Source organism: Streptomyces aurantiogriseus (genome assembly GCF_014649375.1).
Lineage (GTDB): Bacteria > Actinomycetota > Actinomycetes > Streptomycetales > Streptomycetaceae > Streptomyces > Streptomyces aurantiogriseus.
The window spans coordinates 1-230,686 of record NZ_BMSX01000016.1; the positions used below are offsets into that span (position 1 = coordinate 1).

General features: G+C 72.2%; 188 protein-coding genes and 6 pseudogenes (1 of these 194 cut by a window edge). 97 read left to right on the forward strand and 97 right to left on the reverse strand.

Going from position 1 to position 230,686, the window contains the following annotated elements; translation table 11 throughout:
- Together IE263_RS29835 and IE263_RS29840 are read left to right on the forward strand one after the other, a co-directional pair.
- Positions 1–3,567: RHS repeat-associated core domain-containing protein (locus IE263_RS29835; protein WP_189940944.1), on the forward strand; the 3,567-nt coding region annotated here is incomplete at its 5' end.
- Positions 3,568–3,580: 13 nt separating this feature from the next.
- Positions 3,581–4,333: a hypothetical protein gene (locus tag IE263_RS29840; RefSeq protein ID WP_189940945.1), complete on the forward strand. Its 753-nt coding sequence runs from the start codon at positions 3,581–3,583 to the stop codon at positions 4,331–4,333.
- 490 nt (positions 4,334–4,823) lie between these two features.
- Here IE263_RS29840 and IE263_RS29845 read toward each other — a convergent pair whose 3' ends face one another.
- A complete protein-coding gene (locus IE263_RS29845; RefSeq protein ID WP_189940946.1) occupies positions 4,824–5,501 on the reverse strand; it encodes a uracil-DNA glycosylase in 678 nt (225 codons plus the stop codon).
- Positions 5,502–5,768: 267 nt separating this feature from the next.
- Between IE263_RS29845 and IE263_RS29850 the strand changes: the two are divergent.
- From IE263_RS29850 to IE263_RS29860, 3 genes and pseudogenes are all read left to right on the forward strand, one after another.
- A pseudogene (locus IE263_RS29850) lies at positions 5,769–5,888 on the forward strand (uracil-DNA glycosylase); the annotation flags it as partial.
- Complete coding sequence (locus IE263_RS29855) at positions 5,885–6,877, forward strand: N-acetylglucosamine kinase (protein WP_189940947.1); 993 nt, start codon at positions 5,885–5,887, stop codon at positions 6,875–6,877. The pseudogene IE263_RS29850 and the gene IE263_RS29855, both read left to right, overlap by 4 nt.
- 158 nt (positions 6,878–7,035) lie before the next feature.
- On the forward strand, positions 7,036–7,959 hold the full coding sequence (locus IE263_RS29860; protein WP_189940948.1) for a sirohydrochlorin chelatase: 924 nt from the start codon (positions 7,036–7,038) through the stop codon (positions 7,957–7,959).
- Between the two features lie 313 nt (positions 7,960–8,272).
- Here IE263_RS29860 and IE263_RS29865 read toward each other — a convergent pair whose 3' ends face one another.
- From IE263_RS29865 to IE263_RS29885, 5 genes are all read right to left on the reverse strand, one after another.
- Positions 8,273–9,313, reverse strand: coding sequence for a lactonase family protein (locus IE263_RS29865; protein ID WP_189940949.1), 1,041 nt, complete (start codon positions 9,311–9,313; stop codon positions 8,273–8,275).
- Between the two features lie 210 nt (positions 9,314–9,523).
- Entirely contained in the window at positions 9,524–11,035 is a 1,512-nt protein-coding gene (locus IE263_RS29870; protein WP_189940950.1) for an FUSC family protein, read from the reverse strand.
- 226 nt (positions 11,036–11,261) lie between these two features.
- Positions 11,262–11,714, reverse strand: coding sequence for a YbhB/YbcL family Raf kinase inhibitor-like protein (locus IE263_RS29875; protein ID WP_189940951.1), 453 nt, complete (start codon positions 11,712–11,714; stop codon positions 11,262–11,264).
- A 65-nt stretch (positions 11,715–11,779) separates the two neighbouring features.
- Positions 11,780–12,433 carry a phosphoribosyltransferase gene (locus IE263_RS29880; protein ID WP_189940952.1) on the reverse strand — a complete coding sequence of 218 codons (654 nt, stop codon included), beginning with the start codon at positions 12,431–12,433 and terminating at the stop codon, positions 11,780–11,782.
- A gap of 64 nt (positions 12,434–12,497) precedes the next feature.
- On the reverse strand, positions 12,498–13,157 hold the full coding sequence (locus tag IE263_RS29885) for a dienelactone hydrolase family protein (RefSeq protein WP_189940953.1): 660 nt from the start codon (positions 13,155–13,157) through the stop codon (positions 12,498–12,500).
- 124 nt (positions 13,158–13,281) lie between these two features.
- Here IE263_RS29885 and IE263_RS29890 point away from each other — a divergent pair, with 124 nt between their 5' ends.
- The gene (locus IE263_RS29890) at positions 13,282–13,737 is read left to right on the forward strand and encodes an archease (protein ID WP_189940954.1); all 456 of its coding nucleotides are present in this window, start codon (positions 13,282–13,284) and stop codon (positions 13,735–13,737) included.
- A gap of 47 nt (positions 13,738–13,784) precedes the next feature.
- Here the strand turns inward: IE263_RS29890 and IE263_RS29895 are convergent, their stop codons facing one another.
- The gene (locus IE263_RS29895) at positions 13,785–15,197 is read right to left on the reverse strand and encodes an RtcB family protein (RefSeq protein ID WP_189940955.1); all 1,413 of its coding nucleotides are present in this window, start codon (positions 15,195–15,197) and stop codon (positions 13,785–13,787) included.
- A gap of 89 nt (positions 15,198–15,286) precedes the next feature.
- Here IE263_RS29895 and IE263_RS29900 point away from each other — a divergent pair, with 89 nt between their 5' ends.
- From IE263_RS29900 to IE263_RS29915, 4 genes are all read left to right on the forward strand, one after another.
- On the forward strand, positions 15,287–16,423 hold the full coding sequence (locus tag IE263_RS29900; RefSeq protein ID WP_189940956.1) for a CapA family protein: 1,137 nt from the start codon (positions 15,287–15,289) through the stop codon (positions 16,421–16,423).
- On the forward strand, positions 16,420–17,034 hold the full coding sequence (locus IE263_RS29905; protein WP_189940957.1) for an MBL fold metallo-hydrolase: 615 nt from the start codon (positions 16,420–16,422) through the stop codon (positions 17,032–17,034). The genes IE263_RS29900 and IE263_RS29905 overlap by 4 nt, the downstream gene beginning before the upstream one ends.
- 128 nt (positions 17,035–17,162) lie before the next feature.
- Complete coding sequence (locus IE263_RS29910) at positions 17,163–17,639, forward strand: Lrp/AsnC family transcriptional regulator (protein WP_189940958.1); 477 nt, start codon at positions 17,163–17,165, stop codon at positions 17,637–17,639.
- Positions 17,640–17,798: 159 nt separating this feature from the next.
- A complete protein-coding gene (locus IE263_RS29915; protein ID WP_189940959.1) occupies positions 17,799–20,603 on the forward strand; it encodes a beta-L-arabinofuranosidase domain-containing protein in 2,805 nt (934 codons plus the stop codon).
- A 53-nt stretch (positions 20,604–20,656) separates the two neighbouring features.
- Here IE263_RS29915 and IE263_RS29920 read toward each other — a convergent pair whose 3' ends face one another.
- Positions 20,657–21,436: a LysR family substrate-binding domain-containing protein gene (locus tag IE263_RS29920; protein ID WP_189940960.1), complete on the reverse strand. Its 780-nt coding sequence runs from the start codon at positions 21,434–21,436 to the stop codon at positions 20,657–20,659.
- Between the two features lie 58 nt (positions 21,437–21,494).
- Here IE263_RS29920 and IE263_RS29925 point away from each other — a divergent pair, with 58 nt between their 5' ends.
- The 4 genes from IE263_RS29925 to IE263_RS29940 all read left to right on the forward strand — a co-directional run bounded on the left by IE263_RS29925 (position 21,495) and on the right by IE263_RS29940 (position 23,877).
- A complete protein-coding gene (locus IE263_RS29925; RefSeq protein ID WP_189940961.1) occupies positions 21,495–21,896 on the forward strand; it encodes a DUF5997 family protein in 402 nt (133 codons plus the stop codon).
- Positions 21,897–22,300: 404 nt separating this feature from the next.
- Positions 22,301–22,441, forward strand: coding sequence for a hypothetical protein (locus IE263_RS29930; RefSeq protein ID WP_189941157.1), 141 nt, complete (start codon positions 22,301–22,303; stop codon positions 22,439–22,441).
- A 37-nt stretch (positions 22,442–22,478) separates the two neighbouring features.
- Positions 22,479–23,117 (forward strand): DUF7019 family protein, encoded by a 639-nt coding sequence (locus tag IE263_RS29935; protein ID WP_189940962.1) that lies wholly within the window; start codon positions 22,479–22,481, stop codon positions 23,115–23,117.
- Between the two features lie 37 nt (positions 23,118–23,154).
- Positions 23,155–23,877 (forward strand): hypothetical protein, encoded by a 723-nt coding sequence (locus IE263_RS29940; RefSeq protein ID WP_189940963.1) that lies wholly within the window; start codon positions 23,155–23,157, stop codon positions 23,875–23,877.
- A 3-nt stretch (positions 23,878–23,880) separates the two neighbouring features.
- Here the strand turns inward: IE263_RS29940 and IE263_RS29945 are convergent, their stop codons facing one another.
- From IE263_RS29945 to IE263_RS29970, 6 genes are all read right to left on the reverse strand, one after another.
- Entirely contained in the window at positions 23,881–25,119 is a 1,239-nt protein-coding gene (locus IE263_RS29945; protein WP_229911238.1) for a protein kinase domain-containing protein, read from the reverse strand.
- Positions 25,116–28,385: a protein kinase gene (locus tag IE263_RS29950; RefSeq protein ID WP_189940964.1), complete on the reverse strand. Its 3,270-nt coding sequence runs from the start codon at positions 28,383–28,385 to the stop codon at positions 25,116–25,118. Before IE263_RS29950 ends, IE263_RS29945 begins: the two co-directional genes overlap by 4 nt.
- Positions 28,382–28,969: an SMI1/KNR4 family protein gene (locus IE263_RS29955; protein WP_189940965.1), complete on the reverse strand. Its 588-nt coding sequence runs from the start codon at positions 28,967–28,969 to the stop codon at positions 28,382–28,384. Before IE263_RS29955 ends, IE263_RS29950 begins: the two co-directional genes overlap by 4 nt.
- Before the next feature lie 49 nt (positions 28,970–29,018).
- Positions 29,019–30,626 carry an ISL3 family transposase gene (locus IE263_RS29960; RefSeq protein ID WP_229911239.1) on the reverse strand — a complete coding sequence of 536 codons (1,608 nt, stop codon included), beginning with the start codon at positions 30,624–30,626 and terminating at the stop codon, positions 29,019–29,021.
- Between the two features lie 85 nt (positions 30,627–30,711).
- Entirely contained in the window at positions 30,712–31,092 is a 381-nt protein-coding gene (locus IE263_RS29965; RefSeq protein ID WP_189940966.1) for a protein kinase domain-containing protein, read from the reverse strand.
- A gap of 409 nt (positions 31,093–31,501) precedes the next feature.
- Positions 31,502–32,308 carry an EamA family transporter gene (locus IE263_RS29970; protein ID WP_373312123.1) on the reverse strand — a complete coding sequence of 269 codons (807 nt, stop codon included), beginning with the start codon at positions 32,306–32,308 and terminating at the stop codon, positions 31,502–31,504.
- A gap of 185 nt (positions 32,309–32,493) precedes the next feature.
- Between IE263_RS29970 and IE263_RS29975 the strand changes: the two genes are divergently transcribed.
- Both IE263_RS29975 and IE263_RS29980 read left to right on the forward strand, forming a co-directional pair.
- Positions 32,494–33,360 carry a LysR family transcriptional regulator gene (locus tag IE263_RS29975; protein ID WP_189940967.1) on the forward strand — a complete coding sequence of 289 codons (867 nt, stop codon included), beginning with the start codon at positions 32,494–32,496 and terminating at the stop codon, positions 33,358–33,360.
- Between the two features lie 90 nt (positions 33,361–33,450).
- Positions 33,451–33,840: a cold-shock protein gene (locus tag IE263_RS29980; protein ID WP_189940968.1), complete on the forward strand. Its 390-nt coding sequence runs from the start codon at positions 33,451–33,453 to the stop codon at positions 33,838–33,840.
- Positions 33,841–33,960: 120 nt separating this feature from the next.
- Here the strand turns inward: IE263_RS29980 and IE263_RS29985 are convergent, their stop codons facing one another.
- Positions 33,961–35,322 carry an alpha/beta fold hydrolase gene (locus IE263_RS29985; RefSeq protein ID WP_189940969.1) on the reverse strand — a complete coding sequence of 454 codons (1,362 nt, stop codon included), beginning with the start codon at positions 35,320–35,322 and terminating at the stop codon, positions 33,961–33,963.
- A 213-nt stretch (positions 35,323–35,535) separates the two neighbouring features.
- On the opposite strand from IE263_RS29985, the gene IE263_RS29990 reads away from it, so the two are divergent.
- The 8 genes from IE263_RS29990 (at position 35,536) to IE263_RS30025 (ending at position 49,977) form a co-directional block, all read left to right on the forward strand.
- The gene (locus IE263_RS29990) at positions 35,536–36,099 is read left to right on the forward strand and encodes an MBL fold metallo-hydrolase (RefSeq protein WP_189940970.1); all 564 of its coding nucleotides are present in this window, start codon (positions 35,536–35,538) and stop codon (positions 36,097–36,099) included.
- A 65-nt stretch (positions 36,100–36,164) separates the two neighbouring features.
- The gene (locus tag IE263_RS29995; protein WP_229911241.1) at positions 36,165–36,662 is read left to right on the forward strand and encodes a TetR-type transcription factor C-terminal domain-containing protein; all 498 of its coding nucleotides are present in this window, start codon (positions 36,165–36,167) and stop codon (positions 36,660–36,662) included.
- A 185-nt stretch (positions 36,663–36,847) separates the two neighbouring features.
- Positions 36,848–37,702, forward strand: coding sequence for a DUF4132 domain-containing protein (locus IE263_RS30000; RefSeq protein WP_189940972.1), 855 nt, complete (start codon positions 36,848–36,850; stop codon positions 37,700–37,702).
- The gene (locus IE263_RS30005) at positions 37,699–42,780 is read left to right on the forward strand and encodes a hypothetical protein (RefSeq protein WP_189940973.1); all 5,082 of its coding nucleotides are present in this window, start codon (positions 37,699–37,701) and stop codon (positions 42,778–42,780) included. The genes IE263_RS30000 and IE263_RS30005 overlap by 4 nt, the downstream gene beginning before the upstream one ends.
- A 35-nt stretch (positions 42,781–42,815) precedes the next feature.
- Positions 42,816–43,985, forward strand: a complete 1,170-nt coding sequence (locus IE263_RS30010) for an ATP-binding protein (RefSeq protein ID WP_189940974.1) — start codon at positions 42,816–42,818, stop codon at positions 43,983–43,985.
- A gap of 47 nt (positions 43,986–44,032) precedes the next feature.
- Positions 44,033–47,548, forward strand: a complete 3,516-nt coding sequence (locus IE263_RS30015) for a vWA domain-containing protein (RefSeq protein WP_189941143.1) — start codon at positions 44,033–44,035, stop codon at positions 47,546–47,548.
- The gene (locus tag IE263_RS30020; protein ID WP_189940975.1) at positions 47,545–49,305 is read left to right on the forward strand and encodes a hypothetical protein; all 1,761 of its coding nucleotides are present in this window, start codon (positions 47,545–47,547) and stop codon (positions 49,303–49,305) included. Before IE263_RS30015 ends, IE263_RS30020 begins: the two co-directional genes overlap by 4 nt.
- Before the next feature lie 114 nt (positions 49,306–49,419).
- A complete protein-coding gene (locus IE263_RS30025) occupies positions 49,420–49,977 on the forward strand; it encodes a DinB family protein (RefSeq protein WP_189940976.1) in 558 nt (185 codons plus the stop codon).
- 126 nt (positions 49,978–50,103) lie between these two features.
- On the opposite strand, the gene IE263_RS30030 is transcribed toward IE263_RS30025, so the two are convergent.
- A complete protein-coding gene (locus tag IE263_RS30030) occupies positions 50,104–50,694 on the reverse strand; it encodes a PadR family transcriptional regulator (protein WP_189940977.1) in 591 nt (196 codons plus the stop codon).
- A 200-nt stretch (positions 50,695–50,894) separates the two neighbouring features.
- Between IE263_RS30030 and IE263_RS30035 the strand changes: the two genes are divergently transcribed.
- The 3 genes from IE263_RS30035 to IE263_RS30045 are packed head-to-tail and all read left to right on the forward strand — an operon-like array spanning position 50,895 to position 54,868.
- Positions 50,895–52,304 (forward strand): hypothetical protein, encoded by a 1,410-nt coding sequence (locus IE263_RS30035; protein WP_189940978.1) that lies wholly within the window; start codon positions 50,895–50,897, stop codon positions 52,302–52,304.
- Between the two features lie 60 nt (positions 52,305–52,364).
- A complete protein-coding gene (locus tag IE263_RS30040) occupies positions 52,365–53,627 on the forward strand; it encodes an AAA family ATPase (RefSeq protein ID WP_189940979.1) in 1,263 nt (420 codons plus the stop codon).
- The gene (locus tag IE263_RS30045; protein WP_189940980.1) at positions 53,624–54,868 is read left to right on the forward strand and encodes a vWA domain-containing protein; all 1,245 of its coding nucleotides are present in this window, start codon (positions 53,624–53,626) and stop codon (positions 54,866–54,868) included. The genes IE263_RS30040 and IE263_RS30045 overlap by 4 nt, the downstream gene beginning before the upstream one ends.
- Before the next feature lie 740 nt (positions 54,869–55,608).
- On the opposite strand, the gene IE263_RS30050 is transcribed toward IE263_RS30045, so the two are convergent.
- Positions 55,609–56,829, reverse strand: coding sequence for an acyl-CoA dehydrogenase family protein (locus tag IE263_RS30050; protein ID WP_189940981.1), 1,221 nt, complete (start codon positions 56,827–56,829; stop codon positions 55,609–55,611).
- A 115-nt stretch (positions 56,830–56,944) separates the two neighbouring features.
- Between IE263_RS30050 and IE263_RS30055 the strand changes: the two genes are divergently transcribed.
- From IE263_RS30055 to IE263_RS30085, 7 genes are all read left to right on the forward strand, one after another.
- Complete coding sequence (locus IE263_RS30055) at positions 56,945–57,781, forward strand: enoyl-CoA hydratase/isomerase family protein (RefSeq protein WP_189940982.1); 837 nt, start codon at positions 56,945–56,947, stop codon at positions 57,779–57,781.
- Positions 57,782–57,873: 92 nt separating this feature from the next.
- Positions 57,874–58,506, forward strand: coding sequence for a hypothetical protein (locus tag IE263_RS30060; protein WP_229911242.1), 633 nt, complete (start codon positions 57,874–57,876; stop codon positions 58,504–58,506).
- Positions 58,503–61,103, forward strand: coding sequence for a putative PEP-binding protein (locus tag IE263_RS30065; protein ID WP_189940983.1), 2,601 nt, complete (start codon positions 58,503–58,505; stop codon positions 61,101–61,103). Before IE263_RS30060 ends, IE263_RS30065 begins: the two co-directional genes overlap by 4 nt.
- On the forward strand, positions 61,100–62,218 hold the full coding sequence (locus tag IE263_RS30070; protein WP_189940984.1) for an acyl-CoA dehydrogenase family protein: 1,119 nt from the start codon (positions 61,100–61,102) through the stop codon (positions 62,216–62,218). The genes IE263_RS30065 and IE263_RS30070 overlap by 4 nt, the downstream gene beginning before the upstream one ends.
- A gap of 18 nt (positions 62,219–62,236) precedes the next feature.
- Positions 62,237–62,659: a Zn-ribbon domain-containing OB-fold protein gene (locus tag IE263_RS30075; RefSeq protein WP_189940985.1), complete on the forward strand. Its 423-nt coding sequence runs from the start codon at positions 62,237–62,239 to the stop codon at positions 62,657–62,659.
- Complete coding sequence (locus tag IE263_RS30080; RefSeq protein WP_189940986.1) at positions 62,656–63,810, forward strand: thiolase family protein; 1,155 nt, start codon at positions 62,656–62,658, stop codon at positions 63,808–63,810. The genes IE263_RS30075 and IE263_RS30080 overlap by 4 nt, the downstream gene beginning before the upstream one ends.
- Positions 63,811–63,842: 32 nt before the next feature.
- On the forward strand, positions 63,843–64,547 hold the full coding sequence (locus IE263_RS30085; protein WP_189940987.1) for an SDR family NAD(P)-dependent oxidoreductase: 705 nt from the start codon (positions 63,843–63,845) through the stop codon (positions 64,545–64,547).
- A gap of 58 nt (positions 64,548–64,605) precedes the next feature.
- Here the strand turns inward: IE263_RS30085 and IE263_RS30090 are convergent, their stop codons facing one another.
- Complete coding sequence (locus tag IE263_RS30090; RefSeq protein ID WP_189940988.1) at positions 64,606–65,262, reverse strand: TetR/AcrR family transcriptional regulator; 657 nt, start codon at positions 65,260–65,262, stop codon at positions 64,606–64,608.
- A gap of 141 nt (positions 65,263–65,403) precedes the next feature.
- Between IE263_RS30090 and IE263_RS30095 the strand changes: the two genes are divergently transcribed.
- Positions 65,404–66,012, forward strand: a complete 609-nt coding sequence (locus IE263_RS30095) for a TetR/AcrR family transcriptional regulator (protein ID WP_189940989.1) — start codon at positions 65,404–65,406, stop codon at positions 66,010–66,012.
- Between the two features lie 17 nt (positions 66,013–66,029).
- On the opposite strand, the gene IE263_RS30100 is transcribed toward IE263_RS30095, so the two are convergent.
- The 4 genes from IE263_RS30100 to IE263_RS30115 all read right to left on the reverse strand — a co-directional run bounded on the left by IE263_RS30100 (position 66,030) and on the right by IE263_RS30115 (position 70,045).
- Positions 66,030–67,454: a dihydrolipoamide acetyltransferase family protein gene (locus tag IE263_RS30100; protein WP_189940990.1), complete on the reverse strand. Its 1,425-nt coding sequence runs from the start codon at positions 67,452–67,454 to the stop codon at positions 66,030–66,032.
- A gap of 4 nt (positions 67,455–67,458) precedes the next feature.
- A complete protein-coding gene (locus IE263_RS30105) occupies positions 67,459–68,484 on the reverse strand; it encodes an alpha-ketoacid dehydrogenase subunit beta (RefSeq protein WP_189940991.1) in 1,026 nt (341 codons plus the stop codon).
- A 14-nt stretch (positions 68,485–68,498) separates the two neighbouring features.
- Positions 68,499–69,491: a thiamine pyrophosphate-dependent dehydrogenase E1 component subunit alpha gene (locus IE263_RS30110; RefSeq protein ID WP_189940992.1), complete on the reverse strand. Its 993-nt coding sequence runs from the start codon at positions 69,489–69,491 to the stop codon at positions 68,499–68,501.
- Positions 69,492–69,589: 98 nt separating this feature from the next.
- Positions 69,590–70,045, reverse strand: a complete 456-nt coding sequence (locus IE263_RS30115; RefSeq protein WP_229911243.1) for a VOC family protein — start codon at positions 70,043–70,045, stop codon at positions 69,590–69,592.
- Between the two features lie 154 nt (positions 70,046–70,199).
- Here IE263_RS30115 and IE263_RS30120 point away from each other — a divergent pair, with 154 nt between their 5' ends.
- The 4 genes from IE263_RS30120 (at position 70,200) to IE263_RS30135 (ending at position 74,447) form a co-directional block, all read left to right on the forward strand.
- The gene (locus tag IE263_RS30120) at positions 70,200–71,474 is read left to right on the forward strand and encodes an aromatic ring-hydroxylating oxygenase subunit alpha (RefSeq protein ID WP_189940994.1); all 1,275 of its coding nucleotides are present in this window, start codon (positions 70,200–70,202) and stop codon (positions 71,472–71,474) included.
- 29 nt (positions 71,475–71,503) lie between these two features.
- A complete protein-coding gene (locus IE263_RS30125; protein ID WP_189940995.1) occupies positions 71,504–72,295 on the forward strand; it encodes an SDR family NAD(P)-dependent oxidoreductase in 792 nt (263 codons plus the stop codon).
- A 32-nt stretch (positions 72,296–72,327) separates the two neighbouring features.
- Positions 72,328–74,064, forward strand: coding sequence for a PEP-utilizing enzyme (locus IE263_RS30130; protein ID WP_189940996.1), 1,737 nt, complete (start codon positions 72,328–72,330; stop codon positions 74,062–74,064).
- 68 nt (positions 74,065–74,132) lie between these two features.
- Entirely contained in the window at positions 74,133–74,447 is a 315-nt protein-coding gene (locus IE263_RS30135; RefSeq protein ID WP_189940997.1) for a putative quinol monooxygenase, read from the forward strand.
- Positions 74,448–74,463: 16 nt separating this feature from the next.
- Here IE263_RS30135 and IE263_RS30140 read toward each other — a convergent pair whose 3' ends face one another.
- The 4 genes from IE263_RS30140 to IE263_RS30155 are packed head-to-tail and all read right to left on the reverse strand — an operon-like array spanning position 74,464 to position 77,445.
- A complete protein-coding gene (locus tag IE263_RS30140) occupies positions 74,464–75,495 on the reverse strand; it encodes an NADP-dependent oxidoreductase (RefSeq protein ID WP_189940998.1) in 1,032 nt (343 codons plus the stop codon).
- A 4-nt stretch (positions 75,496–75,499) separates the two neighbouring features.
- Entirely contained in the window at positions 75,500–75,715 is a 216-nt protein-coding gene (locus IE263_RS30145) for a transposase (RefSeq protein WP_189940999.1), read from the reverse strand.
- Positions 75,716–75,721: 6 nt separating this feature from the next.
- Complete coding sequence (locus IE263_RS30150; RefSeq protein ID WP_229911244.1) at positions 75,722–76,042, reverse strand: 2Fe-2S iron-sulfur cluster-binding protein; 321 nt, start codon at positions 76,040–76,042, stop codon at positions 75,722–75,724.
- The gene (locus IE263_RS30155; RefSeq protein WP_189941000.1) at positions 76,039–77,445 is read right to left on the reverse strand and encodes an aromatic ring-hydroxylating oxygenase subunit alpha; all 1,407 of its coding nucleotides are present in this window, start codon (positions 77,443–77,445) and stop codon (positions 76,039–76,041) included. The genes IE263_RS30150 and IE263_RS30155 overlap by 4 nt, the downstream gene beginning before the upstream one ends.
- A 379-nt stretch (positions 77,446–77,824) precedes the next feature.
- Here IE263_RS30155 and IE263_RS30160 point away from each other — a divergent pair, with 379 nt between their 5' ends.
- The 4 genes from IE263_RS30160 to IE263_RS30175 are packed head-to-tail and all read left to right on the forward strand — an operon-like array spanning position 77,825 to position 82,657.
- On the forward strand, positions 77,825–78,967 hold the full coding sequence (locus IE263_RS30160) for a sugar ABC transporter substrate-binding protein (RefSeq protein ID WP_189941001.1): 1,143 nt from the start codon (positions 77,825–77,827) through the stop codon (positions 78,965–78,967).
- Positions 78,964–80,484 (forward strand): sugar ABC transporter ATP-binding protein, encoded by a 1,521-nt coding sequence (locus IE263_RS30165; protein WP_189941002.1) that lies wholly within the window; start codon positions 78,964–78,966, stop codon positions 80,482–80,484. The genes IE263_RS30160 and IE263_RS30165 overlap by 4 nt, the downstream gene beginning before the upstream one ends.
- A complete protein-coding gene (locus IE263_RS30170; protein ID WP_189941003.1) occupies positions 80,481–81,617 on the forward strand; it encodes an ABC transporter permease in 1,137 nt (378 codons plus the stop codon). Before IE263_RS30165 ends, IE263_RS30170 begins: the two co-directional genes overlap by 4 nt.
- Positions 81,614–82,657, forward strand: coding sequence for an NAD(P)-dependent alcohol dehydrogenase (locus tag IE263_RS30175; protein WP_189941004.1), 1,044 nt, complete (start codon positions 81,614–81,616; stop codon positions 82,655–82,657). Before IE263_RS30170 ends, IE263_RS30175 begins: the two co-directional genes overlap by 4 nt.
- Before the next feature lie 77 nt (positions 82,658–82,734).
- Here the strand turns inward: IE263_RS30175 and IE263_RS30180 are convergent, their stop codons facing one another.
- The 3 genes from IE263_RS30180 to IE263_RS30190 form a co-directional block, all read right to left on the reverse strand.
- Positions 82,735–83,634 carry a ThuA domain-containing protein gene (locus IE263_RS30180; protein WP_189941005.1) on the reverse strand — a complete coding sequence of 300 codons (900 nt, stop codon included), beginning with the start codon at positions 83,632–83,634 and terminating at the stop codon, positions 82,735–82,737.
- Positions 83,635–83,637: 3 nt separating this feature from the next.
- On the reverse strand, positions 83,638–84,405 hold the full coding sequence (locus IE263_RS30185; RefSeq protein ID WP_189941006.1) for an SDR family NAD(P)-dependent oxidoreductase: 768 nt from the start codon (positions 84,403–84,405) through the stop codon (positions 83,638–83,640).
- 114 nt (positions 84,406–84,519) lie between these two features.
- The gene (locus IE263_RS30190) at positions 84,520–85,758 is read right to left on the reverse strand and encodes an acyl-CoA dehydrogenase family protein (RefSeq protein WP_189941007.1); all 1,239 of its coding nucleotides are present in this window, start codon (positions 85,756–85,758) and stop codon (positions 84,520–84,522) included.
- Between the two features lie 204 nt (positions 85,759–85,962).
- Between IE263_RS30190 and IE263_RS30195 the strand changes: the two genes are divergently transcribed.
- The 8 genes and pseudogenes from IE263_RS30195 (at position 85,963) to IE263_RS30225 (ending at position 95,488) form a co-directional block, all read left to right on the forward strand.
- A complete protein-coding gene (locus IE263_RS30195) occupies positions 85,963–87,501 on the forward strand; it encodes an AMP-binding protein (RefSeq protein WP_189941008.1) in 1,539 nt (512 codons plus the stop codon).
- Between the two features lie 30 nt (positions 87,502–87,531).
- Positions 87,532–88,140, forward strand: a complete 609-nt coding sequence (locus tag IE263_RS30200) for a histidine phosphatase family protein (protein ID WP_189941009.1) — start codon at positions 87,532–87,534, stop codon at positions 88,138–88,140.
- A gap of 30 nt (positions 88,141–88,170) precedes the next feature.
- Positions 88,171–89,367 carry an acetyl-CoA C-acyltransferase gene (locus tag IE263_RS30205; RefSeq protein WP_189941010.1) on the forward strand — a complete coding sequence of 399 codons (1,197 nt, stop codon included), beginning with the start codon at positions 88,171–88,173 and terminating at the stop codon, positions 89,365–89,367.
- 19 nt (positions 89,368–89,386) lie between these two features.
- Positions 89,387–90,346 carry a PDR/VanB family oxidoreductase gene (locus IE263_RS30210; protein WP_189941011.1) on the forward strand — a complete coding sequence of 320 codons (960 nt, stop codon included), beginning with the start codon at positions 89,387–89,389 and terminating at the stop codon, positions 90,344–90,346.
- 70 nt (positions 90,347–90,416) lie between these two features.
- Entirely contained in the window at positions 90,417–91,154 is a 738-nt protein-coding gene (locus IE263_RS30215; protein ID WP_229911245.1) for an ABC transporter permease subunit, read from the forward strand.
- Positions 91,155–91,253: 99 nt separating this feature from the next.
- Positions 91,254–91,742 (forward strand): annotated as a pseudogene (locus tag IE263_RS48865) (GtrA domain-containing protein); the annotation flags it as partial.
- 181 nt (positions 91,743–91,923) lie between these two features.
- A complete protein-coding gene (locus tag IE263_RS30220) occupies positions 91,924–92,145 on the forward strand; it encodes a hypothetical protein (protein WP_189941012.1) in 222 nt (73 codons plus the stop codon).
- Between the two features lie 766 nt (positions 92,146–92,911).
- Positions 92,912–95,488 carry a SpoIIE family protein phosphatase gene (locus IE263_RS30225; RefSeq protein WP_229911246.1) on the forward strand — a complete coding sequence of 859 codons (2,577 nt, stop codon included), beginning with the start codon at positions 92,912–92,914 and terminating at the stop codon, positions 95,486–95,488.
- A gap of 10 nt (positions 95,489–95,498) precedes the next feature.
- Here the strand turns inward: IE263_RS30225 and IE263_RS30230 are convergent, their stop codons facing one another.
- The 5 genes from IE263_RS30230 to IE263_RS30250 all read right to left on the reverse strand — a co-directional run bounded on the left by IE263_RS30230 (position 95,499) and on the right by IE263_RS30250 (position 102,859).
- Positions 95,499–96,662, reverse strand: coding sequence for a substrate-binding domain-containing protein (locus IE263_RS30230; protein ID WP_189941013.1), 1,164 nt, complete (start codon positions 96,660–96,662; stop codon positions 95,499–95,501).
- Between the two features lie 70 nt (positions 96,663–96,732).
- On the reverse strand, positions 96,733–97,833 hold the full coding sequence (locus tag IE263_RS30235) for an ABC transporter permease (RefSeq protein ID WP_189941014.1): 1,101 nt from the start codon (positions 97,831–97,833) through the stop codon (positions 96,733–96,735).
- Complete coding sequence (locus IE263_RS30240; RefSeq protein ID WP_373312125.1) at positions 97,830–99,374, reverse strand: sugar ABC transporter ATP-binding protein; 1,545 nt, start codon at positions 99,372–99,374, stop codon at positions 97,830–97,832. Before IE263_RS30240 ends, IE263_RS30235 begins: the two co-directional genes overlap by 4 nt.
- Before the next feature lie 90 nt (positions 99,375–99,464).
- Positions 99,465–102,326, reverse strand: a complete 2,862-nt coding sequence (locus IE263_RS30245) for a SpoIIE family protein phosphatase (RefSeq protein WP_189941016.1) — start codon at positions 102,324–102,326, stop codon at positions 99,465–99,467.
- Between the two features lie 110 nt (positions 102,327–102,436).
- The gene (locus IE263_RS30250) at positions 102,437–102,859 is read right to left on the reverse strand and encodes a secondary thiamine-phosphate synthase enzyme YjbQ (RefSeq protein WP_189941017.1); all 423 of its coding nucleotides are present in this window, start codon (positions 102,857–102,859) and stop codon (positions 102,437–102,439) included.
- Between the two features lie 145 nt (positions 102,860–103,004).
- Here IE263_RS30250 and IE263_RS30255 point away from each other — a divergent pair, with 145 nt between their 5' ends.
- Positions 103,005–104,090: an NAD(P)-binding domain-containing protein gene (locus tag IE263_RS30255; protein WP_189941018.1), complete on the forward strand. Its 1,086-nt coding sequence runs from the start codon at positions 103,005–103,007 to the stop codon at positions 104,088–104,090.
- A gap of 12 nt (positions 104,091–104,102) precedes the next feature.
- Here the strand turns inward: IE263_RS30255 and mltG are convergent, their stop codons facing one another.
- Together mltG and IE263_RS30265 are read right to left on the reverse strand one after the other, a co-directional pair.
- On the reverse strand, positions 104,103–104,960 hold the full coding sequence (gene mltG, locus IE263_RS30260; RefSeq protein ID WP_189941019.1) for an endolytic transglycosylase MltG: 858 nt from the start codon (positions 104,958–104,960) through the stop codon (positions 104,103–104,105).
- 53 nt (positions 104,961–105,013) lie between these two features.
- Positions 105,014–106,825, reverse strand: a complete 1,812-nt coding sequence (locus tag IE263_RS30265) for an ABC transporter ATP-binding protein (protein ID WP_189941020.1) — start codon at positions 106,823–106,825, stop codon at positions 105,014–105,016.
- A 93-nt stretch (positions 106,826–106,918) separates the two neighbouring features.
- Here IE263_RS30265 and IE263_RS30270 point away from each other — a divergent pair, with 93 nt between their 5' ends.
- Positions 106,919–107,368 (forward strand): MarR family winged helix-turn-helix transcriptional regulator, encoded by a 450-nt coding sequence (locus IE263_RS30270; RefSeq protein ID WP_189941021.1) that lies wholly within the window; start codon positions 106,919–106,921, stop codon positions 107,366–107,368.
- 86 nt (positions 107,369–107,454) lie between these two features.
- Here the strand turns inward: IE263_RS30270 and IE263_RS30275 are convergent, their stop codons facing one another.
- Both IE263_RS30275 and IE263_RS30280 read right to left on the reverse strand, forming a co-directional pair.
- Positions 107,455–108,891, reverse strand: coding sequence for a cation:dicarboxylate symporter family transporter (locus IE263_RS30275; protein WP_189941022.1), 1,437 nt, complete (start codon positions 108,889–108,891; stop codon positions 107,455–107,457).
- A 194-nt stretch (positions 108,892–109,085) separates the two neighbouring features.
- Positions 109,086–110,735 carry a peptide-N4-asparagine amidase gene (locus IE263_RS30280; RefSeq protein ID WP_189941023.1) on the reverse strand — a complete coding sequence of 550 codons (1,650 nt, stop codon included), beginning with the start codon at positions 110,733–110,735 and terminating at the stop codon, positions 109,086–109,088.
- A gap of 245 nt (positions 110,736–110,980) precedes the next feature.
- Between IE263_RS30280 and IE263_RS30285 the strand changes: the two genes are divergently transcribed.
- The 4 genes from IE263_RS30285 to IE263_RS30300 all read left to right on the forward strand — a co-directional run bounded on the left by IE263_RS30285 (position 110,981) and on the right by IE263_RS30300 (position 116,010).
- Positions 110,981–112,783, forward strand: a complete 1,803-nt coding sequence (locus IE263_RS30285) for an ABC transporter transmembrane domain-containing protein (protein WP_189941024.1) — start codon at positions 110,981–110,983, stop codon at positions 112,781–112,783.
- On the forward strand, positions 112,780–114,597 hold the full coding sequence (locus IE263_RS30290) for an ABC transporter ATP-binding protein (RefSeq protein WP_189941025.1): 1,818 nt from the start codon (positions 112,780–112,782) through the stop codon (positions 114,595–114,597). The genes IE263_RS30285 and IE263_RS30290 overlap by 4 nt, the downstream gene beginning before the upstream one ends.
- A 636-nt stretch (positions 114,598–115,233) precedes the next feature.
- A complete protein-coding gene (locus IE263_RS30295) occupies positions 115,234–115,704 on the forward strand; it encodes a DUF5709 domain-containing protein (protein ID WP_189941026.1) in 471 nt (156 codons plus the stop codon).
- A 51-nt stretch (positions 115,705–115,755) separates the two neighbouring features.
- Entirely contained in the window at positions 115,756–116,010 is a 255-nt protein-coding gene (locus tag IE263_RS30300; protein ID WP_189941027.1) for a type B 50S ribosomal protein L31, read from the forward strand.
- A gap of 26 nt (positions 116,011–116,036) precedes the next feature.
- On the opposite strand, the gene IE263_RS30305 is transcribed toward IE263_RS30300, so the two are convergent.
- On the reverse strand, positions 116,037–116,831 hold the full coding sequence (locus IE263_RS30305) for a metal-dependent hydrolase (protein ID WP_189941028.1): 795 nt from the start codon (positions 116,829–116,831) through the stop codon (positions 116,037–116,039).
- 145 nt (positions 116,832–116,976) lie between these two features.
- Here IE263_RS30305 and IE263_RS30310 point away from each other — a divergent pair, with 145 nt between their 5' ends.
- On the forward strand, positions 116,977–119,490 hold the full coding sequence (locus tag IE263_RS30310; RefSeq protein ID WP_189941029.1) for a DEAD/DEAH box helicase: 2,514 nt from the start codon (positions 116,977–116,979) through the stop codon (positions 119,488–119,490).
- A gap of 43 nt (positions 119,491–119,533) precedes the next feature.
- Entirely contained in the window at positions 119,534–120,400 is an 867-nt protein-coding gene (locus tag IE263_RS30315; protein ID WP_189941030.1) for an acyl-CoA thioesterase, read from the forward strand.
- 10 nt (positions 120,401–120,410) lie between these two features.
- Here IE263_RS30315 and IE263_RS30320 read toward each other — a convergent pair whose 3' ends face one another.
- A complete protein-coding gene (locus IE263_RS30320; RefSeq protein WP_189941031.1) occupies positions 120,411–121,331 on the reverse strand; it encodes a DUF6397 family protein in 921 nt (306 codons plus the stop codon).
- 127 nt (positions 121,332–121,458) lie between these two features.
- Positions 121,459–121,872, reverse strand: a complete 414-nt coding sequence (locus tag IE263_RS30325) for a roadblock/LC7 domain-containing protein (protein ID WP_189941032.1) — start codon at positions 121,870–121,872, stop codon at positions 121,459–121,461.
- A 104-nt stretch (positions 121,873–121,976) separates the two neighbouring features.
- Between IE263_RS30325 and IE263_RS30330 the strand changes: the two genes are divergently transcribed.
- The gene (locus IE263_RS30330) at positions 121,977–122,405 is read left to right on the forward strand and encodes a PPOX class F420-dependent oxidoreductase (RefSeq protein ID WP_189941033.1); all 429 of its coding nucleotides are present in this window, start codon (positions 121,977–121,979) and stop codon (positions 122,403–122,405) included.
- Positions 122,406–122,424: 19 nt separating this feature from the next.
- Here the strand turns inward: IE263_RS30330 and IE263_RS30335 are convergent, their stop codons facing one another.
- The 5 genes from IE263_RS30335 to IE263_RS30355 all read right to left on the reverse strand — a co-directional run bounded on the left by IE263_RS30335 (position 122,425) and on the right by IE263_RS30355 (position 127,341).
- Complete coding sequence (locus tag IE263_RS30335) at positions 122,425–123,033, reverse strand: GTP-binding protein (RefSeq protein ID WP_189941034.1); 609 nt, start codon at positions 123,031–123,033, stop codon at positions 122,425–122,427.
- 75 nt (positions 123,034–123,108) lie between these two features.
- Positions 123,109–123,519, reverse strand: a complete 411-nt coding sequence (locus tag IE263_RS30340; RefSeq protein WP_189941035.1) for a DUF742 domain-containing protein — start codon at positions 123,517–123,519, stop codon at positions 123,109–123,111.
- A 22-nt stretch (positions 123,520–123,541) separates the two neighbouring features.
- Complete coding sequence (locus IE263_RS30345) at positions 123,542–123,979, reverse strand: roadblock/LC7 domain-containing protein (RefSeq protein ID WP_189941036.1); 438 nt, start codon at positions 123,977–123,979, stop codon at positions 123,542–123,544.
- A complete protein-coding gene (locus IE263_RS30350) occupies positions 123,976–126,498 on the reverse strand; it encodes a sensor histidine kinase (protein WP_189941037.1) in 2,523 nt (840 codons plus the stop codon). The genes IE263_RS30345 and IE263_RS30350 overlap by 4 nt, the downstream gene beginning before the upstream one ends.
- A 48-nt stretch (positions 126,499–126,546) precedes the next feature.
- Positions 126,547–127,341, reverse strand: coding sequence for an MHYT domain-containing protein (locus tag IE263_RS30355; protein ID WP_189941038.1), 795 nt, complete (start codon positions 127,339–127,341; stop codon positions 126,547–126,549).
- 152 nt (positions 127,342–127,493) lie between these two features.
- Between IE263_RS30355 and IE263_RS30360 the strand changes: the two genes are divergently transcribed.
- Positions 127,494–128,093, forward strand: coding sequence for a class I SAM-dependent methyltransferase (locus IE263_RS30360; protein WP_189941039.1), 600 nt, complete (start codon positions 127,494–127,496; stop codon positions 128,091–128,093).
- 3 nt (positions 128,094–128,096) lie between these two features.
- On the opposite strand, the gene IE263_RS30365 is transcribed toward IE263_RS30360, so the two are convergent.
- Positions 128,097–128,855, reverse strand: coding sequence for an alpha/beta fold hydrolase (locus IE263_RS30365; RefSeq protein WP_189941040.1), 759 nt, complete (start codon positions 128,853–128,855; stop codon positions 128,097–128,099).
- Positions 128,856–128,976: 121 nt separating this feature from the next.
- On the opposite strand from IE263_RS30365, the gene IE263_RS30370 reads away from it, so the two are divergent.
- Positions 128,977–129,501 (forward strand): PadR family transcriptional regulator, encoded by a 525-nt coding sequence (locus tag IE263_RS30370; RefSeq protein WP_189941041.1) that lies wholly within the window; start codon positions 128,977–128,979, stop codon positions 129,499–129,501.
- On the opposite strand, the gene IE263_RS30375 is transcribed toward IE263_RS30370, so the two are convergent.
- Positions 129,487–130,383: an oxygenase MpaB family protein gene (locus IE263_RS30375; protein WP_189941042.1), complete on the reverse strand. Its 897-nt coding sequence runs from the start codon at positions 130,381–130,383 to the stop codon at positions 129,487–129,489. The two genes, IE263_RS30370 and IE263_RS30375, sit on opposite strands and share 15 nt — an antisense overlap.
- Positions 130,384–130,483: 100 nt before the next feature.
- Here IE263_RS30375 and IE263_RS30380 point away from each other — a divergent pair, with 100 nt between their 5' ends.
- Together IE263_RS30380 and IE263_RS30385 are read left to right on the forward strand one after the other, a co-directional pair.
- Positions 130,484–130,813, forward strand: a complete 330-nt coding sequence (locus tag IE263_RS30380; protein WP_189941043.1) for a hypothetical protein — start codon at positions 130,484–130,486, stop codon at positions 130,811–130,813.
- A 137-nt stretch (positions 130,814–130,950) separates the two neighbouring features.
- The gene (locus tag IE263_RS30385) at positions 130,951–131,787 is read left to right on the forward strand and encodes a hypothetical protein (RefSeq protein WP_189941044.1); all 837 of its coding nucleotides are present in this window, start codon (positions 130,951–130,953) and stop codon (positions 131,785–131,787) included.
- Between the two features lie 55 nt (positions 131,788–131,842).
- On the opposite strand, the gene IE263_RS30390 is transcribed toward IE263_RS30385, so the two are convergent.
- On the reverse strand, positions 131,843–132,025 hold the full coding sequence (locus tag IE263_RS30390; protein ID WP_020137233.1) for a tail-anchor membrane protein: 183 nt from the start codon (positions 132,023–132,025) through the stop codon (positions 131,843–131,845).
- Positions 132,026–132,265: 240 nt separating this feature from the next.
- Between IE263_RS30390 and IE263_RS30395 the strand changes: the two genes are divergently transcribed.
- The 3 genes from IE263_RS30395 (at position 132,266) to IE263_RS30405 (ending at position 137,890) form a co-directional block, all read left to right on the forward strand.
- Complete coding sequence (locus tag IE263_RS30395; protein WP_189941147.1) at positions 132,266–135,133, forward strand: SCO1167/SCO6262 family helicase; 2,868 nt, start codon at positions 132,266–132,268, stop codon at positions 135,131–135,133.
- On the forward strand, positions 135,130–136,425 hold the full coding sequence (locus tag IE263_RS30400) for an SWF or SNF family helicase (RefSeq protein WP_189941045.1): 1,296 nt from the start codon (positions 135,130–135,132) through the stop codon (positions 136,423–136,425). Before IE263_RS30395 ends, IE263_RS30400 begins: the two co-directional genes overlap by 4 nt.
- A 121-nt stretch (positions 136,426–136,546) precedes the next feature.
- Positions 136,547–137,890, forward strand: a complete 1,344-nt coding sequence (locus IE263_RS30405) for an esterase-like activity of phytase family protein (RefSeq protein ID WP_189941046.1) — start codon at positions 136,547–136,549, stop codon at positions 137,888–137,890.
- Positions 137,891–137,990: 100 nt separating this feature from the next.
- Here IE263_RS30405 and IE263_RS30410 read toward each other — a convergent pair whose 3' ends face one another.
- Together IE263_RS30410 and xylA are read right to left on the reverse strand one after the other, a co-directional pair.
- Entirely contained in the window at positions 137,991–138,437 is a 447-nt protein-coding gene (locus tag IE263_RS30410) for a hypothetical protein (RefSeq protein ID WP_189941047.1), read from the reverse strand.
- A gap of 212 nt (positions 138,438–138,649) precedes the next feature.
- Positions 138,650–139,816, reverse strand: a complete 1,167-nt coding sequence (gene xylA / locus IE263_RS30415) for a xylose isomerase (protein WP_189941048.1) — start codon at positions 139,814–139,816, stop codon at positions 138,650–138,652.
- Positions 139,817–139,943: 127 nt separating this feature from the next.
- Between xylA and xylB the strand changes: the two genes are divergently transcribed.
- The 6 genes and pseudogenes from xylB (at position 139,944) to exaC (ending at position 147,210) form a co-directional block, all read left to right on the forward strand.
- Positions 139,944–141,389, forward strand: a complete 1,446-nt coding sequence (gene xylB, locus IE263_RS30420; protein WP_189941049.1) for a xylulokinase — start codon at positions 139,944–139,946, stop codon at positions 141,387–141,389.
- Positions 141,390–141,411: 22 nt separating this feature from the next.
- Positions 141,412–142,620, forward strand: coding sequence for an ROK family transcriptional regulator (locus tag IE263_RS30425; protein WP_189941050.1), 1,209 nt, complete (start codon positions 141,412–141,414; stop codon positions 142,618–142,620).
- A 782-nt stretch (positions 142,621–143,402) separates the two neighbouring features.
- A pseudogene (locus IE263_RS30430) lies at positions 143,403–143,570 on the forward strand (acetamidase/formamidase family protein); the annotation flags it as partial.
- A 56-nt stretch (positions 143,571–143,626) separates the two neighbouring features.
- Entirely contained in the window at positions 143,627–144,226 is a 600-nt protein-coding gene (locus IE263_RS30435) for an N-acetylmuramoyl-L-alanine amidase (protein WP_189941051.1), read from the forward strand.
- Positions 144,227–144,305: 79 nt separating this feature from the next.
- Entirely contained in the window at positions 144,306–145,589 is a 1,284-nt protein-coding gene (locus IE263_RS30440; protein ID WP_189941148.1) for a GAF domain-containing protein, read from the forward strand.
- A gap of 97 nt (positions 145,590–145,686) precedes the next feature.
- The gene (gene exaC / locus IE263_RS30445; RefSeq protein ID WP_189941052.1) at positions 145,687–147,210 is read left to right on the forward strand and encodes an acetaldehyde dehydrogenase ExaC; all 1,524 of its coding nucleotides are present in this window, start codon (positions 145,687–145,689) and stop codon (positions 147,208–147,210) included.
- 171 nt (positions 147,211–147,381) lie between these two features.
- On the opposite strand, the pseudogene IE263_RS30450 reads toward exaC, so the two are convergent.
- From IE263_RS30450 to IE263_RS30460, 3 genes and pseudogenes are all read right to left on the reverse strand, one after another.
- Positions 147,382–147,864: pseudogene (locus tag IE263_RS30450) on the reverse strand (transposase); the annotation flags it as partial.
- Between the two features lie 547 nt (positions 147,865–148,411).
- Positions 148,412–149,782 carry an RICIN domain-containing protein gene (locus IE263_RS30455; RefSeq protein ID WP_373312116.1) on the reverse strand — a complete coding sequence of 457 codons (1,371 nt, stop codon included), beginning with the start codon at positions 149,780–149,782 and terminating at the stop codon, positions 148,412–148,414.
- A 31-nt stretch (positions 149,783–149,813) separates the two neighbouring features.
- Positions 149,814–151,244, reverse strand: a complete 1,431-nt coding sequence (locus IE263_RS30460; RefSeq protein ID WP_189941053.1) for an endo-1,4-beta-xylanase — start codon at positions 151,242–151,244, stop codon at positions 149,814–149,816.
- Positions 151,245–152,142: 898 nt separating this feature from the next.
- Between IE263_RS30460 and IE263_RS30465 the strand changes: the two genes are divergently transcribed.
- A complete protein-coding gene (locus IE263_RS30465; protein ID WP_189941054.1) occupies positions 152,143–153,609 on the forward strand; it encodes a non-reducing end alpha-L-arabinofuranosidase family hydrolase in 1,467 nt (488 codons plus the stop codon).
- Between the two features lie 72 nt (positions 153,610–153,681).
- On the opposite strand, the gene IE263_RS30470 is transcribed toward IE263_RS30465, so the two are convergent.
- Entirely contained in the window at positions 153,682–154,161 is a 480-nt protein-coding gene (locus tag IE263_RS30470; protein WP_373312127.1) for an FCD domain-containing protein, read from the reverse strand.
- A gap of 294 nt (positions 154,162–154,455) precedes the next feature.
- Between IE263_RS30470 and IE263_RS30475 the strand changes: the two genes are divergently transcribed.
- On the forward strand, positions 154,456–155,676 hold the full coding sequence (locus IE263_RS30475) for a metallophosphoesterase (protein ID WP_189941055.1): 1,221 nt from the start codon (positions 154,456–154,458) through the stop codon (positions 155,674–155,676).
- A 597-nt stretch (positions 155,677–156,273) separates the two neighbouring features.
- Here IE263_RS30475 and IE263_RS30480 read toward each other — a convergent pair.
- From IE263_RS30480 to IE263_RS48880, 3 genes are read right to left on the reverse strand one after another with little or no spacing between them, the layout of a single operon-like run.
- Complete coding sequence (locus IE263_RS30480) at positions 156,274–156,654, reverse strand: nuclear transport factor 2 family protein (RefSeq protein ID WP_189941056.1); 381 nt, start codon at positions 156,652–156,654, stop codon at positions 156,274–156,276.
- Positions 156,651–156,842, reverse strand: coding sequence for a hypothetical protein (locus IE263_RS48875; RefSeq protein ID WP_229911248.1), 192 nt, complete (start codon positions 156,840–156,842; stop codon positions 156,651–156,653). Before IE263_RS48875 ends, IE263_RS30480 begins: the two co-directional genes overlap by 4 nt.
- Positions 156,839–157,162 carry a hypothetical protein gene (locus IE263_RS48880; protein ID WP_229911249.1) on the reverse strand — a complete coding sequence of 108 codons (324 nt, stop codon included), beginning with the start codon at positions 157,160–157,162 and terminating at the stop codon, positions 156,839–156,841. The genes IE263_RS48875 and IE263_RS48880 overlap by 4 nt, the downstream gene beginning before the upstream one ends.
- A 127-nt stretch (positions 157,163–157,289) precedes the next feature.
- On the opposite strand from IE263_RS48880, the pseudogene IE263_RS30490 reads away from it, so the two are divergent.
- A pseudogene (locus IE263_RS30490) lies at positions 157,290–157,507 on the forward strand (endonuclease/exonuclease/phosphatase family protein); the annotation flags it as partial.
- A gap of 93 nt (positions 157,508–157,600) precedes the next feature.
- Here the strand turns inward: IE263_RS30490 and IE263_RS30495 are convergent.
- The 6 genes from IE263_RS30495 to IE263_RS30520 all read right to left on the reverse strand — a co-directional run bounded on the left by IE263_RS30495 (position 157,601) and on the right by IE263_RS30520 (position 164,287).
- Positions 157,601–158,767 (reverse strand): NAD(P)/FAD-dependent oxidoreductase, encoded by a 1,167-nt coding sequence (locus tag IE263_RS30495; protein WP_189941057.1) that lies wholly within the window; start codon positions 158,765–158,767, stop codon positions 157,601–157,603.
- Between the two features lie 36 nt (positions 158,768–158,803).
- Positions 158,804–159,517 carry a GntR family transcriptional regulator gene (locus IE263_RS30500; protein WP_189941058.1) on the reverse strand — a complete coding sequence of 238 codons (714 nt, stop codon included), beginning with the start codon at positions 159,515–159,517 and terminating at the stop codon, positions 158,804–158,806.
- A 298-nt stretch (positions 159,518–159,815) separates the two neighbouring features.
- Positions 159,816–160,700, reverse strand: a complete 885-nt coding sequence (locus tag IE263_RS30505; RefSeq protein WP_189941059.1) for an oxygenase MpaB family protein — start codon at positions 160,698–160,700, stop codon at positions 159,816–159,818.
- Positions 160,701–160,795: 95 nt separating this feature from the next.
- Positions 160,796–162,352, reverse strand: a complete 1,557-nt coding sequence (locus IE263_RS30510; RefSeq protein WP_189941060.1) for an FAD-dependent oxidoreductase — start codon at positions 162,350–162,352, stop codon at positions 160,796–160,798.
- Complete coding sequence (locus tag IE263_RS30515; RefSeq protein ID WP_189941061.1) at positions 162,349–163,068, reverse strand: class I SAM-dependent methyltransferase; 720 nt, start codon at positions 163,066–163,068, stop codon at positions 162,349–162,351. The genes IE263_RS30510 and IE263_RS30515 overlap by 4 nt, the downstream gene beginning before the upstream one ends.
- A gap of 31 nt (positions 163,069–163,099) precedes the next feature.
- A complete protein-coding gene (locus IE263_RS30520; RefSeq protein ID WP_189941062.1) occupies positions 163,100–164,287 on the reverse strand; it encodes a lycopene cyclase family protein in 1,188 nt (395 codons plus the stop codon).
- 220 nt (positions 164,288–164,507) lie between these two features.
- On the opposite strand from IE263_RS30520, the gene IE263_RS30525 reads away from it, so the two are divergent.
- The 5 genes from IE263_RS30525 to polX all read left to right on the forward strand — a co-directional run bounded on the left by IE263_RS30525 (position 164,508) and on the right by polX (position 171,635).
- Positions 164,508–165,839 (forward strand): polyprenyl synthetase family protein, encoded by a 1,332-nt coding sequence (locus IE263_RS30525; protein ID WP_189941063.1) that lies wholly within the window; start codon positions 164,508–164,510, stop codon positions 165,837–165,839.
- Positions 165,836–167,356: a phytoene desaturase family protein gene (crtI, locus tag IE263_RS30530; protein ID WP_189941064.1), complete on the forward strand. Its 1,521-nt coding sequence runs from the start codon at positions 165,836–165,838 to the stop codon at positions 167,354–167,356. The genes IE263_RS30525 and crtI overlap by 4 nt, the downstream gene beginning before the upstream one ends.
- Entirely contained in the window at positions 167,353–168,429 is a 1,077-nt protein-coding gene (locus IE263_RS30535) for a phytoene/squalene synthase family protein (protein ID WP_189941065.1), read from the forward strand. The genes crtI and IE263_RS30535 overlap by 4 nt, the downstream gene beginning before the upstream one ends.
- A complete protein-coding gene (locus IE263_RS30540) occupies positions 168,426–169,436 on the forward strand; it encodes a Rieske (2Fe-2S) protein (protein ID WP_189941066.1) in 1,011 nt (336 codons plus the stop codon). The genes IE263_RS30535 and IE263_RS30540 overlap by 4 nt, the downstream gene beginning before the upstream one ends.
- A gap of 471 nt (positions 169,437–169,907) precedes the next feature.
- Entirely contained in the window at positions 169,908–171,635 is a 1,728-nt protein-coding gene (gene polX / locus IE263_RS30545) for a DNA polymerase/3'-5' exonuclease PolX (RefSeq protein ID WP_189941067.1), read from the forward strand.
- A 180-nt stretch (positions 171,636–171,815) separates the two neighbouring features.
- Here polX and IE263_RS30550 read toward each other — a convergent pair whose 3' ends face one another.
- Complete coding sequence (locus IE263_RS30550; RefSeq protein WP_373312119.1) at positions 171,816–171,986, reverse strand: hypothetical protein; 171 nt, start codon at positions 171,984–171,986, stop codon at positions 171,816–171,818.
- A 352-nt stretch (positions 171,987–172,338) separates the two neighbouring features.
- Here IE263_RS30550 and IE263_RS30555 point away from each other — a divergent pair, with 352 nt between their 5' ends.
- The gene (locus IE263_RS30555) at positions 172,339–174,993 is read left to right on the forward strand and encodes an AfsR/SARP family transcriptional regulator (protein WP_189941068.1); all 2,655 of its coding nucleotides are present in this window, start codon (positions 172,339–172,341) and stop codon (positions 174,991–174,993) included.
- A gap of 106 nt (positions 174,994–175,099) precedes the next feature.
- On the opposite strand, the gene IE263_RS30560 is transcribed toward IE263_RS30555, so the two are convergent.
- From IE263_RS30560 to IE263_RS30620, 13 genes are all read right to left on the reverse strand, one after another.
- On the reverse strand, positions 175,100–176,428 hold the full coding sequence (locus tag IE263_RS30560; RefSeq protein WP_189941158.1) for an NADase-type glycan-binding domain-containing protein: 1,329 nt from the start codon (positions 176,426–176,428) through the stop codon (positions 175,100–175,102).
- Entirely contained in the window at positions 176,425–176,982 is a 558-nt protein-coding gene (locus IE263_RS30565; protein WP_189941069.1) for a phage tail protein, read from the reverse strand. The genes IE263_RS30560 and IE263_RS30565 overlap by 4 nt, the downstream gene beginning before the upstream one ends.
- Positions 176,983–178,929, reverse strand: a complete 1,947-nt coding sequence (locus IE263_RS30570; protein WP_189941070.1) for a putative baseplate assembly protein — start codon at positions 178,927–178,929, stop codon at positions 176,983–176,985.
- Positions 178,926–179,339 (reverse strand): GPW/gp25 family protein, encoded by a 414-nt coding sequence (locus tag IE263_RS30575; RefSeq protein WP_103553588.1) that lies wholly within the window; start codon positions 179,337–179,339, stop codon positions 178,926–178,928. The genes IE263_RS30570 and IE263_RS30575 overlap by 4 nt, the downstream gene beginning before the upstream one ends.
- Before the next feature lie 7 nt (positions 179,340–179,346).
- A complete protein-coding gene (locus IE263_RS30580; protein ID WP_189941071.1) occupies positions 179,347–179,628 on the reverse strand; it encodes a PAAR domain-containing protein in 282 nt (93 codons plus the stop codon).
- Between the two features lie 132 nt (positions 179,629–179,760).
- Positions 179,761–181,632 (reverse strand): VgrG-related protein, encoded by a 1,872-nt coding sequence (locus tag IE263_RS30585; RefSeq protein WP_189941072.1) that lies wholly within the window; start codon positions 181,630–181,632, stop codon positions 179,761–179,763.
- Positions 181,632–182,459 (reverse strand): CIS tube protein, encoded by an 828-nt coding sequence (locus tag IE263_RS30590; RefSeq protein ID WP_189941073.1) that lies wholly within the window; start codon positions 182,457–182,459, stop codon positions 181,632–181,634. Before IE263_RS30590 ends, IE263_RS30585 begins: the two co-directional genes overlap by 1 nt.
- Entirely contained in the window at positions 182,456–182,893 is a 438-nt protein-coding gene (locus tag IE263_RS30595; RefSeq protein WP_189941074.1) for a phage tail protein, read from the reverse strand. Before IE263_RS30595 ends, IE263_RS30590 begins: the two co-directional genes overlap by 4 nt.
- A gap of 37 nt (positions 182,894–182,930) precedes the next feature.
- A complete protein-coding gene (locus IE263_RS30600) occupies positions 182,931–186,017 on the reverse strand; it encodes a hypothetical protein (protein ID WP_189941075.1) in 3,087 nt (1,028 codons plus the stop codon).
- 12 nt (positions 186,018–186,029) lie between these two features.
- Positions 186,030–186,173, reverse strand: coding sequence for a DUF6760 family protein (locus IE263_RS30605; RefSeq protein ID WP_099935404.1), 144 nt, complete (start codon positions 186,171–186,173; stop codon positions 186,030–186,032).
- Entirely contained in the window at positions 186,170–186,583 is a 414-nt protein-coding gene (locus IE263_RS30610; RefSeq protein WP_229911263.1) for a hypothetical protein, read from the reverse strand. The genes IE263_RS30605 and IE263_RS30610 overlap by 4 nt, the downstream gene beginning before the upstream one ends.
- Before the next feature lie 71 nt (positions 186,584–186,654).
- Entirely contained in the window at positions 186,655–187,098 is a 444-nt protein-coding gene (locus IE263_RS30615; protein ID WP_189941077.1) for a phage tail protein, read from the reverse strand.
- 110 nt (positions 187,099–187,208) lie between these two features.
- Positions 187,209–188,783, reverse strand: a complete 1,575-nt coding sequence (locus IE263_RS30620; protein ID WP_189941078.1) for a phage tail sheath family protein — start codon at positions 188,781–188,783, stop codon at positions 187,209–187,211.
- Positions 188,784–189,166: 383 nt separating this feature from the next.
- Here IE263_RS30620 and IE263_RS30625 point away from each other — a divergent pair, with 383 nt between their 5' ends.
- On the forward strand, positions 189,167–192,595 hold the full coding sequence (locus IE263_RS30625; protein ID WP_189941079.1) for a phage tail protein: 3,429 nt from the start codon (positions 189,167–189,169) through the stop codon (positions 192,593–192,595).
- A gap of 2 nt (positions 192,596–192,597) precedes the next feature.
- Positions 192,598–193,239 (forward strand): hypothetical protein, encoded by a 642-nt coding sequence (locus IE263_RS30630; protein WP_189941080.1) that lies wholly within the window; start codon positions 192,598–192,600, stop codon positions 193,237–193,239.
- Between the two features lie 331 nt (positions 193,240–193,570).
- On the opposite strand, the gene IE263_RS30635 is transcribed toward IE263_RS30630, so the two are convergent.
- The 5 genes from IE263_RS30635 to IE263_RS30655 all read right to left on the reverse strand — a co-directional run bounded on the left by IE263_RS30635 (position 193,571) and on the right by IE263_RS30655 (position 201,239).
- The gene (locus tag IE263_RS30635; protein ID WP_189941081.1) at positions 193,571–194,287 is read right to left on the reverse strand and encodes a hypothetical protein; all 717 of its coding nucleotides are present in this window, start codon (positions 194,285–194,287) and stop codon (positions 193,571–193,573) included.
- A gap of 25 nt (positions 194,288–194,312) precedes the next feature.
- Positions 194,313–196,373, reverse strand: a complete 2,061-nt coding sequence (locus IE263_RS30640; RefSeq protein ID WP_189941150.1) for an ATP-binding protein — start codon at positions 196,371–196,373, stop codon at positions 194,313–194,315.
- Between the two features lie 274 nt (positions 196,374–196,647).
- Complete coding sequence (locus IE263_RS30645) at positions 196,648–197,328, reverse strand: Pvc16 family protein (protein ID WP_189941082.1); 681 nt, start codon at positions 197,326–197,328, stop codon at positions 196,648–196,650.
- Positions 197,329–197,347: 19 nt separating this feature from the next.
- Complete coding sequence (locus IE263_RS30650) at positions 197,348–200,470, reverse strand: HYR domain-containing protein (protein ID WP_189941083.1); 3,123 nt, start codon at positions 200,468–200,470, stop codon at positions 197,348–197,350.
- A gap of 145 nt (positions 200,471–200,615) precedes the next feature.
- The gene (locus IE263_RS30655; RefSeq protein WP_229911250.1) at positions 200,616–201,239 is read right to left on the reverse strand and encodes a helix-turn-helix transcriptional regulator; all 624 of its coding nucleotides are present in this window, start codon (positions 201,237–201,239) and stop codon (positions 200,616–200,618) included.
- Between the two features lie 160 nt (positions 201,240–201,399).
- On the opposite strand from IE263_RS30655, the gene IE263_RS30660 reads away from it, so the two are divergent.
- Positions 201,400–202,791, forward strand: coding sequence for a COG1470 family protein (locus IE263_RS30660; protein WP_189941085.1), 1,392 nt, complete (start codon positions 201,400–201,402; stop codon positions 202,789–202,791).
- 118 nt (positions 202,792–202,909) lie between these two features.
- On the opposite strand, the gene IE263_RS30665 is transcribed toward IE263_RS30660, so the two are convergent.
- Both IE263_RS30665 and IE263_RS30670 read right to left on the reverse strand, forming a co-directional pair.
- A complete protein-coding gene (locus IE263_RS30665; RefSeq protein ID WP_189941086.1) occupies positions 202,910–203,680 on the reverse strand; it encodes an eCIS core domain-containing protein in 771 nt (256 codons plus the stop codon).
- 403 nt (positions 203,681–204,083) lie between these two features.
- Positions 204,084–207,269: an RICIN domain-containing protein gene (locus tag IE263_RS30670; RefSeq protein ID WP_189941087.1), complete on the reverse strand. Its 3,186-nt coding sequence runs from the start codon at positions 207,267–207,269 to the stop codon at positions 204,084–204,086.
- Between the two features lie 248 nt (positions 207,270–207,517).
- Here IE263_RS30670 and IE263_RS30675 point away from each other — a divergent pair, with 248 nt between their 5' ends.
- From IE263_RS30675 to IE263_RS48890, 4 genes and pseudogenes are all read left to right on the forward strand, one after another.
- Positions 207,518–208,519, forward strand: a complete 1,002-nt coding sequence (locus IE263_RS30675; protein ID WP_189941088.1) for a pectate lyase family protein — start codon at positions 207,518–207,520, stop codon at positions 208,517–208,519.
- 171 nt (positions 208,520–208,690) lie between these two features.
- Positions 208,691–209,287, forward strand: coding sequence for a hypothetical protein (locus IE263_RS30680; protein WP_189941151.1), 597 nt, complete (start codon positions 208,691–208,693; stop codon positions 209,285–209,287).
- 356 nt (positions 209,288–209,643) lie between these two features.
- A pseudogene (locus tag IE263_RS48885) lies at positions 209,644–209,913 on the forward strand (family 43 glycosylhydrolase); the annotation flags it as partial.
- Positions 209,914–210,001: 88 nt separating this feature from the next.
- Positions 210,002–210,292: a beta-xylosidase family glycoside hydrolase gene (locus IE263_RS48890; protein ID WP_229911251.1), complete on the forward strand. Its 291-nt coding sequence runs from the start codon at positions 210,002–210,004 to the stop codon at positions 210,290–210,292.
- A 57-nt stretch (positions 210,293–210,349) separates the two neighbouring features.
- On the opposite strand, the gene IE263_RS30690 is transcribed toward IE263_RS48890, so the two are convergent.
- The gene (locus tag IE263_RS30690) at positions 210,350–211,420 is read right to left on the reverse strand and encodes a LacI family DNA-binding transcriptional regulator (RefSeq protein WP_189941089.1); all 1,071 of its coding nucleotides are present in this window, start codon (positions 211,418–211,420) and stop codon (positions 210,350–210,352) included.
- Between the two features lie 209 nt (positions 211,421–211,629).
- On the opposite strand from IE263_RS30690, the gene IE263_RS30695 reads away from it, so the two are divergent.
- The gene (locus IE263_RS30695) at positions 211,630–212,817 is read left to right on the forward strand and encodes a rhamnogalacturonan endolyase family protein (RefSeq protein ID WP_229911252.1); all 1,188 of its coding nucleotides are present in this window, start codon (positions 211,630–211,632) and stop codon (positions 212,815–212,817) included.
- Positions 212,818–212,921: 104 nt separating this feature from the next.
- Positions 212,922–213,509: a PaaI family thioesterase gene (locus tag IE263_RS30700; protein WP_229911253.1), complete on the forward strand. Its 588-nt coding sequence runs from the start codon at positions 212,922–212,924 to the stop codon at positions 213,507–213,509.
- 70 nt (positions 213,510–213,579) lie between these two features.
- Here IE263_RS30700 and IE263_RS30705 read toward each other — a convergent pair whose 3' ends face one another.
- Positions 213,580–213,966, reverse strand: coding sequence for a winged helix-turn-helix transcriptional regulator (locus tag IE263_RS30705; protein WP_229911254.1), 387 nt, complete (start codon positions 213,964–213,966; stop codon positions 213,580–213,582).
- 131 nt (positions 213,967–214,097) lie between these two features.
- Between IE263_RS30705 and IE263_RS30710 the strand changes: the two genes are divergently transcribed.
- Positions 214,098–214,751: an FMN-dependent NADH-azoreductase gene (locus IE263_RS30710; RefSeq protein ID WP_189941090.1), complete on the forward strand. Its 654-nt coding sequence runs from the start codon at positions 214,098–214,100 to the stop codon at positions 214,749–214,751.
- Positions 214,752–214,858: 107 nt separating this feature from the next.
- Here IE263_RS30710 and IE263_RS30715 read toward each other — a convergent pair whose 3' ends face one another.
- From IE263_RS30715 to IE263_RS30725, 3 genes are all read right to left on the reverse strand, one after another.
- Positions 214,859–215,485, reverse strand: coding sequence for an NAD(P)-dependent oxidoreductase (locus IE263_RS30715; RefSeq protein ID WP_189941091.1), 627 nt, complete (start codon positions 215,483–215,485; stop codon positions 214,859–214,861).
- A 320-nt stretch (positions 215,486–215,805) separates the two neighbouring features.
- Positions 215,806–216,387 carry a TetR/AcrR family transcriptional regulator gene (locus IE263_RS30720; protein WP_189941092.1) on the reverse strand — a complete coding sequence of 194 codons (582 nt, stop codon included), beginning with the start codon at positions 216,385–216,387 and terminating at the stop codon, positions 215,806–215,808.
- Between the two features lie 177 nt (positions 216,388–216,564).
- The gene (locus IE263_RS30725) at positions 216,565–217,287 is read right to left on the reverse strand and encodes a DUF664 domain-containing protein (RefSeq protein WP_229911255.1); all 723 of its coding nucleotides are present in this window, start codon (positions 217,285–217,287) and stop codon (positions 216,565–216,567) included.
- Between the two features lie 191 nt (positions 217,288–217,478).
- Here IE263_RS30725 and IE263_RS30730 point away from each other — a divergent pair, with 191 nt between their 5' ends.
- Entirely contained in the window at positions 217,479–219,653 is a 2,175-nt protein-coding gene (locus tag IE263_RS30730) for an FG-GAP-like repeat-containing protein (protein ID WP_189941094.1), read from the forward strand.
- A 48-nt stretch (positions 219,654–219,701) separates the two neighbouring features.
- Here IE263_RS30730 and IE263_RS30735 read toward each other — a convergent pair whose 3' ends face one another.
- On the reverse strand, positions 219,702–219,914 hold the full coding sequence (locus IE263_RS30735; protein WP_189941095.1) for a hypothetical protein: 213 nt from the start codon (positions 219,912–219,914) through the stop codon (positions 219,702–219,704).
- 438 nt (positions 219,915–220,352) lie between these two features.
- The gene (locus tag IE263_RS30740) at positions 220,353–220,703 is read right to left on the reverse strand and encodes a hypothetical protein (RefSeq protein ID WP_189941096.1); all 351 of its coding nucleotides are present in this window, start codon (positions 220,701–220,703) and stop codon (positions 220,353–220,355) included.
- A 257-nt stretch (positions 220,704–220,960) separates the two neighbouring features.
- Here IE263_RS30740 and ligA point away from each other — a divergent pair, with 257 nt between their 5' ends.
- Entirely contained in the window at positions 220,961–223,048 is a 2,088-nt protein-coding gene (gene ligA, locus IE263_RS30745) for an NAD-dependent DNA ligase LigA (protein WP_229911256.1), read from the forward strand.
- 17 nt (positions 223,049–223,065) lie between these two features.
- On the forward strand, positions 223,066–223,203 hold the full coding sequence (locus IE263_RS30750; protein WP_189941098.1) for a hypothetical protein: 138 nt from the start codon (positions 223,066–223,068) through the stop codon (positions 223,201–223,203).
- 54 nt (positions 223,204–223,257) lie between these two features.
- Here IE263_RS30750 and IE263_RS30755 read toward each other — a convergent pair whose 3' ends face one another.
- Positions 223,258–223,437, reverse strand: coding sequence for a hypothetical protein (locus IE263_RS30755; RefSeq protein ID WP_189941159.1), 180 nt, complete (start codon positions 223,435–223,437; stop codon positions 223,258–223,260).
- Between IE263_RS30755 and IE263_RS48895 the strand changes: the two genes are divergently transcribed.
- Positions 223,407–225,566, forward strand: a complete 2,160-nt coding sequence (locus IE263_RS48895; RefSeq protein ID WP_444545103.1) for a serine/threonine protein kinase — start codon at positions 223,407–223,409, stop codon at positions 225,564–225,566. The two genes, IE263_RS30755 and IE263_RS48895, sit on opposite strands and share 31 nt — an antisense overlap.
- A 70-nt stretch (positions 225,567–225,636) precedes the next feature.
- Here IE263_RS48895 and IE263_RS30765 read toward each other — a convergent pair whose 3' ends face one another.
- Genes IE263_RS30765 through IE263_RS30775 form a run of 3 tightly spaced genes read right to left on the reverse strand, consistent with a single transcriptional unit; the run spans position 225,637 to position 228,270 of the window.
- Positions 225,637–226,167, reverse strand: a complete 531-nt coding sequence (locus tag IE263_RS30765; RefSeq protein WP_189941099.1) for a cupin domain-containing protein — start codon at positions 226,165–226,167, stop codon at positions 225,637–225,639.
- A gap of 10 nt (positions 226,168–226,177) precedes the next feature.
- Positions 226,178–227,269, reverse strand: coding sequence for a phosphotransferase family protein (locus tag IE263_RS30770; protein WP_189941100.1), 1,092 nt, complete (start codon positions 227,267–227,269; stop codon positions 226,178–226,180).
- Entirely contained in the window at positions 227,266–228,270 is a 1,005-nt protein-coding gene (locus IE263_RS30775; protein WP_189941101.1) for a C-terminal binding protein, read from the reverse strand. Before IE263_RS30775 ends, IE263_RS30770 begins: the two co-directional genes overlap by 4 nt.
- Positions 228,271–229,092: 822 nt before the next feature.
- Between IE263_RS30775 and IE263_RS30780 the strand changes: the two genes are divergently transcribed.
- Positions 229,093–230,277, forward strand: a complete 1,185-nt coding sequence (locus tag IE263_RS30780; RefSeq protein WP_229911258.1) for an MFS transporter — start codon at positions 229,093–229,095, stop codon at positions 230,275–230,277.
- A gap of 168 nt (positions 230,278–230,445) precedes the next feature.
- Here the strand turns inward: IE263_RS30780 and IE263_RS30785 are convergent, their stop codons facing one another.
- A protein-coding gene (locus tag IE263_RS30785; RefSeq protein ID WP_229911259.1) for a fumarylacetoacetate hydrolase family protein crosses the window boundary here: on the reverse strand, positions 230,446–230,686 show its final stretch. It continues 584 nt past the right edge of the window; the window shows 241 of its 825 coding nt (coding positions 585–825); the start codon falls outside the window, past its right edge — the gene reads right to left on this strand; its stop codon occupies positions 230,446–230,448.

The window sequence follows — 230,686 nt, forward strand, 5'->3', positions numbered from 1 at the left end:
ACCCACAACCGACCGGACGGAGAGCGCACCACCGACGGCACGGACCCGGTGGACCTCGCTTCGGGCCGGATGTTCCTGCCCCAGACCGACCTCGCGGTTCCGGGCATCCTGCCGCTGGTGTTCACCCGCCGCACCGAGTCCGGCTGCACGGCCGGCCGCTTCCTGGGGCCCGCCTGGACCTCCACCGCCGACGAGCGGCTGGAGATCGACGCCATCGGCGTCATCCACGTCACCGCCGACGGCCTCCTGATCACCTACCCGCATCCGGTCCCCGGCGACCACACCCGCCCGCAGACGGGCACCTCCCGCGCCCTCCTGGCCCGGGACGGACACGGCGACTACACCGTCACCGACCCCGACACCGGCCTGACCCGCCACTTCACCGCCCCGCCCGGCACCGAACCGGGCGACGACGGAACCGCCTGGCTGACGTCCCTCACCGAACGCAACGGGCACACCATCACCGTCGACCGCGGAGAGGACGGCCTGCCACTGGCCCTGACCCACTCGGCGGGCCACCAGGTGAAGCTGACCACCACCGACGGCCTGATCACCGCCCTCTCCCTGACCGGCGCCGGCGAGAACGGCACCGACCTGCCCCTGATGCGCTACGGCTACGAGGACGGCAACCTCACCACCGTCACCCAACCCTCCGGCGCCACCACCACCTTCCTCTACGACGACCGCCACCGCGTCATCGCCTGGACCGACTCCAACGCAAGCCGCTACGACTACGTCTACGACGACCACGACCGCGTCATCGCCGAAGGCGGCCAAGCCGGCCACATCCAGATCACCCTCACCTACACGGAACCCGACCCCGAAACCGGCCACCGCACCACCACCCTCACCACCGCCGACGGCCGGGTCACCCGTCATCTGATCGGCCCGGGCTGCCAGGTCCTGGCCACCACGGACGCGCTCGGCCACACCACCCGGTTCCGCTACGACCCGAGCGGCAACCTGCTGACCCGCACCGACCCGCTCGGCGCCACCACCGCCTACACCTACGACGAGGAGGGCCGACTGGTCTCGGCCGTCCGTCCGGACGGCTCCGAACTGCACATCGTGCGCGGCCACTTCGGGCTGCCGGTAGAGGTCGTGGGACCGGACGGCGCCCGCACGGTCTACACGTACGACGAGCGCGGCAACCGCACGGCGCTCACCGATCCGGCCGGGAACACGACCCGTTGCACCTACGACGACGCCAGCCGACTCACCTCGGTCACCGACGCCCTCGGGGACACGACCCATGTGGTGTGCGACGCGGCGGGGCTGATCGTGGCGGTGACCAACCCGTCCGGCGCCACCACCCGCACGGATCGGGACGGGCTCGGCCGCCCGGTCCGCGTCACCGACCCGACGGGCGGGGCCACCCGGCTCGAATGGAACGCGGACGGCCGGCTCGCCCGCCGCACGGGCCCCGACGGCGCCACCGAGTCATGGACCTACGACGGCGAAGGCAACTGCCTCACCCACACCGACGCGGCGGGCGGGGTCTCGCGCTACGAATACACCCACTTCGACCTCCCGCTCGCCAGTACGCGGCCCGACGGCGGCCGCTACGAGTTCGAGCACGACAACGACCTGCGCCTCACCCGGGTCACCAACCCGCAGGGCCTGACCTGGACCTACGAGTACGACGCGGTCGGCAACATCGTGTCCGAGACAGACTTCGACGGGCGCACCCTGACCTACCGCATGGATGCGGCGGGCAGGCTCACCGAGCGGGTCGACGCGCTCGGCGGGACCATCTCCTTCGAGCGCGACCGGCTCGGCCAGGTGCTCCGCAAGAACGTCGACGGCCGGGTGACGGCCTACGCGTACGACCGGGCGGGCCGTCTCCTGGAGGCGGTCGGACCGGAGAGCGAGCTCCGCTACCAGTACGACCGCCACGGGCAGGTCAAGACGGAGCTGGTGGACGGCCGCCCGCTCGTCTACTCCTACGACGGCCTGGGGCGGCGCGTCCGCCGGACCACGCCCACCGGCCATGTCACGTCCTACGCCTACGACTCCGATGGGCTTCCCGCGCGGCTGACCACGGGTGGCCGGCGGGTCGACTTCAGCCACGATGCCGCCGGCCGCGAGCTGGCTCGCGCCTTCGGGGACGCGATCACCATGACGTCGGCCTGGGACGAGGCCGGACGACTCGCCGCGCAGCACATCACCGCCGGAGCCCGGGCCGTCAACAGCCGTGCCTACGCCTACCGCGCCGACGGACATCTGCTCTCCGTCGCGGACCGGCTGTCGGGCACCCGCACCTTCGACCTGGACCCGATGGGCCGGGTCACCGCCGTCCGCGCCCCGGGCTGGACGGAGCGGTACGCGTACGACGACGCGGGCAACCAGACCTCGGCGTCCTGGCCGGACGGGCACCCGGGCAGCGAGGCCACCGGACCGCGCGCCTACAGCGGCACCGGCATCACCCGCGCCGGAGGCGTCCGCTTCGAGCACGACGCCCTCGGCCGGGTCACCGTGCGGCAGAAGACCCGCCTGTCTCGCAAGCCCGACACCTGGCGCTACGAGTGGGACACGGAGAACCGCCTCACCTCCGTCACCACCCCCGACGGGACCCGGTGGCGGTACCGCTACGACCCGCTGGGGCGCCGCACCGCGAAGCAGCGCCTCGCGGCCGACGGCGAGAGCGTGGTCGAGGAGGTCCGTTTCACCTGGGACGGCCTCACCCTGTGCGAGCAGACCAGCCACCGGCCGGACGTCCCGCACACGGTCGCCCTCACCTGGGACCACCGGGACGTCGTCCCACTGGCCCAGACGGAGCGCATCCTCACGGCCGACAGCCGGCAGGAGGAGATCGACCGGCGGTTCTTCGCCATCGCCACCGACCTGGTCGGCACGCCGACCGAACTGATCGACGAGATGGGCGACATCGCCTGGCGCACCCGGAGCACGCTCTGGGGCACCACCGCCTGGGCCCGGGACAGCAGCGCCTACACCCCGCTGCGCTTCCCCGGCCAGTACTACGACCCCGAGACCGGCCTCCACTACAACTGCTTCCGCCACTACGACCCCGAGACCGGCCGCTACACCTCCCCGGACCCGCTGGGCCTCGCTCCCGCGCCGAATCCCGTCGGCTACGTGGACAACCCGTACACGGGGTGCGACCCGCTGGGGCTGATGCCGAAGTACACGAAGGAGGAGAAAGCCAGGCAGCGAAGCATCAAGACCGCGGACGGGGTCATCGAGAGGGCGCAGGACGGCACGTTTCGGAAGCACCCCAAGTACCACGGGGACGAGATGCACGGCTTCACTGACGAACGGGTCCTGGAGATCCTGAAGAACCCGGACGCGGTGTATCAGTCGACGGGCACGGCCGGAAAGCTCATGTTCCGGCAGGGAGAGGACGTCGTCGTGACCCATGGGCCCGGTTCCGAAGCCGGACAGGCCATCACGGCGTACGGACCGTCGGGTATCAAGGGTGACTCCGGAGCAACGGCGCTGGGCGGCAAGCCCACCGATCCCGGTGCGCCGGTTACCCACGAAGACATCGTGGAGGGAAGGATTCCGAGCAAGGACGGATTCATGCCCCCCGCCGTACAGATCAAATGAGGCGGCACCGACCATGAGACTGACCCTCGACAACGACTGGCGCGCGACGGTGACGGACGATCCGCTGCCCATCACCCCTCGCTTCGCGGGGACCTTCGTGACCGTCGCGCCCTACGCGGACGCGAAGGAACGTGTGCGGTTCCTCGCGGACACCTTCGGCAGCCAGGAGTGGCTGTGGGACACTCCGGACACGCTCGGGTTCGACCGGGTCAGCCGGGAGCTGGTCGGGGCCGAGTTCCAGCTGCCCCATGAGTCCGCCTCCGCCGAGGACTGCGCCCGCCTCCCCTCCGTGCCCCCCGTCCTCCCGGGCGGGCTGCGCGCGGACGAGGAGCGGGACTGCCGCCTCGAGGTGACCTCGGTGCTGTGCCGTGCGCCTGGGGACGCCGTACTGACCTGTCTGCGCGACCTCGACGTCCTCGACGAATTGCTGGAGGCCCGCATCGGCATCGCCCCGGACGTGGCGCTCCTGGTCCAGCACGGCACCGTCGTCGGCTGGAGCCTCACCGATCCGGCGCGCTATCTGACCACCGCCTTCGCCGCCCCCGACCCCGCCCCACCGTCCCCGGCCACCCGCGAGCTGCTCAGCGCCTGCCTGGACCTGATCACTGATCCGCTGCTCGACGAGGTGCAGGACCGCGAGCCGGCTGCCCTGGCCCAGCTCCGGGAGGTCCACCAGGCCCTGCGCGCCCAGCGCGAGGACCGCCACCGCGCCGACGCCCTGCTCTCGGTCATCGGCAACCTGGTGGAGGACTATGCGGACCGGTGACGGTCAGCCGAGGCAGCTGAGCCGCACCTGTCGCTCCGGGGGTAGCGGCCACACACTCCCTGTGCGAGGTCGTCGGCCATGGCGGGCGCGGTGGGCCTTTCCCTCGTGCTCTCCTCCGTCACCGGCGTCCTGTCCGCGGTGCTCTCCGCTGTGCTGACAGTGCAGGACCCGCTCGGAGGTCTCACCCGGCACTTCGCCCCGCCGCGGCGCGGGACGGGGGGGTGTGGTGGCTGCTCGGCGTCGAGGACCACAACGAAACAGCGGCACCGGTGAGCGTGACGAGCACGTCCCGATCACCGTCACCCACGGACCGCTGGGCGGTCCACGGCGGCCGCCGCGACAGTCCATGGGTGCCCCATGAGGCCCCGCAGACATCACTCCGTCGCACCCCCGCCCAATCCTGACGCTTCATCAGGTGCGGGGGCACTCGCCGGAAACCAGTCGTGTGCCGCCGCCATGCCGCTCCGCACGCTGTCGCGCGCACCCTGGCCTACGGCAGTCGCCAGTCCACCGGCTGCGCGCCCTGCCGCAGCAACAGGTCGTTGGCCCGGCTGAAGGGGCGGGATCCGAAGAACCCGCGGTCCGCCGACATCGGCGAGGGATGAGCAGACTCGATCGCCGGAAGATCCCCGAGCAGCGGCCGCAGATTGCGGGCGTCACGCCCCCACAGGATCGACACAAGCGGTTTACCGCGCGCAGCCAACGCCCGGATCGCCTGCTCGGTGACTTCCTCCCATCCCTTGCCCCGGTGCGCGCCCGGCTTGCGGGGCGCCGTCGTCAGCGCCCTGTTGAGCAGCAGCACTCCCTGCTCGGTCCATGGCGTCAGATCGCCGTTCGACGGCCTGGGCAGTCCCAGGTCCGTGTGGAGTTCTCGGAAGATGTTCTCCAGGCTGCCCGGCAACGAACGCACCTCGGGCGCCACCGCGAAACTCAGCCCGATCGCCATACCCGGCGTGGGGTAGGGATCCTGGCCGACAATCAAGACGCGAACGTCATCGAAGGGCTGCTGGAAGGCCCGCAGGACATTCGCCCCAGCCGGCAGGTAGGTCCGGCCCGCGGCTATTTCGGCCCGGAGGAAATCCCCCATGGCGGCAATGCGTTCGGCCGCAGGTTCGAGAGCCTTCGCCCAGCCCGCTTCAACAAGTTCATGCAAGGGTCGTGGTGCCACGGCGCGTCACTCTACTGGCACACACAGGAGCCCTGCATACGCAGGGAAGCCTCCGCACAGGAGCCGTTGCTCAGGCGCTAGTCTTCCTCCTCGTCGAGGTCCGCGAGCCGGTCGAGCAGATCGCGCAGCCGGTCACCGGGAAGAAGGGGGAGCTTGTTGCGTCCAGTGTTCAAGCCACTCCGCCATAGCCATCATGCCTGGTCAGCCCCTCGTCCCCGATCCACAGATCCCGGAACTCCCGCAGTGCTGGTGCTCAACAGGGCGCTGTCGGCGCACCCCTCGCCCATGTCGGCGGACCGGGGCTTCTTCGGTTCACGTCCCTTCAGCCGGGCCAACGACCTGCTGATCCGGCAGGGCGGCCAACCCGTGGACTGGCGCCTGCCGTGACCGCACCCGCCGGTCCGGAGCCCTCCCCCGGCATCCTCGCCGTGGACTCGGGCGGCTCCGGGCTGCGGGTCGCCCTCGGCACCGTCGAACGGGGCGCGCTGGGCCGGCGGTCGTCGACGGTGCCCGTCCGTACCGGTGCGCGGGGCATCGACCCCGGGCATCTGATGGACCAACTGGTGCCCATGGTCCGGGCGTTGGCGACCGAGACCGGCGTCACCCGTCCCACGTCCGCGGTCGTCGGCGCCGCCGGTCTCGGCACTCTGGGCGACGCTCTGCGCGCCGACCTCCCGGGCGCCCTGGCACGGGAGTTCGGCGTCCGCGCCACCGCCCTCGCCGCCGACGCGGTCACCGCATATACCGGCGCGCTCGGATCGAGGCCGGGTGCCGTGGTCGTCGCCGGCACCGGCCTGATCGCGATCGGCACGGACCTGAGAGCCTGGCGCCGGGCCGACGGCTGGGGCCATCTGCTGGGCGACTGCGGTGGCGGCGCCTGGATCGGACGCGCCGGCCTGGAAGCCGCCCTGCGCGCCCACGACGGACGGCCCGGCGGCTCCACCCCGCTCCTGACCTGCGCCGAGGAGCAGTTCGGCCCGCTGCCGGGCCTCCCCGCCCGGCTCTACCCACGCCCCGACCGCCCGGCCGTCCTCGCCTCGTTCGCACCCCGGGTGGCCGCGTGCGCGGCGAGCGACCCGGTCGCCGCCGGCATCCTGCGGGCCGCGGCCCGGCACATGGCCGACTCGGCCACCGCCGTCTGCCCGGCCGACGGAGAGCCCCAAGTCGCCGTCACCGGGGGCCTGTTCAAGATCGGCAAGCCCCTCCTCGTACCCTTGGAGGAGGAGTTGGCGCGGCGGCTGCCGTACGCGCGACGGGTCGCGGCCGACGGCGATCCGCTGGACGGCGCGGTCCGGCTCGCCACCGACCTGGCAAAGGACGTACTCACCCTGCCGGGTGACGAGATGATGCTGTACGTGGTGAAGGGCGCGCCATGACACAAAAGGGGGATTGACCCCCTTGAGGGCAAGTCGCCCGGAAAACACGCTGATCACTTCTGATCCGTACGTAACTCATCAGACAAAAGCGGACGGATACCGCTCACCTGCACCCTCCCCGAACAGAGGAGCCCAGGAAGCCAGTAACATGCGGCGCCATGAGCTCCCCCACTGGGCCCGCGTCCGGCCTGCCTGTACGAATGCCGCGCCCCCGCCAGCCCGGGCGGCACCGCCGACCCGAGCCCCTGGCGGCTCCCGAGGGCGCGCCCGCGCTCGTCCTCGCGGTGCCCGGCACGCCGAGTGCCGCCACCCGCGGCCTCGCCGAGGAGATCGTGAGCATCGCCCGCTCCGAGCTCCCCGGCCTCGACGCGCGCATCGGATACCTCGACGGGGACGACACCGAATACCCCACCCTCCAGTCCGTGCTGACGTACGCCGCCGACGAGCGCACCGCTCGCTACGAGCAGGCCCGCGCCGCCGGGATGGACGTCAGGGAGCCCGACGGCCCCGTCGGCGTCATCGTGCCGCTGCTGGCCGGTCCGGACAGCGCGCTGCTGCGCCAGGTCCGCCAGGCCCTCATGGACAGCCGGGTCGCCGCCGAGCTGACCGACGTCCTCGGCCCGCACCCGCTGCTCGCCGAGGCGCTGCACGTGCGCCTGTCCGAGGCGGGCCTGGCCCGCGCGGACCGCGCCCGCCTGTTCACCGTGGCCACGGCCGCGGACGGCATCATCCTGGCCTCCGTGGGCGGCGAGGAGGCCGTGCAGGCCGCCGGGATCACCGGCATGCTGCTCGCCGCGCGCCTCGCCGTGCCGGTGATGGCCGCGGCCCTCGACCAGGAGGGTTCCATCGCCTCCGTCGCCGAGCAGCTGCGCACCTCCGGCTCCCAGCAGCTGGCGCTGGCGCCGTACCTCATCGGCCCGGAGATCGACGCCACGCTGATCGAGGAGGCGGCCAAGGAGGCGGGCTGCGCCGCCGCCGAGGCCCTCGGCCCGTACCCGGCCATCGGCAAGCTCGCCCTGGCCAAGTACACGACGGCCCTGGGCATCGCCCCGCAGCAGCCGCAGGGCGCGCCGGTCCGCTAGCCGTACGACGCGCGTACGAGCCTGCGACGTCGCACAAGGGCCCGATCCGGTCGAGGAGCGGGCCCTTCGACGTGGGGGCCGGGGCGGACTCCACGGTCGGCCCGTGGGGGTGCCGATCGGCCCTGTGCGTGCGGCGGGCCGATCAGTCCCGTGCGTGCGGAGGCCGTTCAGCCGGTGCCGAGCCCCGCACCCCATCGCATCGCACTGCACCGCACCTCACCGATCCGCACCGCACCCCATCGCATCGCACTGCACCGCACCGCACCGCACCGCACCGCACCGATCCACATCGCACCGCACCTAGCCGCATCGCTCAGCCGAGCACCACGCATGACGCTGCCGCCACCTCGATGGAGCCGGCGCGTGTGGGCAGCCCGGTGGAGCGGTCGAGGGTGAACCAGGTCACGTCTCCCGAGCGCTCGTTCGCGACGTACAGGAAACCGGCGGACTCGGCGAGCGCGCGTGGCCAGCGTCCGGCGCAGGAGACCGTGCCGATCAGCCGCAGCGCTTCTCCCTCGCCCTCCACGGCGAAAACGGACAGCACGTCCTCGCCGCGGGTGGCCGTCCACACGAACCGTCCGTCGGGCGAGACGACGATGCCCGAGGGGTAGGCGTCCCCGGCGGGTGCTCCGGGCAGCAGCGGGACCTCGCCCAGCGGCTTCAGCGAGCCGCCCGGGGCGTCCCAGCGGCACACCGTGACGGTCGGCGTGAGCTCGTTGGCGACGTACGCGTACGAGCCGCCGGGGTGGAAGGCCAGGTGGCGCGGGCCGGAGCCGGGGCGCAGGGCGAACTCCCGGTGCAGGACGGGACTGCCGTCGCGCAGGTCGCACACCCGCACCGAGTCCGTCCCGAGGTCCACGCTGACCGCCCAGCGTCCGGTCGGGTCGGGCTGCACCTGGTGGGCGTGCGGCCCCTGCTGGCGCCGGATGTGCGGTCCGGAGCCGGAGTGCCGCAGCACGCCGGAGGCGGCCGCGGCCAGGCTGCCGTCCGCCCGGAGGGGGACCGCGGTGACGCTGCCGGATCCGTAGTTGGCGGTCAGGACGTGACCGTCGAACACACTGAGGTGCGTGGGCCCGCTGCCGTCGACCGGCACGGGTGCTCCCACCTGCTCGGGGACGTCCCCGGCCACGCTGTACGCCGCCACCGCGCCCTCGGCGGTCTCGCTCACCGCGTACAGCGTGTCCCCCGTCGGCGACAGGGCCAGGTACGCGGGGTCGGGGACGCCGTTCACGCTGCTCAGCACGGTCAGGGCGCCGGTGGCCGGATCCACTGCCGCCGCCACGATCCCGGGTCCGCCGGCCGCTGTGAACGACCCGATGAACGCCCGCTTGCGCCGTCTGCCGACGTCTGCCACCGCTGTCCCCTCTCGTGTCGCCGCTGTCCGGGGTGACGGTAGCAGTCGATCACGAGCGGTCTAGACCAAGGCTCGCCCCGTTGTTCCCCGTTGTGACGGGCCCACGGCGAGGTGAGCGGAGGCGGGACACGGTCCACGACACCGCCGGTCCGGGCGTGGCGCCGAACGCCCCGCCGCGTGGCACACCTCAAGGGCGCCGGCCGTGGGGGTTCAAGCTCCGATCGGCACCCGGTGGGACCCGCGCAGGGGGACGGCGAGTTCGAGCAGCGCCTGCTCGAGCGCGTGCAGATGGGCCAGGACCGGTTCGGCTTCCCCGAGCTGCGGCGTGGGGGCGGCGTCGTCCTGGAGGCGCTGTCCGCCCGTCGGAGCGGCGGTGAGTGCCTCGACGGCTGCCTCCACGCGCCAGCAGGCGGTGGCGAGCCGGGCGTCGTGGGAGGCCTCGGGGTCCGCGGCGACGGAGGCCAGCCCGCGCACCTCTCGCGCGCAGGCGTCGAGCAGCGCGAGCACCTGCCGGGCCCGGCTCTTGCGGGCCCGCATCGGGCTGAGCGGATGCACCAGCGGCGCCAGCGACAACCGGACGCGGGCCAGGATCTGCTCCAGTTCGGCCACGCGCAGGGCCGGGTCCGCCGTCGGTGAGCCCGCGAGCCTGGCGGCGGCCTCGGCGGTGCAGGCGTGCACGCAGCGCAGCGCGCGCTCCACCCAGGCGTCGGTGACGGAGTGCGTGGTCACCGGCAGCACCAGCAGCACCGCCAGCACGGCGCCCAGCGCCCCGACGGCCGTCTCGCCCACCCGCAGGGCGAGCATCGCCGGGTCGAGGACACCGAGCAGCCCGTACAGCATGCTCGCCATGACCGTGACGGCCAGCATCATCCAGGTGTACGAGACGGCGGCGGTGTAGAAGATCCCGAAGACGCTGAGCGCGACGATCACGACGGTGGCCACCGGTTCCCCGTGCAGGGGGACGGCCACGACCAGGCCGAGCACGATGCCGAGGACGGTCCCGAGGAACCGTCGGAACCCCCGTACGAGGGTCTCTCCGCGGGAGGTCGTGTTCACGAACACCCACCATGTGGCGCCCACGGCCCAGTACCACCGCTCGTCGGACAGCGCCTGCCCGACGGCGAGGGCGAATCCGGCCCCCACCGTCGCCTGCACCGCCTGCCGGGTCGTGATCCGCGCGAGTCCCGGACCACCGGCCGGCGCGGCGACGGCCACCGGCGCCGGCAGCCGTCGCTCGTAGCACCACAGCCCGAACCGCACCACCGAGGACGCGACCAGCGACAACAGCACCGCCTGGTAGAGCTCCGGCAGCTGGCCGGGGACGGTCTGGAGGAACTGCGCGGCGAAGAAGGTCATGAACGCGAACACCCCGAGCGAGTGTCCTCGCGGCCCCCACCGCCGTGCGTACACCCCGGCCCCCACGACGGCGAGGAACACGAGGTCACGGGCGACGGGCAGATCGTGCAGCACGGCCGCGAGCGCGAGCACCGGCAGCCCGACGACCGGGAGGAGCGCCGTCGTCACGGCCTGGCCGCGCACCGTCGGGTCGGTCACGGTGAACAGGGCGAGCAGCGCGGCCAGACCGCCCGTGACGGCCGCCACGAGCGAATGCCCGGCCAGCCCGCACAGCACGACGGCGAGCCAAATCCCCAGCACCGCCCGGGAGGCGAACCGCAGCCGCACACGCCCTGGATCCGGCGCCACGAACGCCCTCTTCAGCAAATTGCCCCGCCCCTTCCGCACCCTGGTGCGCCATGACATGAGAAAGGCGCCGCGGAGTCCGCAGCGCCATCGACGCGACCATTTGAGCAGGTGAACGGCTGTTGGTTCAACAGAGGCTGAGAGTACTGGGCCAATGGTCCAGCCGGGCCTTGCGTCCGCCGGCCATCGAGTGGCCAACGGACCACTCCGACGCGCGTGCGCGCCCCCGGCCCCCGGTCAGCACTGGTCAGCGCTGGTACAGGCCCACGAGGGTGCCGCTGGCGAGCTCTCGCTTCTCGACCGCCTCGTGTACATGGGCGGCGTCCGGGGCGTCGGGGAGGACGCACGGCTCCGACAGGGCGTACAGCCGGAAGAAGTAGCGGTGCGCCTCGTCGCCCGGAGGAGGATGCGGTCCGCCCCAGCCCCGTTCGCCGTAGCCGTTGACGAGTTCGGTGCCGCCGGGCGGACACTGTCCCGCCTCGACGCCGTCGCTGCCGGGGTCGATGCCGACCACGATCCAGTGCACGAAGGTGCCCGAGGGGGCGTCGGGGTCTTCGCACAGCAGCATCAGCTCGGCCGTGTCGTCCGGCGTGCCGTTCCAGGCGAGCGGAGGGGAGACGTTCTCGCCCTCGTACGCATAACGGCGGGCGATGAACGAGTGATCGTTGAATGCGCTGCTGCTGAGGTCGATGCCAGCCATGTGCCCCGGAGTACCCCCGCCCGGGCCGGACATGCGGGACCCGGGCGGGACATTGCCTGGTGTGCTCAGGTGGACCGTTCGGCAGCCGTGTGCAGGGCTTCCAGCACGTCGTCGTCGGTCAGCTGCTCGAAGTCCTCGTACCAGAGGCCGACGGCCATGAAGGACACCGGCGTGTGCAGACAGATCACCTCGTCGGCCTCTGCGTGCAGCAGGGCCACCGCCTCCGGTGCACCGACCGGCACGGCCAGGACGACCCGCCGGGGCGCCCGGAGCCGTACGGTGCGCAGCGCGGCGCGGGCCGTGGCCCCGGTCGCCAGCCCGTCGTCGACGACGATCGCGGTCCGGCCGCGCAGGTCGGGGGCGGGGCGGCCCTGCCGGTAGATCCGCTCGCGGCGGCGGAGTTCCGCGCGTTCCCGCTCGACCACCGGGGCGAGTTCACTCCTGGCGAGGCCCAGCCTGACGAGGGCGTCCTCGTCGAAGAGCGCGTCGTCGCCGGCGATCGCTCCGACACCGAGTTCCTGCTGGAACGGGGCGCCGATCTTCCGTACGACGAGCACGTCGAGCGGCGCGTCCAGCACCTGGGCGACCTCCGCGGCCACGGCGACGCCGCCCCGGGGCAGGGCGAGGACGACGGGGTCGGGCAGGGCGCCCTTCTCCTGCTGGGTCCGCAGCACCTCGGCCAGTTTCCGTCCGGCCTGTCTGCGATCACGGAACTGCATGACGGCTGCCACTCCTCACGGCTGCTTCACTTCTGGCGTGTTCACTCCTGGCGCATGGACTTCTTCACTGCTGGCGCATGGACTTCAGGCAGGTGTCGCACCACTCCTTCGCCGCCTCGGCCACCTCCTCCAGTGCGCCGGGCTCCGCGAACAGGTGGGTGGCACCCGGCACCACACGGAGGGAGTGCGGGCCCCGCAGCCGGCGGGCCGCCTCCTGATTGAGCCGCAGCACCTCCGGATCCCGGCCGCCGACGACGAGCAGCACCGGCGCCCGCACGCGATCCAGGGCGGCGTCCGCCAGGTCGGGCCGCCCTCCCCGGGACACCACGGTCAGGACCTGGTCCGGCCGCTCCGCGGCGGCCACCAGAGCCGCTGCCGCTCCGGTGCTGGCGCCGAACAGGACGACGGGAAGCTCCCTGATGTCGGGCTGTGCCGCCGCCCAGTCGATCACGGCGACCACCCGGCGGCCCAGCAGCGGTATGTCGAATCGGTGTGCGGCCGTCTCCGCGTCCTCGCGGTCCTCGCTCTCGGTGAGCAGATCGATCAGCACGGTGCCCAGTCCGGCGGTGCGCAGTTCGGCGGCGACCATGCGATTGCGCGGGCTGTGCCGGGAGCTGCCGCTGCCGTGGGCGAACAGGACCACCGCCCGGGCGGACGCCGGGGCGACGAGTTCACCCGTCAGCACCCCGCCGTCGACCGGCACCCGGACCAACTGGGAGATCATCGCCATCACCGTCCGGCGTCGCTCTGCTCGACGAGTCCGTCTCCGTATTGCCTGCCGTGACCCGGGTACCCGTATCCGCGAAGCACCTCTCGGCGGACGCAACACCTCTCGATGGGCGAGGAACATGGTCGGCGACACGGACGACGACAGGCTGGCGCGGCGGCAGGGCTCGAGCGGCCACCGGACGGTGCCGCACACCGCCGACATCCGCATCGACGCCTGGGGCACGAGCCGCGAGCGCTGTCTGGTGGAGGCGGCGATGGGGATGGTGGAGTGCTTCGCCGACGTCACGGCGGTGCGGCCGACCGCCGTCGAGCGGCTCCAGCTGGACGAGGCCAGCGACGACGACCTCCTGACCGCGCTGCTGGACGAGGTCGTCTACCGACTGGAGGTGCACGGCCAGGTGCCCGTCGACGTGGAGGCGGAATCCACGGACGCCGGTATGGACGTGCGCCTCGCGGTCGCCACGCTGGCGGACGTGGAGATCATCGGGGCCGTTCCGAAGGCCGTCGCCTGGCACGAGCTGCACATGGGGCCGGATCCGTACGGCTGGTCGTGCGCGGTGACCGTCGACGTGTGAACGATGTGACCGACCGGTGAGCTCAGCCCTGTGACCGACCGGTGAGCTCAGCCCTTCAGCACGCCCAGCGGCACCAGCCGGGCCACCGTGCGGCACAGCCCCGCGCTCTCGCTCGCCGCCACCACCTCGCCCACGTCCTTGTACGCCTCCGGGGTTTCCTCGGACAGGCCGCGCAAGGACCGCGGACGCACCGCGATGCCGCCCGCCTCCAGCCGGGCCCGCAGCTCCGTCCCGGTGACCGCGCGGGCCGCCTGGTGACGGCTCATCACCCGGCCCGCTCCGTGGCAGGTGGAGAAGAACGCGTCGCCGCCGGGAACTCCGGTGAGCACGTACGAGGCCGTTCCCATGGTGCCGGGGATCAGCACCGGCTGCCCGAACTCCCGCAGGTCCTCGGGAAGGTCGGGGTGGCCGGGCGGGAAGGCGCGGGTCGCGCCCTTGCGGTGCACACACAGCCGGCGGCGCCTGCCGGCCACCGTGTGGGTCTCGGCCTTGGCGAGGTTGTGGGACACGTCGTACACCAGGGAGAGGCGGGTTCCGGCGGCACTGCGGAAGACCCGGCGGGCCGCGTCGGAGAGCAACTGGCGGTTCGCGCGGCCGTAGTTGGCGGCCGCGGCCATCGCTCCGAGGTACGCCCGCCCCTCCGGCGAGTGGACGGGGGTGCAGGCGAGCTGCCGGTCGGGCACGGTGATGCCGTACCGGGTCATCGCACGGTCCATCGCCCGGACGTGATCGGTGCAGATCTGGTGGCCGAGCCCGCGTGAACCGCAGTGGATCATCACGCACACCTGGCCGGCCGCGATCCCGAACGCGGCGGCGACCGTCTCGTCGTACACCTCGGCGACCTGCTGCACCTCCAGGAAGTGGTTGGCGGATCCCAGGCTGCCGACCTGCCCGGAGCCGCGCTCCCGGGCCCGCTCGCTCACCCGGGTCACATCGGCGTCGGCGACCGCCCCGCCGTCCTCGCACCGCATGAGGTCGCGCTCCTCGCCGTAACCCTGTTCCACGGCGTACCGGGAGCCGCCCTGGAGGATCCGCTCCAGCTGTCCGGGGCCGGTGAGGTGCCAGACCCCGCCGGGTCCGGCTCCGCGCGGGATCGCCCGGTCCAGGCCGTCCATGACCGCGGGCAGCGCCGGCTCCAGCGCCCGGCGGTCGGTGTCGGCGGCCAGCAGCCGCACGCCGCAGGAGATGTCGAAGCCGACCCCGCCGGGCGAGACGACGCCACCGTGGTCCACGTCGGTCGCCGCCACTCCGCCGATGGGGAAGCCGTAGCCCCAGTGGATGTCCGGCATGGCGTACGAGGCGGCGACGATGCCCGGCAGCGTGGCCACGTTGACGACCTGCTTCAGTGATTCCTCGGCATCGGCGAGCAGGGCCCGGGAGGCGAACACCACGCCGGGCACCCGCATCCCTCCCCGCGGTTCGATGCGGAAGCGGTAGGGACGCTCCTCGACCAGCTCCATCGCGACCTCCGACGGCTCGCATCCGCCCTTGCGGGGTACCCGTCCCGACTGCCTCCATGTCCCTCCTGGGGGAGGGTTACCGTGGGGGCATGGGCGGCGGCGTGGTGACGCTGTTCCTGTGCGGCGATGTGATGCTCGGGCGCGGCGTCGACCAGATCCTTGCGCATCCCGGCAGCCCGGAGCTGCGGGAGGGCTACGTCGAGGACGCCCGTTCCTATGTGCGGCTGGCGGAGTCGGTCAACGGGCCGATCCCCGCCCCCGTCGATCCCTCCTGGCCGTGGGGCGAGGCGTTGCGGTTGCTGGAGGAGGCCGCCCCGGACGTCCGGATCGTGAACCTGGAGACGTCCGTCACGCGCAGCAATGCCTTCGCGCCCGACAAGGGGATCCACTACCGGATGCACCCGGCCAACCTGCCCGCCCTCACGGTGGCCCGGCCCGACGTCTGTGTCCTGGCCAACAACCACGTGCTGGACTTCGGCCGCCCGGGCCTGGAGGAGACGCTCGACTCACTGGCCCGCGCGGGTCTGCGGACGGCGGGGGCGGGACGGAGCCCCGCCGAGGCCTACGCGCCCGCCGCGGTGCCCGTCCCGGCCGGCGGCCGGGTGCTCGTGTTCGCCCTCGGGGCGCGATCCGGTGGCATACCGCCGGAGTGGACGGCGACGCCCAGCACGGCCGGTGTCGCCTACCTTCCCGAGCTGTCGGCGGACACGGCCGCCGCCGTGGTCCGTCATGTGCGGCGGGAGAAGCGCCCGGGCGACCTCGCGGTCGTGTCCGTGCACTGGGGTTCCAACTGGGGCTACCTCGCCCCCCGCGATCAGATCCGCTTCGCCCGCGCCCTGGTGGACGGCGGCGTCGACGTCGTCCACGGCCACTCCTCGCACCATCCCCGCCGTCTCGAGGTGTACCGCGAGCGGCTCGTCCTGCACGGCTGCGGCGACTTCATCGACGACTACGAGGGGATCTCCGGCTACGAGGAGTACCGCGACGACCTCCGGATCGCCTACCTCGTCACGGTGGCGGCGGACACGGGCCGACTGGCCGGTCTGCGCATGCTGCCCCTCAGGGCCCGGCGCATGCGGCTGGAGCCCGCGCCGGACGCGGACCGCGCCTGGCTGCGCACCACTCTCGACCGGATCAGCGACGGCGTCCGCATCACCATCGAGGTGGACGGCACCCTCGCTCTGGCGCACCCCGCCACCGCACACCGGACGCGGAGCGGCCCGTGACCCGGTGGCTGCGGCTGACGCTGCTCGGCGTGGGGGCGATGAACTCGCCGCGGTTCGCGCCCGCCGGTCTGCTGCTGCGCTGCGCCGGTCACCGCGTGGCCTTCGACGGCGGCCCCGGGGCCGAACCCCCGCCCGGGCGGCTCGACGCCTGGCTGGTCACCGACGAGCAGGCCGAGCTGGGGTCGGCGCTGCGCCGGAGCGCGGCCGGGCGTGACGTCGGGATACGGGCCGGTGATCTGGAGCTGGGGGAGGTGCGGGTGGGCTGTCGTCCGGTGGCGCACACCTCGCATCCCGCGTACGGCTACCGCATCGAGGCGGGCGCACGCGTGGTCGTCTGGGCACCGGAGTTCTGGGAGTTTCCCGCGTGGGCGGCGGGGGCGGACCTGATGTTCGCCGAGGCCGCCGGCTGGGACCGGCCGATACGGTTCCGGGGCGGCGTCGGCGGCCACGCGAGCGTCCGCGCCATCGCGGAGGAGGCCGTCCGGCACGGTGTGGAGCGACTGATCTACGCGCACATCGGACGGCCCGGCCTGCGGGCCCTCGACGCGGGGCTGCGGCCGGCGGTGGGTGAGTGGGGCGTCGAGGGACGCACCTACTCGTTGCGCTGCTGACGGCCGCGGGGACGCCCATGGAGTCGATGCCCGGGCCCACGGACGGCCAGGAGTGCGCCCCGCCGGTCCATGGGTACAGTCGGCGACGATCACGCACACCAGGGGACGACACGAGGAGGCCGGGCACCATGGCCGTCGACGAGCTCGACACCCGCATCCTGCGTCTGCTGCTGGAGCAGCCGCGCACAAGCGTGCGGGAGTACGCCCGCATCCTCGGCGTCGCCCGCGGCACCCTCCAGGCCCGCCTCGACCGGCTGGAGCGCGACGGCGTGATCACCGGCACGGGCCCGGACCTCTCCCCCGCCGCGCTCGGCCACCCGGTGCTCGCGTTCGTGCACATCGAGGTCACCCAGGGCCACCTCGACGACGTGGGCGACGCGCTGGCCGCCGTACCGGAGATCGTCGAGGCGTTCTCGATCACCGGTGGCGGCGATCTCCTCACCCGGGTCGTGGCGCGCGACAACGCCCATCTGGAGGACGTGATCCAGAAGCTGATCAGTCTCCCCGGTGTGGTCCGCACCCGCACCGAGGTCGCCCTGCGCGAGCGTGTGCCGTACCGCCTGCTGCCGTTGGTGGAGTCGATCGGGCGCACAGCCGGAACCTGAGCGGCCCGTCCGACGGACGCTCAGCTGTCAATCCCGTCAGCACCGTTGACGCCCTCCCGTCACCCCTCTACCGTCTGGTCGATCATCCGCACACTGTCCGTGATTTCGAACAGTACGGAACGCCACGTGGACCCGCATGTGAACCCGGAGGAGCAGCACATGGCACCGCCCCTCAGCAGACGGACCCTTCTCCAGAGCGCGATACTCGCCGCCGCCGTCCCCGGGATCGGCGGCGGGGTGGTCGCCGCGGCCTCGGCGGTCACGCTCCCGCCCCCGGCCGCCTGGACGCTTCGGCCCTTCCCCCTCGACACCGTCAAGCTGGGCTCCGGCATCTTCGCCGGCAAGCGCCAGCTGATGCTCGACCATGCCCGTGGTTACGACGTGAACCGGCTGCTCCAGGTCTTCCGCGCCAACGCCGGCCTCGCCACCGGCGGCGCCGTCGCCCCCGGCGGCTGGGAGGGCTTGGACGGCGAGGCCAACGGCAACCTCCGCGGCCACTACACCGGTCACTTCCTGACCATGCTGTCGCAGGCGTACGCGAGCACCGGAGAGCAAGCGTACGCCGACAAGATCCGGACCATGGTCGGTGCCCTGACCGAGGTGCGCGAGGCCCTGCGCAGCGACCCGCGTATGCTCGCCGTCACCGGGAAGTGGGGCGGCGCGCACGAGAACGTCCGGGGCTCGTACCAGTACGTCGACCTCCCGGCCGCCGTACTCGGCGGGGCGGCGGCGATCACCCTGTCGGTCTGGGTGAAGCCCACCCACAACGCCAACTGGCAGCGCGCCTTCGACTTCGGCAACAACACCACCCGGTACATGTACCTGGCCACCCGCAACGCGAACGGTGTGCCCCGGTTCGCCATCACCACCAACGGGCCGGGCGGGGAGCAGGCGCTCAACGGCACGGCCGCGCTGCCGCTGAACCAGTGGAGCCACCTGGCGGTGACCATCTCGGGCAGCACGGGCACCCTCTACGTCAACGGCACCGCCGTCGCCCAGAACACCTCGATGACGCTCAACCCGTCCGTCCTGGGCACCCTGACGAACAACTGGCTGGGCCGCTCCAACTTCTCCGGCGACCCGGTGTTCGCGGGCGCCTTCGACGAGTTCAACGTCTGGTCACGGGCCCTGACCGCGGCCGAGATCACCTCACTGCAGACCAACGAGGCCAAGAACTCCTCCGCGGGGCTCGGCAACCTCGCGTCGTACTACTTCTTCGCCACCACCGGCGGCACCTTCGCCGACGCCTCCGGCCGCGGGCTCACCGCCACCCTGCGCCGCACCTGGGGCGGGCCGAGCCACCCCGGGTTCCTGGCCGCCTACCCGGAGACGCAGTTCATCGAACTGGAGTCGATGACCAGCGGTGACTACACGAGGGTGTGGGCGCCGTATTACACCGCGCACAAGATCCTCAAGGGCCTGCTGGACGCCCACCTCGCCACGGACGACGCCCGGGCGCTCGACCTCGCGTCCGGCATGTGCGACTGGATGTACTCCCGGCTGTCCAAGCTGCCCGACGCCACCCTGCAGCGGATGTGGGGCATCTTCTCCAGTGGCGAGTTCGGCGGCATCGTCGAGACGATCGTCGATCTGCACTCGATCACCGGCAAGGCCGAACACCTCGCGCTGGCCAAGCTGTTCGACCTCGACAAGCTCATCGACGCCTGCACCGCGAACACCGACATCCTCGACGGCCTGCACGCCAACCAGCACATCCCGATCTTCACCGGTTACGTCCGGCTGTACGACGCGACGGGCGAGAGCCGCTACCTCACCGCCGCCAAGAACTTCTGGGGCATGGTCATCCCGCAGCGCATGTACGGCATCGGCGGTACGAGCACGGCGGAGTTCTGGAAGGCCCGCGGGGTCATCGCCGGCACCATCAGCGACACCAACGCCGAGACCTGCTGCGCGTACAACCTGCTCAAGCTGAGCCGGATGCTGTTCTTCCACGACCAGGATCCGAAGTACATGGACTACTACGAGCGGGGTCTGTACAACCAGGTCCTCGGTTCCAAGCAGGACAAGGCCGACGCGGAGAAGCCGCTCGTCACGTACTTCATCGGCCTGAAGCCCGGGCACGTGCGCGACTACACCCCCAAGCAGGGCACGACCTGCTGCGAGGGCACCGGCATGGAGAGCGCCACCAAGTACCAGGACTCGGTGTACTTCAAGAAGGCGGACAACTCCGCCCTGTACGTCAACCTGTACAGCCCCTCCACGCTGACCTGGTCCGAGAAGGGCGTCACCGTCACGCAGACCACGGACTACCCGAGGGAACAGGGCACCACGCTCACCTTCAGCGGGAGCAGGGCCGCCTTCGAGCTGAAGCTGCGCGTGCCGTCGTGGGCGGCCGGCGGCTTCAAGGTGACCGTCAACGGCAGTGCGGTCAGCGGCACTCCGGCCGCGGGCAGTTACTTCACCGTGTCCCGGACCTGGCAGAGCGGCGACACGGTGCGCGTCACCATCCCCTTCCGGCTGCGGGTCGAGAAGGCCCTCGACGACCCGTCCCTGCAGACCCTGTTCTACGGCCCCGTCAACCTGGTCGGCCGCAGCACGAGCACCAGCTACCTCCCGGTCGGCCTGTACGCCAACGCGGCGCTCTCCGGCGACCTGCTGCCCACGCTGACGCCCGTGTCCGGCAAGCCCCTCCACTACACGCTGGGCGGCACCGAGTTCGCCCCCTTCTTCGAGGGCACCGAGGATCCGACCCACGCCTACGTGCAGCGTGCCGAGCCCAGGGTCGTCTTCGGGAACACCGACTCAGGTGTCGTCAACCCGGCCAGGTCCGACGGCACGACCCTCTTGGACGAGATCTGGGCCGCGGCGCCGTTCGCGGACAAGAGCGCGCTGGTGACCCGGGTGCGCAGCGTGGTGAACGCCTGGGTGGCCGCCGGGCTGCTGGGGCAGGCGGACGGGGAGAAGGTGGTGAGCACGGCGCAGGGCGCGACGTTCGTGCCGTAGACGTTCGTACCGTAGACGTTCGTACCGTAGACGTTCGTACTGTGGCCGGAGGTCTACGACCGGCGGCGCGGCTTGCCCGTGCCCCGCCTGGCGCCACCGCCCTTGGCGCCACCGCTCTTGGGACCGTCGGTCCGGCCCCGGGCGGCGCCGCCGGTCGTCCTGCCCGCCGCCGGCTTGCGGGGCTCCCGCTTCCTGTCGGCCTTCGGCTGGGGCTGCTGCTGGGTGCGGCCCCGCGTGCTGTTGACGGTGCGGCCGCGGACGATGCCGATGAAGTCCTCGACCAGGTCGGTGGTCGCGTCCTCGGGCCAGGACAGGGCGACGCCGGACTGGGGGGCGTCCACGACCGTGCGGTAGGTGAGGTCCCGGCGGTGGTGCAGCCGGGCCAGCGACTGCGGCACGACCAGGACGCCGATGTTCGCCGCGACCAGTTCGATCGCGTCCGCCGTCGTCGCGGGGCGTTCGAAGGCGGGCTCGCCGGGCGGCTGCTCCCAGCCGAGGACGTCGTCGAGGGGGTGGATGACCACCTCGTCGGCGAGATCGTCCAGGGTGATCTCCTCGGCGGCGGTGATCAGATGGTCCTTCGGGACCACGACGACGGTCGTCTCCGTGTAGAGGGGGATCGCGCTGAAGACCGTACGGTCGACCGGGAGCCGTACGAAGCCCGCGTCGGCGGCGCGGTCGCGCAGGACGTCGGAGGCCTCGGCGGCGGTCACCTGGAGGAGGGTGAGGGGGACGTCGGGCAGGCGCTCCTCCCAGATCCGCACCCACTTGGCGGGCGTCACTCCGGGGACGTACGCGAGCCGGAACGAGGGGGAATCCGCCGAGTCGGTCATCCCGCCAGGTTACCGGCTGTGGTCGGAGGTCTCGTTCCCGGCCGATAGTCTGGACGGCATGAAGTCGCACCAGAGCACCCAGACGATGAAGCCCGCGACCGCGGCGAAGAAGCTGGGTGTGTACCTCCCCGCCACCCCCGCCGAGTTCCAGGAGGGTGTCGTCTCGCGCGCCGAGCTGAACGAGCTCCAGGCGAACCCGCCCGCGTGGCTGCGCGAGCTGCGGCAGAACGGCCCGCACCCCCGTCCGGTGGTCGCCGCGAAGCTCGGGGTGTCCATCGCGGGCCTGGCACGGGGCGGTGTCACGGAGGCGCTGACCACCGAGCAGATCGAGGCCCTCAAGGACGAGCAGCCCGAGTGGCTGGAGAAGGAGCGCGCCACCCAGGCGGAGGTCCGCAAGGAGGCGGCCCGCATCAAGAAGCAGCACGCCGAGCGGGCGGAGAAGGCCGAGCGCGCTCAGTGACCTGAGTCGGAGATCGTCGGCGGTAAGCGGCGACTTTGTCGAGGATCTCGTCGGCGGTCTCCGTCCAGATGAAGCGCCTTGGGTTGTGGTTCCAGTCGGCGAGCCAGGACAGGTCAAGTACCTCGCCACCCCTCTTTCCGTCTGGCCGAACGAGGACACTGTGCGGAGCATCCCTGGCGTCGACTGGTATGCGCTTGTCGTCTACGAAGCGTTCGCCGTGACGGGCGTCCTGGTTCCCGTCCGACCTGACAAGGATGTTCGGGGAGGCGGTCTTCGACCGGGCGCTGGCTGGCTCGCAGTGGTTGCGCAAGCGCCTGGCAGAGGGTGAGAACGGACGGCCGAGGCGGGCAGCCGAGTGGGGTAAGGCTGCGCTGGCGTGGGCGGACCTCCCTATGTGCTGAGCCGTGACCGAGAGCGGCGCGGCCGCCGAGACCCTGGAGCGGGACCCGGCGCAGGCGCTGGGGTCGGCGGCCCCGTCGGTGGTCGTACTCCCGGCCGTACTGCGGATGTTCGCGCCGACGCATCGGGACCCGGAATGGGGGTAGCCTGCTCGCGCGAGCCGTCGCGCCGGAGGGAGCGGGTGTGTCCGTCCGCTATTACCTGTACGTCAGTGACGCCAAGGTCGACATGATGCTGGCGCAGATCGATCCGGCGTACGCGCGCAAGCGCGTCACCGAGTTCAGCGTCGGCCTGACGATGGCGGGCGCGAAGCGCACCGTCGAGGCCACCGGCCCCGACCGCATCACGCGTCTGGAGCGCGTGCTGCGTCACCTGGAGGACCACGCCGACCTCGGCACCGTGGACGAGCCGGGGCAGTATGTGCACGGTGTGCTGCCCATGCAGTGGAGCGTGATCGGCGACGGAGACACGGTCTACTTCGGCGGCCGCACCGAACGGACCGTCGTCGGGCTGGGCGGATCGGCGGGCCATGTGCTGGGCACCGTCGCGGGCGAGCCGCCGCCGCAGACCCGGCTGAGCGCCTCCGTGCCGCCCGTCCTGCTCGACCGGCTCGCCGCGCCGGCCCAGCGGGACGGCATCGGCGACCCCGACGCTCTGGCCACGGTCATGCAGGCCAACGGAGTGCTGCGCGGTCCCGCGCAGACCGTGGAGTTCGTGGCCAAGCGGATGCTGTACGGGCCCTGCCCGTATCCGGAGTTGCAGCGCGGCGGCGACACGGCGGTGCTGCTCGGCAGCCCCCTGTACGTCGCGCTCGTGGACTGAACGGCAACTGCATCGGACCCAATGGGGGGTGGGCGCCGTGCGGCGCACCGGTCAGAGCACGGCCGCGCTGGTCCAGGCGGTGTCCGACGTCATCCTGAAACTGGGCCTGCACCCGCTGATGTTGCACCTCGACGCGACCGGTGCGCGGATCACGGCGGCCATGGGCAGGGAGGCCCTCGTGACCCGCAGCCGTGGCCCGTACAGCCCGGACAATCTGCCGCCCGAAGCCGTCAGCACGATCGAGCAGGTGGCGCTGCGCTGGATGCTGCAACCGGAGCGCCCCCAGTTCACGATCGAGGGCGGCGGCCGGTGGCCCGCCCTGCTGATGACGCTGCCCGACAGCCGCGTCCACGTGTGCTACGTCGTGCCGGAGGACGCCCCGCCGGTCTACCAGCCCGATCCGAACAACGCCACGCTGAGCGGCGACATCCTGTCGATGCTCCGCTACCTGGCCGGCTCCCTCCGTCTGGCCGCCGCAACACTGCGCCGCGAACCCCCCGTGTCCTTGACGCTCGACTACCCGGACGACCCGAGGTATGAGGAGTACATCGCCCGACGCACGGGGGACGACGTCGACCTGATCCCGCCCGTCCTCGCCGCCTTCGAACTCGACCGCAGCCGCTGCTCCCGCAAGCAGCGGGCCGCCCACGACGACGCGCTGCGCACACTCGCCTACGACGACCAGCCTGTGGAACCGCTGGGCCGCACCGGCTTCACCACCCGGATCGGCTGGGCCCGCCTCCAGGACAGCGGCACCTGAGAGCTACCCCACCTCTCGCAGCGTCGCCGCCAGCTCCTCCGCCGAGCGGACCGCGATCCTCGGGGTGTCGACCAGCGCCTCGTCGACGACCCGCGCCACCCGGGGCGGGACCGACGGATCGCGGTCCCGGATCGGTACCACCGGCTCGCGCAGCACGATCGCCACGGGGTCCCGGTCCGGCGGGAAGTCGCGCGGTGTCGCCCCGGTCAGCAGCCAGTACAGACAGGCCGCTGTCGCCCACACGTCCACCTCGGGGCCGGCGTACTTGAAGTCGATCAGCTGCGCACGGGGTGTGAACGGGAGCGTGCCGCCCATCGCGCCTGTCCTGGTGTGCCCGGAGAGTCCGGCGAGCTCGAACGCCTTGGCCAGCCCGAAGTCCGCGAGTCTGACCGGCTGCCGCCCGTCGGCTCCCGGCGCGGCGAGCAGGATGTTGGCGGGCTTCACATCGCGGTGCACCAGGCCGCGGGCCGCGACGGTCGTGCCGTCCGCCCGCCGCATCGCGGGCAGCGGCGCCCGGTGGGCGTGGCCGAGCGCGGACAGCACCTGGTGCACGACCGGCAGCGCCTCGCCGGGCGGCACGCGGCCGTCGTGCAGGGCGGCCAGCCGTTCGAGGGTGCCACCGGGGCAGTACTCGTAGGCGAAGAAGAACCGGTCGTGCCGGTCGCCGCTGTCACGGACCTGGACGATGTTCGGGTGGCGCAGGGCCCGGATGCCGTCCAGCTCCCGGCGGAAGGCGAAGCGTGCGCTCTCGTCGACCGTTCCCCTGACCAGGATCTGCTTCAGCGCGACGAGTTCACCGCTCTCCCGGTGCCGGGCCAGGTGGACGACACTCTGGGAGCCCCGGCCGAGCTCGCGGAGGATGTCGTAACCGTCGTGGTCGTCGTCGCCGTCCTGTCGGTCGTGGTCGTCGTCCCGCCTCTGGGCCCGTTCCCCGGATGCCGTGATCCGCAGCCGCACGTCCCCGATGCGGATCTCATCCCCGGGGGAGACCTGGTACTCGGTGAGGCGGCCCAGCCGGCTGCCGTTGACGTAGGTGCCGTAGCTGCTGCCCAGGTCGCGCAGGAGGACGCGGGGCGGGTCGATGTCCAGGCGGCAATGACGTCGGGAGACACTGCGGTGCCGGCCGTCGATGCGGATGGCGCACCCGTCCGAACGCCCCACCTCGCAGGTGGCCCGCTCGCGGTAGACGTACGACGTCTCCTCCCTGCCCGCGATCACGAGGACGGTCACCTGCGCGGTCACCGGGCCTCCGCGGTGCCGTCGTCCGCCGTGAAGTCGTAGTCCCAGTCCAGCTCCCACAGGCGGATCGCGGGGCGCCGGTCGGTCGTCACCGCGTTGCGGCCGTCGGCGGTGAAGGCGACCGACATGATGTCCGTGGGGTGCGGTTCCAGCGTGTGCACGCAGGTTCCCGTTCGGACGTCCCACAGGCGCGGCGTATCGTCTTCGATGTTGGTCGACAGCACGTACCGGCCGTCGGGACTCAGGTCGAACATTCCGCTGAACACCGGCAGTTCGCAGAGCGTGCGGCCGGTGTCGGTCTCCCAGACCTCGACCGTGCCCATCCCGCAGGTCGCGGCGATGCGGGCGTCCGCGCTCAGGGCCAGGGTTTCGTGGTAATACGTCGGTCTCGCGCACACCCGCCGCCTGGTCCGTACGTCCCACACCGACACATCCCGTCCGGTGTTGACGAAGAGGCGGCGGCCGTCCGCCGCGAACCTCAGGGCGACAGGGGTGTCGTCGACGGGGAAGTGGAGCAGCGGGGCTCCGGTGGCCGTCCGCCACAGCCTGCCCGTGCGGTCCTCACCGCCGGCCGACGCGACGTACTTCCCGTCGTCGCTCAGCCGCACCTCCTGCACCCACCCGTCGTGCCCCAGCATCGTACGGAGCAGGGAGGGCGCTCTGGACCCCCGCCCCAGGTCCCACAGGCACAGCGCGCCGTCGTCGGTCCCGACCAGTGCCCGCTGCCCGGCGCGGTCGACGGAGACGCATTTGACCAGGCCGCAGTCCCCGTACAGCTCCCCACGCCGGCTGCCGGACGCCAGGTCCCAGACGTGGGCGGTCCCGTCCCAGTCGGCGCTCACGGCGAGGCGTCCCTCGTCGGCGAGCAGGACCGTGTGGGGCTTGCCCGCCCGCTCGGGGAAGCGGTGCAGTGCCTGCCCCGTCTGCAGGTTCCACACCCGTACGAATCCGTCGATGCCGCCGGTGACCATCAGTTCTCCGTCGGGGCTCAACGCGAGGGTGACGCGCTGGGTGAAGGTGAAGGTGCCGCCGCGCATGTCGTAGCGGCGCCACAGGCCCAGCAGCCCGGTCCGTCGGGCCCTGGCCCGGCGGCCCAACTCGGACCACATCCTCCGTAGGTCGGGATGACGTTCGTAGCCCGGCACGGCTCGGGCGACCCGCACCTGTGCGGCGGCCTGGGCCGTCCTGCCCTGCTCGGCCAGTTCCTCCGCCCGCTCGACCAGGCGCCGCACCCGTGACTCGGCGTCGTCGAGGGCGGTCGCACGGCGTGGCCGGGCGTAGCTCCAACCGGCGCGGAAGCCGGGCTGCGGCAGGTGGTAGACCTGAACGCCGGAGTATTCCTCGCCCAGAACCGCGATACGGCCGTCCCCGCTGAGCGCCATGCGCCGCGGCCGCACGTGCATGAGGTCTTCGGGCTTCTCGGGGTCCGCCTGCCGGGTGCTGATCGTGCTCAGGCACCGGCCCGAATCCGTCTCCCACACCCTCAGCGGCCGGTGGACGCCTTCCTTGGGCGCCGAGACGGCGATTCGGGCGTCTGCGCTCACCGCGACCATCAGGTGGGAGTCGAACTCGCTGGGAACGGTGCGGTGAGTCCGGTCGTTCCGCGTCTCCCAGATGTGCATCTCGTGCAACAGGCTGTTCGCGAGCAGGGCGTAGGTGCCGTCCGGGCTCAGCGCCACCACGTCGATGCCGGTGAGGTGCCCGTCCCTGGATCTCACCAACTGGTGCCGGGGGCGGCCCCGGCCGACGTCCCAGACGACGACGCTCGCGCCGCGCGAAGTGGCGGTCACGACGAGACCGGTGTCCGCGGTGACCGCGGCGGCGTGGACGGCGGCGGGCTCGTAGCGGACCCCCGGCTCCATCCGTCCGGTGAACGGGTTTCCCTTCGCGTACGCCGTGGGCGGATGGGTGAGGTCCCGCAGCAGCCGTCCGGTGCGCGCGTCCCACACCAGGATCCGCCCGTCCTCGCAGGCCACCACCGCGGTGCCCGAGTCGTTCAGCGCGAGCGCGGTGACGGCCGACGGAGGAGCGGTGAGGACGCGCGGCAGGTCGCGGCGGACCAGGTCCCAGACCTCGACGGGCTCCCGGCCGCGTGCGACCAGCGCGGTGGTGCCGTCCGCGGAGACGGCCGTGCCGGTGACGGGAGCCGCGGTGGGGGTCAGTTCGTACCGCAGGCGCTGCCGGGCGGGCGCCCACACCAGCACTCGCCCCTCACTGTCCCCGGTGACCGCCACCTCCCCTTCGGCGTCCACGGCGACGGCGGTCACCGCAGCGCGGTGACCCGTCAGCCGGGCCGGTTCGGGCTGCCGAACCCGGCGCGCCAACTCAGCGCGTGCGGACCGGACTTCGGGGAGATCGGGCGCCGAGGCCAACAGCTCGCGGGCCGTGTCGTCGGCGCCGCGCTCCACGTGGACGAGCCCGAGCAGATGGTCCTCCTGCCAGCGCTCGCCCTCCAGACGGCGGGCCGTCTCCAGCTCCGCCACGACCTGCTCGTCGGAGAGCACGCCGTGCCGCCAGCGGTACACGGCCCAGTTGTAGACAGTGGACGGATGGTGCGGGTCGATGTCCATGGCCCTGCTCCACAACTGCTCCGCCTCGTCCGCGCGGTCCAGGTCGAGCAGCGACAGCGCCTGGTTGGACAGACCGTCGGCGAGCAGCCGCGCGCCCTGCGGCGGCCTACGGGGATACGGCGTGCCCACGACGTCCGCGTAGACGTCCGCCACCGCGGCGGCCACCTCGTCGAGCCGTTGCGGACGCTTCGCCGGGTCGGTCTCGAAGCACCGCCACAGCAACTCCGCCAGCGCCGGCGGCATCGGGCACGCCTGCGGCAGCCGGCCCTCCAGGAAGGCGGCGAACAGCTCCGGCGCCAGCTGCCCGTGCCGCCAGTGCCTGTCGCCGGCGAACATCTCCAGCACACACAGTGCCCATGACCAGACATCGGTCGCGCGGGTGAGCCCGATCCGCGCACCGACCGCCGCGTGCGCCTGCTCCGGGGAGCAGTACTCGGGCGTCAGCCCTCCGTAACTCGCCCCGGGCGCACCGAGGTCGAGCGCGCGGGCGATCCCGAAGTCGGTGACCTTGGCCGTCCAGCCGTCGTCGACGTCGACCATGACGTTGGCGGCTTTGACGTCCTGGTGGATCAGGCCCTCCTGGTGCGCGTGGTGAATGCCCCAGGCCATCTGCACCGCCAGGTCCAGGAGGCGGGCACAGGGACCGTCACCGCCGCTGTCGCCGTCGGGGTTCTGGCTCAGGTTCTGTGGAGTGGTCACGGCGAGTGAGCGAGCCGCTGCCGAATCGGATGCGCTCGGAGCTGGGATGAAGTGAGCGCCAGAGCCCGGTTGTCCTGTCCGGCAGCCATGTGGTCGAGCCATCGTTCATACCAGGCGAGAAAGTCCGGGGCTGAGGAGACGTTCGGGCCCCAGAAGCCGTCTGCGTTGCCGATGAGCATGCGCCCGGTGAGAGGGCCGGTTATGCCTATGAGGACGAGATCGTTGCAGCCGCGTTCGATGACGTGCAGGAACAGGTCACCACGGCGGGTGGGGCGATAGGCCCGGCTGAATCCTCTTGAGCCCGTGCTGGCGTCTCTGGAGTTCATCGTGAAGAGCGTGCAGTCCTCCAACGGGATCAGTCCGTAGTACGGAGACGCACCACTGCCACCCATGTTGGTGAGGAAGTCTCGGTAGGGCTGCGGGAGTTCCACGTCATGCTCGGCCTGAAAGGCATCTGCCTGACCTTTGGTGAGGCGGGGGCCGAGACGAAATTCGTGCCGCTCCTCCCCAAAGGAGTGGCTTCGGTTGGGCGCGTAGGGGATGCGTGCCAGCTTGCGTCGCAACCGCGGGATGCGGGAGTCCATGCGAGCTCTTCTCTCGTGTCGCCCGCAATCTATCGCACGGCACCAGAGCTCATCCTGCGAGCAGGACTCGCTTCCTCAGCAGCTGGAAGCCGGCCCGGCCGAACATCTGGCGCTTGAGCATCTTGATCCGGTTGACGTGCCCTTCGACGACGCCAGAACTCCACGGCAGAGTGAGGCCGGCGATGACGGCGTCGCGGTCGCGGTCGATGCCCGCGGCGAGGGTGTGGAGGCTGGGCAGGTCGTCCTGCCGGACGGCGTCGAGCCAGTCGGGCAGGCGCTCGCCCTGGCGCTCGGTGAGCATGGTCGCGAAGGAGCGGACGTGCCCGGTGAGGGCGTCGAGTTCGGAGCAGTGCGTCCGGACAGCCTTGAGCTGGAGTTGCTCGGTCTCGGTGAGGGTGTCCGGACGGCGGAGGATCCATCCGGCGACGGTCCGGGGCGAGGGCGGCCGGGCGGTCACCGGCTGCGGTGAGGTGCGCTTGTCGTGCAGGTAGGCGCGAACGCGCTGGTAGCTGCCCTTGTAGCCGAGTGGCACGATCTCCTCCCACAGCTTCCAGGCCTTGGTGCAGCCCTCGCTCCAGCGGTCGTCCAGATATGGCTTGTAGTCGTCGAGGACGGAGGGCCGGTTCTGCCACTGACCGGTGAACAGCTCTTCCGGCGTCGCGGCGTCGGCGAACTGCTTGACGGTGCGATAGGTCATCCCGAGCTGCCGCTGGACCGAGCGCCGGCTGTGTCCCGCCATCAGCAGTGCGTGGACGGCGGCATGCCGGGCCCGGGTCCGGTCGGCGAATCGGTGCCCGCGCGGCCAAGGAGAACCGGACGAGTCCGCAGCCAGAACAGCCTTGGGTTCAGGTCCGGATTCGGGGACCGTGGGGACCAGAGCGCGGAGGCAGCGACGGTGCTGGGCGACGCTCCGCTCGGTGGCCTCGCTGAGGTTGTGCCAGAGATGCCACCGGTCCGCGACCTGGATGGCCTGCGGTGCACCGGCGGTGGCGCCCTCGGCGAAGAACGGCGCCCGGTCCCTGCACACGACCTCGACGCCGGGCCGATCGGCGAGCCAGGCCGCCAGGCTCGATGCCTCCCGGTCGGGCAGCAGGTCGACAGGGCGGCGGGTTTCGACGTCGACGAGAACGGTGCCGTAGTAGCGGCCCTTGCGGGTGGCGTACTCGTCAACGCCGACCACACGCGGGGCGGGCACTTCCGGCTCGGGAAGGGCGTCGACCAGGCGCAGGACGGTGCTCCGGCTGACGCAGACCCCGAGCGCGGAGCTCAGGCGGGCGCCGGCACGGCCCGCCAGGGCGAGACCGACCGCAGCCAGCGTCGCGCGCAGCCGCTCGGTCCGCTGACCGTGCCGACGGGTCAGGCCGGGTATCTGCTCGACGAAGGTGCGGCGGGTGCACCCCGAGTTCCCGCAGGCGAACCGGCGGACCCTCAGCTGAAGAACAACGCTTCGTCCGGCGCTGGGCACATCAGCGGGAAACCGCAGGTACGAACCATGAACCCGGTTCGACCAGACCCCGCACGCCGGGCAAGCGGCACCGTTCGCAGTGCATTCCGCGTCGACCCGCACTATCGCGATGCTCACGTCCACCGACAGCACCGCAACGTCCGCGATCGACGGGAACAACAGCTCCTTCAACCGGAGCACGATCTCTTCCACGGCCCCGAACTGTCATCCCCACCGCCTTGACCACGGCTCATTTTCGGGCGACTTCACCTACTGCCCGGAGAAGCTCAGCCGTCACTCAGGGTGGCCGCGTCACAGAACCTGAGCCAGAACCGCCGTCGGTGTACAGCCGTCCGTCCCGTACGAGGTCGGCCAGCGAGCCGCCGTCGACCCACTCGGCGAACACGCACGGGTGGTCGTCCACACGGCGGACGTAGACGCAGTTGACGACGTTCGGATGGGGTCCGAGGCCGACCCAGGTCCCCGCCTCTCGCTCGAACCGGGCGCGCCGGTCGACCGTGTCCGTCCGCTCGGGCTTGGGCACCTTGACCGCGAGATCAACGTTCCAGTCGCGGTGCAGGACCCGGTACACCAGACCCATGCCGCCGCTCTCGATGACGTCGAGCACCTCGTACAGGCCGAGAAGCAGTGCCCCCCGCCGCCAGCCCACCTGCCTCATGGGACCAACGTGACGTGAGGAGGGGCTTCGGCGCAATCAGTGGAACCAGAACAGGATCGTGTCGAGAGTCATCCCGAGTTTGCGCGCGTCGTGCCACTCCTCCCCTCGTACAGCATCAGCTCGGCGAACTGACGGGCCGTCTCCCGGTATTCGGGGGCGAGAAGGTGTGGTCCGGCCTCGAGGACGCCGGCGAGCGCGGTCGCGGGGCAGGCGGGCTCGCTGACCTCGCCACGAAGCCGCGTCTGTCCACGGCGTCGAGGCGGCCGGTGACGGAGGCCAGGTCGAGGTCCTGGGCGAACGCGTAGTGGGCGGCGCTGCCGCCGCGGCGGCAAGCTGACGGCCGCGGACAGCTCCCGCCCCGGGCCCCGCACGAACACGCCATTGAGACCCTGGCCCTGACCCTGCCGTCTCACCCGCGCCGCGGCGTGAGGATGCTCAGGGCGTTGGCCAGGACGACGGCGGCGATCGCCGTCCAGTCGACCAGGCCGAGGCCCTGCCCGAGCCCGATCCAGCCGACCAGCGCGGCGAGCACCGGGTTGACGCTCATGAACAGGCCGAACGCCGCCGGGGGCACGTGCCGCAGGGTGAACAGGTCGGCGAGGTAGGGCACGGCAGAGGCCAGGACACCGGCGGCGACGGCGTAGCCGAGGGCCGGTGCTGTCGGCGGACTCCGGAGCACGAGGACGACGCCGACCGGCAGGAACAGCAGGGCGGAGACGGCGGCCGCGGCCGCCGACCCCTGTGCACCGGGCACGCGCCGCCCGACGGTCCGGTTGAGCAGGATGTACGACGCCCAGCAGGCCGCGGCCAGCAGACCGAGACCCATCCCGACGTAGTCGGTGGAGGGCTGCGGGCGCATCAGCGTCACCGCGCCCGCCGCGGCGATCACCGCACAACAGGCGTCGACACGGCGGCGCGCGGCGGCCAGGGCGATGGTCAGCGGGCCGAGGAACTCCAGGGTCACCGCGAGCCCGAGGCCGATGCGGTCGATCGCGGTGTACAGGGACAGGTTCATCGTCCCGAACACCAGCGCCAGCAGCAGGATCGGCCCCCACTGGTGCCGGGTGAGCGCCCGTAGACGGGGGCGGCCGACGGCCAGCAGGACGAGCGCGGCGACGTACTGGCGTACCGCCACGACCCCCGTCGGGCCGAGCACGGGGAAGGCGAGGGTGCCGATCGCGGCGCCGGTCTGGTTGGACAGACCGCTGCCGACCATGGTGGCCACCCCGGCGAGCCGCCGCGGGGCGGGCGACGCCGAGGACGCGGGCGATGCCGAGGACGCGGACGGGACCGAGGCGGAGGGCGCTCCTGCGGCTGGGGATACGGCGGGCATGGTGGGATCGTCCTGCGAACCCGCCGTTGCGCAAAATGCATGCGCCGCGCGATCTATACGATGACGTCATGGATGGCCGGACGGATGTGGAGCTGCGGCAGCTGCGCTGTCTTGTGGCGATCCTCGACGAGGGCGGTTTCACCGATGCGGCGGCGGTGCTCGGCGTCTCCCAGGCAGCCGTCTCCCGTACCCTCGCCTCACTCGAACGTGCCCTGGGCGTCAGGCTGTTGAGACGCACCTCGCGGGTGGTGACGCCGACCGCGACCGGGTTGCGCGTGGCGGCGCACGCGCGGCGGGTCCTCGGCGAGGTGGACTCGCTGGTGCGGGAGGTCGCCTCGGGCCACACCCGGCTGCGGATCGGCTACGCCTGGTCGGCGCTCGGCCGTCACACCCTCGCCTTCCAGCGTCAGTGGGCGGCACAGCACTCGGAGACGGATCTCCAGCTGGTGCGCGTCAACTCACCCAGCGCGGGACTGGCGGAGGGCGCCTGCGACATGGCGGTCGTCCGCAGGCCGTTGGACGACCGGCGGTTCGACTCGGCCCTCGTGGGTCTGGAGCGGCGGCTGTGCGCCCTGGCCGCCGATGATCCGCTGGCCCGGCGCCGCTCGGTGCGGCTCGCCGACCTCAGCGGACGGACGCTGCTGATCGACCGGCGGACCGGCACCACCACCCCGGAGCTGTGGCCGCCGGACGCGCGGCCGGCCACGGAGGAGACCCATGACGTCGACGACTGGCTCACCGTGATCGCCACCGGCCGCGGTGTCGGCATGACCGCCGAGGCGACCGCCTACCAGTACCCGCGGCCGGGGGTCGTCTACCGGCCGGTCCGCGACGCCGAACCGGTCGCCGTCCGGCTGGTGTGGTGGCGCGACGATCCGCATCCGGCGACCCAGGCGGTGATGGAGCTGCTCACAGGGCTGTACCGTGCACAGTGAGTCCCCCGGGAGTCGCCCGGGGGCCGTCGGGATGACTACGATCCGGTCAGGTTCACCGACGTGGGTGTTTCGAGGTTGCTGGGGGTTGGGATGGTTGCTGGTCGTGTGGTGCGCTTCGACAGCCAGCGTGGTTACGGGTTCATCGCGCCCGACGACGGCGGCGAGGACGTCTTCCTGCATGTGAACGACATGCTGATGCCCGAGTCGCAGGTGCGGCGGGGTGTCGTCGTGGAGTTCGAGATCGAGGACGGCGAGCGCGGCCCGAAGGCGTCCGGGGTGCGGCTCGCGCGGGGCGCGGACGGCAAGCCGCTGGCGGCCGACGACGACGTCCTGTGCGACGTGCTCAGCACGGAGGAGTTCACCCGGGACGTCACCGAGGCCCTGCTGACGGCGGCGCCCTCGCTGACCGCCGAGCAGATCCTCCAGGTCCGCTCCGGGCTGGCGCAGTTCGCGAAGAACCACGGCTGGGTCGAGGGCTGACGGGAGCGGCCGGGGCGCACCGTGTCCGAAGGAGGCGGTGCGCCCCGGCCGTCCGCAGGTTCTCGTCCCGTACGACGGACGTGGACGAGGCACTGATGCCCGGGCAGCGTTCCCGGCCGGTCAGCGGCCGACCGTGAGGGGAGCCGGGCGGTAGGGCACATAGGCCGCCCCGTCGAGACCGAGGCCGGTCGCCGCCTGCTGAAGGGCGGCCGGGGACGCGACCCCGTCCCAGCGGCCCGTCTCCACCCGGTGTTCGAGCGCGTGCAGCGCGGCGACGGTCTCCGCAGTGGTGAAGGTGCAGTGGCCCACCCGTTCCACGTACGCCTGGCGCAGCAGCGCGCCGTCGCCGGCCGCGCGCACCCGGTCACCGAAGCGGCGCTCCTGCTCGACCGGCACCAGGTTGTCGGCGACGGTGTGCACGTTCAGCAGGGGTACGGCGAGCCCCTGACCGGCGGACGAGGTGCGCTGGGCGGTGCGGACGGCGGCCGGGTCGGCGGTGATCGTGGCGCCCGCGGTGAGCTTGGCGAGGTCGGCACGGAGATCCAGACCGGCCGCCCGGTACAGGGCGTGGACCTGCGGGGCGTGGCGGGAGCCCGCCAGCAGGCGGGCGTAGTCGACACCCCGGTTCCAGGAGTTGTTGCCGCCGACCGACTGCTCGACCTGGTAGCGGCCGAACTCGACGAACCCGAGGATGCCCTGCGCGAACCACGCGTACTGCTGCTCCTGTTGCTCCGCCCAGTCGGTCGGCGCGGGCGCGGTCTCGCCGGGGGCCCAGGCGGGCAGGTTGAGGAAGGCGGCGGCCAGAGCGATGCGGGCGCGGCCCTCGGGGGTGGCCTGGGCGGCGGTGACGGCCGCGGTGAGCCGGTCGGCGGTGGCGGCGGCCTCGGCGGCGGTGTCGAAGCGGACGAGTTCCGGCTGCTCCTGCCCCTCGGGGAGGAGCAGCCGGGCGATGGTGTACTCCGCGTCGAGCTGGTAGTTGTCCAGGTCGGTGGCTCCCGCGACCAGGCCGCACAGGCCGAGGGCGCCGTCGATGCGGCCGGCGCCGTCGCGGGCGAGCTGGGCGTTGACGAGTCCGCCCATCGACTGGCCGACGCCGAGGACGCGCCGGGGCTCGCCGATCCGGGCGGTGACCGCGTCGATCGTCGCGAACTGGTCGCGCTCCGCGCTCTCCAGGGCCCACCAGGAGCCGTTCGGGTCGTAGGAGGATCCGGCCAACGCGTAGCCCTGGGCGAGGAGTTCGGTGCGGACGGCCGCCGAGGGGGCGTTCTGGGCGACGGTGGGGCCGAAGCCGTGGCTGTAGACCAGCAGGGTGCCGTTCCAGTCGCCGGGGACGTCGGCGATCCAGGTGGCGCCGTCGGCGAGGGTGCCGGTGAGACGGGTCGTGGCCTCTGTGTCCGCCTGTGCGGCGGGGGCCGTGAGGGTGAGGGACACGGCCAGCGCCAGGGCGGCGAGAACGGTCCGGGGGCGAGTGCGGGCGCGCATGTCGGCGGCTCCTGTCAGTGGGGAAGGTGGAGCGGGAAACGTACGGATCCTGTGCGCTGACGGCAGGGAATCTAGGGCGGATTTCTGACCGCCGTCAATGCAGTGCGCAACATCAGCACCTCGGCAAGGGCGGATTCCGGAACGCCGCAGGGCGATTCGAGGAACGCCGACTCAGCCCTGTCCACCGCCTCCTGCAGGCGTTACCGTGCCGGGATGACAGCGACCTTCCGCATGCTGACCACCGGTTACGTCGGCCCCCGCACCGCAAGCACGGTCAGTCTCGTCCGCGACGGCGACACAGTGGTCGTCGTCGATCCGGGCATGGTCGCCGACCGTGCGCTGATCCTGGATCCGCTGGCCGAGGAGGGCGTGTCGCCGCAGCGGGTCACCGACGTGGTCTTCAGCCACCACCACCCCGACCACACGCTCAACGCCGCGCTGTTCCCCACGGCCCGCTTCCATGACCACTGGGCGATCTACCAGAACGACGTGTGGACGGACCGCCCCGCCGACGGCTTCGCGATATCGCCGTCGATTCGCCTGGCCGCCACCCCCGGGCACACCGCCGAGGACATCAGCACGCTCGTCGACACCGCCGACGGGCTGGTCGTCTTCACCCACCTGTGGTGGAGCGCGGACGGGCCCGCGGAGGACCCGTACGCCACCGACCCGGAGGCCCTGCACGCCTCGCGCGCCAAGGTGCTCGCCCTCTCCCCCGCGCTGATCGTCCCCGGCCATGGCGCCGCCTTCGAGCCGGACGGGGCCACCCCGGCCTGATGCCTGGCCGCCCTGCGCCGCGAAGTGCCGGCCGAGGAAGGCCGCAGACCAGGCTGTGTCCTTCAATGCACCGTTCGGTCCAGCAAACCAGGGCGACGACGTCCCCTGCGCCGCTTCCCCCGGGGTGGGCCGAGGCTTCCCTGAGCGGACACGGGTGTGCCGGCCCCACACGTCGTCACATCAGAGTCACATCAGGGGAGAAAGCCATACTGGTCTCCGGTCTGCTCGCGGAAGCCGCTGAGCAGGGCGCCTTCCGCGCGGTGGAACCGCGGCCGGCCACCTTGCAGTTCCTGAACCTGCACCACCACACCTACCAGTGGGTCGAGCCGGACGGCCGCTGGGAACCCGCGTTCCTGTCGCGCGAGTACTGCGCAACCCTGTTCCGCGGGTTCGGCGCGTCGGACAGCGCAGTGCCGGACGTGGAGGAGCGGGTGGCCGCGTTCAAGCGGAACCGGCCCGAGCTGCCGCCGGCCCCGAGGCCCCGTGGGAGGCGGCCCGGGCCGCCTGAGGCGGGCCCCCGGTGTGCCCCGCGGGATGTCCGTCGGACGCGTCGCGGTCCGTGACCGGAACACCCCTCACGGCGGACGGCGGGCGGACCACTCGGCGAGGCCCAGTACACGGCGGTGACCTGGGGCTTCGCCCTGCCTGACCCCGTGTCACCGCCCGCTCGGCGCCCGCCCCGGCCTCGTTGTCAGTGGCCTGTTCTAGAGTTCCCGTCACTTGATCACTGCGGGTGCGGGAGGCACACATGGGGTGGGTGTCGGCCGGCGACTACGAAGTCGCCCTCGACGACGGCAAGGTGGTGTGCCGCAACGCGGCCGGGCGGCGGTTGAAGTCCGTGCCGCCCAAGATCGCAGACGATCCGGTCGTGATCGGTCTGCGGCAGCTCGTCGAGTGGCTCGAGCGGCACGAACTCCGGTGCGTGGCCGATGTGGAGCGGTGGATGGTGCGCTCGCTGCCGGTGCCGTTCGCGGTCCTCGCGCGCGTGTGGCCCGACCCGGCCTGGCAGGCGGCCCTGCGCGACCTCGTCGTCACCGGAGCCGACGGCGAGGTGGCCGGATTCCTGCGGGACGCCGACCCCGAGCGCGGCCTCGGCCTCGTCGACCTCGACGGCGACACTGTCCGCATCTCCCCCGACCTCGTCCGCCTGCCGCACCCCGTGCTCCTCGACGACCTGGAGGAACTGCGGGAGTTCGCCGTCGAACTCGGCGTCGAGCAGCGCGCCCAGCAGCTCTTCCGCGAGGTGTGGCAGCGGCCCGCCGCGCTCGACGCCGAGGCCACCTCCGTCGAGGACTACGCGGGCGGCGTCTTCAAGGAACTGCGCTTCCTGCACGGCCGGGCCGCCCAGCTCGGCTACCGCGTGCGCGGCGGACACGCCGTCTGCTCCGTCCTGGAGAACGGCCGCGGCGTCGAGGCCCGCGTGTGGGTCGGCGACTACGACGGCTACGAGGAGACGGAGACCGGCCCCCTGGTCTTCACCGACCCCGCCGGCCGGGTGCTGAAGCTCGGTCAGGTCGGGCCGGTGGCCTGGTCGGAGGGCATGCGCATGGCGGCCGCGCTGTACGCCGGGCGCGACATCGAGGACGAGGAGCAGGCGGCATGACGACGTACGACGAGACCACCGCGGCCGCTCTGCTCGACGCGGGCGCCGTCCTCCCGCCGGGCAGCACGGACCGGGAGGACGCCGACGTCCTCACCGTCCGCACCTACACCCACCCCGCCCTGGACGAGCGGAAGATCGTGCGGCTGGTGCCGGCCACCCTCGGTGAGGCGGAGGACCTCGCCCTGGACTTCCTCGGGCTGGTCCGGGAGCCGGAGACCCCCGAGGTCGGGCAGGTACGCAAGGAGACCCTCGGCTTCCCCGCCTGGGCGCTGGTCAACGACCCGGCGAACGGACACCACGCGCTGGCGCTGGTCAAGGACGTCGAGCGGCTCGCGCGGCAGGCCAAGTCCCGCCCCGGCACCGCCAAGGAGGGCTTCGAGGCGCTCGGCGAACGGCTCGGCCGGGCCGTGCCGCACTTCCTGCCGACCTTCTACGAGCAGGCCGCCCGCGTCTTCCTCCAGCACGAGAACACCACGTACGCCGCCGCCTTCTTCGGCAAGGCCCGCGAAGCCGAGCGGGTGCACGCGCTGGCCGTGGACGAGGAGCGGCAGCGGGCCGTCTTCCTGGAGTTCGCCTTTGCCGGAGCTCTGACGGTCAAGGCGCTCAAGGAGCACGTGAAGGCTCTCGCGGCACGGCTCGACCCGGCCGACGCCTGGGCGCAGTTCCGGCAGTTGACCGTGGAGCGCTGCGCCGCCGGCATGCCGCCGTACGCCTCGCTGCCGCAGGACGCGCGCGGGCTGATCAAGGCCGCCGGGCTGAACCGGGTCACCGAGGAGTGCGCCCTGGTCGCGGACCTGCTCGCCTCACCGGCGGCGGTCCGGGCGCCGGCGTCCTTCTGGAACACCTACCGGGCGACGCTCGTCGTCCTGGCCGAGCAGCAGCCCGCCGTACGGGCACGGCTGCTGGAGATCATGCCGGCCGGACTGGGCCGGACCACCGAGGACGACGAGTTCTGGCTGGCGCTGCTCGCGGAGACGGGCGCCGACCTGCTGCTGACCGGGGAGTCCGAGGCGGCGGACGGCGTCGACGCGGCGGACTGGCTCAGCCGTTGGGCCCTGCACCGCAAGCACGGCGGCTCGGTCAGCGGCCGCTCGCCGGCCACGCTCGCGCTCGTCGAGCGGATGGCACCGCGGCTGCGCGCCCAGGGCCGCCCCGTGGACCTCTTCACGGGCCGCTGGCACGCCGGCGCAGACCTCGACCTGCTCGACCTGTGTGTGGCGGAGGGCGTGCCGCTGACGCTGCCCGGCGCCGACCAGGACGTCTTCCTCCCTCTGAACCGCTGGCTGACCGAGACCCTGCCCGGCCGGCGCGACCTGACGGCCACCGCGGCGGACCCGCGCTGCCGGGGCCTGTTGTACGTGTCCGTCGGCACCCTCAGCGGCCATCGTCCCGACGCGACCCTGCTGGAGGGCCTGGCCGGACACCCGGTGCTCGCCGACGTGCTGCGCGAGTGGCTGGAGAACTCGGCCGCCGAGCTGACCGCCGCGGCCGGCCTGCCCGCCGCGCGTGCGGCGCTGGACCGGCTGCGTCCGTTCCGTACGGTCGCCGCCCGGGTCAGCCCGGCCGCCGTCGCCGAGGTCGCCGCGCACGAGGTCGCGCCGCTGCTCGGGCGCACCCTGCGCGCCGGCATCCCGGACGAGCTGGGCTGGCCCGCTCTCGACGAGGCGCTGCCGCGGCTCGACGCCGAGACCCGGCAGGGCCGCGACGACACCCTGATCGTGGAGGAGGCCTGGCCCGCGCTGATCCTCTTCCGCCGGCACAAGGCGATCGTCGTCGGCCCGCAGGAGATCCTGCTGGAGCACGAACTGCGCCTGCCCGTGGAGCTGGACCGCTGGCAGCGTCCGTCGTTCCGTTACGCGGACGGCGAGCTGCTGGTGATGTGGCGGCAGGACAGCAAGCAGTTCGGTTACTGGTCGGCCCGCCCGACCGAGGTGTTCCCGCTCGGCGGTGAGCGGCTCGCCCACTGGTACGGCGGCGGCGACGCGGGCGAGACCTCGATCCCGCTGCCCGGCGGCGGCCGGGCCACCGGCGGGCGCGCGCTGCACGCCGGCGACACGGTCCTGCCGGCCGGGCGCCGCATCCTCGGGGACGGCACCTCGTACTGGCGTCAGGGCAGGCAGGGCCTGCAGCAGGTGTGGCTGGAGTACGACCCGGCCACCGGCACGCACGGGCGTGCCTCGCTGCCCGCGTTCCTGCGCTCCGGCATCCGCGAGGACGCGACCCTGCTCCAGCAGCACTGTGCGGTGCTGCCCCTCCAACCCGGTCTGGAGCACAGCCCGTTCGGCACGGACGGCACCGTGCTCGGGCGCTGGGTGCGCAGGGAGGGCGAGGGCGCCGAGGCCCGCACGACCGCCGGTACGCCGGACGGCCGGACGGTCTCCGTGCCGACGGCCCCCGGCCGGGTGCCGGGCGTGCCGGTGGGTGCGCTGCGCCTGCCCGGCGGCGCCGAGCCCGTCGTCGTCGCCCTGCACCGGCAGGTCGCCCTGTACGCGGGTGACGGCACCTCCGGTGCCGTGGAGTTGGGCCGGGTGACGCCGCTCGAGCGGGGTGGTGAGTTCGCCGCCGGGACGCGGCTCGTGCCGCCGGTCGACTTCTGGCACGCGTTGCGGCCACGTGACGAGAGCGCGTCGGCGATCCTGCGGGCGCTGAGCGACGAGCAGGCCGGTGAGCTGCTGCGCACGGGGGCTCAGGCGCTGGCGGAGCGGGCGGCGTTGGTGGCGGCGGCCGGTGCTTCGGCCGCGGCAGCCTCCGGCGGAAGGCCGACCGGTGCTTCCACTGGGGCGGCGGTCGGCAGGCCGGCCGGTGCTTCGGCTGCGGCTGCCGACGACAAGCCCGTCGTCCCGACCGCCGACGAGGTGCTTCGGGAGGCCGTCTCCCGTTCCCTGCCCGCGCTGACCGAGCCGCACCTGCTCACCGGTGTCGCCTCTCTCGTGCGTGCGGTGCTGCGGCTCGCGGAGTCGACCGCCGCGTTCGTGGCGCCTCCGGTGGAGCGGCCGCGGGTGGACCGGCGACGTGCCGAGGGCATGTTCTCCGACTACAGCCCCGAGTACGGCGACGACCAGACGCTGCGCGAGGCGACCGCCGACCTCGCCGACCAGCAGGGGTGGTGGGGCGGCGACCAGCGCTGGAGCGCCCTGCGGCAGATCCGTGCCGTGAACCACGTGCTGTCCGGCAAGCCGGCCGACGGCAAGCCGCTGCCCGAGCGCTCCCGGCTCACCGCCACCGCGGACGGCTGGCAGAGCGACGACTTCACCATCCCGGGCATCGGCCTGGTCTGGCTGTCCGTCCTGGACGCGCTGCGCCCGCTCGCCTACCGCGCCGCCTCGCCCGCCCTCACCGAGACGCACCGCGAGGCGCTGCTTCTGCTGTTCGAGGCGGTCACGGACGGGCCGCTGGCCGCTCCCGGCGGCGCGCTGCGCGAGGTCCTGCTGAGCGAGCCGCACGACAAGCAGGAGCGGGTCGGTCAGGTGCTGCGCCGCCAGGGCCGTACCGTCGTCGTCCTCGGCTGCCAGAACGTCGACCGCCAGGCCGGACGGGTGAACTGGCTGGCCCTGGACCACGATCCGGCCGGCGTGTTCGGCGCGGTCGCGCACTTCACCCTGGAGAAGGAGACCGCGCACCCGCCGGTCTTCCCCGCCGACGCGCTCGCCGCCCTGACCCGGCTGGTCCGGGACAAGGGCGCCGCGCCCTGGCAGGCGGAGGCACCCGAGACCCTCGCCGCCGCGACCGGGGGCGGGCTGGGGCCCGTGCAGGCGGCGCTGCTCCTCGCCGGGAAGCCGGCACAGCTCACCGACGAAGTGGTCGCCGCGACCGGGCTGAAGCCGCGTCAGAAGGACCTCGGCGACGGTCTGCTGGCCTCGCTCGGGGCCGGCAACCGGGCGGCGCTCATCGGCGCGCTGCTGCCCGAGAACCTCGGCGACCTGTGGACGTCCGGCCCGGACACGGGCGCGGCGGGCCGGGTGTGGGCCGAGCGGTTCGACGGGGTCGTCCGCCTGCCTGAGGACCTCGCCGGGGAGCTCTCCCTCGCGGGCCTGCCCACCGGCTCCGCCGAGGAGGTCCTCAACCCGGCGCGCACACCGTGGATCAGCCGCACCACGGTCCTGCGCCGGGACAAGGACGGCGATCTGGTCCCGGAGGACCCTCGGGCCCTGCCCGGCCGCTGGGACCTGTCGCGCGCCGTGGCCGCCCTGGCCGGGCTCGCCTACTCCCTGCCCTACGGGCACCCGCTGCGCGCCGCCCTGCCCGAGGGGCTCGCCGCGCTGCGCCGCCGCATCGCCGACCCGGGGCTGCTGCTCGACCTGGACGTCTCCTGGGCGGAGAAGGGCGGGGCGACCGCGACCCAGCTGCGCAAGGCGTACGGGCTGCCCGCCACCGGAGGCGCGGACGCGGACGGCCTGACACGGCTGGGCGAGGCGCTGGTCCTGCGCCCCTGGTACCAGGACCAGGAGGCCGTGCTGGTGCGCCCGGCCGGGCTCACCGGGCCGGACGACGCCGTGTTCGGCCTCGTCGAAGGGCTGGTCGGAGCCGGGCGCGGCAGCGGTCTGGGGGCGCTGCGGACGATCCTCGACGACGAACTCGCCCGCGCGCTCGCCGCCGGGACGGGTCCCGAAGAGCCCGCCGGGTACGCCCAGGACCCGGCCACCGGCGTGCCGGAGCTGGTCGCCGAGGTCGCCGGGACCCACGGCCTGGGCGAGGACGCGGCGGCGCTGTACCTCCAGCTGCTGGCCCTGCCCGACCCCACGGACCGCAACTGCGCCCGCTGGACCGGCTGGAAGCCCGCCCGTATGAAGAAGGCCCGCGCCGAACTCGCCGCCACCGACCTGGTCGTGGAGGCCAAGCGGCCGCGCGCCGGACGCACGCTGTTCCTGCCGTGCGGCTGGCACGACTTCAAGGCGCCCGCGCTGCCGGTGGAGGTCTGGAAGGAGGGCCTCTACCCGGTCCGCGACCACTCCCGCGCGGTGCCGCTGGTGCCGGTGCCGGAACTGTTCACGCGCGCGTGGGACCGCGTCCGCGCCGGTGACGCCCCGGCCTACGAGGAGCTCACCACCCGCGCCACCCGCAAGGGCCGCCGCCGATGACCACCGTCCCGCCGCACCTGGAAGAACCCGCATCCATGACCACCACCCTCTCCCCCGCCCCGGCCCGTCAGATCGTCCCGCCCGAGGACCGGCACGCCGTCGAACTGGCCTTCCTCGCCGCGTACGACGACGGACCGCGTCCACCGGCCTGGCGGCTCACCCCGCGCGCGGTCGTCACGTTCGTCATGGGCAGCGACGGCCGCGCGCTGAAGCTGCCCGACGGCGCCGAGGTGCCGGACGGGGTGCCGCGCCGCCTGGTGATCGAGGGCAAGTTCGTCGGCGACCGGGCGCTGGTCGAGCGGTGTGTGGTGACCCTCGCGGGCGAGCGCGGTCTGCTGCTCGTCGGCGAGCCCGGCACCGCCAAGTCCATGCTGTCCGAGCTGCTGTCGGCCGCCGTGTGCGGCACCAGCGGCCTGGTCGTGCAGGGCACGGCGGGCACGACGGAGGACCAGCTCAAGTACGGCTGGAACTACGCCCTGTTGCTGGCGCAGGGCCCCAGCCGGCAGGCGCTGGTGCCCTCGCCGGTGCTGACCGCCATGCGCCGGGGCGCCATCGCCCGGGTCGAGGAGGTCACCCGCTGTCTGCCCGAGGTGCAGGACTCCCTGGTGTCGTTGCTCTCCGAGCGGCGCATCGCCGTCCCCGAGCTGGCGGGCACCGAGGACGCCCTGGCGCACGCGGCGCCCGGCTTCAACCTCATCGCCACCGCCAACCTGCGCGACAAGGGCGTCTCCGAGATGTCCGCGGCTCTCAAGCGCCGCTTCAACTTCGAGACGGTCGGCCCGATTCCGGACCTCGACGCGGAGACCGCGCTGGTGCGCAGTCAGGCGCGGGCGTCCGTGGAGCGGGCTGGGGCGCCGTTCCAGGTGGACGACGCCGTGCTGGAGGCCCTGGTCACCGCCTTCCGTGACCTGCGCGAGGGCCGGTCGGCGGAGGGCTGGGAGGTCGAGCGGCCGTCCACGGTGATGAGCACCGCGGAGGCGGTGTCCGTCGCGGGCGCGCTCGCCCTCGCGGCGGCGTACTTCCCGGGGGACCGTGATGTGCTCGGTCTGCTGCCGGGGCATCTGCTCGGCGTGGTCCGCAAGGACGACCCCGCCGACGCGGCCCGGCTGCGCGGCTACTGGGACGGTCCCGTGCGGCGCCGCGCCGAACAGGGTTCCGCCACCTGGCGCACCCTGTGGGACCTGCGTACGGTCCTGGAGGGCTGACGGCCGTGTCCCTCTCCCCCAGCGCCGGCCCGGGTACGCCCGACGCCCTGGACGGGCCCGGCACCTTCGCCTCCCCCGACGAGGCCCTCGCGGCCCTCACCGACCCAGCCGCGCCCTGTCTCATCGGCGTACGGCACCACGCGCCCTCGCTGGCCGCCGCCGTGCCCGTGCTGCTGGACGAGGCGAAGCCGGACGTGCTGCTCGTCGAGTTGCCGGCCGAGATGCAGGAGTGGCTGCCCTGGCTCGGGCACGAGGAGACGCGGGCCCCGGTGGCGCTCGCCGCCGCGCCCGGGGACGGGAGCGGCGGCGCGGGGCCCGCGTTCTATCCGTTCGCCGACTTCTCGCCCGAACTGGCCGCCGTGCGCTGGGCCGACCGGCGGGGCGTGCCGGTGATCGCCTGCGACCTGCCGCTCGCGGACCGGGCGTGGGGAGAGGGACGGCGCGTCTCGGCGGAGGGTGGGGGCGGCCCCGGCCTCGCCGCCGCTCTGCGGGCCGGGCTGACGGGCCGCCCCGGGGACGACCTGTGGGACCGGCTCGTCGAGGCCACCGCCCCGGGCTCCCCGCCCGAGGCACTGCGCCGGGCGGCCCTGCTCACCGGATGGGCGCTGCGGAAGGACGCGGCCGCGTCCGGTGGGGTGCCCGAACTGGATCTGCGGCGCGAGCAGTGGATGCGGGCGCGACTCGCGGAGGCCACCGCACAGGGAGAACGAGCCGCCGTGGTGGTGGGCGCCTTCCACGCCCCGGCGTTGGTGGGGCGGCACACGAAGGAGGAGGCCGAAGCCGCCACCGAAGCGAGCCGTCCCGCGTGGACGACCTCGCTGATCCCCTACACCTACGCCCTCCTGGACGAGCGGTCCGGCTACCCGGCCGGCATCCGGGACCCGGAGTGGCAGGAGATGGTGCTGCGCGCGGCCGGCGATCCGGCGGCGCTGGAGGAGGCGTTGACGCGGGCGGCCGTACGGATCTGCGCCGAACTGCGAGGCCTCGGTCACCCCTCGGGGCCCGCCGACGCGCGCGAGATCAGCCGGCTCGCCTCGGACCTCGCGCGGCTGCGCGGGCTGCCCGCGGCGGGCCGGGGTGAGCTGGTCGAAGCCGTGCAGACGGTGCTCACGCAGGGCGAGCCGTACGGGCGGGGGCGGGCCGTGGCGCGGGCGATGGAGCGGGTGCTCGTGGGCACGCGCACCGGGCGCCCCGCCCCGGACGCGCCGCGCAGCGGTCTCGCCCCGGCCGTGGAGGCCGAGGTGGCGGAACTGGGCCTGCCCGGCCCCGCGGCGAACGGCCCCGGCACCGTCCGTGACCTGCGGCTGGACCCGCTGCGGTCCGACCTCGACCGGCGCCGCGAGCTGCTGCTGCGCCGGCTGACGGTGTGCGGGGTGCCGTACGCCGAGGCGAAGGAGGTCGTCGGCGCGGGCGGCGCCGAGTCCCTCACCTCCCGCTGGGAGGTGCGCTGGACGCCCGCCACGGCGGCGATGCTGACCGCGGCCGGCGTCCGTGGGGTCACCGCCGCCCAGGCCGCCGAGGGCGTGCTGCGCGAACGGCGGCGCACACAGCGCGACGAGGGCGGGCCGACGGCCGCCCAGTGCCTGGAGGGGCTCGCCCAGGCGGCGGAGTGCGGACTGCCCACGCTCGCGGACGAGCGGCTCGACGAGGTCGCCGAGGTGCTGCCGCTGTCAGGTACGCTCCCGGAACTCCTCACCGGTCTGGCCCTGTTGGACCGGCTGCGCGCCGGTCACATCCCCGGGCTCGGCGCCGACGAGGACCGTACGGCCCGGGCGGCCGCCGTGGCCGAGCTGCTCACCTCGGCGGCGGTACGGCAGGTGGACGGCCTGACCGGATCCGAGGACCCGGCCGACGCCCACGCCCTGCTCGAACTCGCCCACCGTGCCGATCTGTTGGGTGGTATCCGGCTCGCCGACGCCCTGGCCCGGCTGGCCGCCGACGGTTCCCCGTTGATGCGGGGTGCCGCCGGGGCCGTGCGCGTCCTGCTCGGGCAGGAGGACGCGCGGGTCTTCGGCGACCGGGTGGCCTCCTGGGTCGACGGGGCCACGGACCCCGGCTCCCGTGCCGCGCTCACCGACCGGCTCAGCGGGCTGCTGACGGCCGCGGGCCCGCTGCTGGAAGCGGCGGCGCCCGCGCTGGAGCCCCTGCTCAACCGGGTCTCGGAGCTGCCGGACGGGGACTTCCTCGACCGGCTCCCGGCGCTGCGGGGCGGCTTCGACACACTGAGCCCCGCCGCCCGCGACCGCCTTCTCGCGGCCGTAGAGGAGCGTCTCGACACCGCGCGCGTCGCCGACACCGACGGCGTCGACCCGGCCGCCCTCGCCGCCTGGACCCGGGCGGACCTCGCGGCCCGGGAGACGCTGCGGTCGCTGGGGCTGCTGCCCGCGCCGGGTGGCGCCGAGCCGGACGTCACCGCGGCGGTCGCCGCCCCTCGGGCCGCTGAGCACCTCCTGGCCCCCGCCGACCGCTGGCGCCTCGTCCTGGGCCGCCGTACGGACCAACTCCCCTCGTCGGCGGCCCCGTTGGCGACCGCGTTGGACGAGCTGTACGGCAGCGGACGCGGGGAGGGCAGCCGAGGGGATCTGACGGGTGGTGGAGCCGGCGGCGCCGGCGGTGGCCGGGAGGCGCCGTATCCCGGGGTGCGGGAGTGGTCGGAGGAACTGGCCGCGCTGTTCGGGCCGGGCATCCGGGAGGAGGTGCTGGCGGCGGCCGCCGCCTCGGGCCGCAAGGACGTCCTCAGCGAGTTGGACGCGGACAGCGTGCGGCCCTCCGTCGACCTGCTGCGCACGGTCCTGCAGCACGCCGGCGGGCTCCCCGAGGCCCGGCTGGCCGCACTGCGCCCGCTCGTCCGGCGGCTGGTGGACGCGCTGACCCGGCAGTTGGCCACCCGGTTGCGGCCCGCCCTGCACGGCACGGCCCTGCCGCGCCCCAGCCGGCGCCCCGGGGGTGGCCTCGACCTGCCGCGCACCCTGCGGGCCAACCTGGCGACCGCGCGCCGCGGCCCGGACGGCACGGTCCAGGTCATCCCCGAGCGCCCGGTCTTCCGTACGCGTGCGCGGCGGGCCGCCGACTGGCGGCTGATCCTGGTGACGGACGTGTCGGGGTCCATGGAGGCGTCCACGGTGTGGGCCGCGCTGACCGCCTCCGTGCTGGCCGGCGTGCCGACGCTGTCGACACACTTCCTGGCGTTCTCCACGGAGGTCATCGACCTCACCGGGCATGTCGAGGACCCGCTGTCGCTGCTGCTGGAGGTCAGTGTCGGCGGCGGCACCCACATCGCGGCGGGGCTGCGGCACGCGCGCGAGCTGGTCACGGTCCCCTCGCGCACCCTCGTCGTGGTCGTCAGCGACTTCGAGGAGGGCTATCCGCTCGGCGGGCTGCTCGCCGAGGTCCGCGCGCTCGTCGGCGCGGGCTGCCACGTCCTGGGCTGCGCGAGCCTCGACGACACGGGCCGGCCCCGCTACTCCACGGGCGTCGCGGGTCAGCTCGTCGCCGCGGGCATGCCCGTCGCCGCCCTCAGTCCGCTCGAACTCGCCCGCTGGGTAGGGGAGAAGATCGCATGAGCCCGGACCTGCCTCCGGATCACAGGGACCCGGGCCTGCCTCCGGTCGCCCCGTCCGTCACCGCCGCACTCGTCGGGGCGCTGTCGCCCCGGCTCCGCAAGCGGCTGGACGCGGGCATCACCAAGCTCGCCGCCCGTCCGGTCGTCCGCGAGGGCGACATCGTACGGATCGCCGTCGACGACGACACCGACCTCGAACTGCACGCGCCCGGCGGGACGGTGACCAGCGCCGACGCGATCCGCTGCGGGTGTCTGCTGGCCCCCGACTGTCTGCACCGCGCGGCCGCGGCCTCGGCCGCGCCGGTGGCCGAGGACACCCCGGTCGCGGACACAGCCGTGCCGGCGGAGGTGCGGGAGGAAGCGGAGGTCGAGACCGCGTCCCCCGATCAACGCGCCGCCGCCCGGGCCGTGTTCGACGCGGCGTCCGCCGTGCTCGAAGCGGGCACGGACGGAGCCGGCGCCGTGCTGCAGGCGGAGCTGCTGCGCGCCGCGCACACCGCACGCCTCGCGGGCCTGCCCCGGGCCTCCGCCGCCGCGGTCTCCGTGGTCACCGGGGTCCGCGCGGCCCGCTCCGCCGACCCCGCGTACCGCCTCGCCGACCTGGCGGGTGCCGTGCGGGACGTCCTGGGCGTCGCCCACCGTCTGCCCCGGGCCACCGGCCCGGACCTGGTCGGCCTGCGGGGCACGGCACGGCAGCCGTACCGCCCGGACGGCTCCCTGCGCCTGTACGGGCTCTTCTCCGAGCCCGTCCTCACGGCGACCGGGTACGCGGGCGCGGTGACCTGGACCGCCGACGCCGACGGCCGCCTCCACACCGTCTCCGACGTGGCGCCGGGCGGCCCCTCCCGCGCGACGGGCGCCGCCGACCGGGCCGTACGGATCGGCGACACCGCCCTGACGCACCGTGAACTGTCCCGCGCGGGCCTCGCGGTGTCCGGTGCGACCGTCTCCCCGACGGGGCGGCTCGGCGCCGGGGCGGGGGTGCGGGCGGTCCGCGCGTCCGGTGCGTCCTGGCGCGGCGAGCCGCTGGACCGGCTGTGGGCGGTACCCGTCGCCGAGCAGGTGACCCGGGCCCTCGACGGCGGCCACGACCTGCTGTTCCTCGACGTGACCCTCACGGGGGCGGTCCGGGAGACGACCGGCGACTGTCTGCTGGCCGACTGCGCCGGCGTCCCCCTCCGGCTGGTCACGGCCCACGACGATCCCGCCCTCCCCTTCCGCGACAACCTCCGCCTGCTGTCCGCCGCCCGGGGCAGCCGGCTGCGGGTCATCGCCCGCCTCGTGCCCGGCCCGCTCCCCCGCGCCCTGCTCCTGGCCGCCGAGCACCCCACGGACCCCACGGCCCGGGTGGACCTGGGCCTGGACCGCCTCCAGCGCGCGGACCTGCCCGCGTCGACGGGCCCGCTTCCGGGTGCGGTCGCTCCCGCCGTGGACGAGGCCCCACTGCATCTGCTGCGCCGCCGCGTCCACCAGGCGGTGTCCGGTGGCCGCCGCGTACTCGCCTTTCCCGGCGGCGGGTCGGGCGACGGCGCCCGCCTGCGCCGACTCGGCCTCGGCACGGCGGGCGACCTCCTCGACGAGCTGCACGCGGCCGCCGCGGACCGCTCCCGCGACGCCTTCGGCCGTCTGCTCCCGGCGGACATGGACCGTTTCGCGCGGGCCTGGCTGGCCGCCGCCGTCTACACCGACGCGGTGGAGCGGGGGCTGTGCGCGGGGGCGTGGGGAGCGAGCAGCGAGGCGATACCCGCGCTGACGTGAAGCCTCTTACCCGCCCTCGCCTCTTTAGGTCAGGATCTGACCTCTTGCGCTCCTAACGTGGTGCTCGACCGCGGGAAACCGGCGGAACACCACTCACGGAACTCGGAGAACACCATGAGCGAGACGACGTCCCCCCAGGAATCCACCACCGTCGCCCCGGCCGCCACCGGTGAGCGCGCCGACCTGCTGGAGGCGCTGGCCAAGCAGCGGTACTTCCTGCGCTTCACCACCCGCGACCTCACCGATGAGCAGGTCGGGCAGCGGACCACCGCCAGCGCGTTGTGTCTCGGCGGCCTGATCAAACACGTCACGTCGGTCGAACGGAACTGGGTGGACTTCATCCTGGAGGGCCCGTCGGCGATGGGTGACTTCACCAAGATGACCGAGGCCGACTGGGCCGAGCGGGCCGACGAGTTCCGTATGCTGCCGGGCGAGACGCTGGCCGGCGTGCTGAAGGAGTACGCGGAGGTGGCCGGCCGTACCGACGAACTGGTCGCCACGCTGCCCGACCTGGACGCGGCCCACCCGCTGCCGGCGGCCCCCTGGTTCGAGCCCGGCGCGTGGTGGTCGGCCCGCCGGGTCTTGCTGCACATCGTCGCCGAGACCGCCCAGCACGCCGGTCACGCCGACATCATCCGCGAGTCCCTGGACGGGGCGAAGAGCATGGGGTGACGGCGTCTCGTCGCACGAGGCGGAGGACGCAGACGCGCCCCTGCCAGACGTCCAGGGCGACGAGCAGACCCGGGTCGGTCGGCTCGTCGCCCTCGCGGTCCTACATCCGAACGGTTGCGGTGCGGGTCAGCCGTCCGCGAAGCCGGCGAGCGCCGCGGCGCGTTGGGCGAGCCGCCGCAGGACGGCGTCGCCCCACTGGAGGTTCGCCCGCTCGAGGGCCATGCCGCCCAGCAGGGTGAGGTAGGGGCCGACGCGTTCGGCCGTGGCCAGGTACGTGTCCTCGGTGCGCCCGGCCAGCAGCCGTTCCTGGAGGCGCTGGTAGCGGGCCAGCTTGGCGGCGGACCGTGCCATGCGTTCTTCGACGGCTGCCCGCACTTCCTCGATGCCGCGGGCGTCGGCGATGTCGACGCACTGGAGCTTGACCATCAGTTCGTCCCTGATGGCGAGCGGTTTCGCGGGGGCGTCGGTGACATGGTCACGCAGGACGTCCAGCCCGGCCTCGGTGAGCGAGAAGAGCCGCTTGTTGGGCCGGCGCTCCTGCTGCACGACCCGGGCGGAGACGAGGCCCTCGCTCTCCATGCGGTCCAGTTCCCGGTAGATCTGCTGCGGGGTGGCCATCCAGAAGTTGGCGACGGAGGCCTCAAAGCCCTTCGCGAGGTCGTACCCGGACGCCTCGCCCTCCAGGAGAGCGGCCATCACCGCGTTGCGCAGAGCCATTGGGCGAATCTAACACTTATCGACACTTTGTTGACTACTCAATGGCGTGACGGTCGGGTCGGGCCCCCGCGACGACCAGGAGGCCGATCCGTTCCAGCTGAAAACCGCTGGCAGACCAGTGTGAAGATCGCTACGATCCCCGCGATGACTACTCACTCTGTTGGCAGATTGGGGGTCCTCTCCGCGCAAGGTGAGTGCTGATGCCCACTCACACCGCGAACGGGGATTCCCGCCTTTCCTTCTGGTCGCGCGTACGCGAGTTCGCCGTACCGCCCTCCATGATCGAGACTGCGACCGCCCGCCGCCTCACCGGAGACTGGGCCGGGGCATGTGCCGCCGCAGGTATCGATGTCGATCTCCATCTGCGTGCCGTCGCGCAGACCCATGGCCGCGAGTCGGCCTCCCGAATCCGGGCCGATCTCCGTCATCTGGCGCCTGACCTGTTGCGCTGGCATCTGCCGAGGATCGCTCCTGACGGGCTGCTGCGCCCCGGGCTGACGATCACGCTGGCCCGGTACGAGGCCGCGGGGCGGGGCGACGGCCGTCCCCTCCACCTGGTGCTCCGGACTCCGCCGGCGTGGGCGGACGCCGGTCAGCGGATCAGCCTCGCGTTGTGGGACGGCTCCGTCGACGGGGCCGTCGCCCGGGGGCACCCGCATCCCCGTCCCAACCGGCGGTTCCGCCTCGACCTGCACCGCCATCTGTGGGACGCGCGCAGGTCCGGCGAGTTGCGGATCCGGTCCGGGGCCGATCAGCCGGCCGGCCGGCCCGTGTCGGATCCGGACCTTCTCGCGATGGTTCCGCAGGGACTCAGCTGTGCCGTCGACCGGTGGGCGGCCGAGGCGGGGATTCTGCTCGACGCAGGACGGTGGCCCACCCGTTCCGTCGTCGTGCGGTTCGCGGGCCGGCATCGGCTGGTACTGGATCTGGTCCCGGACGCGGACGGGACCGGACCACCCGCCCTGCGGATCGCGGCGGCCTCGACGCAGGGCGGCGCCTCCGGGCTGCCGGTGTTGCCCGACGCGGCGACCTGGACGCTTCCCGACCTGGAACTGCTCCGCGCCGGTGCGATCGAGGCCGACCGGCTGCATCCCCTGGTCGCCTCGGCACTCGTACCCGGGTACGCGCCGTCCGCCGGTCCCCCTCGGACTCCGCACGGGGCGGGACGACCGCGCCTCGTGGAGTGCCGGGGGGCTCAGCACCGGATCGGCCTGGTCGACGGGGTACTGGCCCCGCTGGACCACGACCCGGCCGAGATCCGGCGGGAGGAACTGCTGGCCGCACTGACCGGCACTCCGCTTCCGTGCCTGCAGGCGATCGACGAGGCCCACCGTCATCCGGACTGCCTCAGCGGCGTCCGCGAACGACTGGACCATGGCGACGTCGCCGGCGCGCTGGCCGTCGTCGAGGGCCTCCTGGGCCCCGACGCACTGCTGCGCGACGGCGCCCTGCGCGACGAACTGGAAGCGGCCGCACGGCGGCGGATCACCTACGGCCTGTACCGGGCAGGCCTGTCCGGTCCCGGCCCCGACCGCACCTTCATGGACATGAAAAGCCGGCGCCGCACCCGTGACGACCGCTCACGCCCGCGCCACGCGACCCTCCACTGACCCGGGGACTCCGTCCCCCGCTCCCCCCTTCGCCTTCTCACGGACCTCAGGTGATCACCCATGCCCACGTACGCTCCGTCCCGTGCCACCGACGCCCCCGCCCACCCGGCTCACGCCTCCCAACTCCATGTCGCCGGCGAGCTGTTGAGCCTGCTGCGCGACGCCACCACCGAACCGCGTCCCGACCCCCAGCTGGAGGCCCTGACGCTGGCCGTGGCCGCCGACCTGCCCGTGCTGCTGTGGGGTGAGCCGGGCATCGGCAAAACCGCGGCCCTGACCCAGCTCGCCGCGGCCCTGGACCTTCCGCTGACCACGGTCATCGCCAGCGTGCACGAGCCGTCCGACTTCTCGGGACTGCCCATCGTCGGGGACGATCCCGCACAGCAGGGTGTCCCGATGGCCCCGCCGGACTGGGCCGTGCGACTCGTACGGGCCGGACGGGGGCTGTTGTTCCTGGACGAGCTGTCCACCGCGCCGCCGGCCGTGCAGGCCGCTCTGCTCCGGCTCGTCCTGGAACGGCGGATCGGCTCCCTGCAACTGCCGCCCGGAGTACGGATCGTGGCCGCCGCCAATCCGCGGTCCTCGGCGGCCGACGGCTGGGAGCTGAGCCCGCCGCTGGCCAACCGGTTCGTCCATCTTCAGTGGACCCACGACCACGAGGTCGTCGTACGCGGCCTCGGGGGAACCTGGCCCCGGGCCACCCTGCCGCGGCTCGACCCCGAGAAGCTGGCGGAGGCCGTGGACTTCGCCCGGCGCGCGGTGTGCGGGCTGCTCGCCGCCCGGCCCGGGCTCGTGCACCGGCTGCCCAACAGCGAGGCCCGCCGGGGCGGGCCCTGGCCGTCGCCGCGAAGCTGGGAGATGACACTGTGCCTGATCGCCTTCGCGACCGCGGCCGGCTCCTCCCGCGAAGTGCTGTCGTTGCTGGTCCGGGGCACCGTGGGCGACGGTCCCGGGCTGGAGCTGCTGGCCGGTCTGGACCGGATGGACCTGCCGGACCCCGAGGTGCTGCTCGCCGATCCGGCGGGTGCCGACCTGCCCGAGCGGGGTGATCTGCGCCAGGCGGTGCTCGACGGCGTGGTGGAGGCGGTCCGCAAGCGCCCGGACCGGTCCCGCTGGGACGCGGCGTGGGCGCTGCTGGTCCGGGCGGTGGAGACGGGAGCCCCGGACCTGGTGGTCGTTCCCGCGAACACCCTCGCGTCGCTGCGCCAGGAGGACTGGGACGTGCCGGCGGCGATCGAGCGGCTCGCCGGAGTGGTGTCGCTGTCCCGGCGGGCGGACCACGCGGCGGCCCGGTCCGCGGTCGTCACGAAGGCCGGCCGATGACCGTGGACGCACCGGGGACGCTGGACCTCGGCAAACTCCTCGCCGCCCGCCTCCACGCGGCCCGGGTCCGGCCCTACCTGGCGACGGCGCTGTTCGCCCTGCACCCCGTGGAGTCGAGGGCCGTTCCGACGATGGCCGTCGACCGGCACTGGCGGTGCTACGTCTCGCCGGCGTTCGTGGACCGGACACCGGTCGAGGAACTGGCCGGCGTGTGGGTGCACGAAGTGTCGCACCTGCTGCGCGACCATCACGGACGCAGTGACCGGGTCGCGCGGGAGCGCGGGCTGACCGGCCCGGGGGAACGTCTGCGGATGAACATCGCCGCGGACCTCGAGATCAACGACGACGTGTTCGGTGAGGGGCTGGTACGGCCCGAAGGTGCCGTCCAGCCGGCGTCCCTGGGGCTGGACGCAGGGGGCCTCATGGAGGACTATCTGCGCCAGTTCCGGCTCGGGCAGCACACGCAGGACCTCTCCTGGCTGGACTGCGGCAGCGGCGCCGACGGAGGGGAACGGGAGTGGGACCTCGGACCGGACGGCGCGCACGGTCTGAGCGAGCAGGAACGCGACGCGGTCCGGTTCCGGGTGGCGCAGGGCATCAACGCCCGGCCGGGGAGCAGCCCGAAAGGCTGGCGGCGGTGGGCGGAGGAGGCGTTCCATCCGCCGCAGCCGTGGCGGGAGTTGCTGGGGGCGGCCGTCCGCTCGGCCGCCTCCGGCCCCGGCGCGGGCGAGGACTACAGCTACGGCCGGCCGGCCCGGCGCTCGGCCGGAGTGCCCGGTGCCGTGCTGCCGAGTCTTCGGCGCAGACCGCCCCGGGTCTGCGTGGTCATCGACACGTCCGGCTCGGTCAGTGACGCCGAACTGGGCAGCGCGCTCCTCGAGGTCGCCGCGATCTCCCGTGCCGTGGGCGGCCGGCGCGACCTGGTGACCGTGCTGCCGTGCGACGCGGCGGCCCGGATCGTGCACCCGCTGTGCCGGGGTGAGGGGATCCCGCTGATGGGCGGTGGGGGCACGGATCTGCGTACGGGCTTCGCCAGGGCGCTGCGCACGCGACCCCGTCCGGACGTCGTCGTGGTCCTCACCGACGGACACACGCCCTGGCCGGACACCCGGCCGGCGTGCCGGACGGTCGTGGGTCTGTTCCCTGGGCGGAGTACGGGCGGGGCGTGGCGCGAGGACGATCCCGACTACGTACCGGACCGGCCGCCCGCCTGGGCCCGCGTGGTGGACATCGGCAGCTGAGGCGGGCGCCGGGGTCGGCTCCCGCTGCTCGGTGGGTTTCCCCCGCCGACGGGTTCCAGGTCCGGCGCCTGCCCGGCGGATCAGGCCGCAGGAGTGTGACGGCGCCTCATGAGCCCAGGTGAGCGGGGCGAACAGGGCTGCCCCCGCGTGATGTTGTGCGCGCGTGGGCAAGCGCCCGGCTGCAAGCGGCAACGTGCCCGGCCCGCCCGGCGAGAAGCCCAGCCCGCCCGGCGCGGCCCTCGCCGCCGCCCTGCCCAGCGGCCCGGCCCGCTCGACGAAAAGCCCGGTGCCCGCTCGACGAGGAGCCCAGCCTGCCCGGCGCGGAGCCCGGCGCCGCCCGGCAAGGAACCCGGCGCCCGCCCGGCGCGAAGCCCGGTGCTCGCTCAGCGAGGAGCCCAGCCTGCCCGGCACGACCCTCCCCGCCGCCCGCCCAACGGCCCGGCCCGCCCGGCGCGAAGCCCGGTGCCCGCCCGGCAAGGCGCCCAGCCTGCCCGGCACGACGCTCCCCGCCGCCCGCCCAACGGCCCGGCCCGCCCGGCGAGAAGCCCGGTGCCCGCCCGGCAAGGAACCCGGCGCCCACCCGGCGCGGAGCCCGGTGCTCGCTCAGCAAGAAGCCCGGCCTGCCCGGCGCGGCCCTCCCCGCCGCCCGCCCAGTGGTCCGGCCACGTGCGCCGCGGTGCGGCCGGCCCGCACGCGCCACCTGCTCCATGTTCCACGCCCGTTCTCGCTTGCCGCCGCCGTCACGAGCCGGCGGCGGTGACCGTGTGCGCCTGCCGGTGGGGCCGCAGGGCGCGGCGCGCGATGGCGAAGCGGTGGGTCTCCGAGGGGCCGTCGTAGATGCGGAAGGGCCTGACTTCCCTCAGCAGACGGGCCAGTGGGGCGTCGGCGGCCGAGACACCGAGTGCTCCGCAGATCTGCACCGCCCGGTCGACCACCCGGTTCACCGCCTCCGCCACGAAGGTCTTGGACACCGAGGTGAGCTGCGAGGCGGCGGCGGAGCCGGTGTCCAACTCCCAAGCCGTACGCAGGATCAGGGCGCGGCTCGCCTCGATGTCGATCTCGGAGTCGGCCAGCATCTGCTGCACCATGCCGAGGTCCCCCAGGACGGAGCCGAACGCCGTCCGGCTGCCCGCCCTCTCCAGGGCGACGTCCTGGGCGCGGCGGGCGGCTCCCAGCCAGCGCATGCAGTGCGTCATCCGGGCGGGACCGAGCCGGACCTGGGCGCCGTCGAAGCCGTGGTCCACCGCGCCGAGCACCTGGTCCTCCCCCACCACGCACTCCTCGAAGAGGATCTCGCTGTGCCCGGCGAAGAGCGATTCGTCCAGGGTCTCGATGTTGCGGACGATGCGCATGCCGGGAGTGCCGGCGTCGACGAGGAACATGGTGGCGCCGCCCGGGTCGCCGGGGCCGCCGGAGGTGCGGGCCATGACGATGGCGAAGCCGGCTCCGTCGGCCCCGGTGATGAACCACTTGTGCCCGTCGATGCGCCACCCGCCGGGGACCCGGGTCGCGGTGGTCCGCAGGGAGCGGGGATCGGCGCCGGCTCCCGGGGCCGGTTCGGTCATGGCGAAGCAGGACCGCGTCTCGCCGGCGGCGAGCGGACGCAGGTAGCGCTCCTTCTGCTCCTCGGTGGCCACCTTCGCCAGCAGGTGCATGTTGCCCTCGTCCGGGGCCGCGCAGTTCAGCGCGAGCGGCCCGAGCAGCGAGTGGCCCGCGGCCTCGAACACCACCGCCTGCCCGCGCAGATCGAGTCCGTGCCCGCCCCACCGCGTCGGCACGTGCGGGGCGAACACTCCCGCCTCACGGGCACCTTTCTGCAGGGTCTCCCGCAGGGCCTCGGGGGCGTCGTGCAGGGACCCGCCGCACTCGCGCTCCGCCGGGATCACCACCTCGCGTACGAACTCGGTGGTGGCCGCGGCGAGTCGGGCGACGGACGGATCGACATCGAACTGGATGGGCACAGGACCTCCCGCCGACGGGCGGACGGGCATCGGCGCCCGTCGCGTCCTAGAAACTGTACAGCGTCTTCAGTATCTTGCCCCGGGTGAGATTCGGCGACGGCGGAAGAGGCCCCCTATGAGCACGCCACCGGTCCAGGTCGTCCGTCATCCCGACGGAGTGGTCGAGGTGAGGCTGGACGACCCCGGACGGGGCAACGCCCTGGACCTCGCCGCGGCCGAGGCCCTGCGGGACACGACCGCCCGGGTGGCCGCCGATCCGGGCGGCGCGGTGCTGCTGCGGGCGACGGGTGGCGCCTTCTGCGTGGGCGGTGACCTGCGCGCCTTCGCCGGTCGGGGTGCGGAGACGGGGTCGTACGTGCACGCCGTGGCCGGTGCCGCACACGCCGCGGTGCTGGCGCTGTACGGCCTGCCGGTGCCGGTGGTGACCGCCGTGCGCGGTGCGGCGGCGGGCGGCGGCATCGGTCTCGCCCTGGTCGGCGATCTGGTTCTCGCGGCCCGGTCGGCGCGCTTCCGACTGGCGTACACGGCGGTCGGGCTCACCCCGGACTGCGGGGCCTCGTGGCTGCTGCCGCGACTGGTGGGGCCACGGCTCGCGGCGGACCTGATCCTGACCAACCGGGTCCTGACCGGCGAGGACGCCGAACGGTGCGGTCTGATCACCCGATGCGTGGACGACGAGGACCTCGACGAGGCGGCGCACCGGACCGCCGCCGAGCTGGCGGCCGGCGCCGGGGACGCGCTGCGGGCCGCGAAGCGCCTGCTGCGCGGCGGTGACCGCGGTGACTCCGGGGACGATCTGCGCCGTCATCTCGCCGAAGAGGCACAGCTCATCGCCTCCTTGGCGGACGGACCCGAGGCACAGGACCGCATGCGGTCGTTCCTGACCGCCCGGGGGCGTGCGGAGCCGGGCGGCGGGCGCTCCGGCGCCAGGGCACCGGAAAGTGTTTCTTGAATCCCTCTTCACTAACGACCTCGCCGGAGCGTAACCTCCGGGCAACACGAACCGAGGAACCGGCACCACAGGGCCGGGGAAAAGGTGTGGCGATGCGATCTGTTGCCGTGGACGGGACCGACGCTCTCGACGAGTCCCTCACCGAAGCCGTGGTGGACCTCGTTCTGCGTGGCATGTGGCGCGGTCGGCCCGAGTCCGAGTACCGCCCCCTGGTGGACGCCGGGCTGGCGATGGTGAAGGGCCCGATGGTGTTGCCGACCGAGCGCGCCAAGGAGACCGGCGCCCGGATCCTGCGGGTGGGCGCGGGGACCGGACAGGAGCAGCAGATCACCGCGGCGTACCGGGCGTTCCTGCCGGTCAACCGGAGGCTCCGCGAGGTGTGCACGGCCTGGCAGTGCCGGCCCGACGGCACCCCCAACGACCACTCCGACCTGGCCTACGACGCGCAGGTGCGCGAGGCGCTGGAGGACGTGCACGAGGCGATCCAGCCCGTGCTGCGCAGGCTGGAGCGGGCGCTGGCGGGCAGCGGGCAGTACCTGACGGCCCTGGAGGAGGCCCTCGACCGGTTCGACGACGGCGGGACGGAGTGGCTGGCCTCGCCGCTGTGCGACTCGTACCACACCGTGTGGATGCGGCTGCACCAGGAACTGCTGCTCGTTCTGGGCGTCAGCCGGGCACAGGACGAGGCCCTCGAGGAGGAGCTGCTCGCGGGGGACCGGGGGTGAGCGTCACCGACCGCGGGGCGGGCCCGCTCGCCCGGGCCGACGCTGCCGTGCACCCCGCACCGCCCGAGACCCCCGGCCGGGTCCTGGTGCCCTACGGGCAGGGGCGGATCCGGGGACTGGACGCCGGCGAGCTGGGCGCACACGGAGCGGCGATGGACCGGCTGGTGGCCCTCGGACTGCCGGTGGTCCCCGGCCTCACCGTGCCCGCCGGCGCCTCCGCGTCGCTGTGCGAACCCGGCACGGCCCGGGCCGCCGTAGAGCTTGTCGAGCAGGTGTCGGGGCGGCGCGTCGGCGACGCGGGACGCCCTCTGCTGCTGCGCCTGTCGGCCGGCGCGCCGACCGAGATCGCCGGCCTGCCGCCCGACCTGGCCTGTCTCGGCGTCACCCCCGACAACGCCGAAGCCCTGTGCGCCGTCATAGGCCGCGAGGAGGCCCTGTACGAGGCGTGGGCCGCCTCCGTGCGGATGATCGCCGAGTACGCCCTGGACGTGCCCGGCGCGCCACTCGACGACGCCCTTCTCGACACGCCCGCGCCACGGGCACGGGTCGAGGCACTGCTGGCCCTGGTCGCGCGGCACGGCTCGCAGCCCTTCCCCGACGACCCCGCGCAGCAGCTCGCGCTGGCCGCCCGCGCGCTCCTCGCGCGGTGGGACACCCCGCGCGCGCGGCGATCCCGGCGGGCGCAGCGACTCCCCGCGGATCTGGCGCTCGCGCTGTACGTGCAGGCGCTGCGCATCGGCCCGGCGGACCACTCGGGCTACGGCACGGCCGTCAGCCGCCATCCCGAGACCGGCCGCTTCTCCCCGCAGGGCTCCTTCTTCCGGGGCGTACGCCGCAGCGCCCCACCCCCGCACACCGGGGAACCGCTGGACCGGCTCGCCGGCGGAACGGCGCTGCTGGAGCACTCCCTGCTCACTCTCGAACGTCATCTGCACGCGCCGGTGTCGGTCGACTTCGAGGTGCGCGACGACGAGATCGCCCTGCTCGCCGCCTCGGCGCAGCAACGGCCGCCGCTGCGGGCCTCGGTGTGCCTCGCCGCCGACCTGGCCCGCGAGGGCGCCCTCGGCCGGGAGGAGGCCGTACTGCGGATCACGCCCGCGCAGGTGCAGGAGCTGCTGCACCCCCAGTTCCGGCTGACCGGCACGGAGGAGCTCCTGGTGCGGGGGCTGCCGGCGTCCCCGGGGGCGGCGGCCGGCGTGATCGCCCTGTCCAGTGAACGCGCCCTCGAGCTGGGCGCCGACGGCACGCAGGTCGTGCTCGTGGCCCATGAGACGACCCCGGCCGACGTCCCCGGGATGCTGGCCTCCGCCGCCGTGCTGACCGGCAGCGGCGGCATCGCCTCGCACGCCGCGGTGGTGGCGCGGGGCGCCGGCAGACCCGCGGTGTGCGGCGCCGACGGGCTGCGCGTGGACCGGGCCGTCGGGACGGTGCGGATCGGCGGGCGAGTGCTGCGCGAGGGCGATGCGGTCTCGCTGGACGGCCGCTCCGGCGCCGTCTACGCGGGGGCGCTGCCGGTCAGTGTCGCCGGACCGCCGCCCGACCTGTCCACCCTGCTGGAGTGGGCGGACGAGACGCGCCGGCTGGCCGTGCGGGTCAACGCCGACACCGCGGCCGAGGTGGACACCGCCGTCGCCCTGGGGGCGGAGGGTGTCGGGCTGTGCCGTACCGAGCACCAGTTTCTCGGCGAGCGGCTGCCGCTGATCCGCCGGGTGATCCTGGCCGCCGACCCGGCGGCTCGCGACGAGGCGCTGGTCGCGCTGGAGCGGGCCCAGCACGAGGACTTCAGGGCCCTGCTGACGGCGGTCGGGAACCGTCCGGTGACCGTGCGCCTGCTGGACGCCCCGCTGCACGAGTTCCTGCCCGCTCCCGGACAGGCCCTGGACGCCGCCGAGGAGCAGCGGGCCGCCGCGCTGCGTGAGGCGAACCCGATGCTCGGGCTGCGCGGGGTCCGGCTGGCGCTGCTGCACGAGCGGCTCTATCCGGCGCAGGCCGAGGCGCTCTTCGCCGCCTGGGTGGACGTGGCCGCCACCGGGGTCCGGCCGGCGCTGGAGGTGATGGTCCCGCTGATCAGCCTCCCGGAGGAGCTGGCCGCCGCTGCCGCCTACGTGCGGGAGGCCGCCGACGCGGTCGCCGCCCGCACCGGGGTCCGGGTGCCGTACCGGCTCGGCACGATGGTCGAGACGCCGCGGGCCGCGCTGCTGGCCGGCGAGCTCGCCGAGCACGCCGAGTTCTTCTCCTTCGGCACCAACGACCTCACTCAGCTCACCTACGGCTTCTCCCGGGACGACGTCGAGCGGCAGGTGCTCGCCTCCTATCAGGAGCGCGGGTTCCTGACGGCCAGCCCGTTCGCCCGGCTCGACCCGCACGGGGTGGGCGCCCTGATCGCCCTGGCCGTGGAGCGGGCGCGGAGCGTGCGTCCCGGCATCAAGCTGGGCGTGTGCGGCGAGCACGGCGGGGACCCGGAGTCGATCGCGTTCTGCGACGGCCTCGGTCTCGACTACGTCTCCTGTTCCGCACACCGCGTGCCGGTGGCCCGGATGGCGGCCGCGCACAGCGTCCTGGGCCGGCGGCACGAGGAGAGCGGGAGCGCACGATGACGAGCACCGTGAGCGAGGGCACCGCCCTGTCGGACGCCGAGCTGGAGGACCTGCGGGAGACCGTACGGTCGGTGTGCGCGGACGCCGACGGCACCGCCGCGGTGCGCCGGCTGCCCGAGGACTCCCCCGGCATCGACGCCGCGTTGTGGGACACGCTCGGCCGGCAGGTAGGGCTCGCGGCCCTTGGCCTGCCCGAGTCGGCCGGAGGCATGGGCGGCCTCGCCGAGATCGCCGTGGTGTGCGAGGAGCTGGGCCGGACTCTGGCGCCGGTGCCGCTGCTGTCCTCCACCGTGCTGGCCGGACAGGTGCTGGCCCGCTGCGGTACGGCCGACAAGGCGCTGGCGGAACTCGCCGAGGGCACCGTGCACGCACTGGCGGTGGCGGCGCCCGACGGGACGTGGCGGCCGGAGAACGTGCCGGTGGCCGTCTCCTGGCAGGGCGGTGTGCCGCTGCTGCACGGCACCGCTCCCTTCGTCCTGGACGGCGCCGACGCCGACGCGCTGGTGGTGGCCGCGACCGGGGCCGACGGCGTGGACCTCTTCCTCGCCGACCCGCACGGGCCGGGCGTCACCGTGCGCCGGGTGCCCACCCTGGACCTCAGCCGAGGCCAGGCGGTGGTCACCTTCTCCGGTGCCCGCGCCCGGGCCCTGACCGCCGGGGGCGAGGGGGCGGAGGTCGTCTCCCGCGCCCTGGACATGGCCCTGGTCGCCCTGGCCGCCGAGCAACTCGGCGGTGCGCAGGCCGCGTTGGACATGACGGTGGCCCATGTGCGGGACCGTACCCAGTTCGGCCGGGCGATCGGCGGTTTCCAGGCGGTCAAGCACACCTGCGCCGACATGCTGCTCCAGGTCGAGGCCGCGCGGTCGGCGGTGGTGCGGGCGGTCCGCGCGGCCGGCTCGCCCGAGGCACTGGCCGAGGCGGCGGCGGTGGCGCAGGCGTGGTGCGGCGAGGCGTTCGTGTCCGTCGCCGCCGAGTGCGTGCACCTGCACGGCGGCATGGGCTTCACCTGGGAGCACGACGCCCACCTGTACTTCCGGCGCGCCCAGTCCGACGCCGTCCTGCTGGGCGGCGCGGCACACCACCGGGAACGGCTGGCCGGCCTGCTGGGCTGGTGACGTGGAAGGCGGGACGGCATGAGGACCACCAGACTCATCGACGAGAGCCTGTTCGACAGCGTGGATCCGCCGCGGCTCGCGGGCGCGCGCTGCTCCCGCTGCGGCACCGTCGTCTTCCCCCGACAGGCCTCGTGCCCCCGGTGTCCGGCCGGGCTCATGTCCGCCCACGCGCTGCCGGTGCGGGGCCGGATCTGGTCGTGGACCCTCCAGGCGTTCCCGCCGAAGCCGCCGTACCGGCCGCCGGCCGGGGGCTACCAGCCGTACCACGTGGGCTATGTGGACCTCGGTGAGGTGCTGGTCGAGGCACGGCTGGCGGTGCCTCGCGCGGAGATCTGGATCGGGCTGCCGGTCCGGCTCACCACGCTGCCGGCGTACCACGACGAGGACGGAACCGAGGTCCTGACCTTCGCCTTCCGCCCGGACGGGGAGGCCGGCCGATGAGCCGTGCGGACGACGTCTACGTGGTCGGATGCGGTATGCATCCCTTCGGTCGCGACGAGAGCGTCACCGGGATGGACATGGCCGAGCGGGCGGTGCGCGAGGCGCTGGCCGACGCCGGTGTCGCCTGGGAGGACATCGGCTACGCGGCCGGCGGCTCCGACGTGTCCGGCAAGCCCGACACGCTGGTGGGCCGGCTGGGCCTGACCGGCGTGCCGTTCGTCAACGTGCAGAACGGCTGCGCGACCGGCGCCTCGACCGTGCTGACGGTGGCCAACGCGCTGCGCGCCGGCGAGGCCTCCCTGGGGCTGGCGGTGGGGTTCGACAAGCACGAGCGGGGCGCGTTCCACGTCTCCGCGGCCCGTTACGGCCTCGGTGACTGGTACGCCGAGACCGGCATGATGCTCACGACCCAGTTCTTCGCCCTCAAGACGCAGCGGTATCTGCACGACCACGGGATCCCCGAGCGGGCGCTGGCGACGGTCGCCGAGCGGGCCTTCCGCAACGGCTCCCAGCACCCCCTGGCCTGGCGGCGCAAGCCGCTGACCGAGCAGGAGATCCTGGACTCCCCCGTCGTCAGTCCCCCGCTCACCCAGTACATGTTCTGCTCACCGGGGCAGGGCGCGGCGGCGCTGGTGCTGGCGCGCGGCGACCGTGCCTTCGACCTGTGTGAACGCCCGGTGCGGCTGGCGTCGGTGGCGTTCCGTACGCGGCGGTTCGGTTCGTTCGAGGTGTTCGCGCCCTGGCTGCCGCCCGGGCCGCACCGCAGCCCGAGCACCGACGCCGCTGAGGCGGCCTTCCGCGCGGCCGGTGTCCGGCCCACGGACGTCCAGGTCGCCCAGTTGCAGGACACGGACAGCGGTTCGGAACTGATCCACCTGGCGGAGACCGGGCTGTGCGGCCACGGCGAGCAGGAGGACCTGCTGGTGGCCGGAGACACGGATCCCACGGGCCGGATACCGGTCAACACCGACGGCGGCTGCCTGGCCGGCGGCGAGCCCGTCGGCGCGTCCGGGCTGCGCCAGTTCCACGAGGTCGTACGGCAGTTGCAGGGCCGGGCGCCGGGCGCGCAGGTGCCGGGCTGCCCCCGCGTGGGCTTCACCCATGTGTACGGAGCGCCGGGGATCAGCGCCTGCTCGGTACTGACGGTGTGAGCAGAGGCGGTTCTCAGAGAAGGCGGTACAGCATGGGGCACGGCGACAGGACCGCGCTGGTCACCGGCGGGGCTCGTGGGATCGGGGCGGAGATCTGCCGGCAACTGGCCGACCGGGGGCTGAAGGTCCTGGTGGCGGCCCGCAAGCGGGAGGCGGCCGAGGAGGTCTGCGGCCGGATCGGTCCGGCGGCGGTGCCGCTGGCGCTGGACGTGTCCTCCGCCGTGAGCGTCGCCGAGGCGGTGAACGAGGCCGTGGGGCGTTTCGGCGCGATCGACGTCCTCGTCAACAACGCCGGGGTCAGTCTGGACGCGTCACGAACGGCCCTGAACCTCGACGAGGAAGCCCTGCACGCCACGCTGGAGACCAATCTGCTGGGCGCCTGGCGGCTGGCCGGGGCCGTCGTCCCCGGCATGGTGCGGGCCGGCTACGGACGGGTCGTCAACGTCACCAGCTCGTACGGCTCGCTGGCGCTGATGGACTCCGGCCGGCATCCGACGTACCGGGTCTCCAAGACCGCCCTCAACGCCCTGACCCGTATGCTCGCCGCCGAAGTCGCCGGCACGGGTGTCCTGGTCAACGCCGCCGACCCCGGCTGGACCCGCAGCGGCATGGGCGGACCGTCCGCACCGCGCGGGCCGGAGGAGGGCGCGGACACGCCGGTCTGGCTGGCGACGCTTCCCGAGGGCGACGGGACGACGGGCGGACTGTTCGCCGACCGCAGGCCGCTGCCCTGGTGAGCCGCCTCGGACAGGCGGCCCGGTGAGACGCCTCGGGCAGGTGACCTGGTGAGCCGCCTCAGGCGGAGGAGTCGGCGGGCTTCTGGTCGGTGGCGACGATGCGCAGGGCCAGCGCCCTGACCGCTTCCAGGACGGACCGCGAGGGCAGCTGGGACAGCGGTCCGCCCTCCGCCCGCAGCGCGGTGACGAGCATGGTCGTACTGATCAGCGTGCGGACCGCGAGCGCCTGTGCCGCGTGCCGGGACTTGGCCGCCCGGGGGCTGCGGGTGGTGCCCTCGGGCAGATAGTCGTACCCGCGCTGGACGTGCCGCTGCTCGAACTCGTCCCGCAGCACCTTGATGTTGCCGTTCGCCGAGGCCACCTGAACCTGGTAGAGGCGGGCCTCGTCCGGGTTCGTCTCCACCCAGTCCCAGACGGCGTCGATGACCCGCAGCAGGCCCTCCGCGTCACCCGGCTCGGACTCCGGCCGGGCCGCCTCCACGACGGCGTTCAGCTGGTCGAAGACCCGTCGCATGGCGAGTTCGAGCAGCTCCTCCTTGCCGTCGAAGTGGTAGTAGACGGCCGTGGGCACCACCTGGGCCTCGTCCGCGATGTCCTGGATGCTGGTCTCCGCGAACCCGTTGCGGCCGAACACCCGCACGGCGGCGGTGATGATGTGCTGCCGCCGCGAGGGTCGGTGAGCGGGCTGCTTGCCGTTCTTCGTCGTGGCCATCATGCTCCCTGGCGGCTTCCGTGAACCCGCGTGCGTGGGCCCTGTGTACTGACCATGCTATCTAGTAACTCCTGCGGACCGACGGCGTCATTCCCTGCTGCCCGGGGAGCTCTGGATGACCCGGGTCCCGGCATACTTGACACCATGACGACATCCGGAACCCGCGCCGCTCACCGCCCGTCGCGCCGGCAGTGGGTGATCGAGGCAGCCACGGAACTGTTCGCCACCCAGCCCCCGGACGAGGTGACGGTGGCCGACATCGCCGCCCGTGCGGAGATGACCTCGGCAGCGGTCTACTACCACTTCTCCTCCAAGGACCAGGTCCTGGCGGAAGGGATGCGGGTGTTCGCGACCGCGCTGCGCGAGCAGGTGCAGGCGCTCACGGAGGCCCACCGGCCCGGCGCGGACGTCGGACCGGCGGTCACCGCGCTGCTGGCCTGGCTCGGCGAGCACCGGTCGGCCGCCACCGTGTTCTTCGTGACCTCGGCCGGCATGAGCCAGGAGGCGGAGGCACTGCGCCAGGAGAGCCGTACGGAGCTGCTGGCCGAGCTGGTGCGGCTCATCCACAAGGCCCGTGAGGACGTCTCCGACGCGGAGGCCGCCGTGATCGGGCTGGGCCTGCTGGCGCTGTTGGAGACCGCGGCGATCTCGCAGGTCCGGGGCGACGACGTGTACCGCTCGCTGGGGCACCGCTCCTTCGTCCGCGAGGTCGGCCGGCTCGCCGGGCGGATCGCCGACCCGGCGGCCGGATAGGCCCACGGCCGCCGGAGTCAGACCAGCAGCCGGAGGGGCTTGCGCAGCAACTCCCCGACCGTGCGCAGGTACTCGGCGGCGGGCGCCCCGTCGACGGCACGGTGGTCGAAGGTGAGGCTCAGGGTGAGCACCCGGGTGCGCCGCGGCCGGTCGTCCTCCCACTCGACGCCGTCCCTGAGCCTGCCCACCCCGAGGATGGCGACGTTTCCGGGGTTGATGACGGGCGTGAAGAAGTCGACCCCGTATCCGCCCAGCGAGGTGACGGTGAAGGTGGCCCCTTCCAGCTGGGCCGGGGAGATCCGCCCCTCCCGCGCGGCCTGGGCCAGAGCCCTCGACCGGCGGGCGAGCTCGGGCAGCGGCAGCGCCGCCGCGTCCTCGAGCACGGGGACCATCAGGCCGCCCGGGACGGCCACCGCGAACCCCAGGTGGATGCCGTCGAGCAGATGGATGCCGTCCTCCCGCACCGTCGCGTTGAGCAGCGGGTGCTCGCGCAGGGCCAGCGCGGCGGCCTTCAGCAGGAAGTCATTGAGGCTGGGCACCGGCAGGTCGCCGTCGGCCCACTCCTCCTTGAGCCGGTCCCGCAGGGACACCACGGCGTCCATCCGCACCTCGTAGCCGTGCGTCAGCTGCGCCATCTCCTGGAGGCTGGCGTGCATCCTGCGGGCGATGGTGCCGCGCATCCCGGTGAGTGGGAGGACGTCGCCCGGTTGGGGTACGGCCCCGGGGCTGAGAGGTGGGGGCGGGGGCGTCACCGTGTCGAGGTCGGACCTGCGGATGCGGCCGCCGGGGCCGCTGCCGTTCACCCCGGAGAGGTCGATGCCCCGTTCCTTGGCCAGCTTGCGGACCAGCGGAGAGACGGGGAGGCCGGGCGGGACCGGCGTGACGGGACCGGTGGGGTCGGCGGGGAGGGCGGCGAGGAACTCCTCGACGTCCTCGGAGACGATCCGGCCGCCGGGCCCGGTGCCGCGTACGGCGATGAGGTCGACGCCTGCGTCGGCAGCCACCCGGCGGGCGTTCGGGGAGGCCAGGAGCCGGCCCCCGTGACCGACGGCGGCGCCGCCGTTGCGGGAGGACTGCGCGGAGCCGTCGCCGACGTCGCGGGACGGCGCGGCGGAAGCTCCACTCCCGTCGACTGCCGCCGCGTCACCGAGAGGGGACCCGGACCCGGCGGGCATCGGCGTACCCCCCGGGTCCGGTGGCTGCTCGCCTTCGGCCAGCAGCCAGCCGATGAGGGCTCCGGCGGGGACGGTGGTCCCGGCCGGGACCACGGGGTGGAACAGTCCCCCGGCCTCCGCCTCGACATCGACGTCGACCTTGTCGGTGGCCAGCCGCAGCAGGGCGTCGCCCTCCGCGACGGCGGCGCCGACGGGCACGAGCCATTCGTCGATCGTGCCTTCCTGCATGGTGAGGCCGATCTTCGGCAGCAGAACCTCGACCGCCACGTCGTCACGACCTTTCGAGGAGACGGCGGCACCCCTCGGCGATGCGGGCGCGGTCGGGCACGTACGCCTTCTCCAGCACCGGCGAGAAGGGCACCGGGGAGAAGGGGGCGCCGATGCGCAGGACCGGCGCGTCCAGGTGGTCGAAGGCCTCGTCCTGGATGTGCGCGGCGATCTCCGCGCCGAGCCCGCCGAAGGTGACGGCCTCGTGCACCACGAGCACCCGGTTGGTGCGGCGGACGGAGGCGACGAGGGTCTCGGTGTCCAGGGGCTGCACCGTGCGGGGGTCGATCACCTCGATCTCCACGCCCTCGCCCGCCAGTTCGTCGGCGGCGGCGAGCGCCTCGCCCACCATGCGGCCCAGGGCGACGACGGTGACGTCGGAGCCGTGCCGCGCGGTGTGGGCCCGGCCGAGCGGGATGCCGTAGATCTCCTCGGGGACCTCACTGGTGCTCCCGAGGAGGACCTTGTTGAGCATCACGACGACCGGGTTGTCGTCCCGGATGGCCGAGACGGTCAGGCCCTTGGCGGTGTACGCGTCGCAGGGCATCACGACCTTGAGGCCGGGGACGTGCGCGAGCCAGGCCTCCAGGCTCTGGCTGTGCTGGGCGGCGGCGCCGAGGCCCGCGCCGGAGGCGGTGGTGATGGTGAGCGGCACGGACACGGCGCCGCCGAACATGTACTTCATCTTGGCGGCCTGGTTGACGATCTGGTCCAGGCAGACGCCGATGAAGTCCATGAACATCAGGTCGACGACGGGGCGCAGGCCCCGTGCGGCGGCGCCGACGCCGAGACCGACGAGCGCGGCCTCCGAGATCGGGGTGTCGATCATGCGGCGGGGGCCGAACTCGTCGAGCAGGTTGTCGAACATGCGGAAGACGCCGCCGTATCCGGCCACGTCCTCGCCGGCGACGAAGACGTTCTCGTCCTCGCGCATGGCCTGGGCGAGTCCTTCGTTGAAGGCCTTGACGTAGGTGAGCTTGCGGGCCGTGCGGTCCGGGGCGGCGGCCGGCGCTTCGGTGACGCTGGTCATGGGGGTCATGGCGGTCATCCCGAGTAGACGTTGAGCAGCAGGTCGGCGGGGTCGGGCAGCGGGCTCGCCTCGGCGTACGCGATGGCGTCGGCGATGTCGTCACGGGTGCGCTGCCACACGTCGTCCAGCTCCGCGCGGGTGACGGTGCCGTCGGCGACGGCCCGGGTCTCGATGAGGTCGATGGGGTCGCGGGCCTTCCACTCGGCGACCTCCTCGTCGGAGCGGTAGGGGTGACGCAGTCCCTTGACGCCCTGGTGGTCGTAGTAGCGGTAGGTCTTGGCCTCGATGAACATGGGGCCCTTGCCGGCCCGGGCGCGCTCGACGGCGTCGACGGCGGCGCGGTGGACGGCGACCGCGTCCATGCCGTCGACGATCACGCTGGGCATGCCGTAGGCGGCCGCCCGGTCGGCCACGTCGGTGAGCAGCATGTGCCGGGACTGTGGCGTGAATTCGGCGTAGCCGTTGTTCTCACAGACGAAGACGACGGGCAGGCCCAGGACGGCGGCCATGTTGGCGGCCTCGTGGAAGGAGCCGATGTTGGTGGCGCCGTCGCCGAAGAAGGTGACGGCGACGCTGTCCTCGCCCTTGTAGCGGGCGGCGAAGGCGGCGCCGACGGCGATCGGGATACCCGCGCCGACGATGCCGTTGGCGCCGAGCATGCCGAGGGTGACGTCGTTGATGTGCATGCTTCCGCCGCGGCCGAGGCAGGCGCCGGTGACCCGGCCGTACAGCTCGGCGTACATCTCGCGGAAGCCCACGCCCTTGGCCACGGCGTGGCCGTGGCCGCGGTGGGTGGAGGTGATCTGGTCGTCGTCGCGCAGGGCCGCCATCACGCCGGCGGCCACGGCTTCCTGGCCGACGTAGAGGTGCAGGAAGCCGGGCAGTTTGCCGGCCTCCATGAGCTTCCCGGCCTCGGTCTCGAAGAGCCGGATGCGCACCATGCGTGCGTGCAGATCCCTGATGACCCGCGCGGATTCCTTTGCCGCCGTTGAGGCTCGTTCAGCCATCGTCCGCCCCTTCGCCCGAGGGAGGTTGCCCAGCAGTCGGACTTTCTAGTGCCGGTCTACAGTAACCAGCAGCAGGGGCACCTTACTGAACAGCGTCTCTAATTACTATGCCCTGGACCCGGGTCCTCGCCCCGCGCGTCCACCAGCTCCACCGCATTGCCCTCCGGATCCGCCCAGAAGCTGATCCGCCGGCCCCGCACCCGAACGACGACCGGATCCGACAGGGGCCGGGCACCCGCGGCCGCCAGCGCCGACACCACCGGCTCCACGTCGTCGAGATGAAAGGTGAGGTACGACAGCCCCAGCCGCCCGGTGAGCGAGACCACCGGGGGAGCCGACACCGGGGCCGACCGGGGACGGATCAGCTTGACGCACCCCCCGGACGGCACCTGCAGCCAGACGACCTCCAGCTCACCGCCCAGCCCGGCCGGGCCGCCGACGGACCCCGGGACGCACGAGCGGTGGACGGCGTGGCAACCGAGCACCTCGCAGTAGAAGCGCTCCATCAGCGCCAAGTCCCGTACCACCGCACCCGCCTCGAACGGCCGGGTCATGACCATCGCACCCACCCCCACTGGACGCCGAGTGGCGACTTCGGCAGTTTCTATTGACAGACAACACTAAGTCCTGTTGCAGTTTCGGACACAGCCCAGCTGTCGCATCCGAAGCCCTTCACCGGCTCGCGGCTGGGGGGATTGTGAGGACATCGTGGTCCAGACCAGTTCGCCGGAGATTCAGCAGACGGACGCCGGGCGCGAGCCGCCCTCGGCCCCCGAGTACTCCTCGTGGATCAGCCGGGACCGGTCCACCGACGCCGCGTCCGTGACGATGCGCCGGGAGGCCGCCGAACTCGTCGAACGCGTGGTGGCGCACTACCGCGACAACACGACGCACGAGGCGGACGGCCAGTGGACGGAACCCGTCGCCCACTACCTCGACGCCGACCGCTGGCAGCGCGAGACGGACACGGTCCACCGCAGCGTCCCGCTGCCGCTCGCCATGTCCTGCGAGCTTCCGGGGCCGAACACCTACAAGGCCATCGACGTGCTCGGCACCCCGGTGCTGATCACCCGGGACCGCCAGGGCGCCGTCCACGCGATGATCAACGCCTGCCGGCACCGGGGAGCCAAGCTCCTCGAACCCGGCTGCGGGGTGTCGAAGCGGCTGACCTGCCCGTACCACTCCTGGTCGTACGACCTCGCCGGCGAGCTGCGGGGCGTGTACGCCGAGAAGACCTTCGGCGAGGTGCCGCGGGAGGGCCGCGGCCTGGTGAGGCTCCCGGCCGGGGAGCGCGCCGGCATCGTCTTCGTCTCCCTGGACCCGGCGGCCGAGCACGACCTGGACGCCTGGCTGGGCGACCTGCAGCCGCTGCTGGAGGGGCTGCGGCTGGCGGAGTGCCACCACTACTCCACCGGCGAGCTGACCAGCCCCAACTGGAAGGTCACCCTCGACGGGTATCTGGAGACGTACCACTTCGCCTCGCTGCACCCGAAGACGGTGTTCGAGACGAACCTCTCCAACATGATGGCCCACGACACCTGGGGCCCCCACCAGCGCATCGCACCGGCCCTGCGGCCCATCGCGCAGGCGGTCGAACTGCCCCCGGACCAGCGGGACCCCGGAGACTGCGTGGGTCCCATCTACTGGCTCTTCCCCGGCCTCGCGATCGCCGGCGGCTGGCGCCAGAAGATCGCCGTCTCCCTGGTGCTCCCCCGGACGGCGACCGAGTCGGTGACCCAGCAGATCATCCTGCTGCGGGAACCGGCGGTCACCGAGGAGGAGCGCCAGGCCGCCGACCGGTTCGGCGAGTGGTTCCACGAGGTGGTCCGCGACGAGGACTACGCGACCACCTACGGAGTCCAGCAGGGTCTCGCGGCCCTGAGCGGGACCGACTTCGTCTTCGGACGCAACGAGCCCGGACTCCAGCACTTCCACCGCACCATCCACCAGTACCTGGACAGAGCCGCCGGCGCCGCCAGGTGACGAACCAACAACACTCGCGGGAGAACACCATGGTGGCTACGGGCAGCCTCGACGGACGTGTCGCGGTGATCACGGGCAGCACGCGCAGCATCGGCCGCGCCATCGCCGAACAGTTCCTGGCTCACGGCGCCACGGTCGTCGTCAGCGGTCGTTCCGAGGTGAAGGGCAAGCAGGCCCTGGAGGAGATGGACGCCGGGGACCGGGCCGTCTTCCACCCCTGCGACGCCAACAGCCAGGAGGACATCGAGGGCCTGGCCGACTTCGCCGCCGAGCGCTTCGGCCGGCTCGACATCTGGGTCAACAACGTCGGCGGCACCTCGGGCTTCGCCCCGATCCACGAACTCAGCGACGAGGCCTGGCACGACGCGCTGAACCTGAACCTCAACGCCTACTTCTACGGCACGCGCCGGGCGATCCCGAAGATGCTGACGGGCGGCTGGGGCCGGATCATCAACATCTCCTCCGTCGAGGGCAAGCAGGCCAACAAGCCCGCGATCAGCCACTACATCACCAACAAGCACGCCATCCACGGCCTGACCAAGGCGACCGCCTTCGAGTACGGCACCCAGGGCATCACCTGCAACGCCATCTGCCCCGGCGCCGTCGACACCGACCTCATGCGGGCCGCGGGACCGGCCGCGGCGGAGGCCGAGGGCATCTCGTACGAGGAGTGGCTGGGCCGCTTCGCCGAGCACGCCGCCACCAAGAAGATCACCACCGTGGAGCAGGTCGCGGCTGTCGCCTCGCTGCTGGCGAGCGAGGCGGGCGCGGGCATCACGGGCACGCTGATCAGCGTCGACGGCGGAACGGCACAGTGGTAGGCACCGGGACGGACGGCGGGAGACCTCGGGCGATGAAGAGCTGGATCACGGACTGGCAGCGCAGTGAGCGCCTGCCGCACTACACCCGGGCCAACGCGGGCGAGACCCTGCCGGAGCCCGCGAGCCCTCTGGGCTGGACCCTGGTCTGGGGGCGCGGTCTGCAGGGCTGGCGCCGCGGTTTCGTCGGGTTCGGCATCTACCGCGAGGAGGAGGTGGCCGGTCCCCGCCCGCCGTTCGTCGGGATGTTCGGCGGCCATTTCTACCTCAATCTGTCCCACATGCGGCTGTTCGGCATCCGGATGGGCCAGACGGCGGACCAGATCGACGCGGCCTTCGTCGGCCGGCGCTCCGACACCCCGGTGTACGTGGCCCACCCGGACGACCAGGACGAGGAGCTGACGGCCAAGGCGGGCGGGACGCTTCAGCGGATGCTCGGGCAGACCACCTTTCCCGAGGCCGACGCCGACCGGGAGCGGCTGCGCGGTGTGCGCCGGGCGCGCCCCGATCTGACGCGGTTGTCCGAGGCCGAACTGGTCGCGCACGCCCGCTCGTTGCTGGACGACGTGGAGACGACCTTCCAGCGGCACGTCGAGTCCTCGCTGCCCGCGTCCGTCGGACCGGCGATCCTCGGTCCGCTGTGCGCGAGCGTGGACCGCCCCGGCGCCCTGCTCGACCTCATCGGCGGTCTCGGCGACGTCGACTCGGCCTCCCCCTCGACCGGGCTGTGGACGCTGTCCCGCCAGGTGGCGGCCTCGGCCGAGCTGACCGCCCTGTTCGACCAGGGGCCGGCCGCGGTGGAGCGGGCGCTCGACGGGGCGAGCGGGGACGTGAAGGCGTTCCGCGACTCCTTCGAGGAGTTCCTCGCGGAGTCCGGGGACCGCGGGCCCAACGAGTGGGACATCCACGCGCTGTCCTGGGAGGCGGCACCGGTCCAGGCGCTGGCCCTCGTCGACCGCATCCGGCACAGCTCCGACGACGACTCCCCGGCCGCCCGCCGACAGCGGCTGACCGAGCGGCGCGAGCGGACCGCTCAGGAGATCCGGGCCGTGCTGCCCGAGGACGCGCAGCCGATGTTCGACGCCGGTATGCACGCCGCCCAGGTGTGGATCCCGGCCCGCGAGCGCACCAAGGCGAACTGTGTGACCGTCGTCAACGAGATCCGGATGGCGGTGCGCGAGCTCGGCCGCCGCGGGGTCGAGGCGGGCCGCTTGGCCCGGCCCGAGGACGTGATGATGCTGCTGGACACCGAACTCGACGACTATGTCGCCGACCCGGAGCCCTTCGCCCCCGTCATCGCGCGGCGGCTCGAGGAGTACGCCGGTCTGCACGAGCTGGAACCGCCGTTCTTCATCGCGGACGACACACGGACCGAGATCGACACCTGGCCGCGCCGCGTCGAGGAGCGGACCGAGGCGGCGGTCGAGGGCGATGTGCTCAGCGGGGTGGGCGGCAGTCGCGGCACGTACACCGGACGGGTGCGCGTCGTCACCGACCCGGCCTCGTGCGAGGCGCTGGAGCCGGGCGAGGTGCTGGTCGCGCCCATCACGGACGCGGCCTGGACCCCGCTGTTCCTGGTCGCCGGAGCGGCCGTGGTGGACGTGGGCGCGCTCAACAGCCACGCCGTCGTGGTCTGCCGGGAGCTGGGCATCCCCGCCGTCATCTCCGTCGAGGGCGGAACACGGCGGCTGCGGGACGGCATGGTGGTCACGGTGGACGGCGACAAGGGCACGGTCACCGTGGACGGCGTCCCGGCGGCCGTCGGCATCTGAAACACCGCGGGCCCGTCGCACCCCTGCCCACGCGACGGGCCCGCGGGCATGACCGCGAAGGGATCACCATGGCAGAGCAGGTCATCGTCTCCGGCTGGATGGACTACGAGCCCGGCGACCGCGACACGATGCTGGGCCACCTCGTCGAGCTGGGCCTCCGTACGCGTACGGAGGAGCCTGGCTGCCTGGACTACGCGATGACGGCGGACCCAGCCGACGAGCGGCGCATCCGGGTGTATGAGCGGTGGGCCTCCCAGGAAGCCCTCGACGAGCACTTCGGCACCCCGCACATCAAGGACTTCCGGGCGGCCTCGGCCGGGCTGACGCGGGTCGGGGTCTCCCTGGAGGCCCACACGGTCGCCGTGTCCCGCTCCATGCGCTGAGGTCGCGCGCCCCGGTTCAGCCGGGGTCGCTCAGCCGGACCAGCATCTTGCCCACGTTGCCGCCGCCCAGCAGGGACAGCAGCGCCCCAGCGGCGTTGTCCAGGCCGTCCACGACCGTCTCACGCGCGGTGATCCGGCCTTCACCCAGCCAGCCGGCGACCCGCCGCTCGAACTCCGGGCGCAGGTCCTCGTGGTCGCGGACGATGAAGCCGCGCAGGGTCAGCCGCTTGAGGACCGCCTGGATCAGCTGGTTGATGTCGGCGGACCGCCGCTCCCCGCCGAACTGCGACATCATGCCGCACAGGGCGACCCGGCCGCCGGTCCGCAACGCGTGCAGGGCGGCGGCCAGTTGCTCACCGCCGACGTTGTCGAAGTACACGTCCAGGCCGTCGGGCGCCAGCCGGGCCAGCGCCTCGCGCACCGGCTCGGCGCGATAGTCCGCGGCTGCGTCGTAGCCGAACTCCTTCACCAGCAGGGCGCACTTGTCCGGCCCTCCGGCGGTCCCCACGACACGCTCGGCGCCCAGCAGGCGCGCGAACTGTCCGGCGGCTGTTCCCACGGCGCCGGCGGCCGCCGACACGAAGACCGTGTCGCCGGGGCGCAGCTCGGCGATCCTGGTCAGACCGACGTAGGCGGTGAAACCGGTCTGGCCGAGGAGCCCCAACCAGGTGGACAGGGGGGCCGATCGGGGGTCGATACGCCCCGCGCCGTCGGTGTCGGCCGCGTCCAGCACGGCCCACTCCCGCCAGCCGAGTTGATGGCGTACGTACGTGCCCGGTGGCATGGAGGCACAGCGGCTCTCCTTCACGACACCCAGTGCGCGGCCGTCGAGGGGCGAGCCGGGAGTGAAGTTGTGCGTGTAGTGCTTCTCGGTGCTCTCCAGCCGTCCGCGCATGGAGGGGTCGACGCTCATGTAGAGGTTGCGGACGAGCAACTGCCCCTCGCCGAGGGGCGGCAGGGGGCGTTCCTCGACGGCGAAGTCGGCGGGGACCGGTTCTCCGTCGGGCCTGCGCACCAGACAGACCACCCGGGTGGTACGGGGCGCCACCGGGTCACTCCTCCGGCTGACGGGCGGTGCGCCGCCGGGCGAGGCGGCCGACCCAGCCGGCCATCTGGAGGTCCGCGTGGCGCAGTTCGCCCGACTGCCATCGGGCCTGGAAGTCGAAGATGCCCCGCGCCCCGGTCTTCGGGTCGGTCACCTCGACCAGACCGTCCTCGGTGAGCCGGTACACATGCCCGGTCAGCGGGTGGATCACTTGCTTGGGCATGGGCCCTCACTCCTGCACTCGGCGGCGCACGCCGCGCTTGGTCACGGTCACCGGGCCCTCGACCCGGAGTCGGCAGGCGAGCCGGGTCAGGCCGTCCACCGGCCTGCGCAGGGCCTCGATGCCCTCGCGTTCCAGCGGGTCCATGGGGGAACAGTTCTCGGCACCCTCCTCGACCTGGACGAAGCAGGTGCGGCAGGTGCCCTTGCCGCCGCAGACGGTCGGCCAGCGATAGCCGAGCCGCCCGGCGGCACCGAACAGGTCCTCGCCGTCGCGGACGTCGATCTCCGCGCCGGAGGGCCTGACCGCCACCCGGTGGGTCACGGTCACCGGTTCATCCACCGGTCGAGCGTCTGGTTGAAGTGACGGATGCGGCTCTCCTGGTAGTTGGCCAGGGTGATGCCCGGCTTGCGCATCGTCTTCAGCCCCTGCTGGACATAGGGCAGGTTCTCGCAGTCCTGGTCGAAGACCGGTCCGAGCACGCCGAGTTCGGGGATGTCCGCGAAGAGCATGTCGTCCGGCACCCAGCGGATCTTCGCGGGAGGCGGCATCTCGCCGGGCTTCTTGGGGGCGGACATGAAGATGATCTCGGCGGTGCAGGAGTCGGGGTCGAGGCCGTGGGGCCGGAAGCGGTAGATGATGTTGGACTTTGCGCCGCCCCAGGGGTTGAAGTTGGGGAAGAGCAAGTAGTTGATGGCGTCCAGCAGTTCGGTGTCCGGGGTCTGCGAGAAGTCCAGGTGCGAGGTGGCCGCCAGCTGCGCGCGCATGCGTTCGGCGAGGACCTGGCGGGCGGTGCCGCCGGGTGGGATGGCGGGCAGTTCGTCCCCCTCCTGCCTCACCAGGTCACGGCCCTGGGCGGCCGAGTAGAACGCGCGCGAGTCGTAGAAGGTCTCCAGGACGTCCTCCTCCGTGACGGAGTCCGCCACATGGGGGCTGGGGGCGCCCTGGATGTTGATCATGCGGTTCCAGTTCGGCTGGTCCGCCATGACGTCGTACTGGGAGTTGGCGTCGGCGAGCCACGGCAGCATCTGCGGGTGGGTGGCGATCACATGGAAGGACTCGATGAACGCGTCCTGCGCGATCTTCCAGTTGCAGGGCAGCACCTTGGCGATGTGCAGCGACTTGTAGCGGTTCTCCAGCGGCCAGATGTAGTAGTCGTCGAAGCTGCCGCGGTAGCTGTCGAAGGACTCGGCGTACGGGTCCATGGAGACGAAGACGAAGCCCCGCCAGGTGGCCACCCTGGCTTCGGGCAGCGCGAACTTCTCCGGGGTGACATGGGGGAAGTCCCAGGCGCACGGCGGGGTCTGCAGGGTGCCGTCGAGGTTCCAGGCGAAGCCGTGGAACGGGCAGCGGAACTCGCCGACGTTGCCGCCGCTGGTGCGCAGTTTGCGTCCGCGGTGCAGGCACGCGTTGACGAAGGCGCGGATCTCGTCCGGGGCCGTCCGCACGATGATCAGTGAGTCGACGCCGATCTCGTAGATCTCGTGGTCGCCGACCTCCGGGATCTCGCTCTCCAGACAGGCGAACTGCCACACGCGGCGCCAGACCTGTTCCATCTCGCGCTCGGCCCACTCACGGGAGGTGAAGCGTGCGGTGTCGATGTCCTCGCTGCCGAGGTAGTCGTTCCTCTCGAACCTCAGGGCAGGGGGCACGGGGCGGCTGTCCCGGTCGAGGTAGTCCTGGACGCTGGGCCCGGGGCAGCGTGCCGTGCCCGACTCCGACGTTTCGTCCATCTTCACTCCTCCGGCAGAAACTTTAGAGCGAGTGTAGTTACCGGCGGCAGGCAGGAGCAACACTCGCGACGCCAGACAGGACCGCATTGCCCGAGGTCACCAGGAACAAGCACGCGTGGCCTTGAATTTGTTGGAGCTTCCCCCTCCCCAAGCCTGCCGGAGCGTGTCACACTCCGACGCACTTGAGGCTGTAGTGCCTCAAAAGTTTCTCGCCCCGGGGCGGAGTCCGACCGTTCCGGCCACAGCGCCGCGCGATCACCGATCGGCCCGGCGGCGCGTGCCGTACCCCACGACGGCGATGGACGCATCCCTCGATCCCAGAGGTGCCGCCCGGCCCGGTCGGCACCGGATCCGCTTCACTGCACGGGAGTACTCGACGATGAGTTCCACACCCGGTCGCGCGGTCCGCCGCGCCGTCACTGCTGTCGCCTCCGTCACCGCCCTGCTCTCGCTGGCCGCGTGCGGCACCGGCTCGCCGGAGGCCGCCGACGCGTCGCCGGCGGCGGCGAACGACTCCCCCGGCCTGACGGCGGCGCGGGCCGCCGCCCTGAAGTACGCGGAGCGCCCGACCGGCATCCCCGTCACCGAGCCGGTGGGCAAGGACATCCCCCAGGGCAAGACCATCGACTTCATCCTCTGCGGCGTCCAGTCCTGCAAGGACCTCGCCGACTTCTTCACGGCCGGCGCCAGGGAACTCGGCTGGACGGTCAAGCAGATCCCCACGCAGGGCACGCCGGAGTCCGTCCAGGCCGCCTACGAGCAAGCCGTGCGCGACAAGCCGGACGCCGTCGTCGGCTCCGGCTTCCCGCGCGCCGTCTACGCAAAGCAGCTGGCGCAGCTGAAGGCGGCCGGCATCCCCGTCATCCAGTCGAACGCCGACGACGTGGTGGGCGACGGCATCTCCCTGCTGAAGAACGGACCGAAGGACGTCGGCATCCAGGGCGAGATGATCGCCTCGTGGGTGGTGTCGGCCGGCGACGGAAAGGCCGACGCGGTCTACTTCGATCTGCCGGCCTACACGATCCTCAAGCCCGTCAAGGAGTCCTTCGCGGCCAAGTACAAGGAGTGGTGCGCGGGTTGTGGGCTGGACACCGTCGAGGTGCCGATCACCGCGGTCGGCAAGGACATGCCGGACCGAGTGGTGTCGTACCTCAGGTCGCACCCGAAGGTGACCCACGTCGTCTTCTCCCTGGGCCTGCTCAACGTGGGCGTCCCGGCCGCGCTCAAGACCGCCGGCATCACCGGCAAGCACATCGTCGTCAACGTCGGTGACGCGCAGAACTACCAGTACATCGAGGGCGGCCTCACGCAGGGCGCGATGGCGCTGAACTCCCATGAGCTGGCCTGGCTCCAGGTCGACGCGCTCGCCCGGCACTTCACCGGCCAGTCGATGGAGGTGGACCAGCGGGCGGTGCTGCCCAACGTGCTGGTCACCAAGGACAACCTGCCCTCCGCCGACGGCGACTTCCCGCTCGTCGAGGACTACGAGGCGCAGTTCAAGGCGCTGTGGGGCCTGAGTTGACCCGGCCGGTGCTGCGGGTCTCCGGGTTGTCCAAGAGGTTCGGCGGGACCCAGGCGCTGCGGGACGTCGATCTGGAGGTCGCGCCGGGTGAGATCCACGCGCTGATCGGGCCCAACGGTTCCGGCAAGTCCACGCTCATCAAGATCCTCGCCGGGTACCACCACGCCGACCCCGGGGCGGTCGCCGAACTGGACGGGGAGCCGTTCGACCTGGGCCAGGTCACCGCCTCACGGCACGACCGGCTCCGCTTCGTCCATCAGGAACTGGGGCTGGTGGGCGAGTTGAGCGCCACGGACAACCTCGCGCTCAGCCGTGGCTTCGCCCGTACCGCCTTCGGAAACATCCGCTGGCCGGAGATGGAGCGGCGGACGACCGCCCTGGTGGAGCGGTTCGGTCTCGGCATCGACGTGCGCCGACCGCTGTCCGGTGCCTCGCCCGTGCAGCGGGCTGTGGTGGCCATCGCCGCCGCGTTGCAGGGCTGGGAGGGCCGCCACGGGGTCCTGGTCCTCGACGAGCCGACCGCCGTGCTGCCGCCCGGCGAGGTGTCCCGCCTCTTCGACATCGTGCGGGAGATCCGCGACGCCGGCGCCGGAGTCCTGTACGTCTCCCACCGCATGGACGAGATCTTCGCGCTCGCGGACCGGGTGACGGTGATCCGCGGGGGACGGCGGATCGCCACCCGTCCGGTCGCCGGACTGACCCCGCGCTCGCTCGCGGAGCTGATGGCGGGCGAGGAGGTCGAGAGCGACCACCGGCCGCGGGCGTCCGCGCCGGGTTCCGCCGAAGCCGTCCTGGAGGTGCGCGACCTGTGGGCGGGCCCGCTGCGCGGAGTCGGCTTCGCTCTCGCCCGGGGTGAACGGCTGGGCATCACCGGCCTGGTCGGCTCCGGCCACGAGATCGTGCCGTACGCCGTGTGCGGGGCCCGCACCGGGCCGGTGCGCGGCAGGCTGCGGCTGCCGGAACGCTCCGCACGGTGGGTCGATGTGCGCGACGCCGGCCGGCTGGGCCTCCCCCTGGTCCCCGCGGACCGGGCGGGCGAGGGGGTGATCGGCGACTTCTCGGTCGGCGAGAACCTCACCCTCCCCCTGCTGGAGCGGTTGCGCACCCGTGCCGGACGGCTGCGCCGACGCCGGGAGTCCGCACTCGCCGAGGAGTGGATCGAGCGGGTCGGGGTGCGCACGGCCGGGCCCGGGGCCCGCATCACCAAACTCAGCGGAGGCAACCAGCAGAAGGTCGTCATGGCCCGTTGTCTGGCCCAGCGGCCTGAGGTGCTGGCGTTGTGCGAGCCCACGGCGGGCGTCGACATCGCCACCCGGCTCCAGCTCTACGACCTGATCGGACGTCAGGCCGACGAGGGCATGGGCGTCATCGTCTCCTCGTCCGACACCCAGGACCTGCTCGCGCTGTGCACGCGCGTCCTGGTGGTGCGGGACGGCCGGATCGCACGGGAGATCAGCGGCGGGGAGATCACCGAGCCCGCGCTCGTCCACGCCATGGAAGGGACTTCAGTGACATGACATCCACCCCGACCCGAGCCGCGGAACTCCGGCCGGCCGCACCGGACGGACGCGTGCCGTCCGCGCTGAGCACGTGGGGCGGGCGGACGGCGGCCGCCCTGTCGTTCCGCAACGTCGGCGCCGTGTACGTGTGGCTGGTCATCGTCGTGCTGTTCTCCGTCTGGGCGCCGGAGACGTTCCCGACCACCACCACGGTCCGGCAGGTGCTGAACGGCAACGCCGTGGCCGGCCTGGTGGCGCTCAGCGTCGTACCCCCGCTGGCCGCACGCGTCTTCGACCTCTCGGTCGCCTACACCATGTCGCTCACCAGTGTGCTGACCGCCCGCTTCCTGGTCTCCGCGGGCCTCGGTCCCGGCACCGCGATCGCCCTGGCGATGACCGCCGCGCTGCTGATCGGCGTGGTCAACGGAGTCGTGGTCGTGGTGCTGCGCGTCGACTCGTTCATCGCCACCCTGGCCACCGGTGCGCTGATCCAGTCCCTGATCACCATGGTCACCAACGACAGCTCCATCACCGGCGTGCAGCTGCTGGCCGAGCCGTTCGCGCACATCGCCCAGCTCGACGCGGGCGGCATCACCCTGCCCGTGCTGTACCTGCTGCTCGCCACGGTGGCCATCTGGTTCCTGCTCGAACACACCGCCACCGGACGCCGGTTGTACGCGACCGGCTTCAACGCCGACGCGGCACGTCTGCAGGGAGTGCGCACCGACCGGCTGCGCTTCCTGACCCTGGTGGCCTCCGCGCTGCTGTCCGGTTTCGCCGGGATCGTGTTCGCGTCCGCGGTGGGCTCCGGATCGCCGACCGCCGGCACGCCGTATCTGCTGTCCGCCTACGCGGCGGCCTTCGTCGGGGCGACGCAGCTGCGCGCGGGCCGTTTCAACGCCTGGGGGACGGTGCTCGCGGTCCTGCTGCTCGGCACCGGCGTCACCGGGCTGGGTCTCGCCACCAGCGCACCGTGGGCCGCGAGCCTCTTCACCGGTGCGGTCCTCATCGTCGCGCTGGTCCTCACGGGTGGCCGGATCGCCCTCCCCGCTGTCCTGCGCCGCCGCAGGGGGAACCCCTCGGACAACGCTTCCGAGGCCCCCGTGGAGGGCGGCACCGCGCCCGCTACCGACAAGGAGTTCCGAGGATGAAGGCTGTGCAGTACCGACGGGTGGGACACGCCCCCGAGGTCGTCGAGGTTCCCGTGCCCGACCCGGGCCCGGGCCAGGTGCTGGTGAAGGTGACGGCGGCGGGGCTGTGCCACTCCGACCTGGCGGTCATGGGCTGGCCCGAGGAGCAGTTCCCCTACTCGCTGCCGATGACACTCGGCCACGAGGGCGTCGGCACCGTCGCGGCGGTGGGCAGCGGGGTCAAGGGGCTCGCGGATGGCGACGGGGTGGCGGTCTACGGCCCCTGGGGCTGCGGGCGCTGCCACAAGTGCGCCGAGGGCAAGGAGAACTGCTGTCCGCACGCCGCCGGGCTCGGCATCCTGCCGCCGGGGCTCGGCTCACCCGGTGCCCTGGCCGAGTACATGCTGGTGGACTCGCCCCGCCACCTGGTGCCGCTGAACGGGCTCGACCCGGTGCAGGCCGCGCCGCTCACCGACGCCGGGCTGACTCCGTATCACGCGATCCGCAAGTCCCTGCCGAAGCTGGTGCCCGGCAGCACGGCGGTGGTGATCGGCGTCGGCGGTCTGGGCCATCTCGCCGTGCAGCTGCTGCGCGCGCTGACCCCGGCGAGGGTGGTCGCCCTCGACGTGAACAAGGAGAAGCTGGAGCTGGCCCAGACCGTCGGCGCCCACGAGACGCTTCTCTCCGACGGCGAGGCGTCCGGGGTGGTACGGGAACTCACCGGCGGGACGGGGGCGGAGGTGGTTCTGGACTTCGTGGGAGCCGAGGCGACCCTCGCGGTGGCCTCCGCGTCGGTGGCCGTGGAGGGCGATGTGACCGTCGTCGGCCTCGGTGGGGGCACGCTGGCCGTCGGCTTCGGCGGCGGGCTGCCGTTCGAGGTGTCGGCCTCCTTCCCCTACTGGGGCAGCCGCACGGAGCTCATGGAGGTCCTCGAACTCGCACGGCAGGGCCTCGTCTCCTCCCACGTCGAGACCTTCACACTGGAACAGACCCCGGAGGCCTACGAGCGTCTGCACGCCGGGGAGATCAACGGCCGCGCGGTAGTGCTGCCGCACGGCTGAGCGGGGGGCGGGTCTCCGTCCCGTCCCTGGGGGCTCCGCCCCCAGACCCCCGCTTCGGCCCTGAACGGGCCTCGTCCTCAAACGCCGGACGGGCTGGAATCGGGTGACCCCTCATCCCACCGAGTCGGGTGGTGGGTGGGCATAGGCCGGGGGTCCGGGGGCGGAGCCCCCGGGGACGGGACGGGTGGGGGCGGCGGGGGCGACATCCCTCTCGCCCCCACCACCCGCTCCACGCAACGCCCGAGCACCGTCAGGAACTCCGGCGTCTCCCAGGGCCCCCGGTCCACGCGTCCCGTGTCGTCCGCCCCCAGGTCCTGCACGTCGTAACGGCCCCTGCAGTGCCCCAGGGTGAAGTAGCACACCTCACCGAGCCCGTGCCGCTTGAGATAGAGCACGGGGCGCGGTGCGCCGTCGGCCGCCGCCGTGTCGCCCTCGGCGAACCCCCGGCACGGCCCCGTGTACTCGGCGTGCAGCAGCACCTCCAGCTCCCCGTGCAGCTCGCAGACGTACAGCTCGTCGATGACCGTGAACGGCTCGATTCCCGCGACCAGCGGATGGTCCGGCCGGGTCACCCGCACCTCGTACGGCTCGATCGGCGGGTGGGCCAGGAACTGGCTGCCGAGCACCTCCGCCAGGTCACCGAGAAGCCGCGGGGTGGTGAACAGCCGCGGCCCGCCCCTGGCCGGCGGCTCGATCACCGCGTTGGTGCCGTGCAGGGCGAGCCAGCGCCCGCCGCGCTCGACGAACCGGGACAGCGCGGCCCGTTGCGCCGGGCGGGGCCGGACGTCGCAGGTGTAGGTGACCAGCAGGTCAGCCGTCTCCAGCGCGGGGAGACAGTCGTAGTCCTGGTGGACCGTGGTGCGCACCCGCGGATGCTCGCCGAGCAGCTCCAGCAGCCGCAGCCTCGCGAAGTCGACGTCGTGCCACCTGCCACCGCAGACGAGTACGGCGTCCAGGCGGCCGGCCGGGCCCGCCACGGCTCAGTACTGGACGCGGGTGAGCAGCCCGCCGTCCACCACGAGGTTGACGCCGACGCAGAAGGCGCCGGTCCGGGGCCCGAGCAGGAAGGCCACCGCCGCGGCCACGTCCTCGGCGGTGCCGTAGCGGCCGATCGGCAGCTTGGCGAGGACTTCCTCGTACACCTCCGGGCGGCTCGTGCGGATGGTCTCCCAGGCGCCGCCGGGGAAGTCGATCGGGCCGGGCGAGACGGTGTTGACGCGGATGCCCTTCGGGGCGAGGGCGTGCGCGAGGGCGGAGGCGTGCTGGACGACAGCCGCCTTCATCGCCGAGTAGGAGTTGGCGCCGGCCGGGCGGGCGGTGTCGGAGGCGTTGGTGGTGCCGATGGCCACGACGGCGGCCCGTTCGGAGGCCTCCAGATGGGGCAGGGCCGCCTCGACGAGTCCCGCGAAGGGGATCAGGTCGCCGCGCAGGCTGGCCTCCCAGGACTCGGGGCCCTTGACATTGCCCGCCGACACGTTGGACACCAGCAGGTCCAGGCCGCCGAGTTCGGCGGCCGCCCGCTCCACGAAGCCCGCCAGCGCGGCGGGGTCGGTGACGTCGACGGGCTCGGCGAACACCGTCGCCCCCTCGCCGCGCAGTTCGGCGGCGGCCTTGGCGAGCGCCTCCTCGCCCCGGGCGCACAGGGCGAGGGCGCAGCCCTCCGCCGCCAGGGTGCCCGCGATCGCCCGGCCGATGCCTCGGCTCGCCCCTGTCACCAGCGCCTTGGCGCCGGTCAGTCCCAGATCCATCGATGTCACTCCCTTGTGTCAGCCTGTGCGTGCCGGAACGTCTTTGCCGAAGCGACCTCAGCCACCCCCAATAAAGAGCGACCTCAGCCACCCCCAAAAAAGAGGGCGGCTGCCTCAGTTGCCGGAGAGCTGCGAGAACGGCACCCGGTCCACCCGTGGCTCGGGCGGCAGCTTCAGTACGCGCTCGCCGATGAGGTTGCGCTGGATCTGGTCGGTGCCTCCGGCCAGCCGGTAGCCGGGGGCGCCGAGGAGGTGCTGCGTCCAGGCGTAGGTGCCCGGTTCCCCGGTGTCGGCGCTGATCCGGGCGCCCAGCAGCTCGGCGGCGACCTGTCCCGTGCGGGTGAGCAGGTCGGAGGCCATGAGCTTGGTCAGCGACGCCTCCGGGCCCGGTCGGCCGCCGGCCGCGCTCGTGCGGGCGACACGGTCCACGGTCGCCGCGCGCAACTCCGTACGGACGTACAGGTCGGCGAGGCGCTGGCGGACCAGCGGGTCCCCGGTGCGGCCGAGGGAGCGGGCGAGGGCGAGGACGTCCGCGAAGGTGCCGCCCTTGCGCCGGTTGCCGCTGCCGGAGGCGGTCCGTTCGAAGGCGAGGGTGGTGGTGGCGACCTCCCAGCCCTGGCCCGGGCGCCCGATCCGGAGCCGGTCGGGGATGCGTACGCCGCTGAGGAACACCTCGTTGAAAGAGGCGCCGCCGCTCATCTGGCGGATGGGGCGGACCTCCACGCCCGGGGCGTCCATCGGGACCAGGAAGGCGGTGATGCCCGCCTGTTTGACGACGTCCGGGTCGGTGCGGGCGAGCAGCAGGCCGTAGTCGGCGAACCGGGCGCCCGAGGTCCACACCTTCTGACCGTCGATCACCCAGTGCTCGCCGTCCTGCCGGGCCCGGGTGCGCAGGGCGGCGAGGTCGGATCCGGCGCCGGGTTCGCTGAAGAGCTGGCAGGCCAGCAGGTCCGTGCGCAGGAACGGCCGGGCGTAGTTTGCGCGCTGTTCGACCGTCCCGAACAGGGAGACCGCCATCCCGACCAGCCGCACGGTGACGCTGATCAGCTCGGTGGACGGCGGTACCTCGAAGGCGGACTCCTCCTCGGCGTAGGCCGCCGCGTGGGCGGCGGTCAGGCCCGCGCCGCCCACGTCCTCGGGGAGCGTCAGCGCCTGGTACCCGGCGTCGAAGCGGGCCCGTTGGTGGGCACGGCAGCGTTCCAGCAGCGCACGCTCCTCGTCCTCGGGGAGGTTGTGGAAGACGGCGAGGTCGGCGGGCTCACCGGTGGACTCCGGCTGTCGCGCCGGCTCGAGCACGGTGGCCAGCCACTGCCGGACCTGCGCGCGCCATGTGTCCAGATCGGGCTGGGACATGGCTCCTCCTCAAGGCAGTTACCAGACGACGGTTTGAGTAACCATGGGCGGGAAGCACGGGAAGCGCGCACCACTACCCCTGTTTCTTGCGGGGATGTCTCCCACTGCCGACAGAGTGTTCCGCACTTTCTTGATAAACGCTACAGTCTCCGCATCGACTCTCCCCTGCATCAGGAGAGGACCGACTGAGCCGCCGGAGGAGCCATGTCGCTGCTGCCACTCGACCGTCGCGCCCAGGAGACACCCCACGAGCCAGCCCTGGTGGACGACCAGGACGTGCTGAGCTGGTCCGCGCTCGCCGACCGGGTGGCGCGGGCGGCCGCACGGCTGCTGGAGTTCGCGCCCGGCCCCGACGACCGGGTCGCCGTCCTCGGCGACAACGCGATCCCCACCCTGGTGGCCCATCTGGCCGGGCTGCGCGCCGGAGTGGGGACCGTGGCGACCTCCCGGCACCTGACGGCGGGCGAACTGGTCGACCAGATCATCGACGCGGGCGCGACCGGGATCATCACCGGACCCGTCGGCGCGGGGGTCGCCCTCGACGCGGCCCGCGAACTGGGCCTGCCGGTCGTGATGCACGGAACCCCGCCGCTCGGGCACGCCTTCGACTGGGACCTGTGGCTGGCCGCCGCGCCGGCCGGGCGGGCCCTCCCCGGGGACCGGCCCGCCCGGCCGCCCCTCGTCTACACCTCGGGAACCACCGGCCGGGCGCGCGGCACCGAGGTGCGCTGGGTGAGCGGCCCGGTCGCCGGCAGCTCCGCCTACCTCACCGCGATGGCCGCCCGGCCCGGCTTCCCGCCGGGGCCGCACCTGGTCTGCGGCCCGCTGCAGCACAACGCGCCGCTGACCTCCCTGCGGCACCTGGTGGCCGGTCAGCAGGTGGTGGTCCTCGGCAGATACGAGCCGGAGACGTTCCTGAGCCGCGTCGCCCGGTGGAGGGTCACCTCCACGGTGATGGTGCCCACCCACTTCCAACGACTGCTCGCCCTCCCGGAGGAGGTGCGCGCCCGGTACGACGTCTCCAGCCTCCGCCAGGTCTCCCACACGGGGTCCGCGTGCCCGCCGGAGGTGAAGCGGGCCATGATCGACTGGTTCGGCCCGGTGCTGACCGAGTCGTACGGCGCCAGCGAGGCGGGCACCGTGGCCCGCATCGGCAGCGCGGAGTGGCTGGCACATCCGGGCTCGGTGGGGCGTGTGCAGCCCCCGTTCGAGGTCCTGGTGACCGATGACGACGGGCGGCCGCTCCCGCTGGGCGAACGCGGACTGCTGGCGTTCCGGGCGCCCGAGGACCGAGGCGTGCGCTATCACGCGGACCCGGACAAGACGAAGGCCGCCTATCTCTCGCCGGGCGTCTTCACCCTCGGCGACATCGGCTACGTCGACGCGGACGGCTACATCTTCATCACCGACCGGGCCGCGGACGTCGTGGTCTCCGGCGGGGTCAATCTGTACCCGGCGGAGAGCGAGGCGGTGTTGCGCGGGCACCCGATCGTCGCGGAGGTCGCGGTCATCGGCGTGCCCGACCCCGACTTCGGCGAGGCGCTGCGGGCCCTGGTCGTGGCCGCCGGGGACGAGCCGTCGGCGCAGGAGCTGGACCGGTACTGCCGCGACCGGCTGGCCGCCTACAAGTGCCCCAAGTCGTACGAGTTCGTCCCGGAGCTCGTGCGCAACGCCATGGGCAAGCTCGACAAACGCGCGATGCGGCGCCCCTACTGGCGCTCCGAGCGGACCATCGCCGGCTGAGCCGGGCCCACGCACCAGGTAAGGATCCCCATGACCGAACTCCTCCTCATCCGGCACGGCCTCCCCCTGGCGGGCGTGTTCGACCCAGGGCTGTCGCCGGAGGGCACCGCCCAGGCCGAACGCCTCGCCGCCTGGCTCGTGCACGAGGACGTCGACGCCCTGTACACCAGCCCGTTCCGGCGGGCGCGGGAGACGGTGGCGCCGCTGGAACGGCTCACCGGCATGACCGCGACCGTGCTGGACGACCTGCGCGAGTGGGACACCGACGTCTCGCATCCCTACACACCACCGGAGCAGATCGGCGCCGACGATCCGCGGGCGGCGGCGCTCGCCGAGGGGCGGTACGAGGACTTCGTGCCCGATCTGGACCGGGACGCCTTCCGGGCACGTGCCGTTCGGGCCATGGACACGATCCTCGACGCCCATGCCGGCGGCGGGCGGGTCGCGGCCGTGTGCCACGGCGGCATCACCAACACCTTTCTGGCGACGGTGCTCGGCCTGCCCACGATGTTCTGGTTCCATCCCGGCTACACCTCGGTCAGCCGGGTGCGGCGCATGCCGGGCGGCCGGATCGTCCTGCACTCGGTGAACGAGACGGCCCACATGATCGCCGACCGTGCCGTCGACCCGGTCGCCTGAACCCGCTCCACTCCCCAGGAGGTCCCGGCCATGCCCGGATCCGTCATCGTCGCCGGAGCCAGAACACCCATCGGCAAACTGATGGGAGCTCTGAGCACCGTGTCCGCCGTCGACCTCGGCGCCCATGCCATCGGTGCGGCCCTGTCCGCCGCGCGTCTGGACCCGGCCGCCGTGGAAGCCGTGGTCATGGGCCATGTCGTCCAGGCGGGGGCCGGTCCCAATGCGGCCCGGCAGGCCGCGATCCGCGCCGGCATTCCGTTCGGCGTCCCCGCGAGCACCGTCAACAAGCTCTGCCTGTCCGGTCTGCACGCCATCGCCCTGGCCGACCTCATGATCGCCTCCGGGCGCCACGAGGTCGTCGTCGCGGGCGGCATGGAGTCCATGTCGGGCGCCCCGCACCTGCTGCGCGAAGCACGGTTCGGCCGGCCGTACGGTGCGACCGCCGTCGAGGACGCCCTCGACCGCGACGCCCTCGTCTGCGCCTTCGACGGCATCTCCATGGGCGCGGCCACCGAGCGCTACCAGCGGCCGTACGCCCTGACCCGCGAGGAACAGGACGAGTACGGCGCGCTCTCGCACCGACGGGCCTCCCGCGCCCAGGAGTCCGGCGTGCTCGCCGAGGAGATCGCCCCGGTCACGGTGGCCGGACGCCGGGAGGAGACGGTGGTGGACAGGGACGAGGGCGTACGGCCCGGAAGCACGGCGGAGAGTCTGGGACGCCTGCGCCCGGCCTTCTCCGGTGAAGGCGGGGGCACCATCACCGCGGGCAACTCCTCCCAGCTGTCCGACGGCGCCGCGGCCGTCGTCGTGATGAGCGCGGAGCGCGCCCGGCGGGAGGATCTGACCCCGCTCGCCGAGATCGGCGCGTACGGCACGGTCGCGGGCCCCGACCCGTCCCTGCTCGTCCAGCCGGCCGGCGCGATCCGTGACGCCCTGTCCCGGGACGGCCGCCTGAAGGCCGCCGACCTGGACCTGTTCGAGATCAACGAGGCGTTCGCCGGAGTGGCCCTGGCCTCCGTACGGGACCTGGACATCCCCCTGGAGAAGGTGAACGTCAACGGCGGCGCGATCGCGCTGGGCCACCCCGTCGGCATGACCGGTGCCCGTCTGGTACTGACCCTCGCGGCGGAACTGCGCCGCCGCGGAGGCGGCAGCGGAGCGGCCGCCCTGTGCGGGGGCGGCGGCCAGGGCGACGCGCTGTTGCTGCATGTACCGCCGCAGGCCTGAGACCGGGAGCCGATCCACCATGACCGACCAGCTGCCCACGGACGGGACGACCCTCGTCGTCGCGACCCGCACCCCCGCCGCCGACGGTGTCGTCTCCCTCACCCTGCGCCGTCCCGACGGCGGGACGCTCCCCTCCTGGACGCCGGGCGCCCATGTCGACGTACTCCTGGACGACGGCCTGATCCGTCAGTACTCGCTGTGCGGGAACCCCGCCGAACGGGACATCTGGCAGATCGCCGTGCTCCGCGCGCCGCAGAGCCGCGGCGGCTCCGCGTACGTCCACGACCGCCTGCGCGAAGGCACCACCGTGCGGGTCCGCGGACCGCGCAACAACTTTCCCCTGCGGCCCGCCGCACGCCACCTGTTCATCGCCGGCGGCGTCGGTATCACGCCCATCCTCCCCATGGTCGAGGCCGCCGACGCCGCGGGGGCCGACTGGAGCCTGCTGTACGGCGGCCGCACCCGCACCTCCATGGCGTTCCTGGACCGTCTCGCACCGCACGGGGACCGCGTGCTCCTGCGCCCGCAGGACGAGTACGGCCTGCTGGACCTGCCCGCCTTCCTCGGCGCCCCCGAGGAAGGCGCCCTGGTGCACGCCTGCGGACCCGAACCCCTGCTGCGAGCGGTGCAGGAGCGGTGCGCGGACTGGCCGCCCGGCACCCTTGGCGTCGAGCGGTTCGCCCCGGTGGAGACCGCGGGGGCCGACCCGGGCGAGGCCTTCGAGGTGGTGCTCGCCCGCGCCGGGCTCACCGTCACCGTGCCGCCGGACCGCTCGGTGCTCGAAGCCGTGGAGGAGGCCGGCGTCGCGGTGGACTTCTCCTGCCGGGAAGGCACATGCGGCACCTGCGAGACCGACGTCCTCGACGGCAGGCCCGACCACCGCGACTCCCTGCTCACCGAGGACGAGCGGGCCGCCGGCGACACCATGCTCATCTGCGTCTCCCGCTCGTGCGGACCCCGCCTGGTCCTCGACCTGTGACGGCGAGCAGCGGTCAGCCGGACGGTGCCACCAGGCCTGCCTCGTAGGCGAGGATCACTGGTCGGAGCAGGTGGCGCCGGACCGGGCGGCCTTCGTCCGCGACGGGATTCCGCTGCAGGAGGCGTTCACCACGAACGCAGCCCTGATCATGGCCCTCGCCCTCGGTGCCATCGGCGCCCTCGTGATCGTCGGGGAGTACGGCGCGGGCACCATCCGGACGACGTTCGCGGCGGTCCCGGCCCGCCACTCGGTGATGGCGGCCAAGGCGGTCGTCGTCGCCGTGGTCACCACCGCCTTCGGCGCGGTCGCGGGCATCTCGTTCACGCTGACGCAGGCCATCCTCGATCGTCGGGGCGTCGGCGTCCCGATCGGCGACCCGGGCACCTGGCGCGTCGGGGTGGCCTCCGCCCTCCTCGCGCCGGTGTGCGCGCTCACCGGACTCGCGCTGGGCACCGTCCTACGGCACACCGCCGCGACGATGGTCATCTCAGCGGTGGTCATCCTCGTCGTGCCTCTGGTACTCACCGACAACCGCCACTGGTCGGCGGTCGTCGGACACACCCTGCCCTACGCGCGTGGCTGCGACTCGTCGACGTCCCCTACTCCCCGGTCGCCTTCCCATGGACCACCGCCGGAGCCCGGACCGTCCACGCGGTGTGGGCGTGTGTCGCGACCTCGCTCGCCGTCGCCGGCGTCCACCGGCGCCACCAGTAACCCCACCCTCATGGTGGAGCCAGCCCTACCTCCGGTTCGGTGGCCCGCTCCCTCGTTCCCGCGAGCGGACCACGGCATCGTTCAACCCAGCTGATCCGAAGCCTCGTTGAGGGCGGGATGAAACCCGACTGAAGCCGGGCCGGGATCCACTGAGTCCGCCAGAGGTCCGAGCCCCGCCCGGAGGGAAACCGCGATGGAGTCGCCGTCCACGTCGAAGCCGCAGCCGACGCGCGAGACGCGCAGCAAGGACGGCGCGACGCGGGCGGAGACCGCCGGTCCGACTCCGTCCACGCCGGGCCCTGTCGCCTCGTTCGTCCGGTTCGTGGTCTGCGGCGGCGGAGTCGGACTCCTGGCAGGCGCCGCCGTACCACTCCTGGCCACCCTGATGCCCTGGGCTCTGGCGAACGCGGTCGTCACCGTCGTCTCCACCCTCCTGTGCACCGAACTCCACGCCCTCGTCACCTTCGGCACCGGCCGCCGCCCCGGCCTGCGCGAGCACCTGCAGTCCGCCGGCTCGGCCACGGCCGCCTACGTGGTGACCTGCGCCGCGATGGCCGTCCTCCACACAGTCCGGTCGTCCCCCGACCTGTTCACGGAACAGGTCGTCTACCTCGGCGCCTCCGCTCTGGCGGGCACGGGCCGGTTCCTGATACTCCGTCTGTTCGTCTTCGCGGTCGGCGGACGGAACATGACCGGGCCGGGCCCGGACAGCACGGCCGCGACGCGGGGGACGTCGATCGTCGGCGAGACCGAGCACGAGCCCGACGAGCTTGCCACCGCCGGCGGTTGGGCGGACCGGCGGATCGTGAACGCCCTCCGGCAAGATGCGTGTCGACTGCCCGCGTCCCTCCTACAGTGCGGGTATGGAGATCAGATGCTCGCAATGCCAGGGCTTCGACCTGGAACCGGGGTTCGTCGAGGACGCCGGCGAGAACTCCCGGGGATACGCGCGGTGGATCCCCGGGCCCTTGCAGCGAGGGGTCCTGGGGGGAGCCAAGCGCTGGGGCCGGCCCCGCTTCCAGATAGACGCCCACCGCTGCCGCGCCTGCGGCCACTTGGAACTCTTCGCTCCGCATGAGGTGTGACGCGAGGGACGACAACGGAACCTGGCGACTCCCGTGCGTCGGCGGTCTGCTCGGCGAGCGCCGCGACCGCGCGGGAGACGCCGATGCCGTAGGAGCCCATGGTGACGCGGACCGGCTTGCCGTTCTGGCCGAGGACGTCGAGCCCTGTCGGCCCGAGCGCATCTTCACTAGAAGCGTCCCTCCCCTCTCACGCGTCCTGATCTACGGTGCCGTCATTCACCGAGGTCACGATCCTCGACGACTACTCGGTCGACCCTGACCTCGCAGAACCCGGCGATCTCGACGGCGCCGGACACCGGACCGCCGTACGTGCGGCCTGGAAGACGTTTCGTCGCCGCGGAGCCGGCCGGAGCCAGCCGGCTCCGGCAGTGCACGCCTCTCGGCCTGGTGGCATCCCCGTGCGGATCGGGTGAGCCGGCGATGACCATGAGACCGATCTGCGCGGGCGACCAGCCCGCCACGGTGGCGGATGATCCGCTGCCCCGGCCCTACGGGGCAAGGGAAGAAATCCGTCAGGAGAAGCAAGAGATGCCCGATCCGATCCCCGCGGCCGGGAGCCTCAGCCAGGCGATCGACGGCGCCGGCAGCCGGCAGGTCGACGAAGCGGCCCGGTCCCACCCATGGCGCCGTCATGAACGGCGGACTTCGAGCGGCAGTCGCCCGGCGCGTTCGGCAGCCGGCAGCGGCGGTGGCCGGACCATCGGCCCGCCCCCTGCCACCCACCCGCGATGAGCCGCAAACCGCCCTAAAATGGAGAAAATTCTCCATGGTGATCGAGGCCAAAGTGTCGGCCAGCGGAGTGGCATCGAACTCGTACCCCTTCGGCGCCGCGAGTGTCGGCGAAGCGGCCGAGCGCGACGACGCACTGGTCAGTGCCGTCATCAGCGCCGTGGAGACGACCGGAGCCCATGCCGCAAGCGTGTTCCTGCTCTCCGGCGACCATCGCGCTCTCGTGCTGGCCGCGGTGTGCGGGTCGCCGCCCTCCCTGGTCGGCGGATGGCAGCGGATCCCGGTGCACAGCCGTATCCCGGTGGCGGAGGCGTACCGCTCCGGGCGCACCGTCCACCTGGCCGATGCGCAGGAGACCATGCGGCGCTTCCCCCAGCTCTCGGTCGCCGTGCCCTACCCGTTCGGCTCTGCCTCCGTGCCCGTGAGAGCAGGCGCGCGGACCTTCGGGGCGATGGCCGTGCTGTGGGCACCGAGGCCTGACGGGTCAGGGCTGTCGAGGACGCAGCGCCGGCAACTGCGCTCCGCGGCGGACCGTCTGGGCACCGCCCTTGCCGGCCTGAGCGCCCGCCGGACGCTCGGAGAGTACGGCGAGCGAACGACTCCGGTGGTGGTCACGGTGCCGTCCGCTCCGGTGACGCGGGTGGGCCTGTTCGACTGGGACCTCGCCACCGGAGCCCTGACGGCCGACGACGAGCTGTGCGCGATCTTCGAGATTCCGCCCAGCGAGTTCGACGGACGGGCGGCCACCCTGGCGGCCCGGATCGAGCCGGCGGACCTGCCGGGCTTCCGGTCCGCCGCCCGTGCCGCGGTCGAGGAAGGCCATGTGCTCGCGCACTGTCTGCGCCTCCGGGACGGCGTCGGGGGGCACCACACGGTCGAGCTGTGGGGCCGGGTTCCCGAGAACCCGGGCGACCGGCAGGCGTCGTCCCATCTGGTCGGCGCCGTACTCGACGCGGGGAGCGGCATGGCCGCCGTGGCGGCGATCGAGCGACTCGCGGACGGCTTCTTCGCACTCGCTCCGGACGGACGCGTCACCTACGCCAACCACAGCCTGGAGAATCTGCTGCGGGCCCGCCAGGACGAACTGCTCGGACGGCGCCCCTGGGACGTCCTCCCCTGGCTGGCCGATCCCGTCTACGAGGACCGCTACCGGGCCGCCGTGGTCTCCCAGCAACCGGTCTCCTTCCTGGTCCGCCGACCGCCCGACGAGTGGCTCGTCTTCTCGCTCCACCCCGGCACGCAGGGCATGACCGGCTGGGCGGCGCTCGTGCGGCAGCCGGTGCCGGCCGGCACCGGACCCGGGGCGCCCGTGGCGCAGGAGGGGCCGCCCGTCTCCCTGTCGCCGCCACCCGCGGCCCCGCGTCTGGGGGTCCTCTACCGCGTGCTCCAGGTGAGCAGCGCCCTCACCGGGGCGGTCACCGCGCACGAGGTGTGCGATGTCGTCGCCGAGCAGCTGCTGCCCGCTTTCGGTGGCCAGCGGCTGGCGATCGGCGTGGTGGAGGAGCGGTGCCTGCACCTGTTCGCACAGCGCGGCTACTCGAAGCGTTTTCTCGCCCGGTTCGCAGGCACCCCGCTGCATGCCCGGCTGCCCGTGACCGACGCGCTGGCCGCCGGCGCCCCGCTGTTCGTCGAGTCACCGCGGCAGTTGCTGGAGATGTACCCCGGGATCCCGGTCGGCAGGTCCAGCTCGTGGGCGTTCCTGCCGTTGATCGCCGCCAACCGCCCGGTCGGCGCCTGCATGCTCGGCTTCGACGACGTCCATCGGTTCCCCGACGAGGAGCGCGGACTCCTCACCGCGCTGGGCGGTCTGATCGCCCAGGCCCTCGAGCGCGCCAGGCTCTACGACGCGGAATTCGCCCTCGCCCGCGGCCTCCAGGACGCGCTGCTGCCGCGCCGGCTGCCCACGCTGCCGGACCTCCGCGTCACCGGACGCTATCTTCCGGGCACCCGGGGCATGGAGATCGGCGGCGACTGGTACGACGTCATCCCCACCGGCGACGAGGTCTCGCTGATCGTCGGGGACGTCGAGGGGCACAACGTGGCCGCCGCAGCCGCCATGGGCCAGCTGCGGAGCGCGATGCGGGCCTTCGTCGCCGCGGGTCACCGGCCGAGCGCCGTCGTCGCCGGCACCAACCGGCTCCATCTGGACCTCGACCCCACGTTGCTCGCCAGCTGCTGCTACGCCTGCTTCCACCGCCGTTCCGGGGTGGTGCGCATCGTCCGCGCGGGCCACTGCCCGCCGCTGTTGCGTCTGCCCGACGGGCAGACCAAGACCCTGGACGCGCCCGGTGGCCCGGTGCTGGGCGTCGAGGCAGCGGCCGACTATCCGGAGTTCGCGCTGCGTCTCGAGCCCGGCTCGATCCTGGCCCTGTACACGGACGGGCTGGTCGAGAGGCGCGGCTCGGACATCGCTTCCGGAATCGAGCGGCTCCGGGCCTCCCTGGCCCGCAGGGGCGGGGGTCGTCTGGAGAATCTGGCCGACGGGCTGCTACAGGATGCCCGCGAGTCCGCCGACCGCGCGGACGACATCGCGCTCCTGCTCAGCGAGTACGCCCCGCCGCCGCGCACAGCCGCGCGGACCGACCGCCGGGCGGATCACGCCGACCAGGCCTGAGACGCCGCGGTCACTTGCCCCAGATCTTCCGGTACGCCTCCCGGTAGCCGGACGGATCCCACGTCGTGACACCGTCGCTGTTGTCGGCCGTGGCGATGTGGACCGGGGCCGTGTACCCGCTGGCGGGGCGGCCGGAGAAGGCGCGGTTGAACTCGTCGACGATCTGCCAGCCCTGCAGGGACAGCGGCTCGGGCACGGTGGCGGCCTGGTACTGCCTGCTGTTGATGCGCTGGAAGGCGGAGGGGTCGCCGTCGCCGGCGCCGATGTTGAAGGGCGGGCCCGAGCCTTTCTCGCCGGCCGCGCGGAAGGCGGGGGCGGCGTCGGCGAAGTACAGGTCGTTGATGGCGACGGAGTGGGTCCACCTGCTCCGGAACCGGGAGAGGAGCGAGGAGATCTCCCGCGGGGTGCGGCTGCTCGCGTCCGGGATCGGGATGTTCTCGTACGCGAGCAGCTTCACGCCCGGGCAGGTGGCGAGCTCCTTCCTGATCAGCTCGGACTTGTTCCTGGCGAAGGGGATCGAGGCGTCGGTGATGAGCACGACCCCGGCCCGGCCGTTGGAGTGCGAGATGATCCACTGCGCGCTGATGCGGGCCACGTCCTCGACGCGGGTGGTGACGTTGGTGAAGAGCTCGGGCCGTCGGCTGGGGCCGGGAGCGGCGACCGCGTGCCAGCCGACGAGCGGGATGCCTGCCGCGTTGGCCCGCGAGACCTGGCGCGAGGTCGAGTTGGGGTCGAACCCGCCGATGACGATGCCCGCGGGCTTGAGGGCCACGGCCTCGCTCATCGCCGCCTGGATGCCGGCGGGCGTTCCTCCGCCGTCGATCACCCGGACGTTCCAGCCGATGACCCGCGCGGCCTGCCGCACCCCGTTCGCGGCGCCCGCGACTCCGGGATTGGTCATGGTCTGGGCGACGTAGACGATGGTCCTGCCGGACACCGCGGCGGGGCCGCTGGTCGGTCCGCCCCAGGGCAGGTCGGTTTCCTCCGCCTGTGTGACGGCGGCCTGGGCCCTGGCATGGACGGCGGGGCAGCCGCTCGGGCCTGTGGCCGACTCCCCCGGGTCGCCCGCCGAGCCGCGTTCGCAGCCGACAAGGACGGTTGCCGTTGCCAGCAGGGCGCAGGAGCCGAGCCGAACCGTGGAGACGCCGGGCGTGGCCCTGCGGTTGCCGTGCACGGGAACTCCTTGCGGGGGGGGAGGGCGGGAGGAAGTGGCCGGGGCACGGAGGGGGTGCCCGTGGCGTGCGTCAGGAAGGGGTGCCTGCTGCACCCCCGTCCTGCGTCGGGGAGGACGGGGGCCCGGGCGGAGCGGCGGACGCGGGCGCGTCGCGGGCCGCGACGGCGCCGCTGCGCAGCCGGCGGCGGGCGGCGTATCCGGCCAGCCCGACGGCGATGAGCAGGGTGCCCCCGTAGAACAGCGGGACCGTCCAGAAGTCGGCGCCCAGCTGGCCGATGCCGGTGAGGCCGACGGCGAGGACCGCGACGGCCACGATGGTGCCGATGGCGTTGGGCCGGCCGGGTTTGATCGCCGTGGAGCCGAGGAGTGCGCCGACGAAGGCGGGCAGCAGGTAGTCGAGGCCGACGCTCGGATTGCCGATCTGCTGCTGGGCCGCGAGCAGCACCCCGGCGAAGCCGACGATCAGCCCCGACGCGGCGAACGCGTACACGGTGCAGGTGCGGGTCGGGATGCCGACGAGGTCGGCGGCACGCGGGTTCGAGCCGACGACGTAGAGGTACCGGCCGAGCGGCAGCCGCTCCAGCGCCAGCCAGAGAACGGCCGTGAGGGCGAGCACGTAGAAGGCGGGGACCGGGAGGCCGAGGAACGTGGAGTCGTAGAGGTCCGTGAAGGCGGCCGGAAGGCCCTGCGGGCCGGGGACGATCCGGCCGCCGTCGGTGATCCAGCCGGTCACGGCGTACATCATGCTGCCGGTCCCGAGGGTGGCGATGAAGGAGTCGATCCGGCCGAACACGACGATGACACCGTTGAGAACGCCCACGAGCGCCCCTCCGACGATCACCGCGAGGCAGGCGTGCGGCCAGGGCCATCCGTCGTTGACGACGAGCTGCATCACCGTGACGTGTGCCAGGCCTAGGCCGTAGCCGAGGGAGAGGTCGAAGGCGCCGGTCACGATGGGGACCATGGCGGCGAGCGCGAGGACGGCCGGGATCGACTGGTTGGACAGGATGGAGTCGACGGTGTCCAGCGTGGGGAAGGTGCGCGGCAGGGCGAGGGAGAAGATCAGGACGAGCAGGGCCGTGAGGCCGAGCAGGCCGTAGGCGCCGACGAGGTGTCCGCCCGGTCGGTGCGGTCGTCTCCGGGGTGCGGAGGGGGAGGGCGGGGCGGTCATGGGCTCGTCCCGGTTCCGGCAGGGGGCATGGCCGAAGCCTCCCGGGTCAGCCCGGCCACCGTTAGGGCCGCACCGCTCAGCTCGGCCCTCACGGATCCGCGGACGAAGACCAGGGCGCGCCGGCACACACCCGCGACCTCCTCGAAGTCGCTGGAGATGAGCAGGACCGCGAGACCTGCCGCCAGCGCCTCATCGAGCAGGCGGTGGATCGCGGCTTTGGCGCCCACGTCCACGCTCGCGGTCGGCTCCTCGAGGATCAGCAGGCGCAGGCCGACCCGGAGCCACCGGCCGATCATGGCTTTCTGCTGGTTGCCGCCGGACAGGGCGGCGATGGGGGCCTCGCTGTCGCGGGGGCGCACCGAGAACCGTTCGATCAGGGTGGCGGCCTCGGCGCGTTCGCGGCGGGGGCTGATCCAGCGCAGCGCCGGCCGGCCTCCCGCGCGGGGATTGGCCAGGAGGTTCTCCCGTACGGTCAGCTCGGCGAGGCAGCCCTCCCCCAGTCGGTCGCCGGGCACCAGGCCGACCCCGAGTCCGACGGCGTCGGCGACCGTGCGAGGGCGGTACGGCCGGCCGCCGAGGAGGGCCCGCCCGTGGAGGGGCCGGGAGCCGGCGAGGGCCCGGCCCAGTTCGGTGTGCCCGGCACCCGTGAGGCCGACCAGGCCCAGGACCTCCCCGGCCCTGAGCTCCAGGCTGACCGGGCCCGAGCCGGTGGTCCGTACGCCGTCCAGGGTCAGTACGACCGACCCGTCGGCCGGAGCCGCGGCGGGGCGGTGGCCAGGCAGTTCCTCGCCGACGATGTCGTGCACCAGAGCAGCGGGGCTGCGGGCCGCCAGCGGGCCGTGGCTGACGAGGCGGCCGTCACGCAGTACGGCGAAGGTGTCGGCGACCTCGTACACCTCGTCCAGGCGGTGGCTGACGTAGAGGATGCCGTGCCCGCGGTCGCGCAGGTCGTGCAGAACGCGGAACAGCCGGGCGCAGTCCGCGGCCGGAAGGCGGGCGGTCGGCTCGTCGAGGACGATGAGCCGCGCGCGTGCCGCCAGGGCTCTGGCGATCGCGACGAGCGATCGCTCGGCCGGGGCGAGCCGGGCGATCGGCGCGTCGGGGTCGAGGTGTCCGGCGACGATCCGCAGGGCGTCCTCGCAGCGCTCGCGGGTCCGCCGCCAGGAGATCAGTCCGGCGCGGCGCGGATACCCGGTGCTCAGGGCGATGTTCTCGGCGACCGTCATCCACTCCACGAGACCGAGGTCCTGGTGGATGAAGGACATGCCGCGGGAGGCGGCATGACTCCCGAGCGGGTGCCCGCCCACCGTGATCTGCCCCGCGTCGGCGTGGTGGACGCCGGCGAGCACCTTGATGAGGGTGGACTTCCCGGCACCGTTGGGCCCGAGGAGGGCGAGGACGCTGCCGGCGTGGACGTCGAGGTCTACCCCGGCCAGCGCGAGGGTCCCGCCGAACCGCTTGCCGAGCCCGCGGATGCGGACCAGGGGTTCCGCCTCGAAGGGCGCGGCCGCCTTCGCAGACGTGTCGGGAGCGTCGTGCACGGACATCTCCGGGGGTTGGCCTGGCGAGTTCTCCCCGACGTTCAAGGGGGGACACTGGCGGGATCAATCATGTCTTATCAGACATTGCCCTCATATGTCGTCGAGCCCGCATTCGGCCCAGATGACCTTCCCCTCCGGGAGGTAGCGCGCACCCCAGGTCTGCGCCAGCTGCGCGACGAGGAACAGGCCACGTCCGCCCTCGTCGGTGCTGGCCGCGCGGCGCAGGTGCGGGGCGGTGTTGCTGGTGTCGGAGACCTCGCAGATCAGGGTGCGGTGGTGCAGCAGCCGTACCCGGATGGGCCCGGCACCGTGGCGGATGGCGTTGGTCACCAGCTCGCTCAGTATCAGTTCCGCGGTGAACGCGGCCTCGTCGAGTCCCCAGTCGGCCAGTCGCCGCACGGCGGACGCACGGACGTCACCGACGAGGGCCGGGTCGGCGGGCAGGTCCCAGGTGGCGATCCGACCCGGGTCCAGGGCATGGGTGCGGGCGACGAGCAGGGCGATGTCGTCGTACGGGTGGGCGGGCGCCACGGTGTCCAGGATCGCCTGACAGGTCTCCTCGGGAGTGCGCTCCGCGTGGGCCAGGGCCCCGCGCAGGTCTTCGAGGACCACGTCGACGTCGCGATGCCGGTCCTCGATGAGTCCGTCGGTGTAGAGGACCAGCTGACTGCCCTCCGGGAGGTCGATCTCGGCGGCGTCGAAGGGCAGCCCCCCGAGGCCGAGCGGGGGTCCGGTCGGCAGGTCGGGGTACGACACGGTGCCGTCGGGGCGCACCAGCGCGGGCGGAGGGTGGCCGGCGCGGGCCATGACGCACCGCTGCGCCGTCGGGTCGTAGATCACGTAGAGGCAGGTCGCGCCGATGATGCCGGCACCCTCGCCGTCGGGGTCCTCCCGGTCCAGGCGCCCGACGAGGTTGTCGAGGTGGATGAGGACTTCGTCCGGGGGGAAGTCGAGTTCGGCGAAGCTCCGAGCGGCGGTGCGCAGCCGGCCCATGGTGGCGGCGGAGAGCATGCCGTGGCCGACGACGTCGCCGACGATGAGGCCGACACGGGCGCCGGACAGGGGGATGACGTCGTACCAGTCTCCGCCCACGTCGTTCTCGGCGGGCAGGTAGCGATGGGCGACCTCGACGGCGTCCTGATCGGGCAGACCGTGCGGGAGCAGCCTGCGCTGCAGGGCCAGAACCATCGCGCGTTCGTGCGTGTAGCGCCGGGCGTTGTCGATGGACAGGGCGGCGCGGGCGGCGAGTTCCTGGGCCAGCGAACGGTCGTCGTCCCCGAAGGGGGCGGGATCCTGAGCGCGGTAGAAGCTGGCGACGCCCAGGACGACACCGCGGGCGAGCAAGGGGACCGCGATGAGGGAGTGGACGTGCGTCAGCAGCTGTTCGGTGTGTTCGGGGTCCTGGGCGAGCCAGCCGGCGGCGGTCTTCAGGTCCGGTTCCAGCACTGCCTGTCCACTGGTCAGACAGCGCAGCTGGGGCGCGGTCGGGCCGAAGTCGGGCCGCTTGCCGACCGGGGTGAAGGGAAGGTCTGCGCGCATGCCGTGGACCACCGCGCGGCGCAGGTCGCCGAGGGGGTCGGCGGACTCCTCGCCACGCAGTACGGCCTCGGGCAGGTCGACGGTGACGAAGTCGGCCAGTCGCGGGACCGCCGTCTCGGCGAGTTCTTCGGCGGTGCGGCGCACGTCCAGGCCGGTGCCGATGCGGGTGCTGGCCTCGGACAGCAGCTCCAGGCGGCGGCGCGCGGCAAGGGCGTAGGTCCCCACCTGCGGCTCCCCCACCAGCACGAGCCCTCGGACCGAGGGCGGCGGTTCGGGGTGCTCGTCCGTCGTGCCGCCGGCGCCGTCGACATGAACGCCCTGGCCGCCCGCGGCGACCTGGCCCGGCGCGGCTCCGGAAAGGTGCCCGGACGGCAGGCTGAAGGAGAGTCGTGCGGGCCCCGAAACGGCGGAGACGACCGCGGGCGCGGCGGAAACGCCCCGCAGCTCGTCGACCCGGCGCGGGACGGCCCCCAGGGGCTCTCCTGGTGAGAGGCCGGGGACGACGGCCTCGATGGCGATGCCCTCCACACCGGAGGCAGTCGTCATCGGACGGCTCACGAGCGTCACCCGCCTGCCGTCGGGCAGGGGCACATCGACGGCGGCCCGCTGCGCGCGGGAGATGAGCTCGGCGGCCTTCTCCATGAGGATCGCCCGGTCACGGGAGCGCAGCTCAAGGGCGAGTTCGTCCACGGCGATGCCACGGGGGAGGCCGACGGCGGTTTCGGCTCCGGCGGCCAGGTACGCCCGCAGCAGAGCGCGCTCACGCGCGGAACTCTGCCCCAGCAGCCGCCGTTCCATGGCCTGGGCCGCCTTGCGTATCACGGTGCCCAGCGCCGGGGTCTCGGCGCTGCGCGGATAGCCGAAGCACAGGACGCCCTCGATGCGCCCGCTGAGCGGGTCGCGGACGGGCAGCGCGACACAGGCGTTTCCCTGGCCGCGCTCCGCGAAGTGCTCGGCACCGTAGACCCGGATGAGTTGCCGCTCCGCCAGGGCGAGACCGATGCCGTTGGTACCGGCGAACTGCTCGGCGAACACGAAGCCCGGGACTGCCTGGATCGCCGGGAGACTTCTGGCCAGCGACTTCTTGCCGAAACGGCGCAGCAGGACCGTCCCGCTCGCATCGGCGACGGAGATATTGATGTCGCTGCCGGAGAACGTGGACTGCAGCCGGTCGAGCACCGGCACGGCCGCGCGGACGATCCGGCCGTCGCGATCGAAGTCCTCCCGGTAGGGAAGGTCGGACTGGTCGGGCGAGAGGCCCAGGGACCGGCTGCGCTGCCACGAGTCGAAGATCGACGCTCGCACGCCCCCCTCGACCGGCTCGCCCTGCAGAAATCGCTCACGCATACGGGCGGGCCCCGTGCCGCCTGTCGCACGCCCCGCCGGCATCGGCTCACTGCCCGACCGAACCACTCTTCGCCTCACTCGCGCTGCAATAATCCGCTCTTCAGGAGAAACCTGACATTGACGAGGATACGGACATCGCAGGCACTAGTCACGGCGCGTGCGGCCGGTGGCGGCTCTCAGCCGAGGAACGACAGGCGGACCTGACGGTCGGGATTGTCGACGTTGGTGTCGACCAGGCACACCGACTGCCAGGTCCCCAACTCCAGCCTGCCGCTCACGACCGGCAGGGTCGCGTGGGGTGGGACGAAGGCCGGGAGGACGTGGTCGCGGCCGTGGCCGGGGCTGCCGTGGCGGTGCTGCCAGCGATCGTCGGCGGGCAGGAGGGTGTGCAGGGCGGCGAGGAGGTCGTCGTCGCTGCCGGCGCCGGTCTCGATGATGGCGATACCGGCCGTGGCGTGCGGGACGAAGACGTTCAGCAGGCCGTCACGGCCGGCGGCCGTCTCCCGGAGGAAGGACTCGCAGTCACGGGTGAGGTCGACGACCTTCTCCTGTGCGCCGGAGGCGATGTGCAGTACTCGGGTGGTGAACGCATCTGACATGCCCCCATCCTGACCCACACGCCGGATTCCACACCTCAACGACCACCGGGCCCGTGAGGGCAGGTCCGCGGCCGTGGCACGGGGGCGGCTCGGGGCGCGGACGGGCCGGGGGAAGATCCATGACCTCGGCGGTGTTGGCAGCAGCGTGAACACCATGCGTGAGGTCGAGGTGGTCGTCGTAGGCGCCGGCCAGGCGGGTCTGGCCGGCGCCTATCACCTGCGGCGCACCGGTTTCGAGCCGGAGCGCGACTTCGTGGTGCTCGACCACTCCCCCGGCCCGGGCGGCGCCTGGCAGTTCCGGTGGCCCTCGCTGACGTACGGCAAGGTGCACGGGATGCATGCGCTTCCCGGCATGGAGCTGACGGACGCGGACCCGGGCCGGCCGTCGTCCGAGGTCATCGCCGAGTACTTCGACCGGTACGAGCGCACCTTCGACCTGCGGGTACGGCGGCCGGTGGATGTGCGGGCCGTGCGCGAGGGGGACGCCGGGCGGCTGCTCATCGAGACCTCGGACGGTACGTGGGCGACGAGGGCCCTGATCAACGCCACCGGCACCTGGGACCGGCCGTTCTGGCCGCGCCACCCCGGCCAGGAGACCTTCCTCGGACGGCAGTTGCACACCGCGCAGTACCCGGGCCCCGAGGCGTTCGCCGGGCAGCGGGTGGTCGTGGTGGGCGGCGGCGCCTCGGGTACGCAGCATCTGCTGGAACTGGCCCCGTACGCGGCCGCCACCACCTGGGTGACGCGGCGCCCACCCGTCTTCCGCGAGGGTCCCTTCGACGAGAACGCGGGGCGCGCCGCGGTCGCCCTCGTGGAGGAGCGCGTCCGGCAGGGGCTGCCGCCGAAGAGCGTCGTCTCCGTGACGGGACTGCCCCTGAACGACGCGATCCGGCAGGGGCTGGCGGACGGGGTGCTCGACCGGCTGCCCATGTTCGACCGGATCACCCCGGACGGGGTGGAGTGGCAGGACGGGCGGCACGTGGCCGCCGACGTCATCCTGTGGGCGACCGGCTTCCGCGCCGCCATCGACCATCTCGCGCCGCTGCGGCTGCGCGAGCCGGGCGGCGGGATCCGGGTCGAGGGCACCCACGCGGTCGCCGACCCCCGCGTCCACCTCGTGGGCTACGGCCCGTCCGCGAGCACCATCGGCGCCAACCGGGCGGGGCGCGCGGCCGTACGGGACATCAGGCGGCTGCTCGCCGAACGCTCCGAGGCGCCGGTCGCCGCCTGACGTCCCCTCGGGTCACCGGGGCTTCGACGGGCTCTGCGAGGCCTGCGTGCGCTGCCGGTTCTTGTTGAACTCGGCGACATTGCGCTGGTGTTCCTCGTAGTTCGCCGTGAAGCGTGTGTCGCCCGGCTTGACCGTCACGAAGTACAGCCAGTCGCCCGGGGGCGGGTTGATCGCGGCGCGCATCGCCTCCTCACCCGGGCTGTCGATCGGCGTCGGGGGCAGGCCCATGCGCTGGTAGGAGTTGTAGGGGCTTTCGATACGGGTGTCCTCCAGCGTCGTCTTCACCGTGAAGCGGTTCAGCGCGTAGTTGATGGTGGAGTCCATCTGCAGCGGCATGCCGCGCTCCAGCCGGTTGAAGACGACCCGGGCCACCTTGCCCATGTCCGCCTTGGTGGCGGACTCGGCCTGGACGATGCTGGCGATGGTCACCGCCTGGTAGACGTTCATCGCATTGCGCTGGGCGCCGGCGGCGATCGGTGCCCCGTTGAACTTCTTGTTGGCGGTGTCGACCATCTGTGCCAGCAGGGCCTGGGGCGTCGGCTTCTTGCCCAGCGGATACGTCGCCGGGAAGAGGTAGCCCTCCGGGTTGCCCTCGGCGTCGTTCGGCAGCTTCAGATGGGCTTTCGGCAGCGCTTTCCTGGTGGTGCCGGCGGGCAGGGCGAGGACCTTGTCGACGGCCGCGTAGATCTGGCTCGCGCGCCAGCCCTCCGGGATGACCAGGGACGTCGGCTTCTTCTCCTCGTGCCTGTCCACGCTCAGCAGCGGCACCGCCACGGCGGTGCCGGCCACGACGGCGCCGGTCGCGATGAGAGCGAGACGGCCCCGGCGCGTCAGTCGAATCGTGCTCCGTGGCGGAGTGTTCATCTGCATGCGGGCACGGTAACCCGCATATCCTTACAAATCCGGCATGACTTGGCATACCGTCATCTTGTCGGCTCCAGTCGGGCGTCCCGCCGCACGAGGGCCGCGTACCGCCCGTCCTGCGTCAACAGCTCCTCGTGGGCGCCCCGTTCGGCCACCCGGCCGGCGTCCAGGACCACGATCTGGTCGGCACTCCGAATGGTGGACAGCCGGTGGGCGATGGTGAGCGTGGTGCGGTTGGCCGAGAGTGCGTCGATGGCCTCCTGTACGGCGTGCTCCGTGCGGGTGTCCAGGGCGCTGGTCGCCTCGTCGAGGATGAGCACCGGCGGATCGCGCAGGATGGTCCGGGCGATGGCCAGGCGCTGCTTCTCACCGCCGGAGAAACGGTGGCCGCGCTCACCGACGATCGTGTCGTACCCGTCGGGCAGGGACGCGATGTGGTCGTGGATCTGGGCCGCCCGGGCCGCCGCGTACAGCTCCTCGTCGGTGGCGTCCGGCTTGGCGAAGCGGAGGTTCTCGGCGACCGAGGCGTGGAAGAGGTACGTCTCCTGCGAGACGACGCCGACCGCGCGCGCGAGGGTGTCGAAGTCGAGGTCGCGCACGTCGACGCCGTCGAGTGTGACCCGGCCGCCCGTCACGTCGTACAGCCGCGGCACCAGGTAGCCCAGCGTGGACTTGCCGGCGCCGGTCGGGCCGACGATCGCGAGGCTGCCGCCGGCCGGGACGGTGACGTCGATGCCGTCGAGGACCGGCCCGGCCGTCTCGTCGTCGCTGTCGTAGCGGAACTCCACGTCCTCGAAGCGGACCTCGCCCTTGACCTGGTCGAGGTGGACCGGGTTCTCACGCTCGGTGATGTCGACGGGGAGGTCGAGGTACTCGAAGATGCGCTGGAAGAGCGCGAGGGAGGTCTGGATCTGGACGCCGGTCGACAGGAGGCTGACCGCCGGGCGGAACAGGCCCTGCTGGAGTGAGACGAAGGCGACGATGGTGCCGAGGGAGACGTCGGGGCCGCCGAGCTGGAGGGCCATGCCCGCGGTCCAGTAGATGAAGGCCGGCATGGCGGACATGACGATCCCGATCACGGCCATGCGCCAGCGACCGGCCATGTTCGACCGCACCTCGAGGTCGACCAGGCGCTCGGACTCGTCGGCGAAGGAGCGGGTGAGGGAGTCGGCGCGGCCCATGGTGCGGCCGAGCAGGATGCCGCTGACCGACAGGGACTCGGTGACCGTGGCGGCCATCGTGGCCATCTGCTTCTGGCGCTGGGTGGTGATCTTCCGGCGTTCGTTGCCGACGCGGCGGCTGATCCACACGAAGACCGGCAGCAGGAGCAGCGAGACGACGGTCAGACGCCAGTCGAGGGCGATCATCGCGACGATCGTGGCGACCACGCTGGTGAAGTTGGAGACCAGGGAGGTGGCGGTGGAGGTCACGGTCGCCTGCATGCCGCCGATGTCGTTGGCGATGCGGGACTGGACCTCGCCGGTACGCGTGCGCGTGAAGAACGCGAGTGACATGCGCTGGAGGCGGCCGTAGACCGCCGTGCGCAGGTCGTGCATGACGCGCTGGCCGACCGTCGTGGAGATCAGGGTCTGCAGCACGCCGAAGACGCCGGCGAGGACGGCGCTGAGGATCATGCCGAGGGCCAGCAGGCTCAGCAGGCCTGTACGCCCTTCGGGGATGGCGACGTCGAGGGTCTCCTTCAGCAGGAACGGCGTGGCGACCGAGACCAGCGAGGAGGCGGCGACGAGCAGACCGACGACCGCGAGACGGCCTCGGTAGGGTCGGAAGAGCTTCAGGATGCGGCGCACCTGCCGAGGTTTCTCCTCGGCGTCGGCGGGTGGGGTCCAGGGGTCTGGCTGATCGGGGTGCATGGGCTCCTACGGGAGGTGAGTGAGAGGGACTGACGGAGCGTAGCTCATTGTTACCTATACTCACAATGAACGGCATCCTGATATTGTTCCCGCATGAACACCCCCGATCCCGACGGCCTGCTCGCCGAGCAGCTGCTGCGGTTCACCCGCCGGGTGCACCGCATCCAGAAGCGCCATCTGGAGCTGTCGGACCTGGGCATCACGCCGGCCCAGTCCCGTCTGTTGCGCACCCTCGCCCATTTCAGCGCGCCGCCGCGCATGGCGGACCTCGCCGAGCGTCTGGAGGTCGTGCCGCGGGCGGTGACCACGCTGGTCGACGGGCTGGAGGCGAGCGGCAAGGTGCGCCGGGTCCCGGATCCGACCAATCGCCGGGTGATCCGGATAGAGCTGACGGACGAGGGCCGTGAGACGCTCCGCGAGCTGCGCCGTGCGCGCCGGTCGGCGGCGCGGGAGATTCTGGCTCCCCTGACCGACGTGGAGCGGGCGGTGCTCGGGGAGTTGCTGGACACGCTGGTCGACGGGACTGCGGCTCAGCGGTGCTGAGCCGCCCCTGACCCGGAACGCGCGAAGGGCCGCGGCGGTCGCTCCGTGGTGCTGGAGCGACCGCCGCGGCCCGTGTGTCCGGTCCGTCAGCCGACCTCGGGGGCGGGCTCCTTGGCCGTCGGCTGCGCCGGGACGCCCGCACTCGACGCCTTCTCCGAAGCGTCCGGGGCGTCGGGGGCCGCCTTGCCGGCGGGCGTTGCGGGCCCCTCCTCCCCCTCGTCCGGAAGGGACGCGATCTCCCCGTCCAGCACCTTCTTGGCCCGCTCCAGGTCCAGCGCACCCTCCCAGCGGGAGACGGCGAAGACCGCCACGCAGTTGCCGAGGAGGTTGGTGACGACGCGCATCGAGTCCATGATGCGGTCCACGCCCAGCAGCAGGGCGACGGCGCCGGCCGGGATGGCCCCGAGGGACGAGGCGGTCGCGGACAGGGCGAGGAAGGCCGAACCGGGGATGCCCGCCATGCCCTTGCTGGTCAGCATGAGCACCAGGATCACGGTGACCTGCTGGCCCAGGCTGAGGTCCACGCCGACGGCCTGGGCGATGAACAGCGTGCCGATGGACAGGTAGAGCGAGGCGCCATCGAGGTTGAAGGAGTACCCCGTCGGCAGCACCAGGCCCACGGCGTCGTCGCGGGCGCCGGCCTTGCGCAGCTTCTGCATCACGCGCGGCAGGACGGACTCGGTGGAGGCGGTGCCGAGCGCCAGGAGCATCTCCTCACGGATGTAGCGCAGGAACTTCCAGAGGCTGAGCCCGGTGACCACCCTGAGGGCGACGGTGAGCAGCACGATGAAGAGCGCCGCGGCCGCGTAGCACAGGATGATCAGCTTGGCGTAGGTCTTCATCACGCCGAGCCCGTACTGGCCGACCAGGACAGCCATCGCGCCGAACACAGCGATCGGGGCCAGCCGCATGACGAAGCCGACGACCGCGAAGATGATCTCCTGGGCCTGCTCGATGGCGGGGAGCACCTGCGGCACCTTGGTGTGCCCGAGATGCAGCAGCGCCGCACCCACCAGACAGGCGAGCAGGAGCACTTGGAGCAGGGCGTTCTCGGCGAAGGCGCCGATGAAACTGGTGGGGAGCGCGTTCAGGACGAACTCGGTCGTCGAGGGCAGCGAACCGCCGCCCGTCTTCTCGTCGATCGCCGAGGCGTCGAGCGTGGACGGGTCGACGTTCATCCCCGACCCCGGCTGCACCACGTTGGCGGCGACCAGACCGATGAGCAGGGCGGCCGTGGACGCGACCTCGAACCAGATCAGGGCCTTGAGCCCGATCCGGCCGAACGCCTTCAGGTCGCCGGCCTTGGCGATGCCGACGACGACCACGCAGAACACGAGGGGCGAGATCACCGTCTTGATGAGCCGGGTGAAGCCGTCACCGAGCGGCTTGAGATCCGTGGCCACGTCGGGCCACAGCTTCCCGACGACGATGCCGAGCACGAGCGCGACGGCGACCTGCGCGAAGAGAGAGGTACGCAGTATGCGTGCGACGCGTCGCGGCAGGGACGGTACGGACTGCGGCACAAGCACTCCTAGAGGGGACGCGGAGTCACAGAAGCCGGCGGAGACTTCTGCGATACGGAAAGCGGCTTCCGTGGCGATCACTCTGGAGGGTGAGTCGCTCGAGCGGAAGGCATCTGTGTTGCGTGTACGTAAAACGCGCCACGAGTGACGCATCGCACACCACCGGTCTCCGCGTTGACCGCGCCCCCTCCGGATCAGCAGCCGCTGCGGTCCTCGGTGAGCACGCCCTGCACGGTCGTCAACTCCCGGTCGTGGCAACCCGAGGAGCCGTGGAGCCGGTAGCGCTCGCTCGTCGTGCCGACCGCGTGGCGTTGGTCGCGGGGCACGTTCACGGTGAACGTGGCGTCACCCGTGTAGGTGTCGTCGAGCCGCGACCACGCCGTGCGTCGGCCGTTCCGGGTCGTCACGGCGTCGGCCCGGTCGCCGAGGGTCAGGACCGTGCGCAGCCGGTCGCCGGCGCCGAGCGTGGTCGTGCCGTTCATCGTGTATGTCCGGTGGGTGCGCGTCGTGCGCGCCGACCCGCGGCCGTCCACGGTGACCGTCTCGTCGTCCCTCCACGTGGCGTCGAGGCCGTCCACGGTCTCGCCGTCGGTCCAGCGGTGCGCGAAGGTGGCGGCCAGGGTGCGGGTGATGGTGGTCGTCACCCGGCCGTGGGAGGTGTCGACGTAACCGGCGACGGTCAGGCGGTGGCCGCCCTCGGCGTCCACACGGTGCTCCGCACCGGGCGTGTAGGTGGTGGAGTCGGTGAAGCCGCCCGCCTCCCGCCGGACGACCTTCCCGCCCACGACGGCCTTCTTCTCGTCCTGCCACACCAGCACGTTGACCGGTGTGCTCCAGCCGCTCCGCCCCTCGGGCACGCCGACGACGGACACCTCGACGCGGTGCGGGCGGCCGTCGTTGAGGAGCCCGGCGAAGGGGGTCAGGTCGTATTCGACCGGCTTGATGTCGAAGGCACGGGGGCCCGGAATCACGTACCAGAGGAAGGGGTTGGACCAGCCGCCGGTCCACACGTGCGGGAAGGGGGTGGCGATTCCGGCCAGTTGTCCGTCGATCGCGATCTGCACCTCGCGGTAGGGGCCGTCGTCCGCGTGGCAGGAGTAGGGCGCCTCGGCGGGCACCGTCAGGTACCAGTACTCCTCGCAGCCGCCGCCGGAGCCGGTGGCGTACACCTCGGCGACGATGCGTTCGCTGTTGCGGGGCGTGGTGAGGGTGGCACCGTCGGCGAGGGTGAGGACGCGGTCGGGGGTCGCGGCCGGGCGTCCCGTGAAGAAGGTGAGCGTCACCTTGACGTCGATGACGCCCGTGTACGTGTCGTCGACGACGTTCCCGATCAGCATCTCGACGTCGTGCGCGCCGCGGAGGGTGTCGCTGTAGCGCGTGACGTCCTTCTCGACGGACCACTCGATCCCGTCGGGCGACGGCTCGGGGGTGGAGGTGCGGAAGATCTCGACACCGCCCACGTGCAGATAGCCCAGACGGTCGAACTGCCGCCCCTTGACCTTGCCGTCGAGCCGCAGCACCACCTTGCTCCAGTGGTCGCCACAGCCCTGGGGAGGGGTGTACGTCCCCCGGTAGGGCGTGAAGTCACGGAACTGCGCCTCGGCGACGACGACTTGGCAGGATCTGGTGGCCGGCTTGATCACGGGCGGGGCGGCGGTGAGGGGGTCGTGCCAGTCGGTGCCGAACTCGGCGGGGACGTCCGCCGGTCGGGAGGGGGTGTCCCCTGTCCCGACGGAGGCGTCGGTCGCGGGGGCGGGTGCGGCATGGGCGGGTGCGGTGCCGAGGAGTGCGCTCGCCAGGAGGATCACTCCGGTGAGCATGGACATGATGATCCGGCTTCTCATGGCCGGTGTTCTACGGGGAGTTGAGCCCTCCCCGCAATGACGCCTCCCTCGGGAGGGCTGGTCGGAATCAGGGTGTCCGGGCCGCGTCGGGCGGCAGCCGGATCCATGAGCCGCCGTGGAAAACCGGTTGATTTTGACCACCCTCCGACGCGACCCTTTCACGGTTTGTTGCCGCCGCTCCTCCCCGCGGACTCCCCATGGTCCGCTCCTCCATCCCCCCACCTGACACGAGCCACTGGGACGTCATGCAGATCCAAGACCTTCCGTATTCCGACCCGGGTGTGCCCGACGCGCGCTCGGGGCCCCGCTTCCTGTGGTGGCTCGGCCGCAACCAGCTGGGCGGCCAGCTCAGATCACTGGCCTGGGGACTGCTGCACTTCGTGGGCGTCTCCGCGCAGCCCTTCTGCGTCGGGTTCGCCATCGAGGCTGTCGTCGACCGCTCCGGTTCGCGGCTCGCCCTCGCCGGCGGGCTGATGGCCCTGTGCTGCGCGGCCATCGCCATCGGGGACACCTTCCTGCACCGCGCGGCCGTCACCAACTGGATCACCGCGGCCGCCCGCGTCCAGCAGCTCCTCGCCCGCAAGGCCTCGCAGTTGGGCTCCGCGCTGAGCCGACGGGTCGCCGCCGGTGAGGTCGTCGCCGTCTCCACGGGAGACGTCGAGAAGATCGGCTGGTTCGTGGAGGCCGTCTCCCGCTTCACCGCCGCCGCCCTCACGGTCGTGCTGGTCTGCGTCGGCCTGGTCGTCTACCAGCCGGCCCTCGGTGTGGTGGTCGCGGTGGGCCTGCCCGTCCTCGCGGTCGCGGTGCTGCCTCTGCTGCCCCGCGCGACCCGGCGCGCCGACTTCCAGCGCGAGAAGGCCGGCCGCGCCACCGAACTGGCCTCGGACACCGTGGCCGGCCTGCGGGTGCTGCGCGGCATCGGCGGCGAGGAACTCTTCCTCGACCGCTACCGCCGCGCCTCCCAGGAGGTCCGGCACGCGGCCGTGCGCAGCGCCCGCATGTGGTCCCTGATCAGCGCCATCCAGGTGCTGCTGCCGGGTCTGCTGCTGATCGCGGTCGTGTTCTACGGCATCCATCTGGCCCGCGAGAGCCGGATCTCCGTCGGCGAACTCGTCACCGTCTACAGCTCCGTCATGGTCCTGACGTATCCCCTCCGGCACTTCGAGGAGATCGCGATGGCCTACTCCTTCTCCCGTCCGTCGGCGAAACGCGCCGCCGGGGTGCTGTCGCTGGAACGGGCCACGAACGCCGGCGGATCCCGCCCGGCGGACCTCCCTTCCGGGGATCTGTACGACCCGGCCACCGGACTGCTCGCCCCGGCCTCCCGCCTCACCGCCGTGGTGTGCGGCGACCCGGACACGGCCGGGCGGCTGGCGGAACGTCTGGGCGGACACTCCTCGGAGGACGGTCCCGCAGTACTGCTCGGCGGGGTCCCGCTGGACGAACTCCCACTGGACTGCGCGCGCACCGCCGTCCTCGTCCAGGACAAGGATCCGGTACTGCTGTCCGGTTCCCTGCGCGAGCTGCTCGACGTGCCCGCCTCGGGCGCCGTCGACGCGGCGGCTGCACTGACGGCCGCCCAGTGCGGGGACGTCCTCGAGGCCCTCGTCCAGGGCTCGCTGGACGCCGACGACCCGATGGACACCCGCATCACCGAACGAGGCCGCTCCCTGTCCGGCGGCCAGCGCCAGCGGCTGGCCCTGGCCCGGTCGCTGCTCACGGACCCGGAGGTCCTCGTCCTGGACGAACCCACCTCCGCCGTCGACTCCCACACCGAGGCACGGATCGCCGAGGGGCTGCGGGAGCTGCGGACGGGGCGCACGACGGTGGTGTTCACCTCGTCCCCGCTGCTCCTGGACCGGGCGGACCGGGTCGTCCTCGTGCACGAGGGCCGGGCGGCGGCGGTCGGCGTGCACCGCGAGCTGCTGCACACCGAGCCGCGGTACCGCGCCGTGGTGACCCGGGAGACCGACGAAGAGGCCGCCCTGAGCGGTGTGCTGACGAAACTGCACGACACCGAGCTGCAAGAGATCGAGGAGACCGCATGATCGGCGTGGCGCCACCGGCGTACGACCCGGCGGCACCGACGACGGCGAACACGCTGCCCGTCGGCTCCCCCGCGACCGTACGCGCCTACGTGGCCGAACTGTTGCGCAGGCACCGCCGCGCCTTCCTGCTGCTCGTCGCCGTCAACACGGTCGCGACCGTCGCCTCGATGGTGGGACCGTGGCTCCTGGGTGACGTCGTGGAAGGGCTGTCGGACGGTGCACGCGAGCTCCATCTGGAGCTCATCGCCACCCTGTTCGTGCTCGCCCTGGTCGTCCAGGCCGCCTTCGTCCGCCAGGTGCGGCTGCGCGGCGCGATGCTCGGCGAGCGGATGCTGGCCGACCTGCGCGAGGACTTCCTCGTCCGTTCGGTCCGGCTGCCGCCGGGTGTGCTGGAGCGGGCCGGGACGGGCGACCTGCTGTCCCGCATCACCACGGACATCGACCGGCTGGCCAACGCCATGCGCGAGGCCGTGCCCCAGCTGACGATCGGTGTGATGTGGGCCGCGCTGCTGCTCGGCGGACTCGTCGTCACAGCTCCGCCCCTGGCAGCGGCCGTGCTGGTCGCGGTGCCGCTGCTGGTGGCCGGCTGCCGCTGGTACTTCAAGCGGGCGCCGTCCGGCTACCGCTCCGAGGCCGCCGGGTACGCCGCCGTGGCCGCCGCTCTCGCCGAGACCGTGGACGCCGGGCGCACCGTGGAGGCCCACCGCCTCGGCGACCGCCGGGTCGAGCTGTCGGAGCTGCGGATCAAGCAGTGGACGGCCTGGGAGCGGTACACGCTCTGGCTGCGGTCGGTGCTCTTCCCGGTCATCAACGTCGTGCACGTCACCGTTCTCGGCTCGGTCCTCATGCTCGGCGGGGTGTTCGTCCTGCAGGGCTGGATCGGCGTCGGCCAGCTCACGACAGGCGCCCTCCTCGCCCAGATGCTGGTCGACCCGGTGAACCTGATCCTGCGCTGGTACGACGAGCTGCAGGTGGCGCAGGTGTCGCTGGCCCGTCTCGTCGGGGTGCGCGACATCGAGCCGGACGCCGGGGATCCCGCGCTGGAGCCGGACGGGCGCGACGTGCTCGCCGACCGGGTCCGCTTCGGCTACCGCGAGGGTGTCGACGTGCTGCGCAAGGTGTCCCTGGAGGTCGCCCCCGGCACCCGGCTGGCCCTGGTCGGCCCCTCGGGCGCGGGCAAGTCCACACTGGGCCGCCTCCTCGCCGGCATCTACGCGCCCCGGGACGGCCGGATCACGCTCGGCGACGCCGAACTGTCCCGGATGACCGCCGAACGCGTCCGCTCGCACGTGGCCCTGGTCAACCAGGAGCACCACGTCTTCGTCGGCTCGCTGCGCGACAACCTCCGGCTCGCCCTCCCCCACTCCCGGCTCCACCCCGGCGAGGGGACCCCGGAGGGCGCCGGGGACGCCGCGCTGTGGGCCGCGCTGGCCGCCGTCGACGCGGACGACTGGGCGCGGGCACTGGACGACGGTCTCGACACCGAGGTCGGCTCGGGCGGGGTCGTGCTCACCCCGGCCCAGGCCCAGCAGATCGCTCTGGCCCGCCTGGTGCTGGCCGACCCGCACACCCTGGTGCTCGACGAGGCGACCTCGCTGCTCGACCCGCGCGCCGCCCGCCACCTGGAACGGTCGCTGGCCCGTGTCCTGGACGGCCGCACCGTCGTCGCCATCGCCCACCGTCTGCACACCGCCCACGACGCCGACGTCATCGCCGTCGTCGAGAACGGCCGTATCAGCGAGCTGGGCAGCCATGCGGAGCTGGTCGCGGCGGACGGGGCCTACGCGGCGCTCTGGCGGTCCTGGCACGGGTGAGAGACGTGGTTGAGCGGCCACCGGGGCACGTGATGGGGGTGCCGCTGGTTCGGGGGCTGCCGCAGGCACCGGTGCCGGAGCTGCCTTCGGCGCTGGTGCCGGGCCTGCCCCAGCGATCGGCGCCGGACCTGCCGCACGGACCGGTGCCGGACCTGCCGCACGGACCGGTGCCGGGGTCGCCCCCGGCGCTGGTGCCGGGCCCGCTCCGGCGGAACGGCGGTGGGCCGACGCGGCGACGGAGCCGTGAGCGTGGAGCCGGCCTCGGGGCTCGGCCACCTCGGCGGGACGACGGCTCTGATCGGATGGACAACGGCCCGGACCGGTGGAACGGCGGCCGGGGCCGATGGAACGACGGCCCGGGCCGCCTGCGGGCACGGTCCCGCATACGCACGGACAGCTGCCGCACATCCCAGGTCGGAGCCTCCGTGTCCCGCCTCCGGCGCCCGCGTCCGGCCGTCCCTTCCCCTTTGCCGTTGCGCGGGCCCGAACCGGGGTGGAACGCTGGAGAGCGGCACCCGCACTGAAAGCGGCCGGGCCGCTCCGTCCGGAGCACGCCGCCTTCGGCCGGTGTCCCGTGCGGCGGTGTCCCACCGCCGACCGCGGTGAGTACGGGCCCGTCATTCCCTGGAGGTACCCGTGAACAGCGCCGATGGATGGGGGGACGACGTCTACCAGCCCGACGCATCCGAGGTCCAGGACGACGCGGGACTGCTCGACGCGGAGGACACGCTCGAGAACGACGGCGTCGGCGACCCCCTGGACCGGGGCTGGTCGCCTCCGGAGAGGCCGTGGGCCGTGGAGCACACCGGTGTGACAGCCGCGGAGCGCCAACAGGGCGAGACCCTCGACCAGCGGCTCGCGGAGGAGGTGCCGGACCTCTCCCCGCCCGACGGCGACGGCCTGGGTGACTGCGACGGCACCGACGGGGAACTCCTGGACAACGAGGTCGGCGCTGTCCGCTCCGGCCGGCTCGTGGCGCCGGACGAGGGAGCCCACGAGGACGAGGAGAGCGCCCTGGTCGCCACCGATGTCGGCATCGACGGCGCGGCCGCCTCCGCCGAGGAGGCCGCGATGCACGTCGTCGACGAGGACTCCCTGCCCGGCTGACATGGCCGCCCCCGGTCCGTCGCCCTGGGCCCCATCGCTCGAGGAGCACGTATGCAGCAGGACAAGCACCCCGACTACCACCCGGTCGTCTTCCGTGACCGCGCCGCCGGTTACGCCTTCCTGACCCGGTCCACCGCGACGAGCGACCAGACGATCGAGTGGGACGACGGCGAGACCTACCCGGTCGTCGACGTGGAGATCTCCTCCGAGAGCCACCCGTTCTACACCGGCAAGGCGCGCACGGTGGACACGGAGGGCCGTATCGCCCGCTTCGAGCGGCGCTACGGCGAGGGCACGGCGACCTGAGCCGGCAGCGTGTCCCTGGGCGTTGCTCAGATGACGTTGAGCGCGGCCGCGCCGCCCACTCCGCCGAGCACCATGAACACCGGCATCAGCACCCTCAGCTCGACCCAGCTGCCCGCCCGGAACCGCATCGCCTTGGGCGGACCCACCGGATACCAGCGCTTGCGCCCGATCGGGATGGGCCACAGGATCGGGCAGCCCGAAACGGTCAGCGCGTCCCCGATGTCGTGCACCAGGGCGCCCAGCAGGATCGGCAGCCCGAGCCACAGGTACTCCTGACCGGGCTCGGTGAACAGCCAGTCCGCGCCGTTGCCGGGCTTGTCCAGGACCCCGGCCAGGATCCACGCGCTGGTCGCCGCCAGCAGCCACACCAGCACGTCGCTGCTGGAACCGCGCGCCGCCCGCCACAGCAGACCCTCGATCGCCAGCACCATGTGCACGAAGAGGATCGCCAGCACCGCCCAGCGGCCACCGGTGATCGCCAGCACCGAGGTGCCCGCACCGATCATGACCGCCCACAGCCAGGTGTGCGTCAGCGTGCGGTGACCGCCGGAGCGACGCGGGTCGCCCTGCTTCTTCGTGGCCTTGTAGACGGCGTAGGAGAGCTTGTCCACGATCTCGCACAGCCAGCGTGAGATGGGACCGAAGGCTCGGGAGATCGTCGCGGCCTTGTGGTCGAGATCGGGAGCGAGCGCGGCGCCGGCACAGATCAACGCACCGCACAGCAGGACCGGCCAGGGCATCGAGTGCCCGGCCGCGGCGGCTGCCGCACCGACGCCGAGCCAGGCGGCAGCGCCCGACAGTGAGTGTGCTGGTCCCATCATGGCCGTTGCCCGCCCCATTCCATGTGTGCCGCTGTCCAGTTGACCGGGTGCAATGACGCTCCGTCGCCGAGACAGCGTAGCGGCCGTGATCTTCGGTCCGGCATCCGATTCCCCGCTCGGGCACCGGGGCAGGCAAGATGGGGGCGTGACCCTCATCGATCAGTTGCCGCCGACCGCAGATCCCGACGCCCTGTACGACGCCTTCGAGTCCTGGGCCCAGGAGCGCGGTCTCACGCTCTACCCGCATCAGGAGGAAGCGCTGATCGAGGCGGTCTCCGGCGCGAACGTGATCGTGTCGACGCCCACCGGCTCCGGCAAGAGCATGATCGCGGCGGGTGCGCACTTCGCCGCGCTCGCCCGGGACGAGGTCACCTTCTACACCGCCCCGATCAAGGCGCTGGTGTCGGAGAAATTCTTCGAGCTGTGCAAGATCTTCGGCACGGAGAACGTCGGCATGCTGACCGGCGACGCGTCCGTCAACGCCGACGCCCCGGTCATCTGCTGCACCGCCGAGGTGCTCGCCTCGATCGCGCTGCGCGACGGCAGGGCCGCGGACGTCGGCCAGGTCGTCATGGACGAGTTCCACTTCTACGCGGAGGGCGACCGCGGCTGGGCCTGGCAGATCCCCCTCCTGGAGTTGCCCCAGGCGCAGTTCGTGCTGATGTCGGCCACGCTCGGCGACGTCTCCTTCTTCGAGAAGGACCTCACCCGCCGCACCGGCCGCCCCACCGCGGTGGTCCGCTCGGCGACCCGGCCCGTACCGCTGTCCTACGAGTACCGGTACACGCCGCTCACGGAGACGCTCACCGACCTGCTGGAGACGAAGCAGGCTCCCGTCTACATCGTGCACTTCACGCAGGCGCAGGCGGTGGAGCGGGCCCAGGCGCTGATGAGCATCAACATGTGCTCGCGCGAGGAGAAGGAGCAGATCGCGGAGCTGATCGGCAACTTCCGCTTCACCACGAAGTTCGGCCGCAACCTCTCGCGTTACGTGCGACACGGCATCGGCGTGCACCACGCCGGCATGCTGCCCAAGTACCGGCGCCTGGTGGAGAAGCTCGCCCAGGCCGGTCTGCTGAAGGTGATCTGCGGTACCGACACCCTCGGCGTCGGTGTCAACGTGCCCATCCGGACCGTGCTGTTCACGGCGCTGACGAAGTACGACGGCAACCGTGTGCGCACCCTCCGGGCGCGTGAGTTCCACCAGATCGCGGGACGGGCCGGGCGGGCCGGCTTCGACACGGCGGGCTTCGTGGTCGCGCAGGCGCCCGAGCACGTCATCGAGAACGAGAAGGCGCTCGCCAAGGCGGGCGACGATCCGAAGAAGCGCCGCAAGGTGGTGCGCAAGAAGGCGCCGGAGGGCTTCGTCGGCTGGACGGAGAACACGTTCGAGAAGCTGATCGAGTCGGAACCGGAGCCGCTGACGTCCCGGTTCCGGGTGACGCACACCATGCTGCTGTCGGTGATCGCCCGGCCCGGCAACGCCTTCGAGGCGATGCGCCATCTGCTGGAGGACAACCACGAGCCGCGCCGGCAGCAGCTGCGGCACATCCGGCGCGCGATCGCGATCTACCGCTCGCTGCTGGACGGCGGGATCGTCGAGAAGCTCGACGAACCGGACGCCACGGGCCGCATCGTCCGCCTCACCGTCGACCTGCAACAGGACTTCGCGCTGAACCAGCCGCTGTCCACCTTCGCGCTGGCCGCGTTCGAGCTGCTGGACCCGGAATCGCCGTCCTACGCGCTCGACATGGTCTCCGTCGTGGAGTCCACGCTCGACGACCCGCGCCAGATCCTGGCCGCCCAGCAGAACAAGGCGCGCGGCGAGGCGGTCGCCGCGATGAAGGCGGACGGCGTCGAGTACGAGGAGCGCATGGAGCGCCTCCAGGACATCACCTACCCGAAGCCGCTCGAGGAGCTGCTCTTCCACGCGTACAACACGTACCGCAAGAGCCATCCGTGGGTCGGAGACCATCCGCTGTCGCCGAAGTCGGTGATCCGCGACATGTACGAGCGGGCGATGTCCTTCACCGAGCTGGTGTCCCACTACGAGCTGGCCCGCACCGAGGGCATTGTGCTGCGCTACCTGGCCAGCGCCTACAAGGCCCTCGACCACACCGTCCCGGACGACCTCAAGTCCGAGGACCTGCAGGATCTGATCGAGTGGCTGGGCGAGATGGTGCGCCAGGTCGACTCCAGCCTGCTGGACGAGTGGGAGCAGCTGGCCAACCCGGAGGAGATGACCGCCGAGGAGGCCCAGGAGAAGGCCGACGAGGTCAAGCCGGTCACCACCAACGCGCGGGCCTTCCGGGTCCTCGTCCGCAACGCGATGTTCCGCCGCGTCGAGCTCGCCGCCCTCGACCAGGTCGACGAGCTCGGCGAGATGGACGCCGAGTCCGGCTGGGACGCCGACGCGTGGGGCGAGGCGATGGACAAGTACTGGGACGAGTACGACGACCTGGGCACCGGTCCGGACGCCCGCGGCCCCAAGCTGCTCGTCATCCAGGAGGAGCCGCAGAACGGGCTGTGGCGTGTCCGCCAGATCTTCGACGACCCGAACGACGATCACGACTGGGGCATCAGCGCGGAGGTCGACCTCGCGGCGTCGGACGCCGAGGGCCGCGCGGTCGTCCGGGTCACCGACGTCGGCCAGCTGTGAGCACCGAATCAGGCAGAGAAGCAGGCACAGGAGAAGCGCACCGATGACGAATCCGGCCGAGAGGCTCGTCGACCTGCTCGACCTGGAGCAGATCGAGGTCAACATCTTCCGGGGCCGCAGCCCGCAGGAGTCCCTGCAGCGGGTCTTCGGGGGCCAGGTGGCGGGCCAGGCGCTGGTCGCAGCCGGCCGGACCACGGAGGGCGACCGGCCCGTGCACTCGCTGCACGCGTACTTCCTGCGCCCGGGCAGGCCGGGCGTGCCGATCGTGTACCAGGTCGAACGGGTGCGGGACGGGCGGTCGTTCACGACCCGCCGGGTCACCGCCGTGCAGCAGGGGCGCACGATCTTCAATCTCACCGCCTCCTTTCACAAGCCTGAGGAAGGTCCCTTCGAGCACCAGTTGCCGCCGGCCCGCGAGGTCCCGGACCCGGAGTCGCTGCCGACGGTCGCGGAGGAGGTCCGGACGCATCTGGGCGCGCTGCCCGAGCAGTTGGAGCGGATGGCGCGTCGTCAGCCCTTCGACATCCGCTACGTGGACCGGTTGCGCTGGAGCGCCGAGGAGGTCAAGGACGCCGAGCCGCGCAGCGCGGTGTGGATGCGCGCGGTCGGGCCGCTCGGCGACGACCCGCTCGTGCACACCTGCGCACTGACGTACGCCAGCGACATGACCCTCCTGGACGCCGTCCGCCTCCCCGTCGAACCGCTGTGGGGTCCGCGGAACTTCGACATGGCGTCGCTGGACCACGCCATGTGGTTCCACCGGCCGTTCCGCGCGGACGAGTGGTTCTTGTACGACCAGGAGTCGCCGATCGCGACGGGCGGACGCGGTCTCGCTCGCGGGCGGATCTACGACGCGCAGGGCCGCCTGCTGGTGTCGGTCGTCCAGGAGGGACTGTTCCGGCCGCTGTAGGCCCGGGGTGTCACGCGCTTCTGCGGCGCAGCCAGCCCAGCAGGCCGCTCCTGGCTCGCCCGGGGCGCTCGTGGCCGCCGGACCGCTCGGGTTCCGCCGCCGGGCGCGGCGGGGCCGACTCCGGCCTCGGCTCCGGCTCCCGCTTCGGCGAGGGGCGGGGTGCGGGGTGGTGGGTGCGGGCCTCCTCCAGGGCCTGTGCCAGGTCGGAGCGTAGCCAGTCGATCTCGTCGGGGTCGTCCGCCGTCGTGATCTTCTCGACGAGGTGCGCGGCCGGTGTCCCCGGGGCTCCGTGGGCCGGTGGTCCCGGTCGGAAGCGGTTCAGGTGGGAGCGTTCGTAAGGGTCCTTGACGATCTCCGCGACCTGGACGGGGTCGAGCAGCGCGGCCAGGGCCCCCGCGCGTTGCCACGGGCCGTCGGCCTGCCGCAGCAGAAAGCCGAGGTGGCGTCCGCGCCAGTTGCGGGGCCGCAGGTCGAGGCCGGCGGCCAACTGCTCCCTCATGTCCTCGGGCGTCCGGCCCGTCAGCAGGGGTGCGTTGTCCTTGTCGTCCGCGAACTGCCGCAGCTCGTCGGTGAGATAGAGCCAGACGACGGCCCTGTACCGGTTGAGATAGAACTTCACGGGCACCACGAGCCCCAGCCGCGCCAGCCGCGTGAAACGGGTCGGCGGCACCTCCATGACGGCCGCGCCCTCGCTGGTGCCCACGGCTTCGACGCTGTTGCGCAGTGCTTCAGGGAAGCCGGGCGCCGCTCGCAGTCGGTCGAGCTCGGCGCGGGCCACCCGGCGGCCCCCTCCTCCTTCGTCGGGCACTGTCCTGATGCGCCCCAGGTTCACGGCGAGGTCGAACTCGCTGCGCTTCAGACCGAGCTCCCTCGCCGCGCGGCTGAACGTGCAGGAAAGTGCGTGCCGTTGAGTGGTGGTGTTGCCTGACATGGTCGGTCTCCCCCGTGGAGTGAAGTGCCCGCGCCGTCCGCGGTGGGCCTCGGAAAAACCGTAGCCGGATTCGCGGTTCTCGTGGCCAGCCTGTGGATAACTCCACGGGGGACGACGAAGGTGCAGGTCAGAGGTCTGTCAGTGAGGCTCGCTCGGGGTGGCGGGCGTCCACCGCGAGGTGCTCGCCGACCCGGTTGACGAGCAGCGCCATCTCGTAGGCGATCTGGCCCATGTCGGCCTCCGCGCCGCTGAGGACGCACAGGCAGCTGCCGGTGCCGGCCGCGGTGACGAACAGCACCGCGTCGTCGAACTCGACCATCGTCTGGCGTACCTGACCCGCGCCGAAGTGGCGTCCGGATCCCTTGGCGAGGCTGTGCAGTCCGGACGAGACGGCTGCGAGGTGCTCGGCGTCCTCCCGGCGCAGTCCCGTGCTCGCGCCGGCCACCAGCCCGTCGTTGGACAGGACCAGTGCGTGCCGCACGTGGTCGACCCGCTCGGTCAGGTCGTCCAGCAGCCACCCCAGCCCTTGCTTCTGCGCCATGATCCGTCTCCCCGTGTGACGTTCCCCGTGTCATGCCCGCCCGGCCGACGGGCCTGTCCGTCAGCCTTCCCCACCACCGGCCGCCGAGCAAGGAGGATGGAGGCATGGCACAGAAGATGACCGATGAGGAATGGCGGGCGTTCGTCTCGCACGGCACCCGCACCGCAAAGCTGTCGACGGTCCGGACGGACGGACGTCCGCACGTGGCACCGATCTGGTTCCTGCTCGACGGCGACGACGTGGTCTTCAACACGGGCAAGGACACCGTGAAGGGCCGCAATCTGGCCCGGGACGGCCGGGTCGCCCTCTGTGTGGACGACGACCGACCACCGTTCGACTACGTCGTGTTGCAGGGGCGCGCCGTGATCTCGGAGGACCTCGACGAGGTACGGCACTGGGCGACCCGGATAGGAGCGCGGTACATGGGCGAGGAACGCGCCGAGGAGTTCGGCGTCCGCAACGGGGTTCCGGGCGAACTGCTCGTGCGTGTCAGGATCGACAGGGTTCTCGCGGAGAAGGCCGTGGCGGACTGACGAACCGGCCGCTTTCTCCTCAGCTCACGGAGTCGAGCAGCCGGGCGGTGTGCATCCGCCCGGCGTACTCGACGAGCCGGATCAGCACCTCCTTCCCCGAGTCGCGGTCACGGGCGTCGCACAGGACGACGGGGGTGCCCTGGTCGAGGTCGAGAGCGCGCGAGACCTCGTGGGCTCCGTAAGCCCGCGCTCCCGTGAAGCAGTTGACGGCCACCACGAACGGGATGTGCCGGTGCTCGAAGTAGTCCACCGCGGGGAAGCAGTCCTCCAGGCGCCTGGTGTCGGCGAGGACGACGGCGCCCAGGGCTCCCTGGGACAGTTCGTCCCACAGGAACCAGAATCGGTCCTGGCCCGGGGTGCCGAACAGGTACAGGGAGAGGCCGGAGCGGATGGTGATCCGGCCGAAGTCCATGGCGACCGTGGTCGTGACCTTCTGGTCCACGCCGTCGGTGTCGTCCACCGACTGGCCCGCCTCGCTCAGCAGTTCCTCGGTGCGCAGCGGCTTGATCTCGCTGACCGCGCCCACCAGGGTCGTCTTGCCCACGCCGAAACCGCCGGCGACCAGAATCTTCAACGCCAGCGGGGCCGTGTCGCCGCCGCCCGTGACGTCGGAGTGCTCGGGGACCATGGATCACTTCTCTCGGGAGGGTCGACAAGGGTGCGGAGCGGGTCCGTACGCTTTCGGACGGGTGTGAACGTTCATCTACAGCGCGCGCAACCCTTCGATGACCTCACGCAGAATGCGTTCGTCGGGCAGCTGCGCGGGCGGCACGGGACGGCTCATGGTGACGCAGCCGAGTTCCAGCAGGTCACCGAGGAGCACCCGGACCACGCCCACGGGCAGGTCGGAGCCCGCCGCGAGTTCCGCGACGGACTGGGTCTCCGTGCGGCACAGGCCGATGAGGGTGCGGTGTTCCGGCCCGAGCCCCACGCCGTCGGCGCCGGGCGCACCCGGGTCCAGGGTGACCAGGGCGATCAGGTCGAAGTGGACCCCGGTGGGCCCGGGTCTCGTGCGTCCGCCCGTCATGGCGTACGGGCGGACGAGGGGCCCGGCCTCGTTGTCGTACCACTGGCTGCCCGGTTCGCGCGGGGCGCCGGTCATCTCCTCGGTCATCTGCGCGGGTCGCCCCCTCGCCTCATCCGGCGGCGGGCCGCCGCGCGGAGGCGCGCGGCGGCGCGTAGAGGTGCTCTCCGACGCGCTTGACCAGCCGGGCCATCTCATAGCCGACCAGGCCGATGTCGGCGGTCACGGCGGTGAGGACGGCGAGGCAGGAGCCGTCGCCCGCGGCGGCCACGAACAGGAAGCCGTCGTCCATCTCCACCATGGTCTGGCGTACACCGCCGACGCCGAAGTGCCGGCCCGCGCCCTTGGCGAGGCTGTGGAAGCCGGAGGCGACAGCGGCGAGGTGTTCGGCGTCCTCGCGGCTGAGGTCGGTGGAGGCGCCGACGGCGAGGCCGTCGTTGGACAGCACCACGGCGTGCCGTACCTCGCTCACGCGCATCACCAAGTCGTCCAGCAGCCAGTCGAGTTCGCCGGACCGCTGGGCCGGCCTTGTGCTCGGGTCCTGGATCATGCGGGGTCTCCTTCGCTGCTGTCGCTGCCCGGTGCGGGGTTCGCGGTGGCACCGCGGCCGGGTTGCCTGCCACCGCCGCGCACCCAGCCGTCCCGGTACGCGGCCATCCGGTCCCGTACGAGTTCGGGGGTGCGCCCGTCGTCGCCGCGCGGGCCGGGCGCCTGGGCCGGCTCCTCGGGAAGCGGACGGCGCAGCTGGGGGGCGAGGTTCGCCTGCCGTACCCGGCGTGGCAGGTCGTCCGATCCGTCGGAGTCGTCCAGTGGGCGGTGCAGGCGCAAGGTCGTGACTCCGGGGGGTGGGGTGTCGGCGGCGGACGGCTCGGCGGCGGCCCGGCCGGGAGCGACGAGCGCCGGCCGGTCGGCGGTCGAGGCCACGGCCTCCTGGTGGTGGTCGGCGGCGGGCACGCGCGCGTACTCGCGTTCCGCGGGCGCCTCTTCCGCTTCCGCCACCTCTCGAGCGGAACGTTCCGGCGTGCCGCTGTGCAGCAGGACGGTGGGCAGCAGGACGACCGCCGTGGTGCCGCCGTAGGGCGAGGTGCGCAGGTGGACCTTGACGCCGTGGCGTGCGGCGAGCCTGCTGACCACGAACAGGCCGAGCCGGTCGCTGTCGAAGAGGTCGAGGGCCTCGGACTGCTCGATCCGCCGGTTGGCCTCGGCAAGGGTCTCCTTGCCCATGCCCAGGCCCCGGTCCTCGACCTCGACGGCGTAGCCGTTGCCGACGGGCTCGCCGGTGATGCGCACGCGCGTGTGCGGAGGCGAGAACTGGGCGGCGTTCTCGACGAGTTCGGCGAGCAGGTGGGTGAGGTCGGCGACGGCGGAGCCGATGACGGAGGCCTCCGGGAGCTGCCGTACCTCCACGCGCGCGTAGTCCTCGACTTCGGAGACGGCGGCGCGGACCACGTTGGTCAGGGAGACCGGCATGCGCCAGGCCCGGCCGGGGGCGGCGCCGGAGAGGATGATCAGGCTCTCCGCGTGGCGTCGCATGCGAGTGGTGAGATGGTCGAGCCGGAAGAGGTCGCTCAGCTCGTTCGGGTCGTCGGAGCGGCGCTCCATGCTGTCCAGGAGACTGAGCTGGCGGTGGACCAGAACCTGACTGCGCCGGGCGAGGTTGACGAACACGCCGGAGATGCCACTGGCGAGCTCGGCACGCTCCACCGCGGCGCGCAGGGCGGCCCGGTGCACGGTGCCGAGGGCCTCGGCGACCTGGCCGGTCTCGTCCTCGGCGCGCGGTCCGGGCGGGGCCTCTGCCCGGATGTCGATCTCCTCTCCGGCCCGGAGTTTCCGCATGGCCTCGGGGAGTTTGCGCCGGGCGATCTCCAGGGCACCGTTGCGCAGGCTCACCAGCTCGACGACGAGTCCGCGGCCGATGCGGACGGAGATGACGAGCGAGGCGGCGACGGCGGCGAGGCCCAGGAGCACCGCGGCGCCGGCGGGGGTGAGCAGACCGCGGGTGAACGGGTCGGCGCGGTCGGCGACTCCGCGCGCCGCGTCCGCCTCGATGGTCCGCATGCCGTTCTGCACGCGCGCGTGTGCCGTGCCCCAGGTCGCTTCCGGCGCGGCGGCGAGGACCTTCGCACCGGGTCCGTCGGCGAGCACCTTGTCCTCGACGGCGTCCACGACAGCGTAGGCGCTGCCCGCGGCCAGGCTCCGCCAGGCGATGCGTTCGGGGCCGCGGAGGTCCGCCACGGCCGACTCGGTGAGGGTGCGGCGCGTGTCGACGGCGCCGGTGAACAGCCGCAGGCGCTCTCCGTCGAGGTGGCCCGCCAGACGTGCGCTGTCGAGCACGACGTCCTCCTGGGCCAGCGCCTCGCCCGCGCGGGAGAACTCGAGCAGCACGCGCGCGTCGGAGCCGAGTTCCGCGTCCTGGATGCCGGACAGAGCCCCGCCGACGGAGAAGGCGGCCGAGATCGTCCTCGTGTACCGGCTGTACGTCTCCTCCCAGCCGGCGCTGCCGTCGAGCACCGCGGTCCGCAGGGAGCGCAGTTCCTCGGCGCCGGTGACGAACGCCTCGAGGCGCTGGGCGACTCCGGCGGGCAGCTCCTGGGCGTCGGCGACGGTGCTGTCGTCGCCGAGCCGGAGCCCGGCCACGGCGCGGTCCGTGCGCTCGCCGAGCTCCTTGAGGTCGCCGTTCTGCGCGGCGGCCGGGTCGGTGGCGTGGCGCACGGCGGCCGCCCGCTCGGTCTGGAGCGCCGCCACCGCGGCCGCGACGGGGGTGCGGACCTCGGAGTCCACGCGCTGCAACTGCCGCAGCCGGGAGACGTCCTGGGCGGTGCTGACGGTGGCGTACGCCCACAGGGCCAGCAGGGAGACGACCGGCACCATCAGCAGACAGACGATCTTGGCGCGCACGGTGCGCGGCCGGATCCGCCGGCGTCCCACGCGCGTGGGTGGCGCGTCCGTCACTGTGCCCGACGGCTCGTCCGGCCCCTCGTCGGCGGGCGGTCCGGCGTGGGCGCGACGCCCGCGCACGGGGGGCGGCGTCTCGGCGCCGTCCGTGGGGGTCCTCCGGGGTGTACGCATGGCCTCCTCGCTCAAAAGGGGGTTCGGGGGTTGTGCCGTCCGGTCCCGTCACACGGTGCGGGCCTGTTGACGGCCGGCGACGCTCTCCAGCGGCTGCTGCGCGGAGGCGGACGCCTCGCGCTCCCCCGTCGTGGGAGACAGTGCGACGAAGGCCGAGGTCAGGAAGAGATAGGACCCGAGGCCGACGGCGAGGGGGAAGATGAACTGCATCGCCGTGGCCCCGGGCAGGACCTCGCCGGACGGCGTGACACGCACGTCCACCGCGAACATCGCGGTGTAGTGCATGCTGCTCACCGCCGCGCCCATGACGAGCGAGGCGAGGGTGACCGCGACCGGCGACTTGATGTTGAGCGCCGCCCAGAGGGCCGCGGTCGCCGCGACGACGGCGATCAGGACGGAGAGTCCGACGAGCATCGGGTCGTAAGTCACGTCGCCGTGCAGCCGGACCGCGGCCATGCCCAGGTAGTGCATGCTCGCCACGCCGAGGCCGGTGGTGAGACCGCCGATCAGCAACGCGCGCGTGCGGTCGCGGCCGTAGCCGACGGCGAAGACGCCGGCGCAGACGACGACCATGGCGACGAGGAGGCTGAGCACGGTCAGGGGGACGTCGTAGCGGATGTCGGTGCCGCTGACGCCGAAGCCGAGCATGGCCACGAAGTGCATGGTCCAGATGCCGGTACCGATCGCGGAGGCCGCCGTGACGAGCCAGTTGCGGCGCGAGCGCCCGGTGGCGCCCAGCGCACGGACGGTGCAGCGCAGCCCGAGGGCGGCGCCGATGCAGGCCATCACGTACGACAGCACGGGGGTCAGCCAGCCGAAGGTGGCGTGGTCCAGGTGTCCCATGGCTCCGGGACGCTAGTGGGGGCACGGGAGCACAAAGGGGGCGCATTTCGAAAGGTGCCGCAATATGACGCGGAAATGCGCCGGAGCGATCGCCTCACGCTCGAACGTGTGCACCGCGACGTCCTCCGTGCCGGTGAGGGATCATGCGGCACATGAGCGATGACCACACACACGTCCAGGAGTTCTTCACCGCGCGCGCGGCGGACTGGGACAGCCGGTTCCCCGACGACGGTCCCGCCTACGCGGCGGCGGTCGCCGAGCTCGGTCTGCGCGAGGGCGACCGCGTGCTGGACGCGGGCTGCGGCACCGGTCGGGCCCTGACGCCCCTGCGTGGGGCCGTGGGACCCTCGGGAGTGGTCCTCGGTGCCGATCTGACCCCGGCCATGCTCGAGGCCGCCGTACGGGCGGGACGGGACCGCGACGGACAGCTGCTGCTCACCGACGTGGCCGCGCTGCCCCTGCGCTCAGGGTCACTCGACGCCGTGTTCGGGGCCGGGCTCATCTCCCACCTGCCCGACCCGGCGGAGAACCTGCGCGAGCTGGCCCGCGTCGTGCGCCCCGGCGGCACGCTCGCGCTGTTCCACCCGATCGGCAGGGCGGCGCTCGCGGCACGTCAGGGCCGCCGGATCACCCCCGACGACCTGCGTGCGGAGCCGAACCTCCGTCCACTGCTGGCCGGTTCCGGATGGCGTCTGACGTCGTACGCCGACGAGGACGCCCGTTTCCTGGCCCTGGCCGTCCGCGAGGACTGACGTTCACACCCCTCCGGCGACCGCGGTCACAAAGGCGTCGGGGTTGTCGAACATGACGTTGTGGCCGGCGGCCGGCACGGTCACCACGCGCACGCCCGCCGCCTCCAGGGCGCCCGCTCCCACCAGTTCTCCGCTGCGCTCGCCCTGAAGGTAGACGCGCTCGACCGAGTCGAGGGCGGTCAGGATCTCGCGCATCACGGGGACGGAGCCCTGTCGCAGCCCGACGGCACTGCGGTGCAGGGCACGCGGGTCGGCCAGCCGCATGGTCGCCGCCCACAGGGGTCCGATCGCGTCCAGCACGCGCGCGCGGCCGCCGTCGACGAACTCGTCCTCGGTGTAGGCGGCGATTCCGCTGCTGCCCGCGGTCGGCGGCGGGAAGGCGTCGAGGTTGGCCTCCGTGAGGACGAGCCGGGAGACCAGGTCGGGCCGGCGGTGGGCGAGGACGATGGCCACGGAGCCGCCCATGCTGTGGGCGATCAGCTCGGCGCCCGTCACGCCCGCCGTGTCCAAGGCGACCGCCAGGGCGTCCGCATGCTCCTCCAGCGTGTAGCCGAAGTCCTCGGGCCGGTCGCTGATGCCGTGCCCGGGAAGGTCGACAAACAGACTGCGCCTGCCGGCGAGTTCGGGATGTGCTGCCACGTGCGCGTGGTAGACCGCCGAGGTCGCCCCCAGCCCGTGCACGTACACGCGCGCGGGCTGCGCGCCCGGTGTCTCCGTCCAGCGGATCCAGCCTTCCCCACCACCGAACTCGGCTTGTCGCATCACTGTCTCCTGAGGGCATCACGGTCGATTCGAGCACCTCGAAGATACCTCGTCACCGATGTATGGCGACAACGAGATATGCCATGCCCGGTGTACCACGACTGTGCGGCAGAATGCAGGCATGCTGGAGCTCGCCATCCTCGGCTTCCTGTACGACGCCCCGCTGCACGGCTACGAACTGCGCAAACGCATCACGGCACTCACGGCACACGTACGGCCCGTGGCCGAGAGCACCCTGTATCCGGCGATCAAGCGGCTGGAGAAGTCGGGCCTCCTGGTGCGCGCCACCGAGCCCGGCGCCGTGGCGGCCCCGCGGCACGTCCTGAGCCTCACCGACCAGGGCAGGCGCGAACTGCGCCGGCGGCTGGCCGAGCCCGACCAGCGGGACATCACCGACGAGAACCGCTGGTTCACGGTGCTCGCCTTCCTCCGGCACCTGGACGACGCCGCGGCTCAGGCGGTCGTACTGCGCCGTCGGCTGGCCTTCCTGGAGGAGCCGGCGAGCTTCTTCTACGAAGGCGACCGGCCGGTGCGCGCCGAGGAACTGGACGACCCGTTCCGGCGGGGCGTGCTCACCATCGCGCGAGCAACGTCGCGGGCCGAGGTCGGCTGGCTGCGGGAGACGCTGGACTCACTGGGTGGTTGATCCGCCGACATGCCGCACGGGGCAGCCCCTTACGCCGGGCATCGGGCGGGTGCCCAGGTCCTCCAGCCGGTAGCCGTTCGGGTAGCCCTTGATCTGCCAGTTCTGCCGTGCGAAGTGCGGTGCGCGGCGCGGGGGCAGCAGCCGGACGGCACGTCCACGCGCGCGTACCGCTGTGCGGACCAGGGCGCGGGTGACGGGGGCCGGCGGGGTGTAGCGGAAGGCCTTCAGGAGCGGTTCGTCGAGCAGGGCGAGGGTGGCGGTGCGCAGCACCGGGGCGAGCGGCCGCGGGTACCAGGAGGCCATCAGGTCGAGCGTGGCGTCCGAGACCCGCCGGGCGCCCTCGTCCCAGGCGAAGTGGCTCTCCTCGTAGGCGTCGAGGCAGGCTTCGAACTCCTCGTAGGAGCCGGGGATGTCCTTGATGCCCATGCGCTGTCCGAGGGTGCGGTAGTGGACGGTGGAGGCGACGATCTCATGGCGGGAGAGCCTGCGCCATCCGTAGGAGTCGATCCAGCGCTTGGGCATGACGACGAAGGTGCAGAGCACGTACCTCATGTCGTCGCTGCCGATGTCGTAGCTGCGATGCATCTGGTTGATGCGACGGACGGCCGTACGGCCCTCTTCGCTGTCGAAGCCGTGCTCGACGACAGCGTCGAGGAGCAGCGAGGTGTCGTCGTAGCGCTTCTGCGTGCGGTCCGTGAGCTCCGCCGTCCGCGCGAGCAGTCTGCCGATGCTCGGCACCGCGTAGGTGCGGTACAAGGCCAGTTCCAGGGCGCGAGTGAAGTCCCAGGGGAACTCGTACGCCGCGGTGAGCCGGTAGATCGCGGAGGCGTCCTCGTAGGGGTCCATCCGCCGGATCTGTTCGAGCCGTTCGAAGCGCTTCACCGCACCGTCCCCCTTCTGCCGCCGGAACTGTAACTCTACGTTGAGTAGCAGGAGATGAACGCTCAGCTCGGGGGAATCACGCAGGGGGAAGGTGGTCGGCATGTTCGACGGGGTCCGCAAGGCATGGGGGAGATTTCTCGACGGCACGCGCGCGGGGTCACATCCGGGTGGAGGCCAGGCCATGGGCGGGCAGCAGCCCACCGGCACAAAACGCACACACAATCTGTTCGAGGCGGCCGCCGCCTATGTCTCGGCCTGCGCGGAGGACGACCAGGACCGGATCGACGAGGCGGCGGGCTGGGTGTCGCCGGAGGCGCTGTCCTTCGGGGTCAACGAGCTGGCCTGCCGCGCGGTCATCGCGCTCGCGCGGGAGCGCGACGAGTCGCCGCGGACGGTGGCCCGGGCGCTCCTCGGGCTGCCCACCGCGTGAGCGCGGTCGGCGAGCCGGGGGCGATTCGCCCCTGTCCGGTCGGAAACTGCAGCTCCGGGTGTGTCGGGGAGTCGTGACAAGCGCCTTCCCACCGCACTAGGGTGCGCGCCGGTGGACGAACCGATGGGGAGGCTGGAATGGCCGGGACGGACGAGGACGCCGTCGCCGCCGCGGACGATGCGCTCTATGTGCTCACGGCGGTGCTGCTGACGCCGGCGAAGTTCCCGAGTGTGCTGGGCGACGACTATCCGGAGGCCTGCGCGGCGCTCGGCCTCGCGCCACTCGCCGACGGATACGGCCTGGTGCTGGGCCAGGACAGTGTTGGCGCGCGGTGGACGGTCGTCATCGACGACGTGTCGCTGGTGGCCGTCGCCATCGCGTCGTGGGACTGCGGCATGGAGTACGAGCTGTCGCCCGACGAGCGGACGGTGGTGGCCGCCCTGCCCGGCTGGCCCCTGGAGGTCGCCGTCGCGGCTCCCGGCGTACCCGCCCCGCACGACCCAGCCCCGGAGATCGCGGACGGGCCCGCCCTGTGCCCGCCGGACACGAGCGTCTGGGGCCCCGCGCAGCGACGGCTGGGGGCCGACGAGATCGCGCTCCAGTGGGCCCTGTGGCGCGATCAGATCGACGACGCCGAGTTCACGCCACCGCCGGCCACGTCGGGGGCCGATGGCGCGGACGAGGCGGAGAAGGATGCGCCGAAGGGGCACACGGGCATCCGACGGGTCCTCGCGGAGGCGCGCGCCTACGTGGACTCCCCGCCTCCCCTGGGCCGTGTGCGCTCGTCGTTCGCATCCGGCGACGCACGCACCCTGCGCGCCGACGGTCCCGGCTGGTCGCTGGTGGCCAGAACCGACGACATCGCGTTCGTCCTGCTCGACGACGAGCCCGGCGAGGTGCTGCCGGTCGGCCGGGGACCCGAACTGCCGGGCCTCCTGGAGGCGCTGGACAAGATGGCGGTGCGGCCGAGCTGAGCCCTGATCGGCCGGACGGGCCGGACGACGGGGACCGCGTCGCGGTCCCCGCTCCTCAGCGCCCGAGCTCCTTGCGGGTGACGCGGCGCAGCCTGCGCCGCTGCGAGGGGTCCAGCGTGAGGTACGCCGCCGCCGGGACTCCCAGTACGATCAGCAGGGCCGCCCACCAGGGCAGCCAGATCAGCAGAAGGAGCCCGACGGCCACACCTCCTGCGGCGATCTTCGCGTTCTTCGACATATGCGACGCCTCCTTCGCGGCCAGTGCCGCTCTCTGTTCTGAAAACGGGTCCGCGCGGCGCGCGGTTCCACCCGCGTCCCTGAGAGGTCCCTGACCTACATCCCTTAGATGCCCCTGAGAGGCACTCGCTCCCCGTCCACGGAGGGCCCCACGGCAATCCGGAAATCGGGTGCGCGTTCGACGTCGAAGTGTTGTACCCTCTGCGACCGACCTCGGTAGTCAAATTTGAGGAGTAGTCTCATCTCTGCGCAGAGGGTTTCCGCGGAAACACCGTCCGAGATCTCCGAACTGGCCCGGTGCCCTGCCGTGTTCGTGCCCGGCACCCCCGCGCGTACCGGCAGCGTCGCCTTCTGGCGACACGACGGTGACGCTCCTCCCGCCGTGGCTTCCGGGTCCGTCGAAGAGGTGTGCTTGGTCCGGCCCGCCGTGGCCGGTGTGGAGCTCGTGCGCCTGCCTGCCGTCCTGCTTCCGGTGCGTGAAGCCCTGCCCGTCCTCGCACGCGCGCGTGCCGTCCCCGACGGGCACCGCGCCGTCGCGTTCTGGGGCGCGGCGGCCCTGACCGCGCTGGGGTTCGTGGCGCGTGGCCTGCTGCTGCCCGGTCTGACCGTGGACGACCAGGACGCCTGGCGCGTGGGTCCGCTGGCTCCCGACGACATGGACCGCGTGCGCCGGCTGGCCGCCGCGATGCCTCCCGAGGCGCACGCCATGCCGGTGGACCACAGCCCGCCGCTGCGGCTGCCCGATCCGGAGCGGCTGCTGCGCGCCTTCCTGGACGCGGTCGCGGACGCGCTGCCCCGTTCCCCCGCCGCGCCGCTCCTGACGGGCGGGCCGGCGTACGCGGCACAGCAGCCCCTGCATGTGCCGGAGCTGCGCGCGTGGGCCGCCGATGTCGCCGCGGGACATGACGCCGGCGTACGGATCTCGCTGCGGATCGAGGTGTCGGGGCTCTCCGCCTCGGCGCCCGAGGAAGCGGCGGCGAGGTTCCGGGCCGTGCCGCAGGTGCACAGCGTGAGTGATCCCGCGCTGGTCGCGGACGCCGCCGACGTATGGCAGGACACCGGGCCCGCCGGGCAGGCGTTCGGCCCGCGCGCGCGGATGGACGCGTTGCTCGCGCTGCGCCGTGCGGCCCGCGCCTGGCCCGCGCTCACGCCCTTGCTGGCGGCGGCCGTTCCCGACGCAGTCGACCTGCTCGACGAGGAGGTCACCGAGCTTCTCGGGGAGGGCGGGCGAGCGCTGGCGAGCGCGGGGGTCGAGGTGCACTGGCCGAGAGAGCTGGCCCGGAACCTGACCGCCCGCGCGGTGGTGGGACCACCGGAGGACGGAACGGGACCCCACCGGGCCGACGCGGACACGCCGTCGTTCCTGTCCGCCGACGCGCTGCTGTCCTTCACCTGGTGGTTCGCGCTGGGCGACCAGCAGCTCACCCGCGAGGAGCTGGACCGTCTCGCCGAGGCGGGCCGCCCGCTCGTGCGGCTGCGCGACCAGTGGGTCCTGATCGACCCGGCAGAACTGCGTCGTGCGCGGGCGCAGCAGGATCGCAAGGTGACGCCGATCGACGCGCTCGGCGCGGCCCTGACGGGCTCCACCGAGGACGGCCGCCGGATCGAGGTACGGCCCACAGGGTGGCTGGCGGCTCTGCGGGAGCGGCTGACGCACCCTGAGGAGCTGGAGCCGGTGGCGCAGCCCGCCGGGCTCGACGCGACGCTGCGCGACTACCAGCGTCGCGGCCTCGACTGGCTGGCCCGCACCACGTCCCTGGGGCTCGGGTGCTGCCTCGCCGACGACATGGGCCTCGGCAAGACCGTCACGCTGATCGCCCTGCACCTGCACCGCCAGACGGACCCCGCGGTCGCCGGTCCGACCCTGGTGGTCTGTCCGACGTCCCTGATGGGCAACTGGCAGCGGGAGATCGAGAAGTTCGCTCCCGGCACGCCGGTGCGCCGCTTCCACGGCCCGCGACGCGACCTGGACGCACTGGCCGACGGAGAGTTCGTGCTCACCACCTACGGCACCCTGCGCATGGATGCGAGCCGGCTCGGTGAGGTGCCGTGGGGGCTGGTCGTGTCCGACGAGGCACAGCACGTGAAGAACCCGTACTCGGAGACGGCACGGGCCCTGCGCACGATCGGTGCACGCGCGCGCGTGGCGCTCACGGGTACCCCCGTGGAGAACAACCTGTCGGAGCTGTGGGCGATCCTGGACTGGACGACGCCGGGACTGCTGGGCCGGCTGGGCACCTTCCGCACCCGGTACGCGCGAGCCGTCGAGGGCGGTGGGGACCCGGCCGCGGCGGAGCGGCTGGCCCGGCTCGTGGGGCCGTTCCTGCTGCGCCGCCGCAAGTCGGACCCGGGCATCGCCCCCGAGCTGCCGCCCAAGACCGAGACGGATCGCCCGGTGTCCCTCACCAAGGAGCAGGCGGGCCTGTACGAGGCGGTGGTGCGCGAGACGCTCGCGGCGATCGCCGAGGCCGACGACATGGCGCGGCGTGGACTGGTCGTGAAGCTCCTGACCGGCCTCAAGCAGATCTGCAACCATCCGGCGCAGTACCTCAAGGAGGAGCGGCCGAGGACCGCCGGACGGTCGGGGAAGCTGGAGCTCCTGGACGAACTGCTCGACACGCTCCTCTCCGAAGGGGCGAGCGTCCTGGTGTTCACGCAGTACGTGCGTATGGCGCGGGTCCTCGAACGGCACCTGGCCGCGCGGGGCGTGCCGACACAGTTCCTGCACGGCGGGACACCCGTCCCCGAGCGTGAGGCGATGGTCCGGCGTTTCCAGGACGGTGAGGTCCCGGTGTTCCTGCTGTCGCTGAAGGCGGCCGGCACCGGCCTCAACCTCACGCGCGCGGAGCACGTCGTGCACTACGACCGCTGGTGGAACCCGGCCGTCGAGGCGCAGGCGACCGACCGGGCGTACCGCATCGGCCAGACCCGGCCCGTGCAGGTGCACCGGTTGATCGCCGAGGGGACGATCGAGGACCGCATCGCGGACATGCTGCGCCGCAAGCAGGACCTCGCCGACTCCGTCCTGGGGTCCGGCGAGGCCGGCTTCACGGAACTGACGGACGCCGAGCTGGCCGAGCTCGTGGAACTGCGAGGGGGCGCGCGATGAATCGGTACGACAGCGACACGGAACGTACGTTCGCGGCGATGCCGCCCGCGCGCGGGAGGGGTTTCGCGCAGACCTGGTGGGGCCGGGCGTGGCTGGCGGCCCTGGAGGACGGGGCACTGGACGCGGAGCAGGTGCGGACGGGCCGCCGGCTCGCGCGCGCGGGAGGCGTGGGTGCGGTGTCGGTGCGGCCGGGGCGCATCACGGCCGTCGTCCAGGATCGCGACCGCACACCGCACCGGGCCGACGTGCTGCTCGACGTCCTGACGGACGATCAGTGGGACCGGTTCCTCGACCTGACCGTGGAACGGGCCGGGCATGTCGCCGCGTTGCTCGACCGCGACATGCCGCCGCATCTGGTCGAGGACGCGGAGACGGCCGGGATCGACCTGCTGCCGGGCCTGGGCGACCTGGAGGCGGAGTGTGACTGCGGCGCCTGGGACCACTGCGGTCACACGGCGGCGCTCTGCTACCAGGTCGCGCGGCTGCTCGACCAGGACCCGTTCGTCCTGTTCCTCCTTCGAGGGTGCCCCGAGCAGGCCCTGCTGGACGACCTCCAGGCCCGCAGCACCGCCGCACCGGCCGAGACGGCGCCTCTCCGTCCGGAGGGCGTGGACGCGGCGGAGGCGTATCTGGCCGGGCACGTCCTGCCTCCGCTGCCGGCCGCCCCGGATCTCCCGCAAGGGCCGGGTGTGCCGCCCTCGTTGGACGCCGACGCCCCGCCCCCGGTCGGGGTGGATCCGGCGGCCCTGGAGCTCCTCGCCGCGCGGACGGCCGCGGAAGCCTACGTCCTGCTCGCTCAAGCACTTCGGGAAGGAGCGGAACAGCGTCCGTCGGCCGCCCGGTTGACAGCCGCCCAGGACGCCGTACGCCTGGCAGCGGGCCGTCTCGGAGACCGTGGGACTCCGCAGCCCGTGGCCGACCGGCTCGCCGCCGGATCGGGGCGCAGCCGGGAGCAGTTGGCGCTGGCCGTACGGGCCTGGTGGCTGGGCGGTGCGGCCGCTCTGGCGGTGCTCGAGGAGGAGTGGTCCGTCGAGGGCGAGACGCTCGCACGCGCGCGTGCCGCCCTGGAGTCGGCGTGGGACGAGGGCGAGCGGCCCGTGCTGCGGGCCAGGGGCAACCGGTGGACGGTCGTCGGGGCGGCCGGCCAGCTGCGGCTGGGGCAGGACGGCCGCTGGTGGCCCTACCTCAAGGAGCGCGGCCGTTGGGTGCCGGCAGGGGACGCGGCGCAGGATCCGGCGACGGCCCTGGCCTCGGTCCGCCCCGACGGCGAGGAAGCGCTTTCCCAACACTGAGCCGGGCGCGGGGACGGTCCGTCGGACGGCCGACGCCCCACGTTCACCGGCACGTCGCACGGTGTTCGGTGCGTGACCCAACTCTGGCCGCTGTCATCGAACTTGCTCCTCAGGAGGCCTGATGTCCCCGCATGCCACCGGCCGGCGCCGCGTCCACCGTTCCGTCGCTGCGGGCGTACCGCTCGCGGTGCTGGCCGCTCTCGCCACCTCGGGACCGGCCGCCGCGCACACGCCGTCCGGGGAGGCGTACGTCACCCGGACGGCGACGCTCGGCGACATCCCGCTCGGGGCGTTCAGCAACGCGCTGCTGCCGGGCACGGTGTCCGACGACCGGGGTGTGGACCTCGGTGGCATCGGCAGCGACCTCTATCCCGCCGGCCGCAAGGGGGAGTTCTGGACGGTCACCGACCGTGGGCCCAACGGCCAGATCAAGGTGGACGGCACCAAGCGCCGCACGTTCCCCGTGCCCGGCTTCGACCCGGCGATCGTCCGGATCCGGGTCACCGGAAACACCGTGAAGGTGCTGCAGGCGATCCCCCTCACCACGTCGTCCGGGAAGCCCGTGACCGGCCTGTCGAACCAGGCGGGACGCGACGAGGCGCCGTACTCCTACGACGCGAGGACACCGCTGCCGTACAACCCGGACGGGCTGGACACCGAGGGCATCGTGCGGGCCGCGGACGGGAGTTTCTGGCTCGCCGACGAGTACGGGCCCTCGCTGGTGCACGTCTCCGCGCGCGGGAAGGTCCTGACGCGGTATGTGCCCAAGGGGCTGAACCTCGAGGGCGCGGACTACCCGGTCGTGGAAGCGCTGCCCCAGGTCCTGCTGCACCGGAAGATCAACCGCGGCTTCGAGGGACTCGCCCAACTGCCGGGCGGGGACCTCGTGCTGGCGGTGCAGAGCCCGCTGTCGCTGCCGGACACGGACGCGGGCGAGGCCTCTCGTACCGTGCGTCTGCTGCGCTTCTCACCGAAGAAGAAGGCGGTCACCGCCGAGTACGCATACCGCTTCGACCCCGTGAACGTGGTCGACCCGAGCGAGGACGACACCTCCGAGCTCAAGATCTCCTCGGTGGTCGCCGTGGGCGGTGACCGGCTGCTGATCGAGGAGCGCACGGACAAGGCCGCCCGGCTGCATCTGGTACGGCTGGACCCCCGCGCGAACATCCTGGGCAGCCGCTGGGACGACGAGGCGACGTCGCCGTCGCTCGAGCAGCTCGCCGACCCCACGGCCTCGGGGGTCCCGGTGCTGCCCAAGCGGCTGGTCGTCGACCTGGGCACGGTCGCCGGGGTGCCCGGGAAGATCGAGGGCGTCGCGCGCGTGGACCGGGACACGCTCGCGCTGATCAACGACAACGACTTCGGGATGACGGACGGCACCGAGGCGTTCGACGCACAGGGCCGACTGGTCGACAGCGGCATCGAGACGACCGTGGTCTACGTGCGCCTGCCCGGGGGCGTGTGACGCGGGCGGCGACGTACGGAGTCGTCGAGCGGCACGCGCGCGTGCGCGGAGCACACCGTCACGCGCGCGTGCCGTACGACACCCGGCCACGGCAGTCCGGCTAGGGCAGCAGCTCGTCCAGGGACGGCAGGAGCGACTCCAGGTCGCTCGGCACCTCGGTCGGCAGCTCGCTGGGGAACTGGGACGGCAGTTCGCTCGGAAAACCGCTGGGCAGCTCGACCGGAAGGCTGACGGACGGGGCGGGCGAGGAGCTGCCCGCGGGCGGCCCGTCGTCCGGTGAGTCGTCGCTCCCGGAGGCCATGAGGACCACCACGACGACGGCTGCGGCGGCGACCAGCAGCGCGAGTACGGCGAAGAGGGGGTTCCTGCGCCTGCGGGGACCGCCGGGCGGGTCCGGGGGCGAAGAGGGCGGCGGAAACGGCGGCCGGCCGCCCCCTCCCCCGCCATGGTCCGGGCCGAAGCCCGAGGGAGGCGGTCCGAAGCCGCCCGGGGGCGGCGTGTCACCCGGCGGGCCGGGCGGTTGAGGCGGTACGGGCGGCATGGCCATACCGTCCAGCGTCGTCGGGCACCGGCCGGGACGCGAGCCCCGCACGGAACTTGATACGGCCTCATGCCATGGACCGCATGATTCCGGCGTATTCCGTGCGGAGATCCATGAAATGCGCGTACGACGGCACGCGCGTGCGTGCTCAGCGGCACGCGTGTGTGCGTGCTCAGCGGCGCGCGTGAGTGTGCGGGCACACCCACGCGCGCGTCCGCTCAGCCCCGAGCGCCGAGCAGGTGGTCCATGGCCAGCTGGTCCAGACGCTCGAACGCCATGCCACGAGCGGCGGCCGCCTCGGCGTCGAAGTCCTCGAAGGCGGAGCGGTCGGCCAGCAGGGCCTGCAGACCGTCGGCGGCGGTCGGCTGGGCCAGCTGGTCCAGACGGGCGTCGCGCAGCGCCTGCTGGACCTCGGGGTCGTCGCGGAAGGCGGCGGCCCGCTCCTTGAGGATCAGGTAGTTGCGCATGCAGCCCGCGGCCGACGCCCACACACCGTCCAGGTCCTCGGTGCGCGGCGGCTTGAAGTCGAAGTGGCGCGGACCGGCGTAGCCGGCGCTCTCGAGCAGGTCGACCAGCCAGAACGCGGAGCGCAGGTCGCCGGCCCCGAAGCGCAGGTCCTGGTCGTACTTGATGCCCGACTGGCCGTTGAGGTCGATGTGGAAGAGCTTGCCCGCCCACAGTGCCTGGGCGATGCCGTGCGGGAAGTTCAGGCCCGCCATCTGCTCGTGGCCGACCTCAGGGTTGACGCCGTACAGCTCCGGGCGCTCCAGGCGCTCGATGAACGCCAGCGCGTGGCCGACGGTCGGCAGGAGGATGTCGCCGCGCGGCTCGTTCGGCTTGGGCTCGATGGCGAAGCGCAGGTCGTAGCCCTGGGAGGTGACGTACTCGCCGAGGAGGTCGAAGGCCTCCTTCATGCGGTCCAGGGCGACACGCACGTCCTTGGCGGCACCGGACTCCGCACCCTCACGGCCGCCCCAGGCGACGTAGATCTTCGCGCCGAGCTCGACGGCCAGGTCGATGTTGCGGATCGTCTTGCGCAGGGCGTAGCGGCGCACGTCGCGGTCGTTCGCGGTGAACGCGCCGTCCTTGAAGACCGGGTGCGTGAAGAGGTTGGTGGTGGCCATCGGCACGGTCATACCGGTGGCGTCCAGCGCCTGACGGAAGCGCTTGATGTGCGCCTCGCGCTCGGTGTCGGAGGACCCGAACGGGATCAGGTCGTCGTCGTGGAAGGTCACGCCGTACGCGCCCAGCTCGGACAGGCGCTGCACTGTCTCCACGGGGTCCAGGGCGCGCCGCGTGGCGTCGCCGAAGGGGTCCCGTCCCTGCCAGCCGACGGTCCACAAACCGAAGGTGAACCTGTCCTCGGGGGTGGGCTGGTAGCTCATGCCGCGGCTCCTTGCTTGAAGACTGTCTCGCTGACTATTTCGTCATGGCCGTTTACAAATTAGTATGCGGACGCATCTCTGGGAAGACAGATCCCGCAGAGCCGCGGAAAAACTTAGGGAGAGCCCGATGTCAGCAGCCGAGGGTCCGCTCGTCGTCGGCGTGGACACGTCCACCCAGTCCACCAAGGTGCTGGTCGTCGACGCGGCCACCGGCCAGGTCGTCGCGAGCGGCCAGGCGCCGCACACCGTGTCCTCCGGGGCCGGCCGGGAGAGCGACCCGCGCCAGTGGTGGGACGCCCTGTGCGAGGCGCTGCGCCAGTGCGGTGACGCGGCGCACGAGGCCGCCGCGGTGTCGATCGGCGGGCAGCAGCACGGGCTCGTGACGCTGGACGAACACGGCGAGCCGGTGCGCCCGGCGCTGCTGTGGAACGACGTGCGCTCGGCCCCGCAGGCGCGTCGGCTGACCGAGGAGCTGGGCGGCGCGAAGTTCTGGGCGGAGCGCACCGGATCCGTCCCGGCCGCATCCTTCACGGTCACGAAGTGGGCCTGGCTGGCCGAGCACGAGCCGGAGGCCCTGCGCGCGACGAAGGCCGTCCGTCTCCCCCACGACTACCTCACCGAGCGCCTCACCGGCGAGGGCACGACCGACCGCGGCGACGCCTCCGGCACCGGCTGGTGGGCGTCCGGGACGGAAGGCTACGACGCGGAGATCCTCGCCCACGTGGGCCTCGATCCCGCGCTGCTGCCGCGCGTGGTGCGGCCCGGCGAGGTGGCGGGCACCGTGCGCGACAGCCATGACCTGCCGTTCTCCAAGGGTACGCTGGTCGCCCCGGGCACCGGCGACAACGCGGCGGCCGCGCTGGGCCTGGGGCTGCGTCCCGGCACCCCCGTACTGAGCCTCGGCACCTCGGGCACGGTGTACGCGGTGTCGACGCGGCGGCCGGCCGACCCGACCGGCACGGTGGCCGGCTTCGCCGACGCCCACGGCGACTGGCTGCCGCTGGCCTGCACCCTGAACTGCACACTCGCCGTCGACCGCGTCGCGGCCCTGCTGAACCTGGACCGCGAGGCCGTCGAGCCCGCCGCGGAGCTCACGCTCCTGCCCTACCTGGACGGCGAGCGCACCCCGAACCTGCCGAACGCCTCCGGCCTCCTGCACGGCCTGCGCCACGACACCACCGCCGGCCAGCTCCTTCAGGCCGCCTACGACGGCGCCGTCCACTCCCTCCTCGGCGCGCTGGACCTCGTCCTCGACGAGGACGCGGACCGCTCGGCCCCGCTGCTGCTGATCGGCGGCGGTGCGCGAGGCACGGCCTGGCAGCAGACCGTGCGCCGGCTGTCCGGGCGGCCGGTGCAGATCCCCGAGGCCAAGGAACTCGTCGCGCTGGGCGCCGCGGCGCAGGCGGCCGGGCTGCTGACCGGGGAGGATCCGGCCGCCGTCGCCCGGCGCTGGAACACCACGCGGGGCCCGGTGCTCGACGCCGTCGAGCGGGACGAGGCGACCCTGGCCCGAATCGCCGGGGTACTCTCCGACGCGGCCCCGCTGCTGGAGCGGAGCACGGACACCCACTGAACATCGACGAATCGACGGAGGCATGACCGCACCGCCGCACGAGGCTCGCCCGACCGGCCCCGCACGCGCGCTGCCCGACACCCAGCAGGGCATGCGCCGCCGCAACCTGGCCCGGGTGATGCACGCCGTCAGAGCCGAGGGTCCGCTCTCGCGGGCGGCGGTCGCCTCGCGCATCGGCCTGACCCGCGCGGCGGTGTCGACCCTCGTCGACGAACTCATACGCACCGGCCTGCTGGAGGAGCTCGGCCCGGAGCGGCCCGGCCGGGTGGGGCGGCCCGGCTCCGCGCTCGCCGTCAGCGGACGCGGGCCGGCCGGGATCGGCGCCGAGATCGGCGTCGACCACCTCGCGGTCTGCGCCGTCGACCTGCGCGGCGAGGTGCGGGCGCGTGCCGTACGGCACGGCACGAACCGGGGCCGCTCCCCCGAACCGGTGATCGAGGAGCTCACCCGGCTGCTGCGCGAGGTCGTCACCGAGGCGGAGCGCGAGGGGCTGTGGCCGGCCGGGCTAGCCGTGGCCGTCCCCGGCCTGGTGGCCCGCGACGCCCACACCGTCGTTCGCGCCCCGAACCTCGACTGGCACGACGTCGACCTCGGCGCGCTGCTGCCGGGCGAGTTCGCGCTGACCGTGGACAACGAGGCCAACTTCGGCGGCCTGGCCGAACTCTGGCTCGGCGCCGACACCCCGCGGGACTTCCTGCATGTCTCCGCCGAGATCGGCATCGGCGCCGCGCTGGTCGTGGACGGCAGCCTGCTGCGCGGCACCCGCGGCTTCGCGGGCGAACTGGGTCATGTGCCGGTGCATCCCGACGGCCCGGAGTGCGTGTGCGGCGGGCGGGGCTGCCTGGAGCAGTACGCCGGCGAGGAGGCGGTGCTGCGCGCGGCCGGCCTGGAGCTGGGCGAGGACCGCGTCGGCCTGCTGGCGGGACGCGCCGCGGACGGCGACGAGGACGTACGGCGGGCCCTGCGCGGGGCGGGAACCGCGCTCGGCATCGCCCTGACCGGGGCGCTCAATCTGCTGGACCCCGAGGGCGTCGTACTCGGCGGCGCCCTGGCCGGGCTCGCACCCTGGCTGCTGCCGTCGCTGGAGGCCGAGCTCGCCCGGCGCACCGCGGGTCCGCCCTGCCCCGTGTCCGTCTCGCGCCTGGGCCCCGAGGGGCCGTTGCTCGGCGCGGCGCACTCCGTGGTGCGGGCCGTGCTGGATGATCCGGCGGCGGTGGCGGGGCGGGGCTGACCCCCGTCGGCAGCGGTGGCTGACCGGGGCTGAGCCCTCTCGTCGGCGGGTGAGTACGGCCCCTGTCGTGTACGTGAGGTTGAGCCCTGTCGTCGGCAGACGGGACTGAGCCTGTCTCCGGTGGGCGGGGCTGTGCCCCTGCCCCTGTCATCAGCACGCCGCAGTGAGCCCTGACGCCAACAGGAAGGCTTCGGCATCCCGTCGGCATGCGGGAATGAGCCTGTCGCCGACGGAAGGAGCTGAGCCCCTGCCACCGCACGCCCGAGTGAGACCTCTCGCCGGCGGAAAGGCGTCAGCCCCTCCCGTCGGCATGCGGGGGGTGCCAGTAGCCCGCAAGCGAAGCTGAACCCCTGCCACCCGCACGCCCGAGTGAGACCTGTCGCCGGCGGGCGGTCCCTGGACCCTTCGCCGGCATGCGGCACCGAGCAGGGATGCCCTGTCCTCGGCGGCCGTGCCCGAAGACCTGCCGTCGGTGAGGCAGTCGAGAACGGCCCACGGCTCGGGCCGGAGACCTCGTCGAGACCGGAACTCCCCGTTCGGGTGAGGGAGTTGTCCACAAATCGGCGGTCGTCCACCGAATCCCGGCATGCGCTGCTGCCCAACCGGCAGGCCCCCTAACGTGATCCACGCGGAGCGCAACCTGCGACACCGTCCCGAACGCGTCACCACCACCGTCGCACCCGCCTCGACGCCCCCCGCGTCCCCGACCATCCCATCCTCCGAACGGAGCTGTGCAGCCATGACCGAGCCCGGGATCCTGACCGTGCGGCCCCAACCGGCCGAACGCGTACAAGTTCGCAACCCAGGCCATCGAGTCGGCGTTGGCCAATGTGTGCGACACCAAGAACACGCGCGCGGCCAAGATCCACAAGGAATGGCTGCCGGCCCGCGAGACACACCGCGGACTGCACGCGCGGCTGCGCGAGACGGCCGCGGCGTTGCGGAACTGACGCGCGCCGAGCCACCACGGACGTCCACCCGCCCGACCCCTGAAAGGCACCTCCCCGTGGAACGACCCAGATCCCTGCCCGACCGGCGACGGATCCTGAAGGGCGCCGCCCTCGCCGTCGTCCCGTACGCCGCACTCCCCGACCCTCGGGCGGGCGCCCACACCCGGCCCGTCGACCACCCGCTCGCCGAGTGGCAGCCCGCGACCCCCGGCAACTACACGGCGTCGAACCGCCCCACCGACCACGCCGTCGACCGGATCGTCATCCACGTCACGCAGACCACCTACTCCAAGGCCCTGTCCATCTTCCAGAACCCGAAGAAGAAGGTGTCCGCGCACTACGTCGTGCGCTCCGCCGACGGTCATGTGGCGCAGTGCGTCCGCGAGACCGACGTCGCCTGGCACGCGGGGAACTGGGACTACAACACGCGCAGCATCGGCATCGAGCACGAAGGGTGGGTGGACCGGCCGGCCTACTTCACCGACGCCCTCTACGAAGAGTCCGCCCGGCTCACGGCGGCGGTCTGCGACCGGTACGACATCCCCAGAAACCGGGCGCACGTCATCGGCCACCACGAGGTACCGGGCACCGACCACACCGATCCCGGCCCGAACTGGGACTGGACCCGTTACATGAGACTCGTCAACTCCGTCTGACCGAATGCCCGAAACTGTTGTCGCCGCGCACCCCCGGAGTGACGATGTCCCCAGCAGCATCGCCTTCCGGGAGGCCGAGTTGACCGATCCCTGGGTGGCCCTGGAGCCGGGGGCCGACCCTGTCGAGCGTGTACGGATACTGCGGCGGGCGCACGAGACGTTCACCGAGGCCGGCACGGTGCCGCGTCCGGTGCGGGCCGTGGTGGCCGATTCGTGGCGGCGTTCGGCGCGGGCCGGCGTCGGACCCGACGGCACCGCGAGCGTGGAGCTGACGGACGGTGATCTCGGTGCCTACCGGGCCGAGCATCCGCTGGCGCGGGTGATGCCTCTGTTCCGCGAACTGATGGGCACGTTCGCCGCCGACGGGGAGCACCTCCTCGCGGTGTGCGACGCGCACGGCAGCCTGCTGTGGGTCGAGGGCCACCCGGCGACGCGGCGGAAGGCGGGGCGGATGAACTTCGTGCCGGGTGCGCGGTGGGCGGAGAGCGCGGTCGGGACGAACGCGCCGGGCACGGCGGTCGCCGTGGACCGGCCGGTGCAGGTCTTCGCGGCCGAGCACTTCATCCGGCGGGTGCAACCGTGGACGTGCGCGGCGGCCCCGGTGCACGATCCGCGGACCGGACGGGTGCTGGGTGCCGTGGACATCACCGGCGGGGACGGGCTGGCCCATCCGCACAGTCTGGGCTTCGTCCAGGCGGTCGCACGCGCCGCCGAGTCCCACCTGGCCCTGCTGGCCCCCGAACCGCCGGAGACCGCGACTTGGGAGCTGGCCGCGCTGGGCCGGGACGAGGCGCACCTGACCAGCGGTGGCCGCAGGATCAGACTCAGCCGCCGGCACAGTGAGATCCTGGTCCTGCTGGCCCGCCACCCGGAGGGCCTCACCGGCGACGAGTTGCTGTGCGCGCTGTACGAGGACGAGTCGGTGACGCCGGTGACGCTACGGGCCGAACTCGCCCGGCTGCGCGGGATCCTGGGTCCCGGGCTGCTGGCCTCACGTCCGTACCGGCTCACCGTTCCCGTCGAGTCGGACGTCGCCGTCGTCGAACGGCGGCTGGCGGCCGGCACGGTCACGGCGGCCGTGACGGCGTACGCCGGACCGCTGCTGCCGGCGTCGCAGGCACCGGCCGTGGTGCGGCTCAGGCACCGCCTCGCCGACGGGCTGCGCGCCGCGCTGGTCGCCCGGCGCGACCCCGATCTGCTGGCGAACTGGGCGCACGCCCCGTGGGGCGAGGAAGACCTCGAGGTGTGGCGGGCGCTGGCGGCGGCACGTCCGACGGCCGCGGTCCGGGCCCGGCTGGCCGCTCTGGAGTCGGAGCTGACGGCAGCGGCCGGGTGGACCCGCCCCCGGCCCGCTCCCCGGTGAACGGAATCGACGCAACGTACCTGCAACGTCCCGGTCCCTAGCCTCCCGCGGAGAGCTGTCCAACGGCGGGCAGCACTGCTGAGGGAGGCAGGCCACCATGACCCGTTACGCGGCGCCCGGAACCGAGGGCGCGATCGTCTCCTACCAGGCGCGCTACGACCACTTCATCGGCGGCGAGTACGTGCCCCCGGCCCGCGGGCAGTACTTCGAGAACCCGTCCCCGGTGAACGGGCAGCCGTTCACCGAGGTGGCGCGTGGCACGGCGGAGGACGTGGAGCGGGCGCTGGACGCGGCGCACGCGGCCGCGCCGGGCTGGGGGCGGATGTCGGCGACCGAGCGCTCCGACATCCTGTTGAAGATCGCCGACCGCATGGAGGCGAACCTGGAGCCGCTGGCGGTGGCGGAGAGCTGGGAGAACGGCAAGCCGGTCCGCGAGACGCTGGCGGCGGACATCCCCCTGGCCATCGACCACTTCCGCTACTTCGCCGGAGCGGTCCGCGGGCAGGAGGGCTCGCTCAGCGAACTCGACGAGGACACGGTGGCGTACCACTTCCACGAGCCGCTCGGCGTCGTCGCGCAGATCATCCCGTGGAACTTCCCGATCCTGATGGCGACATGGAAGCTCGCGCCGGCCCTCGCCGCGGGCAACGCCGTCGTCATCAAGCCGGCCGAGCAGACCCCGGCTTCGCTGCACTACTGGATGAGCCTGGTCGCGGACCTGCTGCCGCCGGGCGTGGTGAACATCGTGAACGGTTTCGGCGAGGAGGCGGGCAAGCCGCTCGCGTCCAGCCCGCGGGTGGCGAAGGTCGCGTTCACGGGTGAGACGTCCACGGGCCGGCTGATCATGCAGTACGCGGCGGAGAACCTGAAGCCGGTCACGCTGGAGCTGGGCGGGAAGTCGCCGAACATCTTCTTCGACGACGTGTGGGAGAAGGACGACGACCTGCGCGACAAGGCCCTGGAGGGCTTCACGATGTTCGCGCTGAACCAGGGCGAGGTGTGCACCTGCCCGTCCCGCGGTCTGATCCAGCGCGGCAACTACTCCGACTTCATGGCGGCGGCGATCGCCCGCACCGAGCTGATCAAGCCGGGGCACCCCCTCGACACCGACACGATGATCGGCGCCCAGGCCTCCGGCGACCAGCTCGCCAAGATCCTCTCCTACATCGACATCGGCCGGCAGGAGGGCGCCAAGGTCCTCACGGGCGGCGAACGCGCCGAATACGAAGGCGAGTTGAAGGGCGGTTACTACGTCCAGCCGACCGTCTTCGAGGGCGACAACCGCATGCGGATCTTCCAGGAGGAGATCTTCGGCCCGGTCGTCTCGGTGGCCTCGTTCGACGACTTCGACGACGCCGTGAAGATCGCCAACGACACGTCGTACGGCCTGGGAGCCGGCGTGTGGACGCGGGACATCAACACGGCGTACCGGGCGGGCCGGGCGATCCAGGCGGGCCGTGTCTGGACGAACTGCTACCACGCCTATCCGGCGCACGCGGCGTTCGGCGGCTACAAGCAGTCCGGGATCGGCCGCGAGACGCACAAGATGATGCTGGAGCACTACCAGCAGACGAAGAACCTGCTGGTGAGCTACTCGCCGAAGAAGCTGGGCTTCTTCTAGACATCGGAATAGGGCGCCTGACCAGGCAAGATGCTCGTCAGGTGTCCTTCCCGACGCGCAGCTGAGCCGGAAGTTGAAATGCGCTCTCCCTCCCGATATCTCCCACCGGTACCCGGCTCTGACCAGCAGTTCCGGGGCATTTCCGGGCCAAGGTCCCGCTAATGGCTCCTTTCAGAAAGCCGGGACCTTGCGGGCGAGGGTCATGCAGTGGGCGAGCTGGAGGAAGGTGTCGTGCATGTCGTCCCGGGTCTCCCAGCGGGTCCGCCATCGCCTGGCTCCATGGAGCCAGGCGATGGCGGACTCAGCAACCCACCGGACGCGCCCCAGGCCCAAGAGGCGGTTGTCCGCGCCGGGCGATTTTCGGGGCGATGCCCCGCTCGCGCAGACGGCGGCGGTAGCTGTCGTGGTCATACCCGCGGTCGGCATACAGTGCGCGGGGCTTGCGCCGGGGCCGCCCCCGCTTGCCCCGTACCGGTGGCAGGCCGTCGACCAGCGGCAGCAGGTGGGTGACATCGTCACGGTGCCCGCGGTCAGCGACACCCTCAGCGGGGTGCCGTGCGCGTCGGTCAGCACGTGATGCTTCGAGCCCGGCCGCGTATCGCCGCCTCCGCCGAAGCCGAGCGTCTGCGGACCGGCCGTCGGGTTGGAGCCGCCCATGCTGCTGGTCGGCGGTGAGTTCCCCGCTGCCGAGACCGCCGCTCCCGCCCGGGGCACTTCCCGAGCCGCCACCGGGCATGCCGTTCGCTCGCCCCGTGGGCATACCGGAAGGCATCCCGGAAGGCATCCCGCCGGACGAGGGCTCGCGGTGGAACTGCGCCATGGCGACTCCGCGGCCCTTCAGGGCCTCATGGAGGTACGCCGACTTCTCGAACCGGTCGCCACCGCACTGGCGACAATCACGTTCCATGATCAATCCGACACCTTGCGCCACTGTTCGGGCTCCAAATAAACCCGCCCCGGGCCAACCACGGGGCCAAACGGTGCCCTTGTGGAAGTAATACCGAGGGATGTGTCCGGCGCAGTCACAGGTCGACGCTCAGCCTGCGCGCCTCCCGGCGCGGGCCTTCGCGTTCTTCGGTGAGGACGGTGGGGCCAGTGGTGCCGTTTCGGTGTGACCGGCGACACAGCAAACCCGCGGCCGTGGGGACGTCGACGGAGTGGAGCCAGGATGATCCTGGCTCCACTCCGTGGTGCGGGCATGTCACTGGAACTGTGCGAAGAACCTCCAGATCTCTGCTTTGGTCCAGGTGGCGACGCCGCTTTCGCCGGAGGAGCCGTCGACCGGACCGGGTATGTGGCCTCCGTCGAACGCGGCCCATTGAACCGGGTATCCGGCACGGCAGCCCGAATAGGTGGTGGTGATGTGCGTTCGGCTGCCCGGCGCGGGCTCGCGCGGGCTCTGGGGGGTGCAGCCGTTGTTGCTGACGAATCTGTCGCGCAGGGACCGTCCTTGCCCGATGTTGAGGACGGAGTCGCTGATGCCGTGGATTCCGAAGTAGGCGATGGGCTGGTTGCCGCCGCTGCACCCGCTGATCTGAGCGCCGGAGATGACCGCGACGGCCCTGAAGACGTTCGCCCGGCTGCATGCGAGTGCGTAGCTCATACCGCCGCCCCAGCTGAATCCCGTGGCGAAGCGCTGTGCCGGGTTCACACAGAGGCCGCCCTCGATTCGCCGGATCATGTCGTCGACGAAGGTGATGTCCTCACCGCCCGAATTGGCCCAGCCGTTGCCGAGGCCCTGGGGGGCGACGAGGATCGCGCTGTTGTTCGACTGTTCCTGTTGGCCGTAGTAGGACCAGGCGCTCCCGCTCGTGCCGCCCGAGGCGACGTCGCCGGCGGTGCCGCCCCGCCAGTGGAACGCGAAGATCAGCCGGTAGGGGTGGCTGTTGTCGTAGTTGGCGGGAACCCTGAGGATGAAGCTGCGGCTCTTGCCGCCGCTCTGAATCGTGTGCGTACCGCTCGCCAGAGTCGGGGCGCTGCCGCATCCGCCGCCGCCACCGGACGACAGCTTGATCATCTGCCATTGCTGGTTGGCGCCGCCCCAGTCGGTGTACTGGACGACGTTGCCGCCGTCGGCGGTGGAGGCGCCCTGCACCTCCACTGCCTTGCCGCTGTTGCGGTTGATCAGCCGGACGTGGCCCGCATCGGAGTCGGCCAGGCGGAACTGCTGGTTGGCTCCGTTGTGGTCGGCCCACTGCTGGATCGCGGCACCGTCTGCGGTCGAGGCGCCGGCCACGTCGAGAACCTTGCCCGAATGCCGGGCCTTGAGGCGGTAGAAGCCGCCGCCGGAGTCCACGAACTGCCACTGCTGGTTGGCTCCGTCGGTGCGCGTCCACTGGCTGACCCGCGCGCCGTCGGCGGTGGACGTGCCAGAGATGTCCAGCGCCTTGCCGCTGTTGCGATTGACCAGGACGTACCAGGCATTGGTGTCCACCGTCGCCGCCTCGGCGGGCGCCGGATTCACCGCGGTGAGCATGCCGATCGCGAGGGTCGCCGCCACCACGGCGGCGACCCGGGACCACCAGCGATGTCTGCGTGGAGGGGCGGGGGAAGCCGCACCGTAGGTCTTCATCGACTCACCCTTTCGTCTGCGGCAGGTCCCATCAGGTGCGGGTCCAGCGTTGGTTGCTGCCGTTCGAGCAGGAGTAGAGCTGGATCAGGGTGCCGTTGGCGGTGCCGCCTGCGACGGCGTCGAGGCAGAGGCCGGACTGGACACCGACGATGGATCCGTCGGAGTTGAGGCGCCATTTCTGGTTGTCACCGCCCCAGCAGCTGTAGATCTGGACTTTGGTGCCGTTGCCGGTGCCGGCGGCGTCCAGGCACTTGTTGCCGTAGACCCTGAGCTCGCCGGCGGCGGTGTACGTCCACTGCTGGTTGGTGCCGCTGTGGCAGTCCCACAGGTTGAGCTGGGTGCCGTCGGTGGTACTGGTGCCGGGCACGTCCAGACAGCGGCCTGAACCGACACCCTTGATCGGTCCGGAATCAGAAGGGGGCGTAGGGGAGCCGCCGTTGAGTGCGTTGAGGACGGCGGTGTAGGCGGGCTTCTTGCTGCCGTTGCCGTTGAACAGCAGTGGCGTGTCCCCCGGTCGCCAGGAGTCGGTGTCGCGCACTCCCCAGACGGTGATGCCGAGGCAGCGCGGGACGGCCAGGCAGTCGTTGGTCACGTTGGCGTAGGTCGTGGCCGAGGCGCCCTGGATGTCGAGTTCGGTGATGGCCACGTCGACGCCGAGGGCGGCGAAGTTCTGCAGGGTGGTGCGGAAGTTGCTGTTGTAGGGGCTGCCGCTGTTGAAGTGCGACTGGAAGCCGACGCAGTCGATCGGCACGCCGCGCTGCTTGAAGTCTCGGACCATGGCGTACATGGCCTGGGTTTTGGCCCAGGTCCAGTTCTCGACGTTGTAGTCGTTGTAGCAGAGCTTGGCGGCCGGGTCGGCGGCGCGCGCGGTGCGGAAGGCGACCTCGATCCAGTCGTTGCCGGTGCGTTGCAGGTTGGAGTCGCGCCGGGCTCCCGAACTGCCGTCGGCGAAGGCCTCGTTCACGACGTCCCACTGGGCGATCTTGCCCTTGTAGTGGGCCATCACGCCCTTGATGTGGTCGATCATGGCCTGGCGCAGCGTGCTGCCGCTGAGGCTCTGCATCCAGCCGGGCTGCTGGGAGTGCCAGGCCAGGGTGTGGCCACGCACCTGCTTGCCGTTCTGCACCGCCCAGTTGTAGACGCGGTCACCGGCGGTGAAGTTGAACTGGCCCCGCTGCGGTTCGGTGGCGTCGATCTTCATCTCGTTCTCGGCCGTCACCGAGTTGAACTCACGGCCCGCGATCGTCGTGTACGCCGAGTCGCCCAGCCTGCCCGAGGCGATGGCGGTGCCGAAGTAGCGGCCACTCTGCGCCGCCGCGGCGCCGAGCGTGTTCTCGGCGGCGTGTGCGGTCGGCGGCGCGACCAGTGTGGCGACCGCACCGAGGACGCCGACGACCAGCGCCAACAGCAGGCCGCGGATCTTCCGGCGGATAACGGGTCTGGGAAGGGCATACGAGCCCATGACTGTGCCTCCAAGGTAGAAATCACGGAAGGACTGAAGCGCAGGGGAATGCGTCGTCCGCTCCCACTCGGCAGACGGACAGGGCGGGCCGGAACCCGGTCAGCACGGAATCACCGGACACCGCGGCCATGGGAACGGGACGATCTCGACCGGCACGGACGGCACCCGGTCGGCCGTCGAGTGACGTACGACGGGCGGCGGCGGTGTTTCGACACAGGCATGGGGGCACTCCAACGCGGCTCAGCCGGAGGACCGCCACGCGGCGTCGCGCACCTCTCCAACTGCGCGAAGAGCCAGGATGCGCTGTGCGAACCTCACCGGAACGAAACGGGGTGGCGCAGGTGCTTTGGTGCGCGGATCTGTCGTACAGCTGTGCGTGGATCTGCCGTGCAGCACAGATTGCTCAGGACCGACGTGGTTCGCTATCTCGAACTATGGCCGGTTCTCAGACAGGGAGATTGAGGTATTGACGATGGATCGTCAATACTCCCGCACGAAGAAGTTTCGATTTCTCTTCCGAAACATTCGGAAACCCGGCGAGCCGGACGGTGAACCCCGGCGCCGCCATCGGCGGATCTCGTAGGGCCGGGGCCGGGACGAGTGCACGGACGCTGCTTACTCGGCTTCTCTCCTCCGCGCGGACACCTTGGACCAGCGAGCTGTATCCGCAGACTCCGGAGTGGTTCCGGTCGACGCGGCAGCTTGTCACCCAAAGAGGAGGCGCTGTTTGTGGACAGATCGGCGACAGGCCTTGACCAGAGGGCCCCACATTCCTAGCTTGTGGCGTCGAAGCATCCGGGAATTCTTCGAAACTTTCGAGATTGTCTCTGTCCCCCGGCACGTCCGCTCCGCGGTTCATCGGAGTCACCTCGCCCCGCCCACCAAAGGAGGCCCTCTGATGTGGTTTCGCCACCTGTCCCCGGTCCGTCCAAGACGCTTATTCGCCGTCCTTGCGCCCTTGCTGCTCGTGGCTACCTTCCTCGGTGCCCAGCCCGCAGGCGCGGCGACCGTCGACCCCAACGCCTCGTATGTGCTGGTCAACCGCAACAGCGGCAAGGCCCTGGACGTCTACAACCTGGCGACCAACGACGGCGCCCGCATTACCCAGTGGACCAGGAACGATCAGAACCAGCAGCAGTGGCAGTTCGTCGACTCCGGCGGCGGTTACTACCGCATCAAGTCCCGCCACTCCGGCAAGGTGCTGGACGTCCACAACTTCTCCACCGCGAACGGCGGCTCGATCGTCCAGTGGGCCGACCTGAACGGCACCAATCAGCAGTGGCGGCTGGCCGACAGCTCGGATGGCTACGTGAGGTTCATCTCGCGCCACAGCAACAAGGCCCTCGAAGTACAAGGCGCCTCCACCGCCGACAACGCGAACATCGTCCAGTACGACGACTGGGGCGGCACCAACCAGCAGTGGCAGCTCGTCAAGGTCGGCGGCGACAATCCCGGCCCGTGCGATCTTCCGTCGACATACCGCTGGACATCAACGGGCGCGCTGGCGCAGCCCAAGCCGGGGTGGGTCTCGCTCAAGGACTTCACTGTCGCCCCCTACAACGGCAGGCAACTCGTCTATGCGACGACGCACGACACGGGGACGAGTTGGGGTTCGATGAACTTCGGCCTGTTCACCAATTGGTCGGGGATGGCCTCGGCCAGCCAGAACACGATGTCGGCATCCACCGTCGCGCCCACGCTCTTCTACTTCGCGCCGAAGAACATCTGGGTGCTCGCCTACCAGTGGGGCGGGACCGCCTTCTCCTACCGGACGTCGAGCGACCCCACCAACCCGAATGGCTGGTCATCCCAGCAGGTGCTCTTCTCCGGAAGCATCTCCGGCTCCGGGACAGGACCCATCGACCAGACGCTCATCGGTGACGGGACGAACATGTACCTGTTCTTCGCCGGTGACAACGGCAAGATCTACCGGGCCAGTATGCCGATCGGGAACTTCCCGGGCAGCTTCGGCACGACCTCGACAGTGATCATGAGCGATACGACGAACAACCTGTTCGAAGCCCCGCAGGTCTACAAGCTGCAGGGCCAGAACCGCTACCTCATGATCGTCGAGGCGATCGGCTCGCAGGGCCGCTACTTCCGCTCGTTCACGGCCACCAGCCTGAACGGCTCATGGACACCCCAGGCCGCGACCGAGAGCAACCCCTTCGCCGGCAAGGCCAACAGTGGCGCCACCTGGACCAACGACATCAGCCATGGCGAACTGATCCGCACCAGCGCCGATCAGACCATGACAGTCGATCCCTGCAATCTGCAGTTGCTCTACCAGGGGCGCAGCCCCAACTCCGGCGGCGACTACGGCCTCCTGCCCTACCGTCCGGGTCTGCTGACACTGCAGCGCTGACGGCGTGCCACGGGTCCGGCTCCGGTATGGAGCCGGCGTGGCGGGCTCGGCGGAAAGCCGAGCTCGCCCGGGTCACGCGACAACGTCAGCGCTCATACGGCGACGGAGCGCGGTTCGGGCAACGCTCACCAGCCCGAGGGCCACCCCGTAACGCGGTGCCGCCGCCGGTGGCGCTTGCCAACGGTCCAGGCACACCGGGTCGCCTGGTGCGCTGCGGCAGACGAGCCAGGCTTCGGTGATGTGGGTGAACATCGCCTCGGCCGCACCGCTCGGGTCGTGGGCGGCGATGCGCTCGTACACGCGGCGATGGCCGCGGTTGGAGGCGGCGCACATGGCGCGCTCGGGCCGGCCCATGTACCGCGCGGTGTTGACGACCTGGCTCTCCATCGCGCGGACCACCCCACGGGGGATGCGGTTTCCCGACGCCTGCATGATGACGTCGTGGAAGGCGATCCAGCTCGCCCGGCGCGGCCGGTGAAGGGAATCCGCGCCTGACGAGTGTCGGGTTTGTCCTACGCCGATCGCACAGTTGGTTGGTCTTTGAGTGCCCAGGTGGTGGGCTCGGACAAGTCCCGGGAGGACAGTGGCCTCCCCGGTCCACGCCGATGCGAGTTCTCACCCGACACGTCGTCGCGGACAGCCAGGAGGCTCCACTGGCGGCGATACCAAGCCGGGGCAGTAGCGCCCTGATCGCGGCTCATGCCACGGGAGGTGTCTGCGCGGAGCCTTGCCATCCCGCAGAGAACCCTTCGCCCCAAGGGGCCGCGCCCATGAACGCCGGTCCGGCCGGCCCGAGGGCGACCGGATACAGTGCGCGAGACGGCAGCCTGGTCAGGGAGGGGAAGCGTGACCGACACCAGCAACACCCGACCCGCCGACAGCGAAGCGCAAGCTCCGCGGAAGAGCCGACTGCACCGCCTGATGCGCTACATCCCCCTGATCGCCCCCGTCCTGCTGTGGGCCGTGCCCTGCTGGGTGCTCCTGCACACCGGCCAGCACTGGCCGCTGCCCGTCACGCTGGTCGGCACCGCCCTGTTCGCCCTCGGCCTCGTTGGTATGCCGCTCGCGATGGTGCGCGGCCACGGCCGGCGCCAGCAGGACCGGGCGGCGATCGTCGGTGACACCCTGCTGGGCACGAGCTGGGTTCTGTTCACCTGGTCCATTCTGCTCGGCGTCCCATTGCGGCTCGCCCTGACCGTGGCCGACGTCGACGAGAGTCAGGACCGGGCCCGAATCGTCACTTGGGCCGTCCTCGGCACAACCGCCGTACTACTCGCCTGGGGGTACGCCGAGGCCCGCCGCGTGCCACGCGTGCGCCGAGTCGACGTGCAACTCCCACGGCTGGGTGCCGGGTTGGACGGCATCCGCGTCGTCCTCATCACCGACACCCACTACGGCCCACTCGACCGCACTCGCTGGTCGGCGCGGGTATGCGAGACGGTGAACGCTCTGGAAGCCGACCTGGTCTGCCACACCGGCGACATCGCGGACGGCACGGCCGAACGCCGCCGCGCCCAGGCCGTCCCACTCGGTACCGTGCAAGCCACCCGGGCCCGTGTATACGTCACCGGCAACCACGAGTACTACAGCGAGGCCCAGGGCTGGGTCGACCTGATGGGCGAGCTGGGCTGGGAGCCGCTGCGCAACCGCCATCTGCTGCTCGAACGCGGAGGCGACACCCTCGTGGTCGCCGGCGTGGATGACGTCACCGCCGAGTCGTCCGGCCTGGCAGGCCACCGCGCCCACCTCGCCGGAGCCCTGAACGGCGCCGACCCCGACCTACCCGTCCTGCTCCTGGCACACCAGCCCAAGTTCGTCGACCGGGCGGCAGCCGACGGCATCGACCTCCAACTCTCCGGCCACACCCACGGCGGCCAGATCTGGCCCTTCCACCACCTGGTCCGCATCGACCAGCCCGCCCTCGCCGGCCTCAGCCACCACGGAACCCGCACCCTTCTCTACACCAGCCGCGGCACCGGCTTCTGGGGCCCGCCGTTCCGCGTCTTCGCCCCCAGCGAGATCACCCTGCTCGTGCTCCGCAGCCCGCACCTGCCCACCTCGCCGTAGCACTGGGCGGGGCCAACACATCCGCTTGGAGCAGTCCACGAGCCGAGGGTGCGGCGTCGAAAGATGATCAGGCCCGTCTCGCTGAGGACAAGATCCGGACCATTCCCGGGCCGACGGCTCCAACGAGCCATACCTGGCCACGTTTTACGCAGGTCAGCGTCGCGTGACGCCTGTACCGCCAGCAGACGAAGAACCTGCTGGTGTCGTACTCGCCGAAGAAGCTGGGCTTCTTCCAGACGCAGAAAAAGGGCGCCTGACCAAGGCAGATGCCCGTCAGGCGCCCTTCTCGGCGCACATCTGCTTGTCGGCGGTCGCCGCTCGGCCGGCCGAAAAACTGGCTGGAGCCGCACCCCACGCTGGATCTTTCACACCCTGAACCGGACACCTCGCATCCCGCGCACCCTCATCGCTCCCACGGCAGCCTGGCAACGCCAGCGGTACCAGCCCATTGGCCTCACGACTCGGCACCGCCCCCCGTCAGCGACCTCTCCGACGCCCAGATCGCGCAAGCGCCGAACACCACCCAGCCGTAGCACATCGCTCGCGATCGAGCGGGCCACGCAGTGCCGTCACGAGTCGGTGAGTCCGAGGCATCGCTCAGAACATGGTGTTGTCGTTCTTGGAGGTGGGCGGGATGACCTGGAGGACGTCCCAATGTTCGACGATCTTGCCGCCCGCATCGAAGCGAAAGATGTCGATGCCCGCGTACTCCTCGTCGGGCCAGATCTGGTGACAGTGCAGGATGACGTGGTCGCCTTCGGCAAAGGCGCGCTTGAATTCGACGCGCTTGCCGGGATACTCGGCGGCCATGCGTTCGAAGTAATCGATGAACGCCTGCTTGCCGTCGGCGACGTGCGGGTTGTGCTGGATGTAGGTGTCACCGACGAACTGGTCGATGGCCTCGGCCGGGCGGCACTGGTTGAACATCAGGTGGTAGAACGCTTTGGCCGCGGCCTTGTTCTTCTCCGGGTCACTCATGGCGCCTCCGTAGGGTCGAGCGCCGGGTGCGGCGCGGTGAGTAGTCCGAGCAGGTGGTCGGCGCCGGCGGGGACGGGCAGGGCCCGACCGGCGAGGTCGGCGGGGGTTTCGGGGCGGTCGGGGTTGACACGGACGAGGCGTGCGTCGGGGAAGTGGCGGGTGAGGGGTTCGCCAGGCCATCGGATCACGCCTGAGCCGTGCCCAGCCAGTCCTTGAGGCGGTGGCCCGCGGGGAAGTATGGGCTGTCGACGAACTGGGGGCCGGTGCGGACGTTGATCTCGGCCTCGCCTCCGCAGTTCGGGAATCGGGGCAGGGCATCGGGGTCGGTGACGGCGCCGGTGGCCGGGTCGTAGGCGGCGAGGCGCTGTCCGACGAGCTGGCGGCTGTACCAGGTGGTGGGGGTGCAGGGGGTGCTGCACTCGTAGCGGCCGTAGTCGCCCTGCGGGCTGAAGATCCGGTCGAGGGCGAAGCCACCCCGGGCGAAGAGAGCGTCCACGTTGGATGTCATCACCCAGTGGTCCTTGCCGTCTCCTGGCCTTGTGCCAGATCTGCCGGTACTCCTCCGGCAGCGCGTCGGCGTCCATGCCCTGCTCCCGGCGCGGCACCAGCAACACCGACCGCCGGCCACCTGCTCGGATGCGGCCTTGGACGACCGCGCGTTCGCCGACATCACCTCGCAGATGCGCTCGGCCCAGGACGTGGCCGGGGACGGCTTGGTTTCAGCTGGCCGGCGAAGTTCCCGGTGGCGCGGATCGACCAGATCCTGGTCCGCGGCGTGGAGCCGGACAGCTCGTGGGTACTGCCGGCCACCGGCAGCGACCACCTGCCGGTGGCGGCCGGAATCAGCTGGTGAACACCGCGTGAGGGCTCGGATTCCGTCCCGGCATCCGGGAGTACGCACCTCAGGCGAGAGGGGAAGCCGGGGTGGCGGGGTCGGGGCTGCCGGCTACTGCTCACCCAGGCTGGTGGCGTGTTGATCGACCTCGATGTCCGAGCGCCGTGCGCCGGTGAATCGGGTGGGCCGGAAGGCCCGGAGGAGGTCTTGTTCCTGATCGGTTGCGATCTCGGTCGCGACCAGGCGTCCCAGAATCGGCGCCAAGGTGACTCCGCTGTGCGAGACGAGGCAGTAGACGCGGGACTGCGCGGAGGCATAGCCGGCGACGGTGTGGCCGTCTGCGGGCAGTGACCGCAAGCCGACGCGCAGGTCGATCCTCGGTGCCCGGCTGGGATCGGTCAGCAGTGCGGAGAACCGCCGAGCGAGGGTGCTCGCGATGTCGCCGTCCACGGACGGGGGGTCTTCGGGATCGACGTCAGCGTTCAGATCGAGAGCCTGCAGGACGGTACTCCCGCCGCCTGCGGGGCGGAGGTTGAGGCCGGGGCTGTGGATCACGCAGCGCAGGTCGAGTTGCGGTGACCTGGCGTAGCCGAGCAGACCGACAGTCTGCGCTCCGCGGCCGACATCCGTCACCATGGGAACGCCGATCCCGGCACCTGCGGCGAGCCGTTGTGTCCAGCGGCCTGCTGCCAGGACGACTCGGTCGCCGCTACAGACCTCGCCTGCGGCCAGTGTGACGGACACTCCACCGGGCCTGTCGTCGATGGCCACGACCTCGCCGATCGCGTACGTGGCTCCGTGCTGCTCGGCGTCCGCCAGCAAGGTGCGCACAAAGAGATCCGGCAGAACGTATCCCTCGCTGGGGAAATGTGCGATGGACGTGATGGTCGCCGGGATGCGGAGGTCGCCTGCGATCCGCGTTGCTTCGTCAGGCGTGACCCAGTGTGCGGGGTAGCCCAGGGACTGCAGTCGTTCCACGTTGTCGGCGAGCCTCTGCTCGTTCGCGGCGTCCGCCCACTGCAGTGCCCCGCTGGGGAAGTACGACGGCGCGCCGCGCAGTTGCTCGGCGAGCCTGGCGTGCTCTTCCATCCCCGCGAGGTTCAGCCGGTGGTAGTCCGGGTCGGGCTTCCGGCTGGAGTTGGTCCAGGCGAAGGTGGTCGCGGTCGTACCGGCGCCGGCTCCCCACTGATCGAGCAGGAGAACGTCCTCGCCGGCGACGGCAAGGTGCCTTGCGACGCTCACGCCCAGCACACCGGCACCGATGATGATGACCTTCATCGTTCACGCACTTCCTTTCTGGCAGCGACACGCTGCTCATGTGGCAGGGACAGGCAGCTCCAGGAAGAACTCGGCTGTTCCCGGACGGACGAGGGTCGTGACCACCTCCACGATGCTTCCGTCATCGGCACGCAACTCCCTGCGCCTCATCAGCGCGGGCGTTCCGACCTCGCTGTGCAGCAATGCGGCGTCGTGCTCATCGAGGGTCACCGGGTCGAGGTAGAGCCGGATCGCGTCGATCGGTACTCCTCTGCGCTGGAGATACGGGAGGGTGACGAGGTCTTCGAGGTTCTCGTCCAGCAGGTCGGGAGCCACGGCGAAGAGAACGACGTGCCGCTCGACGGACCGTGGCTCCTCGCGTACGTCGAGCTTGCGGCGGACCAGTTCCACCACGGCTGTGTCGGCGGAGGCGCCGGGGAGAGCCAGGATGGCGTCTGCGGCCCTGGCGATCCGCGCGGAAACGACTTCGTGTCTGCCCGGTGCGCCCTTTGCGGCTGCCGCGGGGGTGATGAAGTTGAGCAGATTGATCTGCCGCGTCACGTCCGCGACAAACGTTCCGTGGCGCCGCCGGCGGATCGCCAGTCCCGCGTCGGCCAGGTCGTTGAGGACCCGTTGGGCCGTGGCACGGCTGACGCCATGTTGGGTGGAGAGGTCCTTCTCGGTCGGCAGCCGCGCGCCGGGAGGCAGGTCCCCGGCCCGGATCTTCGCTTCGATCTCTCGCCTGATCTGTACGTAAAGCGGCACGGTCATGGTGAGACCGTACATTCCGTCAATTGACTGGTGATGGCGAGCCAACCAGTCCGTTCTACGGCGTCACCGCCCTGTTGGCGGCGCGCTCTTCCTGACCCGTCCTGCGCGGTCTTTCCTCAGCAGGTAGTCGAGTGCCAGAGGGCTGGGCCCTTGCCTGATGTGTCATGTCGGTCTCCCACTTGACTGCACCGCGAGCAGCGCCACACAGCTAGACCGTACAATACGGCAATTGACCGGTCAATAGCCCCGGTGACCGGGGCGGGCCACCGGGCCACGGATGCGGCACCGTCCCTCCCGCTCAGGCGCCGCCCGTCCGGACCCTTTCGCGCGTCGGTGCCATCGCCCAGCGGATACCGGCGGTCAGCGCCGTGCCGAGCGGCCGTACGCACAGATCCTCGGCCGCCCGTATCCGCGGCAGCCGCAGCTCGCGGGAGGCCCAGACGGGCAGGAGCGAGACGGCGTTGGCGGCCAGGGCGGCGTACGGCAGTCGGGCCGGCAGCGGGATGGGCGGGCGCAGGAGGAGGAAACGGGCGGTGTCCAGGGCCTCGGGTGTGGCCCGCAGTTCGGGCCGGTAGGCGGCGAGCCGTCGGTCGAGCCCCGCGCGGTCCGTCGGGGGGTCGGGGACGCCCAGGGCCATGGCGATGCGGGCCATGTCGGCGACGTACCCGTCGCAGCCCGCGGCGTCCAGCGGGCGGGCGCCGTAACGCTGGTGGGCGCGCAGGAAGCAGTCGGTCTCCGCGATGTGCACCCAGCGCAGGAGGTGCGGGTCCGCCGCGGAGTACGCCCGGCCGTCGGCCGCCGTGCCGCTCACGGTGTCGTGGACGGCGCGCACGCGGTCGCAGGCCGCCCGGGCGCTGTCGGCGGAGCCGTAGGTGGTGACGGCGAGGAAGGTGCTGGTCCGCTGGAGCCTTCCCCAGGGGTCGCCGCGGAACCCGGAGTGCCCGGCCACGGCGGCCATGGCCAGCGGGTGCAGTGACTGGAGCAGCAGGGCGGCCAGCCCGCCGGTGAACATCGCGGCGTCGCCGTGCACCCGGCGGACGGGGCGGTCGGGGCCGAACCAGCGCGGTCCCGGCGCGCCGTGGATGCGGGCCCGGTCGGCCAGGCCCTCGGGTCCGGCCACGCGGGCGAAGATCGCCTCGCCGACCCGGTCGCGCACGGGTCCGAGGTCCCGCAGGAGTCTCATGGTGCGACGGCCTCCTTCCCGCGCGGCGCCCCGGCCGCAAGGACCCCTTACAGGCGTAGGCGTCCTCGTCCCCCCCGTACCCTTCGCCGGCCTTTTCAGCGCCCTGCCCACGCGGCCGCCTTCCGCAGTACGGCGTCACGACCGCGGTCCGGCACTGTCCACAGTGTCTGCCCGCGTACGCCCCATCGCTCCAGCAGGGCGTTCGCGGCCAGGAACCCGGTCGTGGCCGCCCGTTCCATCAGTGCGACGGGCAGGTGGGTGCGCACGACGTCGCCGGCCACCACCAGGCCGGGATCGCAGGTGCGGACGGTGGGGCGGTCGGCGTAGCCGCCCACGGGGAACAGCGGGCAGTCCTCCCTCCATTCGTGGCGGACGTCGACGACCGTGGCGGCGCGGGTCTCCGGGTACACGCGGTGGAGCTGCTCGACGAGGCGCCGCTGCTCGGCGGTGCGAGGGGCGCGCGGGGCAACGGCGTAGGCGTGGAGTTCCACGACGGATCCTTTGGTGCGTGCCGCCCAGCGGGCCGCCTCGTCCTCCCACCGGCCCAGCACGCTGATGTTGTCGAGGCCGCCGAAGCCGCTGGTGCCGAGGAAGCCGGGACGGTCGGGGGCGACGGGCCGGTCCAGCCACAGCCGGGTGACCAGGAAGGGCGGGGCGGTGCGCAGGCGTGCGACGCGCTCCCGCCAGGCCGGGTCGCCCAGCCGCTCCGAGCGGGCGACGAGGGACCGCAGACCGGCGGCGTCCAGGGCGAGGACCACGGCGTCGTGCCGGCGTTCGTCGCGGTCCCCGGCGACCTCGAAGCCGCCGCCCGGGGCGGGCGCGACGTGCTCGACGGCGTTGCCGGTGCGCACCTCGGCGTCGTGCCGCCGCAGGTATCCGACCAGCGGATCCCACAGGGCCGTCGGAAAGGGCGCGCGGGGCACGTCGAACAGCAGGCCCTCGGCGGAACCGAGGAAGTAGATGTGGAACATCAGGGCCATCTCGGCCGCCGACAGCTGCCGGGGGTCGGCGAAGAAGCTCCGGGAGAACACCTCGAACGCCAGATGGCGGGCTTGTTCCGGGAAGCGGACGGCCTCCAGGAAGTCGTGGGCGCTGAGGTCGTCGAGGCGGTGGTACACGTCGGGCACGCGGACGTCGAGCAGCGGCAGGGCCGCGACCGGGTCCATGGCGCGCAGGTCCCGCAGCCGGAAGGTGGGGCTGAGCGCGACGAAGCCCAGGGCGCTCCACGGCGGGGTGCGCGGCACGTGCCGGAAGCTGTCCCGCAGCCCGTCCGCGTGCAGCAGCGGATAGTCGGGCAGTCCGGCGAGCCGGGCCAGGGCGGGGTCGGTACGGCGCAGCAGGCCGCGCAGGTTGTAGTACTGCCGGAAGAACGCGTGGAAGCCGCGACTCATCGTCACGGTGCTGCCGTCACGCAGGCGGGTCGGCCAGCCGCCCACCCGGCCGCCGACGTAGGGCTCGCGCTCGTACAGCGTCACCGCCACGCCCCGTTCGGCCAGCGTGGTGGCGGCGGCGAGTCCGGCGATCCCGGCGCCGATCACGGCGACCGTGGGCCGGCCGGCGGCACGACGGGCTCCCGGGTGTGCCGGGAGGACACGAGCCCGCCGGTCCCGGCCCCGGCGTGCGGCAGGCTGGTGGTGCACCGGCCCGGTCATCGGCGGACCTCCCCGCGCAGAGCCACGAAGGTGTGGGTGATGCCCGTCTGCCAGCCCGGCAGGGGCAGGGCCCGGACCCGGTCGAAGCCGGCCGAGCGGATCCGGTCGGCGAACCGGTCGGCCGTGTCGAAGTCGACGACGCTGCGCCACAGGTGGCGGCAGAGCGGCCCGTCCCCCAGCAGGGTCGCGGCAGGCTGGACGATGCCTCGGCACACCAGCGTCCACACCGCCCGGTCGGCGCGGCGCCCGCTGAGGCTGTACTCGTGCACGCCGAGCCGTCCGCCCGGCCGCAGAACGGCGCGGACCGTGCCGAGGACGGCGTCGGGATCGGAGACGTTGCGGAGGAGGTAGGCGGCGAAGACCACGTCGAACGGCCCCTTCACCCCCGCGTCCGCCAGTCGCTCGGCCGGCGCGTGGACGAACCGTACTCCGTCCGCCCACGGCTTGGCGGTGGCCCGCGCCAGCATGCCGGCCGAGGCGTCCACGGCCGTGATGTCGGCTGCGGGGAGGACGGCTCGGATCGCGGCCGTCGAGGCTCCGGTGCCGCAGCCGAGGTCCAGCACGCGCAGCCCCTGTCCGTGTCCGGGCAGGCCGAGGCGGCGCACCGAGCGCCGCAGGTGTGCGTGGTAGCCGGGATTCGCCGCCACCAGCGCGTCGTAACTGCGGGACGCGTGGTCGAACGCGGCGGCGAGGTCCTCGTCGCGCAGCAAGGTCATTCGGTCTCCAGGGGGCTGGTGGCGGCGGGGGTCAGCCGAAGGGGCGGCGCGGCAGTCCGGGCAGTTCGAGGGCGGTGCGCAGCATGGGGCCGACCGGGGTGCTCAGGCCGACCAAGAGGTCCTCGAGCAGGCCGGTGCGTCCGTCGAGGAAGCGCAGCAGCCGGACCGTCGGGACGCGCGCGAACAGCCGGGAGAACAGAGCGGGACCGTCGATGCGGCCGCTGGCCAGGGCGCGCAGGAGTACCGCGTCCATGGTGCGGGCCCGCACGGAATGAGCGGCCGGCGGCACCGGCGTGCGCCCCTGCCGCAGCGCGGCGGCGACCGCCCGTGTCTGGCGCTGGAGTCCGGCGAAGGTGTACCCGGTGGACGGGCGGGTCGCACCGCCCGCGGCACCGATGCGGAACACCGATGCGCCGGCCCGCCGCGGCATCGGAGCGTCCGTCATGGGGATCACCCCCGTCTCGGTCGCGACGATCTCCAGGTCGCCGAGACGCAGCACGTCGTCGGCGTAGTGCCCTACCGCCGCCTCGTAGCCGCTCGCCGTCAGGACGCGGGGGGAGAACTCCGTGTACTCCACGAGGGCTTCGCGCGAGCCGGTGGGAAGGACGTAGCCGAAGGAAAGCCCGTCGGCGGGCTGTGGTGTCCGGAAGTCCATCAGCTCGGCGGTCCCACGGTCGAAGGCGGGCCGGGCGGTGTGCACGAACCAGCCGTGGAAGTGCTGCAGCAAGGTGGTGCGGGCGGCCGGGAGGCTGCCCAGGGGACGGGAGTCGAACACCCAGCGGGCCTCCAGGGCGTGGGGGCGGCCGTCGGGCCGGGTCATCAGCACGCGGGCCCCGGCAGGGATCTCCTCCACGGTGTCCACGGTCGCCTCCAGGCGCCGGACGTTGGGGCTGCGCGCGAGATCGCGAGCGACCACGTCCTCGAAGTCGTCGGAGCGGATCATCTTGTACGACAGCGGTGCGATGTCCCCCTCGATCGCGCGGCCGACGGGCGGCCGTACCCGCAGGTGACGCCATTGCGACCGCACCGCGGCGTCGAAGCGGCCGCGGCCGCACTCCCAGAAGCACCATGTGCGCGGGGCAGGACGCAGCGGGCCGGGCGGAGCGCCGACGAGGATCACGGACGGAGTCCGGGCCCCGGGCATGTGCCCGCTCAGCCGATGGGCCAGGGACAGCCCGGCGGCTCCCGCCCCGATGACCGCCACGTCCGCCTTCAGCACGGCGGCTCCCTCCGTCCCACGTCTGCGTGCCCGCAACGTGCAAGGCTTCCCGCCTCGGCGTGAGATCGGATGCACTCCTCGGACGCGGTCACCTGAACAGGCGCGTCCGCACGATGGCACTCCCGCGCGTTCCGGCTACCCGCTGCGAACCGCATCCGTATCACGGGAAGGGACCGAAGACCGGTGAGGAGCGAGCGACACCACGACGAGAGGAACCGGGATGCGCCCCAGTCAGGCGAAGGATCACCCCGCGGCCACGCCGTCGCCCGTCCCCCGCCTGGCAGCCCCGTCGGGGTCCCCGCCCCGTCGAAGGCGGCCGGGCCGAGCAGTCGCCGACGGGGCGCACGGCGCGGGCACCCCGGAAGGCGTCGCCCTCCCCGTGGTCGAGCCCGACGCCGTCGACGCGGACGTGCCCGCCGCGGTCGGGCACGTGCTGGAGCGGATGCTCGCCGGCCGGCTCACCCGGGCCGGCGTTCTGGATGCCCTGTTCGCGCGTGAACTGGCCGAACGGGTCACTCGCTTCACCCAGGAGGGCGGCAAGCGCACCCGGTCGCAGCTCGTCTGGTGGTCGATGCGCGCCTGCGGCGGGGCCGACGAGCCGACGGCCACGGCGGCTCTGTGCGTCGGGGCGGCACTCGAACTGCTCCAGACCTGCGCCTTGGTCCACGACGACGTGATGGACGGCTCGACGCTGCGGCGCGGCCGTCCGGCGCTGCACGCCGACGTGCGCGACCGGTACAGCGGCGCCGCGTCACCGGCCCGCGTCGCCCGCTTCGGCGAGGCGGCCGCGATCCTGGCCGGGGACCTGGCGCTCGCGTGGGCGGACGACGTGGTGGCCGGGACGGCGCTCGACCCGTGGACGGCGACCGTGGTGCGCCGGCTGTGGAGCGACATGCGCACGGAGATGGTGGCGGGTCAGTTCCTCGAACTCCAGGGCCAGCTGACCGCGTCGCGCTCCCAGCCGCGCGCGCTGCGCGCCGCCTGCCTCAAGAGCGCGTTGTACTCGGTCGAACGGCCCCTCGCACTGGGCGCGGCGGTGGCGGGCGCGGACGGCCGCACCATGCGGGCGCTGTGCTCGGCGGGGCGCTGTGTGGGCATGGCCTTCCAGCTGCGCGACGACCTCGACGACGTCTTCGGCGACCCCCGGCGCACCGGCAAGAGCTGCGGCGGGGACATCCGCGAGGGCAAGCCGACCTACCTGGTCGCCCTGGCACTGGCGCGCGCCGAGGCCACGGGCGACCGGCCCGCCCAGCAGGTGCTCGACCAGGCGCTCGGCGACGAGGGCCTGACCCCGGCCGGGCTCGACGAGGTGCGGGACGTCCTGGTGCGTACGGGCGCCCGGGCGGCGGTCGAGACGAAGATCGACCGCCTGTCGGCGCAGGGACTGCGCCACTTCGACGGCGCCCTGCTCGACGCGGACGCCAAGGGCCGCCTGCGCGGGCTGCTGGCCGCGGCGACGGTCTCCCGTGCCGCCGACAGTCCGCCCGCCCGTCCGCATCCCGCGCCCGCTCTCGCCCCGGTGTGCTCCGGAGCCCCGGAGGCCCGGCGGTGACCCGCACGCTCTCCGGCCGAACGGACCATGTGGTGGTCGTCGGGGCGGGCCTGGCCGGTCTGTCGGCGGCCCTCCATCTGCTGGGCGCCGGGCGCCGGGTCACCGTCGTCGAACGGGACGGGCTGCCCGGCGGACGGGCGGGACTCCTGCGTCTGAGCGGCTACCGGATCGACACCGGCCCGACCGTGCTGACCATGCCCGACCTCGCCGACGAGGCCTTCGCGGCGGTCGGCGACAGTCTGTACCGGCGGGTGGACCTGATCCCGCTGCACCCGGCCTACCGGGCGTCGTTCGCGGACGGCAGCACGCTGGACGTGCACACCGACGGCGAGGCGATGGCCGCGGAGGTCGAGCGGTTCGCCGGGGCCGGTGAGGCGGCGGGCTACCGGCGGCTGCGCGCCTGGCTGGAACAGCTCTACCGGGCCCAGATGCGCCGCTTCATCGACGCGAACTTCGACTCCCCCCTCGACCTGCTGACCGGTGATCTGGCCCGGCTGGCGGCGCTCGGCGGCTTCGGGCGGCTGGACCGGCGTATCGGCGGCTTCCTCAAGGACGAGCGGCTGCAGCGGGTCTTCTCCTTCCAGGCCCTGTACGCGGGAGTACCGCCGGCCCGCGCGCTCGCCGCGTACGCCGTGATCGCCTACATGGACACGGTCGCCGGGGTGTACTTCCCACGCGGCGGTATGCACGCCCTGCCGCAGGCCATGGCGGACGCCGCCGCCGACGCGGGCGCCGAGCTACGGTTCGGTGAGCCGGTGACCCGGCTGGAACGGTCCGGCGAGCGGATCACCGCCGTCGTCACCGCGAAGGAGCGCATCCCCTGCGACGCGGTCGTCCTCACGCCGGACCTGCCCGTCACCTACCGGCTCCTCGGCCGCCGCCCCCGCCGGCCCGTGCGGCTGCGGCACTCCCCCTCCGCCCTCGTACTGCACGTGGGCACGGACCGCACCTGGCCGCAGCTCGCCCACCACACGATCTCGTTCGGCGCCGCCTGGCGGACCACGTTCGACGAACTCACCCGCCAGGGGCGGCCGATGAGCGATCCGTCCGTGCTCATCACCCGATCCACGGCCACCGACCCCGGACTCGCCCCACCGGGCCGCCATCTGCACTACATCCTCGCCCCCTGCCCCAACACCGACATCGGGCCCGGTGCCGCCGCCTGGGGCGAGCTCGGCCCGCGCTACCGGGCAGGTCTGCTGCGGGAGCTGGACCGGCGTGGCCTCGACGGCATCGAGGCGGCCATCGAGGTGGAGGCCCTCGTCACCCCGACCGACTGGCTGGGCCAGGGGCATGCGTCGGGCACCCCCTTCTCGGCGGCGCACACGTTCCTGCAGACGGGACCGTTCCGGCCCCGCAATCTGGTGCGGGGCGCGGAGAACGCCGTCCTGGCCGGCTGCGGCACCACTCCCGGCGTGGGCGTGCCGACCACCCTGGTGTCGGGGAAGCTGGCGGCGGCCCGGATCACCGGTGGCGTCCGGCGCCGCCCCGCCCGAGTCGGGGGAGTTGCCCGATGACCGGGCGCGAACTCGACGCCGCGGGCATCACCGACCCGGTACTGCGGGCGGCGTACCGCCGCTGCCGTGAGCTCAACGCGGCGCACGGAAAGACATACTTCCTGGCCACCCGTCTGCTGCCGGCCGAACGCAGGCCCGCCGTACACGCGCTGTACGGGTTCGCCAGGTGGGCCGACGACATCGTCGACTCGCTGGATCGCGGTGCGGACGACGGCCTGCGCGGCCCGCGTCTGGCGGCCCTCCAGCAGCGTTTGGACAGCGGGCTGCGGCAGGGGATCAGCGACGAACCGGTGGTGCTGGCCGTCGCCGACACCGCGCGCCGTTACGCCATCGAGCACCGCCACTTCCGGGACTTCATGACGGCGATGAGGTCCGACCTGGTGGTGACGGACTACCCCACCTACGCGGATCTGCGCGGCTACATGCACGGCTCGGCCGCCGTGATCGGCCTGCAGATGCTGCCGGTGCTGGGCACGGTGGTGCCGCGGGAGGAGGCCGAGCCGCATGCGGCGGCCCTCGGTGTGGCCTTCCAGCTGACCAACTTCCTGCGGGACGTCGGCGAGGACCTGGACCGCGGGCGGGTGTACCTGCCGGCCGACCTCCTGGCCGGACACGGTGTCGACCGGGAGCTGTTGCGACGGTGCCGGGAGACGGGCCGTCAGGACCGTCGGGTCCTCGCCGCTCTGCGGGAGTTCGAGGCACTCACCCGCCGCGTCTACCGGGAGGCGGAACCCGGACTGGCCATGCTCGATCCGGTGTCCCGGCCCTGCATCCGAACCGCGTACATCCTGTACGGAAGCATCCTCGACGCCGTTGCCCGCGACGGTTACACCGTGCTGCACCGCCGCGCCGCGGTGCCGCGCCGGGAGCGCGCGGCGGTCGCGGCAGACGGGCTGGTTCGTGTGGTCGCGGCCAGGCTGCGCCACCGGAGCCGGTGCGCGGCGGTACGTACCGCGCCGCCCGGCGGCCAGACCACGCCGACGTACGCGACGCCTCCCGCCGGCCGGTACACGCCTGTGCAGCCGACACAGCCCGCCACCCCTGCCCCACCGGTCTCCGAGGAGGTGTCGTGAACCCCGAATCGTCCGCACGGCGCGCCCGTCTGCCCCTCTCGCTGCGCCGCAGGCCCGTCCCGTGGGACCGGCAGCGGCCCACCTGGCGCGACGCCAAACCGGGACTCATCGCGCAGGCCTTGAAGCGGACGCAGGCCCGGCCGTCCGGGAACTGGTACGTCGTGGGTGCCTCCGCCGCGCTGCGCGGCGACCGCCCGCTGTCCCGGACGGTGGAGGGCCGTGAGGTGGTCGTCTGGCGCGGCGCCGACGGCGGGCTGCTCGCCGGGCCGGGAGTCTGCCCGCACCTCGGGGCGCCCTTGGCCCACAGCCCGGTCCGGTGCGGGACGCTCGTGTGCCACTGGCACGGACTCGCCCTCGACGGGGCCTCGTTCGCGGGCTGGGACCCGTTGCCCGCCTTCGACGACGGCGTCCTCGTCTGGGTGCGGCTCGACGAGATCGGCGGGGAGGAGCCCCTGGACGCCCCCGTCGTACCGGTCCGCCCGGCTCCCGCGCGCGGGGTGACGGCCGTGTACGAGGTCACCGGGATCTGCGAACCGGAGGACGTCGTCGCCAACCGTCTGGATCCGTGGCACGGGGCGTGGTTCCACCCGTACTCGTTCGTCGACCTCACGGTCGTCGGCTCGCCCGGCAAGAACGACACCGACGACCGCTTCACCGTCGACGTCTCCTTCAAGGTGGCGGGGCGGCTGGTGGTGCCGGTACGGGCGGTGTTCACCGCCCCTGAGCCGCGCACCGTCGTCATGCACATCACCGAGGGGGAAGGCGTCGGCTCCGTGGTGGAGACCCACGCGACCCCGCTCGGGCCGGATGAGCGGGGCCGTCCGCGCACGGCGGTGACCGAGGCCGTGGTGGCCGCCTCCCACCGCCCCGGCTTCGCGTTCGTGCGCCGGGCGGCCCCGCTCCTTCGCCCGGTGATGCGCACCGCGACGGCCCGGCTGTGGCGGGACGACCTGGCCTATGCCGAACGCCGCTGGCAGCTGCGTTCGTCAGGTCGGTTCCCGGGCTGACTCCGGCTCACCACGCCGACTCCCGAACGCGATGATGACGAAGATGAGCAGGACGCTCCCGTGCACGCCGGCCCGGACCCCGGCGATCCGGCCCGGAACCAACGTCGCCCGCACAGCGCTCTCCCCTGCTCAGGCTGTCACCCGACGGACAGCCGTACCGCTCCGTCCCACCGCCGCCCCGCCTCCCACGGTCCGACGAGGCGCCCCTGTGGATCCCCGTCCCCCACGGCAGTGCCACGGGTCGGCCGCGCTCGCCTCGGACCTCTCGCCGAGCTGACCCTCCTGATCAGCTGATCCTCCTGATCCCAGTGCACCCCTCAGCCCGACGGCTCCGCGCGCTGGAGGGGCCTGAAGACATGGAGCTGAGAGGTGGGGCACGTCGGGGTGGGACAGCCTCCGTCCGGTCGCGCTGACGCCGGGTACATGCCCCCAAGCTGGCATGCCGCACAAATCGGTTCCTAGACTTGAGACGTGGTCCGGCCCAACGAAGAGGTCGAGGCGCTCCTTCAGGAGTACGCGGACCTCATCGCCATCACCGGAGGCGAGGCGTTCAAGGCGCGCGCCTACGAAAAGGCGGCCCGCGCGATCGGCGGCTACCCCGCCGATGTCTCCCACCTGGACGTCGCGGGTCTGAAAGAGATCCCGGGTGTGGGCAAGTCGATCGCCGAGAAGGTCATCGAGTACTTCCGCACCGGCCATGTCACGGTGGTCGAGGAGAGGCGGGCCCGGATTCCCGCGGGGGTTCGGCAGCTCATCACCATCCCCACCCTCGGTCCCAAGAAGGCGATGGCGCTCTACGAGGATCTGCACATCTCCTCGGTGAGCGAGCTGACGGACGCCATCAAGGCGGAGAAACTGCGCGACCTGAAGGGGTTCGGGGAGAAGACCGAGGAGAACATCCTGCACGGCATCTCCCTGATGCAGCAGGCCGGAGGGCGGATCCTGCTGAGCACCGCCATGGAGGCGGCCGAGGACATCGTCGCGGACCTGTCCCGGATCTCCGGCTGTGAACACTGCGCGTACGCCGGTTCGCTGCGCCGCATGAAGGAAACCGTCGGCGACATCGACATCCTGGTGGCCGCCGGCCGGGCGGCGTCCTTCATGGACGCCCTCACCGAACTGCCTTCCACCGCCGAGGTCATCGCACACGGCGCGAAGAAGACATCGATCCGTACCGTGGAGGGCGTCCAGGTCGACCTGCGCGTGGTGCGACCGGACGCGTGGGGCGCCGGGATGCAGTACTTCACCGGCTCCAAGGCGCACAACATCCGCACCCGCACGATCGCCGTCCACCTCGGGCTGAAGCTCTCCGAGTACGGCCTGTTCGAAACCGACGGCGGACAGCGGGTCGCCTCCCGCTCGGAGGACGATGTGTACGCCCGGCTCGGCCTGCCCTGGATCCCGCCCACGCTGCGCGAGGACCGAGGGGAGATCGAAGCCGGCCTCCGTGGCGAACTGCCCCAGGTGGTGACCGAGCGGGACATCCGCGGTGACCTGCACACCCACACCGACCTCACCGACGGCCTCACCCCGCTGGAGGAGATGGTGGCAGCGGCCGCCGAGCGGGGCTACGCCTACTACGCGGTCACCGACCACGCACCGAACCTGTACATGCAGCGCATGACCGACGAGAAGATCCTCGCCCAGCGCGAGCAGGTACGGTCACTGGACGGCAAGCACCACGGAATGCGGCTGCTGCACGGAACCGAGCTCAACATCGGCCCCGAAGGGGAGGTGGACTGGCCCGGCGAGTTCCTCCAGGGATTCGACATCTGCGTGGCCGCGGTGCACTCCCACTTCAACGTCGGCCGCAAGGCGATGACCCGGCGGCTCGTCCGTGCCTGCGAGAACCCCCACGTCAACGTCATCGGCCATCCCACCACCCGGCTGCTCGGCAAACGGCCTGGCATCGACGCCGACCTCGACGAGGTGTTCGCCGCCTGCGCCCGCACCGGCACGGCCCTGGAGGTCAATGCCCAGCCCGACCGCCTCGATCTGGGCGACGAGGACATCCTCCGTGCCAGGAGTCACGGGGCGAAGTTCGCCATCGACACCGACGCCCACTCGATCCCCCAGCTCGCCTGCCTGCGCTACGGAATCGGCACGGCACAACGCGGATGGCTCACCCCGGACGATGTGATCAACACATGGCCGCTGCGGCGACTGCGCCGGTTCCTGCGCAAGGACCGGGCGGACTGAGGCGTGAGGCGCCCCGGCAGCCGATGCGGGCTCACCCGTCGAACGTCACCGAGCACTCCCAGCCCTCACTCAGCCGATTCTTCCGGACCGGTCACGGACCGAACGCACGGATCAGCCCCCCGGACGCTTCGCACTGACTGACGCGCCCCATCACCAACGAGCCAGTGGGCCACGCGGACCTCACGTACGGTCGCCTTCCACTGGCAGGTACTGGTCGGCGCTGAGGACGAAGCAGCGGCCCTCCGGGGCGATGTGCCGCATGGTGGCCTGCCAGGCGTCGCGGTCGTCGACGGTCGGTGCGCACCACAGGTCCACGCCCTTGGCGTACATCGCGGTGCGGAAGAGCGGCATGCGAGTCGGCAGCCGGTGCCGCGCATGCCGACGCCCCGACGGCAGGCGAGCGGCCGTCCGCGGCGGTGTCGAGTCGATCTTCCCTCGGGCCCCAAACGACACTCTCTTTGCCGTTGGCCGTTTCCGAGCGCGCCGGATGAGGGAAAAGCACGAAAATGACACCCCACGACCACGGAACCTCTACACCCCATAACCTGCCAGGCTTTTCAGTGCCAAAAAACAGCACAAAAGAAGAAACAGCCGAAATGGGACACCCATGTCAGAGAGTCCGGGAACCACGGAGATGAGGCATATGACGAGTCTTTTACCGGCTCAGCAGGGGACCGCATTCCGGATACCGGGCTCTGAAACCATGTCCCGGGGCCGTCTGACCGAGCAGTTCACCCACTGCTCGCTGGGCTTGGTGGTCGCCCCGCCCGGTTTCGGCAAGACCGCACTGTTGGCGCAGGCGGCCAAGGCGCATCCGGGCCCGGTGACGTGGTATCAGGCCCTGCCCGGCGCCGACCAGCGGGAGTTGCTGACCACGCTCGGGTACCCGGCAGACGCGCTGGCGGGCTCCGGGCAGCCCGGCGCGGCCCAGCAGGTGTCGCGGCGCCGAGATGCCAGGGACGGCGGAGCCGTCGGGCGACTGGTCGTCATTGATGACATGCACCTGCTCTCAGCGGCCGCGCGGGCGCTCGTGGTCCGGCTCGGCCAGCTGGCACCGCCACACCCACGGGTGCTGATCGGGACCCGCCCCGCCCCCGGGTTGTCGGTTGCCGCGCTGGAGGCGACGAGCGCGACGGTGGTGAACGCCGACGCGCTGCGTTTCCGCTCCTGGGAGGTCGAGCACCTGTTCCCGCATCTGTACGACACGGCGCTGCACCCCGGAATCGCGCTGCCCCTGGTCCGGGCCACCGGCGGCAGGGCCGCGACGCTGAGGCTGTTCGCCAGAGCCGTGGCGGCCCGCCCCGACACGGGTCAGGAGCGGATCCTGGCCGACGGGATGTTCGGCCGCGAATACCTGGAGCGGGAGGTGATCGCCCCGCTCCCCGACCGTCTCAGACGGTTCCTGACGGAGACCTGCCTGCTGAGCCGGCTCACCGCCGACGCCTGCCACGCGCTGACCGGCCGGGCCGACAGCGCCGAGATGCTGTGGTCCCTGGCCCACGAACACGGGGTCCTGCGCGCCGACCCGGACGGACGGACGTACGTCGCCGAGCCCCTGCTCCGCGAGTGTCTGCGCGCGCGGCTCACCGGCACGCTGACCGACGTCGAACTGACGCGGCTGCGTGGCCGGGCCGCTGCCTGCGCCGCCGCAGGCGATCATCAGGACCCGCCGCCTTCGGCGGTGCGCCGCCGCCTCGGGTCCGCCGACTGGCCCGACCCGCTGCGCGCCGTCGTCGCAGGCACCCCGGACGCGCGCCTCGGCCGCTCCGTCGGGCGCGTCACCGAGGGCGGTCCCGACAGCTCCGCCGCCCTCCTCGTCCAGGGCATCGCCGCCGCCCTGACCGGAGACAGGACGGCCGGCACCACCGTGCGCCGGGCCTTGGCGGAGGCAACGGACGACGCCCTGGTCGCGCTGTCCGGGCAGTTGGTCCGGGTGGCGCTGGCCGTGCTGGCCGGGGGCCCGGCCGGCCCGGTCCCCTACCCGGAACTCCAGCGGATCGCGTACGACGCCGAACGCCTGGACCTGCTGTGGCTGAGCCGGGCCGCCCGATGTCTGCTGGGCCTGGGGCCGCACCCCGAGGACGCCGGGCAGCCGGTCGTCGTGCTGGATGAGTGCACCCGGCTCGGCGACGCCGAAGGGGCGGCGCTCGCCGCGTTGGCCGTGTGCCTGCGCTCGGTACGGACAGGGCGCCCCGGCATCGGCGAGTTGGAGGAGGTCGTGCGGCGGTTCCGGGCGCTGGGCTGGGGCACGCTGGAGGCGTGGGGCCGGGCCGCCCTCGCCGTCGTGGAGGCCGCGCACGACCTGCCGGACGCGGGGCAGCGCGCCGCCCAGGCGGAAGCGTTCGCCCGGTCGGCGGGTGTACCGGGCGCACGTGCGCTGGCCATGGGCGCGATGGCTCTGGCGGCGCCTGATGCGGCGAGCCGGGCCGAGTTGCAGGAGGCCGCCTGGTCGACGGCCCGGTCGGCGCAACTGCCGGTGGCCGGGCTGCGCTCCTGGCTCACCGCGCTTGCGGCCCCCGCCGGCCCGGTCGGGGACGGCGGAGCGGCAACGGGCAGGCCCAAATCCGGCGGGCACCCCACCACCGCGTCCGGCCGCGTCCCCGGAGCACAGTGGGTGCCGGGCCTGACGGTGCGTTGCCTCGGTGGCTTCGAGTTCACCCTGGCCGGGCGCGAGCACGACTGGGCGAAGCTGCGCCCCAGGGCACAGGCGGTGCTGCGGCTCCTCGCGGTACGCGCCGGCCAGGCGGTCCACCGTGACCATTTGGTGCTCGCGTTCTGGGACGGAGTGACGACACCGTCCACGCTGCACAACCTCCAGGTGACGGTCTCCAGTTTGCGTTCCTTCCTGGAACCGGAACGTTCCAGGGGCAGTTCGCGGCTCATCGCGCGGCAGGGCGATTCCTACCGGCTGGTGCTGGCGCCCGGTGATGTGAGCGACGTCGCGGCGTTCGAGCGTGCGGTGCGCGACGGCCGACGAGCCCGGGCGCAGCAGCGGCTGGAGGAGGCAGCGGACGCGTTCCGCATCGCTCTGGACCACTACGCGGGTGAGCTGCTGCCCGAGGACGGGCAGGCCGAGTGGGTGGTCGCCGACCGGGAACGGCTGCGCCGGGAAGCGGCCAACTCGGCCGTGGCTCTGGCCGAGATACGTCTCGCCCAGAGCCGGCCCGTGGAGGCGGTGGAGGCGGCCGAACGCTGCCTCGAGGTCGACGGGCACCGCGACGCGGCGTGGCGGGTCCTGATTCGGGCGTGCGACGCCGCAGGGCTCGCGGCCGACAGTGCGCGGGCCCGGCGTGGCTACTCGGCGATGCTGGCCTCCCTGGGGATCCCGCCGTCCGGCGGGCTCTCCCACCCGATGTAGCGGCGGGCGCCGGGGGCGCGTCCGCCGCACCCCCTGCTCCGGGGCGCGTCGCGGGCTGGACGCCACCACGGGGGAGACACCCTGGCGCCGGGCGTCCGAGCCGCCGTCATCGCAGTCCGAAGAACTCGACCTCCAAGATCGCCGTGTGCCGGTCCTTCCCCTCGGCTCCGTAACTGGACCGGACGATGAACCGCACCGAGCTGACGTTCTTCCCTTCGAGGTCCAGTGTCTGCGGCCCCGGCTTGTCCTCCAGCTTGAGCCGCTTCTTCTCGACGTCGCCGCCCGGTTCGCCCAGCTCGACATCGAGGACGGACGGCCTGGCCTGCTTGAGGAACTCGTCCTTGTTGACCGAGACCCCGGTGTGGATGATGAGTTTCTTGAGCGTGACGGGCTGTTCGAAGCGTGCCTCCAGATCCTCACCCGTGCCCGCGCCGGCCGGCGCCGGCGCCCAGTAGGTGTTGTTCGCCCCGTCGAAGGCCAAGGTCGGCCCATGGTCCTTGAGGTGGTTGGACGCCTCCGCGAACTTCGGGTTGACGGGGGTGGGTTCGGCCGTCCGGTTCCGGAGGCTGTCGATGAGGCTGCTCAGGTGGGGCCGGGCGAGGTAGCCACCGCCGAGCAGGAGGACCAGCGTGATCGGGATCGCGAGGCTCGGCCGTCGCCATGCCCGCGCCGGAGGACGCTGCCCGGCCGCGAGCCGACGCGGCGGGCGGCGGCCGATCCGCCGCAGCAGTCGCGCCCACCACGACAGCCGCTCCTCTTCCACCACGGGCGCGGTGAGAACGGCGCCGCAGCGCAGACACAGGGTGCGTGTACGGGGGTTGGCCTGTGCGCATGCCGGACAGACCAGGTCATCGACCGGGGTCCGGGGGCGGGGCGCGGTCGCGGTGGTGTCCTCCGTGCCCGGCGACGCAGGCAGGTCGTCCGGGTCCGCCGACCGCTCACCGGGCCGCCGCACGGTGCCGGAGGCCCCGGCTTCCGTTGCCGTCCGGGGCCGGACCGGTCCGGCCGGCGCGGCGGGGACGGACGGTCCCGCCCGATTCGGGACAGTCTGCTCCGGCGTGGCACCGGGCTGCTGCGCCTGGGGCTGCGTCGGAGCGGGTGCCGAAGTCTCCGGCCGGGGCAGGACGGGAGCGGTCCGGGTGGCCGCCGGCTCCGGCGCGGGACCGGCGGCCGCGGCTCCCCGGACGGACGGCCCGGAGCGGGACACGTCCGGTGTCACGGGGCTCGGCGCCACGGGACCCGGCACCGCCGGGCCGGAGACGGCGGGCTCCGCGACGGCCGCGCGGGGCGCCGTTCCCGTGCCCTGGCCGCCGTTCGCGGAGCCGGCGCCGCTCTGCTCCCACGCCAGGAAGGCGTTGCAGGACGCGCAGAACGCCGCGTCCGGCGCGTTGTGGTGGCCGCAGTCCGGGCAGGCCGGCCCGCCGGGGCTGCTCATGACGCCTCCGCGAGGGGCAGCAGTTCCGTGTCGTACCCGACGTGCGCCGGCACCTCACCGGCCACCAGCCGCCGCAGCCGCTCCGCGCCGGCCGCGTCCGGGTCGGCCACCCGCACCCGTACGGTGACCCGGGGCGGAGCACCGGCCGGCCCGGGCAGGGGGCTGTGTGCCGTCTCGGACCACGACGTTCCGCCCGTCTCCTCGATCTCCGCCTCCGTGCCGAACTCCAGCCGTACGGCTTCGGCGAGTCCGCCTCTCGTTCCCCGTCGGCGGTGCCGTTCCACCGCCCCGAGGACCGCGGCCCGGCGCTGTGCGGCCGACTGGCCATCGGCCGGGCCCGCGGCCACCCACTCGCCCATCCACGCCACGAAGTCCTCCGGGGCGGTTCGCGGGTCGAGGTGGGCGGGGAGGTTGTCGATGGTCAGCAGCACCGGCGCCAGTACGTCGTCCAGCGCCCCGAGGAACCGCTGGATGAAGTCCTCTCCCAGGTACACGGCGGGGAGCTGGTAGATGAGTGGATGAGGCGTGGGCAGTCCCGCGACTGTTCCGCGCATTCAGGCCTCCCGCATTCGGAGTTGGTGCTCGTAGGAAAAGACGAGGGCGTGCGGTTCGAGCACGATCCTGGTGACCGGCTCGGCGCGCTGCCCGGTCAGCGGGTCGGCCGGGAAGAGCCTGACGTCCTCGACGAGGTCGACGCCCGGCACCCGTTGAAGGACGGCGTACACCTCTCCGGCGTGGATCGGCCGCCCGAACGGCCAGCCCTGCCCGCTCGGTCCTCCGGTGATCGGGTTGAAATACCCGTACAGGGCGGCCAGCGCCGCGGTGCGGACCGGGTCGGCAGCCGCACCGCGAGCCGCCAGGACGGACGCCACGACGGTGACACCCTGGTAGTAGGGCGGCTCGACCACCAGCCGGGTGCCGATGGGACGGCGCTCGTCCAGGTAGTCGGCGAGGCCTCGCAGCGTCTCCCGGGGCGGCACCAGGTCGTCGAAGTGCAGCCGTCCCTGTTCGTCGCTCCGCACGGCCGGCACCAGAAGCAGCCGCACACCCCCCTCCTCGCCCTCCCCCGCGGGTACGCAGGCGACCCGTGCCGCGTCCGGGGCGACCTCCCGCGCCAGCACCTCGTAGTCGCGCGGGACGACCGCCCGGTACAGGGTGCTCAGCGTCATGGGGCCGCGGACCTTGGCGCTCTCCACGCTCTCCCCGTCGACCCCGCCGACGGCGGCCCGCCGGTTCTCGGCCCGCGCGACGAACGGCAGCGAGGTGCGCAGCACCCGCAGCGTCCCCTTGGCGACGTTGCCCGGGCTGCCTCCTCCGGTCCGGTAGGCGCGGATCCGCACCGGGGTGCCCTTGGCCGGCACGGCGCCGTAGTAGCGGATCGTCCCGTCCGGCTCGCGAACGGCCGGACCGAAGTCGATCCGGCCGGAGTTCGGGTCCAGCGTCAGGTGCCGGTCGCCGGGTCCCGAGTGGGCGAAGTCGTCGACGCGGTGCCACTGCGACCAGCCCGAGCCGTCCGCCACCTCTACGACGAACGGCTCGTCGCCCGGGACGACGGGCGGCCGGGCGACGTGGAAGGACTGGCCGGGCACGCCCTCGGACAGCCCCAGGACCTCCTCCGTCACCGTTTCGGCGTGCACGGCCTCGACCGTCCCGCCGATGGTGAAGGCCTCGGCCTCACGGATGGTCGGCGACTGCAGATAGGTGGGCTGGTCCGGTTCGGCGGAGACCAGCCGGCAGCGCACCCACCCCGCGGACTGGCGCGCGATCGTGGATTCCGCGTGGTTGCCCGGCAGGTGCAGCACCACCTGGCCGGGGCGGTTGAAGCCGCCGGTCGTGTCCTCCTCGACGTCGCAGCGCGCCCACACCGCGCCGTCCCACGCCTCCCAGCGCAGCGGCGGGCGCCGCGGGTCGACGCCGACGCCGTCGACCCGGCAGTCCAGACGCAGCACGACGACCCCGGCCGGAACGGGGTTGGTCAGGCCGACGTACAGGGCATCGCCAGGTTCGGGTTTCGTGCCGAAGCAGGGCACGTCGCGGCCGAGGGCGAGTTCCTGCGTACGGTCGGCGGCCCCGCCTCCGGCGGGGCAGGTCGCCAGCCGGGTCAGCCCGCACGGCACGATCGGCAGGTCGCGGACCGTGGTGAACACCACGGCCTCCTCGGTCTCGGTGCGCACGGTGGCGACCTCGGTGCCGGCCCTGACCCGGACGGTCTCGGGCTGCGGCGCGGACAGCCAGAACGTGACGTCCGTGCGGGCGGCGGTGGGCGGGTGCAGTCGGACGCCGATCAGGTCGAGGAAGGCCAGGTAGTTCTTCTCCGGCACGCGGTTGAGGCGGTAGAGGAGCTGGTCGACCATCGTGGCGAACGCCTCGATCAGGGTCACGCCCGGGTCGGAGACGTTGTGGTCGCTCCACTCGGGGCAACGCTGCTGAACGAACCTCTTGGCGTCGTCGACGAGTCCCTGGAACCTCCGGTCGTCGAGATGGGGGCTGGGCAGCGTCACGGACCCGTACCTTCCTCGTGTGCGGGGATCACATAGAACGGGAACACGAGGTTGCGGGGGTCGTTCGTGCCCCGCACGGTGTAGCTGATGTCGATGTACAGCACGCCGTCCTCCACCGCGTCGAACCGGACGTCGATGCCCACGACCTCGATCCGCGGCTCCCAGCGGTCCAGGGCGAGCCGGATCTCGTAGGCGACCTGGCCCGCGGTGCCGGCGTCGGCCGGGGCGAACACGTAGTCGTGGATGGCGCAGCCGAACTCCGGCCGCATGGGGCGCTCCCCCGGGGAGGTGGCGAGCACGAGCCGGATCGATTCCTCGATCTCCCGCTCGCCGCGCACCAGGGCGATGCTCCCGGTGGCGTCGGTGCGCGGCGGGAACGCCCAGCCCGCGCCGACGAACTGCTGTCCCATCAGCCGGTCACCCGCCGATCAGGACGGTCGGACAGCCCGCGACGATCGGAGCCCCGCAGGCAGCGGTGTCACCGATGCGGGCGGCGGGCTTGCCGTTGATCAGGACAGTGGGGCACCCCGGCGGAATGATCACGGACGGCGGGTGCACGGCAGGTGGCGGGAAGGCGCAGGTGTGGGTGGTACCGACGGTGGCGGCGGGCATGCCACCGATGAGGACGGTGGGCGCGCCAGGCGGGCCGACCGTCCCCGGGTGGCCGGTGGGATCGCCGACGCGAGCGGCGGGTGGCATGGCGGAGGCTCCTTTTCGTCGGCTGTTCGCTTTTCGTCGTCTCTTCGTCGTATCGGGGCCGGCCGTCGGGGTGTGGAGTCGTGAGGCCGGTCGCCGTCGTGCCGGGTGTCGTACGTGCCACGTGCCGCCCCGTCAGTTGATCCGGACCAGGCCCGCGTTGATCGTGCAGGTCGCCCCGCCCTTGATCTCCGTGCGCGCGGTGCCGTTGACCGCGACCTGGCTGCCCTTCACCTCCACTCCCCCGCTCGTCGTGAGCCCGACCTGGCCGCTGCCGCCGTCCACCTGGACGCCTGTCTGCGCGGTCACCTTCACCGACTTGCCGGTCAGTTCGAGGGTGCCGCTGCCCGCGTCCATCAGCGCGCCGTTGCCCGCCTTGACGGTGACCTTGTCCTTGGCGTCGATCTCCACCGTGCCGTCGCTGTGCACGATGATCTTGGTGCCCTTGCGGTCGAGGTCGATGGTGAGCTTGCCGTCGCCGGTGACCATCCGTACGCCCTGCGGGCCGGAGGCGTTGTCGAGCAGTTCGAGCTGGTTGCCGCTGCGGGAGGAGAACGACCGCCGGTTGACGGCGCCGCTGGTCCCATCGATCAGCTCGCCGCTCGCCGTGGACGGTTTGTCCTGCCCGTTGAAGAGGCAGCCGAGTACGTACGGGCGGTCGAGCCGGCCCTGCTCGAACCCGACCAGCACCTCGTCACCCACCTCCGGGACGAACGCGGAGGTTCCCTTGCCGTCCTTGCCCCCTCCTCCGGAGCTCTGCGCGCACCGGGCCCAGTCGCTGACGTACTCGTCGGACAGCCAGGGGAACTTGACCTTGACGCGGCTGAGCTTGTCCGGGTCCTTGGTGTCGGAGACGATGCCGATGACGACGCCGTCCATCTCGGGGAGCCGGCCCGCCCGGCCCGCGGCGCCGCCGGCCAGCGCCGACAGCGAGCGTTCCTGCTGGCCCGAGACGGTCACCCAGGTCTCGTAGCCGCGCAGTGCGTCGAAGACATGCCGGGAGGCGGTGACGGTGTACCGGCCCTCGAACGGGGCGCCGACCCCGGACAGCGCGACCGCGCCGCCGGCCCGGACCTCGGGATTGCCCTGGATGACCGCCTCCATCTCGGCGAACGACCCGGCGATCCGCTGCGCCAGCGCCTTGGCGACCTGCTCGACGCGGGCCTGCGCGCCGTAGGTGTTGTCGGTGACGAGGTAGTCGGCCTTCCCGAAGGGGCGCGCCGCGTCCGCCGGGCCGATGCCCAGCTGGACGGTGTCCGCCTTGCCCGCCTCCGCCGTGCCGACCAGGGCCCGCTTGGTCTTGGTGTCCCAGCCGCGCACCTGGACCTGGGAGACCTGCTCGGCGGCGGTCACCCCGGCGCGGCAGCGCACCAGGTTCTTCCCGAGTTCCAGCACGAGCGGGTCGCGGTCGGCGCGGGCCGAGGAGCCGGGCGCACCGGACGCCGCGGTGGGCCTGGTGACATGCAGGGCGCCGTCGATCACGTACACCTGCGCTCCGGCGTCCTCGGCCAGGTCGCGGACGAACTCCCAGTCGGAGACGTTCGCCTGGGCGACGTGTTCGAGGACCGGGCCGGAGACGTCGATCGTCCCCGTCTGGAGCCCGGCGCGCTGGGCGACGCGGCGGCAGATGTCCGCGACGGTCATGTTCTGGTAGGCGGCGACCCGGCGTCCCCGGAAAAGCCGGTGCGCCTTGTCCATACCGCGGACCACGGTGAACGTCCCGGTCTCGTCGAAGTCCAGCTCCAGTGCGGTCACCTCACCCTTGAGCAGCGGTTTCGGCGAGCCGCCCGCGCCGGACGCGGCCAGCAGCCGCGCCTCGGAGCCGATCTTGATACCGGCCTTGTCGAGCAGCACCCGGCTGGGGTCGCGGAACCGCAGAACGAACGTGTCGGGCAGGGTTCGGCTGTCGTCGACGTAGCCGTCCACCAGGGTGTTGGCGAGGTCGGCGGGGAGCCTGGTCCCGCCGATCTCCATGACCAGGATCTTGGCGACGGTGTCATTGGCCATCAGCTGTCCTTCCGGCCGCCGGTCGCTGCGGACCCGTACGCGACGGGATCCGCCGCCCCGCCCGGCACCGTGTCCAGTTCGTCGGCCGAGGGGAGCAGCAGTTCCCGCCCCTCGGTCAGCCGCATCGGATCGTCGATGCCGTTGGCCTCGGCGATGGCCCGCCAGGCCGCCGCGTCGCCGTATTCGGCCCAGGCGAGGCCCTGCAGCGTGTCGCCGGCGCGGAGCCGGTGGACACGGCGGGCGGTGAGCGCCCCCGAGGTCGGGTTCTGGCCGGCTGTCTCCCCGCTGATCTCCTCCATCGTCACCTGGCACACCGCGCGGATCGGCACCCCGGACGTGGTGAACAGCGTGTACTTGACCTGGACCTGGCTGACGTAGCCGGGGAAGCCGGTGATGCCGCCCCAGTGGAAGACCACCCAGGGCGGCGACGACCGCTGCGCCTGCCGGGTCTCGTTGGTCGGTACGCAGCAGGCGAACAGGCTCTCCACAGCCTTGACGACACTGGTGTCCTGGGTGTCGCTCGCGTCGAAGAACATCTCGACGGTGAGCTTGCTGGGCTGCGGCCCCTGGTACTCCGGCGGGCCCGCGCTCTTGGCACCCTTGGCGGGGGTGCGTTTCCAGGACGCCGACTTGCCCAGGCTGAGCTCCTTGGGATTGAACTGGAAGTCGATACGGCCGCAGGGTCCACCGGGGGTGAGGCTGCCGCCCGAGGGCGGGGTGCGCAGTTCGAGGTAGGCGTGCTCCAGCTTGGGCCGCGCGTCACCGCCCGCGGCCGACGCCGACCTCGCGCCGCCGCCTGCCGCACTGAACGCCACGGGCCCGCTCATGCTCCGGGCTCCATCGTGTAGCCGTGGTGCGCGATCTCGATGGTCTCCGTGGCGACCTTGGGCGACTCGGGATTGAACGTCGGCCCGGTCCAGCGCACCGGCACCACCTCCAGCAGGCCCCAGCGGGCGACCATCACGCCGTCGCCGGTACGCGCCTCGATGTGCGCGGTCTTGCGGGCGAACCCGGTGGTCATGCTGGCGAACCACTTGGCCACCTTCTGGGTGTCCTTCGTCAGCGGCCGGGAGAGCTTGACGTTGGGGTACTTCAGGCGCGTCGGCAACTGCCAGACGTGGCCGTTGTTCCCGCCCTCCTCGCGGGGTTCGAGCACCACCTCGCAGCCCAGCCCCTCACAGGTGTTGAACGACCCCAGTTCGATCCCGTCGATCGTGACGACGAAGCAGACCGAGACCGCCGGGTCCTGGGTGATGGACATCCGATGCCCTGCCTTTCTTTCGGTGCCGGGTGCTCTGTCAGTGCCGGGTGTTGATCAAGGTCCCGGTACGTTCACGTTCGATGCGCAGCTCCGCCCTGAGCAGCCTGCTGAGGGGGGCGACCAGGGCTCGGACGAGTTCGTCCGTGACCTTGGGGACGCCGGCCTTCCCCGGGGTGGCGGACGAGGTCGAGGAGCCGCCGACGGGGTCGGGGGCGTCGGCGCCGACCGAGGGCGCCGGTGGATCGGCCGGCTCGCCCTGCGCCGGCGGGTCGGCCGACGGCTCGGTGCCCGGTGCGCCGTCCTCGGCGCGTTGCACGGCGGGCGCGGTGAACTCCACGGAGCCGTCCGGCATCCACCGGGCCACCCCGGCGGCGACCGCCGCGGCCCCCGCGCTGACGCCGGGCGTCACGCTGGAAACCGACGGCGCCTGTCCCCGAGGGGGCAGGGGCAGAGGAGACGGCGGGGCAGGGTGGTGCACGAGCGGCGGATCGGCGCCGCGGACCGTCTCGAGCCGCTGCAGCGGGACCGCGGGGCCCAGGGCGCCCGGACCTTGAAGCGGGCGGGTGGACGGTTGGGGGGCTCCATCGGGGAGGACGGCGCCGGCACCAGGGGCGCCGGGGAATTCCGGGGGGCCGGGGAAGCCGGAGACGCCGGAGACTCCGGGAAGCCCGGAAACACCAGGGAGGCCGGAGGCGCCGGAGACGCTGGGAAGCCTGGAGACGCTGGGGAGGCCGGAGACACCGGGGAGGCCTGCGTCGCCGTAGGACCAGGCAGGTGGGGTGCCAACGGCGAGGGCCGCCGCACCGGTGCCCGCGGTCCGCTGCACGACGCCACCCGCGTGGCCGGAGGCGGCGCCGGGGTACGCGCTGCCGCCGCCGGTCGCGGTGTCCCCTCCGCGAGGGCCGCCGTGGTCGCCGGAACCGCCGAAGCCGTCGGCCGCGGCGCCGGCCGACCGGGCATGGCCTCCGGAACCGCCGGCCCCCGAGACGGACCCTCCGCCCCCGACCGGCTCCCATCGGACCGGGACCGCGGCCGCAGGCTCGGAGGCGGCCGGCGCCTCGGCGGACGATGACGGTTCCGGCACCGTATAGAGAGGCAGCGACCGCTGCGCCACCAGCGGGAACACGGGGCCGGCGCCCCGGGCCACCGACCCGGCACCGAACCCCGCTTCGGGCACCGCGCCGGGAAGCGTGGGCTCGTCCACGGCGTCCAGCCGCCGCATCGGCAGGGGCGTCGCGGCCGTCACCATCTCTCCCGGGCCAGGCGCCTCGAGCACCACCGTGTCACTCACCGCGAGCGGTCCGGCGTCCCCGAGCAGCGGTGCCCGGTCGGCCTCCGCGACCTCGGGCGTCGCACCCGTCGACGGGGGTGCGGGGGGTGAGCCGCCGGGAGCGTCGAGTCGCTGTACCGCGACCGGCCCCGGCGACGCGGCGCCACCGGAACCGGCGGGGGATCCGGAGCCGGCATCCGGCCCTGGTCCTGCTCCTGGGCCGGTCCCTAGGCCTCCGGTGCCCGAGCCGGGACCGGTGCCCGACCCTGGGCCTGGGCCTGGGCCGAAGCCGGTGCTCGGAGCGGGCATCGGACCGACTTCCACGGCTTCGGCGCCGACGCCGGTCGCCGTCTCGGACGAGAGCCCTGTGCCGAGGTCCACCGGTTCCGTGGTCAACGGTGGCGCGTCGCCGAGCAGCGGCGCGGTGCCCTCGCCGCCGGGCGACGACACTCCGGGCTCAGCCGGGTCTGCCACGCGGTCCAGCACCGTCGGCACCTCCGGAGCGTGTGGGACCCGCAGGTCCTCTGGTGCCGCCGGTGTCTCCGGGGCGCCCAGTATCTCCGGGGCCTCTGGTGTCTCCGGTACCTCCACGGTTCGGGAGACCTGCGCGACGGAGGGGACAGAAGGGGACTCGGCAGACTCGGCCGGTGGCGCCGCCGGGCCCGGAAGCGGCAGGGCTGTGGGCGGCAGCGCGGAGAGCGGCTCGCCGAGACCTCGATGACGTGGACGCGGTGGGGCCGCGACGTCACGCTGCACAACGGGCTGCACGGCAGGCCCGGCGCCGTCCACGTCGCCGATGAGCGGAGCGGTGGGGGCGGCGTCCGGTCCCCGGCCGGCGGCCGTGCCGGTGCGCGGCGCGGCGAGGGGGAGCGAGGCCGTGTCCCGTACCGCCGTCGACCGGTCGGCGACCGACGCTTCGGTTCGCTGGACGACGCCGCCCTCCTCGTTCCGCTCCGCATGCGTACCGGGCGTGGCGAGCAGGCCGGCGACGGGCTCGTCCGGGGTGCCCGGGGCCAGGGGACCGGAGTCCGCGTCCGGCGCGGACGGGGGGACCGCAGCGAGTTCCCACGCCGGTACGGCCGGTGGCTCCGCGACGATCAGGGGGCGGGCGGGCGCGGGGCCCGCGGGGGCTGCCGGGACGGACCGCACGCGCATGACCGTCACCGGAGCGGACGGTGCCGTGTCCGGCTGCGGGCCGGTCGACGGAACAGTCGACGGAACGGTTGCCCGCTGGAGCGGCGCCAGGGGAAGCGGCGCCGGTGCGGCCACCCGTACGCCGTCGGGCACCGACGAGTCACGGCCCGCGCCCCCGTCCGAGTTCGGGTTCGGGTTCGGGTTCGGGTTCGGGTTCGGGTTCGGCGCACGGTCCGGCTGCTGTGCCGTCCCCGGGGCCGGGGACACCGACCGGGAGATGATCGGGCCACCGGCTGACGCCACGCCGGGCTCGCCCGCCCACGTCTGCTCGGGATCCTGCGCGCCCCGCGGTACGCCGAAGGCGTGTGCCTCCGGCCGTGTGCTCGTCCGCTGCACCGGCATCGTGGGTTCAGCCAGCCCATGGACGACGCCGGACGGCGCCTGTGCGCTGACGAGATGGCCGAGCGGTCCGGTGACGGTCGGGTCCTGCCATGTGCCCAGCCGCCCGCCGAACCCGCCGGGGTCGGTGAGCAGACCCATGGGGGCGCTCAGCGTCCGTTGCACGGGTGGCGTCGACCGCCACCCGTCCGTGACCTGTGCGTCCGTCGCCGCGTCCGGTCCGGGTGGCGTCGTCCCGGCGTCGGCGCGCGCTCGCGTTTCGGGCTCCGTGACGCCCCGCGAGCGTTCACCGCTCCTCGTCAGCCAGGACAGCAGTCCCATCTCGGTGTCCTCTCACCGCCCGTTGAGACGGGCGATCTGCTCGACGTACCGCTGCCGTTCGGGGTGTTCCAGATCGAGCAGCTCTTCGAGCGGCCAGTGGAAGTGGTAGGCCAGGTACGCGATCTCCTCGTAGAGGCGCTCGACCGCGTACGTCACGATTCCCCCAGGCGGCCCCCGGCGAGGTCCACGGCGAAGTGTTCCTGGCAGGAGGGGCAGGTGACCGCGGCGCGGGTGTGGCCCTCCGCGTTGATCCGCCGGTAGAAGTCCTGGAGGAAGGCGAGGTCCGAGGCGAACAGGTCTTCCACGATGCCCGCGTGGACGTCCTCGATGGTGCCGAGCCGGGTGATCACCCGGGCGATCAGGACCACCGACAGGTACGCGGAGTTCTCCCGCACCCGGTCGTCCCGCAGCGGGATGAGCTCGTCCCGGGCCGTGGCCAGCCGCATCACACCGTGCCGGTGCACGGTGCCGGATTCGTCCACGTACCCCCGGGGCAGTTCGAAGGCGAACTCGGTGCGGAGCGTGTCACGCCCCGCACCGCTCGCGCTCTCGCCCGGTCCCGCCATGTGATCCTGCTCCGGTACGCCCGGGAGCGGCTGTGCGGCCTGCCGCGCCGGAGAGGGCATCGTCCTGCGCATCACTCAACTTCCATGCTCTCGTACGTGATCGAGAGCTTCTCGGTGAGGACCGAGGTGTCGCCCGCCTTGAGGGTGCCGATCTCCAGCGACTTCGGCCAGGCGTTGATCAACTGGTAGCGCTTGATCGCGCTGCCCTCGTAGTCGTAGACGATGATCGCGCCGTTCTTACGGGCGTCGCCCATCTTCCCGAACCGGGACGACTTGATCCACGCCTCGAAGCTGTTGTCCTCGGTCAGACCGCGGGTGACGGTGACCTCGCCGGCCTTGGGGCGGCCCGGCAGCTTCTTGACGGCGTACTTTCCGTCGGCGGTGTTCTGCTTGAGCTCGATGACGTCCTGTTCCATCTTCAAACCGCTGACCTCGGTGATCTGCTTGATCACCACGCCGTCGAATTCCAGCCCGAAGGAGTGGCCGACAGAGCTGTCAAGTTCGGGAAGTGCCATCCCAGCCTCCATGGCTCATCGCGTGTGTGGAGCGGCGGTCTTCCACCGCCCCGGGACCGATCCGCGGGGCGGCCCACTGCCGTCGGGCCACTCCCCCGCCTGCCGTTCTGCTACTCGTCGACCGATCCCGTGCCGCCCGACAGCTGTGCCAGCCGGAACACCACGAACTCCGCGGGCTTGACCGGAGCGACCCCGACCTCGCACACGACCTGGCCGGCATCGATGCTCTCGGCGGAGTTGGTCTCCCGGTCGCACTTGACGTAGAAGGCCTCGTCCGGGGTCAGCCCGAACAACGCGCCCTTGCGCCACTCGTTGACCAGGAACGCCGAGATGGTGCGCCGGATACGCGCCCACAGGGCGTCGTCGTTCGGTTCGAAGACGACCCACTGCGTGCCCGTCAGGATCGACTCCTCGAGGTAGTTGAAGAGCCGGCGCACGTTCAGGTAACGCCAGGCGGCGTCGGAGGAGAGGGTGCGGGCGCCCCACACCCGGATCCCGCGGCCCGGGAAGGAGCGGACGCAGTTGACGCCGATCGGGTTCAGCAGGTCGTGCTCGCCCTTGGTGATCTGCGTCTGGAGGCCGACCGCGCCCCGCAGGACCTCGTTCGCCGGCGCCTTGTGCACCCCGCGCGACTCGTCGTTGCGAGCCCATACCCCGGCGATGTGCCCGCTCGGCGGGACGAAGGTGTTACGGCCGACCGACGGGTCGAAAACCTTGATCCACGGGTAGTAGAGCGTCGCGAACTTCGAATCGAAGCCGGCCGTGTCCATCCGCCAGTTCTTGATCTGCTGCGGCGACAGCCCGGGGGGAGCGTCCAGGATGGCGACCCGGTCGCCCATCAACTCGCAGTGGGAGATCAGGGCCTGCTGCACCGAGATGACGGTCTCGTCGTCGACGACGCCGCGCTGGTGGGCGCTCATCAGGTCGGGCACGGCCACCATCGTGATCTCGTCGATGGCCTCCAGCCCGCCGAAGCCGGTCCGCTCGTCCGCGTCACCGATGTAGTTGTCGGCCGACAGCGCGACCGTGCCGGACCCGGCCGGAGCGGGGGCCGTGCCGGACTGGGCCGCGAGGACGACCGTACCGGTGTCGGGCTTTGTCGACGCGGCGGCCCGGCTGACCTCCTCCAGGGCGATGACCTGCGACTTCTCCTTGACCTTGGTGACGACGTTGTCCTTGCCGCGGCGGGTGGACACCGAGGGGTAGGTCTCCTTCTCCTCCCCGTCCACCTTGACCACCAGCTTGAACGCCTCGCTCGGCGGCGCCTCGCCCTCCGCCCCGGCGACCTCGACCGTGATCTCACCGGTGACGCCCGGCAGGGCCCGGACCCGGAATCCGCCGAGCAGCGCCTCGGCTGCGGACTCACCGCCCGCCGTCCCGCCGGCGGACCCGCTCGGCAGTTCTCCCGCGACGCCGTTCCCGCCGTCTCCGATCCGGACGACGTAACAGTTCCCGCCCCCGTTGGCGAAGTACCCGTACACGGCGGACGCCAGGTAGGAACCCTCGACGAAGTCGCCGAAGACACCTACGTACTGGCTCCAGTTGGTGACGAGTGTCGGCTCGTTCAGGGGCCCTTGCGGGGCGAAGCCGAGAAACGCGGCGACCGAGGTGCCCACTCCCTCGATCGGTCGTGCCCCGGCCTCCACTTCTTCGACGTAGACGCCCGGGGACAGATACGACGGCATACCCACTCCTCCTTGACCAGCGGCCGAAGCAGATTCTGACTCCGGTCGCGATCACCCGGACGTGCCGTTCGTCCGCCGCGCGGTGCACAGCCCACTGCCCGAACAGGCACACCGCCCTTCCCCCCGGCGTACCCACCCTTCTCGTGTACGAGTGGCCACGAACCCGAACACTTGCGGCCATGAAGGCGGCGCCGGACAAAAAGACCAGCGCGAGGACCAGCGCGGCGCCGGCACGCCCGGCGGCCCCCGCCCAGGACCAGGCCCGGCCCACGGTCGAGGGATCCGCCTCGCCCACCACGGTGGCCGAGCCGGAGAGCGCACTCCCGGCGGGCCTCGCCCCGCACCAGTTGCGTCTGCTGCAGGCACAGGCGGGGAACGCGGCGGTGGCCCGGCTGGTCGCGCAGCGCCAGACCGCGGCTCCGCCCGCCGCGGACGCCCCGGCTCCGCCGGTCAAGCCGCCGCCGTCCGCGTCGCCCGCCTTTCAGGACCTGAAGTCCGAGGTGCGGGCGAAGAAGACCGCGGCCTCCCGGCACGCCCCCGCCGCCGCGGAGTCGAAGGCGGCACAGGACGCCGCCGTCGCCCCGCCGGACGACAAGCAGGCTCAGGGCAAGGCCGCGCAGGCCGAGAAGATGAACGCCGCCAAGCCCGGTGTGTTCGACAAGGCCGGGTTCATCGCCGCCGTCAACCAGGCCGTCGCCGCGCAGGCTCCGAAGAACCTCGACGAGGCCGACAACTTCTCCGGGTCCGGCAAGGCCGAGGCCGTCAAGGGCCAGGTCAGCGGGCAGGTCAGCCAGGGCAAGGCCGCCTCCGCCAAGGAGATCGACTCCACCACCAAGGCCGGCCCGGACCTGTCCCAGGCCAAGGACAAACCCGTCACCCCGCTCACTCCCGACGCTCCCCCGCCCGTCCCCGGCACCCCGAACCCGGCGGGCGCGGTCCCGGCCCGGCAACCGGACGCGGTCACCGACTTCTCCGGCGGCCCGCAGCAGGTCAACCAGCAGATGGCCGAGGCCGAGGTCACCGAGGACCAGCTCGCCAAGAGCAACGAGCCCCAGTTCACCGATGCCTTGGCGGCGAAGAAGGAGGGCGAGAAGCACTCCGCGACCGCGCCGGGCCAGGCCCGCGGCGCCGAGGCCAAGCAGCTCGCCGCCGCCAAGCAGGGCGCCGCGGCGACCGGTGCGCAGGCCATGGGCGATCTCGCCGCCACCCGCGCCGCCACCGGCAAGCAGGTCGACGGCGGCAAGGGCGCCACCAAGTCGGCCGACGAACGCAGGCGGGCGGAGGTCACCGCCCGTCTGCAGAAGGTCTTCGACGCCACCAAGAGCGACGTGGAAGGCACCCTGTCGGGCCTGGACAAGCTGGTCGACGAGAAGTTCACCGCAGGCGAGAAGGCCGCGCGGGACGCGTTCACGGCGGACCACAAACGCCGGATGGACGCCTACAAGGACAAGCGTTACTCCGGCTTCACCGGCAAACTCAAGTGGGTCAAGGACAAGTTCGCGGGCATGCCGGAGGAGGCCAACCAGCTCTTCCAGGAATCACGCAAGCTCTACGTCGCGCAGATGCAGCAGGTCATCTCCTCCATCGCCGACGTCATCGGCACCGAACTCGGCAGGGCCAAGGACCGCATCGCCAAGGGCCGTGCCGAACTCAAGGCCGAAGTCGACCGTCTGCCCGCCGATCTGAAGAAGTTCGGCCAGGACGCCGCCAAGGACTTCACGGAGAAGTTCGACGGACTGGAAGCCGACGTCAACGCGAAATCGGATCAACTGGTCCAGGACCTCGCCCAGAAGTACACCCAGGCGCTGAACGCGGTCGACGACGAGATCAAGAAGCTCCAGGAGGAGAACAAGGGCCTCATCGCCAAGGCCAAGGACGCCGTCGTCGGTGTCATCCAGACCATCATCGAACTGAAGAACATGCTGCTCGGTGTCCTGGCGAAGGCCGCCACCGCGGTCATGAGCATCATCAAGGACCCGATCGGATTCCTGCGCAACCTGGTCTCCGCCGTCGGCGCCGGTCTCCGGCAGTTCATGGGCAACATCGCCGAACACCTGAAGAAGGGCCTGGTCTCCTGGCTGCTGGGCACCGCCGCCGGCGCCGGCCTCAACCTGCCCGCGAAGTTCGACCTCAAGGGCATCATCCAGCTCATCGCCGGCATGCTGGGGCTGACCTGGGCCAACATCCGCGCCCGCATCACCCGCAAGGGCGTCCCCGACCAGGCGGTCACCGCCGCCGAACAGTCCGTCCCCGTCGCGCAAGCCCTCCAGAAGGAGGGCCCGGCAGGCGCGGTGGACCACATCAAGGCGGAAGTCGGCGACCTGAAGTCCACGATCCTGGAAAAGCTGACCTCGTACCTGATCCCCACCGTCATCGTCGCGGGCATCACCTGGATCATCTCCCTGCTCAACCCCGCCTCCGCCTTCATCCGCGCGGTCAAGGGCATCATCGACATCGTCACCTTCGTCGTGACCCAGGGCGCCCAGATCATCCAGTTCGTCAACTCGGTCCTGGACGCGGTCATCGCCATCGCAAGCGGCGGCGGGGGTGGCGTCCCCGCCCTCATCGAGGGCGCCCTGGTCGCCTCCATCCCCGTCCTCATCGGCTTCCTCGCCGCCCTGCTGGGCGTCGGCAACCTCGCAGGCAAGGTGAAGCAGGTCTTCCACGCCGTCGCCAAGCCGGTCAACAAGGCGATCGACAGGATCGTGGACTTCATCGCCAAACAAGGCAAGATGCTCTGGAACAAGCTAAAAAGGGCGAAACATCGCAACGATGGAGGCAGCAACAGCGAGCGCAAGGCAGCGGACCGACAGGGCCCGCACGACCCTGGGCACGCCTCAGACAAAGAGACGCGGCAGAGCGCCGACGTGAAGAAGGAAGCCAGGGAACTTCTCACCGAACCGACATCTAGGCCCGTACCCAGCCGCCAGGCGCTCGAACGGATTACCGGAAGCGTGCTTGCACGCCTGCATCCCAAGGGGCTGAAGTCACTGGAAGTGGATTCTTCCGGGGGCGACACCACCAACTTCACAGTCATCGCGAAGGCAAGTCCCCCGACACCTGTTGCCCAAGGCGTGATAGAGCGAACGAGCGCGGATTACAAGGAGATCCTGCGCAAGGCGATTCCGACAGCAGCCTCGATAGTGCCTTTCCTCAAGAAAATGGCAGCGAACCAACACGAACTCGTCGAGCACGACGGAGAGCAGATTAAAGTCGATAAAGACCTGTTCGAGAAGGCCTGGAATAAACAGCCCTTCAAGGCTGCCCGGGGTTTCGTGAAGAAAAGATTCCGAGACGCCATGCCCGGCCATCACGAATGGATACCGAGCGATTACATTCTTGTGGTGCTGGAACGGGCACAGAACGCAGCCGATATCCCCGCCGGAGAAAAGTGGATCGACTTCCATCACAAGATGCGCAGCGACACAGCTCAGCTCGTCTTTCATAACCTTTCCCAGGCGCCTCCAAAAACAGTGGAGGACTCGATCAACGATGGCCCGAGAAAGAAGTTCACGGTACCCAGCGGCCACGTAGGAGCCGTCTACTACAAAGGGGACCAGCAGACGAAATACGAGTCCGCTTTCCACAACGCCGTCCGCGGAGTATTCAACGGCGCTCAACAAATATCAGGCGTGGCCCAGAATCTGAAAAATGTGGCCATGACGTGGATATGGGACGGAAAGCGCACATATCCACACGACGTGCACCCGGAATGCCTTGACAAGAACGGCGATCAAGTTACCGCAACCAGGCAAGAGGGTAACCATAGAGCAGTCATCGACAAGATCGACCTACTGTCCGATGGGGACTGATCATGCGTAATGGCACACCTTCCGAAGGATCCACCGAAGGAGATTACAGAGATGCATTGAGCTGGATCAATGCATCCTCCCTGGGAGACGAAGAAAAGCAGAGCCTTCGCCGGTTTGCAGAGGCTTTCTCTACACTCCGCTTCACCAGGGACTCCAGCTCGGCAATTTCCCATTGCGAGCAACGGGATCGCGTCCACCTTCCACAGTGGTTCCGCCAGGTGCGCCAGACCCTCTCCTTCACAATGGCGAATCAAGCGCAATTTCCGCCCGTACTCGCCAGATTCGGTGGATACGACTTCGACTGCAACATGGCCGACTCCGACGCAATCGCTTGGTATCAGATCAAAGTCGGCGTTATGGGCGAGGACGATCGGGACCTCTTCGTCGACAGCGCCGGCCTGTACCCCATTGCAACGTGGTTCGGGACCAATGAGTCATACCTCGCCATCAATCTGCGTGATCCCGAGGATCGACGCATCCATGAGTTCTCCGGAACGGACTTCTGGGACAATTTCTTCAACGGCGAATCCCTTGAGGGAACGAGCGAACCAGCATTCTCCTCGTACGCCCGTATGCTGTCACACATTACCGCTGTCAAGTTTCCGGATGGCCGCGAAGTTCAGGCAAGCAGGTCCGCCATCTGATCCACAGGGGAAACGCCTCTCCTGAAGCCAGCTGAGCTTGATGCAACAGAAGCAGTGCATCTCATTCACTGTGGGGGCCATTGAGCAAGCCCGTCGTGCCCTACCTGGTCGAGGGGGCTCTACTCAAATCGACCAGACAGTGCCGCGCTGCGTGAGCCCATGCGCGAGCTGTGTTGATGAACAGTCGGAACCTCGCCCTTGGACCTGCTCTGGAGCATGCCAGTCTGCTCGGCCTCCGGCACCGTTCTGAGGATGGATCTGCCGCCCCCAAGGGCACGATGGTGCTCTGCGGGAGCCGAGCGCGGGTTGTAAGAGTCTGACCGGCGGGCCCCTACGACGCCCACCACACCGCCTTGTTCGTGTCGTAGCTGCGGCTGGCGCTGTGGGCCGCTCGGGTGCCGCCGTTGCAGGGCTGGGCGCAGAGGACGCGTAGGTTGTTGACGTCGTTGGCCCATCGTTTCGCTTCCGCGCGGGTGATCGCGCTGACGCTGCGGCCGTCGACCTGCCAGGTCACCGCCGTCGCGTTGGCCTGGACATAGGCGATGATCTCCGTGATGTGGTCAATGGTGACGTAGCGGTTGCCGTCCGCCGCCGTCTTGTCGCTCAGCTGGGGGATGTACGTGCCGCACTGCGCGCACTCGTACTCCGTCCGCCCGTTCGCGTTCTGGCTGGACGTCGCGTCCAGCACAGCGGTCGTCGTCGCCGGGGTGAAACCGATGTCGTCCCTGGTGCCGCTCCAGATGATCTCGTCCCTCGGGCCCCGGCTCGGGAGTTCCCGGGCCCGGGGCGTGTCCGGGTCGAAGCCCTGCTGGACCTGTTGCCGGGCGGAACGCGGTCGGTTGCCGTACGGGGAGTTGCTGACCGCATGTCGCTTCTCCCGGACGGTACGCTCCGGCGTCCGTTGTGCCGTCAGGAGCCGTACGACCGCGTCGTTCCCGGCCGTCCGCTGCAGGGCCAGCAGAGCGGCGACGGGCGAGTCGTACCGTCTGCCGGTGCGGCTGGTCTGCTCCCTGCCCTGCTCCGTCAGCCGTTCCTCGTGCGCGCGCACAGCGGTCCTCCTTCGTTCGGTCAGGTCACAGGACGAGCAGATCGACGTACGGCCCGAACTCGCTGGCCAGCGTCAGTCGGCCCAGCTTCTGGTATTCGCGCTGGATCGCGTGGATCAGTTGCCGCATGGTCAGCGGTGAGCCCGCTTCGGCGGTGAGGTAGGCGGCGGTGACGGCGATGGAGCGGATGTTGCCGCCGGCGAGTTCGAAGGAGTCGGCGCAGAAGGGGAGGTCGAGGTCGGCGGTGTCGGGGAGGAGGGGGGCGAGGCAGCGGTGCCAGAGGGCGAGGCGCTGGGCGGAGTCGGGGACGGGGAAGTCGACGACGAGGTCGAGGCGACGGGTGAAGGCGTCGTCGAGGTTGGCACGGAGGTTGGTGGCGAGGATGGCGAGGCCGTCGAAGGACTCCATGCGCTGGAGGAGGTAGGCGCTCTCGACGTTGGCGTAGCGGTCGTGGGCGTCCTTGACCTCGGAGCGCTTGCCGAAGATCGCGTCGGCCTCGTCGAAGAGGAGGACGCCGTTCACCCCGGCCGCTTCGGAGAAGATGCGCTCGAGGTTCTTCTCCGTCTCGCCGACGTACTTGTCGATCACGGTCGAGAGGTCGACGGTGTAGAGGTCCAGGCCGAGGTCGGCGGCGATGACCTCCGCGGACATGGTCTTGCCGGTACCGGAGTCGCCCGCGAACAGGGCGACGACGCCCCGGCCGCGGGCGCCGCCGGGGCGCATCCCCCATTCGCCGAGAACGCGGTCGCGGTGGCGGGCGCGAGCGGTGAGTTCTCGGAGCTGGGTGAGGGTGTCGGCGGGCAGTACGAGGTCGTCCCAGCCGACGGCGGGTTCGATGCGGCGGGCGAGGAGGTCGAGTCCGGCGGAGTTCTGGGCCCGGGCGCCCCGGCGTACGTGCTCGGGGCGCAGCTCGCCGCCGTCCAGAAGCGCGTTCTGGGCGGCGCTTCGGGCTGCCCGGGTGATCTGTTCGGGGGTGAGGAGGAAGGGGGACAGGAGGTTCGGGACGTCGATGCCGGCGGGCACGGAGGGCCCGTACGCGGCCTGCCACAGCGCGGCTCGCGCGGTCGGCTCGACGCGCGGGGCGCGCAGCAGCAGGGGGGGACGGGTGGACCAGGCGGCGTCCCATGGGACGCGACCGACGAGGGCGACGGGGACGGGGGCGTCCGTCAACTGCCTTAGCAGCGCGGCCCGTTCGCGGTCCCGGTCCAGGGCGTCGACCGGGGCGCAGACCAGACCGGCGCCGGTCAGCCGGGCCTCGCGTACGGCGGTGCGCACGGCGTCCGCGGGGGCCGGGTCGCGGGCGAGGCGGGCCAGGTCCAGGGCGAGTGCGGGGCGCCCGGCCTGGGTGAGGGCGGTGGCGGCGAGGGCGGGGCCCGCGCCGCCCTGCTCCTCCCGCAGATAGGCCAGGGGGATCTCAGCGGCGAGGGCCCGGGCCAGCGGGGTGGCGTCGCCCACGCCGGGCACGGGCGGGGTGGGGGTCAGCAGGTCGGCGACACGGGGGTCGGGGGTGTCGTCGCCGAGGAGATGTGCGGTGACCCGGTCCGGTACGCGCAGGGCACGTCCGAGGAACGGGCGGTCCGGATCTTCCGTGAGCAGCAGGCCGGCGGCGAGCAGGGGGGCCGTCGCGCCCAGGCGGGCGCGGGCGGACGCGTCCGCCGCGGACAGTCCGCACAGTGTCAGCACCAGGCCGATGGTGGGCCGGCGCCGGGTGACGTCGTCGTTGAGGTAGCCGTAGAAGGATTCGAACCGGGCGTCCAGGTCGGGCAGGAGGGTGATGAGCAGGATCTCGACGTCGAGGTCGGTGAGCCCGAGATCGGTGGTCAGCCGGCGCAGGCGGCTGGGCGGTTCGGCGGTGTCGGCTCGCGTCTCGGCCTCGGCGTGCCGGGCGGCGTCCGTACGGTCGGGGGCAGCGGGACGGGGCGGCGTGTGGAGGAGGCGGTCGACGGCGTCGTCGGTGAGGTAGAGGCCCCGGAAGGCGTCGTCGGGGTTGGGGTCGGTCTGCCTGCGGGCGGCGACGGCGCGGCGTACGCGTTCCTCGACGAGGACCACCCGGTCCAGCAGGTGGCGAAGGCTGGGGTTCTCGGCGATGGGATGCTCCTCGCTCCGCTCGGTGTGTGCGCGTGGGGTGCCGCGGGTCGTTGCCTGGTCGGCCGCGTGGTCCCCCGTGCCCCTCACGGGGCGCGGTGCCGCGCCGGGCCTCGGCACGACCGCGGGTGCGGCACTCGCGAGCCGGCGCCGGGACCCCGCGCGCGGACGGGCCGGGACGGCGCCGGCCGCGGGCGACGCGCGGCCGACCGGTCGGCCGCGCCCCTCGCCGGGTTCCCGTGGGGGCCCTGGCCACAGGGCATCCGGCAGCCCGTGCTCATTCGCGGACGCGCCGGGACAGCGCCGGCCGCGTGCGACGCGGCGCCGGCTCGTCCGCGGCGTCGGCTTCCCGCGCATCGGTGGGGCCCTGGCCGGTGCGCCCGGTGTTCTCCAGCCCGAGCCGCAGGCCGCCCTCCTCGGTGACCGGCGGCGCCGCCGGAACGCTCCCCGTGCCGACGAGGGGGACACTGACCACGAGGTCGAGGGAGGGCTTCAGCTCACCGCCGAGCGCGCTCCACACGTCCGCGAACGACCGGTCCTCGGGGGGCGGCAGCGCGATCGTCATCGGCACCGGCAGCGGAAGCTCGGCCAGTGAGCCGGTCAGGTGCTCGGTGGGCATGGCGTCGCTGCGCAGCAGGCACAGCAGGAGGGACGACAGCAGGCGGTGTTCGTCCTCGGGACGCCGGGTCCAGGCGGTGATCAGGTAGGACAGCTTGAAGTACCGGGGCGGGCGGTGCCGGGCGATGACCATGCCGCGCCCGTCGTACTCGTTGGACAGGCCGCGGGAGCGGCGGCGCATGTCCTCCCGGATGTCGTAGAGGTACAGATTGACGGTGGGGGCGTTGACCTTGGCCGCCCACTCGCGGGTGGGTGCGTCGAACACGATGCTGACCTGTGTGCCGCCCAGGGCGTCGCTGCGGACCAGGGCGCGCAGTGCGTCGTCCACTTCGTGGATCACGGTTCCACCTCCGCGCGGCTCATCCGCGGCCGATGAAGTCGGGGGGCTGGAGGCTGCGGGGCACGACGAGGACCTCCGCGTCGATCGGGTCGTATCCGGGTCCTGTGGCGCGGAGCAGCCGTGGTCCGGTCTGGTCCTTGCGCAGGACGAGGACCTGGGCGCGGAACGTTCCGTCGGCGCCCACCCGCACCGGAACCGTCGCCGCGGTGATGCCCTGGCTCCACTTCAGCTGTACGACGGTTCCGGCCGGGAAGTCGCGGCCCTCGGCGAGGACGACGTCGCCCAGCCGGGCGACGACGGGCCCGACGGTCAGCTCGGGCTGGAGGACGCGGAGCCGGAGCGTGTCGGTGTTGTTGGCGGTGCGCGGGTCGGTCGGCGTGCCGGCGACCCGGGCCGTCAGGGTGCCGCTGGTGGCCTTGTCGTACGACAGCCGGGTGGTGACCTGGATCCGGCCGCCGGGCGGCAGGGTGCAGGGGCGGGCGGCGGTGCAGCGGTCCTGGGGGCTCACCACGGTGGCGGACCCGGGTGTTCCGGCGGTCAGGACGATCTTCGTCGCGGGGTCCGGTCCGGCGTTGGTGAGGGTGAACGTCGCCGTGACGGTGCCGCCGGTGAAGGCGGGCTGCGGGCCGGCGGCGGCGGTCACGGCGAGGTCGGCGGAGGGCGCGACCGGCACGGGCGGGATCAGGACGACGGTCACGACGGCGGTGTCGCGGCCGGTGTTGCCCGCCTCGTCGGTCGCCGTGCAGGTGACGGTGGTCTTCCCGATCGGGAAGTTCGACCCGGAGGGCGGGGCGCAGGTGGTGGGGAGGGTGCCGTCGACGAGGTCCTGGGCGGTGGCGGTGTACGAGACGGGTGCGCCCTCCCGGCTGAGGGTCCGCACGGTCCGGTCGTCCACCTGGACGACGGGCTCGCCGTCGTCGACGACGGTGAAGACGGCGGTGTCGGTGCCGGTGTTGCCGGCGGCGTCGGTCGCGGTGCAGGTCACGATGGTCTCGCCGACCGGGAAGGTGGAACCGGACAGCGGCGTGCAGGTGACGGCCACGGGTCCGTCGACGATGTCCTCGGCCGTGGCCGTGTACTCGATCACGGCGCCGTCGGGACCGGTGGCCGGCTCGGTGAGGTCGTCCACGGTGACGACGGGCGCGGTCGTGTCGACGACCGTGATCACGGCGGTGTCGGTGCCGGTGTTCTCGTGCGCGTCCGTCGACGTGCAGGTCACCGTCGTCGGGCCGACCGGGAAGGTGGAGCCGGGGGGCGGTGTGCAGGTGACCGTCGTCGGTCCGTCCACGATGTCGACCGCGGTGGCGGTGTACTCCACGGCCGCGCCGTCGGGACCGGTGGCCTCCACCGTCAGGTCGTCGACGGTCACGACGGGCGCGGTGGTGTCGACGACGGTGACGACGGCGGTGTCCCTGCCGGTGTTCTCGCGGGAGTCCGTCGACGTGCAGGTCACCGTCGTCTCCCCGATCGGGAACATGGAACCCGACGGCGGCTCACAGGTGACCGGCAGGTTCCCGTCGACCGTGTCCTCGGCCGACGCGGGGTACTCCACGACCGCGCCGTCGGGACCGGTCGCCTCCGCGGTGCGGTCCTCGACGGTGACGACGGGTCCGGTCGAGTCGGTCACCGTGAACTCGGCCGTGTCGCGGCCGGTGTTGCCCGCCTTGTCGGTCGCCGTGCAGGTGACCGTCGTCCGCCCGATCGGGAACGTCGAGCCGGAGGGCGGCTCGCACACCACCGGAACGTCGCCGTCCACGATGTCCGTGGCCGTGGCCGGATACGTGATCACGGTGCCGGCGGGACCGGTCGCCTCGGCGGTGCGGTCGTCGACGCTCACCGCCGGCGCGGTGGTGTCGACGACGGTGACCACGGCCGTGTCGCGCCCGGTGTTGCCCGCCTTGTCGGTCGCCGTGCAGGTGACCGTCGTCCGCCCGATCGGGAACGTCGAGCCGGAGGGCGGCTCGCACGACACCCGGACGTCGCCGTCGACGTTGTCGCGCGCGGCGGCCGTGTAGTCGACGACCGCGCCGTCCGGGCCGGTGGCTTCCACCGTACGGTCGTCGACGGTCACCGCCGGGGCGGTCACGTCGTTGACGGTGATGCGGATCTGCTGCCGGTAGGCCGGGTCGGGTGCCGGGCCGAGGGAGAACTGGACCGTGCAGGACAGCGTGGCGCCTTGCGGCGCGTCCGGGGACACCGTGATCACCTCGCTGAAGGAGGCGGTCTGGCCGCTGGTCACCTGGACGCTCGGCGGAGAGAGGGAGACGCCCAGCGAGGGGTCGCAGTCGACGAGTTGGTGGCTGACGGCGACCGGCAGGTTCGTCAGGCCCTGGACGATGGCGTTCGACACCTGACTCGGGTTGATGCCCTGGAGGTACGTACCGCCGGTGGCCTGGGTGACCTGTCTGGCCTGGCCGGACTGGTCGAGCCCGTTTCCGCCGACGCCGACGGCGAGGACCTTGACGCCGCGGGCCTGGAGCGTCCTGACGACGTCGGCGAACCTGTGCCCGTTGCTGGGGTCGTGGCTGGCGGCGTCACCGACCAGGACGACGATGGGGCTGGCGCCGTCCCGGAACGGGTTCCGGCCGCCGGCTCCGGTCGCCACCTCGTGGAGCGCGTTCCCCCAGTCCTCCGCCGTGTCGCCGCCGCCGGAAGCGGTCAGGGCGTCCACGCCACGCTGGATGGCGCCGCGGTCGGCGGTGAACGGCTGGTGCAGCATGAAGAGCCGGCTCCCACCGCTCACGTCGCCGTAACTGGCGACGGCGAACCGGGAGTCGGACTGCACCTCGAAGACCTGGTTGACGATCGTGGGCAGGTTGTTCCTCACGTTGGCGATGACGCCGCCCATGCTCCCCGTGTTGTCCACCAGCAGCACCACGTCCGGCTTGGGCGGCACCACCGGGGTCTGCACCTGCTTGGCCACGGTGATCGAGGCACCGGGATTCAGCGACTGCTCGACCAGCGACGGCGTGACCGGCGACACCGGGCCCGCCGCCTTCGGGGAAGGCGACGAAGAGGGCGAAGCGGAGGACGAAGCCGTCGTACGGGCCTGCGGCGCCGTGTCTTCTCCGATGCCGGCCCCCACCGCGCCGAGCGCGAGCACCGAGGCCATCAGGCCCGCCCGCAGCCGGAACCACCGCACGACATCCCCTCCCAGATCGGCGTCGCCCCACCGTCCCCGGCGCCGCTCTCCGACGGAGCGGCGCGTGGGACACGCCTCGGGGAAGCGCGGGCTGCCCCTCCGGGCAATCCGCCTCTCCCTTCGCCACCGAGGCGGACCGGCCTCTTCAGATCAGCCCCTGCCGGAGCGCGTAGGCGACGACGTGAGAACGGTTGCGCAAGTGCAGCCGGGTGACGAGGTCGTGCAGGATGTTCTTGATGGTGCGTTCGGAGTACGCGAGTTTTGAGGCGATGTCCCCGGTGTCGTACCCCTCGGCGACGAGTCGGACGACCTCGATCTCCCGGTCGCTGAGCCCGCTGAAGTTCAGGCCGCGCGGCGCCAGGACCTGGCTCTGCAACTGGCCGACCTGCTCCAGCAAGCGGCCCAGCAGGTCCGCGGGAACGCTTCCCTCTCCCCTGGCCACCGCGTTGATCACCTGCACCAGCCGCTCCGGCGTCGCCTCGGACCGGCGCAGGATGCCCGCCACTCCGCACTCGGCGGCACCGACCAGCTGCTGGTCGTCGATGCGGGTGGCGATCAGCGCCACCCGGGCCGCTGTCGTCCGCCGGATGTGGCGAAGGGTCCGCAGCGACTCCTCGTCTATGGTGTCCACGACGACCACCACCACGGCGGCGGCCGATTCCTCCCCCTCCTCCTGCAGCCGGATCTCCGGCCGGGGCCGCAGCTGGGTGGCGACCCCCGCTCTGGAGATCGGGTCATCCGCCCACAAGCACACAACTATCCGGTCCACACCAGTCTCCCCCCTGGTCGAGCGCATCGCCGCGCGTCGAGCAGTATGCGGCAGGGGACTCCACGCAAAGTCAACAAGGCGTCAATGGGCACCTCAGCTTCCCGAAAGTCTTCCTGTGCGGCCCCTGCCGGCCACTGCCACCGACCTTATTGTGCCGATCATGACAACTGCGGCGAGCCTGGACACGACCGCTGTGACCGCCGAGCCTGGTGGGCGGATCGACGTCCCCCTTCAGGTACGCAACTCCGGCAGCACGGTGGAGGAGTATCGCTTCGAGGTCGTGGGCCCGGCAGCGGCCTGGGCGACCGTCGAACCAACGAGCCTTTCGCTGTATCCGGACAGTACGGGCACCGCGGTTCTCGCGCTGAGCCCGCCCCGAAGCTCGGAGGTGCCGGCCGGGGACGTCCCGTTCGGGGTGCGGGTGGTGCCCACCAGCGCCCCCGACACGGCGGTCGTCCCCGAGGGCGTCGTCACGGTCCTGCCGTTCGCCGAGATCACCGGGGAGCTGGTGCCCCGCGGGTTCGACGGCGCTTGGCGCGGCCGTACGGACGTGGCCGTCGACAACCGTGGCAACATCCCGATGACGGTGCGGCTGGCGGCCCAGAGTGACAGCTCCCGGGTGCGGCTGCGCTTCGCCCGGGAGACCGTCGAGCTGGCGCCGGGTGCGGCCGAGTTGTCGCGGCTCACCGCGCGTCCGGCGCGGCGGCTGTGGCGCGGCGCTCCCGTCGTGCATCCGTTCCAGGTGGTGGCGATGCCCACGGGCGAGGTGCCGCACGAGTCGGTCCTTCTGGACGGCACCTACCAGCAGGACGCGATACTGCCGCGCTGGCTGCCGCGCGCCCTGGCGGCGGTGGTGGCCGCGGTGGTGGTCCTGGCCATCATGTGGTTCGCCCTGCTGCGCCCGGTGGTGCGGTCGGCGGCGAAGGAGGAGTCCAAGAAGCAGGTGGCCGCTGTGCTGTCACCCAGCCCCAACGCGTCCGGCGCCGCGAGCGGCGGTGGCTCGTCCGGTGCGTCGGCGGGCGCCGCCGGAACGGGACAGGATGCGGCGGGTGGTGGCTCACCGAGCTCCGGCACCGCGGCGGGATCGACGGCCGGAAGTACCGGCGGGGGCACAGGCGGAACAGGCGGTGGGGGCACAGGAGGAAGCGGGGGCGGGGGTGCGGGGGATCCGCGCAGCGCTCAGGCCGCGGTCAAGGACTCGGTGGGCGGCGACCCGACGGCCGACACGGTGTACCGCGTCCCGGCCGGCCAGGCGTTCGACCTGACGGACCTCGTGGTGCAGAACCCGCAGGGCGACTCCGGCACCGTCGTCATCGCCGCCGAGGGCCGGACCCTGCTGAGGCTCGCGCTGCAGAACTTCCGTGACCAGGACTACCACTTCGTCACCCCGATCGTGGTGCCCGCCGGAGGACGGATCACCATGACGGTGACCTGCAGTGAGGTGGGACGGCCGGTGGGCGGTCCGACGCCGGCCCAGTGCGACGAGTCGGTGCTCGTCGGCGGGACGCTGCGGCAGGCGGCCGGCGCGAGCGCCTCCCCCGCCGCGGGCTGACCCGGCCGAAGGGCGGCGGGACCGACCGGCAGCGGTCGGCGTCCGGGCGAGCGGGGCTGAGCCGCCTGGGACGGCGAGCCGGCGCGGCCCCCGGGCACGAGCCCGGGGGCCGCGCCGGTCATGCGTCGCCCGGCTCCTCCTGCTGCTCTTCCTCGGCCCGTTGCACGAACAGCCCCTGCACGTCGGCGGGTTCCTCGTCGTCCTGCTCGGACTGCCGCTGGACCACCGCCGACGGCCCGGGAGCGGCCGCCGCCCCCTCCGCGGTCTGTGCGGCCGGGGCCGGGGCGGACATGACGCGTTCGGCATTCGCGCTGGCCTCCCGCTCAAACCGGTCCGAGGGGTCGCTGACCCGGATCCCGCCGGGTGCCGTGGTCCCGTCGACCGGGCCGTTGCGCTGCTGGATCACGTGGGTCAGCTCATGGGCGAGCGTTGTGCGCCCGGCATGGGACGACGGGTCGTAGGCATCCCGCTGAAAGACGACGTTGTTGCCGACGGTGTAGGCATGCGCTCCGACGGACTGCGCGGACTCGTGCGCCGCGTCGCCCGTGTGCACCCGCACGTCGGAGAAGTCCGCGCCGAGCCTTGCCTCCATATCGGAGCGGACATCGGCGCCGAGGGCCTGTCCGGAGCCGGACCCGATGACGTCGTGCACGGGCGAGCGCTGCAGCGAGGGGGTCTCCTCGTCCTGCTCCCGCTGCAGCATGGCGCCCACCGCACTGTTGCCGACGGCGCGCTGCAGCGTGCCCATGCCGGACGGGCCCAGAACATCGGGGCGACCCGCGGCTGCCGCCTTGAACAGCCGAGAGTCGTCGGTCTGGGGCTGCCTGTGGCCGGTGCCGGCTTGTTGGTGGTCGTGGTCGTGGTCGTGGTCGTGTACGTGGTCGGGCATCCTCGCTCCCTGGGACGTCCAGCGGCAGACCTCTCTGACCCTGACACTGCCTCAGTGCGCGCGCCGGGTACAGGCGTGCGCCTGCTTACGGGAGTGCAGCCACCGCTGCCCGATGAGGCAGACGCCACCGCGGGTGTCCGTATGCCGCTCTGCCCCTTCGGCCCATGGCCGGACTTACGCGTATCGGGATGGCGTCCCTGGAAGTGGTGCAGGTGGTGCACGTGCCGGTCCAGCACCTCGACAGGTCATGCAGGACATCCAGGGCTTGGTCTGCTCACCGAAGAAGCCGGGCTTCTTCTGGACGCGCGAAAAGGCGCCTGACCTGGGCTTCTACCCGTCAGGCGCCTCCCGGACGACCCGATCAGCACAGAGTGAGTGCGTACGCGTGGCAGGTCCCGGAACCTCAGCGTCGTACGAGATGGATCCGGTACGTCCGTGTCTGTGACCCGTCCTCACTGGTCACGGTGACGACGGCCGACGCCCCGCCGGGCTCGTCGAGGCTGTCGACGGCGACAGTTGCGTAGGGGTCGCGTGCCGTCGCGGTGACCCGGCTCCGGCTCGGGGAGTCGGTGACGACCCGGTAGGTGGTCGTGTCCGGGTCGAACGACGGGATCGGGTTACCTGAGACCTCGATGGACTCGGCGGCGGCGTCCGAGGAGACTCCGGGGGCCTTGGCGTACACCTCGATCTCGCTCATGGTGAGGTAGCCGCCCTGACGCGCGGTCATGACGAGGCGCACTTCGGACGCCGGTCCCGCCTCCAGCGGGACGTCGACCACCGGCGTGCCCTCGGTCCCGACCGTGACGGGGTCGCTCGCGTCGACCCACGTACCGGTGTCAGCCGCCCGCACCTGCACCTTCAGAGTCTCGGGGAAGGAGGCGTTGCTCCCGTCCCGGTAGAAGTGCGCGACGATCCGGCTCAGGTCACGTGCCTTCGGCAGCGTGAAGGTGACGGTGTCGGAGGGGTTCTTGGTGATCCCCGGTTTCCAGTTCGACCAGGCCTTCTCGGACAGGTTGCCGTTGCGCAGGCGCTCCACGGAGTACCCGCTTTCGGTGAACGTGGCGGCGACCGAGACGCCGTCGTCCGCGGCGATGTTGGTCTCCACCGGTTCGGTGACCTGCACGCGCACCGCCGCGTCGACCGTGCCGCCGCCGACGACCCGGGCGATCCCACGCAGTGTCACGACTCCGGTCGTGTCGAACGCCCCGTCGGGTGCCGGGTCCCAGGTCACCGGAAGCTCGGCCCGGCCGCCGTTCCTGCCGATGCCGACGACCGTGGCCGGAAGGTCCGGCGTGCCGCCGACGTAGGTCTTGGCGCGTCCCGGAAGGGTCGAGGCGATCGTGTCGACGGTGACGACCGCGAGCGCGGGGATCCTCCGCCCGAGGGGGTCGGTCGCCTCGCCCCTGACACGCACCGTCCCGGGGTCGCGCCACTTGCGGTCCGGCGGAAGCTTCCACACGACGGGGAGCGCGCCCCGGGCGCCGTCCCGGAACACCGGCGTCACCGTCTTCGGCAGTTCGGGCCGCAGACCGGGGACCGTGAACGCCTCGGCCGGCTCGGTGCGCAGCACCGTCTCGTCGGTCACGGTCCAGCGCTGGTTCGCCGCCGAGGTCGGGGTGTACGTGGACACCTTGGCGCCGTCGGCGGTCGACTGCCCCGTGACATCGGCCAGGCGGCCGGTGGCGGCGTTGACGAACGTCCATGTGCCGTCGCCGGTCGTCGACATGATCCACTGCGCGGCTTCGGTGACCTGGCCGCCTTCCGGCTCCTCCAGGACGGCTTGGTTGTCGCGCACGGCGAGCCGCTTGCCGGTCCTGGCGTTGGTGAGGGTGTAGCGCTCGCGGTGGTCGGTGCCGCGCGTCAACTGCCGGAGAGACCACAGCTGTTCCGCGCTGCCGGCGTCGGTCGTACGGATCACGACGCCGCTGCCGTCGTCCGACGGAGCCAACGACTTGCCGCTCTGCGTCCCCTGGAGCCGGTAGACATGACCGGGCTGAACGAGGGCGGCATCCCGTGCCACGCCGCCGACCCCCTCGACCAGGAAGGTCGTGACCGACTTGGCGGGGACGACGAGCGTGGCCGACCGGTCGGTCACCCGGACCGGTGTGCCTCGGACGAGAGCGCCGTCGGCGCTCGTCACGACGGGGGTGACGGAGGCCTTCTTCGTTACCTTGCCGAAGCGCGAGAGATCGAGGGTCACCGAGCGTGCGGAGGTGCCGCTGTTCACGTGCACCACGGTCGCCGCACGGCCGGACTCCTTCACCGCGGCGACGCTCGACGGATCGTCGACCTTCACGAAGTGATCGCCGGGACGGATGTAGTGGGTGAAGTTCCGGACGGTGTGGAACTTGGAGTTGGTCCGGACCGGGCAGGTCTCCAGGGTGTCCTCGGCCGTGCAGTTGAACGGCACGTGGATGCTGCCCCAGTTCTTGCCGGCCGCGGCCTGCGGGATCGCGTCCTCGATCGGCTGCCAGAACACCCAGGCCGAGGGCTCCAGTTCACGCATGTCGTCGACCATCCGGGTGGCCATGCCGAGCCCCGGTTCCATGCTGGTGAAGTCGGTGCCGGTGCCCCAGGTGCCCTCGACCTCGCTCATCCACAGCTTCTTGTCCGCGCCCTTGGCGATGTCGCGTGCGCTGGTGCGCATGCTCGTGCCGTAGGTGTGCACGTTGAGCTGGTCGACGGCGGCGCGGGCGAGGGTGCCGTAGGCGTTCCAGTTCTGGGTGAAGATGCCGGGGTTGGTCTCGTCCATCGCGGAGATCTCGGCGTCGGTCCGTGCTCCGTCGAGCGCCTTGCCGAGCGCGAGGATCACCTTCTGCTGGAGTTCCGGGCCGGCATGTGCGCCTTCCTGGCGTCCGCCCGTGGGCTGGCCGTCCGCCCCGAGCTGGGTGCCCCAGTAGGGCGTGTTGGGCTCGTTGAGCGGGTCGATCGTGTCGAACTCGATGCCGTGCGCCTGCTCCAGACGCTCGGTCACCCGCGCCAGGTAGGTGGCGAAGTCGTCGACGCGGTCCGCGCGGATCTGGTCGACGCTCGCGTCGAAGCCGCCGGAGACGTAACCACTGACCGTCTGGAACCAGGGCGGCGAGTTGCTGAACGCCTCCCAGCGACTGACCTTGTCCTTGATCTGGTCCACCCACCAGCGCTGGCCGGCGTCGGCGTCCCAGTTCCAGTGGTCCGGGTTGTTCGGGTCCCACCAGTCCATGTCCTGCCGGGTGGTTCCTTCGGGGGCCTTCCAGAAGCCCTCCATGGTGGCGCCCGGCTTCATGTAGTCCTTGCGGACATCCGGGGCGTTGCCGCCGCCGATGTTGTACCGCGCGATGTTGAGGCGGAGACCGTCCTCACCGAACAGCATGTCCACGAGCCGTCTTCGGACGGGGTCGGGATAACCGCCCGTGGCGTTGGCGAACCAGACGAGGCTCGTCCCCCATCCCTCGAACTCCTGCTGCTGGTAGGAGGGGTCGATCCGCACGGTGACCGCGCTCTGCGGTGCCGGCGCCGCGCTCGCCACGGGTGCGGACACGAGACTCGCGCCGAGCACCAGGGGAACCGTTGGCGCCAGAGCCTGGGCGATGCGATGCCGATGGGACACGGCACTCCCTTCCACAACACAGAGCCGAACAGAACCGAACAGAAGGAATCGCGCTCAGGGAATGCTCGATGACGGTAATGAACTCGTCAAGATGGCGGGCCGGTTGTGGCCCGAGGTGAGGGTTCCGCCGACTTCATTGGCATGTTCAAAACATGTGAGTAGCATCCAAGAAGCCGGGAAAGCGCTTTCCGCTCCCCTGTGTCCCGCACGACCCAACAAGATCCGCCCCTCGCCCCGGGAGGAACAGCATGAGGTCGTCGTCACGCGCCGCACGCGGCGTTCCCGCTCTCACGCTCGCCCTGTTGCTCGGCGCGGCTGCGGTGCCGCCCGGCACCGCAGCCGAGAAGACACCGGCACCACGGGCGGAGACGTCTCCCACCGGCTTCGCCGCGGTCGACGCGCTCGGTCAGAACGGCACCACCGGCGGAGCCGGCGGCCCGACCGTGACCGCCACCACCACCGAGCAGTTCCTGGAGTACATCGACACCACGGGCCCACTGGTGATCCGGGTCCAGGGCACCATCGACATCACCAGCAAGCAGGGCGTACGTCCCGACAAGACCATCGTCGGGGTCGGTTCCTCGGCCGTCATCAACGGCGGCGGCCTGGACTTCCACCGCTCCTCCAACGTCATCGTGCGGAACCTCAGGTTCACCAACGCCGAGGACGACGCCGTCAACGTCGGCCAGGAGTCGCACCACATCTGGATCGACCACAACGAGTTCGTCGCCCCGGTCGACGGGGCGGTCGACATCGTGCGCGGCGCCCAGTACGTCACCGTGTCGTGGAACTGGTTCAACAAGACCGACAAGAGCATGCTGCTCGGCCACTCCGACGCCAACAGCAGCCAGGACACCGGCAAGTTGAAGGTCTCCCTCCACCACAACTTCTTCGACGGCTCCGGGCAGCGGCATCCGCGGGTGCGGTTCGGCGAACCGGTGCACGTCTACAACAACTACTACAGGGGCAACGCCCTTTACGGCGTCGCGTCGACCATGAACGCGGGCGTGTTGGTCGAGGGCAACTACTTCGACACCGTCCCCCACCCCTGCTACTCGGCCGGCGGCTACGACGAGTCGGGGCCGGGCCGACTGGTCCAGCGCCACAACGTCTTCGCCGGGTCCGGCACATGCGAGACCAACGGCACCGTGACCGAGCCGCGCACCTACTACGCGTACACGCTGGACCCCGCGTCCGACGTGCCCTCCCTCGTACGGGCCGGGGCGGGAGTCGGGAGGATCGGCACCTGAACGGCCGTCACCCCTGAACCCTCGCCGCCCCCGCACGACCACCTCGATCCGCCCGCGTCCTCAGCGGACGGACTGATCAACCGTCGTCCCCACACGCGACGGTCCCCCCACACACAGGAGGACCCCTCAATGACTTCACGACGAGCCCCGATGGCCACTCGGCGCACGCCCATGCCCTGGCGTGACAAAGCGGTCGTCGCCGCACTGACAGCCGCCGTGCTGGTCGGTCCGGGCGTCGCGCAGGCCACCCCTCAGAACGCACCGGTGGCCCAGGAACAGGTGGCGGCGGCCAGTATCACCTGGACCCTCGAGCGGGCGAGCAACCCCACCGCGGACCAGCGCACGGCCTACGACCTCATCACCCGGGCCATGAACGCCGCGGTCGCCCGGTACAACAACCTCAGTGACCTGGGCAAGAGCATCACCGTCCGCTACGACCCGGGCGTGCCCACCGCCGACGGCAACATCAACGGCACCATCCGCTTCGGCAACCGCAGTTACATGACCGAGCGGACCGCGCTGCACGAGATCGCCCACACCATCGGCGTGGGGACGAGCTCACGCTGGTCCTCCCTCGCCGGCAGCGGCACCTGGACCGGCGCGCAGGCCACGGCACTGGTCAAGCAGTTCGACGGTTCGAGCGCCAAACTGTCCACCGGCGGTGGCCACTTCTGGCCCTATGGCCTGAACTACGAGAACGAGTTCTCGAGCACGGCAGCCGACCGCCACGTCCAGATCGTCGCCGCCATGGTGCGCGACGGTCTGTGACCCCAGGGGCCGGCGCCCGGGGGCCCTGACACTCCAGCCGGTCCAGCGGGTACGAGCCCGCCAGTGCCCGTCGCGCCTCTGCCCCGTCCGGTCCGGACCGGGCGCAGGTGTTCCTTGTCGTTCGTCATCATCGCGATGGGCGCGGGCGCCGCCGGTCCGGGGCGCCGCGCGGCCCCCCGGCGCTGTTGCGTGCGAACGTGTTCGACACTACGTTCCCCTGCGATCAACAGCTCCTCATGCAGAGGGGTGGGCACGTGGGTCCGAGAGCTGGACGGAGCATATGGGGCAGCGAACCGCCCGGGTCATTCGCAATCCGGTCCTGACCGGTTCGCATCCGGAATCCGTCCGTGCTGCGGATGGGGGACGACTTCTACCTGGCGACGTCGACGTTCGAGTGGCACCCCCGCGTACGGCTGCACCACTCCCGGGACCTGGTCACCTGGCGGCCGCTCGGCGGGGCCCTGAACACGACTCGTCTCCTGGCCCTCACCGGCTGCCCCGACTCGGGCGGGGTGTGGGCGCCCAACCTCACCCACGCCGACGGCCTGTTCCACCTGGTCCACAGCAACGTCTCCACGTACGCGGGCGGCTTCACGGACTGCCCCAACCACCTCACGACGGCGCCCTCGATCGATGGCCCCTGGTCCGACCCGGTGATGCTGCACGCGCGGGGCTTCGACGCGTCGGACACGCTGCGACCGCGGCGCGTCGGCCGTGGACGAGGCCGACGGGGTATCCCTCGGCGAGACCCGCCGCCTGCGCCTCGGCCTCGACCTCCAGGGACCCGTCCTGCGCTTCCGCCACGACAGGGGCGACGGCCGGCACCCCATCGGCCCGCCGCTCGACGCCACCGTCCTGTCCGACGAACACGCCGAGGAGTTCGAGAACGGCCAGATCCGCGCCCTCGGTTTCACCGGCGCGTTCGTCGGGATGTGGGCCTGGGACCTGACCGGAGGCGGCCTGGCCGCCGACTTCGACGAGACGGTCTGGCACAGCGCCCCCTGAACCCGGCCCCGGACGCTCGCCTTTGTCCCGGTGTCCCGTGCGGAGAAGCCGCGGCCGTCATACGCCTGGCCGGCGGCGGACCGAGTCGCGGACGACGATGTGAGTGCCCAGCAGCACGTGCTGGGCGGCGCCGGGCCTGTCATTCCTGAGTGCCAGCCGCACTGCGGTGCGGCCCAGCTCCTCGTGGGGCACGTGCACGGTGGTCAGGTCGATGTCGGCGGCCGGGGGAAGGTCGTCGAATCCGGCCATCGAGACGTCGTCGGGGACGCGCAGCCCGCGCTCGCGCAGCGCGTCGCGCGCGCCGGCGGCGATGAGATCGTTGCCGGCGAAGACGGCGGTGAAGTCGCGTGGCCCCCTGTCGAGCCGCTCACGCATCATGCGGTGGCCCTCGCTGCGCTCCATCGTGCCGTCGACCTCGAGGTCGGGGTCGTGCGGGACGCGGTGCTCGGCCAGTGCCGCGCGGTAGCCGGCGATCCGGCTGTCCGGCGTGGTGTACCCGGTGCGGCGTCCCAGGAACAGGATGCGTCGGTGGCCCGCCGAGAGCAGGTGACCGGTGATGGCATGAGCGCCGGCGGTGTTGTCGTACTCGACCACGACGGCCGGGACGTCGGCCCCCAGTGGAGGGCGGCCGCACAGCACGAGTTGCGAGCCGGCCTGGGCGAGCGCGCGGGCGTAGCTCGCCATGCGCTCGCGGTAGGCGTCGTCGGCGACGATGTTCCCGACGAGGATCACTGCCTCGGCCTGCTCCTGGCGCATGAGCTTGATCGCGGCCAGCTCCCGATCGGGGTCGCCGCCGGTCGTGCCGACGATGCACAGTCTGCCCTCCCGCGCGGCCTCCTCGTGCACGCCCTGCGCGACATGGGCGTAGTGCGGTGAGACGACGGAGTTGACCACGATGGCCACGCTCTTGGGTCGCACGCCCGCGAGTCCTCTGGCGTGGGCGTTCGCCACATAGTCGAGCTCGCGTACGGCGCGCATGACCTTGGCGCGCGTCGCGGGGGCGCTGGGGTAGGTGCCGGACAGGATCCGGGAGACGGTGGCGACCGAGACGCCCGCATGGTGGGCCACGTCCCGGATGGTCGCGAGGCGGGGCTGCTGCCCACTGTCGGGCGCGGTCCGGCGAGGCATCGGACCTCCTGCGTCCCGCATGTGTGTGCAACCGTTTCCGCTCGATGGTCGCGCATGCGACCAGGGGCGTCAACACCGGTGAGCGCCAAGGGCGTTACCGCCTCGACAACCTTGACGCGTACTCACCACGGTGCTTCCATCGCAGGAGTGTAAACGGTTTAACTCCCTTGACTCTCCGGCGTTTTCGGCCCCCTACAGGAGAGATTGTCATGAACATGAAGACAGGAAGGCGGGCCGCCCACCGGCTGCCCGTCACTCTCGCGGCGGCCCTGGCCGTCTGCGCCACTCCGGCCGTCGGCCCCGCGAACACCGTCTCGCCCAGCGCGTCCACGTCCACGGCCACCACCGCGGCCACGGCCACAGCCACAGCCACAGCCGGCGATGCGGCGGTGCAGGCCGGGCGCGTGATGGAGAATCTCAGTCGTGGGGTCGTGGCGGTGCGCTCCAGCGCCACCCAGGTCCTGGTCTCCTGGCGGCTGCTGGGACTCGACCCGGAGGGCATCGGCTTCAACGTGTACCGGTCCACCGGCGGCGGCGCGTACGCCAAGCTCAACTCCGGTGTCCTGACGGGCGGGACCAACTACGTGGACTCCACGGCCGACCTGACGCGGTCCAACAGCTACCGAGTGGCTCCGGTCGTGGGCGGGCAGGAGCAGGCGCCCAGCGGGGCCTTCACGTTGACGGCCGACCACGCCACGGAGCCCGTGGTCCGCGTGCCGTTGCGCTCCGGCGGTCCGGTGAAGTTCGTCTGGGCCGGCGACCTCGACGGCGACGGCGAGTACGACTACGTACTGGACCGGCAGACCTCCCCCCAGAAGCTCGAGGCCTACAGCAGCCGCGGGCAGTTCCTCTGGGAGGTCGACATGGGGCCGAACAGTCAGAACCAGGACAACATCGAACCGGGGTCGTCCGCGATCGACCTGGGCCACTGGGACGGCGTCACGGTCTACGACTTCGACAGCGACGGCCGCGCGGAGGTCGCCCTGCGGATCGCTGACGGCGTCAGGTTCGGTGACGGGACGACCTGGACGCACGCGGACGACTCACGTCAGTTCATGGCCGTCCTCGACGGCCGGACCGGAGCGCTCCGCAACTGGGCCGCCGTACCGACCACCTACCTGGGTGACGGTCCGATGGCCGCACGTCTGGGAGTGGCGTATCTCAACGGCACCACGCCCAGCCTGATCGCCTACATGAAGAACCGGCGCGACGACGGGGCCTTCAACCTGATGATGGGCGCCTGGAGGTTCACCGGCAGCGCACTGAGGCAGGAGTGGACGTGGTCACGCGGCAGCCAGAACGCGCCCGACGGGCACAACACCCGCGCCATCGACGTCAACGGTGACGGGACGGACGAGGTCGCCGAGATCGGGTTCGTGCTGAACGGCGACCCCTGACGACGCACGACGATCCCGCACGACAGACAGCGGAGGAACTGGACCGCCGGCGGGCGGCGATCGCCGCACTCGGCCACGAGCTCCGGGCCCTGGTGGACGCCACCGTGCGCACCGCGACCCCGACCGACGTCCTGCACCGCGTGACGGACGGCGTCCGCCGGCTCACCGGGCAGTTGACCGGCCGACGGCGCGCCCGAGCGGAGATCCCGGCCGTGGACGAGTTCCCCGGAGGGGTACGGATGTACAGCCCCGTCACCGGAGCCGGCAGCCCCCTGTCCCCGCCCATGCGGGTGACGCCGGACGGCGATGGTGTCGTCGGCCGCTGCACCCTCGGCATCGCCCACGAAGGCCCGCCCGGCTACGGGCACGGTGGCATGAGCGCCATGCTGCTGGACGAACTGATGGGCTGGGCCTGCGCCGCGGCCGGAAGCCCCGGCATGACGGTCTCCCTGCAGGTGCGCTACCACCGGCCCGTCCCCCTGGAGACACCCTTGCGGGTCTTCGCCCGCGTCACCGGCACCGAGGGCCGCAAGATCTCCGTGGACGGCTCGATCAGCACGGAGGAGGATCCGTCCGTCGCCGTGGTCACAGCGGAGGGTGTCTTCGTCTCCCCCGACCCCGACCGCACCCGCGCCCTGTTCCCCGACCTCCAGGGAACGCCAGGGGGACGTCAGGCCCACGGAAGCCGATGATGAACGTGCAGGCCCTCGGCATCCTGGTGGCCTCCACCGGCTGACGAGGGTGCGCGCCGAGCGGGGGGACCTACCTCCCGGACACGGCAGTCGTCCCACCGGGGCACGGCAGCGAGACGCCCCGCGCCTCCGGAAGATGCTGCTCCGCCCACCCCTGCAGCTCCCTCAGCGCCGGCTCCAGGGCCGCGCCGGCGTCGGTCAGCCGGTACGAGACACGCAGCGGCGGGCCCTCGTCCACCTCACGCAGGACGAGCCCCGCCGCACCCAGCTCGGTCAGCCGGTCCGACAGCATGCGCTCGCTGATACCCGGGATGGCGCGGCGAAGGTCGGAGAAGTGCACCGGGCGCTCCATCAGCACGGCCACGATCAGACCGGTCCAGCGCTTTCCCAGCAGCGCGAAGACCCGCGCCATCGCGCCGTCCACCGTCTTGCAGGGCTCAGTGACCGCTTCCTCCATACCTGGAGTGTACTGCAACCTCTATCGCAGGTGAGAAAAAGTAAGCAGCTGTGCTATCAATAGGTACACACGGAACGGCAGCGCCTTGCCGCACGTCACTCGTGCCGTTCCCGTCCCTTTGGAGATTCCTCATGGCAACGCTGCTGCACCTCGACTCGTCCCTCTTCCCCGAGTCCGCCTCCGCCTCCCGGTCCGTCACAGCGGCCTTCCGCCAGGCATGGGAGGACCAGCACCCCGACGGCACCGTGATCTACCGGGACCTCGACGCCGACCCGGTGCCGCACCTGGACGCCCTCACCGCGTCCGCAGGATTCACCGACCCGGCCGACCACACCCCCGAGCAGGCGGCGGCCTTCGCGCCGCGGCTGGAGCTGATCGAGCAGCTGGAAAGCGCGGACGTCGTGCTCATCGGCGCCCCGATGCTCAACTTCACGGTTCCGTCCACGCTGAAGACCTGGCTCGACCAGGTGATCCTCATGGGCCGCACCGCCGGGACCGAGGAGTCACAGACCAAGGGCACCCCGGTCTACGTCGTCGCCAGCCGCGGCGGTTCCTACGCCCCCGGCACCCCCCGCGAGGGCTACGAGTACGTGCAGAACTACCTGCAGGCGGTCCTCGGCGACATGCTCGGCATGGAGGTCGACTTCATCGTCCCCGAGCTCACCCTGGCCCACTCCAACCCCGCCATGGCCGAGCTGATCCCGCTCGCCGAGGCCTCGAAGGCCAGGGCGCACGAGGACGCCGTCACCAAGGGCAAGGCGGCCGCACTGAAGGTCGCCGCCTGACACGACGACGGGGCCGGGTCGCGCGGTCCGACACCGAGGACCCGGCACTCGTCGGCACCCCCTTCAGTCCTCACACAACCCGCTCACCGGCCGGACGCCATGACGCGTCAGTCGGTGATCACGGGGCTGCGGTGGATCCACTCGCCACTGCGGGTCGCCCGGTGCATGAAGGCGGCCACGTCCGCCCGGCTGATGGTCGGGTTGCCCTTCATGGGCAGACGGTCGTCGGCACTGAACGTGCCCTTGGCGGGGCCGTGGGTCAGACGGGTCGGGTAGACCACGGTCCAGTCCAGAGCGCTGGAGCGGATGCGCTCGTCCGCGATCGCCTTGTCCGCGTAGACCGACCGCAGCAGTGTCCGGTAGATCAGCTTCTGCGGGCCGCTCGACCAGTCGAAGGTGTGGCCGACACCGAACGACGACAGCCACACCAGTCGGGACACCCCCGCTTCCCCGGCCGCACCGATCACGGCCGTCGACGCGCGCGTGAAGAGGTCGCCAGCGCGCACGGAAGTGCCCACACCGAGGGCCGAGACGACGGCCTCCTGTCCGACCGCCGCGGCGGAGACGTCGCGGGGCGACGTGGCATCCCCGGTGAACAGCGTGACCCGGTCCGCCAGGTCGCCCAGGGCCGCCGGATTGCGCACGAAGGCCGTGACCGAGTCACCGGCCCGCAGGGCCAGGTCGACGACATGGCGGCCGGTAGGACCGGTGGCGCCCAGGATGAGCAGTTTCATGGCAGGGGGACCTTCCGTCCGGGATGGAGGCGGAGTGCGGGAAACGCCGGTCGCGACCGGGGTCGCGACACGCGGCGACGACAGACCGAAACGGACAGTTGTCCACTACCCGGAAACGTAGCGGACAGCTGTCCGCTTAGCAAGGCGGACGGGTCTCCAGGTCCCGGAACATGGGCCATCAGACGCCGAAGCGCGCCCCAAGAGCTCGAGATCAAGGCGGCGTGGAATCCAGGGAAGTTGCTTCGCCCACACGGACATCGCCCGGCCCCCGGCAAGTGGCCGACGTGGCCCGCTCGATGCCGCACCGCGTCAGGGGCGGCTCACGGCCGCCCGGGAGCCCCCGCGCGCAGGCCGTCCATGACGAGGTCGAGGAGCCGGGTGGCCTGGGGCCGCCAGTCACCGTTCGGGTCGATCTGCCAGATGCCGGCGATGGCGAGGATGAAGTCGTCGGCGGTCACGCCCGGGCGGATGGTGCCGGCTTCGTGATTGGCGCCGAGCAGAAGTTCGATGGCGGCGACCACCAGCGAGTATCCGGGCCTCTCGGGGCTCCCCGTCGCGCTGGTGGCCTGACGCAGAGCGTCGGCCAGACCGGTCTTGGCCATGGCGAACTGGGCGAGGCGGTCCATCCACTCACGCAGGGCCCGGGCGGGGTCCCGCGTCTGAAGCAGCTCGGCCGCACTGTCGGTGAGCTGCCGCACCTCGTGGCGGTGGACCTCCAGGACGAGCGCCTCGCGGCTGGGGAAGTTGCGGTAGAACGTGCCCTGCCCGACCCCCGCCTTCTTGGCGATCACGCTCAGTGGAACGTCCTGCGCACGCGTCAGCTCGGCCAGCGCCACCTCCAGGATGCGCTCGCGATTGCGCTGCGCGTCCGAGCGCTGAGGCGCGCCCTTCTTCGGCTCCACTCGCCCTCCTCGCAGGGCCCATGAGCGGCACCCCTTGCCCACCGACTGTCGGCCGGTCAGCCATCCGCCCCATTACCCGGTAGCGGACTGCTGTCCGCTTGGCCCCACCATAGCGGCGAGCGCACCCCGGCCGACGACCCGGTCGGCATCAAGGCCACATGGCGGCCAGGGGACGGGTTACTCGCCGACGGCACCGTCGATGGCTTCGCGGAGGAGGTCCGCGTGACCGACGTGGCGGGCCGCGCTTCGCCCGGATGAGGTCGTACAAGGCCTTGCCGCGGCGCGGGACCGAGGCACCGGCGGGAGCGGTCTGCTGCTGCTCAGTCCCGGGGGGGCACCTTGGAGGATCCGGCCGACGGCGGCTTCGGCTCGCTCCGGCTGTTCCTCGAACCACCTGCTGAGATGTTCCCGCACGGCCTCCGCGACGCAGCCACGTACTGCGGCGCCGCCCAGCACGCCGTGCGTGGCTCCGAGGAACTCGGGACGGTCCAGCTTCACCGACACGACCGCCGTCAGGCCCTCGCCGATCCGGTCGGCGGCGAGATCAGGGTCCGCTGCCGTCAGCAGCTGCCGCTCCCGCACGTACGCGTTGACCGCGGCCGCCACCCCGTCGCGCAAGCCCGCCACGTGCGCGCCGTCTTCGCGGGTGGGCCGGCTGTTGGCGAAGCTCCGGACCCGTTCCCCGGGGGAGTCGCACCACCGGAGGGCCGCCTCCACCGTCCCCGCCATCCGCTGGTCCTCCCGCTCGAAGCCGATGACGTCCGGGTGAACGGGCGCCCCCGACTGCGCGTCGAGGAAGGCGACGAAGTCCCGCGGACCGCGGCCGGAATGCGGCCGGGAGCCCGCCGAAGCCCCGCACGACCCCGCCCCCAGCGGCCCTGAGGCCCCCGCTTCCGGCACGCCGCACACCCGCCCGCAACGCCGCGTCCGCCTGCTTCACCGCCGCACTTTTCTGCCGAGCGGGAGTCACCCTGTCGAGCACAGTCATCCGCTGTCCTGACGATCATTCAGTTCCGTACAACCCGCGGGGAGTACTGAGGGTCATAGCTTCCAAGACGACGACGGGACTCCTCGTCCACCAGGGGGCTGCCATGACCATCCGCACGATCAGTCGCACCTCGCTCACGATCGGGACCGCCGTCGCGCTGGCGGTCGGCGGTCTCGGTCTCTCCCCGGCGCCCGCGGCGGCCTCGCCGGGTGCGCCGCGAGTGGCCGAGGACGAGATAGTGTTCCCGCTCGGCACCAGGGGCGACCTGAAGGCTCATATCGAGACCCTCGCGCTGGGCGGCGGGAAGCTCAGCGTGCTGGGAACGGCGGACCCCGAGCCGGATCGCGGGCTGTGGGAGTTCGACCTCCCGGCCGTCGGCACCCCGCAGCCGGGGCCCCGGAAGCTCGCGGCCTCCCACGTCTGGACGAACTACCCGTGCGAGGGCGTCGACCCCGCGGAGTACACGTGCAGCGGGTTCTACTCCACGCTGTGGGCGCTCGGCGACGGCCGGGTCGCTTTCATGACGCCGTTCGGGGGCCAGGAGGCCCTCGGCGGCGGGGCGCCCCAGGGCGACCTCGGGCTCGGCCCGTTCGACTGGGAGTCCCCGGACCGTGTGGTGGCGGCCGGCGGTTCGTACGTTGCGATCAACGACGAGGGCGTGCAGCGCATCGGCTCCTTCGACCCGGGCGTGCCCTGGCCGGGGCAGGTCCACACCCGGTCGGTCACCGCGGTGTCCATCTGGGGCACGAAGATCTGGAAGCCGGGCAGCACCGCCGGCACGGTCAACTCGTACGACCTGGTCAGCAAGGCGAACTCGGCGAACGTGACGCTCGGCTCCGGCTGCGTCCCCGACGACCTGCAGGCGGTCGGGCGGTGGCTGTACTGGCGCTGCTCCGCGTCGGACAAAGCCGGGGTATGGGACCACGGCACCGGCAGGAACATCCCCGTCCCCGGTGCGCTGCCCGCCAAGGTCGGCGACGGCTATCTGGTTCAGCAGTCCGAGGACGGGCGGACGGTGACGCTCACCGACTTCCACCTCGGCGGGGGCCACCCGGCCACCACCACCCCCTTCTTCTCGGTCCCCGAGGAGTCGTGGATCGGCATGCTGACCGTCGACCGGTACGGCGGCCATGTGGCCTACGTCGACGGCGAGCGGATGATCCACATCCGGCCGGTGACGGTGCCGCGGTCGCCGATCAGCCTGTTCGACTGGCGCGCGGACTCCACAGTGGACCTGCGCACGGCGAGCGACCCCCTGTGGGAGGGCACCTGGCGGTTCACCCGCCCTCCCGCCTCCTGGAAGCTCACCCTCAAGGACGCGTACGGCACCACCGTCCGCACCCTCACCGGCAGCTCCCACGAAGGCGCCGCCGTCCGCGCCGCCTGGGACGGCAAGGACGACGCGGGCGAGAAGGCGGTGAGCGGCCGCTACCACTGGACCATGACCGTGGACCCGGGCGACGGTGGCGCTGTCCGCACCCTCCCGCCCGGGAGCTTCTGGCTTTCCGGCGGGGGGTCCGCCTTCCGTGACGCCGACACCGACGGCTACGGCGAGCTGTACACGATGACCAGCGGCGGCCTGCTCGAGGTCCACCGGTTCTCCGGCGGCAGGCTGACCACCTCCCGCGGCTGGTCGGGCTGGAACCCGGGCACCCGCTTCCTCCCCATCGGCGACATGACCGGCGACGGCTGCTCCGACATGCTCACCAAGACCACCGACGGCAAGCTCTACCGGTACTCCGGCGGCTGCACCGGCGTCTTCCTGCCTGATGCCGAGGGCGCGTGGATCGGCTCGGGCTGGAGCGGCTTCGACGCCGTCGTCGCCGCCGACGACTTCACCGGTGACCACCGCCCGGACCTGCTGGCCCGCCAGGCCGCGACCGGCTACCTCTACCTGTACAAGTCCAACCCCAGTGGCCGTCTGGACGCGGGTGTGCGCGTCGGCACCGGATGGAAGGGCTACACCATCGTCGGCGCCGCCGACGTGACCGGCGACGGCATCGGCGACCTCATCGCGCGGGACGCCGGCGGCGAGCTGTGGCGCTACGACGGCAACGGCACGGGCGGCTTCAAGCCGCGGGCGCTGGTATTCCGGGACTGGGGCGCCGGCCGCAACGCGATCATCGCCGTCGGCGATGTGACCGGCGACGGTTTCCCCGACCTCGTCTCCCGGACCACCGACGGCAAGCTGCTGCGGAACAAGGGCTGGGGCGACGGCACTTTCAGCGCCACCTACACCCTCGCCTCCGGCTGGCAGACGTATCGCGGGCTGTTCTGAGGCGGCACTGATCCGGCGCACAGGGCGCACCTGCCCTGTCCAGTCGGATCACGGCCCGCGCCCGGGCTGTGCCGACGGGCGCGGGCTGTCGGCTCGTCGATGCAGCATCGCTCGGGCCGCACGCTCCGCGCCCTGGAGACCCAGGTCCGCATCAGCGAGGTCGACAGGAGCAGACCCCGGCGAGTACCGGGCCGGATCGGCCTGCTGGTCGGGATGGACGGCCTGGACGCCGGTGCCCTCGTACAGCTCGGCGGCAGTCATATGAGCGGCTGCCCAGGTCCCAGCGGCACCTGGGCGGAGTGCACAGGTTCGGTGCCGACACCTGGGGCCGGCCGGTCATAGCACTCGATCAGCAGGTCACCGCGTAGGTCGTCGAGTTCGCTCCGGGCCTCCTGCAGGAAGGCGGTGGCCCACGCTTCCAGGGACGAGTCCCTCAACGCACCGTGCGGAACCTGCCTGAACTCCGGTCCGCCCAGTCCCTTCCACCCAGCCCACGGCTCAGCGGCTGTACGAATGCGCAGGCGATACCAGTAAGGCTGCCGACAGGGCTTCTTCATCAGGACTCTGCTCCAGACATCATTCAACGGCCCTCGTGGCCACGTCGTGCCCCTCCCCCAGTCAGCGCGGCAACCTCGCCATTCTGCCGGGCACATGATGGCCCGGACAGGCCCCAGGTGACGTCGTCATGGGGGGCCGCAGCTACGCCGCCGGGTCTCTAACCGCACCGTGGTGTCCCGAAGGGCCCTGCCCGCGCAGCGCTTGACGCGCCCGGCCGGCCACGGCCTCGACCCGCCGCACTCGGTTCCTGCACCACACCGTCGACGAGCGGTACACAGCGGCGGCCTGTCCCGGCGGGTTGTGGTGCGGCAGTAGCCGCTGCGGGTCCACCGCGTAGGCTCTCGCGGCCAGTTGCTCCCACAGCCGGGCGGTGGAGGAGACGGGCACGGGCCCGAACTTCGCCACGAGGACGGCGCCCACACCGACACTGAGACCGAGGCCCACATACCTGCGCACGGGACGGCGCCCGGACCGACTGAAGTTTCTCGCCATGGCCGCACGCTACGGCCGCTCAGGAGTCACCGTCATGCGTCCCCGTACTCAAGGATCCCGTAGGTACCTGCGCTGCTGCGCCCGGCGACGCCGGCTCCTCACATATGCGGGGCACGCCCGCGGCTCCCCGCCGCTCGCGGACCCCGGCGGTACGGAAGTGGCCCGTACGGGCCGAGGTGATCGGGAAAAGGCCCGTCCCGGTAGCCCCTGGCGGCGCGCCCGGGGCGTTGTCAGTGGTGGCAGGCAGGATGGCGGACATGACCACACCTGCAGCTGTGATCCTGGATGCCTCCGCCTACGCCCAAGCTGTCGAGGACGCGGTGAAAGCGTCGGCCGCCTACTACGCGGGCGGCACCTCACCGCTCGACGACGACGCCTACGACCGACTCATCAGAGGCATCGCCGCCTGGGAGGCCGATCACCCCGACCAGGTGCTGCCCGACTCTCCGACCGGGAAGGTCGCCGGCGGCGCCGTCGAAGGCGATGTCCCGCACACGGTGGCGATGCTGAGCCTGGACAACGTGTTCTCGCCGGAGGAGTTCACCGCATGGACGGCCTCGCTGGCCCGGCGCGTCGGCCACGACGTCACCCGGTTCAGTGTCGAGCCGAAGCTGGACGGTCTCGCGGTCGCGGCCCGTTACCTTCACGGCCGTCTCACCAGGCTGATCACGCGGGGCGACGGGACGGCCGGGGAGGACGTCTCGCACGCCATCAGCACGATCGAGGGCCTGCCCGAGCAGCTGGCCGAACCGGTCACGGTGGAGGTGCGCGGCGAAGTCCTGATGACCACCGCCCAGTTCGAGCACGCCAACGAGGTACGTACCGCGCACGGCGGGCAGCCGTTCGCGAACCCGCGCAACGCCGCTGCGGGCACCCTGCGGGCCAAGGAGCGCGCGTACACCGTCCCCATGACGTTCTTCGGCTACGGCCTGCTGCCCCTCGCCGACACCGAAACCGCGCTCGCCGCCCGGCTGGGTGAGAGCGCGCACAGCGACCTGATGGCCCAGGCCGCCGCGCTCGGGGTGAACACGACCGCCGAGACCGCGGTGCCCGGCATCACCGCCCACACCGTGGAGGAGGTCCTGGCCCGTGTGCAGGAGATCGCCGCCCTGCGGCCGGGGCTGCCGTTCGGGATCGACGGGATCGTCATCAAGGCCGACTTCGCCGCCGACCAGCAGGCCGCCGGATCGGGTTCACGCGCACCGCGCTGGGCGATCGCCTACAAGCTGCCCGCAGTCGAGAAGATCACCCGACTGCTGGAGGTGGAGTGGAACGTGGGCCGCACCGGCATCATCGCCCCCCGCGCCGTGCTGGAACCGGTCGAGATCGACGGTTCCACCATCACCTACGCCACCCTCCACAACCCGGCCGACATCACCCGCCGCGACCTGCGCCTGGGCGACCACGTCATGGTCCACCGGGCCGGCGACGTCATCCCCCGCATCGAAGCTCCCGTCGCCCACCTGCGCACCGGCACCGAGCAGCCCATCGCCTTCCCCGAGGCCTGCCCGCGGTGCGGCTCCGACATCGACACCAGCGAGCAGCGCTGGCGCTGCTCGAACGGCCGCAACTGCCACCTCGTCGCGTCCCTCTCCTACGCCGCCGGCCGCGACCAGCTCGACATCGAAGGCCTCGGCCACACCCGCGTCGTCCAGCTCGTCGAAGCCGGCCTGGTCGCGGATCTCGCCGACCTGTTCACCCTCACCCGCGACCAGCTCCTCGGCCTGGAGCGCATGAGCGAGACCAGCACCGACAACCTCCTCGCCGCGATCGCCACAGCCAAGAGCCGGCCGCTGTCACGGGTACTGTGCGCACTCGGCGTCCGCGGCACCGGCCGCTCCATGTCCCGCCGCATCGCCCGGTACTTCGCCACCATGGACGACATCCGCGCCGCCGACGCCGAAACCATGCAGCAGGTCGAGGGCATCGGCACCGAGAAGGCCCCGTCCATCGTCGCCGAGCTCGCCGAACTCGCCCCGCTCATCGACAAACTCGCCGCGGCCGGGGTCAACATGACCGAGCCCGGCGCCACCCCGCCCACCACGGCGGACACCGACGCCGACAGCACCACCGTGGCCGCGGAACGGGCGGACGGTCCGCTGGCCGGGATGACGGTGGTGGTCACCGGCGGGATGACCGGGCCCTTGGAGATGCTCAGCCGCAACCAGATGAACGAGCTCATCGAACGCGCCGGCGGCCGCTCCTCCTCCAGCGTCTCCAAGAAGACGCACCTGGTCGTCGCCGGAGAAGGCGCCGGATCCAAGCGCACCAAGGCCGAAGCCCTCGGCATCCGGCTGGCCGCCCCGGACGAATTCGCCACCCTCGTCGCCGACTACCTCAGCTGACGTTCTCGGCAAGGAGCGTGGGTCCGCTCGCCACGGCCGCCGTGGGTGGCCTCGGCCTCGCGGCGGCGCTGGACGGAACCGAGACGACGGTTTTGTGTGACGAGACGGGAGCGGTCCTGACGTCGTCGGTGCGGGTCGTCGTCGACGAGGGCTGAGGAGCGGGCCTCGCAGCAAAGGCGCGAGACCCGGCTCTTCACGAGGCCCCGGAATCAGTCGTTGTTGCCAAGCCTGCCGCATGCGGAGTCGTGGTCGCACTTCACGCCCTGCCGGTTGCCGATGACGACATGCCCCGCGCCGACCCCGCCGGTCCCGTCGATGCTGCTGTGTCCGGCGTGGTGGTGTGCGAAGATCCGGTGCCATGCGTCCACTGTCCCCTGATGATCCGTCATACATAGGCGGGTACCGGCTGCTTGGCCGGCTCGGAGCCGGGGGGATGGGGCGGGTCTATCTCGGGCGGGCGCCGGGTGGGCGGATCGTGGCGGTCAAGTTGGTGCAGGGGGAGCTGGCGCGGCAGAGCGAGTTCCGCGAGCGGTTCGCGCGGGAGGTTCGGGCCGCGCGGAAGGTCGGCGGGGAGTGGACCGCGGCAGTGCTGGACGCCGACACCGACGCCGAGGTGCCGTGGGTGGCGACCGCGTACGTGGCCGGGCCCTCGTTGGAGTCGGTCGTGGCCGAGGGGTACGGGCCGTTGCCGCCCGCGTCCGTAACGGCCCTCGCCCACCGGCTCGCTCTCGCGCTGACCTCGGTCCACGACGCGGGGCTCGTGCACCGCGACCTCAAACCCTCCAACATCCTGCTCACGGTCGACGGCCCACGGGTCATCGACTTCGGCATCGCCCGCGCCCTGGACACCGTCACCGGCGGTGGACTCACCCAGACCGGCGTGCTGATCGGGTCGCCCCGGTTCATGTCGCCGGAGCAGGTCCGGGGCGAGCGTGTCACGACGGCCTCCGACGTCTTCGCCCTCGGCTCCGTGCTCACCTACGCGGCGACAGGCCGTATGCCCTTCGGCAGCTCCGAGATCGGCCTGCACGCCCTGATGTACCGCATCGCCCAGGACGACCCCGACCTGAGCGACCTGTCCGAGGACCTCGTCGGGCTCGTACGCGACTGCCTGGCCAAGGAACCGGGCGACCGCCCCGGTGTGGCCGAGCTCGTCGAGCGTACGCGTACGTCCGACGCCTCCGAGGCGGCCTGGCTGCCCGCCGAACTGCTCGCCGACCTCGGCAGTCACGCGTTACGTCTGCTGGACACCGACGGACCGGAGTCCACGGTCGTCGACACCCCCCAGCCACCGGACCCGCTCGGGGGCGAGGCCGGGTCCACCGCAGGGTCCGGGTCCACCGCAGGGTCCGGGCCCGACGCCGAGTCCCAGCCCGATGCCGAGTCACGGCCCGACGCCGAGTCCCGGCCTGATGCCCAGGCCGGGAGTGCGCCCACGCCGTCGGCCCAGGACGAGGCCGAGCGCAAGGCCCAGGACGAGCGCAGGCCCGGCTCCGGCACCGGGCCGCCCGGGCCGCGGTCCAAGCCCGAGGCCGCGACCGACGACGAGGCCCAGCCCTCCAGGCCGCGGCGGCGCCTCGCCGTCCTCGGTGCCGTGCTGGCGATGCTCGCGGCGGCGGTCGTGATCGTCGTGCTGCGGCCGGGCGGGGGCTCCGGCGGCGACGAGCGGCCGGGGGCGGAGGGGCCCACCGGCACGGCGTCGGGGACCAGTTCGGCTTCCCCGTCCACGTCGGCCTCGCCCTCGGCCTCGGGCTCGGCCACCGCTTCCCCGTCGGCCGCCCCCTCCGCCTCGAAGTCCGCCGTCACGGTGCGGATGCCGGAGTCGCTGGTGGGGGCCTGGGAGGCTCAGGTGAAGACCGCTGACGGGATGACCCGCAGACCGCGCGTACGGATCGAGTTGAAGGCGGGGACACGGGGGCAGCCGCTCGCGACCTACACACGGCTCGGCTACTTCTCCCTGTGCGAGGCCCGCAGTTCCCTCCGCTCCGTCGACGGCGACTCGATCACGCTGGGCGAGGCGAGTTGGGTCGACGAGCAGACGGTCGAGGGCGAGAACCAGGAGGAGTGCGGGGCGCCCCCGTCCGGGCAGACGGTGACGCTGCGGTCTGCGGACAGGGTCGAGTGGACCGGCGGCGACACCAGCCTGGAACTCGACCGGGCCCCGAGCGGTCAGGCGCCGATCCCCGAGGAGTACCTGGGCAAGTGGGAGTTCATCGACCTGGAGAACAACCGCACCGGCGAGTTCCTCACCATCGACCAGGGCCCGGCCGGCGGCCAGATCATCACCACCGGCGGCTGGGCCGGCTGCGAGTACGTCCAGACTCTCGGCACCATCAACGACGGTCTCGCCTACGGCCCCGCACAGCTCAGCCTCGACGACGACAGTGAGGGCGCCGACGCCTGCGAGCGAGGGGCGAACGGCAGCACGGTCATCGAGCCGTCCGACGACGGGGGTCTCCTGATGTGGCAGATGTACGACCTGGGCAGCGAACCGGGCACGCTCGTGCGCGCCCGGTAGCGGTAAGCCTCGGCGGGAATCCTTCCCGCGGCCGCGGCCGGATTCAGCGTCGGTGCCCGAGCCTGCCCCGTCAGACGTCGCGTTCCGCACCGACGAGGACGAAGGCCACCGTGACCGGTCGGTCGCTGCGGTTGCGCCAGCCGTGGCGGGTGCCGTTCTGGATCACGAGGTCCCCTGCCGAGAGGTGGGTGCGGTGGCCGTCGTCGAGTTCGAGGACGATCTCGCCCTGGAGCACAATGCCGTAGTCCACGGTCGGCGTCGTGTGCATGCCGTCGGGCTCCATGAGGTCCGCGATGCCGGGCGAGTCGGCCCGCTGCTCCCGGTCGAAGGCGACGGGGTCGAACGCCGGGTCGGCCATCGCGGAGTCCGGTGGGAAGGTCAGGACGATGAACCGCGTGCCGCCGGGCGCCGGGAGCAGGCTGGTGACCTTCGGCGTGGGGTCCTCCCCCGTCCGGCTGACCCGCTCGCCGGGTTCGGTGGCCCATGGCAGGCGGGACACCCAGCCCGGCAGGCTGGTGAACTCCCGGCTGCGCGGCACGGGGCCGTCGCTGACGACGACCGACCTGCCGTTCTCGTCATGGCCCGTGACCACTCTGCGCATGCATGTCTCCTCAGCCGGATCCGTCGAATCGGTGGGGGCGGTCGGGCAGGTCACTGCCGGGCCCGGTCGGGCCCTCGAGCGCGGCCGCCCAGGCCTCCAGGACGTCCGCCACCGTGGGGGCGGGTGCCCGGAGCAGGGCCGATGCCGCCGTGCGGACGAACAGCCGGTGCCGGTCGTCCGTGAGGTACTCCACCGGGGACTTGCCGTCCACGCGCGCGAGCAGCAGCGCCGGCAGCAGAGACGCGGCCCGCGCCTCGAGGGCCGGCCGGGGCTCCCAGTCGACGCACCGGACGTACTCCTCGGCCAGCGTCCGGGCGGACCGCAGGAGTCCGGCTCGGCGTCCCGGCACCACCAGGCTCTTGAGGAGCAGATGGTTGACGCAGAAGGCCAGGTCGAAGGCCGGATCCCCGTACCAGGCGCACTCGGCGTCCAGCAGCACGGGCCCCGACGGGCCGACGAGGATGTTCTTGGGGCTCACGTCACCGTGCACCAGGGCCAGGTGTGTGCCGGCCGTGCGGTCGGCGAGGCCCTGGAGGATGTCGCGCAGACCGGGGTGCGCTGCCGCGGTGGCCAGCAGGTACGGGTCGATGCGCAGCGCGTGGAAGTTGTCGTCGGTGGCGAACTCCGCGGCGAGGGCGGTGTCGCCCGCGCTCGCGGCGTGCAGGGTGCCGAGCAGCTCTCCGACGGCCGCCGCGGTCGCGGGCTCCACCTCGCCGTCCAGCAGTTGGGCTTTCCACACGGGGTACCGCTCGGCGGGCAGGTACGCCATCGCGAAGAGGCCGGCTTCGGGGTCGTGGGCGAGCAGCTCCGGCACGCTGTCCGGGCGGTGCCGGGACGCGAACCGCATCCACGCCCATTCGTAGGCGTTGCGCGACACCGGTGCCTGCCAGTCGGCGGCGACCTTCAGCCGGGCCAGGGCGCGTTTGACGCAGAGGGAGCGTCCCGGCAGGTCCACTCGCCACAGGTCGGACGAGACGCCGCCGGCCAGCGGGGTCCAGCGGGTGGCTTCGCCGGGTCCGGCGAGCTTGTGGGCGATCAGGAAGTCGGCCAGTGGGGTGTCGGGCACGGGACCTGGGCTCACCTGCGCGGAGGTGGGGCTCATGCCCGCTCACCCGGCCCGGCGGTGAGGCCGCGGGGGCGGTTGCAGGCATGGGCCGGTGTCCCGCCCGCCAGGATGCGTACGACCTCCTCGGCGGCTCGGCGGCGCAGTTCCGTGACCGAGGCGTCGGAGGAGAAGGCGATGTGCGGGGTGAGGAGAGCGCCCGGCTGGTCCAGCAGCGCGGCGGGGACGTGTGGTTCGGTCTCCAGTACGTCGAAGGCGGCTCCGTCGAGGTGGCCGCTGTCCAGCGCCTTGACGACCGAGTCGGTGTCCACCAGGCCGCCCCTGCTGACGTTGACCAGCAGGCCGCCCGGTGGCATCAGCGCCAGCTGCTCGGCGCCGATGATGTGGTGCGTGCCGGGCGTGAGCGGCACGTGCAGGATCACCACGTGGCTGTGGCGCAGCAGCTCCTCCAGGCCCACCATCTCCACTCCGGGGGTGTCCTTCGGCGGGTGCGGGTCGTGGGCCAGGATCCGGCAGCCGAACGCGCCGAGCTTGCGCGCCGTCGCGCGTCCGATGCGTCCGTATCCGACGACGCCGCAGGTCAGCGTCGACAGTCGGCGCAGCCGGGCGCCGGCGGGGTTCCACCGGCCCGCGCGGACCTCTCGGTCGGACACGGCCAGCCCCCGCGTCCAGGCCAGCACCATGCCGACGGCGTGGTCCGAGACCTCCTCGACGCAGTAGTCCGGCACGTTGGTGACCCACACGCCGCGCTCGGTGGCGGTGTCCACGGCGATGTTGTCGAGGCCGACGCCGAGCCTGGCCACGATCCGCAGATCCGGCGCGGTGCCGATCGCGGTGGCGGAGACGGGGGCCCAGCAGGTCAGGATCCCGGCCGGCCGGTGCTCGGCCACCAGTTCCTCGATCGCCTCGGCGGAGGCGGGCTCCGCGGGGCCGGTCACGAGGGTGTGGCCGGCCTCCTCGATGACCGATCGCTCGACGGAGTCGTCGGGCCAGGCGTAGTCGGTGAGCAGCACGGTGCCTGGGCGGCTCGGTGGTTTCATGGCAGGTCGTCCTCGCAGAATCGTGCGGCCGCAGCGGACGGCCGGGCGTCGCGCCCGGTCGCGTCCGGTGAGCGGGTTTGATCGCCACCCGGAAGGGCGGCCGACGGCATGTCCGATGGGCCGACGGCCACCACGGGTGGGAAGAGGGGGTCGCTGGGCTCGGGTCGGGTGTCGCAGGCGCTCACCGACTTGTGGTCGGGGCAGGCGTCGCGGTACGCCCCTGGAACGGGTCACGGGATGCCAAGGCACGTCGAATCACTCTGTCACAGCCACGCGATGCTAACGATAGCATTCACAGCCCTCGACACGTCAAGAGTGCGACCTACACCTGATCACCGGCACCCGCCGACAGCACCCCGCAGAGCAGAGAAACCCCGCCACCACGGGGAAAACGTGGCCCGCCGAAGAAATCCACGGTTCACCTCTTGACGCGCCAGGGACTCCCCTTTCATGGTTTCTGCCAGTGCCGACCGTGTGACCGACAAGTGTCCACACGAAGTCCGGCTGTCGAAGACGCCATAGCCACGGACGTCCCGACGGGCGGTATACGGCTGAATTCCGCATGCGGCGTCCGACCGCGCGGCAGCCCTTCGCCCCCATTCCACCAGTCGACGACCGCATCGCCGTCGCCGACTCGAGTCCGTGTTCAGCTCACCGCTTCTCGTCATCGCCGTACGGCCCCGCACGGCGATGGATCCGCCGCGGCCCGCCGTGGCCCATTCCTCCTCAGGAGCCGCTATGACTCACGCAGCGCAAGTCGACACCAGTGCGGCGCCCGCCGGCGTAACGCAGGAAAGCAACCGACCCCCGATTTCCCGCCTCATGATCGGGGTGGGCTTCCTGCTGGTGGTCCTGTCCTACATGGTCAACGCGATGGACCGCCAGGTCTTCCCTCCCCTGCTGCCCAACATCCGTGAGGAGTACGGATTCTCCCTGGAGCAGGGCGGACTGCTGGCGACGAACTTCACCCTCGGCATGGCCCTGGCCGGACTTCCCGCGGGGTACCTCCTGGACCGCTTCCGCCGCAAGACGGTGCTGCTGGTCAGCATCGTCATCTACTCCCTGGGCACGATGGCCACGCCGCTGGCGACCGGTTTCGCCGACATGACCCTGTACCGGGTCGTCTCCGGCTTCGGGGAGGGCATGCAGTCCGCCGCCATCTTCGCGGCGATCGGCGCCTTCTTCGCCCACCGGCGCGGCCTCGCCTTCGGCGTCATCGGCATGGGCTACTCGATCGGCGTGTTCATCGCCCCGCTCATCGGCGTCCGGCTCATGAGCCTGCACGGCACCTGGCACTCGCCCTTCTACCTGTTCGGCACGGCCGGGCTGCTGATCGCCGCCGTCTCCCTGTTCCTCGTGAAAACCGGTCTGACCGAGACGTCCGTCGAGAAGGTCGTCTCGACCAGGACCTACGAGCACATGTCCGCCTCCGCCTACAACCGCAACACCCTCGCCCTGGCCGTCCACTCGGTCATCAGCGGTGTGGCCATCTACGGGTTCCTCGGCCTCTACCCGACGTTCCTCATCACCTCGCTGCACTACAGCGCCGAGCAGGCCGCACTGGCCATGAGCTTCCTCGGCTTCGGTGGCATGACGGCGGTTGTCGGCGGCTGGCTCGGCGACCGCGTGAACCAGCGCGCCCTGCTGATCCTGAGCCTGCTGGCCGTCTCGGTCATCAGCGTGTGCATCTACGAGACGCATGCCGGAGTCGGCGTGCAGTGTGTGTTCGCCTTCCTCATGGGCGCCTTCGGCCTGGGCGTCATCTACCCCAACACCAACAGCGCGATGCAGCGGGCCGTTCGTCCCGGGCAGATCGGACGCGCCTCCGGTCTCTTCGTCACCAGCTACTACGGACCGGCGGCGTTCTCGGGCCTGCTCTTCGCCGCCCTGGTGGACTCCTTCGGCTGGAGCCGGGCCGGGCTGCTGCAGGTCACGGTCCTGCCCCTGCTGGGTGTCGCCGCCCTGGCCTTCGTCCGCACCTCGCAGTTCAACAACGCGGTCCGGTAGCGAGCCCGCCTGCGGGTGGTACGCCCCGTGGCGCACCGGGCCGGCCCGGTGCGCCACGGGGCGTACCACCCGCAGGACGCAGTGACGCACCACCGACATTCCACGGGGCCTGCCCACCGCTGAACGGTGAGCAGGCCCCGTGCGTGGCCGTCCGGCGAGCGTCCGCGGTCAGAGATTCTCGGCCACGACCGGGTTGCGCAGGACGCCGATGCCCTCGATCTCCACCTCGACCTCGTCTCCGGGACGGATCGGCCCGACACCGGAGGGCGTGCCGGTCATGATCGCGTCTCCGGGCAGAAGCGTCAGGTAGCGGCTGAGGTAGCTGACGATGTCCGGAACGGCCAGCAGCAGGTCGGCCGTGGTCGCCGACTGCATGACGGCGCCGTTCACACGGGTCGTCAGGGACAGC

Excerpts from the sequence above, each read along its gene's own strand:
- IE263_RS30410 (WP_189941047.1), bottom strand. The coding sequence starts at position 138,437 with ATGGCCATGCCGCCCGTACCGCCTCAACCGCCCGGCCCGCCGGGTGAC.
- IE263_RS30235 (WP_189941014.1), bottom strand. The coding sequence starts at position 97,833 with ATGACCGCCCCGCCCTCCCCCTCCGCACCCCGGAGACGACCGCACCGA.
- IE263_RS30675 (WP_189941088.1), top strand. The coding sequence starts at position 207,518 with ATGAGGTCGTCGTCACGCGCCGCACGCGGCGTTCCCGCTCTCACGCTC.
- IE263_RS30005 (WP_189940973.1), top strand. The coding sequence starts at position 37,699 with ATGACGACGTACGACGAGACCACCGCGGCCGCTCTGCTCGACGCGGGC.
- IE263_RS48880 (WP_229911249.1), bottom strand. The coding sequence starts at position 157,162 with ATGACATCCAACGTGGACGCTCTCTTCGCCCGGGGTGGCTTCGCCCTC.
- IE263_RS30400 (WP_189941045.1), top strand. The coding sequence starts at position 135,130 with ATGAATCGGTACGACAGCGACACGGAACGTACGTTCGCGGCGATGCCG.
- IE263_RS30380 (WP_189941043.1), top strand. The coding sequence starts at position 130,484 with ATGTTCGACGGGGTCCGCAAGGCATGGGGGAGATTTCTCGACGGCACG.
- IE263_RS30135 (WP_189940997.1), top strand. The coding sequence starts at position 74,133 with ATGGCAGAGCAGGTCATCGTCTCCGGCTGGATGGACTACGAGCCCGGC.
- IE263_RS30370 (WP_189941041.1), top strand. The coding sequence starts at position 128,977 with ATGCTGGAGCTCGCCATCCTCGGCTTCCTGTACGACGCCCCGCTGCAC.
- IE263_RS30335 (WP_189941034.1), bottom strand. The coding sequence starts at position 123,033 with ATGGTCCCCGAGCACTCCGACGTCACGGGCGGCGGCGACACGGCCCCG.
- IE263_RS30550 (WP_373312119.1), bottom strand. The coding sequence starts at position 171,986 with ATGCCGCTCTTCCGCACCGCGATGTACGCCAAGGGCGTGGACCTGTGG.
- IE263_RS29840 (WP_189940945.1), top strand. The coding sequence starts at position 3,581 with ATGAGACTGACCCTCGACAACGACTGGCGCGCGACGGTGACGGACGAT.
- IE263_RS30105 (WP_189940991.1), bottom strand. The coding sequence starts at position 68,484 with ATGACCAGCGTCACCGAAGCGCCGGCCGCCGCCCCGGACCGCACGGCC.
- IE263_RS29995 (WP_229911241.1), top strand. The coding sequence starts at position 36,165 with ATGCACCGTTCGGTCCAGCAAACCAGGGCGACGACGTCCCCTGCGCCG.
- IE263_RS30665 (WP_189941086.1), bottom strand. The coding sequence starts at position 203,680 with ATGCCCGACCACGTACACGACCACGACCACGACCACGACCACCAACAA.
- IE263_RS30575 (WP_103553588.1), bottom strand. The coding sequence starts at position 179,339 with ATGGGACAGCAGTTCGTCGGCGCGGGCTGGGCGTTCCCGCCGCGCACC.
- IE263_RS30020 (WP_189940975.1), top strand. The coding sequence starts at position 47,545 with ATGAGCCCGGACCTGCCTCCGGATCACAGGGACCCGGGCCTGCCTCCG.
- IE263_RS30350 (WP_189941037.1), bottom strand. The coding sequence starts at position 126,498 with ATGCGTACACCCCGGAGGACCCCCACGGACGGCGCCGAGACGCCGCCC.
- IE263_RS30715 (WP_189941091.1), bottom strand. The coding sequence starts at position 215,485 with ATGAAACTGCTCATCCTGGGCGCCACCGGTCCTACCGGCCGCCATGTC.
- IE263_RS30555 (WP_189941068.1), top strand. The coding sequence starts at position 172,339 with ATGTCCCGGGGCCGTCTGACCGAGCAGTTCACCCACTGCTCGCTGGGC.
- IE263_RS30055 (WP_189940982.1), top strand. The coding sequence starts at position 56,945 with ATGAGCACGCCACCGGTCCAGGTCGTCCGTCATCCCGACGGAGTGGTC.
- IE263_RS30320 (WP_189941031.1), bottom strand. The coding sequence starts at position 121,331 with ATGTCAGGCAACACCACCACTCAACGGCACGCACTTTCCTGCACGTTC.
- IE263_RS30495 (WP_189941057.1), bottom strand. The coding sequence starts at position 158,767 with ATGAAGGTCATCATCATCGGTGCCGGTGTGCTGGGCGTGAGCGTCGCA.
- IE263_RS30160 (WP_189941001.1), top strand. The coding sequence starts at position 77,825 with ATGAGTTCCACACCCGGTCGCGCGGTCCGCCGCGCCGTCACTGCTGTC.
- IE263_RS29890 (WP_189940954.1), top strand. The coding sequence starts at position 13,282 with ATGGTCGGCGACACGGACGACGACAGGCTGGCGCGGCGGCAGGGCTCG.
- IE263_RS30460 (WP_189941053.1), bottom strand. The coding sequence starts at position 151,244 with ATGGGCTCGTATGCCCTTCCCAGACCCGTTATCCGCCGGAAGATCCGC.
- IE263_RS30265 (WP_189941020.1), bottom strand. The coding sequence starts at position 106,825 with ATGCACCCCGATCAGCCAGACCCCTGGACCCCACCCGCCGACGCCGAG.
- IE263_RS29925 (WP_189940961.1), top strand. The coding sequence starts at position 21,495 with ATGAAGTCGCACCAGAGCACCCAGACGATGAAGCCCGCGACCGCGGCG.
- IE263_RS30200 (WP_189941009.1), top strand. The coding sequence starts at position 87,532 with ATGACCGAACTCCTCCTCATCCGGCACGGCCTCCCCCTGGCGGGCGTG.
- IE263_RS30510 (WP_189941060.1), bottom strand. The coding sequence starts at position 162,352 with ATGACCGGGCCGGTGCACCACCAGCCTGCCGCACGCCGGGGCCGGGAC.
- IE263_RS30315 (WP_189941030.1), top strand. The coding sequence starts at position 119,534 with ATGACGAATCCGGCCGAGAGGCTCGTCGACCTGCTCGACCTGGAGCAG.
- IE263_RS30270 (WP_189941021.1), top strand. The coding sequence starts at position 106,919 with ATGAACACCCCCGATCCCGACGGCCTGCTCGCCGAGCAGCTGCTGCGG.
- IE263_RS30565 (WP_189941069.1), bottom strand. The coding sequence starts at position 176,982 with ATGCGCGGAACAGTCGCGGGACTGCCCACGCCTCATCCACTCATCTAC.
- IE263_RS29910 (WP_189940958.1), top strand. The coding sequence starts at position 17,163 with ATGGCCGTCGACGAGCTCGACACCCGCATCCTGCGTCTGCTGCTGGAG.
- IE263_RS30695 (WP_229911252.1), top strand. The coding sequence starts at position 211,630 with ATGAACATGAAGACAGGAAGGCGGGCCGCCCACCGGCTGCCCGTCACT.
- IE263_RS29965 (WP_189940966.1), bottom strand. The coding sequence starts at position 31,092 with ATGAGGCAGGTGGGCTGGCGGCGGGGGGCACTGCTTCTCGGCCTGTAC.
- IE263_RS30330 (WP_189941033.1), top strand. The coding sequence starts at position 121,977 with ATGGCACAGAAGATGACCGATGAGGAATGGCGGGCGTTCGTCTCGCAC.
- IE263_RS29985 (WP_189940969.1), bottom strand. The coding sequence starts at position 35,322 with ATGCGCGCCCGCACTCGCCCCCGGACCGTTCTCGCCGCCCTGGCGCTG.
- ligA (WP_229911256.1), top strand. The coding sequence starts at position 220,961 with ATGACCACACCTGCAGCTGTGATCCTGGATGCCTCCGCCTACGCCCAA.
- IE263_RS30070 (WP_189940984.1), top strand. The coding sequence starts at position 61,100 with ATGACGAGCACCGTGAGCGAGGGCACCGCCCTGTCGGACGCCGAGCTG.
- IE263_RS30690 (WP_189941089.1), bottom strand. The coding sequence starts at position 211,420 with ATGCCTCGCCGGACCGCGCCCGACAGTGGGCAGCAGCCCCGCCTCGCG.
- IE263_RS30405 (WP_189941046.1), top strand. The coding sequence starts at position 136,547 with ATGTCCCCGCATGCCACCGGCCGGCGCCGCGTCCACCGTTCCGTCGCT.
- IE263_RS30765 (WP_189941099.1), bottom strand. The coding sequence starts at position 226,167 with ATGCGCAGAGTGGTCACGGGCCATGACGAGAACGGCAGGTCGGTCGTC.
- IE263_RS30775 (WP_189941101.1), bottom strand. The coding sequence starts at position 228,270 with ATGAAACCACCGAGCCGCCCAGGCACCGTGCTGCTCACCGACTACGCC.
- IE263_RS30285 (WP_189941024.1), top strand. The coding sequence starts at position 110,981 with ATGCAGATCCAAGACCTTCCGTATTCCGACCCGGGTGTGCCCGACGCG.
- IE263_RS30505 (WP_189941059.1), bottom strand. The coding sequence starts at position 160,700 with ATGAGACTCCTGCGGGACCTCGGACCCGTGCGCGACCGGGTCGGCGAG.
- IE263_RS29970 (WP_373312123.1), bottom strand. The coding sequence starts at position 32,308 with ATGGTCGGCAGCGGTCTGTCCAACCAGACCGGCGCCGCGATCGGCACC.
- IE263_RS30325 (WP_189941032.1), bottom strand. The coding sequence starts at position 121,872 with ATGGCGCAGAAGCAAGGGCTGGGGTGGCTGCTGGACGACCTGACCGAG.
- IE263_RS30290 (WP_189941025.1), top strand. The coding sequence starts at position 112,780 with ATGATCGGCGTGGCGCCACCGGCGTACGACCCGGCGGCACCGACGACG.
- mltG (WP_189941019.1), bottom strand. The coding sequence starts at position 104,960 with ATGCAGATGAACACTCCGCCACGGAGCACGATTCGACTGACGCGCCGG.
- IE263_RS30590 (WP_189941073.1), bottom strand. The coding sequence starts at position 182,459 with ATGAGCGGGCCCGTGGCGTTCAGTGCGGCAGGCGGCGGCGCGAGGTCG.
- IE263_RS30610 (WP_229911263.1), bottom strand. The coding sequence starts at position 186,583 with ATGGCGGGACCGGGCGAGAGCGCGAGCGGTGCGGGGCGTGACACGCTC.
- IE263_RS30305 (WP_189941028.1), bottom strand. The coding sequence starts at position 116,831 with ATGATGGGACCAGCACACTCACTGTCGGGCGCTGCCGCCTGGCTCGGC.
- IE263_RS29880 (WP_189940952.1), bottom strand. The coding sequence starts at position 12,433 with ATGCAGTTCCGTGATCGCAGACAGGCCGGACGGAAACTGGCCGAGGTG.
- IE263_RS30205 (WP_189941010.1), top strand. The coding sequence starts at position 88,171 with ATGCCCGGATCCGTCATCGTCGCCGGAGCCAGAACACCCATCGGCAAA.
- IE263_RS30185 (WP_189941006.1), bottom strand. The coding sequence starts at position 84,405 with ATGGATCTGGGACTGACCGGCGCCAAGGCGCTGGTGACAGGGGCGAGC.
- IE263_RS30125 (WP_189940995.1), top strand. The coding sequence starts at position 71,504 with ATGGTGGCTACGGGCAGCCTCGACGGACGTGTCGCGGTGATCACGGGC.
- IE263_RS30090 (WP_189940988.1), bottom strand. The coding sequence starts at position 65,262 with ATGATGGCCACGACGAAGAACGGCAAGCAGCCCGCTCACCGACCCTCG.
- IE263_RS30770 (WP_189941100.1), bottom strand. The coding sequence starts at position 227,269 with ATGAGCCCCACCTCCGCGCAGGTGAGCCCAGGTCCCGTGCCCGACACC.
- IE263_RS29875 (WP_189940951.1), bottom strand. The coding sequence starts at position 11,714 with ATGGCTGGCATCGACCTCAGCAGCAGCGCATTCAACGATCACTCGTTC.
- IE263_RS30620 (WP_189941078.1), bottom strand. The coding sequence starts at position 188,783 with ATGCCGTCGTATCTGTCCCCGGGCGTCTACGTCGAAGAAGTGGAGGCC.
- IE263_RS30365 (WP_189941040.1), bottom strand. The coding sequence starts at position 128,855 with ATGCGACAAGCCGAGTTCGGTGGTGGGGAAGGCTGGATCCGCTGGACG.
- IE263_RS30220 (WP_189941012.1), top strand. The coding sequence starts at position 91,924 with ATGGAGATCAGATGCTCGCAATGCCAGGGCTTCGACCTGGAACCGGGG.
- exaC (WP_189941052.1), top strand. The coding sequence starts at position 145,687 with ATGACCCGTTACGCGGCGCCCGGAACCGAGGGCGCGATCGTCTCCTAC.
- IE263_RS30035 (WP_189940978.1), top strand. The coding sequence starts at position 50,895 with ATGCCCACTCACACCGCGAACGGGGATTCCCGCCTTTCCTTCTGGTCG.
- IE263_RS29955 (WP_189940965.1), bottom strand. The coding sequence starts at position 28,969 with ATGGACTCCCGCATCCCGCGGTTGCGACGCAAGCTGGCACGCATCCCC.
- IE263_RS29975 (WP_189940967.1), top strand. The coding sequence starts at position 32,494 with ATGGATGGCCGGACGGATGTGGAGCTGCGGCAGCTGCGCTGTCTTGTG.
- IE263_RS30085 (WP_189940987.1), top strand. The coding sequence starts at position 63,843 with ATGGGGCACGGCGACAGGACCGCGCTGGTCACCGGCGGGGCTCGTGGG.
- IE263_RS30780 (WP_229911258.1), top strand. The coding sequence starts at position 229,093 with ATGATCGGGGTGGGCTTCCTGCTGGTGGTCCTGTCCTACATGGTCAAC.
- IE263_RS30210 (WP_189941011.1), top strand. The coding sequence starts at position 89,387 with ATGACCGACCAGCTGCCCACGGACGGGACGACCCTCGTCGTCGCGACC.
- IE263_RS30300 (WP_189941027.1), top strand. The coding sequence starts at position 115,756 with ATGCAGCAGGACAAGCACCCCGACTACCACCCGGTCGTCTTCCGTGAC.
- IE263_RS30615 (WP_189941077.1), bottom strand. The coding sequence starts at position 187,098 with ATGGCACTTCCCGAACTTGACAGCTCTGTCGGCCACTCCTTCGGGCTG.
- IE263_RS30030 (WP_189940977.1), bottom strand. The coding sequence starts at position 50,694 with ATGGCTCTGCGCAACGCGGTGATGGCCGCTCTCCTGGAGGGCGAGGCG.
- IE263_RS30155 (WP_189941000.1), bottom strand. The coding sequence starts at position 77,445 with ATGGACGAAACGTCGGAGTCGGGCACGGCACGCTGCCCCGGGCCCAGC.
- xylA (WP_189941048.1), bottom strand. The coding sequence starts at position 139,816 with ATGAGCTACCAGCCCACCCCCGAGGACAGGTTCACCTTCGGTTTGTGG.
- IE263_RS29980 (WP_189940968.1), top strand. The coding sequence starts at position 33,451 with ATGGTTGCTGGTCGTGTGGTGCGCTTCGACAGCCAGCGTGGTTACGGG.
- IE263_RS30705 (WP_229911254.1), bottom strand. The coding sequence starts at position 213,966 with ATGGAGGAAGCGGTCACTGAGCCCTGCAAGACGGTGGACGGCGCGATG.
- IE263_RS30390 (WP_020137233.1), bottom strand. The coding sequence starts at position 132,025 with ATGTCGAAGAACGCGAAGATCGCCGCAGGAGGTGTGGCCGTCGGGCTC.
- IE263_RS30740 (WP_189941096.1), bottom strand. The coding sequence starts at position 220,703 with ATGGCGAGAAACTTCAGTCGGTCCGGGCGCCGTCCCGTGCGCAGGTAT.
- IE263_RS48895 (WP_444545103.1), top strand. The coding sequence starts at position 223,407 with ATGCGTCCACTGTCCCCTGATGATCCGTCATACATAGGCGGGTACCGG.
- IE263_RS30455 (WP_373312116.1), bottom strand. The coding sequence starts at position 149,782 with ATGAAGACCTACGGTGCGGCTTCCCCCGCCCCTCCACGCAGACATCGC.
- IE263_RS30110 (WP_189940992.1), bottom strand. The coding sequence starts at position 69,491 with ATGGCTGAACGAGCCTCAACGGCGGCAAAGGAATCCGCGCGGGTCATC.
- IE263_RS30175 (WP_189941004.1), top strand. The coding sequence starts at position 81,614 with ATGAAGGCTGTGCAGTACCGACGGGTGGGACACGCCCCCGAGGTCGTC.
- IE263_RS30190 (WP_189941007.1), bottom strand. The coding sequence starts at position 85,758 with ATGTCCCAGCCCGATCTGGACACATGGCGCGCGCAGGTCCGGCAGTGG.
- IE263_RS30595 (WP_189941074.1), bottom strand. The coding sequence starts at position 182,893 with ATGTCCATCACCCAGGACCCGGCGGTCTCGGTCTGCTTCGTCGTCACG.
- IE263_RS30515 (WP_189941061.1), bottom strand. The coding sequence starts at position 163,068 with ATGACCTTGCTGCGCGACGAGGACCTCGCCGCCGCGTTCGACCACGCG.
- IE263_RS30045 (WP_189940980.1), top strand. The coding sequence starts at position 53,624 with ATGACCGTGGACGCACCGGGGACGCTGGACCTCGGCAAACTCCTCGCC.
- IE263_RS30355 (WP_189941038.1), bottom strand. The coding sequence starts at position 127,341 with ATGGGACACCTGGACCACGCCACCTTCGGCTGGCTGACCCCCGTGCTG.
- IE263_RS30535 (WP_189941065.1), top strand. The coding sequence starts at position 167,353 with ATGACCGGGCGCGAACTCGACGCCGCGGGCATCACCGACCCGGTACTG.
- IE263_RS30465 (WP_189941054.1), top strand. The coding sequence starts at position 152,143 with ATGTGGTTTCGCCACCTGTCCCCGGTCCGTCCAAGACGCTTATTCGCC.
- IE263_RS29885 (WP_189940953.1), bottom strand. The coding sequence starts at position 13,157 with ATGATCTCCCAGTTGGTCCGGGTGCCGGTCGACGGCGGGGTGCTGACG.
- IE263_RS30500 (WP_189941058.1), bottom strand. The coding sequence starts at position 159,517 with ATGACCGTGCCGCTTTACGTACAGATCAGGCGAGAGATCGAAGCGAAG.
- IE263_RS29915 (WP_189940959.1), top strand. The coding sequence starts at position 17,799 with ATGGCACCGCCCCTCAGCAGACGGACCCTTCTCCAGAGCGCGATACTC.
- IE263_RS30250 (WP_189941017.1), bottom strand. The coding sequence starts at position 102,859 with ATGTCAGATGCGTTCACCACCCGAGTACTGCACATCGCCTCCGGCGCA.
- IE263_RS30195 (WP_189941008.1), top strand. The coding sequence starts at position 85,963 with ATGTCGCTGCTGCCACTCGACCGTCGCGCCCAGGAGACACCCCACGAG.
- IE263_RS30480 (WP_189941056.1), bottom strand. The coding sequence starts at position 156,654 with ATGAGTGACCCGGAGAAGAACAAGGCCGCGGCCAAAGCGTTCTACCAC.
- IE263_RS30425 (WP_189941050.1), top strand. The coding sequence starts at position 141,412 with ATGACCGCACCGCCGCACGAGGCTCGCCCGACCGGCCCCGCACGCGCG.
- IE263_RS30345 (WP_189941036.1), bottom strand. The coding sequence starts at position 123,979 with ATGATCCAGGACCCGAGCACAAGGCCGGCCCAGCGGTCCGGCGAACTC.
- IE263_RS30630 (WP_189941080.1), top strand. The coding sequence starts at position 192,598 with ATGCGTAATGGCACACCTTCCGAAGGATCCACCGAAGGAGATTACAGA.
- IE263_RS30585 (WP_189941072.1), bottom strand. The coding sequence starts at position 181,632 with ATGGCCAATGACACCGTCGCCAAGATCCTGGTCATGGAGATCGGCGGG.
- IE263_RS30600 (WP_189941075.1), bottom strand. The coding sequence starts at position 186,017 with ATGGGACTGCTGTCCTGGCTGACGAGGAGCGGTGAACGCTCGCGGGGC.
- IE263_RS30025 (WP_189940976.1), top strand. The coding sequence starts at position 49,420 with ATGAGCGAGACGACGTCCCCCCAGGAATCCACCACCGTCGCCCCGGCC.
- IE263_RS30080 (WP_189940986.1), top strand. The coding sequence starts at position 62,656 with ATGAGCCGTGCGGACGACGTCTACGTGGTCGGATGCGGTATGCATCCC.
- IE263_RS30170 (WP_189941003.1), top strand. The coding sequence starts at position 80,481 with ATGACATCCACCCCGACCCGAGCCGCGGAACTCCGGCCGGCCGCACCG.
- IE263_RS30115 (WP_229911243.1), bottom strand. The coding sequence starts at position 70,045 with ATGACCCGGCCGTTCGAGGCGGGTGCGGTGGTACGGGACTTGGCGCTG.
- IE263_RS30730 (WP_189941094.1), top strand. The coding sequence starts at position 217,479 with ATGACCATCCGCACGATCAGTCGCACCTCGCTCACGATCGGGACCGCC.
- IE263_RS29860 (WP_189940948.1), top strand. The coding sequence starts at position 7,036 with ATGAGCTCCCCCACTGGGCCCGCGTCCGGCCTGCCTGTACGAATGCCG.
- IE263_RS30145 (WP_189940999.1), bottom strand. The coding sequence starts at position 75,715 with ATGCCCAAGCAAGTGATCCACCCGCTGACCGGGCATGTGTACCGGCTC.
- IE263_RS30130 (WP_189940996.1), top strand. The coding sequence starts at position 72,328 with ATGAAGAGCTGGATCACGGACTGGCAGCGCAGTGAGCGCCTGCCGCAC.
- IE263_RS30280 (WP_189941023.1), bottom strand. The coding sequence starts at position 110,735 with ATGAGAAGCCGGATCATCATGTCCATGCTCACCGGAGTGATCCTCCTG.
- IE263_RS30735 (WP_189941095.1), bottom strand. The coding sequence starts at position 219,914 with ATGACTGCCGCCGAGCTGTACGAGGGCACCGGCGTCCAGGCCGTCCAT.
- IE263_RS30095 (WP_189940989.1), top strand. The coding sequence starts at position 65,404 with ATGACGACATCCGGAACCCGCGCCGCTCACCGCCCGTCGCGCCGGCAG.
- IE263_RS30060 (WP_229911242.1), top strand. The coding sequence starts at position 57,874 with ATGCGATCTGTTGCCGTGGACGGGACCGACGCTCTCGACGAGTCCCTC.
- IE263_RS30525 (WP_189941063.1), top strand. The coding sequence starts at position 164,508 with ATGCGCCCCAGTCAGGCGAAGGATCACCCCGCGGCCACGCCGTCGCCC.
- IE263_RS30710 (WP_189941090.1), top strand. The coding sequence starts at position 214,098 with ATGGCAACGCTGCTGCACCTCGACTCGTCCCTCTTCCCCGAGTCCGCC.
- IE263_RS29900 (WP_189940956.1), top strand. The coding sequence starts at position 15,287 with ATGGGCGGCGGCGTGGTGACGCTGTTCCTGTGCGGCGATGTGATGCTC.
- IE263_RS30385 (WP_189941044.1), top strand. The coding sequence starts at position 130,951 with ATGGCCGGGACGGACGAGGACGCCGTCGCCGCCGCGGACGATGCGCTC.
- IE263_RS30000 (WP_189940972.1), top strand. The coding sequence starts at position 36,848 with ATGGGGTGGGTGTCGGCCGGCGACTACGAAGTCGCCCTCGACGACGGC.
- IE263_RS30075 (WP_189940985.1), top strand. The coding sequence starts at position 62,237 with ATGAGGACCACCAGACTCATCGACGAGAGCCTGTTCGACAGCGTGGAT.
- IE263_RS30040 (WP_189940979.1), top strand. The coding sequence starts at position 52,365 with ATGCCCACGTACGCTCCGTCCCGTGCCACCGACGCCCCCGCCCACCCG.
- IE263_RS30580 (WP_189941071.1), bottom strand. The coding sequence starts at position 179,628 with ATGCCACCCGCCGCTCGCGTCGGCGATCCCACCGGCCACCCGGGGACG.
- IE263_RS30660 (WP_189941085.1), top strand. The coding sequence starts at position 201,400 with ATGACAACTGCGGCGAGCCTGGACACGACCGCTGTGACCGCCGAGCCT.
- IE263_RS30755 (WP_189941159.1), bottom strand. The coding sequence starts at position 223,437 with ATGACGGATCATCAGGGGACAGTGGACGCATGGCACCGGATCTTCGCA.
- IE263_RS29990 (WP_189940970.1), top strand. The coding sequence starts at position 35,536 with ATGACAGCGACCTTCCGCATGCTGACCACCGGTTACGTCGGCCCCCGC.
- IE263_RS29920 (WP_189940960.1), bottom strand. The coding sequence starts at position 21,436 with ATGACCGACTCGGCGGATTCCCCCTCGTTCCGGCTCGCGTACGTCCCC.
- IE263_RS30680 (WP_189941151.1), top strand. The coding sequence starts at position 208,691 with ATGCCCTGGCGTGACAAAGCGGTCGTCGCCGCACTGACAGCCGCCGTG.
- IE263_RS29895 (WP_189940955.1), bottom strand. The coding sequence starts at position 15,197 with ATGGAGCTGGTCGAGGAGCGTCCCTACCGCTTCCGCATCGAACCGCGG.
- IE263_RS30360 (WP_189941039.1), top strand. The coding sequence starts at position 127,494 with ATGAGCGATGACCACACACACGTCCAGGAGTTCTTCACCGCGCGCGCG.
- IE263_RS30225 (WP_229911246.1), top strand. The coding sequence starts at position 92,912 with ATGGTGATCGAGGCCAAAGTGTCGGCCAGCGGAGTGGCATCGAACTCG.
- IE263_RS30340 (WP_189941035.1), bottom strand. The coding sequence starts at position 123,519 with ATGACCGAGGAGATGACCGGCGCCCCGCGCGAACCGGGCAGCCAGTGG.
- IE263_RS30010 (WP_189940974.1), top strand. The coding sequence starts at position 42,816 with ATGACCACCACCCTCTCCCCCGCCCCGGCCCGTCAGATCGTCCCGCCC.
- IE263_RS30560 (WP_189941158.1), bottom strand. The coding sequence starts at position 176,428 with ATGAGCAGCCCCGGCGGGCCGGCCTGCCCGGACTGCGGCCACCACAAC.
- xylB (WP_189941049.1), top strand. The coding sequence starts at position 139,944 with ATGTCAGCAGCCGAGGGTCCGCTCGTCGTCGGCGTGGACACGTCCACC.